Source organism: Sporosarcina sp. Y352, from assembly GCF_056786535.1.
Genome location: NZ_JBXCJE010000004.1, coordinates 173,014 through 403,699, shown reverse-complemented (window position 1 = coordinate 403,699; position 230,686 = coordinate 173,014). Strand labels below are relative to the sequence as shown.

The window sequence follows — 230,686 nt, the reverse complement described above, 5'->3', positions numbered from 1 at the left end:
AGGTATCGTATCATACGGTTCAGTAGGTGGAGCTCGTGCAACAGAACATTTACGTGGTATTTTAAGTGAATTATCTGTAGCGCATGTTCGTGTTCACCCAGCGTTATCGTTATTTACAGATTTCGAAAATGGTACAGACTTCAAACCAGCTGCTGTACAAGCAGATTCAGTAAACCAAATGCTCGACCAAGTTATCCCTTGGACAACTGCATTAAATACTGTACGTAACTAATTTTAACGCAAGTAAATTTATACAAGTTGCAAAATGTGCATATGCACATTTTGTGATTTTAATAAATAAATTCTTAGCAAAACGATTTCAAGCGGATTGAAGGTTTTGCTTAGAATTTATACCGGAAAGGAAGGTACTAAGATGAACAAGATAGCGGGTCATCACCATATTTCCATGATTACAAAAAAGGGACAACAAAACAATCAATTTTATGTAAAGGTGCTCGGACTGCGTAGAGTGAAAAAAACAGTCAATCAAGATGATCCAAGCATGTATCATTTGTTCTATGGAGATTTAACGGGTAGCGCCGGAACAGAGTTGTCCTTCTTTGAAATCCCGATGGCTGGAAGCACAAGGAGAGGAACGAATGCCATTACGCGGATTGGGTTACTCGTTCCGTCTTATGATAGTTTACTGTATTGGAAAGATAGATTTGAATTACTTGATGTAAAACATGGGGAGTTAACCAAGTACGCAGGGCGTGACGCACTCCATTTTGAAGATGCTGAGGGTTTACGTCTAGTCCTATTAAATAATAACGATGACGAGGTTCCGACGCTGTGGCGGACATGGGACGATTCAATTGTTGTAGAAAAACATCGTATTCTTGGAATGGGCGCAGTGGAAATAACCGTGCAATCTTTAGATAGCCTAGCGAATACATTAGAAAACTTGTTTGGGTATGAACTAGCCTCACGTAAAGCAAAAGAAGCTATCTATCAGTCAGTAAAAGGACAGTCTTTTGGTGAAATTGTCATTGTGGAGAAGGGCGGTCCACAAGAGAAACCAGGAAAAGGCAGTGTGCATCACGTAGCTATCCGAGTAAAAGATGGCGATGAGTTACGTGAGTGGAGCCAACGTATTCAAGATTTTGGTTTTGCAGTGAATAAAATAACAGATCGTTACTATTTTGAGAGTTTATATTTTAGAGAAGAAAATGGTATTTTATTTGAATTAGCGACAGACGGACCAGGTTTTACAGTGGATTCGACCATTGAATCCTTGGGGGAAAAGTTAGACTTACCGCCATTTTTGGAGAGTAAGCGAGTTGAAATTGAGGCGAAATTAGAACCCATTGAGTAAAGGCAAGGAGAACTAGTACAAGTAGTTACGATAGGAAAAGGAAAGAACAATAGAGGAGGAAATAATTGTGAAAAAACAAACAGCAGGTATTCACCATATTACAGCAATTGTTGGTCATCCACAGGAAAACATTGATTTTTATGCAGGGGTATTAGGTTTACGTTTAGTTAAACAAACAGTGAATTTCGACGATCCGGGCACATATCATTTGTATTTTGGAGATGGTGGTGGAAAACCAGGTACTATTATTACCTTTTTCCCATGGGCAGGCGCTGCTCAAGGTCAAATTGGAGATGGGCAAGTTGGTATTACGTCGTATGTTGTACCAGTAGGATCTTTGGGTTTTTGGGAAAAGCGTTTGGTGAAATTTAAAATTGAATATAAACAAGTAGAGCGTTTTGGTGAGACATATTTACAATTTGATGATCCACACGGCTTACATCTTGAAATTGTTGAACGTGAAGCGGGAGCGCTAAACGATTGGACATTTGGAGAAGTAACCAAAGAAGTAGCTATAAAAGGATTTGGTGGGGCAACTCTATACTCAAGCAGACCAGAAGAAACTGCTAAAACAGTAACGGATGTAATGGGACTTGAATTGGTTGGAACTGAAGGTGACTATACTCGCTATAAAGCTTCTGCTGATTTAGGTAATATCATAGATTTAAAAATGGTCGCTGGTGTTCGTGGCAAGATGGGTGTTGGGACGGTTCACCATATTGCATGGCGGGCTCAGGATGATGCAGATCATCTTGAATGGCAACAACATGCGAGGAATCTTGGTCAACATGTAACAGAATTGAAGGACCGCAACTACTTCAACGCACTGTACTTCCGTGAATCAGGTGAAATATTATTTGAAATTGCAACAGATCCACCAGGATTTGCACATGATGAGACACCTGAAACAATGGGCACTCAGTTGATGTTACCTGTACAATATGAACAACGTCGTGAGCAATTAGTTAATGCACTTATTCCAATTCAAGTGCGTTCAATCGACTAAATAAGGGGGCTAAATAAATTGATTTCGATTGATCCAAAACAAAATAGTGAGCGGGATAATTATAAACTTCTCATTGGTACTATAATTCCTAGACCTATTGCTTTTGTTACTACTGTGTCTGAGGATGGTATCGTTAATGGTGCTCCATTTAGCTATTTCAATATCGTTTCATCCAACCCGCCGATGGTTTCACTTGCTATTTCGAGACCTAATAATTTGAAAGATACTGCAAGAAATATTTATAGCAGTCGTGAATTTGTCGTGCATATTGTAGATGATGAAAATGTGGCAAAAATCAATGAAACCGCAGCTTCATTACCTGCAACTGAAAGTGAAATTGAATTGGCGAATCTAACGCTTGTACAAAGTGAAATTGTCTCTGTACCGGGAGTGAAGGAATCTAAAGTTCGAATGGAATGCAGACTTGTACAAGCCATTTCTTTAGGTGAAGAAGGACCTGGTAGTGATTTGTTTATTGGAGAGATTGTACGCTTTCACATTGACAAAGAGATTTATGAAGATGGTCGAATTGACCCGAGGGGCTTAAACGCTGTCAGCCGCTTAGCTGGTACCAATTACGCAAAAATTGGCGACATTTTTTCTATTGAAAGACCGAAGTAGTATTGAAAAATTCACTTAGATTACCCTCTTTTGAAAGGAGAGAATAAATATTATGCAGCATATTTTTAAACAAGGAACAAATAATGAAAAACCAGTTCTATTACTATTACACGGTACTGGTGGCAATGAAAATGATTTATTGTCTTTAGCGGATATCGTAGATCCTGATGCTTCTGTACTCAGTGTACGTGGGAATGTATTGGAAAACGGAATGCCTCGTTTCTTTAAACGCTTAGCTGAAGGTATATTTGATGAGGAGGATTTAATTTTCCGAACAAATGAGCTCAATGCATTTTTAGATGAAGCTGCGGAAGAATATAAATTTAACCGTCAAAATATCGTGGCTATTGGGTATTCAAACGGTGCCAATATTGCGGCCAGTCTGTTATTCCACTTTAATGATTCACTAAAAGGTGCAATTTTACATCATCCTATGGTGCCAAGACGTGGCATAGCACTTCCAGATTTAACAGGTATCCAAGTATTCATTGCAGCAGGAACAAATGATCCAATTTGTCCGCAACAAGAATCCGTTGACCTGAAAAAACTATTAGAAGACGCAAGTGCGTCGGTTGGTGTTATATGGGTAAACACTGGACATCAGCTCACAATGACAGAAGTGGAAGCTGCTAAACAGTGGTATGAACAGATTTACTCTTAAACAGGTAAACTATTTTAAGTAGGTGATTAAGTGAATGAAAAGTGTGAAAACCAGCCATATTTGTTGTTAATGAAAACAACGAAAGCAATTCAGGAACGAATTAGGCGGGTAATGATTACTAATAAGCTTAACATTACGGAGTTTTCTGTTTTAGAGGTACTATTTCTACAGGGGAAACAAACCATTCAGCAGATTGGTAATAGCATACTCATTGCTAGTGGTTCTATGACTTATGTTATAGATAAATTAGAAGATAAGGGCTTATTAAATAGAAATGCATGTCCTGATGACCGACGAGTAATCCATGTGGTACTAACGGAAGATGGAAACCGCTTAATGCAGAAAATCATGCCAAACCATCAAGATATGGTTAATTACATGTTTGGATCTTTAACTGAAGATGAGTCCAAAACAATGGTGAATCTTTTAAATAAGGTAAGTAAAAGAGTAGAGACATAATTTATATGTTTATAAACGTCTCTAACAAGTATAACCCCGTTCTAGATTTAGAACGGGGTTTAAATATTGCTATTTAATTAGGTAGGATCGTCAAACTAGAGAATAGTAATTCAATCTATTTCTCTTGCTTTATGTGTATCCCTAACATTTTTTTGAACTGTTATCGCTGCAAATATACTAAGAACAAAAGCCATGCCATAAAATCCTTTTTCACTTAAAACAATACTTCCTGCATTGTATAATCCGATGGCCATTAATAAAATAGATACAATTAGCGCAAACCAGCTAATTCCATAATAGATACTCGTAACTGGTATTCCTTCATCTTTATCTCTAACTGCTTTTTGTAAAGATATAGATGAATACAGTCCGAATAGTAAAACTGCAAAGTAATATCCTTTTTCATTCAGTTCCATGACTGCGTTATACAAACCTAAGAGATAAGCCGATACGCCTATTAGAAGCGCTGCTAAGGAAGCACCTTTGAAGGCTGAAGTGGGTTCTCCTAGTTTTCTTTCTACTTTCATTTTTGAATCACTTTGTGTTTCTTTGTCAAAGAACCCTTCATTATCGTTAGACATTGAATATTCCCCTCCCTTCAGATAATCATATCCAAACACATGTAAACTAGCAACAATCTTTGAAATAGTCAGACACCAAAAACTTGTTCGATTCCATAAAATGTTGAGCTTAATATAATAAAATCTAGCTGCACTACGGCTTTTAAAAACGTAGATTATGGGCTTACTTCAAATATGTTTCAAATAATGAAACAAAGTGCTGAGTTGTTGAATCAAATTAAAAGGTGACCTAAGATGATTTTAGAGACGGGGTGAATTGGATGAGTAAATATGAAGTTGCGACGTTAAAAAAAGGGCTTCAAATCTTAGATTTACTACAACAGGAAAAATATCTAACTTTGACAGAAGTCACAAGGGCACTGGATTTAAATAAGACTACTGTTTTTCGGTTGCTGAGCACTCTGGAAAATATGAACTATATTTCAAAAAAAGGCAAGTATTATACATGGAATAATGAAAAGTTCCAAATGGATGGAAGTGAAAGATCCATTGACTGGACCACGTTACAAACACCTTACCAATTGGGAGTAAGTGCGGCAGAAGGTGTGTATATTGGGGTGCTAGAAGGAACTGAAGTAGTTATGAAACAAATGATTAAACCTCCTTTTATAGAACCGTACCAGCCCGAGATAGGGGATCGTTCCCCATCCCACATTAGTGCTCTTGGTAAAGTCATATTGGCAAATTTAATACCAACTGACCAACAAGAAGTATTCTCTCTCCTTCCATTTAATCAAGCCACCGATAATACATTTGTAGATCAGGAAATTTTCTCTCAACACTTGGAAGTTATAAAAAACCAAGGATTTTCCATCGATGACGAAGAAAGATTTGTTGGCGTTCGTTGCATTGCTGCCCCGGTATTCCATGAGAATCAAGTAATTGCAGCAGTCGCAATCGCTGGGCCAATTGACAAAATGAAAAAAACTATCCTAAGAGGATTGACGAATAAAGTGATAGCTGTAAGTGAAGAAATAACCAAGGAACTCAACATTCGGTATTAAGAATTGAATCTCCTACATAGGAAATCATAGTAGTGATAATCATAAATGCAATTAAAATGCGAAATGAGGAAACCATAATGACGAAACAAACACAACTTGGAAAATCAGGAATATATATAAATCCGGTTGGACTTGGAACCAATGCGGTTGGAGGACATAATCTATATCCTAACTTAGACGAAGAAGCGGGAAAAGAGCTCGTTCGGGTTGCGATTGAAAATGGTGTGAATTTTATCGACACAGCCTATCTATATGGACCGGGAAGATCAGAAGAATTAGTTGGAGAGGTAATTAAAGAAACAGGAAAAAGGGATGATATTATACTTGCAACGAAAGGGTCAATGAAATTCGTTGGCCAGGAAATGCAAAATGACAATACGCCATCCTTTTTGAAACAAGCAGTAGAAGATAGTTTGAAACGTATGCAAACCGACTATATCGACTTGTTCTATATTCATTATCCAGATGGCGTTACACCGGGATATGAAGCTGTGGGAGCATTAAAAGAATTAAAAGATCAAGGGAAAATTAGAGCAATCGGCTTATCAAATTTTTCACTGGATCAGTTAAAAGAGGCAAACAGAGACGGTTATGTTGATGTATATCAGGGAGAATATAATTTAATCCAGCGTTCAGCTGAAAAAGAATTACTTCCCTATACTGCCGAGCAAAACATTTCCTTTATTCCATTTTTCCCGCTTGCATCAGGATTGTTAGCAGGAAAATACAATAAAGACATGAAATTTAATGATTTACGTGCCAACATGCCACATCTACAGGGCGAAGAATTTGAAATGAACCTGGGGAAAGTGGAACAACTTCGTGAAATTGCGAATGCAAAACAGGCTGAAGTGGCACATATTGTTCTAGCTTGGTATTTAACACGTGATTCAATCGATGCGGTCATTCCTGGTGCTAAACGGGCAGATCAAGTGCTTAACAATTTAAAATCACTAGATGTTCAATTAACAGAGAACGAGATCGCAAAGATTGACAGAATTTTTAGGTAAATATTCATATGGCATTTTTTATAGGTATATCAAAGGAGAGAGATCCAACAATGAAAGAGAAATACCAACCAATATTAGAACCTTTTACACTAAATAATGGCGTTCAGTTAAAAAACCGAATTGTCATGCCGCCTATGACCACTTTTTCGGCGAATTCGGATGATACTGCTTCAGACGCGGAGCTAGCTTACTATGCGGCTCGTTCGGGTGGACCAGGTATGGTGATTACGGCGTGTACGTATGTGCAAGCAAGCGGAAAAGGTTTTGAGGGGCAATTTGCAGCGGATCGGGATACGATGATTCCTAGTTTGAGAAGTGTTGCTTCTTCGATAAAAGATAAAGGGGCGAAGGCTGTATTGCAGCTTTATCATGGCGGGAGATTGGCCGTGCCACATCTGATTCCAGAAGGAGAAACTGTAAGTGCAAGCAGTGTTGCTCCCCTTCTTGACCGTGGTTTCTATAGTATCGAGAAAACACCTCGAAGCTTGACGGATGAGGAAGTCCTTCAATTAGTTATAGCATTTGGCGAGGCGACGAGGCGGGCTATAGAAGCTGGTTTTGATGGAGTGGAATTGCATGGTGCGAGTGGGTACATTATTCAACAATTCTTCTCCCCTCATTCGAATACACGAACAGACCGCTGGGGCGGATCCATTGAGAACCGATTGGCCTTTCCACTTGCCGTCATTGAGGAAGTGAAACGCGTAATTGCTGAGTATGCCAGAGAACCGTTTATTATTGGCTATCGTCTGTCTCCAGAGGAACCGGAAACACCAGGAATTACGATGGCTGAGACGTTCGTGCTTCTCGACTCACTAATGGATGAGGAAATAGACTATATTCATTTGGCGTTAAACGACTTATGGTCGAAACCTCGACGCGGTGTGGAAAGTGATCGCTCACGGGTCGAACTCATCCAGGAATATGTCGGAAACCGTGTTCCTATTATAGGGGTAGGCTCCATCCACACACCAGATCAAGCAGTACAAGCACTCGAGCAAACGGGCATTCCACTTATTGCTTTAGGAAGAGAACTTATTATGGAGCCGGAATGGGTAGAAAAAGTGCAACATGGAAAAGAAAACGAAATCAATACGACGATCACTCAAAATGATCAGGCCCGTCTCCAAGTACCAGATCCACTTTGGGAACTCATGATGTCCGTAGAGGGTTGGTTCCCTGTTAAAAGTTTGTGAAAGCTAAAAAATTGTCCTCAGACATTTAAACTGGGGACAATTTTTTCTTGATGTAAAATGAGTATAATCTCACCTAACAACCTCGTTTTCCAAATCCTTTATCCTCTCTAATAGGACTCTGCTACTCACACCGATTCAAGAATGCAAAAGGTCTGTGGACCAGGTATTAACTTTATATCATTAACCCCATCCCCCTATGACCTTACAAACCTAGGGCAAGTCGACTTCTTCCATCAAATCAACTGTTGCAAATTAGTCACTTGACTAGTGCTTATTTTAATTATATACTTACTTACATAAAGTAACTAACTAACTAGTATGTTGTGTTTAAAAATGAGGAGGTAACAGCAATGAATTTTCATCATGAGCCTATAACATTCGTAGGTCAAGTTAACTTAAAGGTACAAAATTTAGAACGGTCGTTAGCATTTTATCAAGAAGTAATCGGATTTAAGGTAGTAGAGCAAACTGAAAAAACTGCAAACCTGACAGCTGATGGAAAGACAATATTATTATCAATTCAACAGTCGGATCATATAGTTCCTAAACAAGGGAAAACTACGGGATTATATCACTATGCACTTCTTCTACCTAAACGCTCTGATTTAGCTGGAATCGTGAAACATTTTAGGGAAATTGGTTTACGGTTTGGTTCTTCTGACCATCTTGTGAGTGAAGCCCTTTACTTATCTGACCCGGATGGAAATGGGATTGAAATCTATATAGACCGTGACCCTTCCGAATGGGATTGGGATAATGGAGAAGTGGCTATGGCAGTTGACCCATTGAATTTTACAGACCTTTTAGCTGGAGATGAACAGCAATCATGGGGAGGTTTACCTGCCGGCACTGTTATGGGACATATCCATTTGCATGTATCCGAGTTAGAAAAGACTGAAGAATTTTATATCGAAGGACTCGGATTTGAAGTAGTAAATCGATTTGGAGCTCAGGCACTATTCATTTCGGATGGTCACTACCATCACCATATTGGTTTAAATACTTGGAATGGATTAGGAGCACCTGCGCCATCACCTAATAGCGTCGGACTTGAATCATTTACCTTAATGCTTCCAAATGAGGAAAAGAAAAATAAAATAATCGCTCAATTAAAGAATATTGGTGCTTCCGTCACTGAAGACAATGGCTCTACCGTTGCTACAGATCCTTCTGGAAATCGTATTCATTTAACGGTCTGAAGAATAGATGGAGGATTACAACAACTATGCGTGAAATAGAAGGATTTAAAAACTCAGGAATTGAAATTGGCCTATATACACTTGGAGATATAGTGGCGGACCCGTTAACTGGCGAAACAATCAGTGCAGGGCAAAGGGTTAAAGAAATAATGGAAGCGGCAAAACTTGCAGATGAGGCTGGACTTGATATTTTTGGTGTAGGAGAACATCATCGATTAGACTATGCCATATCCTCACCTTCAGTCGTCTTAGCAGCTATAGCCCAACGAACGAAACGAATCAAATTGACAAGTGCGACCACAGTTTTAAGTACAATTGACCCTGTTCGTTTGTTTGAGGACTTTGCTACATTGGATTTGCTATCAGATGGACGTGCAGAAATAATTGCAGGTCGTGGTGCGTTCCTGGAATCATTCCCTCTTTTCGGTTATGACCCAAATGACTATGATGCCTTGTTCGAGGAAAATATCGACTTGTTTTTAAAGCTAAACAAAAACGAGAGAATTACATGGGATGGTCACTTCCGCCCGTCATTGGAGAATGCTGAAATTGCACCCCGCCCCAAACAGAAAGAATTGCCAATGTGGGTTGGTGTTGGAGGTACTCCAAGTAGTGCAGCCCGTGCTGGCAGGTTGGGTGTTGGGATGGCACTAGCAATCCTAGGCGGTGATCCTGTGCGGTTTAAACCGTTGGTGGATTTATACCGTAAAGCTGGAATTGAGGCTGGGCATGACCTAGATAACCTCAAAATCGGTGTAACTGGCCATGGATATTTGTCAAAGACAACCCAGCAAGCTAAAGATGAATTCTATCCTTATTATTCAAATTATCGGTCATACGTAGACCGTCAGTTAGGAATAGGAGAAGGGAAGATGTCACGGACAGATTTTGAGCAAATCACAGCTCCGGACTCTGCTTTGTTCGTAGGAAGTCCCCAAGAAATAGCCGAAAAAATTCTCCGTCAACACGAACACTTTGGACACCAACGATTCATGGCGCAGTTAGACATAGGTGGTTTACCGTTTGAAAAAGTAGCCGAGAGTATTGAGCTATTAGCTACAGAAGTGGCTCCAATCGTTAGGAGAGCCACGAGTAAGTAAAGCTGGAATTTTATTTCCGTAATTATAAAAGCCGTATTTCTCGCTTATAGCAGCGAGAAATACGGCTTTTTTCTTGGAGCGATTTAGCTTTTGTTCTTAGTATTGGATTATTATATAGAGTCAGGAAGTTTTCGAATTCGTAGGCATGGCGGTAATGCTGCTGTAGTCGTTCAGTCCAGGGCAATCCGAAAGCGCCCGTACATAAAGTAGTGGGAAAGGCGCTTGATACGTTATTGTCAATTACTCTTTTTGGTCGGTTCATCCATTTCTCTTGGCTCCGCACGATAAACAGTGAACGCCAAGATAACTGCTACGATAGACATGGCAAAAGCGATGAAGTAGACAAGCTCGACACCCGCTACCATTGCTTCACTTATTGTAGACGGATCATTAGGTGTATCTGTTTGTTGTAAAAATTTAAGCTGCCTAGCGTTCATGATACTAATAAACACGGATACGCCGATGGCACCGGCCACAGGTTGTAATGTTGACATAACAGCGGTTCCGTGTGGATATAGTCGTTTAGGTAACTGGTTTAAGCCGTTTGTCTCTGCGGGCATCATGATGGCTGAAACTGTTAACATTAATAAAGTATAACCGACGATTACAACCCATAAAGAAGTTTCAGTCGTCAATCTGCTCATCATAAACATCGTACCGCTTAAAACAATTGTTGCAGGAATCATTAATACTCTAGGACCGAACTTGTCAAAAAGATGCCCCATAAATGGTGACATAATTCCATTCAAAAGACTCCCTGGTAAGAGCACGAGACCTGCTGTAGCCGCACTCAAAGCTAAAGGGCCTTGCATATAAATTGGTAAAATAATCTCTGAAGCGAACATGGCCATGATAATGATTAAAAACATCAAAACTGCATGTGTAAACATTGGGTATTTAAAAACCCTTAAATCCATGATGGGTTCTTCAAGTTTTAATTGCCTAATTACAAATAATACAATTCCGGCGACTCCAGCAATGATTGCGATTAAAACATTTGTACTCAAAAATCCATCCGCGCTTTCTCCCACTGAACTAAAACCATAAACAATTGATCCGAAACCGATTGTAGAAAAAATGATTGATATGACATCAATCTTTGGCTTGGTTATTTCTGAAACATTAATTAAATATTTGTAAGCAAATAAAATAGAAAACAAAGAAAATGGAATGACAATAATAAACAAATAACGCCATCCTAAATATTCAACAATAACTCCAGAAAGCGTAGGTCCAATCGCGGGTGCAAACATAATGACAAGGCCAACTAAGCCCATTATCTTTCCACGCTTATTTGGGGGATAAATGAGTAAAAATACATTAAAGATGATAGGCATTAATAATCCCGTTCCAATTGCCTGGATTAATCGACCGACTAACAATATTGAAAACGTTGGTGCACTCGCACATATAATTGACCCAATGGTGAAAACAATCATTGTACTTAAAAATAGTTGTCGGGTTGTATACCATTGGAGTAACAATGCAGATACAGGGATAACAACTGCCATCACGAGCATGAAACCTGTCGCCATCCACTGTACAGTCGTTAATGAGATTGAAAACTCTTCCATTAATGTGACGAGCGCAATATTTAAAAGTGTTTCGTTTAATATCGCGAAAAAAGCTCCAATAATTAAGGAAAGCATAATAGGGATAACCTTAGCATTCGGATTATCCGCCAAATACTCGTACTTTTTTGGTTCTTGATTATCTTCCATATACAAAATCTCCTTCCGTCTACATTATTTTTTAATCACAACTCCTAGCTTGAGTAAAAAGTAGAAGAAAAGGAGCAAATTTGCATAATTAATCAGGGACAACAACATTTTTCGTCAAATAATAAAAATACAAAGACGGATATGTTTAGAGACAAAAAAGAGGGAGTAGTCCCTCTCCCTCTTTAATCGGTTGAATTTTCTTAAAGGGCAGACCTATTCGAGTACTCCACCCAAGTAGAGCCTTCATAGCTATTCAATTAGCCGAGCAAAGTGAATCGACTTCCAGCTGCCGTTTTACTCCAATATTGCGTTCGAAAAATGTAAGATAATCCTAACATGTCTCATTTATGAATAGCTGTCACTAAACAATTTATCTTGATTGGTTTTCCCTCAGCATTTTTTGCAGGTATTCTTCCGATTTTCCTGTGGGAATACTAAGGCTTTCCCAATTCTCGGCTTTTAATTGTTTCCCAATAAAAACAAGTTGCCCTATATGATAAGCGTAATGGGCTAGTTGTCTTTCAATAGCATCAAGTACCGTATGACTTTCACCACGAATATATACTTTTTTCAACAAGTCTTGTTCATCTAAACCACTTAGCGTTTCAAACAGAATAGTCCAACCTTTCTCCCAAGTAATCGTCAAATCTTGCTTAGATGAAAGTGTATCGTCAAATTCCTGTTCACGATTTCTAGAAGGTTTTTCCCCATCCGAAGTTAAAAAATCAGACCACCTAGATGTCATATTGCCACTTAAATGCTTCACGATAACTACAACGCTATTTGAACCAGCATTTAAAACCCAGTGAATATTCTCTTCGGATAATTGGCTTATCGTTTTATCTCCAAGGTCTTTAACGCTTTTAAATCGTTCTTGGACAATCTTCAAATACTCATTTCCTAAATTCATCAAGTCATCCTCCTCACCTGTTCGTTCAAATTAAATTTCCGCTTGCTTAACAATTAACACTCTCTAACTTCACTTTCGATTTAGAAATGAAGAATTCCTTCTTTTGGCCGATAAGTTCGTGGTGACTGTTTTGATTACTTGCACAGCTAAGAAGTCGACATGCATCAATTGCGGACAAGTTGCAAAACACGCCGTTTGGTTCGCTCGAGCTTATTAACTAAATAACTATAATGAAAAATGCTCTCCGAATAAATCGGCAGGAGCATTTTTTATATAATTAAGTTTATGGCACACATTCGGTTTGCGAATGGACTTTCATTCATACAATTGAATTTACTTATGAGTGGAAGGGGAATATGCTATTCATATAGTGGTTTTTCGGAAAGAAGGATTTGGGATGGAATACATTATGCTTTACTTCATCGGCTTTGTCGCAACAACGCTTGGTACTTTGGCAGGGGGCGGGGGACTAATCAGCTTGCCGGCCATGCTATTGATGGGATTGCCGGTACATTCTGCAATCGGGGCGAATAAAGTATCAAACACAGTAAGCTCATTTTCGAGTTTTCTAGTGATTTATAAAAATAAAGAAGTAACGATAAAAGAAGCACTTAGGGTTGTTCCAATCAGTCTAGCCGGCGGAATTACCGGTGGACTTATCGCGTCCTTCCTAAAAGAAGAATGGATGATTGTTATCGCGATTGTACTATTAACATTCGCGTTCATTACTTCGTTTCTTGGGAAATCGGACTTTAACGGCAGTGAATCATTTCGTGTAACTAAAAAAAGTGCTTCGTCATTATACGGAATTGGTATTTACGATGGGGTGTTTGGTCCAGGCAGCGGAACATTAGCGCTGTATTTATATGCTCGATTAAAGGTTTCTTACTTAAGAGCAGTCGGTCTTTCTCGGATCATGATTTTTTCAAGCTGTTTTGGAGCATCGATTAGTTATATCTCAACAGGGAAAATAATATGGCCGCTCACGATTGCATTAATGCTTGGTTCGATAAGTGGTGCGCAACTCGGCGTACGTCTATCGCGTAAGTTGAAAACTGAGCATGTTAAACCAATACTTCGCATTGTCACCGTGCTCTTAATTATGCAAATTGCAGTGAATTATTTTGGATAAGTATACTGAAATACAAGCTCATAAAGGGTTTATAGTGGAATACAGAATTTGTCGACAGACTCTATGGGATTCCAATCGGAACATTTTTCATAATTAATGCATTTGATAAGTATCATGGAAGAATAGGTAGTTAACGCTACACACTCTAAAGAAGGAGGATTACATATTAAAATACTCGTTGTGGGTGCAAGTGGAACGATTGGGAAAGCGGTTACTGAAGAATTGGAGAAAAACCATGAGGTGATCCGCGCGGGACGAAACGGTGCTGATGTGTCTGTTGATATTACGTCAGTGGAGAGTATTAAGAAGATGTACGAACAAATTGGTAAAGTAGACGCGGTTATTAATGCTGCAGGTCGTGCCCATTTTGACGCAGTAACGGATATGACACCCGAGTTGAATGATGTAGGGATTAACAGCAAATTGAAAGGGCAAGTCAATCTGGTTTTATTGGGATTTGATAATTTGAATGATGGTGGAAGTTTCACGTTAACGACGGGAGTTATGATGGATGATCCAATTGCATTGGGGGCTTCAGCTGCACTGGCAAATGGCGGTGTCAGAGCATTCGTTAAAGCTGCGGCAATTGAAATGCCAAGAGGAATTCGCATTAATAGCGTAAGTCCAAATGTGTTACAAGAGTCGATGCATAGGCTTAGTGGTCTATTCCAGGGGTTCGAAGCGGTTCCTGTAAAGCGTGTGGTTCTTGCTTTTGAAAAAAGCGTCTTTGGCCTGCAAAATGGCCAGAATTACGAAGTGTACTGACATTTGGAATACAAGAAGCCTTCCAGGTAGATTTCTTGGAAGGCTTCTTGTATTTAGTGTGCATCAAACATTGGCTGGAGCTTTTGAGGTTTTACTTAGTCTCTGTGAAAGCAAAAAGGCAATTGTCGATGAAAGGAAAATGATGAATAGAGAATTGGTGGAAGCACTTTCTACTATAACTTCTTGTCCAGATGTGGATGATACGCCAGATAAATCAGGTGTATATAAAAGCGTTAGAATCGCTCCCGATGAAATTTGGAACAAAAGATACAGTATTGCAAAACTACTGATAAAGATTAAATATTTTTTCATTGTTTTCACCTCTACATCTCTTTACGAACCAGATTAACTAAAGTTTCATTTATTTCAGTTAGCAACTGTTCTGCTGATACCAACCGTTCGCCGCCACCTTGGACAAAAGCATCATTTCCGCCGCCTTTGCCATTGATGAGGGGAAGTATAATAGATGGAATTGGCTTCATACTCGTCTTCACAGAAGCTCCACGGGCCGTGAGGAACTGTAGTCTATTATCATTTTCGGCAACAAGAAGTACAATTATTTCATCTGATTCAGCCACAAGGAGTCGGGCAAGTTTCTGTAATTGCTGAACAGTTCTACCTGTAAAGAGTGCTTTCACAACGCCATGTTCCTGTTGACTTAATAACGTTTTCGCTTCAAATGCCAACAGTGCTTCTTGTGCATCCGCCAACGATTTCTCAAGCGAATGATTTGCTTCCAATAACTTCTGCACCGCCTTTGCAACGCCGTTATCGGGTGTACTTAACAATCTTGAAGCTTCCGTCAACTCATTATTTTTACGCTTCAATTGCTGTAAAACACGCCCACCGCAAACAAAATGGACGCGCACTTTGCCGCGATGCTTTTCGGTCGATAAAATTTTCAGCATACTTACTTGTCCAGTTGAATGTGGATGCGTGCCGCCACAGCCATTGTAGTCATAATCGGGAATGATGACGAGCCGGATTTCATCTATCACCGCCAATTGCTTGCGAAGGGGATATCGATGAAGTTCAGTTTCCATCACCCATTTTATTTCAATTTGTAAGTTTTCTAAAATGATGTCATTCGCTAATTCTTCCACTGCATGTAATTGATCCAAAGATACTTCCTCAATATCTAAATCAATCGATACGATCTCTCTTCCTAAATGGAAACTCACTGTCGGAAATCCGAACAGTTCAACAAAAGCAGCTGACAGAATATGCTGTCCTGCATGCTGTTGCATATGGTCAAAGCGTCTTTCCCAGTCAATGACGCCCTCCACTTCGGTCATAGAACCGAGACTTTCAGCTACCGTATGGCGGATTTCATCGCTCACTTCCTCGACGTTGAGTACGGCGATGCCATTCAATGTTCCTATATCATGCGGTTGACCGCCACCTGTCGGATAAAATGCTGTATTGTCCAAAACGACATAGTGATGCCCATCTGAATCTTGTGCTGCCTTCTTTATCTGAGTCGTAAATGATTTACAAAATGGATCTGTATTATACAAACGATCTTTTAGCATGCAATCGACTCCAATAGTTTTTTTCTATTTTATCACGAATAAAGAAAAAGAGTGGCAATCCAATGGGGATTGCCACTCTTTTTTCTGATTAGTCTTATATCTTGCCAGCGGGGGAAAAAACCTTATCCTGCGCTACGTCTGTTTCATCTTTCTCATCAACTATCGGTTTTTTCGACCAGATTGTGGCGAGAATCGGACCTGAAATGTTATGCCAGATGGCGCCCCAAACACTCGGTAGTGCTGCGAGTGGGCTGAAATGCGCAGTCGCAAGTGCCACACCTAATCCAGAGTTTTGCATGCCAACCTCAATAGAGATAGCTCTTCGATCATTTTCGTTTAGGCCGAGCATTACAGCCGTGAGGTAGCCAAGTAGCAGACCGAATCCGTTATGAAGGAAAACAGCAATGAAAACAATAAATCCTGAACTTGCAACATTATCTGCATTCGCAGCAGTGACTGCGGAAACGATGATTAGGATTGCTAGCACTGAAATGAGAGGGACTACCGAAACGCTTTTTTCAACAGCTTTCGGGAAAAGTTTCTGAACAGCAAACCCTAAAATAATCGGAATGATGATCACTTGTACAATCGACATAAACATCGAGACGGGATCAACTGGCAGCCATTGCCCTGCAAGTAAAAGTAGCAAGAGTGGCGTAACGACTGGAGCCAATAAAGTGGATAGGGAAGTCATTGCAACTGATAACGCAAGATTTCCTTTTGCTAGATAGACCATTACGTTGGAAGCTGTACCACCTGGAACACAACCGAGAAGCACTAAGCCCGCCGCCAATTCAGGAGGTAACTTAAGTAAGTGCGCTAATGCGAAAGCGACAAGGGGCATGATGATAAACTGAGCTGCAACGCCGACAATGACAGGTAATGGCTTTGTCAGGACAATTTTGAAATCAACGGGCTTTAACGTCAATCCCATTCCGAACATAACGATTCCTAGTAAAATTGTAATATAGCCGCCTAATCCTAAAAACGGCGTGGGCGCGATGAATGCAATAACAGCAATAATAATAACCCAAAAGGCGAAGTATTTTCCTGCAATTGTACTGAGTGCTTCAAGTGTTTTCATAATAGGTATCCTCTCTAGTCCATCTTCACGATTTTATTTGGATTCAATAAATTATTCGGGTCAAGTGCTTTTTTGATTTTTTCCATGACGAGGAGTGCTGCACCGTGCTCTTGCTCCTGGTATTTCTGTTTGCCACTACCAACGCCGTGCTCTCCAGTACATGTGCCGCCGCGTTCAAGTGCATACATGACGATTCGTTCATTCAATTCGTCAGCTCTTGCAAGTTCTTCAGCGTCGTTCATGTCCATCATCAGTAGTACATGGAAGTTACCATCGCCTACGTGACCGACGATTCCGCCAGTCAAACCTAGTGATTCAACCGTTTCACGCGCGTGTTCAACTGCACTTGCCAACTCTGAAATAGGAAGACAGACATCCGTAACCATCATCTTTTTCCCTGGGTAGCCGTGGATGAAAGCATAGGCTAAATTGTGACGTGCTTCCCACAGCCTGTTACGTCCAGCGTTGTCCGTTTCAAATTCAATGTCTTCACATTGATGGTCTTTAACAATTTCTTTTGTAAAATCGACATCTTGTTTCAATCCCGCTTCATTCCCATGAAACTCCAAGAATAATGTCGGTTTTTCTTTATAGTTGGTTTCACTGTAAAGATTCGCCTGTTTTATAGATGGTTCATCTACTAATTCCACCCGTGCAATCGGAATCCCAGCTTGTAAAATAGAAACGACAGCTTCCACTGCGTCATTGACGGTAGGGAAGGATGCACGCGCGGCCGTAACATGCTCCGGAATTCCGTACACACGAAGTGTCAGTTCTGTAAAGCAACCAAGCGTACCTTCAGACCCTACGAAAAGACCATTTAGATGAAGGCCCGAAGCGGATTTTGCAGCCATATTTCCGGTGTGGATAATTGACCCATCCGCCATTACAACCTCTAAATCACGAACTTGATCACGCATGACACCGTATTTAACGGTCGTTGTACCACTAGCGTTTGTTGCCGCCATTCCGCCAAGTGTTGCATCTGCTCCTGGATCGACCGAGAAGAACAATCCATGCTTTTTCAGTTCTTTATTTAACTGTGTACGTGTCACGCCGGGTTGTACTTTTACCAGAAAATCATTTTCTCGAACTTCCAATACTTTATTCATCAATGAAAAGTCAATCGTGATTCCACCTTTGGTAGGGATAATATGTCCTTCTAGGCTAGAACCAAGACCGAACGGCACAACAGGAATTTGGTATTCATTCGATATTTTCATCACGCTGCTAACGTCTTTGGTGGATTCTGGGAAAACAACAATGTCTGGAAGGCTTGCAGCGTGATAGGATTCATCCTTTCCGTGCAGTTCTCTCACGGTTTCATTGATGGTCACCTGATCGTCTTTAAGTACATTTTTTAGTATGTGGACTATATCGTCTATAGCTGTTGTCATTTCGAATTCTCTCCTTCATTTAAAAAGTGGTCATACCGGGAATTTCGGTGATTTAGAATTATTAGATTTTGGTCCAACCAATGTTTATCATTATAACCAATAATCTGAACAATACAATACTTATTTTTAAGTCATTGATTAATCTAATAATGGTTGGTATCGTTAATAGTACGAATCGGGGTGAAGCGATTGATTACACAGAGAAAAAAGACCTATGAATTAATTGTTGAAAAAATAGAAGAACTCATTTTAAATGGAGGACTGAAATCGGGAGATAAGCTGCCGCCCGAAAGAAAACTGGCGAGTCAGTTTAACTTCAGCAGAACGTCTGTGAGAGAGGCACTACAAGCATTGGAGACTAACGGTACGATTGAGATTAGACAAGGCGGGGGAAGTTTCATCAAAACGTCTGAAGTTCAAATGATAAGTGATGCACTCTCCTCTACGTTTATTCAAGCCGAAAACAACTTGGTCTATGAAATGCTTGAATTGCGTCGTGCTTTGGAAGTCGAATCGGCATCACTTGCCGCACAACGCGCAACTTCCGCAGATTTGGAAAAGATTCGCCAATCACTGGAACTGATGGCCGCATCCCAGGAAGATGCAGAAGCGGGAGTACAGGCAGATTTGCATTTTCATCTGCAAATCGTCCAAGCTTCTCAAAATAAATTACTGATTAATCTGATTCAAACGCTTACAGAACGAATGGAAGACACAATACGAGCGACACGCAAACATCGTTTTTTAAATGACAATCGCTTTGAGGATACATTTGAGGAGCATAAGGAGATTTTCGTGGCAATCGCATCGGGCAATCCCCAGGAGGCAAAGAAACTGATGGAAGAACATATTACGCGTATTCGTAGAGAGCTGAGCATGAATTTTTTGCCGGAGTTAGGATAAACAATATGTTAGATCCAACTATAGTAAACGATATATTTAAAAATGGTTGCATTAAGAGGTAAAATTATGCAAAAAAAGATACGGCTAATGAATAGCCGTATCTAAACATGTAGATCATTTTAGTTTCGCTGCCTGGCTTTCAGAAAGCGTATTTCCTTTAGACGAAAGGAAAGTAACCAGTTTATTAGTTTTTCGTAGTTCTCTTTCCATAATTTTTTCATCAACAATGTCAAGAATAGCAAGGCTAGAAATAGTGAAAAAGAGATTATAGTTGTTAACCGGAAAAATAGTGTTTCTTGAAACCCGCCATAACCGACGCAAACAGCAATACTACTTACAAAAATGATAGCCAGCACAGGTAACAATTGAAAAAATATATCGTATTTTCTATTCTTGATAAACCGCATTATATGTGGGGAAATCATAGCAATAAGTAAGATATACGATATGATGACGAGCGTATCTACTACAACTATGAATATATCCATCTTGCTCATAACCTCCCTTTTAAAATCAACTAAAAGAATGACTCTTTCGGAAGATGCTATATACATAATATATACCCTTCCGATCCTGCATTTATGCCTAGAAAGGCACACATTTTTTACAATAAAAATAAAGAAAGAGGATGGTTTTATCACCCATCCTCTTCCCCGTGGTGTTAATCTATTATTTCGAAACTCTCCAACATATGGTGGAACCTAGCGCCGTGACCCTCCGCCGCTTCAAGGAAATAGTTTTCTGTAATGACGAAGCTTCCTTCTTTTCCGTTGCTTAAGACGTAAGCAGTGACGACTTTACTATCCCACTCACTGCCTGTAATACCATGCAACCAGTATCCTTCGAGCGGTTCTGTTACTGTTTCCACCGCGCGCAATTCAGGGAAATCCTTCTTCAATTCTGCTTCGATTTTGCCAACAAGGTCTTCCGGTTTTTCATTGGCGACTTGTTTAATTTCCATCGTTACTTCAGGGTATTTTTCAGGTAATGGATCAATTGTGGTAATGATATCTACCTCTTTTCCGTTGATCATTTTGTAGCGTGTTTCATCTACATAAATGATGTACTCGGAGTTGGTACCTTCATTCAAGTTAACGTTCGCTGCCTCGTCCTGACCTTCGATACTTTGAATGATTTCTTTTTCAGGGACGAACATATCTTTAATGCCTTTAATGAATGCCAGTCCTGTATCCGTTTGTAAACTGAATGCAATGACAAGGGCGGCGGCAGCTGTAATAATGATGGGAATTACTCGGCTTTTCTTTTTCATTTTTTTTACCTCCCCTTTGTTATCTTGCTCTTCGCTGAACAATTCTTTTTCCAAACTAGCCCATATTTCATCTTTGAGCCCATTCGTATCCTGTTTGGTCCGTGTATGAAGTTCTTCATTTACTCGTTTGTCGAAATTACTCATCGTAACCCATCCTCCTTATCTAACGGATCCAGCTGTTCTTTCAGCTTCTTCCTGCCTTTAAACAACCGTGATTTTACAGTATTCAGATTCAAACCTAGAATGTCTGCAATCTCTTTTTCGGTGAAGCCTTTCACATATTTTAAAATGAGCGGAATCCGGTGCATGTCTTCTAGCGATTGAATCGTATCGTATAAATCAGATAGATGATCGAAAGAATCTTCAGCAAGGGAAGGATCATTTTCTAAATCGGGATGTTCGAACTTTGATAGTGGTGATTCTTTCTTTAGGTAACGAAGGCATTCATTCGTCAAGATTCGATAAAACCATGGATCGAAAGGCAATTCGGGATTGTAGCTGCCGATTTGTCGATACACGCGGATGAATGTCTCTTGAACGGCATCTTTCGCCATTTCACGGTTTCGCGTAATTGCAGAAGCCGTTCGGATTGCATAATCAGCATATGCTTCGTAAAAGATACGGAATGACTCTTTATCTCCAGCCAGTAAATTTCGTATTATTTCTTCTTTTTCCATTTAGGTTCAACTCCTTCGGAACAACGGTATTTTGTTGTTCATACTATACTTACCCTCAGAACTATGAAAAAGTTTTCGTGTCTACAATCTAATTTTTGTAATGCCGAGTCGAATGACATATGCGGATGAAAGCTATCGTGTAAACTAAAAGGTGAAGTATGAGAAGTGTGAAAACAGAGGAGAGAGATTGATGAAAGTCGTTGCGATTGTCGGGAGTTTGAGGAAAGAGTCATTTAACATGCAGTTAGTGAAAACGATTGAAAAGAGGTACAGTCACCTTTTTGAAATAGAAATTGCAGAAATCGGTAATCTTCCGTACTTTAATGAAGATGATGAAAAGACACCTCCGGAAGTGGTACAGAACTTTAAGAAAATGATTATTGAAGCAGATGCTATACTAATTAGTACACCGGAATTCAACTGGTCCATCTCAGGGGTTTTGAAAAATGCGTTGGAATGGCTGTCCAGGGTCGATAAGGTGATAGTGGGGAAGCCAGTCTTACCGATGGGCGTTTCACAAGGAGCACTCGGGACAGTAAGGGCACAGTTGCACTTACGACAAGTATTAGGGAGTATCCAAGCGAATACAATGCCTCCTGCAGGAAATGAAATCTTCATCGGCTCTGCCGGACAAAAGTTCTTAGATGGCGAACTGATAGATGAAATGACACTTAAGTTTTTAGATCAAGTCGTCGATAAGTTTGTTACTTTTGTTAAAGAACCAGAAGTTAAATAATAAAAAAAACCGCCTTTTTGATTTCCATTGGAGAAATCGTAAGGGCGGTTTGTATATTATATAAATTAAAATAAAGAAATCATTGAAATCTGCTTGACGCCTAAGCTGTATTCAATTGTACAGCTGATCTAGTTAAATAACTTTCACCATATGATGAAATGGTTCACCAATAATTGTCCATGGGGAGACAATGTCATAACCAAGCCGTTTGTATAGACGAATAGCTGGTTCTTTTTGTGTTTCTACATTTAAAGAGAGCTTTGCGATGTTTTTTTGCTTGGCAATTTCTTCCGCATACTGAAATAGTTTCGTCCCGATTCCTTTACCGCGAAACAAAGGGTCAATACAAATAGTGTCGATATAAAGTTCGTCAGGTAATGATTCCGCGTCCACTTCAGAATTGGCGGCACCTTTTTTTGCTAGCCATTCACTTAAATTTCGATCGAGAGCGGGGGCATCTGTACCTGCGTATAACACCATAATACCGGCCACTTTATCATCTAGTTCTGCAATATATGTATAGAGATAGGAGTGTCGGTTATCTTCACGCTTGAACAGTATACAGAGTTCCTTTTCCACCTTGTCCCAGTCTGTTTCGCCTGTCATTCTTTTGGCAATATCACCGATTGCGTCAATTATAAGTGGTGCTGCCTGAGTTGCATCAATCGGTTGTGCCTGCCGAATCGTTATGTCCATTTGAAAATCCTCCTTATTTATCCTCTGATTATAGCAAACGTTCTTACCTATTTAAAAAGAACCACCCACTGCAAATGCAGTAGGCGGTTCAACTTATCTACTATATTTCAATCTTCGTTGGGTAATAGTCGGTAAGGTCATACCGATAACGATGATAATAATCCCGATTATTTGGAAAATAGTCAGCGATTCTTTCAATAAAATAACGGAGGCGGTAACGGCAACCGGCAGTTCCGCGGCACTTAATATAGAGGTCATTGCAGTACCGACTTTTGGCACGGCAATCGAAAAGAGATAAATTGGAATGACAATCCCAAATAATCCGAGAATGATGCCATATATCCATAAACCGCCGCTAAACAACGTACCATTCCAGACGATTTCCGGCGTTTGGAAAAAGAAGATGGCAATTGCTGCAAAAAACGATGTGAAAAGCAGACGCGTTTCCGTATCCATACCTTCGACTTGTCTTGAGTTAATCATAACGAATGATGCAAAGCTGACAGCTGAAGCCATTCCCCATGCCCATCCTTGCCATGGAATTCCGCTGAGGTCTGCATCGATAATTCCAGCTGCAAGTATGGTTCCTCCAAAAAGGAAGAGTAGTGAAATAACTTCAATTTGTTTCGGCAGACGTCTCTTCGCAATACAGTCGAACAGCATACCGACCCAAGTGAATTGGAATAGCATGACCACTGCAAGAGAAGCGGGCATATATTCAATAGCTTGTCCATATACTGTGCCTGTTGTAGCTGTAAATAGACCCGCTAAAAGCAGCGTAGTACCACCACCGAATTTGGGGACTCTATGTCGCACGATAACGAAAATGAGTAGTGCTATAAAAAATCCGACGAAATATTGGCTCGTCACTGCTTCAGCAGCAGTGAAACCATCTAGGATCGCCAGTTTAATAATCGTTGAAAGAATTCCATAACAGCTTGCCGCAAAGATAATAAGTAACGGATAAATCCATAGTTTCATAAAATAACCCCCTGTTCCATTTCAACAGTATAGCACTATTAGGGAAAGTCTTACAGGTCTGATGTCAGATGACTACGGAAGTAGTGCGAAGAATTTTTATAGACGCTCACATAAATTGAAATAAGCTCAAGTAGTTCTCAGTTAACTACCTTTATTCTTATACTTCTTGTAGTCCGCACTCCATGATACGATTAGAAAAATAGAATGACAGGGAGAGTTTAGATGGTTAAAACTAAGAATAAACATGTTTTGATATACGGCGATGCATTCGTCGATTATATAGCGGAAGACAAGTCCAATTCGACATTCACTACATTTCTTGGCGGGGCGACGGTCAATGTGGCGGCGGGTATTTCTAGGCTCGGCGCGTCTTCCGCGTTCATCACAGTAACAGGAGATGACGCGACTTCCGAATTCGTTCGAGATGAATTGCGAAAAGAAGGTGTCGACTTATCGTTTGCAAAACTGAAGAATGACAAACGGGTGAGCGGTGTGTATGTACATTTGACGCAAGAGAACGATCGTGTTTTTCATACTTATATCGATGAGACGCCTGATATTCAGGTGGAAACTTCTGATTTGACTACAGAGGCGTTTCAGGATGCGTCCGTATTACATATTTGCTCGGGTACGATGTTTCATTTAACGGCTTTACAAACAACGCGGGAAGCGGTTCGTCTTGCTAAGAAGTTTGGAGTACCTTTGTCATTTGACGCAAATATTCGTCCGCTAAGGTGGGATAGTGAAGCGCTTTGTCGTGAAACAATCCTGTCATTTGTTGAGGGCACCAATCTTCTGAAATTGGCGGAAGAGGAGCTTTTTTTCCTGACTGGGACAGATACACTGGACGACGGAATCAGTAAGTTGATGCCTTATCAGATTCCCGTCATACTCGTCACTGCTGGTGAGCGCGGTACGTCTGCTGTCATTGACGGCGGTGTGACACATGTAGGCGTTGAACCGGTTGTGCCTGTCGATACAACGGGAGCTGGTGATGCGTTCGTCGCAGGGATTCTGCGCCAGATCCATTTAAAAGGGTATCCTGAAACGCGTGATGAATGGATTGACTATGTCTCCTTTGGCAATAAACTCGGTACACTCTGTGCAACCAAACCGGGCGCACTGTCAGCGATGCCTCAGCTTGAAGAAATAGATGAATAATGAAATGCTCCCATTATTAATGGGAGTATTTTTTACTTATTATTCTAAATAACCAATTCCTTCCTCGCGATTGAGGAGGGAGATGAGCTTACTTAAATTACAGAATGGTTGATATTTAGTCATATCGTACACGTTTGTTATATACACTATAGAACAGTATTGTTATAATGGTTTTATCATTAACTAGTAGAAAGGTTGTGAAGTCTTTGTCTCAACTCGCGAATATTCCATGGAGCCTTATTATGCCGATTATTGTGTTGCAGGTGATCCTAATGAGTATTGCCCTCGTTGACGTTATTCGGCATCAGCGGACAAATGGACCGTTCATCATGTGGATCTTTATTATCATCTTTGTAAATCTGATTGGTCCTATCCTGTACTTTATTTTTGGGAGGCGGCAAGTATGAACACTTTGCTTCAAGTAGAAAATTTGTTTAAAAGATATGGGACCAATAAGGTAGTTGAAGAGGTTTCGTTTTCGCTTGATGAAAATACCGCTACGGCTTTGATTGGACCGAACGGGGCTGGAAAGACGACGACACTGTCGATGCTTGCAGGTCTGGTTTCGCCGACTGGCGGCATAATACAGTTTCAAGGTGACCCCAAACCAGATATACGGTCGGTTATCGGATTTCTCCCACAGTATCCAAAATTCTTCCCATGGCTATCTGCACTTGAGTTCACGGAAATGGCTGCTCAATTGAGTGGAGTAGCATCTAGACAAGCGACTATCGAAGCAAGAAAGACATTGGAGTTTGTCGGTCTTGGAGAAGCCCTTAACAAAAAAATAGGTACCTATTCTGGAGGGATGAAACAACGACTTGGGCTTGCGCAAGCAATTGTCCATAAACCGAAGTTGCTGTTGTTGGATGAGCCGGTATCTGCACTGGATCCAGTTGGGCGCCGCCAAGTGATGAATTTGTTGAAAGAATTGCAACGGGAAACAACGATTTTATATTCAACCCACATTTTGAATGATGCGGAAGAAATGACCGATCAGGTGCTTTTTTTGAGACACGGAGAACTTGTTGAACAGGGTTCGCTTAATGAGGTACGTGCACGCCATGCAGAACCGCGTATTATTATTGAATTTGAAGGTATGCAAGAATTGGGACGTTTCAAGGAAATGGTCGAGTGGCAAGTGACGTCAAAAGGATTGGTTACATCTATTGATGTTCAGTCGCAATTGATTGAAATGTCATCTGTTCTATCCGTATTAAGTGCGGGTGCTTTCCTAGTTAGAAAAGTTGAACTTCAAACGGCGACCCTTGAAGAAATCTTCATGAAAGTGGCGGTGATTTGATGAATGGATTGAGCGTGTTATTGCGGAAAGAATGGCGTGAGCATACAAGAAACTTTAAGATACTATGGATCCCTATTGTCTTTATCATTTTCGGGATATTAGAGCCGCTTACGAATCATTTTTTACCTGAAATCATGAAAAGTGTTGGCAATTTGCCAGAAGGAGCCGAATTTACTTGGCCAGAATTCAGAGGGGAAGATATTTTCATATCATTACTTGGGCAATATCAACTCATTGGCATTCTTGTTATTATTTTTGCATTCATGGGTGCGATTTCAGGTGAACGGAAAAATGGGACAGCGACTCTTCTCTACGTCCGCCCGATGTCATTTCGTAATTACTTTTTGAGCAAGTGGATCGTTATTAATGGAATTATACTGGGTAGCGTATGGCTAGGTTTCATTGGAGCATGGTATTACATTGAACTTCTCTACAACCATGTAGATATAATGTCGGTCTTCGCGTTTATTGCGACTTATAGCCTGTGGATTATCTTTGTTGTGACAGTTGTCTTAGCGTTGAGTGCATCACTTCCAACAGGTGGTACTGCGGGGCTTGCAATTCTGATTACACTTATTTATCAGGTTATCGATTCACTTATCGGAACATATTGGACCGTGTCACCCTGGAAATTGTCGATGTATGCTTCTTTTTGGTTTAAGCCGGAATCAGATAAAGCGGATTTATGGATGAGTTCAGGCCTCACATTGGTCGTTATAGTCGCACTTATCGTATTCGGTGTTTACATGGCAAAACGGAACGCAGCAAAAACAACAGTGTGACTGAAAATTCTGTTATTATTATAAGGAAAGCACATAGTCTAGACACTGTTCAAGGTTAAAAAATGATACTTATTTTACGAGATAGGGGGAATTTTATATGACAGTACGCAACTCGGACCGATTTATTTTTGCATATAACCGAATTGAAAAGTCAATGGAGAAAATTAGTGGCTTAAATAGCTATATGCCATTCTCGCGCTTAATTGACAAATCAAAGCATTTGAACGCTATTATCCGCAAGTTTGAGCAGGATTTGCGGGAATATGGTGATTTGCGTAACGCAATCGTTCATCATCGCACAGATAATGAGTATGCAATTGCGGAACCGCATGACGATATAGTCGAGCTGATTGAGTATATCGAACGCGAACTATCAAAACCAGTTACAGTCGGTGATATGTTTACACGAAAAGTCCATACATTACAGGCTTCTGATACATTATCCTCCGGATTAAAGATGATACGTGAAAAAAAGTTCAATCAAATCCCTATCTATCAGAGTAATAAGTTCATTGGACTTGTAACAGCTACGGGAATTACATATTGGCTAGCAGATAATATGACAGATACTATCATTTCCCGGGAAATGCCAACACTCCTCGACATTTATTCTCATGAAAAACAAAAAAACACATACAGATTTGTTAAAAGTAATCTTTCTGTTTATGAAGCTGAAGAATACTTCAAAAAGTTTGTCTCTGAAGGAAAGCGCCTCGAAGCTCTTTTAATAACTGAAAATGGTAAACCCGAAGAGAAATTACTGGGAATAATTACGCCACTGGATCTTATAAAAATAGAGTGAAAAAAAGCTTTGTACCATTCACATGAAGTGAGTGGTACAAAGCTTTTTCAATACTTGGGCAAACCGGATCCTGGTGATTTCTCGGCGCTGGACGAATTGCTTTTAGTATCGTGGTGACGTTTTTCTTCTTCCCATTCCATCCGAGCGTCTTCAAGAGGTACCGCATCAACAGTTTGCATATCCTCATGCATATCATAAATGCTCTCTTTATCTGTTCGGAGGTATTCTGGATTATCCATATATGGCCCATCTGCATCTTTCCGGTCACGTTCAGTGAATACTTTCTTTTTAGTCACTAAAACCAGACTCCTTTCTATTTTAATCTGCCGCGGAATATTCTGTTGTCCTTATGTTATTCACTATTTTATAGAAATTAAACATTAAAGTTTTTTTATGAAATTGACGGGTACATTATGAAAAAGAGACTATTCATCAAGGAGGAGCTATGTAAAATGGAACACAAGAAATTTATCGGTACATTTCATTCTGAAGATACTGTTTTATATAAAATCACGGAAATGAAAGCGCAAGGATATGTTGAAAGTGAGATGTATGTAGTTACGATCGCAGAAGATACTATTTCAATGTTGCGCGGACAGACAGAAGCCGAACTTTTAGGTACAACCAATGGAAACTGGTTAGACCGATTCAAACTATTTTTGAGTGACGAAGAACCGATTCTAGCAGCTTTTAAAAGCATGGGGGTTTCAGAACAGAAATCAAGGGAGTACTATAATGAGGTGAAGAATGGCGGAGTTGCATTGTTCGTAGAGGATAGGGAGAGCCATAATCAGACGACGGAACAGCACCCCGAAGAAATGGATAGCAGGGCTGAACGAAGTTTGAGTGGAGAACAGTTGGCTGGATTAGATAATAACCAACAAGACACCGTTCCACGTATTAATACAAATAAGTTATAGTTGGATAGAAAAAAGCTGATTCCAGTTGGAATCAGCTTTTTTCACCTTCGCTTTTTACCTGCTTTATTTCTCCGACTGCTTTTTGCGCTTCACCTTTTATTTTGTCAAACTTTCCTTCTGCTTGCAGTGAAGCATCATTTGAAGCATTACCAATCTGGTCTTTCGCTTCACCTTTTATTTTATTCACTGTACCTTTTACTTTGTCTGATAAACCATCGTTCGTCATAGTAAAACCTCCAATTTTTTCGTTGTTTACAATATACCCGCCAAGAAAAAACCTAAACTTATGAATAGTGTACGGATTTTGGAATACTTTGTCTAAAGATGAGTCTAGATACCTATAGGTTTCGACTGAAATGTGACAAATAAAGTGTACTACTTGTCGATATATTGCGTATAATGGATACAAATATAAAATAGTGGGGGATGAAATGTTTAGAAAAGGTCGATATGCGTTATGGGGAAATAAGGAGTTTGAACTGATATCATACCTACGGCAATATTATTTGCAATCAGGCAATCCTTTAGATTTAAAAAATGGATTCATCGAAAAGAACGGAAAAAACCCTGTTTTCATTAGACCGGTCTCTGTAAGGGAATTGGAAGATGCATATGAAATCATTCCATATGCGATGATAGAGGGGTATCGCTTTGCTGTGGAAGGTTACAACGAAAAGACAGGTAAATTGGCACTCGTGACAAATAATCCATTTGTCAAAGAGAAGATTGACGTTCGCCCATATGGGAAGTTTGAATACATCATCGAAATTGCTTTGAACGATGTTGGTGTGGAACTAAAGGAAGATCGAATTCCTATACTTGGTTTTAATGGTTTAAACCCATGAAAAGGTAATCATGTATGTCGAAAGTAGACACACAGGATTACCTTTTTCATTGTTTTAGGAGCTGAAGTACGGATTGGGCCTGTTGCATATGCATTGAAAGGACATATTGACCTGCTTGAAGCAGGATATTCGATTTCGTTAGTGCCATCATTTCTTTTGCGAAATCTATATCACGTATGCGAGATTCGGCGGCAGTTAAGCTTTCTTCCATAACTAGTGTATTATTATAAGCGTGTTCAAGTCGGTTGGTATAGGAACCCATTCGAGAACGTTCAGACGAGACGATTTTAATGGCATTATCAAGTGCATCGATGGCATTATTGGATTTCGTGGAGTCTATAATTGACACGTTCTTCAACCCTATTGAAGTAGCACTCATATTATCGATATAAAATTCAATCGACTGCCGGCCATTAGCCCCGGCTTGGATTTTTAATGAAGAACGTGAGCCGTCTAGCAGAGGGAGTGAGTTGAATTTCGTATCATTGGATATGCGGGTGATTTCATTTTTTAGTTCTTCAAATTCAAGAGAAAGGTTATCGCGATCTGAATTAGTCAATGTTCCGTTGGAAGACTGAACACTTAACTCTCGCATTCGCTGGAGAATGGAATGAGTTTCATTTAAAGCCCCTTCGCTTGTCTGGAATAGTGAAATTCCGTCTTCGATATTGCGTCCTGCCATAGACAGTCCACGGATTTGAGCGCGCATTTTCTCAGAAATCGCAGTACCAGCTGAATCATCCGCAGCACGATTTATGCGCATGCCTGAAGACAATCGTTCCATTGACTGTATTACTTGTTTGTTTTGCAAGTTCATATTGCGGATAACGTTCATTCCTGTTGTTTGCCAAATTCCAAGCATCGCAAAAACCTCCTGCCTTTGTGTCATACATCGGCGTTAAATAGAGATTATTAAGAGGAGGATTTATTGGTAATGAAATTAACTGAATTTCGTTTAATAAATTATGAAACAGGGTATTTACATTTGAGGGTATTGTATAGAGGTGTACATAAATCTCTATTGAAAAGTTTAACCAGAGGGGGCGAAGTAAGTGCTGGAATTTAAAAATGTATCGAAAATCTATGCCGGCGGAAAGAAAGCTGTAGATAATTTGAACTTACATATTAATGCGGGTGAATTTATCGTTTTTATTGGGCCTAGTGGATGCGGAAAGACAACAACAATGAAAATGATTAATCGGTTAGTTAAACCGTCAGAGGGCAAAATTTTAATTAACGGAGAAAATATTATGGAAAAGAACATCGTCCAATTACGTCGTTCAATTGGATACGTTATCCAACAGATTGGTCTATTCCCCCATATGACCATTCGAGAAAATATTGCTCTCGTGCCTCGACTTATGAAAAAGTCGATTGAGGAGCGCAATGATAAGGCAGATGAGCTAATTAAGCTTGTGAATATGCCGGCGGAATTCTTAGATCGCTATCCACATGAACTAAGTGGAGGGCAACAGCAGCGTATTGGTGTACTTCGTGCATTAGCCGCTGATCCTCCCCTTATTTTAATGGATGAGCCTTTTGGTGCACTCGATCCAATTACTAGGGATTCGTTGCAAGCAGAATTCAAAAATCTTCAAAAAAGGCTTGGGAAAACAATTATCTTTGTTACGCATGATATGGATGAGGCCATTAAACTAGCAGATCGAATTGTAATTATGAAGGATGGAAAAATCGTTCAGATGGGTACTCCAGACGAAATATTAAGGGAACCCGCCAATGAATTTGTAGAGGACTTCATTGGAAAAGATCGTCTCCTGCAAGCACAGCAACATATCCAGACTGTAGGGCAAATCATGAATTCAAATCCAATATCTATTCAAGCGGGAGGAACCCTATCGCAGGCGGTTCAACTTATGCGTGAACGTCGTGTCGACTCACTACTCGTTGTTGATGAAAATAACGTGCTAAAAGGCCTGCTGAATGTTGAGATGATAGACAGAGGCAGGAACATGGAAACTTCAGTCGGGGACGTCATGTCTACAGAATTGACCGTTGTTCAAAAAGATACACTTCTACGAGAAGCGACACGTAATATTCTTGTACGGGGCTTGAAATATGTAGCTGTTGTCGATGAAAATCGACATCTGGTTGGTCTGATTACAAGAACAAACCTAGTCGATATCGTCTATGATTCCATTTGGGGAGATGGCGAAGGAGAATCTGAAGAACAAACACTAGGTCAAGTGTAAAGGAGGTTATTGAATGAACGGACTTATTGATTTTTTCTCTGAGTATGGAGGCCAGCTTGCAACGAAGACTTGGGAACATCTCTATATTTCATTTATAGCGCTTGCCCTCGGTATTATTGTCGCGGTTCCACTTGGCATAATGCTAAACAGAGTACCTAAAGTAGCTGGTTTTGTGTTAGGGGTCGTTGGCGTCATCCAGACGTTCCCGAGTCTTGCAATTCTAGCCTTCTTCATACCGCTTCTTGGAATTGGAAAAGTACCTGCAATTGTTGCTTTATTCCTTTATTCGATGTTGCCAATTCTTAGAAACACATTCATCGGTGTGAGAGGGGTCAATCAGGATCTCGTGGAAGCCGGTCGTGGTATGGGTATGACAGCTTTCGAGCGAACTTTAAATATTGAACTACCACTGGCGATTCCAGTTATTATGGCGGGAATAAGGCTTTCAGCGGTCTATCTAATCGGTTGGGCAACACTTGCTTCGTTCATCGGTGGAGGAGGACTTGGAGATTTTATCTTTGATGGTTTGAATTTGTTTCGAACAGATTTAATAATTGGTGGTGCGATACCGGTGACATTACTTGCACTTCTAGTAGATTTCCTTCTCGGCCGGTTTGAATTGTTTGCAACGCCAAAAGGACTGAAAGAAAGCAGGAAAGTGGTTTCTTGAGGAGGGAATACAATGTTTAGAAAAAATATAAATAAATTTATAATTCCGCTCTTGGCTACAACCTTGTTGATAGGGGGCTGTTCACTCCCTGGCCTTGGCGGAGGGGAAAACACCATCCGAATTGCAACACTGACAAGTACAGAAACGTCGACTTTAGGTCATGTAATTCGATTAATGATAGAAAAAGAAACTGATTTGAATGTTGAAATGGTGGAAAATCTGGGAACGTCTATTATACAGCACCAGGCATTGACCAGTGGACAAGTAGACATTACGGCGGCACGCTATACGGGTACTGACATGGCAAGTGTTTTAGAGATAGAGCCACTATCCGATCCTGGAGAAGCGATGGCTTTAGTCCAAAAAGAGTTTGATGCGCGTTTCGATCAAGTTTGGTACGATTCTTATGGTTTCCAAAATACGTATGCACTTACAGTGACGGATGCCCTCGCTGAAAAAGAAGGACTTAATACTGTATCGGATATAGAAGAAATCTCTGATGAATTAACGCTCGGCGTAGACAATTCATGGCTGAACAGAGAAGGCGATGGTTACCAGGGATTTGTCGAGACATACGGATTTGAATTTGGTGAAGCATTGCCTATGTCTCTCGGACTTGTTTATCAAGCGGTGAATAGCGGAAAGATGGACGTTGTTCTGGCGTATAGTACGGATGGGCGTCTGAAAGCTTTCGATTTGAAAACGTTAGAAGATGATAAGAAATTTTTCCCGCCGTATGAGTGCTCGCCCGTCACACGAAAAGATGTCATTGAAAAGCATCCAGAAATCGATACTATTCTGAAAAAACTTGCAGGTAAAATTGATGGGGAAACGATGACACGTCTAAACTACGAAGCAGATGTCAACAAAAAAGAACCTGCTATCGTGGCAAAAGAATTCTTGGCTGAAAACAATTACTTCAACTGAGTCACTGGAGGTGAGCTAATGGAAACGTTACAAGAACTGTGGGCCTATTTCACAATAAACGGCACCTACGTATGGGATCAGTTTGTAAGGCATTTCCTTATGTCTGCTTATGGAGTCCTGTTTGCGGCGATTGTAGGAATTCCCGTGGGAATCCTAATTGCCCGTTATGGTAAATTGAGTGGATGGGTATTATCGATAACGAATATAATTCAGACCATCCCGGCCCTCGCAATGCTCGCTGTTTTAATGCTGGCGATGGGACTGGGACCGAACACGGTCGTGATGGGCTTATTCCTATATTCTTTATTGCCAATCATAAAAAACACCTATACAGGAATTAAAAGTGTTGAAAAATCCGTATTGGAAGCAGGTCGTGCAATGGGGATGACACGGACACAAATGCTGTTCATGGTTGAACTACCACTTTCGATGTCGGTAATCATGGCGGGCCTGCGAACTGCACTTGTTGTTGCAATCGGAGTCGCAACAATCGGAGCTTTCATAGGCGGCGGAGGACTCGGCTCTATTATTATCCGAGGCACGAATGTGACGGACGGCGCGGCTATCATTTTGGCAGGAGCGATTCCAACTGCCTTAATGGCGGTAATTGCAGACTTATTAATGGGCTGGTTGGAACGTGTTCTATCCCCTGCAAACCGGAAGGCAGTGACTAAAAAAGTTTCACCTGTAAATAATATAGTATAGCAACGGATTGGAGGAGACTCAATGATAGAAAATTTTAATATACGTAAGGAAATGTTTGAAGATACACCAAATGAAACATTGCATTTCGAGTTGACCTTGGACGGGAATGAATACCAAGGACATTACAAGGACAATGATGTGAACTGGTTTCAAATGAAGCCTGACCAGGAGAACCACGAAATGCAGATTGCAGACTTGGAAGCCGAAGTGAAAAAGAGAATTAAAGAATGGGAATTACATTGAATGGAAAGTAGTTCGAAAACCACCGATAACTTGGTGGTTTTTTTATTTACGGGACCTCTTATTGTTAGAACGAAAAATTGGCACTTGTCCGAAATTAGCGAATGTCTACTAAAAAAAGAGAGAAGAAAATTGTCTGGATTCACCAATTCTAGCTACTTGTTAAGCGATATAAAACATCATCATCGTCTGAAGGATTTCCACGTCCATCGGTATTATTTGTAATGAAATAAAGCGATTTTCCGTCTGAAAACACATCTCGGATACGGCCAAAACCCTCAATTTTGTCAACTACTTCACCGCTCTGCGGATCTATGACTAGAATTGCTTCTCCACGAAGGGTTGCAATATACAGCAATCCCTTATGAAATACCATACCGGATGGTGCCCAAGTCTCACTTGAACCGGAAGTAAGCAATGGCGTTTCCAAACCTTCTTCTGATTCTGTCCCCTCAATGATCGGCCATCCATAGTTTTTGCCTTCTTCAATGATATTTACTTCGTCATTTGCGGATTGACCATGTTCCGAGGCGTACAAATTTCCGTTTTTATCCCACGCGAGCCCTTGAGGATTTCTATGCCCAGAGCTAACAATTTCAAAGGCGTTCTCTCCAGTGAGGCGAATGATTTTCCCGTTGAATGATTTTGGGTTTTGAGCTGAATCAGGATTCGCGCCATCCCCTATCGTTGCGTACAAAACATTGTCAGGTGAGAATGCGAGACGGCCACCATGATGGACTGGTCCGGATTCTATACCGTCCAATAAGATTTCGTTTTCGTACCAAGAACTCCCATCATACTCTAGCGTCACAATTCGATTGACAGGTGCTCCTTCAAAATCATATGTGTAGTAAGCATAGGCTTTGTGGGAGTCCTGAAAACCTTTATCCAAAACAAAGCCTAGTAAACCTGATTCAGCTGCATTCGATAAAAGTGCTGAAAGATGGACATCCTCCCGTATCAATTTTCCGTCCTTCCCGACCTTAACAATCGTTCCCGCTTTCTCGGAAATGAAAAAGTACTCGCCGTCATAGTCAATGGACCACGGTGAAAGCAGTTGAGTTACAATTTTTTCAGTTGGATCATGATTTAGAGTTGGATTTAATTCCTGATTGCAACCTGCCGGAATGATTAGAAAGAACAATAGAAGAAGGTGTTTCAAAGCGGATACCTCCATTCATACATCATTTTCACTAGTATATAACGGTGTGCGGAAGAAAAGGAAATGAAACCCATCAAATATAGCATCTTGTATTGTATAAAAATGGGTTAGGACTGGCATGCTTATTTGTAGATATCATAATAGATTTGGAAAGCGGTTCGAAGGAGGATATAGAATGGCAGAAGATAAAAAAGGGCTATCAAGAAGGGATTTTCTGAAGACGACCGGAATAGCGACCGGGGCACTCGTAGGAGGGGGTCTCATTGGAGGTCTTGTCGGTTACAACGTCAACAAGGAAGGTCAAGTTGCAGGAAAGGCTGGACATAAAGGGGCAGGCGATGAACAAGTCGCCGTAAGCAATCGAGGTCTGATGTTCTTTACGAACATGGCAGAGTTCAGTTTGTTGTCTCAGGCAGTTGAGCGGATTTTCCCAGAAGACGATCTTGGTCCTGGTGCAATTGGACTCGGGGTTCCCTATTTCATCGACAACCAACTAGCGGGCAATTACGGAAGTAACTCGAAGGAATATATGCAAGGACCATTCTTTGCCGGTGAATCGACGCAAGGATATCAAAGTAGGCTAACGCGTGCGGAGATTTTCAGACAAGGAATTGCAAAAATGGAAGCAGAAGCAATGGGACGGTTCGATAAAAAGTTCGCTGATCTAGAGGGTGGTCAGATGGACGAAGTTATCACCGCGTTCCAAAAAAATGAAATTGACATGAAAGGCGTGTCATCGGAATTTTTCTTCAAGCTACTTCGGCAGGCAACAATGGAAGGTGCTTACGCAGATCCAATTTACAACGGTAATACCAATATGGATGCTTGGCGCATGAAGGAATTCCCAGGCAATCAAATGACCTATATCGCAGAAATAGAAAATGAAAAGTTTGTGAAATACGAACCACAATCACTAAGTAGTATGGAACATTAAAGGGGGAACAGCGAATGGCAACAACGTTGGAAAAAGTGGATGTCGTTACGGTTGGAGTTGGTTGGACAGGTGGTATTATTGCTGCTGAATGTGCAAAAGCAGGACTGAAGGTTGTCGGATTGGAACGTGGAAAGGAGCGAAGTACAGCAGATTTTTCGAGGGTGCATGATGAGTACCGATATGCAATGCGTTATGAGCTGATGCAAGATTTATCGAAAGAAACAATTACGTTTAGGAATCACCAAAAAATGAGGGCATTACCTATGCGACAAATGGGATCTTTTCTTCTTGGAGAAGGGCTCGGTGGGGCAGGGACGCATTGGAACGGGCAAACGTGGCGTTTTCTACCCTATGATTTTGAAATCAAGTCAATGACAGACAAAAAATATGGAAAAAACAAACTATCAGCGGACTACCTGCTACAAGATTGGGGCATTACCTATGATGAGTTAGAACCTTATTTCGACAAATTTGAAAAGACTGCAGGATTATCTGGTGAAGCCAAAAATCCTTTCGAGGGGAAACGTTCTTCTGATTACCCAACACCCCCAATGATTAAAACCCCACTCCTGAAAAAATTTGAAACGGCAACAAGCAATCTTGGATATACGCCCTTTATGTTACCATCCGCAAACTTGTCAAAGGCTTATACTAACCCAGACGGCGAATCAATAGCAGCCTGCCAATACTGCGGGTTTTGTGAACGATTTGGTTGTGAATACGGAGCAAAGACTTCACCGGAAATTACGGTCATTCCAACCGCAAGGAAAACTGGAAACTTCGATGTACGTTTCCATGCAAATGTTGTAGAAGTGTTAAAGAAAGGTACTAAAGTGACGGGCGTAAGGTATATCGACAATCAAACTGGAGAAGAATATATACAACCGGCAGAAGTTGTTGTGCTTACGAGTTATGTCATGAACAATGCAAAACTATTAATGGTGTCAGGTATCGGAGAGCAGTACAATCCAAAGACGCAAAAAGGTACGCTTGGCAAGAACTATGCCTATCAAATCCTTCCTGGTGCTACAGGGTTTTTCGAAGAACAAATGAATGTTTTTATGGGAGCTGGATCTCTTGGTATATCAATCGATGATCTGAATGGAGACAACTTCGACCACAGTGATCTGGATTTCATTCACGGGGGGAATATCGCCATGACTCAGACGGGCACTCGTCCAATCCAGTCAAATCCTATACCGCCAGATACGCCAACGTGGGGAGCCGATTTTAAGAAGGCTTCTATTCACAACTATACAAGGACACTTAACGTCTCAACAGAAGGCGCGTCGATGCCACACAAGGATAATTTTATGTCGCTCGACCCAGATTACAAAGATGCGTATGGTATTCCATTACTCCAGCTGACGTACAATTTTACTGAACAAGATCGAAATTTACACAAGTATATAGGTGGAAAGACTACTGAGATAATGAAAGAAATGGGTGCAAAGACAGTCATGGCCGGAAATCCAATTACAAACTATGATATTGTTCCGTATCAGACAACTCATAATACAGGCGGAACTATTATGGGGGCAAGTCCAGATAACAGTGTGGTCAACAATTACTTACAACATTGGGACGCTGAAAATCTTTTTGTAGTCGGTGCCGGGAATTTTGCGCATAACAGCGGATACAATCCTACAGGGACAGTTGGTGCACTCGCTTACCGAGCAGCGGAAGGAGTCATTAACTATAGTAAAAACGGCGGATCACTAGTGTGAAAATGAAGGGAGTCCTATGCAATGAGCTTAGCAAGTATTGGCGTACCTGGTTTGATCATCATCCTAGTTATTGTTCTCATCCTATTCGGACCGAAAAAGCTGCCTGAAGTGGGAGCCGCGGTAGGGAAGACGCTTGCTGAATTTAAGAAGTCGGCAAAGGATATTATGGAAGACGAGGAACCGGTGAACCAAAAGGAAACGAAGAAAACGGAACAACTATGAGCAGGTGAGGATATGGATCCATATGGAGATCACAATCGAAAAGTTGTCAGTCCGCTTGATAAGATCCACACTGAAATTGAGGAGGACAAAGTAGAGCGTGAAGTTGAAGAAAGCACCAGTAAGATAGTAAATGAAGTGAAAGAATCCGTACAGGAGGCTGATCCATCCTTAGTCGACCATCTCACGGATTTGAGGAAACAGCTCGTCAAAAGTGCGGCTGTTTTCCTTTTTTTCTTAATCGCGGTGTTCTCCAGTATCAATCTCTGGTTCCCGTATATTACCCGAGGGCATGAGCTGATTATTCTTGGACCATTGGAAGTCGTGAAGTTTTATATGTCGATATCAACAGCGCTTGCATTTGGTTTGTCGATACCTTTTCTTTGCCACTTTCTTTGGCAATTTGTCAAACCGGGACTGAACGAACGGGAAAGTCGTTTCCTTAGTCTGTATTCCCCCGTCATGTTATTGCTTTTCATTATAGGCGTTTCATTCGGTTACTTTATCGTCAATCCACTTAGCTATAAATTCCTTGTTTCGTTAGGGGCCGTAAATTTTAACGTAATGGTTTCAGCGCAGGAGTATATCAGCTTTTTACTCATGACGACCATGCCGATTGGGATAATATTCGAGTTGCCTATAGTGGCACTATTTTTAGCAGCAATCGGATTGCTCACTGCGGAATCCATGAAAAAAGTACGTAAATGGTCGTATCTTGCTATCGCAATCATTTCGGCTTTGATCACGCCACCGGATTTTGTCAGTCAGCTCATTGTACTTATTCCAATGGCACTACTTTATGAAGCGAGTATTTTTATCGTCTTGTATGCGGAACGTAGAAGTGCAGTAGCGAATTAAAGGAGGTGTCCGAGAGAGGATACCTCCTAATGAAGTCAATAAAATGTTCTGGAGAAGACCTTTTTTTAGTCCGGTTGTTCGGGATGAATGGGATTCTGAGAAAGTATCTGTATTTTTTCCGTGCTTTGAAGTTCCGCCAAATTCATCGAATTGCTTGGATATTTTTTCTCTTGAACCTATGTTTCGCATTAAGTAAGCGGCACCCAGACCGAGTGCAGCTAAAGCAGCTTTTTTTCTCATCTGATAAACCCTCCTTGTTTTCAGTTATTTTCCCCATTCAAGTGAGATTAAACAAAGATATACCCGTTTGAAGAGGTATTCCTATGTAAAAAACCGGTACCCCATATTGGGATACCGGTTTTTCAGTCGCTTTAAGAATTCTTCTGCGAACCATTTTTCATGGAGAATGGACCTGTAAACGATTCAACCTGTTTCATCAGTTTGTCCCGAGCACCCTTGTTTCGCATTAAATATGCAGCGCCGAGTCCAAGTGCTGTCATTGCCATTCTGTTCATAGAAAAATCATCCTCCTTGTTTTTGGTGTTCATGATAATATACCCGATTTGCGGGATACTAATCAGGATATCTGCAGGAAGGTCATTTCGGATTGCTTCCCAATTAGCTTTTTGAGGGATGTGTAAAACCTTTAATGACATGAATATGCCCATCATCTTCCGTTGTTCGGACCTCTATATAATGCGTATGGTAACCACCCGGCATCAAAATAGGGAGACTCGTATACGCTTCGTAGCGATGGATATGGTCGTCTTCAAAGGAGGTATTTCCCTTCATATGATGAAAATGGCCTTTATCCGTCTCAATGGGTGTACTGGTTACGCCTGGATGCATATGGATATGTCCATCATTACACGTGGTCGAACCTAGGTAGCTATGAGTGTGTCCATCCTCCCCATTTACGCTTGAAGGGATTTCAGTATTATTCCCTGGGACAGTTTTATCTTCGATTGTTTCGGGAATTTGTACAGGAGGGAAATTCAACCCGTAAAATGGGTCATCCATATAATCGTCTAGCACTCTTTCAACTCCTCTTTTTAGATTCCCTACTAACGTATGTATTTTAAAATATTGTGGTTACAATAGTCAGCTCTATCCTGTCCATATATATAAAGAAGGATTGAAACTATTTCCATGCTTTGGTCGTACATAGAACAGATACAAAGTATTGGAGTAATTTTATATACTCTCAAATTCAAATCGATAGTCTGCAAATGAAATAGATATATATGATTCTAGAATTATGTGGAAGGGAGCGTTCGAATGAATAAAATCATGGTCATCGGGGTGTCATCTGGCGTGGGAAAGTCAACATTTGCGCGTCGACTAGGTGAAATGACTGAAATCGAAGTGACGCATTTAGATCGAATGTATTGGAAACGAGATTGGGTGGAAACTTCGCTTGAAGAGTTTTCTACAGCACAACGACAAGTTGTTCAAAATGATCAATGGATTGTTGATGGTAATTACTCGGGTACATTCAATATTCGAGAGCCATATGCGGATACAATTATTTATTTGGAACTCCCTCTCAGGGTCTGTTTGTATCGTGTGTTGAAGAGGAGGGTGCAATTCCATGGGAAAACTCGGGATGATATGGGTGAAGGGTGTAAGGAAAAGATAGATAAGGCATTTTTGAAATTCATTGTGACAACGTATGGAGCACGGAAAAAGAAAATGATAGAGCGGATGCAGCGTTATGCGGGGGAAGGGAAGACTGTTCATTACTTGAAAACGCCCGAGCAAATTAAGGGGTTTTTAGAGACATATAAGAAGGGTGATTGTCATTAAATGGTTGAAGTTGTTATATCCTTGCTTTTGCATACATCAATATGAAAATGGACTGCAAGACTAATTGTAGAGAAAGGCAGTCTGTTGAAGTGATGATGAGAAAAACATACAAAGAATTCTTCTTAAAATTTGAATACATAAAGCCAGTTTTTGAGTGTGATTGGCTTTATGTATTATTTGAAATGGACTCGGGTGCAACCCATGTTTTGGACCATTTTTCGATTTCTATCATAATGGGTGTAAGTGACATTCCTTTTTCAGTTAACGAATATTCAATTCGTACTGGTGTTTCTGGGTAAACATTTCGGATGACAAAACCTTGCTGATCAAGATCTTTTAACCGTTCGGATAATGTTTTACCACTGACCCCAAGTTTATCGGTCATGGTACAAAAACGCTGCGGTCCTGCCATTAATTGATATAAAATAAGAGTAGTCCAGCGTTGACTCAACACAGAAACAGCTTTTTCAAAACGTGGGCAAAGCTCAAATTCGTTCATAGTTTATCGGTTCCTTTCTACGGAAACTTAATACGTTGATAATAGTTACTATAACATATAAATTTAGTTACATAAAGTAATTAAGTTACTATTTTTTGGAGAGGAAACCAAAGGAAATTTCATAAAACACCAATTACGCATACTGAAGAAGTATATTTTAATGTGTTTAACCAAGATAGATCAATTTATTCTTATGATGGGGTTATCGGGTTTAAATCACTTGAGCAAGTTTCGAAGAAAGCGACATTGACTGCGGACGGAAAAACACCTTAGTTGTGAGCGCGGTACTGGTTTATGGACCAATCAAAAGTGTCGAATGAATTGTTCATATTAAGGGGAGTTGAAACTTTCTTCGACGCCATCCGTAAAACAACGTATACTTAAAATTAATAGTGTATCAAAATGGTGATATGAAAAGGAAGTGGGATATATGACGAAAAAGCTATGGTTTCAAGTGGGTGTTGGAATATTACTTGCAATGCTTATTATTAAATACTTTATGGAGATTCAAGGGATTTTTTCACCGCTGGTTATTATTGCAAAAGCCATCTTCATACCGTTGCTTTTAGGTGGCGTACTTTATTATATTATGGAGCCAGTCCAACGGTTTCTGGAAAAAAGGAAAGTACCAAGGTGGGGAAGCATTCTTTCGATTTTTGCGATACTCTTAGCGGTCGTTTGGATATTTGTAGCGATTATTGGCCCCCCGATAACGAAACAAATTAATAACTTGGTTGATAATGCACCTACAATTACTAATGAAATCAACGTCATGAAAGACTCACTTCTTCAGCAAAAACATAATTTACCAACACAGTTGGAAGAATCTATTGACAGTGCAGCTGACTCGCTTCAATCCATTGCGGTCAATTTTGGGAAATGGGTTGTTCAGTTTTTACAGTCTTTCCTACAGGCAATGTTCTTGCTAGTACTTGTTCCATTTTTCTTTATTTTCATGCTGAAAGATCATGAAAAGTTAGCACCGTTCATTTATAATTTCTTTTCCGGGAAAAGACGAGAATGGATTAAAAAAACCTTACACGATATCGATACGGTACTTCGTTCATATATACAGGGACAGTTGCTAATCAGTTTTATTTTAGCAATTTTCTTATACATTGGTTATCTGGTTATTGGCTTGGAATATGCTTTACTGTTAGCTGTTTTCGGCTTGTTCATGAATTTAATTCCATTCATTGGTCCGTGGATTTCTGCTGTACCAGCAATTATTATCGGCTTCCTAGAGGATCCGAAGACTGGTATTTTAGCTGCAATCGTTATGCTTGTTGCCCAGCAAATCGAAAGCAATCTCATTACGCCGAATGTGATGGGGAAATCGCTGGATCTCCATCCGCTTACGGTTATTACTGTAATACTAGCTGCAGGTAATATCGGAGGTTTTCTCGGTATCATTGTTGCCGTTCCGACATATGCAGTTGGTAAAGCGATTGTCAAAAATATTTACGCTAGACGCAAGGAAATTAAAGAGGCGGCGACATCTACAGTATAGAGAAATGTAAACTTTTCAGGAGTTGAGGTGTCCCGTGCTTGGATGTATCCGTATGTTTCATAAATATAACGTAGTTTAATCGCTCAAAAAGCCGGCATCAGATACGATTATAAATCGTATTTGATGCCGGCTTTTGAGTTATCTATTAAATTTTCTTTTTCTCTGCTGCTTCTTTATCATCTGATTTGAATTCATCTGTTACATCATCCATGATGTCTTTTGTTGAACTCTTGAACTCCTTTAGAGTTTGTCCTACAGCTCTTCCTAATTGAGGCAATTTGGATGGTCCAAAGATGATTAAAGCAATTACTAGAATAATAATTAAACCGGGTACACCGATGTTTGGCATGGTTTTCTCCTCCTTTATTCAAATACACGCTTAAGGTAACAAAAATCAATATAATATTACTGCCAATAGAGATACATTAATCTTCTTCCTTCAACATCTTCTCACGCTTCAATTCATTTGCCCGCTTTCTTTTTAGTGACCAGCTAGACACAAGGATGCTGATCTCGAATAGCAGTAATAAAGGAATAATAATAAGAATATCGGAAATGAAGTCAGGTGGTGAAATAGAAACACCGACTATTACAAGTAGGAAATAAGCAACCTTTCTCATTTTCCTCAAATTTTCCGGTGTTACAATACCTAACTTTGTCAGAAATAGTACGACCACAGGTAATTCAAATACAATACCCACTGGAATGATCAAGTTAAACATGAATGTAAAGTATTGTTTCATCCCGTAGGTTTCTATTGCACCAATCGATTCGTTGATGTTTGACATAAAGTTCAACATTAAAGGGAATAGGAGAAAATAACTGAAACTGACGCCCGCCAAAAACAAGAAAAAAGAGGCCGGAATAAACATGACTGCTCCTTTTGATTCTTCCCCGGACATTCCTGGCTTCACGAATAACCAGGTCTGGTATAACGCAATTGGCAATGTAATCAGAATGGCCAACAGTAAAGCGCATTTTAAATAAATCATTAGCCCATCCGTATAACCGAAAACATTCCATTCCACGTGGAGGGCTGTAGGCTGCATCTTGATGAAAGTTAATATTCTTGGTGCGATACCGAAGCCTATTATAATTGAAATTATAAAAGTCGCAACTACAATAATGAGTCGTTTTCTTAGCTCCGTTAAATGTTCGACAAGAGTGAATTCTTGATCTGTTTTCATGTTTCTTACCACCCACTATTTTATAATGCTAGAAAGTAAATTCGGAAAGTATAAACTTTCTTTTTTACCGAAAAGAATAGCTCTAATTTATACTATAATGAAAAAATACAGTGAAATTATAAAAGTAATCTGACCACCTTACATTATACACCTCAAAAATGATTTGTAAATAAGAGGACGCTCAATAATGGAGAAGAGCAAACTTGGGATAGAATAACTATCTAAGATGAGGGGATAGTAATTCTAATCCGTATTAAGGAACAAAAGCAGTAGAATTAGAACGCTTTGTTTTTATCGTCAGAATATTTGGGGAATAAAACAGCCTTAAATCACATGTGATTTAAGGCTGTTTTCATCCAATTTGATTGAAGCGCTTTGATTTGTCTTACAATTGATCAATTTACATTAAATTCTACTGTTTTAATTAACAGGATGCCCATAATCTGTTTTCCGGACTTTCTGTTTGGAGACGTCTTGTTTGGCTGAACTAGATGATTTTGGGATTAAGAATATAATCGCAATCAGTGCCAATACAGCGAATATGACGTTGGTGATGATTCCGATAGAAGCCGCCTTTTCAATATTGCCTGTAAGTGTTATCGCGCTATATACTGAGGCAGAAATGGCAACACCGAAAGAACTACCAAGTGAGCTCGACATTTTGTAAATACCTGATGATGAACCGATCTTATCTTCCGGTACACTAGAGACTGCCGTATCTGTGGATGGCGTAGCATACAATCCAAGTCCGATACCGAACAGGATGAATCCAACAAAGACGACGATGATATAGGCTGTATCTGGTAAAAACGTCAATGCCATTAATCCGATACCGATTGCAGCCAAGATAGAACCTACCACCATTGGCAATTTCGCTCCGGTTTTCTGCAATAGTTTTTCACCGACACGAATCATAACGAGGACGGATACTAAATAACCGATGGATAAAATCCCCGATTGAAACGCCGAAAATCCTCTTCCGACTTGCACATATGTATTCGCTACAACGAGCGTTCCCGCTACTGCATTCAATAAGAAGTTGGAGATGGTAGCGCCTGTATACGGTTTGTTTTTGAATAAATTAAAATCAATCAATGCATTCAATTTACCAATTTCTATTTTAATAAAGAACAACATGCCAATCAGCGTAGCGGCGATTAAACCTAATATGAGTGGACTTGTCCATCCAAAATCAGCACCCCGTGTGATAACAACGTTTAACGCAACCATCATCAATACGAATACTACTAATCCAGTATAGTCAAAACGGGAAGGAACTTGCTGTTTCACTTTACTTTCGGGTGTGTCTTTAATCAAAATCATTGCGAGGATAGCGATGACGATTGAAAAGATAAAAATCCATCTCCAACCCATAGAAGTCGCAATAGCTCCCCCGGCAAATGAACAAATACCGGAGCCGCCCCAAGACCCGATGGACCAATAACTAAGCGCGCGTTGTCTATCTGCCCCATCATAATAGGTTCTTACCAAAGCTATCGTGGCGGGCATAATACAAGCAGCAGACAGACCCTGGATAATCCGTCCGATAATCAACAATGTAGCCCCATTCGTTATGACAAGAAGAAGCGATCCTATAACGCTTAATATAAGTCCGATATAGGTTAATTTTTTTCGGCCGAATTTATCGGCCAGTCCACCCGCTGCAACAACGAAAATACCTGAAAACAATGCGGTCAAACTGATTGCGATATTCAGTACGCCCAGTGAAATCCCTAAATCTTTTTGCATTACCGGGACAATATTGACTAAAGATTGTGCGAAAAGCCAAAAAGTAATAACACCGAAAACAATTCCTGTCAGCATCTTATTCGTGCCCTGATAGCCTGTAGCCATGATTTTCCCCCTCAAAATTAGAAAGAAACTATAGTGGAAATATCGTTCATTTTTTATGTATTCCATCATATTATCACAATAAAATAGTGAGGAGGAGGTTTAAATCATTATTGTTTAAATTCGATTTAGTATGAATAATATGAATCTATGGATAGGGTGGTTTGTTCTATTATACGTTTTCTTCCACTTGAGCAACCCATGTTTTTGACCATAATTCGATTTCTTTCATAATTGGTGTAAGAGACATTCCTTTTTCGGTCAATGAATATTCGATTCGTACAGGTGTTTCAGGGTATACAGTACGAACAACAAAGTTTTGCTGTTCCAGGTCTTTTAATCGCTGAGATAATGTTTTTCCGCTGACGTTGAGTTTGTCAGTCATTGTACAGAAACGCTGTGGACCTGCTGTTAATTGATACAATATAAGGGCAGTCCAGCGTTGGCTTAATATAGATACGGCTTTTTCGAAACGCGGACAAAGTTCAAATTCGTTCATAAAATACCAGCTCCTTTATTGACAATTCTCATTCTAACATATAAAGTTAGTTACATAAAGTAAGTAACTGATAAAAAGAATTCGGGAGGAATATAAATGAATTTTCATAAAGCACCGCTTACGTATACAGGAGAAGTGTATCTCAACGTCATGGACTTGGACAGATCAGTCCGTTTTTACAAAGAAGTGATTGGCTTTAAATTGCTTGAACAAGAATCCAACAAGGTAGTATTGACAGCGGACGGGAAGACGCCCCTACTAATTATCGAACAACCGGAGAATGTGACTCCGAAAGAACCACATCGCTCTGGACTGTATCATTTTGCGCTGCTATTGCCAGAGAGAGCCGATCTAGGAGCCATTATTAAACATTTCGTGCAAAATAGTACACGGATTGGGGCTGCCGATCATCTAGTGAGTGAAGCGCTCTATTTGTCAGATCCGGATGGCAATGGAATTGAAATTTACACGGATCGTGACCCTGCTGTTTGGACTTGGGAAAATGGAAAGGTCGACATGAGTACGGACCCGCTCGATGGGGAAAGTATTATTGCAGAAAGTGCAGGAAAGACATGGGAGGGGCTCCCTACCGGTACGGTGATGGGGCATGTCCATTTGCATGTGGCAAATCTGCCTGAAACGGAAATTTTCTACAATGCCCTTGGCTTCGAAGTCGTGACCACCTATCCGCAGGCTTTATTTATGTCGAATGGGAAATACCATCACCATCTCGGCTTGAATACATGGAATGGCGAAGGCGTAACACGCCCTAAGGCCGGAAGTGTTGGACTTCAATCGTATACGCTTGTTTATCCGGATGAAACAGTTTTGAAAGAAGCCATTACGAAGGTGGAAGCGTTAGGTATGAAAGTGGGAATGAACGGTAGTGGATTTATGACGGAAGATCCGTCCGGAATCCAAATTAATCTTCGAGTCAGGTGATTTATTTCATCAACAGAGTATAAGGTGGATTGTCAATAATCGTTACCTGAATCTAAACTGATATAATTGACTAAAAAAACGCTAGGTGAGATCTAGCGTTTTTTTATATTCATGGATTGAGACGTCTCGTTGGTTAATTAGACTTGTTAAGTTTGAAAGTAGAGGTTTCTGTGCAAACTACATTTCGGATTAAACGAAGCTGAACAACTAGTGCATTCCGAACCGCTCTCCAAATACTCCGTAATTGTCAGTTCATGACCACAAGCCCCGCACAGAACTGCTTTTTCAATAAATTTATCATCGGGCCAGACGGCGGGATTGCCACACCCGTCTTCTTTGTGGCATTCAAAGCATGGAAAATAGGTGTCGCAGCAATAAAACTTGATAGCAATTCGATCGACTTCAGTATGGTAGTGGGAGCAGCGAGTTTCGTTATCAAGTACTTTACCTTGAATAGTATGACCTTTAATTTCCATATAGGTTCTCTTCCTTTCGTCTTAAAATTTGTACTGAAACAGTTATATGATGGGAAAGCTAATGTGAAAAAGGATTGGTGTCATATTGAAAGAGTTTCCGATAATTCATACGAATATTTGGGATGCTTTTTGGGCAATTCCAGTAATTTTGCTAGTTGTGATCTTAATGAAGATCCTTTTCAAAATACCTGAGACCTGGTTTTCAACAGTTACAACTATCACTGGACTTGTTTTGTCGATTTTTATTAGTCATCCAGGCAGCTTGCCTGCCGGGATTTTCATGGGCTTTTTTTATGGTGGCGCAGCCAGTGGGACAATTTATTCGCTGAAAGTCTGGTTTGCGAATTACTCAGGTAAATCTGGTTAATGAATTACTTTAACGGGCAAAAACCACATTTCATAAGTCCTGGAACATCTTTGGAGAAGCAGCATGTCTTGCGGACTTCAGTGTTTAAAAGGGCAGAAGGTTCGCATCCACCTAGGTAATCCGCGAATAATGAACGTGGAGCGATATCTTCCCAAACTGCATCAACTTTCAATAGATTGAGGTCAGCACGCGCTTCTAAGGATGTAGCTGGATTTTCGAGCAGTACGTGATATTGCCATAGGAGAAAACCGAAAATGTTTTCCCATAACGTTAGCGGTGAAACAGATGAGATGGTTCGGATTTGCCTGATGACAGCGTCACACTGATCTTTTAGAATTCGTTTAATAACAACGCGACGTTCACCATCGTCCACGTACTGCCAGTCTTCCGCATTCGCAAACATACTAACAGACAGTTTCCCGTATTCTACTTTTGCTCCGAAATGAAGATGTTTTTTATCTCCATTCCATACCTCATCGTACGCCGCCAAGTTATAAAATTGCATCGCGGTGAACATTCCGAAACGACGCATGAAGTACGACGCTGCTACAGTTCGGTTAGGGCTTCCGCTCACTGCTTGGACTACATTTAATACGTCCTCCATTTTTTTTTCATCGAGCAGCGTTTCCAATGTGAATAAGTTTTGTTCCGGTTTTTCTACGTAAATGCTATACATATTCAGTTGTCTAATTTGATCCGAAGTTAAGTTTGTCATACATCCATTATATCCATCAAAGTGATAGGTCATCAAGTTGAGTGAGCGTTCAGTCTGTTGTATACTAATTGCTAGTTGAAAACTTACAGAGGTGGAAATCAAATTGGAAAAACGATTGAATGCAGATGAGTTTATAGGGTTGATTGGGAAAAAGGCGGATATCATCGTTCCGATTGCAAATGGGGAACCTCACCGTCTGCTGGATATAATGGAAGCGAATCATACAAAGTTACATGACGTTAAAATTCATCAAATGCTGACTCTTCGAGAGCGGGATTATATAAACGGTAAAATGAAAGGCCATTTATCACATGTTTCATACTTCTTAAGCGGTGCGACACGAAAAGCTTACCAAGAAGGCAAAATAGAATTAGTACCGAACATTTTCCATGAAGTTCCGCGCATGTTGAAGAAAATCACAAATATGTCGATGGTCTTGACTGTTGCGTCGCCCATGGATGAACATGGTTATTTCTCTTTAGGAACGCAGGCGGACTATATTTCGGAATTCATCGGACATGTCCCGTTTGTCTTAGAAGTGAATAAGTATATGCCGCGGACATACGGTGAAAATCAGATTCATATAAGCCAGGTTGCGGGATATATCGAAAATGATCAGCCATTATCCGAAGAGAAGTCACCTTTGGTCGGGGAGAAAGATCTAAAAATCGCTGAGTTTGTAACAAACATCATAGAAAATGGGGATTCACTTCAAATAGGAATCGGCGCAATTCCAAATGCGGTTATGGGTATGTTGAAAAACCACCGTCATCTTGGTATCCACACTGAAATGCTGACAGATGGTATCGTCGACCTAGTAAAAGCAGGGGCGGTCGATGGTACACAGAAGTTTACACATAAAGGGAAAATCGTAGCGACATTTGCTTTCGGATCACAACGTTTGTACGATTTCCTCCATGAAAATCCTGCTGTTGAATTTTTACCGGTCAGCAGGGTGAACGATCCACGTGAAATTGCGAAAGAAGAGAGAATCGTTTCCATTAATGCGACGACGGAAGTGGACTTTTATGGACAATGTGCATCTGAAACAATTGGCGGCCGTTATTATTCATCGACTGGAGGACAAGCTGATTTTGCTCGTGGCGCGCGTTTTGCAAAGCATGGTAAAGGGTTTATCTGCATGTATTCGACAGTGAAAAATGACACTATTTCGCGCATTAAACCGCAATTGACGCCGGGTTCTGTCGTTACAACGTCGAAAAACGACGTTGACAACATCGTTACAGAATACGGAATCGCCAGTCTGTATGGAAAATCGTTATCTGCACGTGCAAAAGCACTCATCGATATCGCCCATCCGGCATTTCGGGAGGAGCTACTGTTTGACGCAAAGAAGACCGGGATTATTATTTGAATAAGTTGAAGTGACCAAAACCATGGAGAATCCTACTCCATGGTTTTTTATGTTGTCTCGAATTCAACCGCTCGTAACCCGCGGCTGACTGCCCACAACTTGTGTCCGATCGACTAGATAGTGTATCAGTCAGATGACTGTCATGAATTTCTTGTTGAAATATCACTGAATAGACCCATTTTTTCGCATGCGCCTAACACACTTTTTTAGGCTGATACATACTATTTGAATGAAGAGGTGGTGACGTTGAAGAGAGATAATAAAGCTGTCCGATACGATCCGTTTGAAATCGAGCAGCGTGAATGGAGACAAAGGCAAACGAAAGAACGGTTGAAACAGATGTTGACGATTGCATCTCCATTGTTCCTGCTACTCATGTGGGAATTTTTGTCGAGGACTGGAATGATTGATATCCGTTTCTTCCCCCCTCCATCCGCAATTGTAAGTACCTTTTTAGGGATGATTTCCAGTGGTGAAATGTTAGGTCATATCGGCGTTTCATTATATAGGATTTTCGCGGGATTTTTAATGGGCGTCATACCAGGTGTCATCATCGGATTACTAATGGGGCTCTATTCGCCAATCAGGCATTTTGTCTCGCCGATTGTGATGGCCCTGATGCCGATTCCTACACTTGCCTTGCTTCCAATAATTATTATTCTTTTCGGAATTGGTGATTTATCAAAAGTAATAACAATAGCGGGCAGTGTTTTTTTTCCTGTTGTCATCAATACAGCTGCAGGTGTTATTAATATCGACTCTATTTATTTAGATGTAGCAAAAAATTACGGGGCAGGAAAATTGAACTTTTTTACGAAAATTGCTTTACCGGGCGCGATGCCCGTCATGTTGGAAGGAATTCAGATGGGGCAGGCGATAGCGCTACTAACGATTGTGGCAGCTGAAATGATGGGGGCAACATCCGGAATAGGATATCTAATTTGGGTATCGTACAAAGCATTTTTACTACAAGAAATGTATGTAGGGCTCATTCTCATTTCCTTTTTTGGTTATCTGTTCTCTCTATTGCTCCGAGGAATTCAAAAAAAGATGTTACCGTGGAGGTGAGCAGGTGAGCAGAAGAGCAAAAATCGTGATTCAGAATCTGACGAAAGCATTTTACAAAAAACAAGGCAGCGTAACAGCACTGGATGACATTAATCTTACAATCAAAGATGGGGAATTTGTCTGCCTCGTTGGACCGAGTGGATGCGGAAAGTCAACGTTACTGCGCATATTGGCAGGGCTCGAGAAACCGAGTATCGGTGAATTTACAATTGCTACAGATGGAGAAGGCCGTCCGCTACAGTCGATGGTGTTCCAGGAAAAGGGTATTATTCCGTGGCTTACTGTCGAAAAGAATGTGGCATTCGGTCTAGAAATGCGTCATTTACCGAAAAAACTCATAAAAGAACGCACCGCTTATTATTTGAAAAAAACTGGTCTGGAAAAGTTTTCATCCCTATATCCAAAAGAATTGTCAGGTGGAATGAAACAACGAGTAAGTATTGCGCGTGCATTTGCTAACGATCCAGAAATATTGTTGATGGATGAACCATTTGCTGCACTGGATGAACAAAACAAGTTTATCTTACAAGAAGAGTTGCTGTCCATTTGGTCAGAAACAGGAAAAACAATTTTATTCATTACCCATAGTATTGACGAAGCGTTGTTATTAAGCGATCGCATCTTATTAATGAGTTCGCAGCCGGGTAAAATTATTCAAGAAATCAGTGTCGATATGCCACGTCCTCGAAAAATAGAAGACATACGAGAAAACCCTGTAATGGCCGGACAATTCGTAGAAATATGGAAACACCTGCAAGAAGAAGTGCAAAGGTCAAGACGGGACGTTGAATAGAGAGGGAGAGATTCGATGGCAAAGTGGATGAAAAGCGGATGGTTGCTATCGTTATTAGCGTTAGCGCTCCTCGTTGGTGCTTGTTCTCCGAAAGAGACAGAAAAACCGGTAGTAGATGAACAAAAGCCTGAAGATACAGTTGATGTTAATCCTTCCGGTGATTTAGCACCACTCGAAAAAAGAGCAAAAGTTATTATTGCGGAAGACGGGGCAGCCTCGGGGGCAGGTTTCTACATTGCGAAAGAGCGAGGGTATTTTGAAGACTATAATATCGAAGTGGAGTTTGCACAGTTTGCAAACAGCGATGACATGCTACCAGCACTAGCGGCGGGAGAAGTGGATATTGCGGGCGGTGTATCAACCGCATCATTCTTTAATGCGATTGCGCAAGGCATTGACGTAAAGATTATTGCAGATAAAGGGCATAACGTACCGGGGAAGTCGTATTTCACGCTCGTTATTGGTAATCATATGGTTGACGTAATCAAAGAGTATAAAGACTTAAAAGGAAAAAAAGTAGGGGTATCTTCTCGCAACTCGATTGATGGATACATTTACGAGGAAATGGTTAAGCACGCAGGTTTGACTCAAGATGATGTTGAGTTCGTACTCATGGCCGATTTCGGAACGATGCTCGGTGCGATTGACAGCGGAACCATCGATGCCGCTATTAATATAGAACCGCTTATCGCACAAGGTGTAGATAAAGGGTTCCACGTTCGGTTCGGAGATGCGACCGATTATGCACCTGAATCCCAAATTGCGATGGTGTTAGGTTCTCCTCAGTTCATGGCCGAGGAGGAAGATATTTCTTTGCGATTCATGTCGGCCTATTTGAAAGGGGTGCGCGATTATAACGATGCATTTATCAAAGGGGAAGGCAAAGAAGAGATAGTAGATATTATGACGAAGCATACAGCGTTAAAAGATGCCGCTTTATGGGATAAAGTAAATGTAACTGGTCTCGATCCTGACGGTAAGATGTTCATAGACGATATAAAAAAACAATATGACGCATACAAAGCAAACGGTGCCATTCGTGGTGAAATTGATTTTGATAAAGCGATTGATACTTCAATAACAGAAAAAGCGGTAGAAACAATTGGAGTATATGAGCGCTAATCGGCTGTATCAAAGGCATGACAGAGTTTTTGGTAATAAAATATGCACCTCAAAGAAATTGCCCACACCTTAATTGGTGATGGGCAATTTCTTTTTTGCTAATGCTGTTTGGAAACTATGTAATGCCATTCCTACAATAATAACAGCGATTCCAATGAGAGAAAGTGTGCCGGGGAGTGCGATACCGAGTATCAGCATTTCACCAAGCATGACAAAAATGAGTTGGGTGGACTGTGTTGCTTCCACGGCAGCGAGTTTACCCTGATCACCTCGTACACGGTCGGTAGCCATGAAAAATAACGTAGTAGCGATAACGCCCGAGCTGACACCGACTATAAAAGACTGACCAAGTTGGCTCAAGGAAGGGGGCCCAACAGTCCATAATGCATAGATGGAAAAAATAATCCAAACGGGAATCGTCATAAGTGTCATACCGAGCACGCGCTGAAAAGTGTCAAGCCTGCCTCCTAAAAGCGCCATCATTTTCCGGTTGCCAAGTGGGTAAGCAAATGCTGCAATGATGACGGGAATGATACCAAGCAAAAGCGTACGTAACTCGACATTCTGCGCATGCGGTATTTGAATCAGTACGACTCCTGCAAAAATGACAAGTGTAATTCCTAGTGATAGTAGCGGGATTCTTTGTCTGATTTTCATTTCGCCGTCTTTCGTTTTCACGATCAATGTGAACAACGGGGCTAACAAGACGCCAGCCACAATTGTCAATTGCCATGTGCCAGCAAGAAGCCATCCTGGACTGTAAGCAGCCGCGTAGGTAAGGGGGGCGTAGAACAGAACAAAAGCCGTTACACTCCAGATGAAGAATGGGGCAGGTTTTCGGATAAATTCCTTCTTCACATCTCCAAGCCCTTTTCGGTAAGCGACAATAGCTATTAAAAACGGCACCATAAAGAAATACCGCAGGGAAGCACTCCAAAGCCAACTTCCGCCCTCTAATTCCATCGATCTGTTCAAAATGAAAGTCACTGCGAAAAAAACAGAAGAGAGGACACCAATCCATATTTCTTTCAAAGGTCATCCCCCTCTAATCATGCACGTTCTTCAAATAGTTTTACGGCTTCTATAATAACTTGTGTTGCTTTTTCCATGTTGTCGACTGAAACAAATTCGTATTTGCCGTGATAGTTTTCTCCGCCGGTGAAAATATTAGGTGTCGGCATACCCATATAGGACAATTGAGAACCGTCTGTCCCGCCGCGTACGGGTACGATATTCGGAGTTATCCTGAGATTCTTGAATGCATCAGACATAATATCGACAATCTCCATGACGGGTTCAATTTTTTCGCCCATATTGAAGTATTGATCTTCAATTTCGAGTGAAATTACATCTTCTCCATATTCTTTCTTTAGCTTGTCAGCTGTTTCGATCATTAACCCTTTTCTCGCTTCGAATGTATCACGGTCGAAATAGCGAACAATATACGAAAGCGTTGTTTCTTCCGTAGATCCGTTGAATTGCATTAGGTGGATAAATCCTTTGTAACCATCCGTCTTTTCTGGGATTTCATCTACAGGCATTGCTGCTTGGAATTGATTGGCCAGTAAAATGGAATTGACCATTTTATCTTTCGCAGAACCTGGATGAACACTAACTCCGCGGAAAGTAACTCTAGCACTTGCTGCATTAAAGCTTTCGTATTGTAGCTCCCCAAGCGGTCCACCATCCATTGTATATGCATACTTCGCACCAAACTTGTTGACATCGAATTTATGCGGACCGCGTCCGATTTCTTCGTCGGGCGTGAAGGCGATACGCAATTTCCCATGCTTTAAGTCAGGGTTTTCCTTGAAATACTCCATCGCAGTAACAATTTCGGCAATACCAGCTTTATTGTCCGCGCCGAGAAGTGTTGTTCCGTCTGTAGTAATAAGTGTGTGGCCAACATAGTTTTTTAGTTCAGGGAAATTGTCTACGGCCATTATGGTACTGTCATTCAGTTGTATATCGTCGCCGTCGTAGTTATCTATACGTTTTGGGTTAACATTCTTCCCTGTATAATCGGTTGCAGTATCAACATGCGCAAGGAAACCAATAACTGGTACATCACGATTCGTATTGGCAGGTAGTGTTGCAAATAAATAACCGTGATCGTCAAGCGTAATGTCTTCTAGCCCGATTTCTGCAAGTTCTTTTTGCAATTCATGCAGAAGGTCCCATTGGCCAGGTGTTGAAGGTGTGGAAGTACTGGCTGCATCAGATTGTGTATCAATTTTTGCATAGCGTACAAGACGTTCAAATAATTTTTCTTTCATATTAAAATAACCCTCCTAATAAAGTTCTGATTCATCTATCCTAACAGATTGCTACGGTTTACAGAATACTTTACAATCCGACTACCGATACTGGCGGCTATAAGGGTTTGTGCCGCGTAATACGTCATCATAACGAATGCATCTCGATAAGGGATTTCAAAAACAAACCGATCAATTGCAAGAACTGAATCTGAGAACATGAATAGCAAAGCACCAATAATCGCAAGTTTTAATCTTGTGCGGATGGCCATCCATCCCATCGTTATAATAATACCAATATAAGCAATAATAGCGATACCAAGAACTGTCTGTCCGTTAGAAAACTGTGAACCAGCTATCCATACGGCCATGCAGCTACCATATAGAAGGAGCGGAACTGCTGCCCAGAATGGCATTGACTTGTATGCAACGTGACGGAATGCAAAAATATAAAAAATATGTCCTATGAAAAATGTGATAAGGCCGGGTAAAAACCAATAGATGACACCATCGGCAATCATACAGACGATTAGCCCAGCGATAATGATCTGTTTATATTTACGGGAAAATAGTGGTCTTGCCGTTACTGCAAACAGAATAATGAGTACCATTGGAATGAGTTTCATGAGAATCTTTAGACTGATAGGGTTAGTGGGGATAAAGAAAATATAAATGATTCCCATTACAACAATTGCAGTAAGTAAAAGAATTCGAAACATCAGGATAACCCCCTTTTCTATTACTTTTCGGGAGGTGACCAGTAAAATCCTTCTTTAATTGTCTAGTTGAAGTGGGCAAATAATCATGTGCTTAATACACGGAACAGATTTATTGGAATTGTAATTTATAGAGAGAGTTGCTCTTCCAAGTTTGCATAAAAAAAAGGCATCATTGTTCAAGCAGATGCCTTTTTAGTCTTTATAGAAATAAAACAATCAATGGGAGATTAGGTAAATCCCCATTGATTGTTAGGTATGCTTTATTAAACGATTGAGTAATTCTTATGTGAAACAACAGTTAAGTTTGAAGCGGCACCAATAAGTTCGGCGTCCTTCGATGTAATTTCAACGATAACGGAGTTCTCAAGTATTTTAAAAATAGTACCATTCACTTCGTGTTCATTACGGACAAACGAAATTTCTTCATCGATTCTGCGCGCTGCGACAAAATCCGATACTTCTTTTTCCCTACGTGGAAAAGCCATTCGAATTCCCCCTATTATCCATTCTCATCTTGCCATCTATTTAATGAGTGCTTTTGGGAAACCCAAAGCAAAAAGTAAAAGTAGATGAAGATGGAAAACAACTAACCGTAAACTATATTTCATGTGTTGTCTACTAATAGTATACCATATTTTAACGAAATTTGCATTAAAGTAGATTTGATGGTCAAAAAGAGGAGTATATTTGAGCAATTTCAACGTTTTTCTTAATGAAATATTGTTTAGATACCTTCTTATATAAAAGCATGTCCAATAGTGCTGTAGTTTATGATTACCAAGTAACGAACTTTCATACATTTTAGGGATAGAATACATTTCGTTATCTATCTTTGCGAAGGTGATTAATAAAAGTCCCGGCAGATAGAATCAGAAATCCCTCTAATACCGCTTCGCCGCTTTGTGGATGCCTCCCGCGATAAGCTGAAAAGAAGAGCAGGGAGGGATTGAACTGTATCCCTCCATCAGTCTTATCGCTCCGGCTACCACGAAGTCGCACCTGCGCCGGATGGTCTGTGCAAGAAAGCTCATTTTATTATAGAAAAATTAGACATGCAGCCTATAGTGCGTCTTTCTTCAATGAAGATAGTATCAAATAGCAATCACATTATAATCTGATTCCATACATCTCAAAAATACAACTCCAGCGCAAGTGCGACAAGGGGTAGCAGAAGCCCTGAGACTAGATGCGAAGCCCGCCAATCCAGGATCATGGAGTAAGGCATCTCCATAGCGCCAGGCGGTCTACAATCCAGACACCGAATTACAACCCTCTTAATAATGAACACCCTCGGCGTAGGTGTGGCAAAGGCTCAGGGATTTTAGAAAAAGACAAAAAACATCCAGTATTGCTTTTATTAAAAGCGATACTGGATGTTTTTTTGTTAGGGAAGCGTTCTTGAAGAGGCTTGTACAATACCTTTCTTCAATTCTCCTATACCATTTTTCTTTCTGACAAAAATGAAGTAAGAAGCAACGGTCAAACCAGCTATGAGTAACGTAAGTACAGCTTGTACTCGCAATGATTCAATGATAAGCATTGCGATAAATATTCCCGCGATGACGACGATGGTTGCGTACGTTAAGTAAGGGAACAGCCACATTCTAATTTGAAGTGCCTCTGGGTCTTCCTTTTCCAGTCGTCTTCGCATCTGTAAATGTGAGAATGCGATGACCAGGTAGACCAGAAGTGCCACAGCCCCGGACGAGTTTATAAGAAATAAAAATAACTTGTCGGGCGAGATATAGCTAAAGATGACCGCGATATATGAAAAGATTGTACTGAATAAGATGGCCCGGATAGGGACGCCACTTTTACTTAATTTTAAAAAGGCTTTTGGTGCATCGCCTTTCTGTGCCATCCCGAACAACATCCGGGAATTCGCATATAGCGCTGAATTTAAGCAAGATAGAACGGCGGTTAAGACAACAAAGTTCATAATCTGTGCCGCGGCAGGAATACCTACATAATCGAGAACAGCGACAAACGGACTGACAAGTAAGTTTGCGGAATTCCAAGGCAGTAATGTGACTACAATCGCTATAGAACCGATGTAGAAGACGAGAATCCTCCAAATAACGCTATTTGTCGCAATCCGAACTGCTTTTGCAGGGTGGTCAGACTCGCCGGCTGCAATCGTAACAATTTCGGTACCCATGAATGAAAAGATGACTACTGTAATTCCTATTAAGACAGAACCAAATCCGGTTGGCATGAATCCGCCTGCACCTAAAAGATTCATTGTACCGGGAGCCTCAACGCCGGGATACCATCCGAAAATAACACAAAGACCGAGGACGAGGAACAAGCCGATACTTACGACTTTAATAAGGGAAAACCAATATTCAAATTCTCCAAAGGATTTTACTGAAAATAAATTTGTCAGTGTTAGCAAGATAGTTAAAATTAATGCCATTAACCAAAGTGGAAAATCAGGAATCCAGTATTGCATTATAGCAGCACCGGCAATTGCTTCAATTGCTATAACGACTACCCAGAAAAACCAATATAACCAACCAATTGTAAAGCCTGCCCACGGCCCGATTGATTCGGACGCGTAGGTGGAAAAGGATCCGCTTGTGGGATGGGCGGCTGCCATCTCACCGAGCATTCGCATGACTAAGACGACAATTGTTCCTGCAAATGCGTAGGATAGAATCGCGCCCGGTCCTGAAGCGTTAATAACCGCACCACTTCCGATAAACAGTCCAGCTCCGATGACACCTGCAATTGAAATCATACTGATGTGCCGGATTTTTAAATCTGGATTTAACTTACCTTGTTGATGAGACATCTACATTCCCCCTTGTAAAATTGATTATTTTCTCGTTTAAATTACCGTAATCTGTCTTGAATGATTTTGTCAATCATGTTCATCTGGAATGAGTGGTAGGCCTCCTTTGGTGTGTAAGCGGTTTCAAATACCTATGACTGAATATTTGTGCAGTTTAATATACCAATCATACAGCAAAATCTCTGAATTATAGTAGACGACTTGTAAACCAATAGGGAAAATATTCATACAATGTGTTAAAAAAAACACTGCCATTTTCCAGTTGGGCAATCTGTCCAAACTTTACCAAGAAGTGCTCACACTCTGTCTAGTTAAATGAAAGCGGCTACTATTTAGAATTGATATAGAATATTCAAAAGAGTTAATTTAAAGAGTGGAGTAATATTGGTAAAATCTCATTTAAAGAAAAAATGCTAGGTTGGAAAGGGAGATTAGATGAAGATAAAGGCTGAAAATAAGACTTATATTCGAGATCGGGAGGCTGTAATTAATTTAACTTCGGATCTAGTACGCATTCCAAGCGTTTATAGGGAAAATACTCCGGATGGAAATGAAACAAGAGTAGCGATGCACGTTGCCGCGTATTTAAGGGAACTTGGGATTGAAACACATGTGGAAGAGGTTGTGCCAGGAAGACCGAACGTCATCGGTATTGTCGACTCAGGAAAACCTGGTAAGACTCTTCTATTTGAAGGTCACACTGATGTCGTGACTGAGGGAGATAGGGATGCTTGGACTTATGATCCTTTTAGTGCACATATCGAGGGTGGACGGATGTACGGTCGCGGTACAAATGATACTAAGGGGAATTTGGCGTGCATGATTACTGCTGTCCATTCACTCCTTCAGGATAAAGAGGAGTTCAAAGGGAAAATAATTTTATGTATTCCTGTGGATGAGGAAGGCATGATGAGCGGCATAAAGCACTTCATTAAACAAGGCTGGGCAGATGGTGTAGATGGAGCAATCATTTGCGAACCGGAAGAGAATAACGTTTGTATTGCACAACGTGGAGCTATGCGGATAAGGGTAGACATTTTTGGGAAGATGGCGCACGGTGCAATTTCTTGGAGTGGTATTAACCCGAATTGGCGCATGGCAAGACTCATAGTAGAACTGGAGAAATTGGAGAAAGAAGAGCAAGCAAGATTGGGTGAGGATCCCTATTTAAAATGGCCTTCAATTACTCCGACGATTTTACAAGCTCCCGTGAAAGGAGATGCACAGATTAACGTCATTCCGGACCACTGCATGATGACGCTTGATATTCGAACAGTTCCAGCTCAAGACCACGATGAATTATTAGGAAGAATTAGTGCGATTATTGACAAACTAAAAGAGTCTGATCCAGATTTTAAATCGGAATTAACGATTCTCGATAACCGACCTTCTACAATAACCGCTGCTGATGACCCTGTTGTACAGGCAATATACGATGCGGTTGAATCGGTGACAGGGGAGAAGCCGATTTATAACGGAGTTCCTGGAGCAACGGACGGGACATTTCTTCATATACACGGCATACCTATAGTAACAATTGGTGCAGGGGACCGAGATATCCCACACCAAATCAACGAATATATCGACATCGAAGAACTAGCTGTGACAACTGCAATATTTAGAGATGCGGCTCTCCGATTTTTAAATGCAAAGGAGTGATAGAATATGACGGAATTTAAGATCGCAGTTATACCGGGGGACGGAATCGGCATTGAGGTAATGGGAGAAGCAGTAAAAGTATTGAGGGTGTTGGAAGAATATGAAACGAATTTTGTGTTGAATATTGAGGAATTTCCATGGAATTCGGATTATTATGTAGCGAATGGACGAATGATGCCTGAAGACGGACTGGAAACGCTAAAGAACTTCGATGCTATTTTGTTTGGAGCTATTGGTGATTCACGTGTTCCGGATGACGTTACGGTCTGGGAATTAATTATGCCAATTCGAAAGAAATTCCAACAATATGTAAATTTCAGGCCGGTTAAATCGTTGCCTGGAGTTAAATCACCTCTATTGAACGGCGAGGATATCGATTTTGTCATCTTCCGCGAAAATGCTGAAGGAGAATACTCGGATAGTGGCGGTCGCATGTTTGATTCGCAGGATTCCGAACTGGCCATTCAGAATACAATTATGACCCGCGGTGGAATTGAAAGAATAACAAAAGCAGCTAGTGAATATGCGGTAAAGAACGGCAAAAGGAAGTTAACGAGTGCAACAAAATCGAATGCTGTTACCCATGCAATGAAGCTGTGGGATGAGCATGTAAAGCGAGTTGTGGAAGAAGAGTATCCTGAGTTGGAACTAGAATCTTACTACATTGATGCGCTCGTTGCATATTTTGTCCAAAGGCCACAATCCTTTGAAGTTGTTGTTGCATCCAACCTGTTTGGAGATATTCTATCGGATCTTGGTTCTGGAATTGTAGGGGGTCTAGGACTTTCACCTTCAGCTAATATTAACCCCGAAAAGGAATACCCTTCAATGTTTGAAGCAGTTCACGGGTCTGCACCTGATATTGCTGGAAAAGGAATCGCAAATCCAATTGCTCAAATATGGTCTGCAGCTTTAATGCTAGATCACTTGGGCAAAGCAGACCTATCTAAAATAATCATCAATGCAATCGAAGATGTACTTTTGGAAGGGAAAATAAAGACAGCCGACATTGGTGGAAATGCAACGACTGAACAAATGGGTAAAGCTATTGTTGAGAAAATACAAGAACGGTATGTCATTGAGAAAATGGGGAGTTTAAATCATGAAATTAACAGATAAAGTCGTTGTAGTAACTGGTGCAGGCGGAGGAATGGGAAAAGCAATCGTTTCACAATTGCTGGAACGAGGCGCTTTCGTTATTGGAATTGATTTGTCAGTAGATTCATTAAAAGATATTCAGCAACCAAACTTTGTAGCCAAAGAGGCTGATGTTTTAGATGAACAAAAAGTCTCGGAAATCTTTGAGGAGATTAATAAAGAACAAGGTAAAATAGATGGTCTAGTCAATGCATTGGGTATTGCGCAATCTCAAACTCCTATCGAGGAAGTATCGTTAGAGCAATGGCATCGGCTTATGGATATTAACGCAACCAGTTTGTTTATCACCTGTAAGCAAGCCGTTAAATATATGAAGCCGAAAAACAGGGGCTCAATTGTTACCATTGCATCGATTTCAGCCGTTAGACCACGGCCAGGTCTCCAATCGTACATTGCTTCAAAGGGAGCGGCGGAGAGTTTTTCCAGGGCAATGGCGATCGAATTGGCCCCTCATTCAATCAGGGTTAATACAATTCATCCGGGTCCTGCGGATACAAACATGCTAGGGCAATTTGCTGGGGAAAACGCGGATGTATCTGCCGTGAAAAATGATCTATTTAAGCAAAGCGTTCCTTTAGGTGAATTAATTCAACCAGAAGATATAGCGAATGCTGTCATCTATCTATTATCAGATAATGCGAAAATGGTAACTGGCGCTACATTAAACGTTGATGGCGGAAGAGGTTTGTAATAACGAGAGGCAGTGAATAGCTAATGAAACGAATTCAAATGTTAATAGATGGAGAATGGATTGGTGACGATAGCCATGAGTGGTTACCGGTTTTCAATCCATCAAACGGAAAGAAAATAGCGGAAATCGTAAAAGGTAGTAAAATTCACGTAAATCAAGCTGTTGTTGCAGCACAAATAGCGTTTGAAAGTGACGAGTGGAGAAGGGTAAAGGCTTATGAACGTGGACAACTTCTTGTGAGCTTTGCAAATTATATTAGAGAAAATGCAGAACAATGGAGCGAGTGGGAATGTGAAGATGTTGGTAAACCAATGTCACAAGCGCGTTCAGATGTTGAAGCTGCCGCTAGGTATTTTGAGTTTTATGGCGGTGCAGCAGACAAAGTGATGGGGGAAACAATCCCTATTGAAGAAGGGATTTTAAATGCAACAGTTCTTGAACCTCTTGGTGTAACCGCTCACATAATCCCTTGGAATTATCCGCTTCAAATTATTTCTAGAAGTGTAGCGGCTGCTATTGCAACTGGAAATGCAGTAATCGTTAAAAGTGCAGAAGATACTCCAATGACAGCCCATGCGATTGCAGAGTGGTTTTCTGCAAGTGAATTACCAAAAGGGATTTTCCAACATATAACAGGCTTAGGTGTAGATGTCGGAGGACCATTATCTGCGCATCCTGACATTGCTCATGTGACATTTACTGGATCTGTGAATACAGGAGTTGCAGTTATGAAAGCGGCAGCAAATAATGTTGTATCCGTGACTCTTGAACTTGGCGGTAAGTCACCTAATATTGTATTTGCTGATGCATCTGAAGAGAAAGCATTGGAGGGGGTCGTTAAAGCGATTATCCAAAATGCGGGTCAAACATGTTCGGCAGGTTCGAGGCTCTTGATAGAAGAATCATACAAAGAAGAGTTTTTGAACAAGTTAATAACTAAGTTTAATACATTAACAGTTGGTCCTGGGAGTGAAGATAAAGATATTGGGCCGATTCTAAACAAAAAGCAATATGACCAAATCATGAGTCGAATTGAAGAGGCTAAGAATTTAGGCAGCATTATTGCTGGAGGAAAAGCGGTGTCAGTTGAAGGTTCAGAGAGTGGTTATTACATTGAGCCTACAATTATAGATGGGCTATCCCACTCCAGTTCATTAGCTCAAGAAGAAATATTTGGACCAATATTAAGTGTGTTTACTTTTAAAGATGCGGAGGATGCTATCCAATTGGCTAATGGGACTGACTATGGTCTCGTTACGGGGATTTGGACACAAAATATCGACGTTGCTCACTATGTAGCTTCAAGGGTGAAGTCGGGTCAAGTATTCATTAACAACTATGGAGCAGCTGGTGGAATCCAAATGCCTTTCGGTGGCTATAAAAAAAGCGGAATTGGAAGAGAAAAAGGTTTCGTGGCATTAAGAAATTATACACAAATCAAGAATATAGCCATTAAATTTGGTATTTAATAGTGAGAAGAGGTGAATTTATGCAAAGCCTACAAATTAACAGTGAACCTTCTCCGCTAGATGTTAACGACTGTCTTTTAGAGGTTAAAGGATTGAAAACTTATTTTCATATGGGGAAAGGGAAAATTGCTAAAGCAGTTGATGATGTCAGTTTTTCGATTAATAAAGGTGAAACAGTTGCATTAGTAGGTGAGTCTGGCAGTGGAAAGAGCATAACCTCATTATCAATTATGAGACTAATCCCAAGTCCTCCAGGTGAAATTGTAGAGGGTTCGATTAAACTTGAAGGAAAAGAATTGTTAACCTTATCAGAAGGAGAAATGTGCAACGTCCGTGGGAAAGACATTGGAATGATTTTTCAAGAACCGATGACATCTTTGGACCCAGTGTTTACGATAGGAAGTCAGATTGTAGAATCGATGATGGAGCATCAAAAACTAAAGAAAAAAGATGCTTATAAAAAGGCAGTAGATTTATTGAAAATTGTTGGTTTTTCTAGGGCTGAAAAAATTATTAAAGAATATCCACACCAATTATCTGGTGGGATGCGACAAAGGGTAATGATTGCTATCGCGATGTCTTGCAATCCTAAGCTATTAATCGCCGATGAACCGACTACAGCACTAGATGTAACGGTTCAGGCTCAAATTCTAAATTTGATGGTGGATATGAAGGAAAAGTTCGACTCCTCTATTTTGCTAATCACACATGATTTAGGCGTTGTCGCCGAAGTGGCAGATCGTGTACTTGTTATGTATGGGGGTCAAATTGTTGAAGAAGCCTCTGCCAAGGATCTCTTCTTGAGAACGAAGCATCCATATACGACTGCATTATTAAAAACCATTCCGAATGTAGAAGTAGAGTTGGAGCGATTGGATTCGATACCTGGTTCTGTACCCCCAGCCCATCTATTTCCGAAAGGTTGCAGATTTGCATCGCGATGTGAACATGCAATGGATATATGTCTTGAAAAGAATCCTAATCTTATAGAGGTTAATCCTCAGCATAAAGTAAGATGTCATCTTTTTGGGGATTAAGGAGGAAATTAGTGTGGATGAAAGAGAAAAGATACTTGAAATAAAAAACCTAAAAAAATATTTCACGATCAAAGGTGCTGCATTTAAAGGCAAAAGCAGTCAAGTCAAAGCTGTGGATGATATAAGTTTTGATTTGTATAGGGGAGAAACGCTTGGAATTGTAGGAGAGTCGGGCTCTGGTAAATCTACATTAGGGAGAACAATTCTGCGCTTACTAGAACCTACTGAAGGGGAAATTATTTTTGAAGGAACGAATCTTGAGAAATTAGGCCTTCGAAAATTAGACGATTATAGAAAGAATATGCAAATGATTTTCCAAGATCCATATTCTTCATTGAACCCAAGAATGCGCGTGGGGAAACTTATAAGTGAGCCTTTAGCTGTACGGAAAATACTAAATAAATCAGACCAATCCAAAAAAGTACTTGATTTGATTGGGAAAGTTGGTTTACCAAAAGAGTCTCTAACAAAATTCCCGCATGAATTTTCAGGTGGACAAAGACAGCGTATAGGAATTGCGAGAGCGCTTTCATTGAATCCGCAACTTATAATTGCAGACGAACCTGTTTCAGCCCTTGATGTTTCGGTTCAATCACAGGTTTTGAACTTAATGATGGATTTACAAGATGAATTTAAGTTGACCTATTTATTTATTTCCCATGATTTAAGTGTTGTGAAACATATAAGTGATCGTGTAGGTGTGATGTATTTAGGGAAATTGGTTGAAATTGGCCCCAAAAAAGACATTTATAATAATCCATTACACCCTTACACGCAGGCTTTATTATCTGCAATTCCTGTTGCTGACTTTGGTAGTAAACGAGAAATCATTCAATTGAAGGGTGAGCCACCAAGTCCTTCAGATCCACCGCCGGGATGTGCATTTCATACACGATGTTCCCATGCTTTTGATCGATGTAAAATTGAACGCCCTGAACTAATCCGGCAAAAAGATGGGCAATCCGTGGCTTGCCATCTTTATTCGGAACAGCCAATATCTATTTGAAAAACTAATGAATGAGGATTGGTGTATATGACTTTTGGCAATATTACCGACGTGCCGGGTATAAAGGTTGGGAATGTTGAAAATCTAGAAGCGCTAACAGGTTGTACGATTATCCTTACAGAAGAAGGGGCGGTTTGTGGTGTAGATGTTCGCGGATCTGCTCCTGGCACACGTGAAACAGAATTACTGGATCCTATTAATTCAGTAACTGAAGTTCATGCAATCAGTTTGGCTGGGGGAAGTGCATTTGGTTTGGACTCGGCTTCGGGAGTCATGCAATATCTCGAAGAAAAAGGGATAGGGCTTGACGTTGGGGTAGCTAGAGTTCCAATTGTGCCAGGTGTAGTTCTGTTTGATCTTCCGGTTGGAGATCCCAAAATTCGTCCTGATAAAAAAATGGGGTATGAGGCGGCTAAGAAAGCAGCAAAAGGGTCATTTCCATTCGGGAATATAGGTGCAGGATGTGGGGCAACAGTTGGAAAGATAACTGGATTTGAAAATTGTATGAAAGGGGGCTTGGGTAGCGCTTCTCTTACATTGGACAATGGTCTTGTGATCGGTGCGATTGTTGCGGTAAATGCTGTTGGAGATATAAGGGAACCGTCAAATAGAGAAATCATCGCCGGTCCAATTGACCCGGCAACAGGTGAACTTATTGATAGTCTCCTATATTTACAGGAAAACATAAAAAGCACAATACTTCCTGGTACAAATACAACAATCGGGGTTGTAGCAGTAAATGCTAAGATGACAAAAGCTGAAGCGAAAAAAGTAGCGCAAATTGCACAAAATGGTTTGGCAAGAACTATATATCCAGTCCATACGATGTTAGACGGGGATACAGTTTTTGCCCTTGCAACTGGTGGTGGATCGTATCCAGTGGATTTAATCGGGAGCTTAGCGGCACAAGTCATGGAAGAAGCGATTATAGTAGCCATAAAATCTGCGGACGCAGTTTCTGGAATACCGAGTTTTAGAAGCATCCAAAGAGAAGGTTAAACGAGAATGACGACATGAATAGTTAGCGTAAACCATTATAAGGGGGATTTTTGCAATGAAAAAAAGAAAATATTGGTCATCACTTGTCTCGATGCTACTAGTCTCCATTCTGTTGCTAAGTGCTTGCACTAGTGAAAATGGAGAGAAGGATAAAGAGACGGATAAAGAAGAGACTAAAGAAATAAGAGTAAGAATTAATGATGATCCTGACTTTTTGGATCCACATTCAGCCACAGCATCTATTTCGTTTCAAATGATTTTAAATATGTTTGAAGGATTATTTTCTCCAGAAACAGACGGCACACTTAAGCCAGCGATAGCTGAAGACTATAAACTCTCAGATGACGGTTTAACTTATACGTTTAATATAAAAGACAATGTGAAGTTTCATAATGGTGATCCGGTCACAGTTAAGGATATAAAGTATACATTTGATCGTTTAATGGGCACTAACAATAACGAACCACTATCTTCTAATTTTGTGAAAGTTGAATCTATCGAAACACCGGATGAAAGGACTGTGGTAATGAAACTCACAGAGCCTAATTCGAATTTTTTATACTCTCTGACAGCATTGCAATCTGCAATTATCCCCGAAGCGAACGACGGAAAACATAATGATCATCCAATCGGAACTGGCCCATTTAAATATGTTAGCTATAGTCCAGGTACTGATCTTGTTTTAGAGAAAAATACTGAATACTGGAAAGAAGGTATCCCTTATTTAGATAAAGTTACATTCGTATTCCAATCGGATGATCAAGGGGCATTTATGGCCTTGCAGGGGAATGAACTCGATTTAACAAGCATTCCTGCACATCGTATATCTGAAGTAGAAAACGATTTTAATTTAAATCACCAAGATAATAACTCATCATTGGTAATTGCCTTTAACAATGAAAGGGAGCCATTTAACGATACAAAAGTTCGTCAAGCGATTAATTATGCAATAAATAAACAAGATATTATTGATTCGGTGTATTCAGGTTTCGCCACTCCATTGGGTTCAAATATGAGTCCTGCAATGGGGGATTACTATTTGGATGGATTACAGGATGTATATGATAGAGACATTGAAAAAGCGAAGGAGTTATTAACAGAAGCAGGTTATCCAGATGGTTTTAAAACAAAGATGTCTGTCTCATCCCATAACACAATGTACTCCGATATTGCTCAAGTTACTGTTGAGAATTTAAAGGAAATTGGCATAGATGTTGAAATAGAAGTGATTGAATGGGGAATTTGGTTGGACCGCATATATCGTGGAAGGGATTATGAGATGACAGCAATCGATTTAACGGGTAGACCGTCGGCTTATGAGGTACTCAACGATTATGTGTCTACTAACGATAGTGAGAACTTCTTTAAATTTAAAAATGCTGAATTTGATAAAGTAATGACGGATGTATTAAACGAGCCTGAACTGGACGGTCAAATTAAACTTTATCATCGTGCTCAGGAGATATTAACTGAAGAGGCCGCAGCTGTTTATATTGCTGATTACCAGATAATATGGGCATTAAATAAAGACTTAGAGGGTCAAAAGGCGTATCCTTTCTGGTTCCATGACATGTCGGAAGTGAGATCTGCAAAATAGAAAGGAACAGAAAATATGGCTTATATCATACGTAGAGTTATATTATTCATTGTTACTGTGGCACTAGTATCCGTTATTACCTTCGCCGTTTTTCAAGTCATGCCAGGAGACCCTATCCGTATTATGTTAGGCCCAGACGCTGACGAGGCGCAAATAGCGACTTTAAAAGCGCAACTTGGTTTAGATCAACCACTTCACACCCAATATTTTGAGTGGATTAAAGGGCTAATGACAGGAGATTTAGGGCAATCAATCCGTTTTTCAAAACCAGTCTCAGAATTGATTCTGGATCGATTACCAGTTACCATCTCCTTGGCTATTATGACGCTAACTATCGTAGTGGTTGTTGCTATCCCTCTGGGTATTTTTGTAGCGAAAAGACAAAACAAATTAAGTGATGTTGTTTTCTCTACAGTTACCCAATTAGGGATGGCAATCCCTTCCTTTTGGTTAGGGATGTTATTGATTTTATATCTTGGAATGAATTTTAAGTTTTTTTCTGTTAGTGGATATGTGCCTTGGACACAAAGTGTAACAGGTGCATTAGGAGCATTATTGTTACCAGCACTGACAATTGCGATTCCTCAAATAGCAGTTAAATTTCGCTATGTAAGGAATGCTATTTTGGAACAATTACGATTAGATTACGTGCGTACGCTTCGGAGTAAAGGAATCAAAGAAAAGAAGGTTCTTTACAAGCATGTGTTAAGAAATTCGATGATCCCGATACTGACAATATTTGGCCTAATAACTGCAGAAGTTATCGCGGGAACAATTATTGTTGAACAAGTTTTTGGTTTGCCTGGCATAGGTAAATTATTAATAACATCTATTAGTTATCGTGATTTTCCACTAGTACAAGGCATAGTCATGTACATCACACTTGCAGTTGTTTTTATCAACTTCTTGGTGGATATATTATATTCGATTCTTGATCCACGAATACGATTGACATAAGGAGGTCAACATGAAGTCACTAATGGGTCACGGGAAAAATATAAATTTAATCATGGGCCTCCTCATATTATTAACTTTTTTACTGTTAATGCTTCTAAGTTTTATATATACACCGCATGATGTGAATGAGATGAGTGTCGCGAACAAACTGCAAAGTCCAAACGGTGTGCATTGGTTTGGGACAGATGAATTTGGAAGAGATATCTTTAGCAGAATTATGAAGGGGACCCAAACAGCTTTCTTTGTAGGTACAGTAACTGTGTGCATAGGGATGATTTTTGGCACTCTAATTGGTGGAATTGCGGGTTATGTAGGCGGATGGGTTGATGAGGTTTTTATGAGAATTATGGATGCATTAATGGCTTTTCCAGGGATTATATTAGCCTTGATGCTAGTAGCTGTTTTTGGTCCGGGAATGCTAAATACCTCGATTGCTCTAGGTATAATAGCGATCCCCACTATAGCAAGAATCGCCCGAAGTGGATTTATTCAACATAAGGAGTTTGAGTACGTTCTATCGGCAAAATTGGTAGGTGTGAAGCCGTTTAACATTATGTTTAAGCATATACTTCCGAACGTTTCGTCTCCTCTTATTGTTGCGGCATCCATAAGTTTTGCAATTGCAATGTTGGCAGAAGCAAGCTTAAGTTATTTAGGGCTGGGTGTTCAGCCGCCAGATCCTAGTTGGGGACGTATGTTAAGGGATTCTCAATCGTATTTAGCAAGCGCACCGTGGTATACCTATGCGCCGGGTGTTGCAATCACGTTAATGGTTTTAGGGTTTTATATGTTAAGTAATGCAATTAGAGATATTATGGATCCACGTTCAAATTGACTCAATCAGGCACACGCAATGTGCGAAATATTTAAACGAGCTTGTGGTTATATACTTTGTGAATCGTGTTGCGAATGCTACATTGAATACCCCCATCTAGCTGCATAAATTGTTATGCCAGTTATTGATGGGGGAATTATTTATGAAAGAAGCGCTATTAGACCATCTCGCTTAGTATTGTTAAAATATGTCTGAATATTTACAAGTAATTATTATCGTCATGTAATAATTGTGACAACATCATTTTTGTGTGTAGTCCCTATTACCAATTCATAAGCCTTAACGGCGGTTTCGATAGCGAGGCGATTCGCTGGTTCCATAAAATCTTTTCCAAGAAGTGTTTCCAATCGATCAAGTCGGTGGTACAGAGTTTGTCTGACGATGAACAGTCGATCTGAAGTTTCTTTTTTTGATCCACTACATTCAAGATAGACGCGGAGTGTCTCGAAGAGATTGCTATTCAACTTCTGATCGAATTCGAGCACAGCCCCCAAGTATTCATTAATGTATGTTTCAAGATGGCCGCTCTTTTTTAATAAAAGCAGTAGTCTGTAAATCCCTAAGCTTTCATAGAAATTACTTGTAGTTATTTCAGATTCATGTAGCTTCAGCACCTTATGAGCTTCTTTGAAACCTTTCTTTATATCTGAAATAGCGGTGTAGACTGTGCTTACGCCGAAAGTACATTTTTCCCCATCTATAAAGTTGTTTTCTTTCATTTTGAGGATGTCGTGTGTGATTTGTGAGAATCTATCTGTTTCCTTTTTTAAATGATCGGCTGCGATGAATGAAGCAATGACTGTAATCTCATTTCTTCTAACTGAAACTGCAGGGAAAAAACCATGTCTTTTGAAAAGGGAACGAATCACTATAGATCTTTGAAGTTTTATTTCATCCAAGTCCTCTTCGCTGAGGTTAATTACTGGCGAGTCTATTTGAATAATAAAAACTCTGAAATGCATATTGCGGCTAGGGGGAGGAAAATAAGCTTGAAGATCGTCTTGTTCATACTCCCGGCCGTTTATTAGGTTTTGAACGAGTTTATCTTCTGAGTTTTGTTTACGTTCTTCGATTGTCCTAGTCCGCAATAATATTTGTGCTATAGCAAGGCTAGCGCGGTCTAAAATAAGATAGAAAAATTCCTCTGATAGTGGAGGGTGTTTTATTTGTATGTACAAATTCCCCCAAACTTGGCCAAGGACTCGAACGGGCATTAGTGCGAATGTATCATCACCGAGCGTAAAGGTTCTTTGTTCCGTGTTATCCATTGAGGAACTTTTAACATATGAACGGAGTGATTTATCTAAGCTTTTAATTTCTGATGGATAATAATATGGTTTCGCATCATCGTTAATAAAAAATACGTTCTCTTGAAAATGTTCATGTAGTTCACGAAGGATTTTTAGAATACCGTTGTGTGTAAGTGATAATGAAATGAATTTTCTCGACAGATGATCGAGTTGGGAAAGCATCTCGTGATGTTGATTAATGATGAAAGTATGAAGGTCTTGGGTAATGTCGACAAACTTTACAATTTCCTTGAATAATATGATTGGGAAATTATTTTCATTGGCTAACATGACTAATTCAGGAGGAATCTCTTGTAAATGAGGTCCGATTTCTATACAGATCCCTGCGACATCTTTTTCTATTAGTTTTTTCACATATTTTAGTTGGGAAGGGAGATCAAGTTGTAAACCTACACCTGTTGTAAGAATAAGTTCGCCTCCATTTATTAGCGAATCAAATTCTCCTGTTTCTAAAATATGCGACCACTTCACCCGTCTATCTAGTCCTTCAATACCAGCGATTAGTTTCGCGGACTTGAAAGAATTACGAGCAAGGACGTCTTTCACTGTAAAGATTAAATCACTCATATTTATAAATCCCTCCCAAATGTTAAAATACTAAACTAACGATTTTACATTATGTAAAGTGTTAAGTATCTAAATAGTCTGTAAAGTATAGTATGAAGCCTAAATAAATCAGAGTCAACTAGCAAGACCAATAGAATAGGAGGAATAAAAATGACAATCACAGCAGTAGAGAAGAAAACGCTTACAAATTTCATCAATGGACAATGGGTAAAATCAACGACAGATAAATATGAAGAGGTACCGAATCCGGCGACGGGAGAAATCCTTGCGGAAGTTCCCATATCTACGCTTGAAGATTTAAACCTAGCAGTAGAGGCAGCGAAAACAGCATTTGCAAAATGGAAGAAGGTTGCTGTGCCACAACGTTCAAGAATCTTATTTAAATATCAGCAATTGCTAATAGAGAACTGGGACGCACTTGCAAGAATTATTACGATTGAAAACGGAAAAAACTATGCTGAAGCTTATGGTGAAGTGCTGCGCGGTATTGAGTGTGTCGAGTTTGCGGCAGGTGCGCCTACATTAATGATGGGTTATCAGCTTCCTGATATTGCAACGAACGTTGAATCGGGCATGTACCGCTATCCGATTGGGGTCATTGGAGGGATTACACCATTCAACTTTCCGATGATGGTGCCGTGCTGGATGTTCCCGTTAGCCATTGCGAGCGGGAATACGTTTATCCTTAAGCCATCTGAGCGGACTCCACTCCTGGCAAACCGTCTTGGGGAATTGCTGCATGAAGCAGGTCTGCCGGATGGTGTATTCAATATCGTACACGGCGCACATGACGTCGTGAACGGTATTCTAAATCACCCAGATATTCCGGCAGTATCGTTTGTAGGTTCACAGCCAGTTGCTGAATACGTCTACAAAACGGGAACGTCGAATGGCAAACGTGTTCAAGCATTAGCGGGCGCGAAAAACCATACAATCGTCATGCCGGATGCGGATATGGATGCGACGGTAACCAATATTATTAATGCCGCGTTTGGATCCGCAGGGGAGAGATGCATGGCTTGTGCTGTGGTTGTTGCAGTCGGCGATGTTGCGGATGAATTAGTCGGAAGATTAGTAGATGAATCTAATAAAATGACAATTGGTAATGGCTTGGAAGAAGGGATATTCCTTGGGCCGGTCATTAGGGATTCACATAAAAACAAGACACTTGATTACATCGAGTCAGGCGTTGAAGAGGGCGCGAAACTGTTACGTGATGGCCGCGATGATAAGTCCACTTCTGAAGGCGGTTACTTCGTCGGACCGACGATTTTCGACAATGTGACAACAGAAATGAAAATTTGGAAAGAAGAGATTTTTGCTCCTGTATTGTCAGTTGTTCGAGTGGATACATTAGAGGAAGCGATCGAGCTTGCAAATAAGTCGGATTTTGCAAACGGAGCTTGTTTGTTCACAGACAGCGCGAAAGCGATTCGCCAGTTCAGAGAAGAAATCGATGCGGGGATGCTTGGCATTAACCTTGGCGTTCCAGCTCCAATGGCATTCTTCCCGTTCTCTGGTTACAAGAAGTCGTTTTACGGTGATCTTCACGCGAATGGCCGTGATGGAATCGAATTTTACACACGGAAGAAAATGTTGACAGCACGCCACTAATCGTAACGGGGTCGTTCAAAATAGGGGATAAATGCTGAGGTTCTGCTGATGTAGGCTTCAGCTATAAAAAGGGAGTGGGGCAATTGACAACAGCTAAAGAAACGACAAAGTCATTAGTTCAAAAAGACCGTGAAAATGTGTGGCATCACATTTCCGCTTATAATGAAAAAAATCCGCCGATGATCGTAGAAAGTGGAGAAGGAGCATGGATCACAGATCATAACGGTGATCGTTATCTAGATGGAATGTCCGGGCTTTGGGCCGTGAATGTTGGGTATGGGCGTGAGGAACTTGCACAAGCCGCATATGAACAGCTGAAAAAACTGGCGTATGTACCGATGACGCAAAGTCACGAACCGGCAATTTTGCTTGCTGAAAAGTTAAGTGAAATGCTTGGCGGCGATTATAAGATTTTTTATTCCAATAGTGGTTCTGATGCGAACGAAGTAGCTTTTAAACTTGCGCGTCAATATCACCAACAGAATGGAGAACCGTCCCGTTTCAAATTCATCTCCCGTTACCGGGCCTACCATGGAAGTTCGATGGGCGCAATGGCAGCAACAGGGCAGGCATTACGGAAATACAAGTATGAACCGCTTGCGCCAGGATTCTTACATGTAGCGCCGCCAGATAATTATCGCAGACCAGCGGGGCAATCAATCGAAGAATATAATATTCAACGTGCCCAGGAGTTTGAAGAGAAAATTATTTGGGAGCAGAAAGAGACGATTGCCGGGATTATTATGGAGCCACTTATTACGGGCGGCGGCATCTTAATTCCACACCCAATCTATCTTGAAAAAGTTCAAGAAATCTGTAACCGTCACGGAGTCTTGCTAATTGTTGATGAAGTGATTTGCGGATTCGGTCGGACTGGGAAAGCGTTTGGCCATCAGCACTTTAATTTGAAGCCAGATATTATTACGATGGCGAAAGGACTAACGAGTGCTTACCTGCCACTATCTGTAACTGCAATCAGAAAAGATATCTACGAAAAGTTTGATACAGGCGAAGAAAACAGTCATTTCCGTCATGTGAATACATTTGGTGGAAATCCTGCTGCTTGTGCAGTCGCATTAAAGAACCTAGAAATCATGGAAAGAGAAAATCTTTTTGATCGATCCGCTGAACTTGGTGAGCGACTGCTAAAAGAGCTAGCTAGCTTGAAAGACCATCCATTCGTTGGCGATATTCGTGGCCTCGGCTTCCTTCTTGGAATTGAGCTTGTTGAAGACAAAGAAACGAAAGAGCCTGCATCCAATGCCCGTGTCGCGAAAATTATCGGGGATTGCAAGGCAAATGGGCTTATCATTGGTAGAAATGGCGATACCGTCGCAGGCTTTAATAATATCCTGGCGCTGAGCCCGCCGTTGTCTTGTACCGATGAAGATTTTGATTTCATTGTTGCAGTTATGAAGAAAGTATTTAAGGAAAACGAAGCTTGATATAGGTATATAAGTAGGACATATGAATATAGCGTAGGCGAGCTTTACTCCGATATTACTGGAGTTAAGGCTCGCTATTTTTTTGATGTTGATTATGCGAACCCTAGACTGTGTACTGATTAATCTAGAAAAGGAGTCTTAAATGGGGAGGTTTCCTCTAGTGCAGTAGTCAAATATGTTGATTGGAGTAGGTGTTGTAAGGGAACTACATTCAATTTTGGACAAAATGTATAGTCAATGTGGCTTTGATTTTACAAAACGTAAAGCAGAAGTCGAAATTTCTATTAATATACTGATAAGGAAAAGCGGAATTCAGTTTAGCAATTTTAAATGCTCGAAAGGAATCGTGTTATCAATTTTTAAAAACGAAAACAGGGGGTTAATTAAATTATGAACAAGCTAGATCGTGTTGTAGGCGAAAATAAATCGGTGGACAAGCTATATCATTTTATTGGCGGGGTGAAATCGGAAGGGGCATCTGAACGTTATGGACCTATTTATAACCCGTCCACAGGAGAAAAAACTGCTGACTGCCCTTACGCAACAGCTAAAGATGTGAACCAAGCCGTAGAGGCCGCAGATAATGCTTTTAACACATGGAGGAAAACCCCCGTTGCAAAAAGGGTAGAAGTACTGTTCAACTTCCGGACGTTACTAATAGATGCAACTGATGAACTTGCTAGAACGATTGGGCGGGAAAACGGTAAAACAATTTCGGATGCAAAAGGAGAAATTAGCCGTGCAATTGAAGCGGTCGATTTTGCAATTAATGCACCGCATCTATTAAAAGGCGAGCATTCAACTGATGTAGGCGGAAACATTAACTCCTTCTCCATTAAACAGCCGCTTGGCGTTGTCACATGTATTTCACCCTTCAATTTCCCGGTAATGGTACCGGTTGCGATGACAACAATGGCACTTGTATGCGGAAACTCTGTTGTATTAAAACCATCTGAGCGCGTACCAAATTCTGCACTGTTCATATCGGAGCTTTGGGAAAAGGCTGGGCTTCCTGCTGGGGTATGGAGTGTGGTGAATGGTGATAAGGAAGCGGTGGATGCGTTAATCACACATCCAAAAGTGATGGCAGTCAGTTTCGTCGGTTCCACAAAAGTGGCGGAATATATTTATGAGGAAGCCAGTCGACATCATAAACGGGTAGCCGCATTCGGTGGTGGGAAAAACCATATGATCATCATGCCTGATGCTGATATCGATTTTGCAGTTGACTCATTCCTTGGGGCTGCGTATGGAGCGGCTTCTCAGCGTTGTATGGCCCTGTCTGTCGCGATGCCTGTTGGTAAAAAGACGGCCGACATATTTGTTGAGAAGTTAATAAAGAAAGTAGAAGAGTTGAGAGTGGGTTCGTATGACGATGAACAAGCCGACTTTGGGCCGGTCATCACACAACAATCCAAAGAAGCAGTACTCAAATCGATTGAAGACAGCTTACTAGAAGGAGCAAAACTCTGTGTAGATGGCCGTAATCCCGACACAGGCAAAAATAGCAATGGGTACTATTTAGGAGCAACTTTACTGGACAACGTTACACCGGATATGGAGGTTTATCGGCAAGAAGTGTTTGGACCGGCAAGGATAGTAGTTCGTGTAAACAATCTGGGTGAAGCGATTGATTTGGTAAATGGCCATGAATTTGGAAATGGGGTCACGATCTTTACGCAGAATGGTCCTGCAGCCCGCGAATTCACGGAGAAGGTTGAAGTCGGTATGGTAGGTGTCAATGTACCCATTCCGATACCGGTAGGCTATCACAACTTTGGAGGCTGGAAGCGTTCAAAATTTGGTGAAAGTCATATGTTCGGACCGGATACTGTTCGATTCTTCACGAAAATTAAAACGGTGTCAGAAAGATGGCCAGAAACTACAGATATCAAAAAAGGTGTTGCATTCGACTTTCCAAGTAATCGGAATTGATTTGTTACTACTATTGATGGAGAAAGAGGGATAAGAAAATGACAAAAGTGATAAAGGATACATCGTCATTAGTTGAAAAGGATCGTCAAAATATATGGCATCACATATCCGCCAACAATGAAAAGAATCCCCCGATGATCGTCGAAAGCGGAAAAGGGGCTTGGATCACCGATCATAAAGGTAATCGTTACTTGGATGGAATGTCTGGACTCTGGTGTGTGAACGTCGGATACGGGCGTGAGGAACTCGCGAAAGCTGCGTATGAACAGATGAAAAAACTGGCCTATGCACCTATGACCCAAAGCCATGAACCTGCCATTGAGCTTGCTGAAAAGTTGAATGAAATGCTAGGCGGAGATTATGTATTTTTTTATTCGAATAGCGGATCTGATGCCAACGAAGTGGCATTCAAGCTTGCACGCCAATACCATCAACAAAATGGGGAACCGTCACGCTACAAATTCATCTCACGTTACCGGGCTTACCATGGTAGTTCTATGGGTGCGCTCTCAGCCACTGGTCAAGCTCTACGGAAATATAAATATGAACAGCTCGTTCCAGGGTTTCTGCATATTGCACCACCTGATAATTACCGCAGGCCGGCAAATCAATCAGTTGAAGAATATAACATACAACGTGCGCTAGAGTTTGAAGAAAAAGTTATTTGGGAGCAGAAAGAAACAATTGCCGGGATTATTATGGAGCCTCTTATTACTGGTGGCGGAGTCTTGATCCCACATCCGATTTACTTGGAAAAAGTTCAAGAAATCTGTAATCGCCACGGCGTCCTTCTAATCATTGATGAGGTTATCTGTGGATTCGGACGAACTGGAAAAGCATTTGGCCATCAGCACTTTAACGTAAAGCCGGACATCATTACGATGGCGAAAGGGCTGACAAGCGCCTACTTACCGTTATCAGTTACAGCTGTGCGAAAAGATATTTACGAAAAGTTTGACACAGGTGAAGAAAATAGCCACTTCCGTCATATCAATACTTTTGGCGGGAATCCTGCAGCTTGTGCCGTGGCATTGAAGAACCTCGAAATTATTGAGAACGAAAGCCTTATTGAACGGTCTGCCGAGCTTGGTGAGCGTCTTCAAAAAGAGTTGGCAAGCCTAAAGCAGCACCCGTTTGTTGGTGATATCCGCGGTCTCGGTTTCCTCTTAGGAATTGAACTAGTTGAAGACAAGAAAACGAAAGAACCTGCTTCCAATGCGCGTGTCGCCAAAATTATCGGGGAATGCAAGGCAAATGGACTTATTATCGGAAGAAATGGCGATACGGTAGCTGGTTATAATAATATTTTAGCACTCAGTCCGCCATTGTCCTGTACTGACGAAGATGTAGATTTCATTATTGCTGTTGTAAAGAAAGTGTTTAAAGAAAACGAATGATACAAATGGGTAGAGGTGTGTATTCACCTCTGTTTCCTAATTGTTGGAAAACCCTTAGTTTTTAGATGTTTTCTTTTTAAAAACTGTAGAAACCTGTTTCTCGCTACGGTTTTTCATCCGACGGAAGTTCTCGATATGTTTCCAAATTGCGATGCCGAATAATAATACTGCCGCTATAATGGGCCCGTATCCTTCTGCCCAAACTGCCATCGCGATGAGCGTCACGTACAGCATCAGCACGCCAAACACGAGAAAGTCTGTTACTAGCGCCACGATGACAAATAATGCAAAACCAACGAGTCCAACCTTCCAGTCGATGGCGAGCAGCACGCCAATAATCGTGGCGGTTCCTTTGCCGCCGTTGAACTTCATATAAAACGGGAAGTTGTGCCCAATCACGGTTGCAGTACCCGCGAGGAATAATAGTAAAGCTACAATTTCTCCTGGAAGTCCTGCATTCTCTGCAAAATATCTCACAAATAGGACAGCTACTGCACCTTTACCGATATCGATTGCAGCAACCAGTGCGCCGAATTTTTTCCCGAGAACGATTGTGGCATTCGAAGCACCGGCATTTTTCACCCCGGTTTCTTTTAGGTTAACGCCCGAAATTATCTGTGCGACAACCGATCCATGTAAGCAACCGATGGCATATCCCGAAACTAGTACACTTGTAATCCATAACCACATAACCATTCCTCCAAAACATTGGTAAATTAATTGTAACATTAGAGGTAAACGCAAGGTTCAGAAAAATTATTTAATAATCTCTTGACTTTGTCTCGCGCTATCTACTATACTATGTCACAAGATGGAAAACTGAATGATACAAACTCTTATCAAGAGCGGCGGAGGGAATAGGCCCTGCGATGCCCGGCAACCGACAAGCGACCAGCTTGTAAAGGTGCTACTTCCTACAGATCGGTTCGATGGATCTGAAAGATAAGGGGAGGAAAAAGCGAAAGCGTAACCCTCTTCTTAAGCGAAGGGGGTTATTTTTTATTTCCAAAATACCCCCAGCGCCTCCGCGGATCACAATCAATTCCATCTAAAAAACTTTGGAGGTAATGACTTTGACAAAACTTAAACCCGAAACACTTCTTCTACATGGTGGACAAAAACCCGATCCTGTAACAGGTTCTCGTGCAGTTCCAATTCATAGAACTTCATCATTCGTATTTCGTGATACAGAACATGCTCAAAAATTGTTTGGACTGCAAGAAGCAGGCAACATCTATACGCGTATTACAAATCCAACCGTTGCTGTTTTTGAAGAACGTATTGCACTTCTTGAAGGAGGAACGGCGGCAGTTGCGTTATCTTCAGGAATGGCGGCTATTGCATTTTCAATCTTAAATGTCGCAGGCGCAGGTGATGAAATTGTCGCGGCAAGCAATTTATATGGTGGTACGTATAATCTATTTGCTAATACGCTTCCGCGTTACGGCATCAATGTAAAATTTGTCGATGTAACGGATCCTGAAAACTTCCGCGCAGCGATTACAGATAAAACAAAAGCTTTATTTGCAGAAACAATTGGTAATCCAAGTTTACATGTGCTTGATATTGAAGCGGTTGCGGACATTGCACATGAAAACGGTCTACCACTTCTTATAGACAGTACGTTTGCATCTCCATACGGTTCAAATCCAATCGAATTTGGTGCAGATGTCGTGATCCACTCTGCAACGAAATGGATTGGCGGACATGGTACAACAATCGGTGGAGTTGCTGTTGATGCGGGTACGTTTGATTGGACACAAGGACGGTTCCCAGGCTTTACTGAGCCGGATGAATCTTACCATGGCCTTCGTTATGGAATTGACACTGCAGGCGCGGCGTTTGCCACTAAGCTACGTGTTCAATTGTTGCGAGACTTTGGGCCTTGCTTGGATCCGGATAGTGCCTTTAACTTCTTACAAGGACTTGAAACACTGCATCTGCGTGTGACAAGACATAATGAGAATGCTATCAAAGTGGCAGAATTCTTGAAACAGCATCCATCTGTTGAATGGGTAACGTATACTGGGAACGAAGATCACCCATCATATGACCTTGCGAAAAAGTATTTGAAAAACGGCTTCGGCTCCATTATCGTTTTCGGCATCAAAGGCGGGCGTGAGGCTGGTCGAAACGTAATTGACAACGTTAAAATCTGGTCGCACGTAGCTAACGTTGGCGATGCAAAATCCTTGATCATCCATCCTGCATCAACGACGCACCAGCAGCTTGGCCCTGAAGATTTGAAAAAATCAGGCGTTACCGAGGAACTAATTAGACTATCGGTCGGTCTTGAATCAGCAGAAGACATTATTGCAGATTTAGCGCAGGCTATTGAAGCAGCAGTAGCTGTAACAGTATAATTTTTGGAAGAAAGATGGCTATGACAATCCTCTTAGTTTGTTACGCCCTATAGCCATTTAAGAGAATCTGAAAAATGGGGACTTGTTATTAAGCAGTCCATGGAGGTGGCGAAATGCCGTCAATCAAGGTTGCTCTACTCGGCTTCGGCACTGTAGGTGAAGGGATTTACAGAATTTTGAATGAAAGAAAGAATGAGATTAAGCAACAAACAGGCTGTGAAATCGATATAGTTGCCATCCTTGTTCGCGATATAGCGAAAGTACGTCTAGCAACACCAGGGGTAAAAGTGACGGGAGACATCCAGGACATACTGATGAACCCGGACATTGATTTCATCTTTGAGGCAATTGTTGGTGAGGAACCTGCTTATACGTATCTTTCAGATGCAATCGAAAAGGGCAAAAACATTATAACGGCAAATAAGAAAATGTTCGCGACACATGGCCCGGCATTATTGAAACACGCGGAATTCCGAGGCGTTCAGGTCGGTTATGAAGCAACTACAGCGGGTGGAGTACCAATTATCCGTACAGTAAAAAACTTGTTACCTGCAGATCGAGTACGACGAGTCAGAGGGATTTTAAATGGAACCTCAAATTTCATCCTGACAAAGATGCGGGAAGAGAAAGTTTCTTTTAAGGCTGCACTTATTGAAGCACAAGAGCTTGGTTATGCGGAAGCAGATCCGACTGACGATGTTAGTGGTAAAGATGCTTTTCGAAAACTGATGATTTTAAGTGCACTATCATTTGGTGCCCAGCCTGATTGGAGAGACATCCCGACTGTGGGAATCGATGGAGTTAAAGCTGAAGATGTTGCAGAAGCATTAAAGGGGAAACTTCGTTATCGGCATATCGCGGAGATTTCAATCGATGAAAAGGGTGTCTTGCGAGGAAGTGTGGGTCCGGTACTAATTGGTCCTGACAATCCGTTATATGGAGTCGACGGTGTTGATAATGCAATTATTGTTGAAACTGATTATCTAGGGTCCCTTACTCTTGTAGGCCCGGGAGCAGGCATGTATCCGACAGCGAGCGCATTGATCGGAGACTTCTTATATATGGTTGGACAACGTGAAAAGGTTCTTATCAAAAGTTAAGAAAAAGGCGATTCCATCTCAGGAATCGCCTTTCTTAACATTATTTCAAATTCATCAACTTTAATTCAGCTTTTAACGCTTTGAGCAACGCGACAACCATTAGCAGCATGACGAAAGAAAATGGCAGCGCAGCAATGATAATCGTATTTTGCAGTGCGGTGAGGCCGTTGACAGAAAGCAAAATCAGCGCAATTGTCGACTGGATAACACCCCAAATGAGCTTCACATTATTCGGCGGAGTCAACGAACCATTCGTTGATTGCATGCCAAGGACAAATGTCGCTGAATCCGCTGAGGTAACGAAGAAAGATACAATCAACAAAATTGCGAAGACTGATATGATGAACGACATAGGCATAACATTGAACATTTCAAAGATAGTTAGTTCTGTACTAGAAGCCGTCAAGTCGACAAGTCCTTTTTTCTGGATATCAATCGCTGTCGTACCAAATGCTGAGAACCAGAATGTAACCAGTAATGTAGGTGCAGCAAGCACGCCAATCATGAACTCCCTAATTGTTCGGCCTTTTGAAACGCGGGCGATGAACATACTGACAAACGGTGCCCAAGAAATCCACCATGCCCAGTAGAATATTGTCCAATCATCAAGCCATTTCCGGTCGGTAGAGTCCAATGGAGCTGTACCGAAACTCATTTGGATAAGGTTTGCAAAGTAACCGCCAAACGAATCAGTGAACATATTAAAAATGAGTAATGTTGGTCCGAGAACGACGATAAATCCAAGCAGTGCAAGGGTAAGAACAAGGTTTGTATTCGACAAGTATTTGATGCCCTTGCTTAATCCAGACCATGCGGACGCAACGAACAGAACCGTTATGAATGCGATGATGACAAACTGTGAAAAGATATTAATTTCAATATCAAATAAATAGTTTAGGCCTGCATTAATTTGAACAGCGCCGAAGCCGAGTGATGTAGCGACACCGAATGCTGTTGCGAAAACGGCGAGTACATCGACGAGAGTACCCCATGGTCCAACCATTTTTTTACCGAATATCGGCTTCAATGTTGCTGAAATTAATCCCGGCTCCCCTTTACGGAACTGGAAGAAGGCTAACGATAGCGCAATGATCCCGTACATGGCCCATATATGAATCCCCCAGTGGAAGAAAGACTGACGTAAGGATTCTTTGAAAGCTTCATCCGTATTTGGATCTTCCGAGGCTGGACTGATAGCAAAGTGTGATAATGGTTCAGCGGCACCGTAAAAGACAAGGCCGATTCCCATTCCGGCGGAAAACAGCATGGCAATCCAAGTGACTGTAGAGAACTGCGGGCGATCCGTGTCTTTTCCAAGCCGTATTTTACCGAATGGACTAACGATGAAAAAGAAACTGAGCGCTAACATGAATGACATGAGCAGCATATAGTACCAACCGAATGACGACGCAACAAAGTTTCTGGCATTCGTTGTGACGGCTTCAAAACTTTCGGGTGCGAATGCACCATATCCAACGGTCAATATGATAAGACCAATTGTGATATAAAAAACGTTTGATATTTTCTTCATACTTCCCCCTCGTGTTACTGGTAATGTAGAAACAGTTTTTAACTATACTAGCAAAATGTAATGAAAGCAACTGTGCGGTTAAATAAGTATTCCCGTTAATAAGCCTTTCCATTCGTGTTCAGGGACAATGCGGAGTACTCTATTTAAATGAAAATAGCTGAAAATCCATAGATTTTCAGCCGGTTTCTCAATCTTCATCTTTAATGTCGCGATCGGGTGGAATGGGTTCGTTACGCCATTCGTCAATTTGGTGTTTTAATGTTTCAAGCTGTTCTAAATAAAGACCAAACTGATCTTTGTTCACTAGAAATTGTTCGCCGTCATGGACAGAACGAATCCGTCCTTCTCTTACATACTTCTGAATTTGTTCGACGGGCATGCTAAGATATTCTGCAACTTCTTGAATGGAGATATACATCTAAGCCCTCCTTGGAAAATTCAGTTGAAGACAAAGTGGCGAGTGCTGTTTCGGTTAAATCAATTTCTTGAAGTTTAGACGTTTATTCAAAGCCAGCATAATCGGAATTCCAATTGCCATGACAACAAATTCACCGATTGCAACTGTTAACCATGTAAGTAGGAAAGGGAGCTCTAATGCTAGGTTTAACTCGAAAGCAATGATGAACATGGTAAAGGTGAAAACTAGTGTGTTGAAGACCATTCGCTTGAAAACTCCAGATATAAATTTAGCGGAAAATATCGTGATTGAAAGAGCTATAATTGATTGACTCACGCCGAAAAATAGATCATACATGCCAAGTGGAGAAAACAAGTTTGTGACGAATACTCCGAGCACAATACCAAAGAAGAACTTCTTATTAAACACTATAAGGTGGTTGAACAGCTCAGAGATACGAAATTGGATTGCTGAATAAGCCAGTGGTGCTATTAATAGAGATACGGCTACATATAAAGCGGCAATGATCCCGCTTATGGCCATTGTTTTTATTTTCATTACTTATTTCCTCCTAGTTTTTTAGCGTGGGATGGTTACGAACCACGTGTGAACAATTAGTGATTATAGTACATAGTTACTAGTCGTGTCAAGTGAACTTGAAATGTTGGAACTCTCGAATTAAATGGTATCTTCTATATATATAGGGAAAAGGAGCAGTTGAATCATGTCGCAGCGAATTGCCTACACAGTCGTGTTGTTAGGTGCAATCCTATGGGGAACAACGGGCACTGCACAAACGTTCCTCCCGCAAACCATCCATCCATTGACAGTTGGTGCATCACGGCTTGCGGTGGGTGGTTTTTCATTGCTGATTCTATTACTAATCATGCGTAAAATTGATTTCCGGAATTGGCCGTGGAAAGCTACGATTTACGCGGCTATTTCAATGGCCATTTTCCAGTATCTATTCTTTTCTTCTGTCAGATTAACCGGTGTCGCGATAGGGACGGTCGTTACCATCGGCAGTTCGCCTGTTTTTTCTGGAATCATCGAATGGTTCTTGTTAAAGCGCCGTCCGACATTTATTTGGCTTACAGCTACCGCTCTTGCGATTGCGGGGTGTGCACTACTATTTTTAAATAAAGACGGTATCGTTGTTAATCCAGTAGGTGTTTCGATGTCGCTTGGGGCAGGGCTATTGTTTGCCTTTTACGCACTTGTAAACAAAGAAGTACTTGAAAAAACGGATGCTGTACCTGCTGTTGCAGTCATCTTTTCTATTAGTGCGTTGTTGCTGATGCCATTTGTGTTTTTATTCGAAACGGATGGTCTGATTTCTACTCGGGGAATATCTGTGGTCCTGTATCTTGGAATAATTACGACAAGTGTAGCGTACATCCTGTTTTCAACCGGATTAAAAAGAATTCCATCGTCCTCTGCCGTTACCCTATCACTTGCTGAACCGCTTACTGCAGCTGTTTTGAGTGTTATTGTGGTTGGCGAGCATCTCGACGGAACGTCCTGGACGGGCATTGCTATGTTGCTAGGCGGAATCCTCGTATTGACGCTCAGTGGTAAAAAAGTGAAGAAGTCTAGCTTGTTAAATGAATAAACCCCTGGTATCCCTATCGGTATTTGGGAGGCCAGGGGTTTTTTGCCGATATATATGTTGAACAAATGAATACGGGAGGCCATTGAAAAAGTCACGAGACATGTGAATGAATTAGAAACTCTGCTAATACCGCTTGCCGCTTCGTGGTAGCTGGATAGACCTTGTAAGAAAGCGTATTTCTTTATCTATAATTGCGGAGGTGATTATTAAAAGTACCAACATTATAGTTAGATTCAGAAATCCCGCTAATACCGCTTTGCGCTTTGTGGATGCCTCCCGCGATAAGCCAGAAAGAAGACCGCTTTCAGTCTTATCGCTTCGGCTACCACGAAGTCGCGCCTTCGCTGGATGGTCTATGTAAGAAAGCGCATTTCTTTATCGGAGATTAGTGCAATCTGCAGTGCGTCTTTCTTCAATGAAATTAGTATCAAATAGTAATCACATTATAATCTCAGCATCTACATCTCAAAATCACACTTCTCTCGATTATGAACACATCAGCGCAGGCGCGGCAAAGGGGTAGCCGAAGCTCTGAGACTGGATGCGAAGCGCTAATCCAGGCTCATGGCGAGAGGCATCCCCAAAGCGCCAAGCGATCTACAAACCACACTCCAAACCGCACTCTCTCGATAATGGACACCCCAGCTTAGGCGCAGCAAAGGGGTAGCCGAAGCCCTGAGACTGGATGCGAAGCGTTAATCCAGGCTCATGGCGAGAGGCATCCCCAAAGCGCCAAGCGGTCTATAATCCACACCCCGAATCACAACTCTCTCATTAAATAGATTCAACGGGATTCTTTAATTGAACATATATAATCTGTTCTTAAGACTTTCTTCATAATTACAGTTGGTGAATGTTAAGATTTGGCGGGTACAATTGGTATCATAGAGAAAAGCGAGGTGCGGAAGATGGCGAAATTCACAGTGCTTGTAGCGGATGACGATCAGGACATCCGTAACGGGATTGAAATATATTTGAAAAATGAAGGTTATGAGGTACTGAAGGCGGCGGACGGTGTAGAGGCGCTTGAGCTACTGGAGTCGAATGATGTCCATCTTCTAATTCTCGATATAATGATGCCAAATATGGATGGTATTACAGCGACGTTCAAAATTCGGGAAGCGCGCAATATCCCGATTATCATGCTGAGTGCGAAGGTGGAAGACTCCGATAAAATTCATGGACTATCCGTTGGTGCAGATGATTATGTGACGAAACCGTTCCATCCAATGGAGTTGATGGCTCGTGTGAAGTCACAATTGCGTCGCTATATCCAATTTGGGACGTACGATGGCCAGAAAAAAGTAGAAATCGACGGGCTAGTTCTGGATGAAGAAGCAAAGGAAATCACTATTGACGGTGGCGTGGTAAAACTGACACCAATTGAATACAAAATTACAGAGTTGCTGATGAAGAATGCGGGGCGTGTATTTTCTATCAACGAAATCTACGAACGCGTTTGGAATGAAGCAGCGTACAATGCTGAAAATATCGTTGCGGTACATATACGTAAAATACGCGAAAAAATCGAAGCAGATCCGAAAAATCCGAGATATGTAAAGGTGGTGTGGGGCATTGGTTACAAAATCGAAAAATGACTGGGCTGTAGTTTGGTCAATCATCGCGATTGTCATTGCCGCTTTGAGTATCGGTTACTGTTTCTCCCACATCATTGACCTGGTCGGAAATGGAATGGAACGTTCCAGTAGGGCGATTGCTTACTTCACCCGGATAGTGAAAGGAAATGTGTGAATATGAAAAATAAACGAATGCCTCTTATTGTCTGGTCGATTCTTATCGCCTTGTTTTTAACTGCGCTTGTCTCTTTTATAAATACGGGTCCAAAGTTTATCGGGAATAGCTTTGTTGATACAGAGGATTTTAAATCTGAAATGGAGTATTTATACGATAAAATTAGTACAACCGTTTTGAATCCGATTGATGTGGAAAAGGAGAAAAAACAAATCAAAGTATCAAAGGAGGAAATCGACGAACATCGTGAGCGTTACGGCACATTGGCTGAACAAATTTCCAATATTACAGCCCAATATCAAGACCGAATTGAAGAAGCGAAAGCGGCTGGCAATGAAGTGTTAAAAACAGAACTGATTAAAGAGCAAGAGGTGAAAATAGATGATATTCGAAAAAACTTCCAAGATGATAAACATGTAGAGGCAAAAGTCCGTGAAGAAAAAGGAGAAGCGCTTGAACAATATGTAAGTGAAAGATTCAATGGTGTGGACGATTATAACTTCCGGTGGGTTGCCTATGAGTTGAAAGATGTGGAAACGGGTGAAACGTTTGCGTCCGGTGATGTCAAAACGCCCGCCGCCTACAAGAGAATGTACAATTCCAAGGAAGGGTACTTCAAGGCTAAGTCACTTCGAATAAAAAATGCTGATTTATACCAGTACACAGGAAACCATACTGGGGAATACATCGACAGTAACCGCTCAATAATCGGAAACCCAGATCGGACTTTCGAGGGTATTGTCGTCATTTCAAAAGGGATATCACAGGAAGGGTCTCATGGTCAACTTGCAGCCTGGTTTAACAAATCAAAATATATTGCCTATAGCACTTGGATTGTCGGGCTAATTGCATTAATCCTCCTGTTGACAAAGTTTCGTTTCAATAAGAACTGGGTGAAGGATAGAAGAGGGGCAGACTGGTATAGTCATTTAAAAATCGATGTAAAAGGAGCTCTGCTGGTTACAACATTGCTGATGCTCTATATTAATTTATTGTTTGTTGCAGACTATGCTTATTTTTATAGCCTCGAAAATTTGGTTATATATGTAATTTCTTTTGTTTTCCTTACACTCCTCGTATTTCTAACAGTGTTACAGCTGGTTAATTTCATGGAGCGAATAAAAGATGAAGTGGTGTTGAAACAAGAAATTAAGGATAGTTATAGTATGAGATTTATACTTGCATGGCAAGGGATGTTTTTGAATCGTTCAATTGGTGTTCAATCGTTCCTTCTATTAATTGGCTTTTTCCTAGCGGGCATCGGGTTTGCCGTCGTTCTTATGCAACCCATATTAATTATGATTTACATTCCACTTGTATTGTTTGCTGGGCTGCCATTCCTCTATATTTTCGTGAGAAGAACGGCGTATTTGAATCGTATTATTGTGGCTACTGAAGCGATGGCGAATGGACGCCTTCATGAGGAAATTAAAATCGAAGGAAAATCACCGCTTGCAGACCATGCGCGGAATCTCAATAACCTACGCGAAGGTGTCCGCAGTTCCATGACCGAACAAGCGAAGAGTGAACGCCTAAAAACGGAACTTATTACGAACGTTAGTCATGATCTTAGGACACCATTAACGTCCATTATTACGTACACGGATCTATTGAAAAAGGCAGATATCACAGCTGAAGATAGAACAAAGTATATAGATATTTTAGATAGGAAATCACAGCGTTTAAAGACATTGATTGAGGATTTATTTGAAGTTTCGAAAATGGCAAGCGGTAACTTGGAGCTTCACAAACAACGTGTCGATTTGACACAATTGCTTCAACAAGCACTTGCAGAACACGAAGAAGAAATTTCGAAATCGGGCCTTGATTTTAGGGTGAACTTACCAGAGTCTACGCTTGTTGCCTATGTCGACGGGAAAAGATGGTGGCGCGTACTGGATAATTTGATTGTCAACGCCATTAAATACACATTGCCGGGTACCCGTATCTATATTACACTTCGAAAAGTGGGAGATAACGCGGAATTCGTCGTGAAAAATGTGACGAAGTATGAGCTTGGTGAAAACACCGACGAATTGTTTGAACGATTCAAAAGGGCTGATGCATCACGCCAAACGGACGGTTCTGGACTTGGTCTTGCGATAGCACAATCCATCGTCGATTTGCATAATGGGAATATGAAAATTGAAGTAGATGGAGATTTATTCAAAGTAACGGTCGTCGTGGCGGCGGTTTAATAAATGGACAATGATGTGAGCTGTACGCAATGCCTTTACCCAAGGGTATTGCGTACGGCTTCTTTCTATTTGCGGATTCATTACGATTGAAATGGGTTTACGGCTTTCCTTTGGCGGGAATGATTAGGTAAAGTTCGCAAATTGATCATTCTTTCAATAGAAGTAAATAATATACACTCCAACAAGTAAAACACCGATATCTGCAAACATATGAACTGTCCAAGAGGGCAAAATGGTTCCGCTTTTTTCATTGGCCAACTGAAAGATCACTCCTCCCAACCAGAGTCCTGCAACGGCAACTACGAGAAGTGCTGGACTGAACCAAGGTAGAAAAATTGCGATATGGTAAATTGCGAACAGGAAGGATGGAACAAGAAGCCGGACTTTTGAATTGCTTATAATATTAGGCAACAGGCCGCGGAAGTAAAACTCCTCCAGTATCGAATTACCGAACAAGATATAGAATGCGATGAAAGTGAACACTGTAGCTGTTACACCAGCATCTTCTAAATCGCCAATAAGTTCATTGAGATTAATGAATGGCTTTAATAGGAGAAATGACATGATGATAACGGCCATTATTAAGATTCCCGAAGCGATTGCGATACCCATACTTTTAGAATCTGTACCGCGTAAGCGTAAGAATGGAAATCCAAACTTCCTATATAAAATGAGTGGAATCAGTAGAAATAGAACAACCTTCGCCATCGTTTTCCATATGTATTCAACCTCAAGACTTTGTTCAATCCAGATAAGAATAGCGATGTTGATTAATGGCATAGCAAAAAAAAGCGATTTCTCCAAAAAATCCCCACTGTTTATTGTAAATAAGACGAAATAGTGGGATAATGGTTTCACAGGATTCTGAAAATAGATTTGCGTCTCTTCAAGGTTATTTAGTGAATGAAGGGCATCATACGTTCAGAAATCCGTAATATATTAATCTTTTCAATGGGTTACTAGAATTACTACTAGCAATACTTGTGTTAACGATTGGCTATTTTTGATAGCGAAAGTTAAAGCAACAAGACTCAAAATAAAAAAACGAGAACCGTGCGAGGGGACGGAAAGCATATCCCGGTTCCCCGTACGAAGAGGGAGGATTTAAAGTAGATATGACAAAATCAGATGGCAATTATCCAAACAAAGACGATCTAGAACCAAATGTTAAAGGGATGTCTAAATCCGATGAGCTACCGCTTGCGGATCCTTCCGATTCAAATACATCGGAAGTTTTCAGAGAAAATGAACAGGAAGAGACGGGTGAGAACAAACCGTCTGCTTTCGCCGAAAATAAGATAAATAATACGAATACGGGTAATAATAAACCGGTATCGGGCGTAGGTTCTCCTAATAGCGAGGTAGATAAAGAAAAGAGCAATTTTGACCAGCATACACACGACAAATGGAACAAAGAGAAACCGAATGAAGATCCATTTAAACCATAATTAAGCAGCGGTCGCCCCTATATGGAGTGACCGCTTTGATTTCCCCCGAGGGTGCGATAGAGTAGAGGGGGAGAATTAAGAAAGGGATGATTATAATCGAAACATTGAATCAATTGAGATTCAGTCGTATATACACACTTGGCCGTGTAGCCAAAATAAGTGAAAAGGCATGGGACACACAACCTGCAGGATTCAGCAACACGATTCGCTGGAACGCGGGTCATATTTTTGTCTCTATGGAAACACTTATTCAAAAAGCAGTGGAGGGCTATGAGCTTGTTAATCCGGAATGGATTTCATTTTTTGTATCGGGCTCGACTCCAGAGAGCTGGGAGGGGAACATCCCTTCTATTGAAGAACTTCTCGTGGCGTTAGAGGAACAACCGGAGCGTATTATGAAAGCACTTGATGGGAAACTGAGCGATTCGTTACAAGAACCGATGTCAATTGGTCCTTTGCATACGATGGTAACAGTAGATGCGGTCGCTCAATTTGTAATTTGGCATGAAGGCGTTCACGCAGGCACTATTAACGCGTTGAGCCGCTTGGTGGGGGAATAATTATATAAGTAAGGTAGCCACTTAGGGACGGAGACTATCCGAATCTACGTGGCTGCCTTTTTTTATATGCCTGTCGCCTCTGAACAGGCGCTCTGCGCTTTTGATACGTCTAGCTCCGTGCGCCAGAGGCTCGGGTCATTAGTCGGTTTGGCTGTGCAGCAAAGGACGCTGCTTCGCCAACCCGTCTTATGCCTGTCGCCTCTGAACGGCGCCCTACGCTTTTGATATGTCAATTGACTAGTTCGTGTGTAAATGCATATATGACCGCTTGCGTCCGGTCTTGGACTTCTAGTTTAGATAGCAGGTTGCTGACGTGCGTCTTCACTGTTTTTAGTGCAATAAATAAATCATCTGCGATTTCCTGATTCGTTTTTCCTTTCGCAAGATGCATTAAAATTTCAAGTTCACGTTCCGTTAAGTCTTCATGCGGCTGCCGGTCCTTACCAGCTCGCATTTTTTGCATCATCTTTGTAGTTACTTCAGGCTCCAACACCGTCTGTCCTTTCAAAGTTTCACGAATTGCTCCCGCGATTCGCTTGGCATTTGAGGTTTTTAATATATAACTGAGGGCTCCGGCTTCTAGTGCGGGATACACTTTATCATCGTCTAAAAAACTTGTAACAATGACAATCTTCGCTTCAGGCCACTCTTTAATAATCTCCGCAGTTGCTTCTGCACCATTCATTTCAGGCATAACCATATCCATTAAAATAATATCGGGGCGTAGTGAGAGTGCTTTTTCTACTGCATCTCTCCCGTTTTCTGCTTCACCGATAACTTCCATATCCGGTTGAATCTGCAAATAAGCTGACACACCAATCCGGACCATTTCATGATCATCCACTAATAAGATCTTGATCATTCGATTCATCTCCTCTTCGCGCAGGCAATTTCACTTCAACAATTGTACCTTGGGATGGTACAGAAACAATTTTGCATGATCCCCCGATTTCAATTGCCCGTTCTTTGACATTTTGGAGTCCATAGGATCCGCCTTTTCCATCACTATCCTTGAATCCAATCCCGTTATCTTGCACGCGGAAAATGGCAAGGCCATCCCGTTCTACAAATAGTACATCGACTTCTGTTGCTTGTGCGTGGCGAAGCGTATTGGATAACGTTTCCTGTGCAATTCGGAACAAATGATCTTCCGCCCCTTTTGAGAGATTTACTTCTTCTAAACGAAAACGGATATCGAATAGTACTTTCTCTCTTAGTTCAACGAGTAGCTCTTCAAGTCCTTCTGTAAGTGATTTATTATTCAAAGCTGCTGGTCGCAGATGAAGAAGTAAAGCCCGCATTTCTAGTTGCGCCTGCTGTACAACGCGTTCGATTTGGAGCAAAGGTTTTTGTGCTGATAAGTCGTCGTTGTTTTCCGTGATAGCAGATATTAGCATCGATGCAGCAAATAGTTGTTGGGAGACGGAATCATGCAGTTCGCGTGCAAGCCGCTGTCTTTCTTGAATGATGCGCTCTTGGATAATTTTGTCTTGTGCTTCTGCTCGTTCATCAATAATCCGCTGCAAACTTTTTCGTTGCGTTTGAATGACAGTTGACACCGAACCAATTGCCCGGTCCATGCGTGGAGAAAGTTTCTCTTTTAAACTGACATCTTTTTCAGTGTCAATTAATCCAGTTAATCTCTGCTCGATAGCCTTCTCTTTTGAACTTCCTAAAGTACCACTCCATAGGGCTATTCCCCAAGCAAGCACAAAAATCGTATTTAAAACCCACCAACCAAGCGGAACCTCCGCAAATTGCAACTCGAAAAAGGCGAACCAACTTTCCTCCAATGGTAGGCCAAGGAGGAAGTAGACATACACCGCTGTAATGGCCAGAAGTAGAAGTGATAGCATAATACCGCGTCCGATGACTGCTTTCATTTTCTCGTCACCTCAACATCCCCGGCCCAAGTGGAAAGTGTAATGATGAGTTCAGGAGAATCAGGCATTTTGCCTTCATAACTGTCTTTCATATGAAGCGTTTCATTGATAAGTCGTTTTCGATGAATGCCAAAAATTCTGGCGTCACCAATTAATGTTGTGTAATGAATACGAACGGGAATTTCATAAGGTACCTCAATTTTAATTTTCCCAAATCCCTGTCTCACTGAAATTAAAGAGGTTCCTTTTGGTAGCACTGTATCTGTCACATCGATGTGAATATTGCTAAAGAACCCCTGAATGTGAATATCTTCCCACTCATAAGACGAAAACGGGGAGGATTGGACAGAAAATAATTTGTTTTTCCAAATGCCGTTCGGAGTTTCCTGTTGGATTTCTTTTAGCGGACGCATGATTTCTTCAGACGGTACGCCTTTCCATAACTTTACAAGGATATAGACAAGACTACCAAAAATGAGCAATCGTAAGCTCCACAATGTAAAAAGTGCGACCGCGATGAAGAAAAGTCCGATGAAAAAGAAAGGTTTTGAGCGCTTCTTCGATCCGTAATAAATAAATCCGGCACCAAGAAGGGCGAACACGATATTCCCGTTATGAAAGAATGCTGATTCGACAAATATGAGCAGCAGAAAGGTAAATCCCCAAAATGTAATTTTGCTCGTATTAGCTCGATCCATTTATTGCTCCTCCTTCTTGAGGTCAGATTTTTTGAAAAAAGGAAAAGGAAGGCGGGCAACTATTGCCATTTCCTGAAGACACCCTCCTCCTATAGTCTAGTTTACACAACTTCCGTCTCTTTTGCGGAACTTTTCTCTAATGATTGAAGTCGGCGGTCCATTGAAGACGTTTCGAATTCACGTTCAATCTTCCCACCAAGGTTTTCAATATACTTTTTCATCTCACCGATTGTGCCCATGTTACTGTCTGCATTTTTCGGTGAAATAACTTCGTCCATACGGTGATGGGCGCGCGTTACGTTTTCTTTGCCCATCAATTGTAGCTGACGCACTTTCATATCTTTTACTTTATGTTTCATCTCTTCGAATTTACGCTCTAAAGAGATTAATTCGTAAGCTGTCTCCATAACACTTTCAGATAGTTCTGCAGCACGTGTATCGTACGCGGAAATTTCTTCTTCAGCGAATGCGATTAGGTCTTGTTCACCAGCAACTATTGCAAGTTCAAGCTGACTCCGACGTTTGTCCGCCATTTTTTCTGCTTCTGACAATTCTTTTTGTAATTCAGTTTGCAGTGTGCTTTGTCGTTCAAGTAATTTCCCGATTGAATCAGTCTGTTTTTCAGCCTCACGAATATATTGGTTCAACATTGCGATTGGGTTCTTCGTTTCCTTTTTGTCGAATAGAGTATGGAGATCTGCTTGTACCGAGTATTTAAATCTATTCCAAAGTGAGTTCATTAATAGTTCCTCCTCTTATTTTGTGATGTCATTCCATTGGCGTTCAAAGTTTACAAAGGGATCGTTTGAAACATTACTGATGACATTGTTGTTTTCTGAGCCTTTCCATTTACGCCAAGCATACCAAACACCGAGAATTGCGAGGATCCCAATGAACGCTGGTACATTCGCTATAGCGCTTAACAAGGCGAGAATGAGTACGCCGCCCCAGAAAATTTTCGAGATTGTAGAATTACTTTTTCTGAAATAATGGAACCCTGCATATGCAATCAATGCAGAAAAGGCAAGTGCAAGAAGTGATCCAAGATTCACAAGGACGATAATTGCTGCCGTAATACCAAGTACTGCAAAACCAAGTTTCTTCATGTGTTGTTCCTCCTTTCGTTTGTAGCTTAATCTTATAACGATTTTACACTTGTCCAAACAGGCGCTGTACGGATTTGCAACTCGGTCTTAAGGCTGAGTTGATTTACTATAGCTATGGAAAATAGTAGGGATTTCATGTAAACTATCATTATGAGAATAATCTATGAATTTGGTAAGTTTTCGAAATAACAGTTGCGTGTAGAAACTAAAAATGGAGTGTCATTGTAAAGTCGCTTATCTGAGAGGGGTGATTAGGGAATGAGAGAAGTTGTTATTATTGAAGGGGTACGGACCGCGATTGGTAGAAGAAAGGGAAGTTTTGGAAATTATAGACCGGATGACCTCGCAGCGGTAGTGCTTGAGGAGCTTGTCATGCGTGCCGGAGTTGATAAAAGCGCTATTGATGACGTTATTTTAGGATGTGTGACGCAGGCAGGAGAGCAGGGCGGTAACATTGCTAGAACCGCAGCACTAATCGCTGGATTTCCTGTTCATGTACCTGGAGTAACAATCGATCGACAATGCGGTTCAAGTCAGCAAGCTGTGCATTTTGCGTCACAAGCCATTCTTTCGGGAGATATGGATATTGTCATTGCAGGCGGCGTGGAAAGTATGACGCGCGCTCCCATGAAGTCTAACATGGGAGAATCAAAACCAAGTCCAAAACTCATAGAAAAACATGAAATTATTAATCAAGGACTATCGGCGGAACGAATCGCTAAAAAATGGAATTTATCACGCGAGGAACTTGACCGCTTTTCATTCGAAAGCCACCAAAGAGCAATTCGGGCAATCGATGGAGGGAAGTTTGAAGAAGAAATCGTCTCTGTCGAAATCACGAGAGATGATGGTACAACTGAAATGTTTTCTAAAGATGAAGGGCCTCGTCCCGAATCGACAACGAAAGTGCTGGCTGGGTTACGAACAGTCTTTGATGAAAATGGCGTAATCACTGCGGGTAATGCTAGTCAAATGAGTGACGGTGCATCGGCGGTACTTCTAATGTCACAGGAGAAAGCGAATGAGCTTGGACTCAAACCGATTGCCCGCATTGTTGCGCGTTCTGTTGTAGGGTCTGATCCCACGTTAATGCTGACAGGGCCTATAGAAGCGACCCGGATAGTATTAGAAAAAGCGGGTCTTTCAATAGAAGATATGGATACGTATGAAGTGAACGAAGCATTTGCACCAGTTCCACTAGCTTGGCTGAAAGAAACCGGGGGAAATCCTAAGAAATTGAATCCGAACGGCGGTGCCATTGCACTTGGCCATCCGCTTGGCGCGACTGGAACGAAATTGCTCGTATCAATGATCCATGAACTAAAACGGACAGAAGGCCGATACGGATTGCTCGCGGTTTGCGAAGGAATGGGTATGGCTAACGCTACAATTATCGAACGGATTTAACAGGGAGGAATGAAGTTCAATCCTTCCACCCTGTAGGCCTCAAGCTCAATTCAAAATCTTGACGTAATCACACCGAGGCGTGATTGAAAAGGGGGATTCAGGGATGGAAATGAATCAGGTTATAGCAATCGTAACAGGTGGAGCATCAGGTCTTGGGGAGGCCACTGTAAGAAGAATAATCGATGCCGGCGGAAAAGCAGCTATTTTCGATATGAATGAAGAGCGTGGATTGGCACTTGCAAATGAGTTTGGGGAAAAAAATGTTGTATTCTTGAAAACGGATGTGGCAAGTGCGGAAGAAGTGGAGGCGAATGTAGCCTCCGTCAAAGAGACTTTCGGGAAGTTAACTGCCGTAGTCAATTGCGCAGGGATTGCGACACCAGGTAAAGTCGTATCGCGAGGTACTCCGATGGGGCTTGAACAATTTGAACAAGTGATACGGGTTAACTTGATAGGGACATTTAACGTGATTCGTGTGGCAGCGGCTGCTATGCAAGAGAACGAACCAAACAAAGAAGGCGAGCGCGGAGTTATTGTAAATACAGCCTCTGTTGCTGCATTCGAAGGGCAAATTGGACAGAGTGCATACAGTGCATCAAAAGGCGGTGTCGTTGGGATGACATTACCGATTGCACGTGAATTTGCGGCATTCGGGATTCGTGTGATGACAATTGCGCCGGGTCTTGTAGAAACACCGCTGTTTGACGGATTACCTGAAGCTGCGCGTTTATCACTTGCTTCAATGGTGCCGTTTCCGAAACGACTTGGCCGGCCGAACGAATATGCAATGCTTGTTGAAAGTATTTTCACGAATACGATGCTAAACGGTGAAGTCATCCGGTTAGACGGTGCGATCCGGATGCAACCGAAGTGATTTGGAAGTCGAGAGTTAAAGATATATCATCGACGAGCGCTGATAGATAACATATATCTTTTTGAAGCACATGGAAAAAAAGGGGGGGTTAACCAGTGGGGAAATACAGATTTGAAACAGATGAGCATGACATGTTTCGGGATTCGCTTCGAAAGTTTCTTCAGAAAGAAGCAGTTCCAAATTATGACTTATGGGAAAAAGAGAGGCTTATTCCGATTGCGTTTTGGAAAAAACTTGGACAAATGGGCTTTCTTTGTCCGCAAGTTGAAGAACAGTACGGCGGGCTCGGACTTGATTTTAGCTACGGTGTCATCATCGGAGAAGAACTCGAACGCGTAGGAGGGGGTCTTACCGGAGTGGGTTTACACAATGATATCGTCGTTCCTTATATCGAATCGTTTGGTACGCCAGAGCAAAAAGCACGCTGGCTGCCGGGTTGTATAAGCGCTGACATTATTACGGCGATTGCCATGACTGAGCCAGGAACAGGCTCGGACTTAGCCAATATTCAGACGACGGCAATAAAAGACGGTGATCACTATGTCGTCAACGGTCAAAAAACATTCATCACGAACGGTATTAATGGGAACCTCATACTTGTCGCTGTGAAAACTGACTTGAAAGCCGAGCCGAAACACCGGGGAGTTAGTTTACTTGTCATTGAAGAGGGAACACCTGGATTCACGAGAGGACGTAAGCTTGATAAAGTCGGTTTGCATTCCCAAGATACAGCGGAGTTATTTTTTGAAGATTGCCGTGTACCTGTATCGAATTTAGTTGGTGAGGAAGGAAAAGGGTTCAGTTACATGATGGAAAAACTTCAGCAAGAGCGGCTTGTTGTCGCGATTGCTGCGCAAATCGCATCAGAAGACATGTTGGAAATGACATTAGACTATGTAAAGTCACGGAAAGCATTTGGCAAACCAATTGGATCATTTCAAAATACACAGTTTAAACTAGCAGAAATCGCAACGAAAGTGGAAATTGGCAAGTCTTTTGTCGAATCCCTAATCGAGGATCATCTTGCCGGTAAAGATGTCGTCACAAAAGTATCGATGGCCAAATATTGGCTTACCGATACAGCGCGTGAAATTTCGGCGGAATGCATGCAGCTGCACGGCGGATATGGCTATATGGAGGAATATAAAATTGCGAGGCGGTACAGGGACATCCCCGTCGCATCGATTTACGCAGGGACGAATGAAATCATGAAGGTCATCATCGCAAAAAATATGGGATTGTAGGAAATGAGTATGTTAAAAGGTATAAATGTGCTGGATGTCACATATTATCTTCCGGGGCCGTATGCTGCGATGCGTCTTGCACATATGGGAGCCCATGTCATTAAAGTAGAACCTCCGGGCGGCGATCCAGCGAAAAACATGAGTGGCGGAATCGTTCATCAAGCAAACAATATAGGGAAAGAATTCGTCACCCTTGATTTGAAAACCGTAGAAGGTAAAGCATCGTTGATAGAACTTATCAAAAAATCGGACGTGCTTTTGGAATCGTTCAGACCAGGTGTGATGAAACGTCTTGGATTTGATTATGACACTGTAAAAGCATTGAAACCGGATATTATTTATTGTTCGATGACAGGGTATGGTCAATCAGGGCTTCTAACTGAAGTAGGGAGTCATGATATTAATTATTTGGCGATGTCGGGAATTCTTTCCCAACTTACTAATCAGGAAGGAAATCCAATTCATCCTCAAAATACACTTGCAGATTATTGCGGTGCAGTTGCAGTTTCAGAAGGTATTCTCGCGGCACTTGTACAGAAGTTTCGTACAGGAGAAGGTGCATTCGTCGACATTGCAATTACTGAGGTATTGGCTGATTTTCAAGGGACGCATCTGGCATACAATGAAAAAGGTATTTCAGATAGAGGTATTCCAGAAATTGATGGTACTACCATTTGTTACGGATTGTATCAGACAAAAGATGGTCGCCACGTTGCGCTTGGGGCTCTTGAGCCAAAGTTTTGGGACAACTTCTGTGAATTTGCAAAACATCCTGAGTGGAAACACTATGCTTTCTATGCCACAGGCACTCTCGAACATTCAGAAGTAAGCGCTTACATCGCAACGATGACATGGAGTGAATGGCTCGCTATTTCATTGGGAACTGATTTTTGTTTGACACCTGTAATGCGGGTCTCCGATTTATCCGAACACCCCTATTGGCAGGCAAAAGGGATAAGGCAAAAAAGTGAAAATCATTAATTCCAACTGAAAAGGAGATGGATGATTTATGATGCAAACACCACTTTTATTATCGTCATTTGTTAAACGGGCTGAACAGTATTTCCCAGACAAATTAATCATTTCGAGGACAGCAGAAAATACAATTCATCGGATACCATACAGAGATTTCGCAAAACGGTCACGGAAACTTGCGGATGCGCTTACGAAACTTGGGATGAAACATGGAACAAAAGTAGGTTCGTTCGGCTGGAACCATCATCGCCACCTAGAAGCTTACTTCGGGGTACCGTGTACAGGTGCGATTCTTCATATGATTAATATCCGTTTGTCTCCTGAACATATTGCGTATGTGATTAACCATGCGGAAGATGAAATATTGCTTGTCGATGATAATTTATTTCCGCACCTATCGCAACTTGCACCAATGTTAAAGACCGTGAAACATTACGTCATTATGGGGGATAGTAAAGAAACTCCAGAAACATCGCTTAAAAATGTGCATTCATACGAAGCTTTGCTTGAAGCTGCGTCAGATGACTACGTATTCCCAGAGGATCTTGATGAAAATACGCCGGCGGGCATGTGTTACACATCCGCAACAACTGGAAATCCAAAAGGAGTCGTTTATACACACCGTGGGCTTGTGCTGCACAGTTATGCACTGGGGCTGGCTGATTCGATGGGTATAGGGGAACGGGATGTTGCTATGCCAATCGTTCCGATGTTCCACGCGAATGCTTGGGGAATGCCTTTTGCAGCCGTCTTCTTTGGCACTACACAAGTTTTAACCGGTCCTGGCTTCAATCCAGCGCTCATCCTTGATTTAATAGAGCAGGAAAAAATAACGCTTACTGCAGGTGTGCCAACAATTTGGCTGGCAGTATTGAAAGAACTTGAGCAAAATCCACGGGATATCTCGTCATTGCGTGCTATTGTCAGCGGCGGATCGGCTTCACCAAAAGGTTTGATTCGTGCATTCGAAGAGAAACACGGTGTTCCATTTATTGTTGGCTATGGTTTAACAGAAACGACGCCGCTTGTTAGTTTGTCAGTTTTTACATCGAAAATGGATAATTTAACAATGGATGAGAGAATTGAAATGCGGGTACTCCAAGGGTTAACAATGCCGGGACTCGAGGTTCGGATTGTTAAAGAGGGTAAAGAAGTGGCTTGGGATGGCAAAACAATGGGCGAATTAACGATCAAAGGTCCTTGGGTTGCGAGTGAGTACTATAAAGATGGTGGAACTGCTATAGCCTTTCAAGACGGATGGTTCCATACTGGAGATATCGCAGTAATCACAGAAGACGGTTACCTCAAGTTGGTGGATCGCACGGCTGACTTGATTAAAAGTGGCGGTGAATGGATTTCATCCGTTGATCTTGAAAACGCGCTGATGACCCATGAAGCTGTATTCGAGGCGGCGGTGATTGCGGTGCCACACGAAAACTGGTTGGAGCGTCCGCTTGCTTGTGTTGTTTTACAAGAGGGACAAAAAGCAGACGAAGAAATGAAGAAGCGATTACTAAGCTATCTTGAAAATCAATTTGCAAAATGGTGGGTTCCGGACGACGTTATTTTCATGAATGAGATACCGAAAACATCTGTAGGTAAGTTCTTGAAAAGAGCTTTGCGTGATCAATTGACTGTGAATCTCGAAGAAGAATGAATGTGGGCCATCCGGTAAATATCGGATGGCTATATTTTTGTTGACATGGTCAGTGTGGATAACTTTTTCCGAAAGTAAAGATTTAATCAAATAGTTCTGTGGATAAGAAGTAATTTTCTGAAATTATCAACAATTTCATTAAGTTATCCACTTCAAATGAGGATAACTTAATAAAAAACAAAGATATCCACATTTTAAAAGTATGTTTTTAAAATCAAGGCATAAAATAGGAGATATTCGAATTAGGGAGCAGTGACGTGTTTAAATCAGGAACTTTGGGCATTAGATGAAGAATTTCTGAAATTGAACAGCGAAATTATTTCAATCAAACTATCTATCAATGGTAAAAGAAAGTCCATAAAATAATTCGTTGATACCGTTAAAATCGAATGCAGAAAAAATGAACTCATAATTGTACCTCTTCTTGCGTAAAATACATTACAGAAAACGAAACTTCTAGTCGTGCTGAATCGTCCTTTCTGCTGTCGAACTCTATTTGCATAGAGGGCCCATATTTAGTAAAGTAATAGATGGCGGTGGAGCAGCATGGAAAATTGGATTACTGAATTTATGAGCCAGTTTGGTTATTTTGGCGTGTTTTTATTAATTATGATTGAGAATATCTTCCCACCTATACCATCTGAAGTTATTTTAACGTTTGGTGGTTTCATGACGACGTATTCAGATATGACGCAGTTGGGTGTCATCATTACTGCGACAGCTGGATCGGTTGTCGGCGCGATGATTTTGTATAGTATCGGGTCATTTCTCGATGTGCCACGTCTTGAGAAGATTGTCGATCGATGGGGATCTATTTTGCGTCTTACTCGAAAAGACATTCACAGGGCGGACGCATGGTTCGACAAATACGGTCCTTGGACAGTACTGCTTTGTCGTCTTGTCCCACTGATTCGGAGCCTTATTTCGATTCCGGCAGGTATGTCGGGTATGAATTTCCCACTATTCATTCTGCTAACAACAATCGGCAGCTTGATTTGGAATGCAACACTCGTTTCCATCGGCGCGGCAGTCGGTGATAATTGGGAGTCAATCGTCCACTACATGGATATTTATTCGAACGTGGCGTATGTATTAATAGGAATTGGCGGTATAGCGGTATGTATTTGGTACATTCGCTACCGTAGAAAGAGAGTGTAACTAACCTATGGAATTATTTGATTTGATCAAAGCGTTAATACTTGGATTCGTTGAAGGGATGACGGAGTTTGCACCGGTGTCATCGACAGGTCACTTGATTATTGTCGATGATATGTGGCTGAAAACAACTGAGTTTTTGGGTGATCGTTCGGCATTCACATTTAAGATAGTTATTCAATTGGGTTCAATCTTAGCCGTTGTTATCGTTTTCTGGAAGCGCCTATTCAGCTTGGTGGGTCTCTATAAAATTGAAGGTCAAAAAATGAATTCTAGCTTCAACTTAGCACACGTCATTGTTGGCATGTTGCCAGCAGTTATTGTTGGATTTGCACTCAAAGATTATATAGATTTAAAGCTATCGGGTGTTGAAACGGTTATTTTTGCGCTAGTTGCCGGTTCAATTCTTATGATTGTCGCGGATAAGTTCGGACCGAAAAAACCGTGGGTGAACACATTGGATCAGATAACATACAAGCAGGCATTCACGGTTGGTCTTGTTCAGTGTCTTTCCCTATGGCCAGGATTTTCGCGCTCGGGCGCAACGATTTCGGGTGGCGTGTTGTTCGGCATGAACCATAAGACAGCAGCTGATTTTACGTTCATCATGGCGGTTCCTATCATGATGGGCGCGAGTCTGGTGTCCATATTGAAAAACTGGGAGCATTTATCAGTTGATGATTTGTCGTTTTACATCGTTGGTTTCATCAGTGCATTTGTTTTCGCACTAATCTCGATTCGCTTCTTCTTGAAGCTTATCTCACGCGTTAAGCTAGTACCTTTCGCTATCTACCGGCTTGTATTGGCGGCAGTGTTAGCATTTATTGTGTTTTTATAAGAAATTGAAACGACTCCTGCACATTATTGCGCAGGAGTCGTTTTGCGTTTTTGTTAACACTGTCTGCCTTAATCAGTTAAAATGGGATTAGATGTTATTAAGCAAATAGACTCCTTTACAATTCCGAAAAGACTAATCGAAAACGGTAGTGTTGCTGCTGTTCCTGGAAGAACCTCATCGAATATGGAGAAGGATATATTCGAATTACTTATACCTACGTACTGCTTTTCCTTGAAACGAAACTGAATCTTTCAGAGAGACTTTTATCATAACCGTACTATATTTCACTTATGGGAGGTTTTAGAATGGAACACCGTCTTTGGGATACACCTTCTACTCTTCGTGAGTTGTTGTGTGAACTCGTTAGCTGGGATAGCCGCACGTTAACAGAGGGAGAGACTACATTTGCTCCGAAGTTAGTGTCGAAATTAAATGAATTGGAGTACTTTCAAGATAATCCAGACAAGATAGCCCTTCACGATGCGGGCCTTGGTCGTCAAAATGTCACTGCTTTGTACAAACATCCTAAGGCGACTGAAACAATAGTTCTTCTAAGTCACTTCGATACCGTCTGGACGGAAGAATATGGTGTGTTAGAACCTTTTGCGATTTATCCCGAGATGCTGACAAAAATGCTATCAGAACCTAAGCATAATGCGGATCTACCGGAAGTTGCCCGCGATGATCTGAAGACGGGGAAATATCTATTCGGTCGCGGTACGATGGATATGAAAATGGGACTAGCGCTTCACATGCAGCTTATCGAAAAAGCGAGTGTAGAACAATGGCCGATTAATCTGTTGGTGGCGACTGTTGCTGATGAAGAAGTGAACTCAGCGGGCATGCGTTCCGCTGTCAAAGAACTTGTCCGCATTCGTGAGGAACAAGGCTTAACCTATAAACTGTTTTTAAACAGTGAACCATCATTTTCACAGAGTCCGACGGATATCGAAGAATACATTTACTCAGGAACAATCGGTAAAATTATGCCAGCTGCCTTATTTTATGGAAAAGAAACACATGTCGGAGAGCCACTAAAAGGGATAACCGCGAACTATATTGCATCATTTCTTACACAGCGCATGGAGTGGAACGAATTGTTCCGTGAAACGGATCTTGGAGAAACTACGCCGCTACCGGTTTCATTGCAACAAAAGGATTTGAAATTGCAATATTCAACGCAAACGCCTTATCGTGCAGTTGCGCTTTACAATGTCTTTTTGTTTAAGCGCACGGCCACTGAAGTAATGGAGTTGTTTGAGCAAGTGGCATCTGAAGCGATGGATGCTTGCAATGACGGATATAAGCTCATTTGTAATCGTGAACAAGTGACGGGTGTCGGGGAAGTGAAAGTGTTGCGCTACGAGCAGCTGCTGGAATACGCGGTTCAAAAGTTAGGGTTTGAAGAAATTGAACGCTTGAAGCAAGAGTCGCTCGATAACGCCGATTGGGATGATCGTGAAAAGTCACTGCGCATCGTCGATAATCTGATGATCCAATGTCAAGAACTTGCACCAGCTACTGTGCTTCTTTACGCACCGCCTTATTATCCGGCTGTAAACTCGTCGAATGATCCGCTTGTAAAACATTCAATTGAATTAATGAAAGAGACTGCTGGGAAATTAGGTAATAAAATTGGTCAAATGCATTACTTCAATGGTATCTGTGACTTGAGCTATGTCAACTACGATGACATAGAAAACGGCTGGAGTGCATTTGAAAGCAACACACCAGTATGGGGTGATACGTACAGCATTCCCTTTACTGAGATGGCTCAATTGAAAGCACCCGTGCTCAACGTAGGGCCATTCGGGAAAGATGCTCACCAACGTACTGAACGATTACACATAGACAGTGCTTTTGTCGAAATGCCTGTTATGTTAGAAACCCTTGTAAAGAGTATGTGTATCGTCGAAGGCGAATTGGACGCTGTCTAATGATTATGGAAAACGGAGACACTCGGAATTGGCGAGAGTCTCCGCTTTTTGCGTAAGTCTGTTAAAATGAAAGGAAAACGGTAGGTGGGCTAAATGACTGAGCAGATTTTGATTATCGAGGACGAAGAAAACATCGCACGCGTCCTGCAGCTAGAACTCGAGTTCGAAGGGTATGGGACGGGTATTGCGCATACAGGACCAGACGGGCTTATTAAGTACCGCGAACAACAGTGGGATCTTGTTCTACTAGACCTCATGTTACCTGGATTGAATGGACTTGACGTGTTACGGAGGATCCGCGCAACGGAAACAGACACGCCTGTCATATTGCTGACAGCGAAAAACGACGTTAAGGATAAGGTAGCGGGTCTTGACCTTGGCGCAAATGACTATGTGACGAAACCTTTCGAAATCGATGAATTGCTCGCAAGGATTCGGTCGGCGCTCAGATTCTCGAAACCTGCAGAACTCTTAGTGAAGGAAGACGAATACCTTCTAGAGTTCTCTGGTTTGTCACTTCACGAACAAACACGTGAAGTGAAACGAAACGGTCGTTCCATCGAATTGACACCACGGGAGTACGATCTTCTACTTCATCTCCTAAAGCACCCAAACCAAGTGCTGTCACGCGAACAGTTGCTGGATGCTGTTTGGGGATACGATTATTACGGTGAAACAAATGTCGTTGATGTCTATATCCGATATGTCCGAAAGAAAATTGAAATAGGAGAAAAAAGCACACTTATCCAAACGGTACGGGGTGTTGGTTATGTTTTAAAGGAGCAGGTCAATGAAGCTTAAAACGAAAATCCACCTTTTATCCACATTGCTAATGCTCGTCATCTTAACGTTGACAAACATAGGTGTTTATTTTGTGTATGAAAAAATGGCGTTTGACACGGAATATAGTCAGCTGAAGGCCCAATCTGTAGATCTTATTGGTTCTCTCAGCCTGATGACCGGACAAAACGATCCGGCTACGGTGCTCCATACCTACAGGCCGCCGAATGGTGCGGTCCGTATTTTGGATCCAGCGGGTAAGGTGAAAGTGGAGTCCTCATCGGCGGAAGGGATTAAGAGTTACCAACCTGAAATAAAGCCCGGCGAACGCTACTCAATCGGTGAATTTGATAATACACCGATACTTACAATGCGTGAGCCAGTCATTTGGACAGACGGAAAAGTGGTTGAACTGCAAATGATTCAACTGCTTAGCGATGTAAAATATAATTTAAGTCTGCTCAAGTTGATTCTCCTCGGAGTAACCTTTATCGCAATGATTCCGATTACGCTTTCGAGCGCTGCGCTTGGGCGTATTGTGATACAACCCATTGATAACCTTATTAAAACAATGTCGCAAAGCCGGCAAACAGGGACATATGAAAAAATTGAGGTATCGGCTGAAGGAAAAGACGAAATGGCACAGATGGGTCGCGAGTTTAATGACATGATGGAGCAGCTTGAGGGCAACTACAAAAAGCAGGAGCAATTCGTTTCCAACGCTTCGCATGAATTAAAAACGCCACTCACCGTTATAGAAAGCTATGCACGACTCCTATCACGCCGCGGGTTTGAAAACCGTTCGGTAGCAGAAGAGGCAGTTGGGGCAATCCTCAGCGAATCTATTCGGATGAAGGACATGATTGAGCAGATGCTTCAACTGGCAAGAAGCCATGAACAATCCGAATTTAACTTTGCGGAAACTGATATTCATGCGTTAGTCAACAAGACCTTGCAGCCAATGCGCCAAGCATATGCGAGGGATTTTATCATGGAAGGGAACGGTTCTTCGGTTGCAGTGACAGATGATGAAAAGCTCAGGCAGCTCTTATTCATTCTTCTGGATAACGCACGGAAATACAGTGAACGAGAAATCAAAATAACGATTACTGAAACTGAAACAGCTATTTCCATTACTGTCATTGATTATGGAAATGGCATTTCTGAGGAAGCTCTCCCGCATCTTTTCGATCGTTTCTATCGGGTTCATGAAGACCGAAACCGAAAAACTGGTGGAACCGGACTCGGACTGGCAATCGCCAAAGAACTTGCAGATGGTCTTGGTGCAGAACTGAAAGTCGAGAGCATAGTTGGTATGGGAACGACCTTTCGAATCATCATTCCCAAAAAACGGATTCTCACCGATTTTTAATGTTCTCGTCGTATGATAAACGAGAGGAGGCAACTAGTATGCACTTTTTGAAAAAGCCTTGGTTCATTCCCATCTTGTTAACCTTAGTCATTCTAATGGCGGGCGGATTATATATAGGAAGTTTAATTACCAAGAAAGAACCGATAGCGTCTGATGATATCCGAATTCATCTTGAGAGCATGTATGGTGGAACTGTCGAACAGATTGCCATTGACGGCGGTGTATATAAAGCGGAAATGAACCGAAGCGGAGCGTCTTATACAGCTGAAATCGACGCAACGACGGGAAGTGTTATTTCACTCCTTCAGAATTCTGAAATGAAGGAAGAGATTCCGCAAGTAATTTCTGAGACTGAGGTGGAGGAAATTATTGCAGGGGATTATGACGGGGAAGTTGAACGGATTTCATTGAATACAAGCTCTGAAGCTCCGGTTTACGACGTGAAGCTGTCGAAGGACCCGAAGTTTACAAAAGTGACAATCGACGCAATCACTGGTAAAACAATCTCAGAAGTTGTAAAGAAAACGACAGGAGAAAATGCACTTATTACAAATGAGCAGGCGATTGCAATTGTGCGTGAACAACTTAAAGGTGAAATAGATGATGTATCGTATGAAAAGTCGGACGAAGGTGGCTTTTATCTAATCGAAATCGAAGCAACTGACGGTCGGGATGGCACTTTCCAAGTTCATGCCATTTCCGGAAAAATAATGTCCGTCACATGGGATGATTGACTCTCATCATATTCTAATAATCCTCACAATGTCTTCTCATCTTCGTCGAGTAATATGAAGGTAATAACAAAAGGAGGAGATACAAGATGAAGAAATGGTTAGCTATTCCGGCTTTGGCCGGTGCATTAGTATTAGTCGTAGGTGGAGTTGCAATGGCTGGAAACACGGGAGAAAGTTTGAAGGTCGTGCCGAAAGATTTATTGTCGGTTGAGGAAGCTGAAACGATTGCGGTGAAATCAGTTGGCGGTAAAGTGACGGAAGTTGAATTGGATCGTGAAAAGTCAAGGGCTATCTACGAAGTCGAGGTAAGATCGAACGGTATTGAATATGATCTTGATATCGATGCAAAAACAGGTAAAGTTTTGCGTACAGAAAAAGATGATTATGATAATGACGACTTTGATGACGATGATTATGACAATAATGTCAGCGGTTCTGATAGTAAATTCATAACAGAAAAAGCTGCTATCGAAATTGCGATGAAACAAGCAAAAGGGACAGTAACAGAAATTGATATGGATGAAGATGATGATCGTGTCATCTATGAAATCGAAATTAGAGATGGTAAATATGACTATGATTTCGACATCGATGCAATTTCAGGTGAAGTGCTGGAGTTTGAAAAAGACCGCGATGACGATTGAAGTAAAAAGGGGCTGTTATTGAACAGCCCTTTTCCTATGGAGAAAAACGAATCTCCCTTGTTTACAATTTGTACACCTTGTAAACAATATGTACACTTTGTTTACATTTCGTACACTTGGCCAACTTCAGCGAGTTCAGTAGACCCATCATATACAGCAACAGCCGCTTCAAGGATCTCATTGATATTCCCGTGTAATGGCAAGTGGGTCAGCACGAGTTGCTTTGCTTCCGCCAGTTTCGCGAGCCTTCCTGCTTCACTGCCTGTCATATGTCCTGGCGCCTTACCAAGGTGTTCTTCATATAAATTGGCCTCGCTAATTAACAAATCCGTCCCGCGTGAGAATTCAATAAGTTCATCGCGCCATTCTGTATCTGCGGTGAGTACGATGGAACAATCGCCCACACTGAATTTCATCGCCAGGCAATGGACGGGGTGTATGGTACGACAAAAAGACACTTCAAATGGACCGATTTGAACAATATCATCTTCCGAAATACCAATGCCTACTGTCTGACCTTTGTATGAAAGTTTCTCGAAATTCTCTTGATCCAATATGTGTCCGTAAATCGGTAATGGGGACGCTTGATGGCCAAGATAGAAATTAATGATTCTGCTGAATTGCAGGCTTCCGACATCGGCAATATGATCCGCATGATAATGGCTGATGACAACTGCATCTAGTTTTTCCAAAGGTAAATAATTTTGCAATGAGGAAAGTACGCCGCTACCACAATCAATGAGGCAATGAAAACCATCATGTTCTATTAAAAAAGAAGATGTTGCGCTATTTGCTTTTGGATATCCGCCCCAGATGCCGATTGGTGTAATCTTCATTTAAAGTGTCCTCTTAATTACTTTGGCTAAGAAAACAAATTCAATATTTTCACGAATCGTTTCTAGTTTATATTGTTCATAGCCTAGTGATTTATACAGATGAATATTGCTTAAACTCTGTGATCCGGTATATAAATCAAAACGTTCACAAGTAGGAAAATAGTCTTCAAGCCCAAGCATTAACTTTTTGGCGATACCCTTGTTTTGATAATCAGGGTGAACCATCAATCTTTGTACATAAACAGTACCTTCTTTTTCGTCTCCCCTAACAGAACCAACTATTTCACCGTCTACGACAGCTTTTAATATGGTTTTTTTCTTGAAATCTTCCCTTGTTTCATCAATTTTTTCTATGAGCGGAGCGATTTGATAGTTATTATACATTTCGGCTTCTCTCAAATAAGCTACTTTTTGAATGTCTAAAATCGTTTGTGCATCGTCTGTTGTTGCTTTTACAATATTCATAAACGTTAATTCCCCTCTTAGTGGATTTTTTGAGTATAAAATAGAGTGTGATTGCAATTCAATTATGGCGGTTGCTGCTGATTTCATCATAGCAGAAGTTGACAGAGCGGTAGGATTTGGAGAGCCGTTATGAGAAGAAATTATTACGAATTGCCATGATATCTTACTGAGTGTCGACCAATCATATATGTTGGAATACGCGGTTTGTGCCTGTTATAACTATAAAAAACGCACCCCTTATCTAGTATAAGAGGTGCGTTCCTAGTTTATTTCTTTTCAATTAAACCTGCTTCAATAAGGAATTCTTCTGCGACTTTTTCAACCATCATGCCGTCATTATCGACTTTTCCATTCATCTTCTGCATCGTCTCTTCGTTGATCGTGCCTTCAAGCGATTTGAGTATTTCTTCAATTTCAGGATACTCTTTAAGTGCTTCTTTCCTTACAAGCGGGAGCGCATGGTACGGTGGGAAGAAAGATTGGTCATCTTCCAGTACACGCAGGTCGTACATTTGTAACTGTCCGTCGGTTGTATACGAGTTAATAACGTCTACTTCACCGGCGTTAATGGAACGGTACATAATACCATGGTCCATCCCTTTAACTTCTTTAAAGTCAAGATCATATGCTTTTTGGAATCCAGGCAGTCCATCCGGTCGGTCGATAAATTCGAATACCGCGCCTAATGTGAAGTCCTTCGAAACTTTAGCAAAGTCACTGAATGTCACTAGGTCGAGTTCTTCTGCTACTGGCTCGTCCACTGCGAGTGTATACGTATTGTTGAAGCCGAATGTGTTGAAAGCAATCATGCCATCCTTATCAACGAGCCGTTTCGTGGCAGCTAACGTTTCATCCGCTGTCCCGGGTTCTTCATGATAATAGGTAAGGACGATTGTCCCTGTATAGTCGGGTATAACGTCAATAAGACCGTCCAACATGGCTTTCCACACGACGCTGGACCCGCCAAGGTTTTCTTTATAAAGGACGTCAATATCTGTTTTGTTTTCTATCAATTGCCCCATCACATGTGACAATATGATACTTTCCGTATTGTTACGAGAACCAAGTGTCAGGGAATCTTTTTCGATGAAAATACATCCTGACAGCAGGCTTGCAACAAGTATTGAGGATATTATTAATTTGAATTTATTTTTCATTCTTACTTCAATCCTTTCGGCGTAGTCCAACGTTCAATTCCACCGAAGAGCGTTTCCAGGATAATCGCTAAGATTGCCGCAGGGATTGCCCCAAGTAAGATCAGACCGTCAATTCCACGTGTGATACCGAGGAAGATGAAATCACCGAGTCCGCCTGCTCCAATGAAGGCTGCAAGTGTTGCTGTACCGACATTAATAACGGCAGCTGTACGTATACCGGCCATAATGACAGGAATCGCAAGAGGCAGTTCCACTTTAAACAGGATTTGCATGCTAGTCATACCCATCCCTTTTGCTGCTTCAGTGGTAGCTTTATCGACGTCTTTAATACCTGTGTAGGTATTGCGAATGATCGGTAGTAATGAATATAGGAATAACGCAGCAATAGCCGTTTTCACACCGATTCCGAAAATTGGGATCATGAAACCAAGCAAAGCAAGACTTGGAATTGTCTGCATGACGCCTGCACCGCCAAGTACAACTGTCGTGAGCTTCGGAACGCGTGTAATCAAAATACCTAGAAAAACACCGAGTACGATGGCAATAAGCATCGAGAAGAAGACGAGTTGAATATGGACGGATGTCGCTTCAAGTACTTCTTTCCACCGCATCTGTGTTTGTTCAGCGAGTTGTTGCCAAATATTTAAGTCATTCATTCGATATCCCCCATTTCTGTCCACTGACTGGACATGGCGGATAACAGCGAACCGCGTGTAACGACGCCTACTAATTTTTGTGATTTATCGATAATCGGGATTATGCCGTAAGGTGCTTCATCCATCATGACAATGGCATCTTTAGCCGTTGCGGTATCATAAAGGAATGGTTCTCGAGTCACCATGATTTCTTCGATTTTTTTAATATCATCTAATTTTCTTATAACGTCATAAGCCGACACGATTCCAATTAATTTCTTGTCATCATCGACCACAATAAGGTTCGTAATTTTACGCTTGCGGATAAACGAAAGTGCCTTCTCTGGAGACCATTGAGGAAGGGCAGTGAAAACCGATTCTGACATGATGTCAGTAACTGGCATGAGTCCGGGATTTTGGATAATCCGATGTTTTCCTATGAACTCTTCTACAAAGCCGTGGGCTGGATCATGAAGTAATTTCTCTGGGGTGTCCAACTGCAGTAGTTTTCCGTCTTTCATGATGGCAATGCGATCGCCCATTTTCAGCGCTTCATCCATATCATGTGTTACGAAGACAATCGTCTTTTTAAGTTTTTTGTGTAATGAAAGTAATTCGTTTTGAAGCTGTTCGCGTGTAAGTGGATCTAGTGCGCTGAACGGTTCATCCATTAAGATTACATCTGGATCTGCTGCTAACGCTCTTGCAATACCAATACGCTGCTGCTGGCCGCCTGATAGTTCTTTTGGATAACGACCCGCAAAAACCTCAGGATTTAGACCGACCAATTCAAGAAGTTCATTGACACGGGCTTTAATTTCTTTGTCATTCCAACCTTTTAGCTGTGGTACAATTGCGATATTTTTTTCAATTGTATAGTGGGGGAAAAGTCCGATTTGCTGAATGACATACCCGATATTTCGGCGTAATTCAGAGGCATTGTAGGAGTTTGTATCCTTGCCATTAATAGTGATTTTGCCACTTGTGTGGGGCTCCATCCGGTTAATCATTTTCATAGTTGTCGATTTCCCTGAACCACTTGGTCCGATGAGGACGAGTAATTCGCCTGCTGGAATATCGAAATTGACAGATTTTACTGCTTGAAATCCGCCGTCATACACTTTGCTTACATTTTCAAATTTGAGCATGTTTACCTCCTGTGGTTTTTTACAACAAAAATATTTCCGAATTATAGATGAAAAAATCAAACGGAGTTAAAAAAAAGCAGACAATTTGCACTCCCGATAACGTTCGGGGCGATGTCTCTTTCAATCAGCATAACATATTCTGGTCGGTTTTTCAGAATTATTTTGCTTATTGCCCCGAAAATGTCCAAATTGCCTGTTTGTTATGCGGTCCTTCACAATGGAATAAATAGAAGGGAAGTGCATTAGAAATGGATATGACAATCTACGTTGTTGAGTACGATCTAGCAATTTTTAATTCATGAACAGAACGACTGAGTCAGTGGTCTTTTAGTGTAAAGGGTCCGGCAGATTTTCATAATGTAATCCGATGGACGTGGTTATGGCCATGAATATAGGTGCGGATGATTACATTCAGAAACCATTTCATTCAGATGTTTTGCTGGCAAAAATTCAGGCACTCCTCAGACGGATATATGCGTACGGAGAATTAGCGCCGGATGTGCTTGAATGGAACGGAGCGATGATTGATATGAAACGTAGTATCAGAAAGAGTTGCTTAGGTTAAAAAACGCCAGGAATCCAAATTGATTCCTGGCGTTTTTAATTTTGATAGGCAGAGCTTTTATAATCGGGGTACTGTCATTCGGGAATTGGCAAGTACATTGTCGCGATTTCAGAAATTGCTTCTGCAGTCGCCGGCATTAGTGGGTAGTAACCATTTTTAACCATGTACTGCCAAATATCATAAGCATGACGATTACTATTCATGAAAGCATTCTCTAAAAAATGTCTTAAATCAGGATTCGCGCACTCGAGGGTCGCCGCGCCGTAATTTTTGGCTGAGCTTTTTTGATTGAGTAAATAGGCAGCGGCGATTTCCCGGTCGTTGTGGGTTTGAATGGATGTTCTCGGTTGTTCCGGTTGAAGCGGGACGGGTGCTTTTGTGAAATCCTGGAGTGTCGGATTTAAATCATCGGGCCTGAACTTACTGATATCTGGCGTTGTCTCGCTTTGCACAAACTCCACTTTCAAATTATAGTCTTTTACATGTTGCGGAAAGTGACGAGTCAATAGTTCTTTTAGTTCTGGATCTTGGGCCTGGTTAATAAATCCGCTCATACATGTAACAGTGTTGAAGCATCCTAAAATCAATTCACTTAACTCGAATAACTCATGTGATGCCAATTTCATTCTTTTTCCTCCTCGAATCTCATTCTCCGCACGACATTATCCTTTGCAATAAGGGCAAGTATATACGGTTTTTAAAAAAGGGTAATACTAGAAATTGCTTTTATATTAGTAATCCAGAAAATTTACTTTTACTGGTATAAAAAGTGCGGATTGCACCACAATAGGGACGATTCAGAGTAATTAGGAGGCGAAGTTGTGGACAATAATCTATCTTATGGGGCCGATTACAAACTAATCCCAGTAACATCGGTAGAAAGTGGAACTGGAAAAGAGGTCCTTCCGGATTTGTACAGTCATACTGTTCAAATCGTAAATATTAGTTTGGTTGGGCTTCCTGACGCGAATGATTTCGTGTTAGTTGATGCAGGCATGCCCCACTCCGCGAATGAAATCTTCTCTGTTATTGAAGAACGTTTTGGTAAAGATAGTCGACCCAAGGCAATTATTTTAACCCATGGTCATTTTGATCACGTCGGTGCGATTATAGAATTAGTCCAACGCTGGGGTGTGACCGTTTACGCCCATGAATTGGAAATTCCTTTCCTGACGGGTAAAACGAGTTATCCCAAGCCGGATCCGACCGTAGAAGGCGGTATGGTTGCTAAAATGTCGCCCACGTTCCCAGTTGAGCCAATTAACTTAGGGAATCATGTATTGCCATTACCTGAAGACGGTAGTGTTCCTTACATGCCAGGCTTTCGTTGGATTCATACGCCAGGACACTCATTGGGGCATGTGTCACTGTTTAGAGAAGAGGATAGAGCTTTAATTGTAGGTGATGCCTTTGTTACGGTTAAACAGGAATATCTTTATAAAGTGTTAACGCAAGAGCAGGAAATTAGCGGTCCTCCCAGGTATCTGACGACAGATTGGAAAGCCGCCAGGGAATCAGTGGAAAAACTGGAAGGCTTAAAACCTGCTGTTGCAGTAACGGGACACGGGTTACCGATGGCTGGCGACTTGTTGGCGGAAAATTTACGGAAGCTTGTAGAAGAGTTTGACCGTATCGCGATACCTGACTATGGAAAATATGTTGATAAAAATCTTTAGTGACTCAACCTGGCTTACCTTAGAAATAGCCTATAAGTATTGGAATAATTCAATTCAGATTGGAGGTACGTAACTGGTGAAAACGATTACAGCACTGATAATTAAATTTATAATGATTACAGTTGTGTTATGGATTGTTTTGGGGCTTTATGGTGTTTCATTTGGAGATATTATGCTCACAAGTGTTTTAGTGACAGGTGTTTCATTTCTCGGAGACATGTTTATATTGCCCCGTATTAAAAATATAGGTGCCACAATAGCCGATTTTATTTTGGCGCTCGTTATGATCTGGTTGGTGGGTATCTATTTTTACGAACAGCCCATCCAATTAGGCATGGCGGCTTTACTATCCGCGATTATTATTGCTGCGGGGGAATTTGTATTTCATAAATATTTACTAAATCAGGTTCTCATTGATGACAAAGTGGCTCCTGAAAACAATGATATTTCTTACCAAAAAGGTAATATGCAGACTGAATTTGGATCGGAAGTTGATATCAAGAAGCCGGAAGAGGATAAGCCGACAGACAAGAATCATAAGCAAAGACCGAAAAAACGGAGAAAGAAAAATCCTTATTAAAGTGGCTCCTCATGATGAAAACACCAGATTTCCAAAAGGGTCTGGTGTTTTTTTGATTTTATCGAATTGCCTTTGGTGATCTCATCTCACAAAACCATCCCCGTCCACTTCCAAAAAGTAAAGTAGAATACAACGATTGCCACTATATAAAGAGGCATAAGGACGGCACTAATTTTAATCAACTGTTTGGCATCAAGGGAGACATCCCCTTCCTCAAAGAAAAGAAGGAGTGCCTTCGAACTGACGGGAAATGTGACACAGTAATTCATGCCAATCAAACTTAGGAAAACGACTGTAACCGGATTGACTCCGATTGTTTCACTGAATAGTAACAAACCTGGGATAAATACGACTGCGCGTGTCGTGTGAGAAGTGATGTATAAATGGCTCGTAGTCGTTACGATGGCGATAATCAAGACAATAATCCATTCATTCGCATGCCCTACTTGCCCAAGAACACCAATCAATTCATTTTCAATCCAGGCGACCGCGCCTGTATCAACAAGCACTTTGCCAAGCGCAGTTGCTGCAGCAACGAATATAACCAAATTCCAAGAAACGGATTTCATCCCGTTCTTCCAACTGATGACGCCAAATGTCGGAAGCATTATTAAAACAGCACCGATCATCGTGACAAACGCAATATCATAGCCGTGGATGCTTTCAGTCAACCAACCGGAAATGAGAAGCGTAATAAGAATGACAGTTTTTTTCTCTTTTGCATTCAACGGTTTTTTTGCAATGGTTGTTTCTTCTGTAAATGTATTTTCCATATGCCCCGGAACATTTTTCGGCCACATCATCCATTTAATAATGACTGCCGTGAAAAAAGTGACTATAACTGCAAACGGCACTCCCCATATGAACCATTGGATGTAGGAAATGGATTGGCTCGACGTGCTTTCAAGCAAGCCGATACCGATCAGATGCGATCCAGCGCCAATTAAAGTGGCGGATGTGCTCATCAATATAATGACAGGCGCAAGCACCGCCAACATACTCTGTTCCTTACTGGAAAACTTTTGACCCAGTTGCTTTATGATTGGCATGGATAAGGCTGCTCGACCTGATGTCGACGGTATGAAAAACGCGGATGCAAATAAAACAGAAGTCACCCCTAAAAGAACAGAGTTTTTATTGTTCGATTTTCTTAGGATTGACCGGGTTAATCTGTCCGCCAATCCCGATTGTTTAACTGCTTCTCCAATGATGAACGAGCCAACCATCAGCCATACGACTTCCTCTGCGAGTGAATGATACAGTAATTCCTGGCTTCCAGCCTTCATCAACACAATGAAAACAAGCAGGGAGATGGCAACAAAACCCGCGGGGATTTTAGTGCAGATCCATAAAATCATCGCTGAAAAAAAGGCGAATAAGGAGATCTTTGCATCATAATTCAAATCCTTAATTAAGACGATTGTCAGTAAGAAGAGAACTTGGACACAAATAATAGTTCGTGTTTTCTTGGAGAATCGGTTGATTAGCCAAGCGAACTGATGTTGTTTATGTGCATGTTTTTCCGCTCTCGTAATCATCTATATAAAACTCCTTTTAGGGAATTCCTTTTTTTGGCGATTGCGAGACCAATGGCAACTTGCCTCAAGGCAGCCTCCGTACTGTATTCAATCCATTTTGGTGCTTTGAGAATGGCGTTCTCCAATGATGTCGGCTTTGGAATGATGCTTGAATATGCATCGATACCTGCATCGTAATTCAGTTCAGCCCCTTTTCCAATCGTACCGGTGATTGCAATGACTGGGATATTATTCATTTTCGCAATCCGTGCAACTTCGGATGGAATTTTTCCGTTTGGTGTCTGAAAATCCAGGCTACCTTCAGCCGTAAAGACAATATCCGCGTGTGCAATTTTTTCCTCGATGTTTATATAATCCTTGATGATGTCAAACCTCGGATGTAGGGTGGCGCCGGCAAAAGCGACGAGACCCGCTCCTAACCCACCTGATGCACCACCGCCAGGTAAAGACCTGACATCCAACATCATCGTTTTTTTGATTAAAGAAGCATAATGGTCCAGCGCAACGGATAATTGTTCAACCTGTTCCGGAGATGCACCTTTTTGGGGGCCGAATACACGAGCGACCCCTTGATCTCCACACAAAAGATTCTGCCAGTTACATGCCACATCTATAGTAATACCGGACAGTCGTTTATCAAGGTGGGTCGTATCGATATACTCAGCTTTTACTAAATCAACTGCGCCGCAAATTTTCACCGGATTATCATTTTCATCTAAAAATTGCACGCCAAGAGCTTGGGCCAATCCGGCACCGCCATCGGAAGTACCCGAATCACCACATCCAATTAGGATTTGGTCAACCCCAAAGTCTAGCGCAGAAAGAATCAGCTCCCCAACACCATATGTAGTTGTTTGTAACGGATCCCTTCGATCACGTGGTACTAACTTCAATCCGGCAACCGCTGCCATTTCAATTACAGCTGTCCTCTTACCGTTCTCAACAAAAATTCCGAAATGGCTTACGATTTTTTCACCAATTGGACCGGTCACTTCACGATATATGATTTCTCCATCTTTCAAGCGTACAATGGTTTTTGCAAAACCTTCTCCGCCATCAATCATCGGCACAACCTCGACATCAACGTCCCGATTAAAACGCTTTGCACCCCGCTCCATCGCGGAAGCAACTTCTTCTGCATCCAAACATTCTTTAAATCCCGACGGTACCATAACAATCTTCATTTCATATTCCTCCTCGAAAGTCTTTGTTAATTAGTAATCTACCAACATAGAACGAGAATGCTCTGTGAGGATAGTTAGAAAACGATGAGAGAATCTGAGATTGATTTTTCAATTATTAAAAAGTCCTAATCAGTTCCATTACCAAAAAACGTTACACATTATAAAACTGAACAAACGAAGTAACGACCGGGAAATCATCAAACTGTTCTTTGCCTATTGAATTTTAAAACACAACATGTTAGGGTGTAATAAGAGTTCGAGACACTACATATAGTATTTAACGATGGAATGGTACCGATATCGGTTTAAAAGGGAATCCGGAAAATCCGGAGCTGTCCCCGCAACTGTAAGCGCAGACGACCGCCGAAAGAGCCACTGTGGAGAAATTACATGGGAAGGCTGGGCAGGGAGAGTGAAGCGTGAGCCAGGAGACCTGCCTTCCATCGTCAAGCGACACTTTCTTCGGGGGTTGAGAGGTGGAAGCGAACGGGATACCGTCCGTCTACCTTCTATACTCGGAGATTAGTAGCGTGTGGTCCCATTCTGTTTCCTATAAAAAACCCATGAGCGATGGCTCTACCGAAAAGGTGGAGCTATCGTTTTTTTGTGTCTATACAATCATGAAAGGAGACAATAATGATGACAACTAAAGTGATGAGAACCGATATGGACAGGCTACTTGATGAGTTACAAAATGAGTTTGGAAGAGAGGAATTATGGCCATTGCTTATCGCAAGTGAGCGATGGTACCTGAAATACCCTGAGGGGGCTGCATCAGAATGGGCCAAGGCAATGACGTTAGAATCACTGAGCAATATGGACGAGGCATCGTCGTATTGGACGTTCGTAGCTGCACGAATTCATCTGCGTGATGTCTACAACCGTCAGGAACTGCGACGGGGGGCAAAGGTCTACACAGACTTCGCAGGACATGTTGCCCGGCTTGTCGATAAAGGGTTATATACTTCTACGTTAACGCAGAAATATTCAAAAGAAGATCTCATCATTCTGGGTAATCTCATTGAACCGGAACGGGATAAATTATTTACATATATCGGATTAAAAACGCTTATGGACCGATATGCGGCTGTTGATTTTAATAAACAATCAGTTGAACTTCCCCAGGAGCGTTGGCTTATTATTGCGATGACACTGATGCAGGATGAGATGGAGAACCGGCTCGAAAAAGTTGCTGAATCGTATTGGGCTATGAGCAATTTGTATATGACAGTTGCCACACCGACATTGTCGAATGCCGGTAAACCACATGGTCAATTATCGAGTTGTTTCATCGATTCAGTCGATGATTCTTTGCAAGGTATCTACGACAGTAATACGGACATTGCTAACTTGTCTAAATATGGCGGTGGCATCGGTGTATATATGGGGAAGGTTCGGAGTCGCGGTTCTTCTATCCGCGGATTTAAAGGTGCTTCGAGCGGTGTACTTCCATGGATTAAACAGTTGAACAACACAGCCGTTAGCGTAGATCAATTGGGTCAACGGCAAGGTGCTATCGCTGTCTATCTCGATGTTTGGCACAAAGACATCTTCACGTTCCTAGATCTTAAACTAAATAATGGGGATGAACGGTTGCGTGCGCATGATATTTTCACGGGTGTCTGTCTCCCTGATATCTATATGGAACAAGTCGATGCGCGGGGAGAGTGGCATCTGTTCGATCCGCATGAAGTTCGAACAATCATGGGGTATTCCCTTGAGGACTTCTACGACGAAAAAAGAGGTACAGGCTCATTCCGTGAGAAATACGAAGAGTGCGTCAATCATCCTGAACTGAGCCGAGAAATCGTACCGGCCATCGATCTTATGAAACGAATTATGCGCAGTCAATTGGAAACAGGAACGCCGTACATGTTTTACCGTGATGAAGTAAACCGCGCGAATGCGAACAAGCATGAAGGCATGATTTATTCGTCGAATCTATGCACAGAGATTACTCAAAATATGAGCCCAACTCAATTTGAGTCTGTCACGCTCGAAGAAGATATCGTTGTTACACGTTCCAAACCGGGCGATTTCGTCGTATGTAACTTATCGTCCATCAACCTTGGACGAGCGGTTCCGGCGAGCGTTTTGGAAAGACTCATTACAATCCAAGTACGCATGCTTGATAACGTCATCGATCTTAACAAAATACCAGTCGTCCAAGCACAGCGAACGAACGCGCGTTACCGTGGAATCGGTCTCGGTACATTTGGCTGGCATCATTTACTTGCCCTGCAAAACATTCAATGGGAATCAAACGAAGCTGTGGATTACGCAGATAAACTATATGAGAAAATCGCCTTTTTGACGATAAAAGCTTCGATGGAACTGGCTACAGAAAAGGGATCCTACCCGTTATATGAGGGGTCGGACTGGCAGTCAGGAGGCTATTTCGAAAATAAGAAATACGATACGAAGGAATGGCGCGAACTCCGCATTGATGTTGCAACAAATGGTATGCGAAATGGTTACTTGATGGCAATTGCGCCAAATAGCTCGACGTCCATCATTGCCGGATCAACTGCTTCAATCGATCCCGTATTCAAACCGTTTTATCATGAGGAAAAGAAAGATTATAAGCTGCCAGTTGTAGCACCTGACCTTAACCACAATACGTACGATGTGTACCGCCGCTCCGCGTATATCGTTGATCAGCGCTGGTCAATCAAACAAAACGCCGCAAGACAGCGCCATATTGACCAAGCAATTTCTTTCAACATTTATGTTCCAAATACAATCCGTGCGTCTGTTCTTCTCGAACTTCATTTACAGGCTTGGAAGTCTGGCATGAAAACAACGTATTATACGCGTTCAACAGCGACGGATATCGAAGAGTGTGAATGGTGTCATTCTTAATCGTTTACGCTACGTGGAGCGGGAATACACAGGAAGTCGCCGAATTAATCCAGGAAACGCTGGCCACTGAAAATCTCGAAGTGACAATGCATCGAATCGGTGGGGGAGTCATTCCGAACCCCAGTGATTTTGATGCGATGCTCCTCGGATCATTCACGTGGGAACAGGGCGCAACGCCTAACGAAGTAAAAGACTTTGTAGCTGACGTGGGTTATAAACCCGATAATGTCTATGTCTTTGGAACGGGTGATACCCAATTCGGCGGCGATGCACTATTTTGCCATGCGGCAGTAAAGTTGGCACGATTTTATGGATCTACATTTAACCCCCTCAAAATCGAGCAAAGTCCGCGCGGTGTACAAGAGGAAAAAGTAATTGAATGGTCGAAGGGAGTCCTGGAACATTGGAAAAACTTAAACGGGTAAAGGTATTGGAACCAATGCATCCCAATAAATCAACAGCTATTTTCGGTGGAAAAGCAAGCGGTATCCTCAACTGGAATGACCTTGCACATCCCCATTTCTATACATTAAGGCAACAAATTCGTTCGCTATTCTGGACGGCGAATGAAGTCGATTTGACGCAAGACGTAAAGCAGTTTTCGACACTGACAAAGCCGGAACAAGATGCATTTCTCAAAATCATTGGCTTACTTGCGACACTTGACGGTCCGCAGACGACAATCGCTTTGAAAATGGCGGATTTCACAACCGATCCTTCTGTCAAATCAATCATGGCGACAATTGCCGATCAGGAAAGTGAACACAATCATTCGTACGCTTACGTATTGTCCTCAGTGACTACGTTAAATAAACAGATGGCTTCATTTGAAATGGGCCGCTCAGACGAAGTATTATTGAAGCGCAATGAGCGCATCGTCGAAGTATACAACGATTTCGCAGAGCATCCGACGATTGAATCGGCATTGAAAGCAATGGTCTATACGACATTACTTGAAGGGTTGTTTTTTTACAGTGGATTCGCATTCTTCTACAATCTCGCGCGCAATCAAAAAATGGTTGGCACATCGACAATGATTTCATACATCAATCGTGATGAACTGCAGCATGGTAAAGCCATCAGCGACATATTTCGTGCGGCACTTGCGGAGAACCCAGTACAAAATACAGATGAATTCACGGCGTGGATTTACGACCAGTTCAAGCACTCAGTCGAGCAGGAAGTTATTTGGAGTCGTTACGTTTTAGTAGACATCGAAGGGATTGACCTTGTAGAAATGGAAGGGTATGTGAAATACCGGGCAAACAAAATGCTACGTATGCTTGGTCTCAGTGAAATCTATCCTGACTTCACCGATAATCCGATGAAGTGGATTCGGGCATATGTCGATAGTTTTGACGACACCAAAACAGACTTCTTTGAACAAACTTCACGACAATACGTTAAAACCAGTGATTTGAATGGGTTTGATGATTTGTAATTAAACAAGGTAGGTGTCTATTGATTAACCATTAACTAGCTTAAAACACCGGCGAGTAGGGCTTGAAAACCGCCATTTTCAGTGGATTATTTCCGGCCCGCTTTCGGCGAATTAATCACACCATTTTTACCGGGGGACAAGTGTGGCTAGAATTGACTCCGTCACTTCTAGCCACACTTTTTTCGGTTATCCTGTTGTGATTAATCGCCTGTCGCGCACCTACAATATTCAAGTGAAAAATGCAGTTGCTTTGGAAGAAAAAAATAGACAACTATCTATAAAAAGTGTAAGTGCCCGAAGATGAAATTTCGGGCACTCTAGCACGTTACACATTGTATTCTCTGCTTTGCATAATAAGATAGTGGCACTTTCTTAAAATACAAATAGGGATACGATAATAGAAGGCTCAAGCGGTCAAAATTGTATCTTTGACCGCTACTCTCCAGGTAAGAAGCGAGCTATTCTTTCGTCCCAAAAAGCTTCAGCACTGTCTTGTACTGTGTCTTTGGAGAGCGACGGATGAACAAATACCATAAGATTACCGAAAAAATAAGTAGGGATGCGACGAAGTCGCATCCCTACTTACTTAAGACATTTCGATAATGGTATAGAAGTTGTTTAATTCAAAGCAAACCAAAAACAACTATACACGTAGTGCCCAGTATGTGATCAAGTAACTTATTTCTCCGTTTTTTTATTAAATACAGCTTCATCCACTGACCAAAGCTTGCTTCCGTTTACAGCTAAAAATATCGCAATTACTAAAAATGCAAGGTCGAGTTCGTAGCCAGCCATTTCCGGAGTACCTAAGAATCCAATGGCGAGTTTAGATTTCAGTATTGCTCCAACCATGATTAAAGCGAGCAGTGCAGAAACAATTCTTGTTCCAAGTCCTAAAATGAGTGCAGCACCACCTACCAATTCAACCGAAGCAACAACATACGCTAAAAATCCTGGAATGCCGATACTATCAAACCAACCAACAGTATTTTCGATTCCACCTTGGAATTTAACAAATCCGTGTACAAAGAAGCTTATTCCCAAAACAATTCTTAGCAAAAATGTAGTTAAACTTAATTTATTCATCTTTATTTCCCCCTAATTTTTCTTTTCTTTTCTTTATTTATTGGATATATTATTGAACCATGCCGTGAAATCATTGAAGTTTTCGTTGGAAACTGTATGACCTTCTGAATATTTGCTGAATGTTGAAGTGGCTCCATTTTGACTGTAAAATGCTTCGGCATCAACGCCCCATTCAAACGGTAGAACTTGATCATGCTCGCCGTGAGAGATGAATGCTGAGACTCCATCAAGTGATTGAATGTCATACTCTTCTTTTACGAAAGCAGGAATATAACCGCTAAGCGCAATAATTCCTTTTATACGGTTTCCAAGCTTCAATCCAAGAGTCATGGACAAGATTGCACCTTGACTGAAGCCCATGAAAAAGACCTCACGTGCATCGATTGGGTAGTTTTCTACCGCGTATTCGATGAAGTTTTCAAGTTTATTTACAGCACCGTCAAATGCGTCTCTATGTGGATTCCCGAATCCTTGAATAGTGAAAAATGCATTACCTGGCGGCTGTTGGAGAGGACCCCTTATACTAAAAACAAACAGGTCATTTTCTATCCCGGAAACGAGAGGCATCATATTTTTTTCATTACTTCCCATACCGTGCAATAAGAAAATGACTGGATATTTCTTTCCATGTTCAATATTCTCAGGGGTACGAAGCTGATAAATTAGCTGATTTTCCATATTATCAAACCCTCCATTTTATATTCTCTTGAAAATAATATATTCATATAAGTGAACATAGAATTTAAAAAAATAGTTAACTTCGCTTTTCAATTGACTTCCGACGGTAAAACGATTTATTGCTATTTGTTTTGTACCGGAATATCTATTGACTATTTAACCGTGCGAGCAACATCACGCATACATCGTTCAATCGTTTCATCGTCTTTTACCACTACCAAAGTTAAGCGTGTTGCCAGAACCTATTTCTCCCTTCACCAACAAAAGTATTCTTGTATGGATATTTGTATTTTATAACATAACACCGTTTCACGGAAAACGTCAACAAATTTGTGTTACTATTAGAAATATAAATCAATAATTTTGGAGGGATGGACGTGGAAATTGGCTCGAAAATACGAGATATACGTAAGCGGAAGAAAATAACAATCGCGCAAATGAGCGAACAAATTGACCTGTCAAAAGGGTTTATCAGTAATATTGAAAACGATAATACCTCGCCCTCCCTTAACACTTTGCAAGCAATTGCGAACTACTTAGAAGTACCGCTGCCCTATTTACTACTTGAAAAAAAGCAACATATGAAAGTGGTAAGAAAAACAGATCGAGTGTATACAACTTTTAACGACATAAAGATAGAACATCTTACTTCCCAAAGCGGTTTGCGGATGATGCACGTTGAACTACCGCCAGGTGCATCGACCGGTGAAGCGATTGCCCACGAAGGTGAAGAGAGTCATGTCGTCCTCAAGGGCACTGTACTGGCTGAACAAGGCGAAGACTCGGTTATTGCAAAAGAGGGTGACTCATTCAGCTGGAATGCTAGTGTGCCCCATTTTGTTAAAAATATAGGTAAAAAAGAGGCCGTCCTGCTGATTGCTGTTTATTCCGAGGATAATAATTTATAAGATAAAATGAGGGCTGTCCTAGGTTTGTACTATGGAAAGCTCTTTTCGCATTGATGTAAAAAGTGACATATGAATATGTCCATCTCGATAGCAACAATTCATTCGGTCGTGTCCGAGCTACACTGTAATTTAACATCATAGAAGCGTGATTGATTAAAGTAATGAACCTCCCACGACTGAAGTCACGGGTGTTCTTGGCTTAATCATAAAAATAGATATGAAAGGATCTGGGACAGTATGAAACGTCTTACATTCCTAATTACAATGCTACTAACACTCATCCTTGGTTCGTGCTCCAACTCAGATGCCAGTACGAAAACGGAAATACTTGTGGCTGCCGCTTCAAGCATGACACCTGCGTTAACGGATATTGCCTCCAAATTCGAAGAGACCAATAAAGATATTAAAGTTACGTTTACTTTTGGATCTTCGGGAAAACTTGCCCAGCAGATAAAAGGCGGTGCGCCTGTCGACGTTTACATTTCTGCGAACAGTACAGACATGGATATGCTTGAGAAAGCAGATAAAATTGAACCAAACACGCGTGCAACAATCACAAAAAATACGTTGGTTGTCATTCAGCAAAAAGGTGGTGTGCATTCACTGTTGAATGCGGGGAATCCGTTAATGACTGAAGAGACCCACTTTGCTATAGGTAACCCGGATACAGTCCCAGCTGGAATCTATGCAAAGGAAGCGCTTGTGGAAATGGGAGAATGGGAAGGACTTGAACCAACTTTAGTCTTTGGCAAAGACGTACGCCAAGTACTAACGTTTGTCGAAACAGGAAACGCCGAGAGGGGCATTGTCTTTACAAGTGACGCCAAGTCGTCTGATAGAGTAGAAGTTATCTTGGAAATTAATCCGGAATTGCATTCTTCTGCTGATTACCCGGGCGCAATTGTGGCGTCTACAGAACAGCCGGAAGCTGCACATGCCTTTCTCGACTACATGAAGACACAGAAGGTCCAAGAGGTCCTGACTGACTACGGATTTACAAACTAAAAGGGGGACAATGCCAATGGAAGACATCAGTTACGGGCCACTCATACTCTCTATCAAAGTCGCGGCCATCGCAACAATCATCGTCTTTCTCGTGGGTACGTTCCTCGCACACACATTTGCCAAGAAAAACTTCTTTGGAAAGACCATCATTGAAGCATTCTTCCTATTGCCACTTGTATTACCGCCGACTGTCGTTGGATTCGGACTTCTAATCCTTTTCGGTAAAGAGCAGCTTCTAGGGAAATGGTTGTATGAATACGCAAATATACAAATTGTTTTCTCGTGGATAGGGGCCGTTATTGCTTCAACTATTGTCGCATTTCCACTCATGTATCAAAGTGCATCGGCCGCATTTAAACAAGTCGATGGGAAACTAGAAGCCGCAGCTCATACACTAGGTGCTTCGAAATGGCGCGTTTTTCGAACGATTACGTTTCCACTAGCATGGCCAGGTTTGCTAGCGGGGGTCGTTTTAACGTTTGCCCGAGCGCTTGGTGAGTTTGGGGCAACACTTATGATAGCGGGTTATATTCCAGGACTGACAGACACCATCCCAATGGCAATCTACTTTGCGGTTGAAGCTGGGGACATGAATACGGCGACATTTTGGGTAATTATCATCATCACACTAGGGTTTAGCGCAATACTTTGGCTAAGCTGGTGGTCGAACCGCAATTTACGCCGCTTCACTTTGAAAAGGAAAGGGAGGACTTCTCGAAATGCTTGACGCACATCTCGTCAAAAAACTGCCCGATTTTACAATTAATGTAGAACTTAAAACCGCTAAAGGCGAAGTGGGTGTTTTATTTGGACCATCGGGTTCTGGAAAAACGACTTGTCTCGATATGATTGCAGGTCTCGTTCATCCCGATTCGGGTTATATTCGTATGAGGGATATCACTTATTTTTCAGCAGCTGAAAAGTCTCGCCGAACTGAAAAACGCAACGTCGGATATGTCATGCAGGACTATGCTTTATTCCCTCATATGACGACAGAGAAGAATGTTCAATACGGCATGAAGTCTACGGGGAAAACCGAAAAAGCAATACTGCTTCTTGAACGATTCGGAATCCATCATCTACGTAACGCGTACCCTCATGAAATGTCTGGCGGCGAGAAACAACGAACCGCAATCGCCCGGGCACTTGCGACGGAACCTGATATCCTTCTTCTGGATGAACCACTGTCTGCCCTTGACGATAAGGCGCGTCATGACGCACTTAAAGTCATTACAGATATACAAGGTGATTTGAATATCCCAATTATTATGGTGACGCATAATTTGATGGAGGCAGAGAAAGTCGCAACGCATATATATCGATTCGAAAAAGGTCGCTTAATCTAGTCCGCTATGGACAGAGTAAGCGGCTTTTATTTGAAGATAGAAACAAAAGCTAGCTCCAGGCGCTTTAACCTTTTCTTTTATGAGGGTATTCCCCACATGGCGCTACTCGCCAATCACGACGAATATCGAACGGCGGGTTCCGTTCAGAACATTAACGGAAAGGCAGCATTTCTATATTGACCATGAGTTATTCCTGAATTACGGGAAAGGTCTGCCTGTTTTCAAACCGGCACTGCCGCCCACGTACGCAGGGTAAGAAGAGTCAAATGGCTCTTCCAAGACCGACGGGTGAAAATTTGTACCGTTGAATTATGTAGGAAGAAGCTATATCCTGTATAGAAGGAACCATGAAAACTAATGAACGAAAAAAGGCAGTTTTGCCTTTTTTCTATATAGGGAGAAATAGGAATGGATGAACCATTAAGATTTAATTACCAGCAAGAAATAGAGCGGTTACAATCATTTTTCGGTTTCGACTTTGTCGCTCTTGCACTAGTTGAGACAGCGGAAATGCGTTTCGCCCATAAATGGAAATACGTAACAGGCAATCACAGCAGCCGCTATAGACGTATCACTTTGCAAACAGGAAAAGGTGTTGCTGGGCATGTTTTTAAATCAGGAAAACCACTTTTTGTTCACGATGTAGACGTGGAACTTGATTCAATGGATCTGTTTAACTATCCGCTTATTGTTTCAGAAGACATAAAAAGTTTCGGAGCAATACCTCTTTATAAATACAATCGCGTCAATGGTGTGTTACTTGTAGCTTATCGAGAGAAAAAAAAGATGACTGCGGAAGAATTTTTAGAATTTATAAATCATGTCGGTCTGAGATTCGGTCCGTACTATAATGAGGAGATGGTAAAACAGTGATGCGTTTCGGGAGTTTTCAGTTGACAGACTTGTTAATGAAAATGTACGACAATTCAGCTGAGGCCATCTTCTTTTTTGACTCGGCTGGAAAAATAATTGACATGAATAATGCAGCCGAACTTATTATAGGTGCGGAAGTACTGGATGAAATGATTGCGGGAGATGTAAAAGCAATCTGTATGTCTTGTAAAGGGTATACGAGTGAATCGGAACTTCAGACATGCCTATCTTGCTATTTGGTAAGTCCACAAAATGATTTCAGCTCATTTCAAGTTTACCTGGATACACAAGGCAAAGGGATAATTCCGTACACGGCTAGTTACCAGACCATTGATGAAGAAAATGGGATCCGTGTCTTTATGTTGAGAAATCTGACGAAGCAGTACAAGACGCAAGAAACACTTAACCAGAAAACCATGACGAAAAATATAATTAAAGCACAAGAAGATGAGCGCAAGAGGTTGTCGAGAGAATTACATGATAGTGTAGCTCAGGAAATGTTAAGTTCCCTTGTTGATTTGCGTGTATTGAAGTACATGAATGTCGATACCGAGGTACTCAAAAAGATTCAACAAACGGAAGGTTCATTGATGCGTTTACTGGATGAAATTCGCCACTTGTCCGTTGAGTTACGACCAGCTACTTTAGATGACCTTGGCCTTGAAGCTGCTTTTAGGACACATTTTAAATGGGTTGAGAAAAATTATGGTCTAATCGTACATTTTACTGCTGAACTTGAGGCAAAAAGATATAATGGCGAAATCGAGACAGTTGTCTATCGGATTTGTCAGGAGTCTGTTCTTAATGCGCTTAAGTATGCAGAAACAGACGAAGTTTTCGTTAGGTTGTTTGAATCTTCAGGACATCTCGAATTGAATGTGTATGATAAAGGAGCAGGGTTTGACAGAAATAAAGTCAACCCAATTGGTACGGGTCTTGGCCTTTATGGAATGAAAGAACGCGCAGAACTAGTGAATGGCCAATTCGTTATTCAATCGAATATTGGCAAAGGTACTTCAGTTCGTTTGGAAATCCCACTTATCGCAACTGAGGAAGAGGTGGAAAGCAAATGAAAATAATTATTGCAGATGACCACGCCGTCGTTCGTAGTGGATTTATGCATATCCTGAATTATCAAAGTGATATGGAAGTCGTTGCCACTGCCGCAGACGGTCTAGAAGCGTATGCATTAGTCGCAAAGCACCGACCAGATGTATTGTTGCTGGATTTAAGCATGCCTCCTGGAGAGAGCGGACTAATTGCCACCGGTAAAATTAACGAAGATTTTCCAGAAACAAAAATTCTGATTTTGACAATGCATGATGATGAAGAGTATTTATTTCATGTGTTGAAAAATGGGGCATCGGGCTTTGTTCTAAAAAATGCGCCCGATGGTGAGTTGCTTGCCGCGATACGTACAGTTTACGCGGGGGATACGTTTATTCATCCTGCTATGGCCACTTCACTTGTCCGTGAGTTTGTTAAACATGGCACGGAAGTGGTAGAAGATGATCCCTTTAAGATTTTAACAAAACGTGAAATTGAGGTTCTCCCGCTTGCAGCGAAAGGTTTTGGAAATAAAGAAATTGCGGAGAAACTATATATTTCTGTTAAGACTGTTGAAGCACATAAAGCTAGAATAATGGAAAAACTTCAGTTGAAAAGCAGACCTGAGCTCGTTGAATATGCGCTACGTAAAAAACTATTAAATTTTTAGTAGAAAGGCGTGTTTCAAATTGCTGAGGCTCAAAAGTTTAAATTCGACTTATCGGCTCTACGCGTGTTAGAAAATGAACATCACTATCTAGCGTATTTAATGAGCGGCTTGCATACAATTGTTCTGGCTTTTGACTCGCTTCAATTTATCGATTTTCCGAAAGAAGACTCCACCTTCACGCGTATGAAGGGCGTAGCCTCCCTTAGAAGCTTGGACGACTCGTTTAAGCGGTGGACGGTTATGTCGGTGGTCGTAGGAATCTCCCACTTCTAAATGAAGTGAATGTGAGGGTGGTTCAAAGGAGGAGTAGACATTGGAAAACCGCTATTCAAGACAAACGTTGTTCAAGCCAATTGGGAGACCTGGGCAGGACAAGTTAAGTTCTTCCCACGTTATTGTTATTGGGTGCGGAGCTTTAGGTTCAGCTATTTCAGAGACTCTTGTCCGAGGTGGTGTGCGAAAACTAACGATTGCAGATCGGGATTATGTAGAACCTTCAAACTTGCAAAGACAACAGCTGTTTACTGAGCAAGATGCGCGGGACGGTATACCGAAAGTGGTTGCTGCTGAAATTCGGTTGAAAATGATTCGGGAAGACATTGACATCGTAACTGTGCTTGATCATGTAGATGGACCTATTATGGAACAAATTATCGCTGACGCTGACTTAATCATGGATGCGACGGATAACTTTGAAACACGTCTGCTAATAAATGATATCGCATGGAAAAATAATATTCCTTGGATTTATGGGGCTTGTGTTGGTAGTTCAGGTACGGTATTCCCATTTGTACCCGGTCAATCGGCATGTTTCCGCTGCTTATTGCCAGTCTTGCCGTCAGTTAACGAAACCTGCGACACGTCGGGAATTATTGCACCTGCAGTGCAAATTACAGCTGCACATCAAAGTGCAGAGGCACTGAAATGGTTAACAGGGAATATAGATGCAATGCGCAAGAAGCTATTCCATTTCGATGTGTGGAACAATACTCATGTAGAAGCAGGGATTTCCCGTATGCGAAACGAAGTATGTGAGACATGCGGAAATACGCCGACGTATCCAGCGCTACATCGTGCAGGAGGAACCGGATACGCGGTATTATGCGGTCGTGATACGGTCCAGATTATACCTGAAACAGGTCGTTCATTGACGTTAGTAGATGGAGAAATAGTTGCTAAGCGCCTGGGGAAACCCTATAAAATGACTCCTTTTTTTGTGGAATTTAACGCAGAGGGCTATCGTTGTATATTGTTCAAGAATGGGCGCTTGTTAATTCACGGATTGAAGGACATGAAGATAGGTCGTAAATTATACCATCAACTTTTTGGGTAAATCGGAGGAATGGGCTTGTCGCACTTAAGTGAAACTGAAAAAGAGAAAAAACTAGTTTTTTGTGTCTTGACGACGAGTGATACACGTAATGTGTCGAATGATCGAAGTGGTTGGACAATTCGTCAAAAGCTTGAATCCGCAGGACATCATGTATTTGAATCATGGCTTTGTCAAGACGATGCAATGGAAATTGAATCTATTGTCGAAGAATGGTTGAGGAATCCTAACGTAAATGCGATTATTTCAACAGGCGGCACGGGCATTGGTTTCCGTGATGTCACAATCGAAACTATATCTCCCTATTTTACCAAGAAAATAGATGGATTCGGCGAGTTGTTCCGTTATTTGAGCTATACGGAGGATGTCGGATCGAAGGCGCTGTTAAGCAGGGCGGCAGCAGGTGTAGTGAAAGAAAAGGCGTTTTTCGCACTACCCGGATCCGTGAAAGCAGTGGAACTTGCAATGGACAAGCTAATTTTGCCTGAGATTCACCATATAGTGCATGAACTTACAAAACACTTAAATGACTGAGTCAATTTCAAAATAGGAGATTTAGTATAAAATCCGAACAAGGTTGATTTACACTCCAGGCGGACGCTTTCCGCGGGCACGGCTTCAATCTCCTCGTCACTGCGTTCCTGCGGGGCTTTCAGCTATGGAAGAGTGAACTTCTTTCTCTTCCTAGCTTTTCCCGCTGGAGTCGCCGCCTTCCGTTACAATCAACGGAAATCCACGTAAAAGAATAATCGATTACGAGATTTCATTAATATTAGAGTCTTCAATCAAAATGAACAATTATGAAATTAGTTCGACTGACAATAAAAAAGCTCACCTGAAGTGAGCCTTAGAGCTAATTACAATTGTCTTTCATAATCTCCATTTTTACCGCCAGTTTTACGCAAAAGCATTGTCGGGCCGATGACCATTTCTTTGCCGGCCGCTTTGCACATGTCGTAAATAGTGAGTGCAGCAGCGGAGGCAGCAGTCAGTGCTTCCATTTCAACACCGGTTACGCCTTTTGTCTTTACTTCAGCTTCGATGAGTACTTCATAATGAGCGGCTACTTCATCGATGTTCCACTCAAACTGGATATTAACACCGGTCAAAGGGATTGGGTGACACATAGGAATGATGGAAGAAGTACTTTTTGCTGCCATGATTGCTGCGACTTGAGCGACTGCGAAAACATCGCCTTTCTTGTTTGTGCCTTCTGTGATTTGTGAATGAATTGTTTCATTAACGATGATGGATGATTTGGCGATAGCTGTCCGTGTCGTTTCTACTTTGTCGGAAACATCGACCATTTTTGCACGGCCTTGTTCGTTGAAATGTGTGAGCTCTGACAAGGGAGTCATTCCTTTCGAGAATACATAATAAAATTAGTATAGCAGAAGGGGAGGGAAATATATGGTGGAAATGAGAAAGCCGATTCAAGTATCGGAAGCTATCGCACTTATCGTGGAGAACAAATACGTAACAAAAACAGAGATGATTCCGCTTGAGCATACATATGGAAGAATACTAGCCGAACCGGTTATTGCAAAACACGATGTACCCTCATTCAATAGATCACCGTATGATGGATTTGCGGTCCGTGCTTCGGATACGGCGGGTGCATCGGGAGAGAATCGCATCAAGTTCACAGTGATTGGTGAAATAGGCGCAGGGCATGTAGCGGATCGGGGAATCGGTCGCGGAGAAGCGTACAGAATCATGACAGGTGCTCCGATTCCGGATAACGCAGATGCTGTTATTATGTTGGAACAAACGATTGAAGGACAGGATAGTTTCACAATACGAAAACCATTCAGCCGAGACGAAAATGTTTCCTTTAAAGGCGAGGACTCCAAGAAAGGTGAGCGTCTTGTGGAAGCGGGAGCGTTCATCCATCCGGGTACGATAGCACTTCTGGCAACGTTCGGTTATGCAGAAGTCAAAGTCGCGAAACGTCCCAACGTGGGCATACTGTCGACAGGCACGGAGCTGCTGGAAGTTTCCGATGAACTTGTACCGGGGAAAATTCGTAACTCGAACGGACCGATGATTGCAGCACAACTTACACGTATGGGAATTAGCTACAAATCATATGGCATGCAAGAAGATGATCTAGATGCGTGCACTGAAATCGTTGAAAAAGCGCTCATTGAAACTGATTTATTAATTACGACAGGTGGTGTTTCTGTTGGTGATTATGATTATTTACCCGCAATCTATGAACGATTGGGAGCGAGGGTTTTATTTAACAAAGTTGCGATGCGTCCGGGAAGTGTAACGACGGTCGCCGTTCTTGGTGAAAAGCTATTATTCGGTCTATCGGGAAATCCGTCCGCTTGTTTCACAGGATTTGAATTGTTCGCTAGACCCGCCATTCTTGGTATGCAAGGTGCCAACACGCCTTATATGCCGCGCATGCAAGCGAAATTAGGAGAAGATTTCGCAAAGCCAAACCCTTTTACCCGCTTCATTCGTGCATTCTGGGAAATGACGACGGAAGGTTTAGTTGCAGTACCCGCAGGTTTTAATAAATCCAATGCGGTATCATCGATTGCCCGGGGGAATTGCTTAATCGTACTTTCAAGCGGGACGCGCGGTTACACAGCGGGAACTCAAGTTGATATTTTGTTGCTAGGATCTGAACAAGGCGTTGGTGAGTGGGAATTATGAAGACGCTCCAAGTTGTCGGTTATAAAAATAGCGGAAAAACGACACTTACATCGAGATGGATTTGTTTGTTGAAAAACAAAGACTTTTCAGTCGCTGTATTAAAGCATCATGGCCACGGTGGACAGCCTGCTATGCCAAATCCATCGACAGATACGATGCAGTTTTTTGGTAGTGGGGCAGATGTTTCAGTAGTTGCAGGTGGTGGCGCGGTTCAAATCCTGTTGAATGAAGAGCCTGAATTCGCCGAACTTAAGATGCTGGCCGCAATCAACAAACCGGATATTTTACTCATCGAAGGGTATAAGAAAGAACAAGGAGAGAAAGTAGTCCTTCTTAGAGATGCTTTGGATTGGGCGTCGTTAAGCGAATTGGATGGTATTCAGCTTGTTATCGGGTGTCCAGAAATTACGGTAGATAGTTCGCATATTGAATCCGCGCTGGATGTTGAACAGCTCGATTCGTGGTTACTTAACTGGATTGAAAAGGAGGATTGTGATGAAACCGTTTGAAATTGTTGAAACACCGATTGAACCGCAAAAGTACTCCGATTACGTTCTCCATGCCGGTGCTGGTGCTGTCACTGTGTTCACAGGGCATGTGCGGGAATGGACGCACGGAGTCCGTACATTATATTTGTCATACGAGGCGTACGTTCCGATGGCGGAAAAAAAACTGGCGGAAATCGGGGCGGAAATGGAAGCGAAATGGCCTGGCGTGAAAGCGGCAATCGCCCATAGGATTGGGGAGATGCATATTTCGGATATTGCTGTCGTCATTGCGGTGTCTTCACCGCATCGTAAAGCGGCCTATGAAGCGAATGAATATGCGATTGAACGCATCAAGGAAGTCGTACCCATCTGGAAAAAGGAAATCTGGGAAGACGGCGAAGAATGGATTGGTGGTCAGAAGAAATATCCGGAAAAGGGGATTGAGTAGATATGATCAAAGTGAGTTATTTTGCGAGGTTGCGTGAACTTACTGGCAAGCCTGAAGAAACAATCAATCGTGAATCAATGACTGTCCGCGAGCTGCTGGACTGGGCGGAAACGGCGTATCCAGGTTTTGGAAAAAGTACCGTACATGTTGCAGTGAATGAGGAGTATGCCTTAAAAGAAGATGTTATCCAATCGGGCGATATATGTGCATTCATTCCACCGGTGAGCGGGGGATGACGAAGACGGTTGGTATCGTCCTTGCAGGTGGACAATCAAGGCGCTTCGGTTCTCCGAAAGCGTTCGCCAAACTGGGAGAGCAGTATTTTTATGAAAGAGCAAAGGATGCTCTGGAGACAATCTGTGACGAGGTCATTGTCGTGACGCAACAGAATCTGTTGGAGCGTTTTCCGGCAGACGTTGAAGTTATTATCGATAAACCTGAGTATGCAGGACTCGGTCCGCTTGCAGGGATCCTGTCCGTGATGGAATCCGTGGAAGCGGACCGCTATGCGGTGTTGCCGTGCGATATGCCGTGTATAGATAGTCAGGTCATGTTAAAGTTGGTAGAACACCACGACAAAGGCGTTACTGGGGTTGTTTCGGATGGACGGTATCATCCGCTCGTATCCATTTGGGATAAGCAATTAAAACGGGCGGTGAAGAAGTCTTTGGAAAACGGTCAACTGAGTGTTATGAAGTTACTGACTCATAGCGATGTTATGTGGATAAATGGAAGTGTATTGACCGACGATGAAAAGCGAATGTTTACAAATGTGAATACACCGGAAGCCCTGGAAAGGGGATGAAGTTTTGGAAGCGATTCTAGATAAACTCGGACGACCGATTCGGGATCTTCGGATATCCGTGACGGATCGATGTAATTTCAGATGTGCCTACTGTATGCCGAAAGAAGTTTTTGGTGATGATTATGTGTTTCTTCCGAAAAACGAACTTCTTTCCTTTGAAGAAATCGAGCGGTTAGCCAAATTGTTTGCTTCACTTGGCGTGAAGAAGCTTCGCTTGACCGGTGGTGAACCGCTTATGCGACGTGATCTGCCGAAATTAGTTGAAAAGCTGATGAAGATTGAAGGGATTGAAGATATCGGTTTGACGACGAACGGTGTGTTGCTCAAACAATACGCCCAGCCCCTTTATGAAGCAGGTCTTCGTAGGTTGAACATGAGCCTCGACGCACTTAACTCGGATATTTTTGGGAAACTGAATGGGCGTGGGATTAAACCGGAACTAATCCTTGCAAATATTGATTATGCTCAAAAGGTCGGCTTTGAAATCAAAGTCAATATGGTTGTTCAAAAAGGCGTCAATGAAGGTGAAATTCTACCGATGGCTGCTTATTTTAAAGAGCGGGGTATCACGCTGCGATTCATCGAATTCATGGACGTCGGCAATGATAATGGATGGAGCTTCGAAAAGGTCGTCACGAAAAAAGAGATTTATGACATGATTTCCGCAGTCCACGGGATTGAACCTGCAGAAGAAGATTATTATGGTGAAGTTGCAAAAAGGTATAGATACTTGGATAACCGGGCACAAGTGGGTTTCATAACATCTGTTTCGGAGTCGTTTTGTTCGACGTGTACACGTTCCAGGCTGTCATCGGACGGTAAATTGTATACGTGTTTGTTTGCTTCGGAGGGATTCGATGTAAGGGAATTGATTCGCAGTGGAATGACGGATGCAGAATTACTCGATGCCATCACAAGAGTGTGGGAACGTCGCGGCGATCGTTATTCGGATGAGCGCACTGAACAAACGGTGAAAAACCGGAAGAAAATCGGTATGAGTTATATAGGTGGGTGAGAAGGTAATGACGGGTGGCGTGCGTTGTTTAGTTCATCTGAAACGTTGCTTACTCCATTAAAGAATAAAAGCGGATTACCTTTTCTCCAAGGCAATCCGCTTTTGAAATTTACGTTATTTATTATCCTTCATCTTCCACAACAACTGACCGTCCTTTGAGTTTCAATAACATTGGAATGACAAGCCATAATACAGCTACAATGATGAAAATAAGTGAAAGCGGCTTTGTAAAGAAGATGCTGAATTCACCGTTTGAAATGGTGAGTGCCCGCCGCATATTATTTTCAATCATCGGTCCCAGAACAAGCGCTAAAACTAGTGGAGCTACCGGATAATCATTTTTCGATAGTAAATAACCAGCTATACCACAACCAAGCAACAAGTATAAATCGAATGTCGTATACTGTACGGCGTATACCCCGAAAAATGAGATTGCAATGATGATTGGTAATAAATATTTCTTAGGTGTTTGAATGACTTTTGCAAACACACGAACGAGTGGCATATTCAGTACTAACAGCATCAAGTTGCCGATAAACATACTTGCAATGAGTCCCCATGCGATATCCGGGTGCTCGTCAAAGAGAAGAGGACCTGGCTGAATATTATACATAATAAGTGCACCCATTAGTATAGCTGTAGTGCCGGAACCCGGGATTCCTAATGTTAGTAAAGGAATCATTGCACCGCCGGAAGCTGCATTATTTGCCGATTCTGGACCCGCTACTCCAGCAATGTTACCTTTTCCGAAACTCTCGGGATTTTTACTGAACTTCTTCTCCGTTATATAGGAGAAGAAAGATGCGAGTGTTGCACCGGCACCTGGAAGTACTCCAATGAAAAAACCGAGTAGAGAACCGCGTACAATAGGAACAGCGCTGTCTTTCATATCTTGTTTGGTCGGAAGGATGCGGTTAATTTTTGCAATCGCTCCGTCTTCTTCATCACGCTCCAATACCGTCTTGAATACTTCACCGAGCGCAAACAATCCGACAGCAATTGTTAAGAATTCCAATCCTGAAAAGAGAATCGGTTGATTGTATGTAAAGCGGGCAATTCCTGAAACTGCGTCAATGCCGATTGTTCCGAGCATAAGACCAAAAACGGTCATCATTAATGCTTTCGTCATCGACTTTCCGGCGAGTCCGCTTACCGCAGCCAAACCCAATAACATTAAGGAAAAGTATTCTGCAGGGCCGAACTTGATTGCGACATTGGAAAGCGGTTGCGCAAGTAGTACAAGGCCGATCAGCGAAATGATTCCGGCGCAAAATGAGCCGATTGCTGAGATTGCCAGAGCTGCACCGGCACGTCCTTGCCTAGCCATTTGATAACCGTCGAGCGTCGTGACGACAGACGAAGATTCACCGGGGGTGTTCAATAAAATTGAGGTCGTGGAACCCCCATACATTGCTCCGTAATAGACACCGGCCAGTAAAATAATTGAACTGGCAGCCGCGGCCTCAGTCGGCATTCCTGAAGTAATCGTTGCTGTAACAGGGATGAGGAGGGCGACTCCGCTCATCGGACCGATGCCGGGTAACACGCCGACTGCCGTACCGATGATGACCCCGACGAATGCGAATAATAGATTATGCCATTGAAAAGCTACACTGAACCCATCGGCTAAAAACTGTAAGGTGCTCATAGTTTAACTCCTTTCACGCTAAAATACAGGAAATCCTGGCAATGACCCGCCAAGAAGTTTCGCGAACAAATAATAAATTCCAAATGAAAATGCCGCTGCAATGATGAAGGAGGGTAGTAATCGGCCACGTTCCATTGTTTGGAAAGAAATAAGTAAAAACAAGAACGTTGAGACGACGTATCCGACCTTTTCCAATAGAAATGCATACAAAACCGCGCTTACAATGATAATAAGGAATTTCTTGTATTGAAGCTTCATTTCAGCTGTCTTTTCGGTTTTGTGTTTAAATGTTTCGTATAGCAATCGGAGACTTAAAAGAATTAGAATAACGCCAAGCCACATTGGAAAAATTTTAGGTCCAACTGATGAACCATACGCACTGTCCGAAATTCTCTGGCTTTCGATTACAAATAAAAGGCCAATCAGTAAAAAAGCGATGCTGCTGTATCGATCGAATGTTTTACTCATAGTCTTTGACACCTCCTTAAAAGAAAAGGCGGCTACTGAAGCCGCCCGAATAATGTTATTTTTGCATTCCGAGTGCTGTTAACAATTCCACTATAACTTTGTCCTGTTCTTCCAAATAAGTCGTGAAGTCGTCCGCATTTCGGTATTCACTTTCCCAACCATTCTTCTCGAGTTCCGCTTTCCATTCATCTGTTTCCACCATCTCAGCTAGTTTTTTAGACCAATAATCAGTAGCTGTTGCAGACATTTCTTTTGGACCGAAAATGCCGCGCCAAATTGTGAATTCGGCGTCAATCCCTTCTTCTTTAAAAGTAGGAACTTCTGTTAATTCACCGCTAAGACGTTCTGAGGAACTGACAGCAAGGACACGGACATCACCGGATTTCATATACGCGCCAATCGTTGAGGCATCAGTAGCGATAACGTCTGCATTTCCGCCTAGTAACGCTGCGACAGCCTCTCCGCCGCCATCGTATGATACATATTTCACTGTTTTTGGATTAAGTCCATATTCAAATGCTGGTAAAACACCGACAAGATGATCCATCGATCCAGGAGCGGATCCGCCGGCAAGTGTAACCGATTTCGGATCTTTTTTGATAGCTTCCAACACATCTTTCAACGTTTTAAACTCTGAGTCTGCCTTGACGACGATTGCTCCATAGTCACGTGTCAGCTGTGCCAAAGGCGTTGTATCTTTATAGCCGTAAGGACTGTTACCTTCAGCTTTATTGTTATTGATCAAAATTGGTGGAGATTTTACAAGAAGAACGTGATCATTTTTCGCTTCTTTTGTTGCGAATTCCGCCATATAAACAACACCACCGCCGCCTGGTTTGTTTTCAACTACTATGGACTTATCGATTAGCTTGGTTTCGCTCATCGTTTTTGAAATTGCTCTGGCAGTTAAGTCCCATCCACCGCCTGCACCGGATGGAGCGACAATTGTTATATTACTTTCCGGATACTTAGATGTAGCGCTTTCAACTTTCCCTTCAGATTCTCCCAAAGAACATGCAGCTAGGCTGAGTGCCAATATACTTGCCAAGGCAACTGTTATTAATTTTTTTCCCATCTTCTAAAAATCCCCCTTTAAATTAAAATTGGTGATAGCGCTTTCATTCGCTATCACCAATCTATCAGAATATTTATATAACTAAAAGTTAACGTTTATAAGTTCGATAATGAAGTTAAACGTCATACTGTTCATTCTGTTCATGGTTTTTTGATAAAGTATCTTCTTTCCGGGCGCCCGACAGAACCGTATATAAGTTCTGTATATGCCCTTTTTTCCGTAACGAGGTATTCCAAATAACGTCTAGCGGTCGAACGGCTCACGCCGATTTCCAAGCCAAGTGTTTCTGCAGTAATACCGCCTTCCATACTTTTAATATGATTCACTACTTTTTCTTTCGTTATGGGATCGATTCCTTTTGGCGGAATGATTTCTGTATTCGATGCAACGGATGTTGTTTTATTCCAAAGGGATTTGATGGAGTCCTCTCGCATAAGCCCTTCACCTGCAAGTGTTTTCCTCTTTTCTTTGTAAGAAAGCAGGCTCTCTTTAAAACGATCGAATGTGAGAGGTTTTAAAATGTAGTCTATCACTCCATGGCGGAATGCCTTTTTCACAATTTCGATTTCTGCCGATGCGGTTATAAAAATGATATCCGTTTCGGGGCTATTTTCATGGATGAATCCCATTAGCTCTGTTCCAAGAGTGTCGGGCAAATAGACGTCCAGTAATACTAAATCTGGCAATAGTGCTGTAATCCAATCTTTCGCTTCGTCGCCGGTATGCGCGGAACCTACGATTGTGAAGCCTTCTATTTTCTCAATGAACCGTTTGTGGATGTCTGCAATTCGTATATCGTCTTCAATAATTAAGACTTCAATCAGTTTCGACATACGGAAATCCTCCTTTCGGGATAGAAATGATGAACAATGCACCGCCTAAATCACCTTTTTCAAGCGTAACGGAACCACCGAGATTCTTCACATTTTCTTCTACTTTCACCAATCCGTATCCGCGGTCTTCCCGATCTTTTGTAGATACCTTTTCCTGAAAAAGTACATCCAACACTTCATCGGCTATCCCAAGTCCTGAATCTTCCACTTCAATTAAGATTTCTTCCCCGTTATCCAAGATGAAGATGCGGACCATCCGCTTCTCTTCAGGACAAGATTCCGTTGCTTCGAAGGCGTTTGTAACCAAGTTTCCAATGATCGAAACGAAATGATTTTTTTCCAAGTGTTTTGGGAGACTTTTTAAGAAACTGTCTTCGTCAAGAAGGAAGCGAACTTTCAATTCTTTTGCCCGATTGAAGAAACCGATGACGATTCCACCGAGGAATGGGTCTTGTAAACGTTTTGTTACGAACTGGATAAGTGATTGGTGTTCGGCTGTCTCATCGTGAATCAGGCTTAGCGCCTCGTCATATGAATTGAGTTGAATAAGTCCTGAAATGGTATACAGGAAATTTGTGTATTCATGCGTTTGTGCCCGAAGTGCTTCTGTATAGCGTTTCACTTGTGATAATTCCATTGTAAGTTGGTCGATGTCCGATTGTAATCGGAAAGTTGAGACAGCACCGACGATTTGTTTACCGATGAGAATCGGGTTGCGGTTTACAATCACCTTTTTTCCGTGGATTTCCATCGGTTGATCGAGATGCCTTTCTCCTGTTTCAAGAACCTTTGGAAGGAGAGTGTTTGGAAGAACATCCTGAATTGTTCGACCGATAAGTTCAGCCTGATTGTGCAGGGAAAGCGTATCATAAGCGGCCATATTCACCGTTGTGATGATACCTTTGGCGTCTACCATTATAATTCCTTCGCGCACGGACTCGATAAGTGCATTCCGTTCAGTGAACAAATTTGCTATTTCCGCGGGTTCTAAATTGAAGAGTTCTTTTTTTATATTGCGGGCCAGAACGCTTGAACCAAGGATACCAAGGATAATTGCGATTAGTACGATGTAGAATATGTTATCTACATACTGAAAAAAGATCGAAGAAATATCCTCTCTTAAGAAACCGACGGAGACAATCCCAGTGATCACACCATCCTCGTTAAATACTGGGCTTTTCCCGCGCAGAGCATCCCCAAGAGTTCCGGTCGCCTCAGAAATATAGGATTCACCTAAAAGGAGTGCGCGTTCATTATCATCACCGACCATTTTTTGTCCAATTCTTTCAGCAACAGGATGAGCGTACCGGATGCCTTCGCTGTTTCCAATTACGACATATTCAGCTTCCGTTTTGAGTCGCACCGCTTCTGCAATGGGTTGCAATGCGTCCGTTGGATTAGCCTGTTCAAATGCCGCTCGAACATCGGGTCGATCCGCTGTTGTCCTGGCTATACTCAAGGCCCGGTCTCCAATCTGTTGCTCAATACCTTGCGACATCGTGAAGAAGAAGGAAACGCCGATAATAATTGCAATTACGGAAACAAACAATGCGCCATATGAAAAAATACGTGACTGTAAGGAAGTAGGTAACATGATATTCAACTCCGAATCTTGAAGTAATACATTTCTAAGTGCAGCTAGCAATCTGTTTGAAGCTAGTTGCTAATCAAATGCCACTCTTTATATGCTACACTATTGTCAATTATGGGAATAGGGGGATCCGAATGAAACCAAGAATCTTTATTACAAGAAAGCTGGATGACCGAGTGGTGGCACCGCTCCAGGAGAATTTCGATGTGCGAATGTGGGAATCGGAAAGTGAGAAGGTTCCGCGTGAAATTTTATTGAAAGAAGTGGCAGAAGCCGTTGCACTTTGGAGTGTTACAGCGGATTCCATCAATCAGGAGGTATTTGCAGCAGCGCCGAAGTTGAAAATTGTTTCAAATATGGCGGTCGGTTACAACAATATTGATATTGAGGCAGCGAAAGAAAAAGGTATTATCGTAACGAATACGCCAGGAGTGTTAACGGAAACGACGGCGGATCTTACATTCGGACTCCTTCTTGCGACAGCGAGGCGTATGATGGAAGCGGAAAATGCTGTTCGTAAAGGCAATTGGACGTCTTGGTCTCCGATGGGCTATACAGGCATGGATGTCGGTGGTGCGACACTTGGCATTATTGGCATGGGACGGATCGGTGAAGCTGTTGCACGACGGGCGAAGGGGTTCGATATGCGCGTCCTTTACAATAATCGCAACCGAAAACTTGAAGCGGAAGCGGAGCACGGTTTTGAATTCATGGAGCTGGATGAACTGTTGGCAGAAGCGGACTTTGTTGTCATCCTTACGCCTCTAACGCCTGAAACGGTGGGGCTAATCAGCGCGAGAGAGCTAAAGCTTATGAAAAGTACAGCAGTTCTCATAAATGTCTCACGCGGCGGAATCGTTGATGAGGTAGCTTTATTCGATGCGCTGAAAGAGGGCACAATTTGGGCGGCAGGACTCGACGTGTTCGAAACAGAACCCGTTCCGCACGATAATCCGCTTCTGACACTACCGAATGTAACGGTCCTTCCGCATATCGGCAGCGCCAGCATTAAGACACGCCTTGCAATGATGAACTTGAACGCCCAGGCGATTACTGCTGTACTTGAAGGGCGAGATCCGGAAAATCGAATTGTTTGATGAAGGATTCGAATACAACCGTGTCGAATTGATTAAAAGTATATTTCTACTAAAGGAGGAAAAACAATATGAAAGGTGCAGTCATTCCTTATTTAACTTTCTACGGAGAAGGAAAAGAAGCGGCTGAATTATATACAAACGTATTGGGGCTTGAGCAAGTCAAAATACAGAAATACTCGGACGCTAATTTCCCACACCCACCAGAAGCGGCGGATTATCTCCTTCATTGCCATTTGAAAAAAGGTGATTTTCAAATCATGCTTGCCGATTCTGCGGACAAGCCGGTTGAACGCAGTAAACATGGGCTAACACTGCTCATCGACTGTGAAAGCGAGGATGAGGCGAATCGTATATACAACGGACTAATTGAAGAAGGAAAAGTGCTAATGGAACTGCAAGATATGTTCTGGGGATCGAAGTACGGAAAAGTGAAGGATAAGTTTGGTTTTACGTGGGATTTGAACTTTGAGAAAGACAGCTGACTGTTAAAATAGTCAAACGGAAGGCATCTGAAATCAGCCCCTTCCGTTTTTTTATTGTCAGAATGGCTTCATAATCGACTGGGTAACTGTGAGTGGAAATTGGAAGGAGTGGAATAGGATTTGAAGGATGAAAGTGCATTGGAAGTGAAGGCCAGGGAGAAGTTAAGGAATGTGGCTTTCGACTATATTGCTAGAGGCGCAGGGGAAGAAGCGACAATGAAGGCAAATAGAGAAGCCTTTAATAAGTGGCAAATCCGTCCCCGTGTGTTGCGTGATGTATCGGAACGCGATTTTTCAATTTCACTATTTGGGCAGAAAATACAATCCCCTTTACTGCTTGCGCCAATCGGTGTGCAGAAAATTGCCCATCCAGAAGGTGAACTTGCTTCAGCAAGGGCGGCCGCTGGCATGGGCATACCTTATATTGTGAGCAGTGCGTCTTCATATTCGATGGAAGAAATTGCGAAGGAAATGGGAGATGGCCCACGCTGGTTTCAGCTCTATTGTTCGCTTGAAGAAAGCGTGACGGAAAGTCTTGTCAAACGTGCAGAAGCATATGGTTACTCGGCAATTGTCATAACTGTGGACACCCCGATGCTTGGCGTCCGAGAGGCAGATCATATAAATGACTACTCCCCGCTCAGTGAAGGGAATGGAAGTGGAAATTACATAACGGACCCGGCGTTTTGCAAACTGCTGGACAAGTCCCCGGATGAAGACAAGGAAGCGGCATATGTAAAACAAATTGAAATTATCGACCGCCCGAGTTTGAACTGGGAAGACTTACGAAAAATCCGGAGTTTTACTACGCTGCCTATTTTGCTGAAAGGTATTTTACATCCCGCGGATGCGCAGCTTGCAATGGATTATGGGGTTGACGGGATTATCGTATCCAACCATGGAGGTCGCCAGCTAGATCATTGCATCGCCTCATTGGACGCCCTCAAAGATATCAGTGACGTGGTAAAAGGGCGTATTCCTATATTGTTGGACAGTGGAGTCCGGCGCGGGACGGATGTATTGATAGCCTTGGCACTTGGTGCGGATGCTGTCTTGCTTGGCCGACCGTATATTTATGGATTGGCAGATGAGGGGGAAGTAGGGGTTGAGCGTGTAGTCGCCCAACTTCTACATGAACTTGATGTGTCGCTTGCACTTACAGGTGCGAAATCCATTCTTGAATTGGATGATTCAATTCTAGTTAGAAGATGAAATGTAAAAAAATGGAAGGTCCTTGGTTGGGGACCTTCCGTTTTTGATTTATCGGCTTCTAGTTGAGTTCGTCACCCAACAAATAACTCTTACTAGTTTGCAAACAATTTAAAGACACCTAGCGCATCTAGGAAAACAATAATGATTGCGACAGGAGTAAGATATTTTAAAAGGTAGAACCAAATGTTGAAAAAGATCTTCCCAACTTTCGAACCTTGCTTCATTTCGTCAAATAATTCCGTTTTAGATATCTTTAATGGAATGAAGATAGAAATCAGTAATGCACCAAGGGGCATCAATATGTTGCTCGCTGTAAAGTCAACTAAGTCAAATACCGTTTTATCGAAAAATTTCACATCGCTCATTACTCCGTACGATAAAGAAGATGGAATACCAACGATGAAAATAGCCATCCCAATAATCCAAGTGAATTTCTTACGTTTAGAAGGATTGTTTTTTGTTAACGTCGCAACGATAATTTCTATCATTGAAAAAGCTGAAGTTAAAGCTGCGAATAGGAACAAAATCAAGAACGCAATGAAAAATAACATACCAAAGGGCATTTGATTGAACACTGCTGGTAAGACTGAAAAGATCAATGTCGGTCCAGCATCTGGTTGCATTCCAAATGAAAATACGCCCGGAAAAATAGCAAGGCCTGCTAACAGAACAACGGCGATATTCATTGAAATGATGGAAATCGCAGAGCTCGGCAGATTTTGTGTTTTAGGAAGGTAAGAAGCATATGTAACCATGACCGATACACCTAAAGAGAGCGTGAAGAAGGCCTGTCCCAAAGCGAATAAAATCGATTCTGAGGTCAGTTTTGAGAAATCGGGAACAAGAAGGAACCTAACACCTTCCATAGCACCGTCTAAGCTGAGAGATCGGATAACGATGATGACAAATAAAATAAGAAGTGTGGGCATCATGAATTTACTTGTCTTCTCTATGCCTTTTTGAACACCTTTGGCTACGACAACAATTGTCAACACTATGAATATCAGTTGACCTGTCAATGTAGAGATAGGCTCCGAAATAATATCGTCGAACAATGGTCCAAATTGATCTGGCGAAAGTCCTGCAAGTTCACCGGTTAGCGCTTTAAATAAGTAGAGGATAATCCATCCACCAATAACGCTGTAAAATGACAAAACTAAAAAACAGGTAACAACACCTATGATTCCAGTTATATGCCAACCTGATTGGGGTGCAAACTTTTTATAGGTCGTAATGGCATCGCTTTGGCTTTTACGTCCGAGAATAAATTCCCCGACTAAAAGAGGGAAGCCTAATAATAGTATGAATAACAAAAAGACTAGGAGAAATGCACCGCCTCCGCCTGTTCCGGCTACATAAGGGAATTTCCAAATGGCACCTAAGCCGATAGCGGAACCGGCAGCTGCTAATATAAATCCTATTTTTGATTTCCAATGTTCTTGTTGAGGCATATGGTCAATCCTTTCAATTCTTTACTTTATCATGAAGGTCTTACATTATCATGTTTCGATTAAAGTTGCATAAGATTATTCAAGAAATGCTTATAAAGGCTGAAATCACTTCATTTTAAAAGCATCGCCCTTTCCTCCTTTTTGAAAACTACTTGCCTTCATTATATCTGTCAGACGCTACAAATTCGACTAAACAGTTAGGTTGAAATAAATTCCATCTTTAATCATATCAGTCCGACAAACAGACATCTGTCTAATATGATTAAAGAAAGAAATAGTCAGAATGCATCTACTAGGGGGAGAATTAAATGATCGGACGAAACGACCTATGTTCTTGTGGTAGCGGCAAGGAATAAAAGAAGTGTTGTGGATCGAAAGGGACAGATCTTGTTGTTATGATTGTCAACGAAGAGCTTGACCGCGTGCTCGTCGGTTATTTTAATCAACACCCGAAAGATGCTGATCGCTTAGAAATGATGAAAATGATGCGAGAGTGGGCGAACCGCCTTTCCGGTGAACCAGGAAGCGAAGAAGAAGCAAGATATAAATATGGCTGTTATTGAATGGCGTTAAGTAAACTTATTTGTGTGATTGATTACAAAAAAGGGTTGCCTCATCAGTCGGAAATAGACTTTTGAGACAACCCTTTTTCAATGTCGGCTTATTACTATGGAGACTAAATGACTAAGTATTATTGGTTGAAAACTAAACTATTTTTTTCCGCCGAGCAAATCGAACAAGCCGCCGGTTATACTGCCTTCACCGACCGATTTTCCACCAGGTACTTGCGGTGCAGCTGCAAAAACACGACTTGCAAGTCTTGAGAATGGTAGCGATTGAACCCAAACCGTCCCCGGACCACGCAGAGTTGCGAAAAAGAGACCTTCGCCGCCGAAAAGCGCCGTTTTTACACCTTTCACCATTTCGATGTTATACCCAACGTCATGTGTCATTGCCACAAGACACCCTGTATCCACACGTAATACTTCACCTGGGGTAAGTCTTTTCTCGATAATCGTCCCTCCAGCGTGAATGAATGTCATGCCATCTCCTTCAAGTTTTTGCATAATAAACCCTTCGCCACCGAAGAAACCAGTACCAAGTTTACGCTGGAATTCAATGCCAACAGATACCCCTTTTGCAGCAGCAAGAAACGCATCTTTTTGACAGATGATTTTGCCGTTATGCTGACTTAGATCCATCGGAATGATTTTTCCGGGGTAGGGGGAGGCGAAGGAAACATGCTTCTTTCCTGAACCGTTATTCGTAAACGTCGTCATAAAAAGACTCTCGCCAGTCAACATCCGTTTTCCGGCACCCATCAGTTTCCCCATAATCCCTCCGCCTGAAGAACCCGAACCGTCACCGAAAATGGTCTCCATATCGATACCGTCTTCCATCATCATAAGAGCGCCAGCTTCTGCGACAACCGTTTCCTTGGGGTCAAGCTCAACCTCTACAAATTGCATATCGTCGCCATGTATTTTGTAATCGATTTCGTGGTTGTTCATCGTTTCTAATTCCTCCCTCAAATGAAGTCCTTTTCTACTTAGCTATACGAGAGTAGCGAGGAAAAAGTTTCAAAAAGGTAATGGGCCAGTATTCTAATTATCTAATGGTATCTGTATATTTCCAAACTCTGTGAGCGAGCTCTCGAGCTTCTGATTCATGGTCAGTCCCTGAATAAGCTTCCCGAAAAGAGTGAATAATAGATTCAAGGACGAATAAGCGGGGGTTTTCTGAACTTAGTTCATCAACTAGAAATTGAACATATTGTTTACCTGCAGGGCATGTATCGTCACCAGCAAGTAAATCCAAAAACCCTCTTAGTCGTTCAAGTAATTGCTGTTTATCTTCAATTGGACTAATTTCATCACTTCTCATTATTGAAAATATATCTTCCTCAAAAAATGTATCTTTTGTACTGATTATAGCCGGAAACATTGAATCGGTTCTCCGCAATAAGTAATTTATTAGCTTTGTTGCATCAATTTCTTCCGTTGAAATAGTGGACCATGCGTTTGACATCAGGTGCATCATTCCAAACAGCATCACCGCAAAGTCGGTTGCGTAAGGAGTAGATTCCTTGCCATACACATCCACCAGACGTTTTTTTAACCAAGAAAGCTCGTCGAGGAGCATGTCCCTAAGGAATCTTTTTAATTCCTGATCACCTGAATGAAAAACTGCCTCAAAAATCGGCAACACGTTTTTTTCGCGATTGACATGCATACGTATTATAATCTGTTCAACCAATATGTTTTTATTTGACAGGTCCTGATCGATTAGCAATTCATGTCTTCTGACAGACGCTTCATCGCGCGCATTCTCAAGTATCGCCATAAGGCATTCGTTCTTGGACGAAAAGTAATTGTAGAAAGTCCCTTTTGAAATGCCGGCTTCATCTAAAATATCTTGAACAGACGAAGTGGAAAATCCTTTATTTATAAAAATTCGCTGTGCTGTCAATAAAACCTGACGTTTACGCTTATTCATATAATCACCTATATTCTATAGTTGTTGGATCTAATGATTTTGGTCGATATATAGTGAGTTCTTCATTAAGGTGAGAGTGATTTTATACTACCAGTATATTTATATGATAACTCCAAAAGGTTATAACATCAATGAAATAAAGTTTTTTTCTATGAAAGCGTTTTCGTTAGTTGCTCTTTTTGGACTATCAGTATAAAATGATGAGTATGCTGTACTATGGGTGCAAATTAGATGATTTATATATTGGTAGGGGGAAGTAAAATAGATATTGAAAAAATGCACGAAAAACCGCCTTATGGTATGATAGCGATTTTGTTTATTGGTACATTCGTAGCGTTTCTGAATAATACACTGTTAAATGTTGCTTTGCCAACGATAATGACAGAGTTTAGTGTTAGTCCATCTGAAGTGCAATGGCTAACTACCGGTTATATGCTTGTGAACGGTATCATGATTCCGGCTAGTGCTTACTTTGTACAAAAATTTACGAATAGGAAATTATTTTTATCAGCAATGACTCTATTTACAATAGGTACATTGATAGCGGCTATTACGCCGACATTTGGTTTGTTGATAGTTGCCCGCATGATTCAGGCATCTGGATCGGCAATGATGGTGCCTTTACTGATGAATATCATGCTGACGGCATTCCCGGTTGAACGCCGTGGAGCTGCAATGGGTATGTTTGGGCTAGTCATGTTTACAGCGCCTGCAATCGGGCCAACCTTATCGGGATGGGTTGTTGAACATTACACATGGCGTACGCTTTTCTTAATCGTATTGCCTTTTGCGATTGGTACGCTTGTTTATGCGATCTTCAAGTTACGTAATATTACACCAAACCGCGATGTTAAGTTGGATGTATTCTCCCTTGTTTTGTCGAGTATCGGTTTTGGAGGCCTGCTTTATGGATTTAGTTCGGCAGGGGATAAAGGATGGTCATCACCAATTGTTTACGGAACGATTACAATTGGGGCATTGTCACTTATTGCATTCGTCGTACGTCAACTCCGTATGGATGAACCGATGTTAGACTTCAAGATTTATAAGTATCCGATGTTCGCACTCTCTTCGGCTATTTCGATAGTCGTGTCAGTAGCCATGTTTTCGGCAATGATTCTTACACCGCTTTACGTACAGAACGTCCGCGGTATCGGTCCTTTTGAAGCGGGCATACTGATGCTCCCAGGTGCAGTTCTAATGGGAATCATGTCCCCGATTACGGGTAGGTTATTTGATAAATACGGTGCGCGTGCTATGGCTATCATCGGCCTCACGATTACGATTGTTACGACATTCTTATTAAGTAAACTCGGTTTAGAGTCTGGTTATTATTACATTATGGTAGTCTATACGATTCGCATGCTAGGCATGTCTTTAGTGATGATGCCGGTCATGACGAACGGATTGAATCAGTTGCCGATGATTTCGAATCCGCACGGTACAGCTATGAATAATACGTTACAACAAGTTTCAGGTGCAATTGGTACGGCAATCCTTATGACCATCATGACGAAAAGGATGGAAAGTACGGGTGCAGATTTGGCTGCAGAAGCTGCGACTTCCGGAAATGCTCCGGCGACTGCAGAAGGGCTTGCATTGTTGCAACAACAACTTGAATCGAAAGCAATGCTTGAGGGAATCAATTACGCCTTCTTGGTGTCAACTGTCGTTGCCTTTGTTGCATTGCTGCTAACGTTCTTCATAAAAAGGGTTACACCGCCGAAGAACGATACGTCCTATAAAGAAGCATTGAAAGACCAAAAATAAGCTGTAGATTAATATGTGCTCCGCATGGGTATTCCTATACCTAAGCGGAGTTTATGTGTTTCTGGTACAATTAAGAGATAAGCGGGATTTTCTTGAAAGGGATAGTAACCTAAAATGCCTACTGGGCTGGTTAATTGTGGTCCTATAGATTTAGAAAAAGGTGTGAGACGAATGATTGGAAGAAATGATCCGTGTCCATGTGGCAGCGGAAGAAAACATAAAAAGTGTTGTTCGGGGAAAAATGATGTTTCTCTAGAGGTGCTTATTGATGAGGAACTTGAGCGCATTGTCTTTGGTGCATATGAACAGGCAACAAGTCCGGCAGATATGGCAGAGTTTGAAAACCACAAAAGACTGTGGAATAGTAAACTCGGTAAGCTGATGGCAACGGATGACATTGAAGAGACGGTTAGTGAATACTTCCTATTTATTGCACGTCGTGATCTCTGGAAGCGTCATCTCCTTAAAGTGATGAATAGTCCGGTGCGAGAGTCGGTTCGATCCGTTTTGGAATTATGGAAAGATCCTTTTGTCCTGTTTGGTAAAGTGAAAGAGGACCGGGAAGGATATATTGTTGTCGAAGAAGTACTAGGTAACAGGACATTCAAACTGGAAAAGAATCAAGGCATGCAAGTGGAAGACCATTCATTCATTTTTGGCGTCGTATTGCCTGACAATCGCGATCTGGAAAATGATATTTATGTGATTTCATCTTTAATGTTCATTAAGGATCTGAATGGTTCAATTGAAAAACAGCTAGTTGAACTCGCGGAGTCTAGCGGATTTGAAAAGAGTCTTGAGTTCTATAAAGAGCATATGACGGATATCTATGAAATTCTATTGACTAGAGATTCCCGTACGATTAACGAACTGATAGAACATGACTTTACCCCAGTTCAGCAAGAGGTCATTGAGATTCTGGATACTGTACTTGAACAAAGAAGTAGTTCTCAAGATGCACGTGACCTACTGAAGAATATTGCAGTTACATACTTCTTGAAGGAAAAGCCTAATTTCAGAAAAGCAGGAGTAATCGCTGCTGCAGTATACTTCGTTACGGTCGATTTAGGAATTATGGATGAGGTAGCTTTAACGAATGCAGAAATTGCTAAGCTGTTTGGTGTGTCGACTAGTTCTATGACTAAACATGCAGATAACATTCGTGAATTTGTTCTTGATATGTACGAGAGAAGCCAGGAAAAGGCTGTGGAATAATTTGGTTTTTAGCATGAAAAGCATTTAAGATGAATAGGATAGAAGTGGATTAACCCTGGACGGGAAAACATGTCCGGGGTTTTAATTTTCGTGAAAATAAAAGGGATATGATGGTAAACGTCGAATTATATATAATGAAAGCGGTTTCATTAACTGCGTGTAACGGAAAGGGGAATGTTGCAATGCAACTGAACAATTACATCGGGGGTTCTTGGCAGGAAGCTGGGGGGGCGGCTTATACCGCAGTCAAAAATCCGGCAAATGGTACAGAACTGGCGCAAGTAAGGTTATCGACTAAGGAAGATGTGAGTCTTGCGGTAAAGTCGGCGAAAGAGGCTCAGAAAAAATGGGCACTCGTTCCCGCACCTAAACGTGCAGACTTTTTATATGAAATTGGACGAATTATGAAAGAGAAGAAAGAGCACTTGTCACAAGTGTTGACGAAAGAAATGGGGAAAGTAATCGAAGAGGCACGCGGAGAAGTTCAAGAAGGTATTGACATGGCGTTTTACATGGCAGGTGAAGGTCGCCGCATGTTTGGAGAAACGGTGCCTTCTGAGCTTCAGGATAAGTTCGCGATGAGTGTCCGTGCACCAATTGGAGTTGTTGGACTTATTACACCTTGGAACTTCCCTGTTGCAATTGCGACATGGAAATCGTTCCCCGCAATTGTTGCGGGTAATACATTCGTTTGGAAGCCAGCTACGGAAACACCGATGATGGCTTACGAAATGGCGCTTATTTTTGAAGAAGCAGGACTTCCTGCAGGCGTTGCAAATATTGTTTTTGGATCAGGTTCAGAAGTTGGAACAGCGATGATTGAACATCCCGATGTCCGTGTAATTTCATTCACTGGTTCAACGGAAACAGGTCGTCATGTTGCAGAAATGGGCGGTCGTCATCTGAAAAAAGTATCCCTTGAAATGGGCGGAAAAAATGCAGTCATTGTAATGGATGATGCTGATATTGACCTTGCAGTTGAGGGGATTCTTTGGAGTGCTTTCGGTACGGCGGGTCAGCGTTGTACAGCATGCAGCCGCGTCATCGTGCATAAAGATGTGAAGAAGGAACTCGAGCAGAAATTGGTGGAAGCGATGAAGGTGTTAACCATTGGTGATGGATTGGATGAATCTGTGAAAATTGGACCGGTCATCAATGCAAAAGCACTTGATAAGATTCATGGTTATGTAGGTATTGGCCAGGAGGAAGGCGCGAAACTTCTTGTAGGTGGAAATGTATTGACTGAAGGGGCACTTGCAGAAGGCCATTATTACGAACCGACGCTATTTACAGACGTGAAGTGGGACAGTCGAATTGCGCAAGAAGAGATTTTTGGTCCTGTCGTGTCACTGATTGAAGTTTCAAGTCTCGATGAAGCCATTGAAGTAAATAACAGCGTGAAGTTTGGTCTTTCCAGTTCGATTTTCTCGCGTGATGTCAATAAAGTATTCCGTGCACAGCGTGATTTGGACACGGGAATCGTCTATGTGAACGCTGGGACATCAGGCGCTGAAATCCATCTGCCGTTCGGTGGGACAAAAGGGACGGGTAACGGTCACCGCGATTCCGGTGTTGCGGCACTGGATGTCTTTACGGAATGGAAAAGTATTTATATAGATTTCAGCGGGAAATTACAGCGCGCTCAAATTGACACGGAATAATTCTTAGCGTAAGGGGATGGGGAAATGAAGGTTGTTATACTCGGTGCAGGTTTAATGGGGAAAGAAGCAGCACGCGATCTCGTAAAAAGTGACGACGTCGAAAGAGTATATTTAGCTGACTTGAACGTTAGACAGGCAGAGGGTTTTGCGGAAGAATTGATGTCCGACAAGCTTGATATCCTATTACTTGATGCAAAAAACGATGAGCAATTAAGTGATGTGATGGCCCTAGGAGATGTCGTCATCAACGCGCTTTTCTATACGTTCAATGAGAAGGTGGCACGCATTGCTGTCGACATCGGCGTCCATTCCATCGATCTTGGCGGGCACATCGGGGGCGCAACAGATGCAGTGCTCGACCTCGCTGATAAGGCGGTTGCAAAGGGTGTGACGATCATTCCGGATTTAGGGGTAGCACCTGGAATGATTAATATTCTTACCGGCTACGGGGCAAGTAAACTGGATAAAGTCAATTCCATCAAATTATATGTCGGAGGAATTCCAGTAAAACCGGAACCGCCGCTTAATTATAATGTCGTATTTTCATTGGAAGGCGTGTTTGATCACTATACGGATCCTTCCCATGTTATTCGGAATGGCCAACTGTTGGAAGTCCCATCATTATCCGAAATCGAAACCATCATTTTTGATAAATACGGCGAACTCGAAGCATTCCATACGTCAGGTGGTACGTCGACATTGACGGAGTCGTTCCCGAACGTCGATACGCTAGAATACAAGACAATTCGCTACAAAGGGCATGCTGAGAAGGTCCAGCTGCTTGTCGACCTAGGATTACTATCTAGGGACAATGAAGTGACTGTAGGTGGCAATAAAGTAAAGGTGCGAGACGTTATGCGAGAGCATTTGTCACCGCGGCTTCTCCTGGGGAAGAAATCCGATGCAGTGTTGCTACGTGTTATCGTCAGTGGTGAAAAAAGCGGCATGCCGGTGACCTACGAATACGATCTTATAACTGAAAAAGATATGGCAGTGAACGAGACTGCAATGGCACGGGCGACGGCGAATACGGTTTCCATCGTTGCGCAAATGATAGGAAATGGCACGATTACTAAACGAGGTGTCCATCCTCCAGAAAACATCATACCTGGTGAATTATATATTAAAGAGATGAAAAAGCGCGGCGTCGTTATTGAAGAAAGTATCGAATCGAACCAAGCGCACATTTGATTAGAAACTGCGTGATTTGGAAAGGGGGATGGGGAAGTGGACTTCGGATTTACGGTTGAACAGAAAATGTTGAGAAAAACTGCGCGCCAATTCGTGGATGCAGAGATTATGCCGTATATCCAAAATTGGGATGCGGATGGCGGATTCGACCCGGCAATTTGGAAGAAGCTAGCAAATCTTGGTTTCATGGGGGTTTGTATTCCTGAACAATATGGCGGCAGTGGGATGGATTACAATTCACTTGCTATCTTGTGTGAAGAATTGGAGCGAGGCGATACGGCTTTTCGGACCGCGGTATCAGTCCATATCGGTCTAAACTCGATGAGTCTAATGCAATGGGGAAATGAAGAGCAAAAGCAGAAGTATCTTGTGCCGCAAGCAAAGGGTGAGAAAATCGGTGCATTCGGATTGACGGAGCCTAGTGCGGGATCTGACGTCGCGGCGATGGCGACAACTGCCGTTCGTGACGGGGGCGATTATGTATTGAATGGTCAAAAAACGTGGATTTCCCTTTGTGATGTAGCGGATCATTTCCTCGTTTTCGCCTACACGGATAAAACGAAAGAGCACCATGGCATCAGCGCATTCATCGTTGAACGAACGACGCCAGGTTTTTCATCGAAAGCCATCAAAGGGAAGTACGGTATCCGTGCAGGCAATACGGGCGAATTGTTTTTTGAGGATATGCGTATCCCGGCAGCGAACTTGTTAGGGGGAGAAGGTGACGGATTCAAGATTGCCATGGCTTCCCTTGATAATGGGCGCTTCACAGTCGCTGCGGGAGCAGTCGGTTTAATCATGGGCTGTCTCGAGGAAAGCGTGAAGTATTGCCATGCCAGGGAGACATTTGGTAAGGAAATCGGCAGACACCAGCTCGTCCAACAAATGATCGCCAATATGGAAGCGGGCTATCAGATGAGCCGTCTTCTCGTCTACCGGGCCGGAGAAATGAAAAACAAAGGCTTACGCAATACACGCGAGACGTCGCTAGCGAAATGGCAGTCATGCGATTTTGCCAATAAAGCGGCGGACGACGCAGTACAAATCCACGGCGCTTATGGCTATTCGGATGACTATCCAGTCGCTAGGTTCCTGCGCAACTCAAAAGCGCCGGTTATCTACGAAGGGACACGTGAAATTCATACAATTATGCAGGCGGAATATGTACTTGGATACAGGGAAGACAAGAAATTGAGCAAAATGCTACCGGAATGGCCGTTTGAGTGAATAGGGAAATCCTGATGTGCTAAATGCATCAGGGTTTTTTCTTGGGAAATTGTTAATCTAATTACCTTATAATGAAAGGCTACGAAAGATGAGGTATAATCATCTTTTCTAGCCTTATTTACAATAGTGCCAAAGTTTATGATAAACTAACTCTTGAAATAACTAACTCACAAATAAGGAGAAATGTCATATGAAAGTCGAGTCTTCATTTAAAGTAGAGCCTGCCTTAAAAATGTCTATCTTTTCGCCGGCAATTTTCGGTGATTTAAGAGCGGCTGCTAATGCGAAAAAAGCTACCGGTACCGAAGTTTTTGATTTGAGTTTGGGTAGCCCTGATCTCCCGCCTGATGAAAAGGTCAGAAAAGTCTTATCGGAACAAAGTGCGTTGGCAAGTACATATGGTTACACTTTAGGCGGTACAAAACGCTTTAATGAGGCGGTCGCTAATTATTACCAACGACGTTCGGGCGTTACATTAAACCCGGAAACGGAAATCATCCAAACGATGGGATCTCAGGAAGGACTTGTCCATCTGCCTTTTGCTTTCTGTAATGAAGGAGATTTTGTGCTAACAACGAATCCGGCTTATGTAGCGTATGAAGCGGGCATTAAGCTTGCGGGTGCAGTTCCATATGAGATGCCATTGTTAGCGGAAAATGGTTTTTTGCCTGACTTGGACGCCATTCCAGAAGAAATTGCACAAAATGCTAAATTGCTCATTTTGAATTTACCGGGAAATCCTGTTCCGGCGATGCCGAGCCTGGCGTATTTTGAGAAAGTGGTAGCTTTCGCAAATAAATATAATGTCATCGTGCTTCATGATGCAGCCTATTCCGAATACTATTTCTCGGGTGATTCTCCGATCAGCTTTTTATCGACACCTGGTGCAATGGAGGTCGGAATGGAAATTAATTCATTATCTAAAAGCTTCAGCCTAGCGGGTGCCCGTATTGCTTATATCGCCGGCAACGCAGAGATGGTGGGTATTATGAAACAGCTTAAATCGAATCTGGATTACGGTACGTTCGGTCCGATTCAGGAAGCTGCAATCGTTGCTCTCGATAATGCCGAAGAAATTACGGATCGTTTGCGGGAAGAGTTTTCAGCGCGTCATAAGGTTTTAATGAAAGGTATGGAGGAAATTGGATGGTCAGCCACTCCGTCAAGCGGCGGCATGTTCGTCTGGGCAAAGTATCCGTATGAGATGGATGACAAGGCCTTTGTTTTTCATGTGATTGAACAATGTGGCGTCGTCATGGTTCCTGGTAGTATCTTCGGCACAGAAGGCGCCGGTTTCGTCCGGTTGGCTCTTGTTCAGAAGGTGGACGTGATAGAGAAAGCGATTGATCGGTTACGGAGTTTAAGTATGTAAGTAGAAGAAGGTTAGCGAGGGGCGGAGATAACCGTCCTTGCTAACCTTTTTATATGGATTTTATTTAGATGGAATGAATTAGATTTCCTGCTAATACCGCTTCTGCGCTGAATAGTCCATGTTAGAAAGCGTATTTCGATATCTATCATTGCGAAGGAGATTAATAAAAGTCCCGATACAATGGCTAGAATTAGAAATTCTACTAATACCGCTTCGCCGCTTTGTGGATGCCTCCCGCGATAAGCCGGAAAGAAGAGCACTTTCAGTCTTATCGCTCCGGCTACCACGTAGACGCGCCTGCGCTGGATGGTCTATGTAAGAAAGCACATTTCGTTATCGGGTATTAGACCTGCAGCCTATTGTATGACTTTCTTCAATGAAATTAGTTTCAAATAGTAATCACATTATAATCTCAGTCCATACAACTCAAAATCAAAATTCTCCCGATAATGTACACCCCAGTGCAGGAGAGACATCCCCAGAGAGCCAAGCGGTCTACAATCCACACTTCGAACTCCGAACCACAGCTCTCTAAATAATGAACACCCCAGTGAAAGCGTACCAATCGGTTTCATTTAAAGGTGCCCTCCAGTTGGAAAATATTGTAGAAAAAGCTTAAACTAATATGACGGGTTAACCAATGCTATACTAGGGTGTTGGGTGTAGGATTGCGCTTTAATTAGCCAAATCCAAGCACCGTATCGTATGCAATGGAATTCTTTATTTTATGGCTATCCTAATTTATCGATAATAGATTCAACGGAATGGAGTTAAAAACTATGGACAAGAAAAAAGGCGGCTTGAAGCCGTTTTACTCTTTAATTGTATCAACAGGGATCCCGAAGCTAGCTTTAACTATCGGCTTGACGGCAGGCGTGTTGACAACGCTTGCAGGATTGGTCGTCCCTTTGCTAACGAAAAACTTAGTGGATGGCTTTTCAGTTGCCTCGCTAAGTATTCCGATAATGATTGCTATCGGAGTTGCATTCATTGTTCAAGCGGTAATTGATGGGGTATCCATTTATTCACTTAGTTATGTAGGACAAAAAGTAGTTGCCAAATTGCGTGAACGAATGTGGACAAAGCTGATCCGTTTGCCTGTCAGTCACTTTGACAAGGAATCGAGCGGCGAAACGGTGAGCCGTGTCATCAATGATACGGGAATCGTGAAAGAATTGATTACGCAGCATTTCCCACAATTCATTACGGGTGTCATTTCGATTATAGGCGCGGTGACAATTCTACTCATTATGGATTGGAAAATGACGCTTATTATGTTGATTTCTGTTCCTATTACAGTAGTAATTATGATTCCGCTTGGTAGCAAAATGGCTAAAATTTCACGTGGACTACAAGATGAAACAGCTTTATTTACGGGTCAAATTCAGCAGACGCTCGGTGAAATCCGCTTGATGAAAGCTTCCAATGCCGAAAAGAATGAAGAGGCAAGTGGAAAAGTTGGAATCGGAAAATTACTCGGATTTGGCTTGAAAGAAGCTCGTATTTTTGCTCTGATTGCTCCCTTTATGTATCTAGTTGTCATGGTCGTCATCGTCATGATCATCGGATATGGTGGCATGCGTGTTGCGAGCGGTACAATGTCGACGGGTACACTTATTGCATTCCTACTGTATCTGTTCCAAATTATTTTTCCAATTACATCATTTGCGATGTTCTTCACGCAATTGCAGAAAGCGAAAGGTGCAACGGAGCGGATTATCGACATTTTAGAATTGCCATTAGAAGAAGGTCAGGATGGCTTAGTGATGGATATTACCGATAAAGTAATTCAAGTTGTGGATGTATCCTTTGCCTATGAAGCAGATGAGCCTGTAATTGGGAACGTGTCCTTTGAGGCGCGACCTGGTGAAATGATTGCATTCGCAGGGCCGAGTGGTGGAGGGAAAACGACGATGTTCGGATTGCTTGAACGTTTTTACGAACCGACAGCAGGTGAAATTCGAATAGGCGACACGCCCATAAATGAGTTATCGATGGCATCGTGGCGCAGTCAGATTGGCTACGTTTCACAAGAAAGTGCCATGATGGCTGGAACAATTCGTGAAAACTTATGCTACGGTTTAGAAGCTGGCGAAAATATTCCGGATGAAAGGCTTTGGGAAGTTGCCGAAATGGCGTATGCTGACGAATTCGTCAAAACATTTCCGAAAGGATTGGACACTGAAGTTGGTGAACGAGGTGTGAAACTTTCGGGAGGACAAAGACAGCGGATTGCCATCGCACGAGCATTTCTACGTGATCCGAAGATATTGATGATGGACGAGGCGACAGCAAGCTTGGACAGTCAATCGGAAAGTGTTGTTCAAGATGCACTGTCGCGATTAATGGAAGGGCGCACAACATTCGTTATCGCCCACAGATTATCCACAATTGTCGATGCAGATAAAATTATTTTCATCGAGAATGGGCAAGTAACGGGCAGTGGGACTCATAAAGAATTGATAGAAACACATGCGTTGTATCGTGAATTTGCGGAACAGCAACTGGCTTAACGCTTTAGCCCATACTAAGAGCTCGCAGAAGGTGTCTTTTTACCAGAATGCGGGCTCTTTTTATTCTTTAAATATATTCATTAAACCCATTAAGTCGATCACTAGTAGAGAAGTTCCTTTTAGGTTGGACGGTAGGATAGATGACTATGAAGCGATACTGTGTTAAACTATTCTTACTATTAGTGAGCGGAGGTGAGGAATGATGTTAGATACTGTGTATGCACGTGAATGTTTACTGGAATATTTAGCCACTTCATGTGCGATTACTCATGAAATTACAGTCAACGGGACAAGTCTGTCCTTTTTTAGACAATTTCAGTAATCACACAGCTGTTTGGCATTTCATTCCTTACGATTATTTTTTAAGGGGGAGATCGCTTACACGCGGTCTTTTTTTGATGTCTAGATTTCGGGTGTCTATAGGGCGCTCCGTGCTTTTCTAGAGATGCTTCCAGTTGTGAACATAAAACGGAAGGAAGCGAATAACGATGATATGTACAATTCAACAAGTAAGCAAAATGCTCGGTGGGAATACAATTTTTGAAAATCTTTCTTTGGAGATAAAAACAGGGGATAAATTAGGTATCGTTGGTAGAAATGGGAGCGGAAAAACGACGTTATTTAAGCTGGTATCGGAAATGGAACAACCAGATAGTGGGGCAATTCTTTTTAGAAAGGGTACGAAAATAGGCTATTTAGCGCAAATTCCTATATTTGAAAAAGAAACGACCGGCTTTGATGTGCTCAATAGTGCATTTAAAGAGCTGAAGGAAATGCAGGCGAAAATGTCGGAGTTAGAGACAAAGCTAGCCAATGTCGGAAACGAAGACATGGATAAGTTGCTTCGGGTATATGGGGATTTACAGGAGGAATTCGCGCGTCGTGATGGTTATGCGGTGGACTCGGAAATTGACAAAGTCATCAATGGATTACAATTGAAATCTTTTGTCGGACGGTCTTTCGGACAATTAAGCGGCGGTGAACAGACGAAGATTATGCTAGGCAAGCTCTTGTTGACGAAGCCGGATTTGCTGCTATTGGATGAACCGACGAATCATTTGGATTTATTTGCCGTCGAGTGGCTAGAAGAATATCTGAAAGATTATACGGGAACAGTCGTCATCATTTCGCATGATCGTTACTTTTTGGATAGTGTCGTGATGAAGATTGCAGATCTTGAAGAAGGAGAGCTCAGTCTATATTTCGGGAATTATTCCGCCTTCATCCACGAAAAAGAAGAGCGTCTTATGAGGGAATTCCAGGATTACGAAGAGCAACAAAAGAAAATTAGGAAAATGAAAGAATCCATTAAACGGCTCCGACAATGGGCAAATGAGGCCAATCCTCCGAATCCTGGATTGCACCGGCAAGCGCGCAATATGGAACGAGCGCTAGAACGGATGGAAAAGGTAAGGAAGCCGCTCATCGATCCGAAGAAAATGACCTTGTCTTTTGAAGCCGCGCCAAGAAGCGGTAAGGAAGTCGTTGTAATGGAAGGAGTCATGAAGTCATTTGGTCAACAGGAGCTTTTGATGGGTGCCGATTTCCATGTATATTGGAAAGATCGAACAGCGATTGTCGGCCGGAATGGATGCGGGAAATCAACCGTACTAAAAATTCTTTTGGGAGAACTTCCAATTGACGCTGGGTTGAGTAAAGTAGGGAATAGCGTGAAAATCGGATTCTTGTCACAACACTTTGAAATCAAAGACCCGAAGGCGCGTCTTATTGATGTCTTTCGGGGGGAAGTGAACGTAGCTGAAGGGGAAGCTCGACATATATTAGCGAAATTCATGTTTTACGGTCCAGATGTATTCATGCGAATTGGAGACTTAAGCGGTGGAGAACGGATGCGGCTCCGTTTGGCGCAACTGATGTATCAGGATGTTAATTTCCTTATGCTTGACGAGCCGACCAATCATTTGGATATTGAGTCACGTGAGGTATTAGAAGAAGCACTTGAAGATTTTGCCGGTACAATTGTTGCGGTTTCGCATGACCGTTATTTCCTAAATAAATTATTCTCCCGCACGGCATGGTTGGAAGAAGGTCTTATTACAACATTTGAAGGGCCATACAATTGGGCTCGCCAGAAGTGGCAGGAGTTTCAAAGTAATAAGGTAGAAGAAGTGATTAAACCTGCTGTAGTCGAAAAACTAAAATTAGTAAAAGTGAAAGAAGAAGATCTTGAAAACGTCGAAGAATCCATTATAAGAATTGAACTTGCAATTGGAACACTGGAAAAAGAAGCGGCAGACGAAACAGATTGGGTGAACTATGAATTAAGCTTAACGAAGATTGCAATACTGCAAAAAGAGCTAGAGTCTTGTTATGAGAGATGGACGAGTGAAGTGGACTCGTAAAATCAAAACAATCAAAGGAGGCAAAAACAATATGAAAATCATTGTTACTAGTATATTCGTACAAGATCAAGACAAGGCACTAAAGTTTTATACAGAAACGCTAGGCTTTGTAAAAAAGCACGATGTTCCCAGCGGGGAATTTAGGTGGATTACGCTTGTTTCTCCAGGAGAGCAAGATGGTACTGAGCTTTTGCTCGAACCAGATAATCATCCAGCAGCCAAAGCGTATCAAAAGAAGCTATTTGAAGAAGGCATACCTGTTACGATGTTTGGTGTCGAAGATGTTCACAAAGAGTACGATAGGTTATTGAAACGCGGCGTGAAGTTTACTATGGAGCCGACAAAAGCGGGCGAAGTCACAATTGCGGTCTTCGACGATACATGCGGAAACCTTATTCAGATAATACAGCAGTAGCTTTATGCGGCAGGCAATTATTCATAACAGGATAACCTGCCCCTCGCCAGTAACTTATGTAAAATAGTAAGAAACCCAGCTAAACTTCTCGTGTGAAGATTAGCTGGGTTTTTAAAGTTGGATGTGCAAAAAAATGCGAATTATCGCTTACAGTAACAGCTAGTCATGACAATCTTCAAAACACTCACTTGTTCACGATCCTACAAAACCGCCTCCGTCTACATGAAGCGTTTGACCTGTCATATAACTGGAATCCGTAGATGCCAGAAATACATAAGCAGGTGCGTTTTCTGCGGGTTGGCCGCGGCGTTTCACTGGTGTATCCGCTCCATGTTGTTGTACTTTTTTTGCATCGAACGTTGCTGGGATGAGTGGCGTCCAAATTGGACCGGGTGCTACGGCGTTAACGCGAATCCCTTTTTCTGCTAAATTCAACGCTAGCGAGCGGGTAAATGAAGTAATTGCTCCTTTCGTCGCGGAATAATCTATCAAGCCGGGGGAACCGTTATACGCCGTTACAGAAGACGTGTTAATGATGGAATCGCCATTCGTCATATGGTTTAAAGCAGCTTTCGTCAAATAAAATAATCCGAAGAAGTTCGTATCAAATGTTTCCCGGAGTTGATCTGCTGAAATAGAAAAAATATCGTCCTGCGGAAACTGTTTTCCAGCATTGTTTACAAGGATATTCAAACTGCCGAATTCATTAACTACTTTATCGATTAATTGCTCACAATGTTCCTCTTCACTGATGTCGATTCGGATTTTTAGTGCTTTCCCGCCATATTCTTCAATCAATTTAACAGTCATGTTCGCATCGATATCTTCCTGCTCACTTAAATAAGCGATAGCGACATTTGCACCTTCCTTAGCATATGCGACGGCAACTGCGCGTCCGATACCGCTGTCTCCACCTGTTATTAATGCGGTTTTTCCTTTTAATTTCCCTGAGCCTTTATAATTCTTATCGTCATAAATCGGGGCTGGATTCATTTCTGCTTCCACGCCCGGTTGCTCGTTTTGTGTCTGTCCCGGAATCTTATTATCAATTTTCTCATACTTATCTTCTGTCAAAGTATTTCCTCCTCACGAATGGTCTTCTTAAGAATTCATTCCCTGTCAATTAATGAACTAAACGAAAAACGCCCAAATTGCCGTAAATGGGGCAATTTGGGCGTTTCGTTCAACAGAGAGGAAGGAAGTTCAATTCCTTCCTGTTGAAGCCTCCGGCGGATGTCGCAGATTTTGAAAGGAGTTAAAAGGCAACCCAAGTTCGCCGCTTCCTGCGGCAATAAGGAAGGATGCAGTTCAATCCTTCCCTGTTGCATACCTGCGTCCTGCAGGCACAAATTCAATTCAAAATCTTCACACAATAACTCCGAGGCGTGATTGATTCTTATAGAAGTCCGACCCATTTCCAATACGTTGCACTGAATAGCAGGATAAGTAAGTAGCCGACAACGGTAAGGACAATACCGGATTTCAAAAAATCCTTTACTGTAAATGAGCCGGTACCATAAGCGAGCATGTTTTGCGGTGCGCTGACTGGAAGAAGGAAACCAAAGCTAATAACGAATTGTTGGATCAAAACAAATCCGACACTGTTCGCATCCAAGGAAATTGTCGTTGTAAGCGCGATGAAAATCGGGATAAGTGCCGATGACAAGCTCGTCGCGCTGGCGAAGCCCAAGTGAATGAGTATGTTGAACAGTGATAGTAAGGCAATCGTCGCAAGAATTGGCATATTTTCAAGGCCCATTGCTCCGAATACTCGATTGGATAGCCATTGAGCGCCTCCGGTATCCAAGAGGACGGTACCAAGTGCGATTCCTACAGCAAATACGATGATTGTTCCCCACGGAATAAGCTTTTCAACCGTTTTCCAGTCAAAGACGCCAATTTTTGGGGAGAGCAAAATCGCAATCGCCACAAGCGTCACGGTCGTCGTGTCAAATGGGTGAAGTACTTCTTCCGTTGACCAGAAGAACAGAAGGGCGAGAGCGACGACAATCAACCGTTTCTCTGAAGATTTCATCGGGCCAAGTTCTTTCAGCTGACCCTGAATCAGTTCCGCTCCACCTTCAACAACTTGCGTTTCAGGCTTAATTAGTTTAATCATAACGAAATACAGGACGACGGACATGATAATTGACCATGGAGCAGCATACATGAACCAAGCTCCCCAGGAGATAGACACGCCCATTTCACTTTCGATGAAACCGAGCGCCACCATATTTTGTGCAGCACCTGTCTTGATGCCGATATTCCAGATTGAGACTGATTGGACAGCAGTGATGACAAGAAGTGCACCAAGGCGGCTATTATGTGGTAAACCGAACGCCGCAACCATCCCGAGAAGAATTGGAACAACCGCGCCCGCACGTGCAGTGGCACTTGGCACGAAGAACGCCAGAACAATCGATACAATGATGGCACCAAAGACGATAGCGCCCGTTTTTACGCCTACTTTTGAAAGGATATACAGGGCAAGTCGTTTGTGAAGATTTGTGGCCTGCATCGCCGCTGCTAAAAATAGGGCAGCGGCAACAAGCGCAACCGCGGAGTTTGAAAATCCGCCTAGCGCAAATGTAAGAGCAGCTTTCGTACCAAGCAAGACATCGGGATTCGCCATATCGGGTGCAAGACCGAGTGACACGGCAAGAAGTCCGATAATCATTGCTGAACTCACTGGATAAGCTACCGCTTCCGTCATCCAAAGGATGACCGCAAACGCCAAAATAGCGAGTGCACGCTGCCCCATAACAGGCAAGTCCTCGCCCGAATTAGGCAGAAGCATGATGACAATCATGACGATGAACGCCAGGGCAATCCAATAGGGTTTCAGATTACGTTTGGGCTTTTTAATCGTTTCAGCGGTTTCCAACGGTTATCAAACCTTTCTGCTCTATACGTACTTATACTAATTGTACCCATACTATATAGGTGATGAAACACGCAAAAACTACAAAAATCGTCGAATAAAGAAAATTCCAAAATTATCTCGAATACGTCATTATTCGAATCGTAAAATGAGGAATCACCACTTGTACCTGTATTATTAATTGGAAACTATAACGTTTAAGAGATTTCTTAATAGAATATTCGTTTGCCTGGATGAGTACCGTTGATTGTAGTGGAAGCGCTCGACTCCTGCGAGAATAGCATGAGCCTTGAGACCCCGCAGGGAGCGAAGCGGACGAGGATGCTCAAGCCATGCCCGCGGAAAGCGAGCGCTGGAACGAAAAGCAACTGCTTTAGGATATTCCTTATTACCCTCTACCAACTTTAAAAAATCTATTTGACTAGAGACGAGTAAGCGTTCGCCTAGAGTGTAAATTAACCTTGAATTTACTACTATTTCATTAATAAATAATCTGGATTTAATTGAAGAAAATGATAGATGGTAAAATTTTCAGTTTAGTGTAACGAAATCAAATTATTGTAGTCTAATTATGTAATAGAACAAAGAAAGGGTTGGTCAAATTGAAGAAGAAGATTATTTGGCTTTTTATAACGGCATTCGTTACTGTAGCTGCAATTTCTCTAGCTTTATTAATGGATAAAGTGACCGTCACTGCGTCAGGTATTGCGCTATCTGAAAGAGGATGGAGCGCAACCTTCTCCACGGCTTTGAAGAAAGATGCGCTAGGAACAGATGATTTATACATTACTGATCAAAATGGAAAGCGAATAGACACGGGTATCGCGCTTACCAATGCAGACAAGACGCTCCACGTACAAGGCCTTACGCCAGGCTCGTATGCCCTCCATGTCAATAAAAATGCAGTAAACGGGAAATACCTTACATCACTTCCAATCGATGAAATTAAGTTCACAGTGCATGAAACAATCGAGTCCGTCGCCTCTGAAAAAGAGCTGATAGCGTATTTCGAACGAGCGAAATCTATGCAGTCGACAGATGTAATGGCTACGGAAGAGTCAACAAATTCTAAGGCTGATACAGCTGAATCTAGTGCTGGAGGGGGAGGAGAAGACCATTCAACAACGAACAACCAAGTTGAAGGGGTCGATGAAGCCGACTCCGTGAAGACGGATGGCAACTATATCTACACCGTAGGAATTGGCAATAATAAAGTTGCAATTACCGATATTCGCAACCCGAAGAAAGTTAAAAAAGTAGCAGAAATTAAAATGGAAGACGAGTATTACCCTTACCAATTGTTTCTACATGACGACACACTAATCGTTTTAGGTGATAAATATGTACCGCATCATTATGAGGAAGGCGATGCGAAGTCTGAAATGAGTAGACCCGTGAACGGAATGACAACCGTGCGAATGTATAGCATTTCCAATCCAGAGAATCCCAAACTAATCCGAGAAATTGGCACAGAAGGTCATCTAAATGGTGCGCGGAAGACAGGTAATATGCTGTACTTCGTGACAAATGTTTGGCCGAATTTTTGGGGTGTGAAAAATGTCGAAGGAGACTTACTCCGTCCGCAATTATACGACTCGACGGAAGACAAAGAGACAACACATCTAAACTATACGGACATCGCAATTCTTCCTGGAGCGATGGAACCATCCTACTCCGTCATTACGGCTATCGATCTATCATCACCTGCAGAAAGCAAGGTTACGACAAAAGGTTATCTCGGCGGTAGCGAGCAGCTTTATATGTCCAAAGATAACTTATACCTTACAGCGACAATTTACGAAACGAACGCCTCTACTTCCAATAAAATGATTTGGAATCCAGGCAGTGCAAACAGTGAACTATTCAAATTTAATTTGAATAAAACAGATGTTGCGTTCCACAGCTCCGCCACGTTGAAAGGTCATTTATTAAACCAGTTTTCAATGGATGAGCATAATGGTTATTTCCGTGTTGTCACAACAGAAGGAAATATGTGGGATGAAAAGAAGCCGTCTCAAAATCATTTATTCATTTTAGATGAAAACCTAAAACAAACGGGATCGGTCGAAGGCCTTGCGAAAGGGGAAAGAATCTACTCTGCGCGCTTCATGGGGGATAAGGCTTATATGGTTACCTTCCGCGAAACGGATCCGTTATTCGTTATCGATGTGGCCGATCCAGCTGCTCCGAAAGTGCTCGGAGAATTGAAAATACCGGGATTCAGCAATTACCTGCATCCACTTGACGATAACCATCTAATCGGTTTTGGCTATGAAACGGTTGCTGAAAAGAATCCGCAAGGCGGAGAACCCTTCATTATGACGATGGGTATGAAAATTTCTTTATTTGACGTATCCGATTTCAATAATCCAATTGAAAAGGACACTGAAATCATCGGTGGTCGAGGGACCCATTCACAACTCCAATATAATCACAAAGCGCTGTTTCAACATAAAGAACGAAAATTATATGGCTTTCCCATCTCAATTTATGATGAAAAGGGGAAAGACAGCATTGAGTTCCAAAGTTCAGGCGCACTTGTTTATGAAATTACACCGGAAAACGGTATCGTCTTAAAAGGAGATTTGCTGAAAAAGAGTACCCCTGGAGAACAATATGAGGAATGGGAATACGAAGTCCAGCGTATGCTCTACAATAAGGATGTTCTGTATACGATTTCAATGAAAGAAATTAACAATTATTCACTTGATACGTACGCGCCAATCAGCAATATACAAATTAACTAAATGCAAATCGAGTCAGAAAGATCCGGTTATGTGCCGGGTCTTTTCTCATGGACAAATTTAGCTGAGAGGCTGATAACCTAATTGTTCATTGTTATTTTCCGCCAGCAACGATAAGATTATTTAAATAGATTGGAATTGAACGATTGTCTACAAGTACAGAGGGGGTGTGGATTATGCCGATAGTGGATAAAGAGATGGCAATTGATTGTTGTTTGCTCGCGGGACGTTTAATGATGGAAGCTGGAGCCGAGACCTATCGGGTGGAAGATACGATGGCACGTATGGCTGAAACACAGCAATTATCAGCTACTCATAGTTTTGTGATTCCAACAGGTATTATCTTTTCGCCGGGTAGCCCACACCATACGAGACTGGTTCGGATAAAGGACCGCACGACTGATCTTGAAAAGGTAGCGCTCGTTAATGATGTTTCGCGCAAACTATCAACTGATCACTACACACTAGAGGAAGCATACACGAAACTTCAAGAAATCGACAAAGCGAATGTTATGTTCCCATTATGGCTACAAATCATCGCAGCTGCCATTGCAAGCGGCTCCTTCCTAATTATGTATGAAGGTCTTTGGAAGGACATACCTATCGCTATCTTCGCGGGGGGTGTTGGCTACGCCATTGTGACTAAAATTCACGAGCTGACTAGAGTAAAGTTTTTCGCTGAATTTGTTGCATCACTCTTCATAGGGCTAACCGGCTTTGTTGCAGTGCAGATTGGATTAGGAACCGAGCTCGATAAGATAATTATTGGATCCGTCATGCCGCTCGTTCCAGGACTATTAATTACGAACGCTGTGCGCGACATGATGGCGGGGCATTTCATGTCCGGATTATCAAAAGGGGCAGAAGCCTTTCTGACTGCGTTTGCAATCGGTGCTGGTGTAGCACTCGTCTTATCTTTTTGAATGAAAAAGGAGTGAGGTCTTGACGTGGATTATTCAAGCGGTTCTTAGTTTTCTCGCCGCGACAGGATTTGGAATTATTTTCAATGCCCCTCGTAGAATGCTATTTTATTGTGGTTTTGTAGGGATGACGGGCTGGCTGGTTTATAGCGTATTTAATGGGCTATCGGGTGATCCAATGCTGGCTTCCTTCCTAGGCGCATTCATGGTTGCGTTAGTAGCGACGATTTTTGCCAAACGTTTTCGAACGCCGATGATCATATTCAGTGTCGCGGGAATCATTCCGCTCGTACCGGGTGGGATGGCCTATAATGCGATGCGTCATATTGTTGAAAAGGATTACCTAACTGCAATTTCTTATGCTTCAGGGGCTTTCATGGTGTCCGGTGCAATCGCAATGGGGCTCGTTTTTGCAGAGGTAATTATACAGCTCATTTTCCGGTCAGGTATTGGTAGGAAAAGAAGCAAGGTAGCATAAAAATGGAGTGCTCTTTTGCTAAGAGACACTCCGTTTCATTATTATTATTATTATTATTATTATTATTCCCCGAAAGTGATGTTGTCAGATGTAACGGGTATACCAATATAGTAGCCTTGAACAGCATCTACACCCATTTTTTTAAGAAGATCGAATTGTTCTTTCGTTTCAACACCTTCCGCAACAACATAGAGGCCCATTGATTTGCTGAATCGGATCATTCCTTCAACGAGTTGCTGCGTTTTCGGCTGTCGTGTTAAAGAGTGGATAAAGAGCTTATCGATTTTTACCTTTGTAATCGGTAAATGTTGCATATAGCGGAATGATGCGTAGCCTGTACCAAAGTCGTCGAGTGCGAATTCGATTCCCGCGTCTTGTAGCGCTTTCATTTGAAGGTTGATGGAATTTTCCTCTTCTGCCTGAAAAGCAAATTTCTCTGTAATCTCAAGTTCGATGTAGTTGGCGGGACATTGAGTTGTCTCAAGGATATTAATTATTTTGTCCTTCATATTAGCATTGCTAAACTCCCTCACAGAAGAGTTCACTGAAATACCAACGCTATATCTCTGCCTATACCAAGATGCTGCAAGCTTTGCGGCTTCTTCGAGAACGAAAGCTCCGATGTCATGGATGAGACCGTTTTCTTCGGCGATTGGAATAAGTTCATCAGGCATGATTGTACCTAATTCGTCATCTTCCCATCGGACAAGAGCTTCGTATAGCGTTACTTTACCTGAAGCGATATCCAACTGCGGTTGATAGGCGACTTGTAAATTATTGTGGTTAAGCGCAGTGAGCATTTTTCTATCGATGGTTGCCCTTCTATTTAATACTTTGTGCGATGCTGCAGATAAGGAAGATATTTTTCCTCCACCGTTTCCAACAACATCTTTAGTGGCAGCGAGTGCAGCTTTCATCAAATGATTATACGTTTGTTGGTCTTCAGGATAACGAACGATGCCTCCGCTAATAGGTAGTGGCAAGGCGAAGTTGTCGATGTAAATTGGATTCTTTTCAAGGAATATTAGGAATCCCTGTACATACCAATCACCGAAAGAAGTCAGAATGATAAATTCATTGACACCGACCCTGGCAATCAGATTATCCTGGAAGTAACGCTTGAGTCGGTTTGAAAATGATTTGACTAGTTCCGCCTTGGATTCCGATGATTGCAAATCCTTCAATGTATAATAGTGATCGATGCTTATGAAGACTAAGGAGAAGTGTTTTTTCTCTTCAATATGATTATTTACAACCGTCTCAAGCTTGTAACGGCTCATCAGTCCTGTTTCGTAGTCGATAAAAGCAATTTGTTGAAGCTGATCACGTAATTCTATGTCGGCAGTAATGTCCAATTCAAGAAAAGTGAAAGAGCTATTTTTATCGTCACTGTCTGACTTAATCGGAATTGCAATCAGATTGACAAAGTAAGGTTCGCCGAAGCGTGTAACCTTTTCCACCGTGCCAAACCATGTGTTTCCACTTTTTACGCTATCCCAAATGACATAAGCTTGTTCTTGTCCACGATCTGTTTCGGGGAACATTTGCCACAGGGATCTGCCAATTACCCGTTTTGGTGTCCATTTGCTTATTTCTAAAAAGTTTTTGTTAGTATATATAATTGAACCTTCGGCGTTTGTCCGGGTTACCATGTAAAATTGTTCAAGACTTTTCATTATGTCCGGTAGTTCCGGCACGAATAGTCCATAATCTGGTTTCATATAAATGCCTCCTTCCGGGTATGGGATACTACCATTATAATGAAGATATGGCGTCTGTACATCATGAAAATGCTAAATTCACAGTGAATATCGATAATGGTAGATAAATAGTCAGATTGGAGGAGGGGCAAGATGGGGAGATTGAAAGGCATCACTATGATTGTCTTCGGAGCGATGCTTTGGGGAGCGACAGGACCTATGATGGAATGGATTCTAGCAAACAGTCAGTTATCAATTCCATTCATGCTTATAACACGTCTTCTTGTCGCAGGGGTATTTATACTTGTGCCTCTGAAGTTAAAAGGTATAAAAATAATGCTTCCGCTGCAGCAAAAAGTATGGTTGCGTCAAATAATTATTTTCGGGATATTTGGGATGATGGCGGTTCAATATGCTTTTTTGGCTTCCATTAGTACAAGTAATGCGGTAATTGCTACGTTATTTCAATTCTTAGCCCCAATTTACATCATCGCCTTCGTATCTTGGAAGCAGAAAGCCAGTCCACCAGGAGCCCAGGTACTTGGCATGTCTGTCACCATTGTAGGGTTGTTTTTACTTCTTACAAATGGCTCTTTAACAGGTTTTTCTTTGAGTAAGGAAGCGATTATTTGGGGTATATTAGTAGGTTTTACATTTGCTTTTTATACACTTTATCCTGCACGGCTAATGGCTGAATGGGGCGTGTTGTTGGTAGTTGGTTGGGGTATGCTCATCGGCGGTAGTATCCTGCTTATTATGAATCCAGTGACGTACATAACAGAATTACATTATCTATTGGATTGGAAATTATCAATGATGCTTTTCCTAGTGATCATTGTCGGAACAGTAGCGTTCGTCTTGTTCTTAGGTAGCATGAAATATATAACAGCTGTGGAAACGAGCGTATTATCGAGCTTCGAACCACTTACGGCAATGATTATTTCCGTTCTATGGTTCGGCCAAATGCTTGGTAATTGGCAACTCACAGGAGCAATCATCATGCTGGTAGGCGTTGCGTGGCTATCAATAGCGGGAAGTAGAGCAAGAATATGAAAGCAAAAGAACCGGTCCCGCTTTAAAGTGTACCCTTTGTAAAGGACATTTTTAAAAAACCTTATATAAGTTGAACCGAAGAATTTAACTAACCGCTGATTTCCGTTCCGAGCGGACGCTTTCCGCGGGCACGGCCTCAGCCAATCGAACAGCGAAGGGTTCGATTTGCCGTATTTCTGCGTTCTTTGCAGAAATTAAGGCATCCTTCCCTCGTGCTCCCAACGCTAGCGCTGGAGTCGCCGCTCTCCGCTTCAATCAGCTGAAGTGAGTAAGAATTATAAATTCAACATATTTAGGAAACTTGAAGAAATGACCTAAACCCATTTTCTTCACAAGCTTTTGAAATTGGGGACTGGTATAGTGAACCCCTTGATCCGAGTGGATGAAAGCACCTTCCGTGAACTTTTTCCTTCTTCATTTTCCTAGCTATTGCCTTAAATTCATCTGTATATGTAATTCCCTTTTCACTAACAGCTTTTACATAAGGATGTTTCTTCAGTAATCTTTGTTCTTGATCATTAAATAATATCTTTGACATAAGTTCTGCTGTTGGACTTATGTTCTCCTTGTAATCTCCAGCGAAGACGCCTAACAGGGGTAGCCGAAGCAATAAGACTGACAGTGGTCTTCTGTCTGGCTTATTGCGGGAGGCATCCCCAAGCGCCAAGCGTTGTTGGTAGGGTTCTTTATGTCAACATATAATCGTTGTTATTTCCACTATAAATAAAAGTACCCCATAAGAGAGACTTTTTTAAAGTGTCTATCTTATAAGGTACATTTTACTTTGGGTCCGGTTCTTGTTTTAGTTATCGACAAAGTTAATATAAAGATCTTCGTCAGCTGTAATGATTAAGTCTTTTGGAACGAGTAGATGAATAGCAAGCGGGCGCTCCACTGAATTATGGGAATTACTTCTATGCCGCGGTACCTTTGTGAACTGATTTAGTAAATAGGCTTCCTGATAAGTGGTATAGCTAATTTCCGTCACAAGGGGTCGCGGAAAGTTGACGGAATCAGCTGTCCATTCGGGTACTTTATAGTTCAGTTTATCTGAAAAGTCAAAGTCACCTATTAAGAGTAGTGGTTTAATGAGTGTCTCTTCAATAAGCCCATCGTTTACACTTTTGCGTTCAACAATTATCATGGAATCCATATTGGAGCTTGCAGTTATTGCAAGCGTATCTGCTATATTATGCGATCTTTTTTCGAGAATCGCAGCAGGATCGATAGAACTGATATCCCCCTCGTAGATAGCAACCCCTTCATGATCGAATTGTTCCTCTGATCCCACTCTAGGTTGAGTGGTAAAAGAATCTGTGTCAATTAGTTCTACAGCGATTGTCGCAATAAGCAAAATTGCGGCGTATGTTGTCAAAAATACATACGTCCATTTTTTATTGATTTGACGTTTTGGTTTGTTCTTCGCCCGCAAAAAGAACCAGACAATTAAACCTATGACTATCAAAGGCAAGAGTGACAACATTATTTCCTCACCTCCGTATTATTCGTAAGTGCGATGGAAATAGCAAAGAGCACACTAATCGTCACAACTATTTTTATAAGAAAAATAAGCAATGACGTTTCAGTACCATAGAAAAAGACGACTTTTTCCATTAAATTTATGCCCCCCACATCTAATCGGAGCATGGGAACTATGAAAAATGCAACGAGTAATAGTGGAATGACAAGCTTGCTACGCTGGATGAACGAACCCGTCACATAACCTAGGCTTGCAAACAGCAAGGTATAAAGAATGGAAGTCGCAATCCTAATGAAAAAGTCGACTGGAGAACTGAGTAGCCCTGAAGCTTCATTAATCAAGAGATCACTTTGGAATAATGCGAATAACTTAATAACGGAACCCGCTAGGACTGCTGTAATACCGGCAATGGCGGATGCGAGCATTAAAAAGAGAATGCTGGATAAGTTGTGGCTAATCCGGTTTGATACGAACGAAAAAGCATCGTTGCGATAGGCTAGTGTTGTGACAAGGATACCCGTTAAAAGAGCCCAAAATAGTGTGAAGAGTACAGGTACATCACCGGTTGAAAAGGTATATTCAGTTATTACTGTACCTCCACTGGATCCGCCTCCACCCCCGTTTTCAAAGCCTATAAAGAGTCCAATCAGTTGTATAATGAGTAGTGAGCTGAAGACGCTAGTGTAGGCATTCAATTTATGAAGAAATTGTTTTTTGACAATGTCATTTAGGCTTGGTTCCGTTAAATACATCATCAATCCCTCCTTTTGTACCGGTAGTCAATGCAACGTATGCATCATTTGCTGAGACGGGCACTATTTTAATGTCTTGTTGAGAGAGGTGCATCAATTCATCAGAAGTGAAGGTGTTTTTAAAAAGGAATTCACTATATGAACCATTCATCTGGCTACCAAACGTTTCTTTTATCGAAACGTACTCAAGCAATTTCTCGCTTTTACCAATCAGACGGACAAACATTTCTTGTAACTCTGTGATGGAATTGTGAAAGAGAACTGTTTTGTTATGAACTAAAAGGATATCTTCAAGCAAGTCTTCAATTTCTTCAAGGTGATGACTAGATACTAGAATGGTTCTGGGATGCGCGATATAATCTTTTAGGAGCGCACGGTAAAAGTCTTTCCGAGCAATCGTATCCATTCCGGTAGTGGGTTCGTCGAAAATCGTCAGCGGGCAATGTGAAGCCAGGCCGATAATGGCATTGAAGGTACTCTTCTTTCCTTTTGAAAGGTCAATATGACGAGCTTCTGAATGGAAACTGAAATAATCGAACAACCCTTGCGCAAGTGGCGCATCCCAGTTTGGGTAGAAACGATTAGATTCTATTAAAATATCTTGAAGTGTCAGTTTGTCAGAAAAGCTCATTGTATCGTCAATCAGAATAGAGTTTGCAGACACTTTCAAACTGTTGAAAGGATTGTCTGAAAACACTTGGACATCTCCTGATGTAGCTTGGATATGTCCGGCGGCTATTTTCATCAACGTAGATTTGCCAACGCCATTGCGTCCGATGATTCCTGTCAGAACGTTTTCCCGAATACTGAAATTCATCTGGTTCAGGACAGTGCGCCTACCAAACTTCTTTGTGACATCAGTGAAATCAATTACATTCATGATTTTTCCTCCTTTTTCCGCGAACGTTCCTCTTCGATCAGCGACAGCAAATGTGAATCGTCGACTTGGAGAAGCGTGGCTTCGTTGAGTAAGTCTATGATGAGTTGCCGTAGTTTCTCTTCTTTGCGTTTTTTTAACAGTTTGTCGCGTGCATCTGGTGCAACAAACATGCCGAGACCACGGCGCTTGTAAACGACTTCGGCTTCAAGCAATAATGTCAGTCCTTTACCAGCTGTAGCTGGATTTATCGTAAATAGTTCTGCCAATTGGTACTGGGAGTAGACTTTTACATCGGGCGGAAGGGTTCCATCGATTATTTCCGTCTCAAGCCATTCCGCGATTTGTAAGTAAATCGGTTTTGATCCGCCCATATCGAGCATTCACGTGACCTCCTTTTCAATAGTGCATTACTGTTGTAATGTACTATACGTTAATTTGAAATGAAATGCAATTCGATTATTTAAACATTTTAATTCAAAGTACTTTAGATGCAATATTCCCTAGGTTAAGATGTCTCACAATTCAGTCGTATTGGCTATACACAGCCTAGTACCTGTGGCATAATTAGCTTATCAAGAAGTAATTCGTGAAACGAAAGAGTTTTTGGAGGTCAGTGAGATGAAAACTGTTTTTTCTTATGCATTGCCATACAAATGGCCAATTGTAATTGCACTATTTCTTATGCTTCTGGAGTTGTCGGTAGAACTGATACAGCCGCTTCTCATTGCTAAAATTATCGACGATGGCATCTTGGCGGGAAATGAGACTGTTATTTGGACGTGGGGAAGCGTCATGATGGGGCTGGCTTTTGTGGCATTCTTTTCGGGGGTTATCAATTCGTTTTTCGCTGCACATGCTGCACAAAGTTTTGGATTTGATTTGCGTCAGGCACTTTTCCGCCAAGTCCAGACGTTTACCATGGCTACATTTCTCAGGTTCCCAACATCGGGACTGATCACACGTCTGACGAGTGATGTAACGATGGCACAAAACGTCCTGTTTATGGGGCTGCGAATCATGTTGCGTGCGCCGTTGCTTGTTATAGGTAGTTTAATCATGGCTTTTTTCGTTAATGTAAAACTCGCTTTGTTCCTTGTGGTAGGGGCACCATTTTTGCTGGTCTTCCTATATATCATGGCGAAGAAAGGAGTTCGTTACTTTTCTCACGTCCAAAAAAGGCTAGATCGGGTAAATCGTGTAATTCAAGAAAACTTACAAGCGGTTCGGCTCATAAAAGCTTTTTTACGCGGGGCTTATGAAGCGAGCCGCTTCTCCAAAGTATCCGATCTGTTAAGAAAAGATACTGTAAAAGCGATGCGGATGATGGAACTTATCTTGCCAATTCTACTGTTCGTTATGAACGCCAGTTTAATGGCTGTGCTATGGTTTGGTGCAATTGAAGTTCGTGACGGGGGAGCGCAAGTGGGGGAGCTGGTCGCGATCGTCAACTATGCGATGCGTATGACTGGTGCATTTTCCATGTTCTCTTTCATCATCATTGCATTCTCACGTGCGAAAGCCTCTTCCGAAAGGATGGAAGAAGTATTACTTGCAAATGAAGACCTAGAAATCCATCGTTCAGAAAGTACAGGACTGCTGCGCAATGAAGGCGATTTACGATTCGAAAACGTGTCGTTCATGTACCCGGGTAAAATGGAACCAATTTTGGATAATGTGTCATTCCATGTATCCTCCGGTGAAAAGCTAGCAATCATGGGGGCAACCGGCTCTGGGAAATCCACTTTACTAAACCTCATTCCTCGGATTTTCGAAAAGAGTTCTGGTGAAATATATGTGTCTGGGACAGAAGTGGATGAATGGCCGTTGAAAGACTTGCGGGATACAATCGGACTCGTTCCACAGCAATCGATTTTATTTACAGGGTCCATTTTGGAAAACTTATCGTGGGGAGATACCGAAGCGCATGTCGATGAGTTGGAAGAGGCGGCGGAGAAAGCGCAAATCCATGAATCAATTGATTTGTTCCCGCTAAAATATGGGACACGGGTCGGACAGAAAGGCGTCAACTTATCAGGCGGTCAAAAGCAGCGATTGTCCATCGCACGTGCGCTTGTGCGAAAACCATCTATCCTGATTCTTGACGACAGCACAAGTGCACTTGACGTGAAAACGGAAACTGCGTTATGGGATGCGCTTGAAGGGGAAGAGGCAACAATGCTCGTTGTAACACAAAAAATCCGGACTGCACAAGGCGCAGACAAAATTCTTCTTCTGGATGAAGGGAAAGTTGTCGGCTACGGAACACATGACGACTTGATTCTGCAATCTGCATTGTACCGAAAAATAGCAGAATCTCAATCCGATGAGGAGGTGGCTGCCGATGTTACGCGCAATTCGTAAACCGTTCGGCTACGAGCCGATCCTATCCAAAGAAGATATTCAAGGTAAAGGAAAAAAGAAGAAAGAGCGTGCAGGTAATTGGAAGTCAGTCCTATACCGGATTTGGACACTTGTAGATGAACAGCGAGGTCTGCTAATTGCAGTGCTCTCACTTGTTTTTGTCAGTTCGATTTTGGCGTTGCTCGGACCGTTGATGATTGGAAAAATTATTGATAACTACATTATTCCGATGAATTTTGCAGGTCTAGGCGGCAATATAGGATTGCTAATCGCAATTTATATTGGTATATCGTTTGCCATGTACTTTCAGAACTATTGGATGGTAGGTATTGCTCAGCAGACGGTTTTTCGTTTGCGAACAAGCCTGTTTGCCCATCTGCAAAAATTACCGGTCACATTTTTCGATAAACGGCAACACGGCGAACTGATGAGCCGGATTACAAACGATATTGAGAACGTCAGCCAAACGCTGAATTCCTCTTTCATCCAAGTGTTTTCAAGTATTTTGACACTGACGGGGACATTTGCTGTCATGCTTTACTTAAGTCCACTTCTGACACTACTGACAATGATTATTGTGCCTATCATGTTCATAGCGATACGATGGATTACCCGTCGTACTGGGTTGTTGTTTAAAGAACAACAACGGGCGGTCGGTGAATTGAATGGAATGATTGAAGAGACCATTTCCGGTCAGCGTATAGTCAAAGCGTTCTCGCAGGAAGACCGTGTGATGGAGGAATTTGCACAGAAGAGTGACAGGCTTCGTCGTACCGGATTCTGGGCGTTGACCTATTCCGGATTTATCCCCAAAGTGATGAACATGCTGAACAATGCCAGTTTTGCGGTCGTTGCAGGAGTTGGTGGATTACTTGCTTTAAGAGGGGATGGGGTTGTTACAGTTGGAACAATCGTTATCTTCTCGGAATTTGCACGTCAGTTTACACGTCCACTCAACGATCTTGCTAACCAGTTCAACACTGTTCTTTCAGCAATTGCGGGGGCTGAGAGGGTATTCAAGATAATGGATGAGCCTGTTGAGAAAGACGAAGCAACAGAATTTGGAAATACAACACTGCGAGGGGATATCGAATTCCGCAATGTGTCATTCGGTTACGCAGTTGAAACGGACGGCTATACGATTGACGATGTATCTTTCCATGTGAAATCAGGTGAAACGGCGGCGTTTGTCGGCGCAACAGGGGCAGGAAAGACAACAATTATGCAATTGCTAGCTAGGTTTTACGAAGTCGATAAAGGAGAGATTTATATCGACGGCATTCCGATTAGCAAGTTGCCGCGAAGAACGCTGCGCAGTCAGACTGCATTCGTCTTACAAGATCCATTTCTTTTTGAAGCGACAGTATTTGAAAATATCCGCTACGGAAAACTGGACGCTACTGACGAAGAGGTAATCATCGCTGCGAAACAGGCCAATGCACATAGCTTCATTAGTCGGCTTGAAGATGGGTACGAGACTATGCTTACATCGGATGGTAGCGAAATTTCGCAAGGGCAGAAGCAATTGCTGTCAATTGCCAGGGCACTCGTTGCAGATCCAGTACTCTTACTTCTTGATGAAGCGACGAGCAGTATCGATACCGTCACAGAACTGGAAATCCAGGAAGCGCTCGATTGTCTAATGGTAGGTAGAACCAGTTTCGTTATTGCACATAGACTTAACACAGTTCGAAAAGCCGATACCGTCTATGTTATGGAACAGGGAAAACTCATTGAATCAGGAAATCAAGAAGAGTTAATTGAGCGACAAGGTGTTTATTACAATATGCTTTTGGAGTCAAAAGTATAGCGATTAAAAATTTAAAAGGCTGCAAGGACATATTAAAATGTCTCTGCAGCCTTTTAAATAAATTACTTCTTTTCCTCTATATCGAGAAGCGTACCATCGTCAAAATCGACTTCAAGATCGAATTTTGAGTATGTGTCCAGTTGATACCACTTAAGGATATTGTCGATTACTTCTTGTTTAGGCGTATCCTTCATAATACGGATATCTAAAAAGAATAAATGGAGCTCATCCATAGCTGCGCTGTCTTTTAACTTGATGTTTTCCAATTTGTTTTCATACTCTGCTTCTGCACTTTTTTGGACATTATAGTCTGCCTCGATTGCATCTTTTCCACCTACGTCAATGTCAAGATCAAATGAAGAGAAGCCATAACCATTACCTGTATTGATGGTTCCGCCTTCTTTCTCACGTTCAAGAATAATATCCGCGTCTTCGCGGTTAGGTTCATCGGCATTTTTCCCGAGGTTACCACATGCACCCAACACCAATGCACCGATTAAAAGAAATGTACCTATTCTATATTGTTTTTTCAATATACACACAACCTTTCATATAGTTAGCCTTCTTATGTATTTTGCCTATAATGTTGATTTCTAAACAAAATACGTATATCAATTGAAAAAACCGACATGAATGCCGGCGTGTAAAATGAGATATTATGTGCGAGATCAGATTATTCATTTACCATTTTGCGTTGTGTTCTTCGGATGAACCAAGCATCTTACGTATTTGTAGAATGGAACCGTCATGTAAGCGTATCTTTCCGTCGAAATAACCGATGACTTGATGGACTTCGGTACGGACCAACCGGACATTCGTCGTAGAGACTCTTTCGAAAAAGGGTGTAAATGTGATGTTTACACTGTCGGAAAACTTGGTCTGGATCTTCCAGGGTACCATGTAATTTTTGGAGTCATATGTAAACACAACATCTTCATGGATTTTTGTCATTAAGCCATTAACAAATACAGCATTTTCAGTCATTCCTGTTCCGTCCGTCCATTTTCCACCAAAGTTAAGCCCAATGCGGCGGCCACCAAGACGCTGAGATGCCATTGCCCAGTTCCACTCTGATTTACGGGGCCATATGCCTCTGCCGTAATCGAGAACCGCGAAACTGTAATCAGGATTGAAGTCATACCGTCTTTCACCAATCTTAACAAAGCCGGAGGTCGGCAATGAATGGTGCTTAGCTGTGAATTGGAAAATTTCCCTGTTTCTTGGGATTACAACATTCAACGATTCATCGTCAACTGGATGGACGATGTGGAAATCCGCATGAAGCACTTCATTATCGAAGTCAGGAATCGTTACGGAGAGATGTGTTTCACCTTGGATATGTAAAATCTGAACGGTTAGGTTATCATTCACAAATTTAACACTGTCTAGCACATTTTCAGGCATCTTGACAGCGCGTCCAATTGGAATTGTAATTTGTTTCTCATAGAATCGTTGCGTTTCGTAATTTAAGATATAGACAAAGCAGACAGCGGCATAATCGAGATGGCTAATTGTCACAGAAAACAGCAAATCTTCCCCGTATACGCACCAATAATTCCACTTTTTCTTCCGCATGAAATGATTTTTTAAATTGCTTTGGATGTACGGGTGACGCGCGAAGCCGATTGCTTCTGGATTCAATAACCCTTTATCGTCACACAACGCAACAGGTCCTGTGATTTCTCTTTCTGCATGCTGCATGTAGATGTGCCCCCTGCCTATTGTCTTTTTCGAATATTATTGCTATAATCCTTATTGTACCAAAGATTCGGGGCATTAGCTCAGCTGGGAGAGTGTCACGCTGGCAGTGTGAAGGTCAGGGGTTCGAGCCCCCTATGCTCCATATAGTAGTTAAGAGTGTTTCGGTTTATCCGAGCACTCTTTTTTTGTGCAATATTAATATTAGTGGGTTGATTACCAATCACGTTTATTGTGATACGGAAGAATATGTAGAAGGTGTCTGGAACATACTGTGCATCTTGAAGTCATTAGATGGTTTAAACGGAACTCTCCATTATTATCTTGAAAAATGATCTAGACCTATTCCTATGGTTTTATTATTAATTCAGAAAAATAAGTTTTCGGAATAGGGAAATCGCATAACTAAGATAAATGCTTATTTTTTGTTATACTCAATTAGAAATTTAGTATATCTGATTTTTTCAGTCTGTTTAATAATAAGGAGTGGATGTAATGGAACGTGAATTAGCATTAGAAGTAGTACGTGTAACTGAAGGGGCTGCTTTAGCAGCAGCAAGTTGGATGGGTAGAGGAAATAAAATAGCTGCTGACGATGCAGCGACTACCGCCATGAGAGCGATATTTGATTCTATTAATATGCGTGGAACTGTGGTAATTGGTGAAGGGGAAATGGACGAAGCCCCTATGTTATATATCGGTGAAGAGCTAGGAACAGGTCAAGGCCCGGAAGTTGATATTGCAGTTGACCCTTTGGAAGGGACAAATATAGTAGCAAAGGGATATTCCAATGCGATTACAGTTTTAGCAATTGCGGATAAGGGTAATTTACTTCACGCACCCGATATGTATATGGAAAAAATAGCCGTAGGACCATTAGCTGCAGGGAAGATAAATTTAGCTGATCCTATTGAAAAAACCATTGATATTGTAGCAGAGGCAACGAACAAACGGGTTAAAGATGTAACTGTTATGATACTTGAAAGAGAACGTCATCAGGATTTAATTGATCGTGTACGTGCAAAAGGAGCTAGGGTTAAACTCTTCTCGGATAATGACGTTAGTGCAGCGATTGCTACAGGTCTTCCAAATACAGGTGTGGATTTATTTGTAGGAACTGGTGGAGCACCTGAAGGGGTCATTGCAGCTGCTGGATTAAAATGTCTAGGTGGGGAAATGCAAGGGAGACTTCTACCAGAAAACGAGGAAGAATATAAACGTTGTCAACAAATGGGAATAGAAGAACCGACACGTATATTAAAATTAGAAGATCTTGTAGCTGGTGATGATGCTATTTTCGCTGCTACAGGTGTTTCTTCCGGTGATATTCTGCAAGAAGTTCGTTTTCTCGGAGGCGATTTAGTAGAAACGGATTCTATCGTAATGCGAGCGAAAACAAAGACTGTTCGATATATAAAAACCCACCATCACCTTGAACATAAACCATATGTATTGGGAGAGTAAGGATGTCTTTATTGTTGAACATCTGGACCAGTACACAGCATTTATATTGAAAGTCTAGATAAGAACGCTGGCAATGTGAAGGTCGGGAGTTTGGGTCCCCTAAGCTCCATATAGTTTTCAAAAGGTGTCCGGAATAATCGGGCACTTTTTTTGTTGAGGAATATATAATACTGCTTGAACTCGGAATGCCATCTAAGATAGCGTTTTTACGTCTCTTCCGGTTCATCGAATGACACTCCAAGCGCATTCCAAACGCTTTGTATTCATAGGATGGCGTAGGGAGGGATTTGAAGATGTATAACAGGGAAGCAGCCGTCCGCTATGCCGATACGTGGTGGGATAGTCGTAATCCAGCATATCCAACATTCGATGTAGATTGTACCAATTACATTTCGCAATGCTTGCGGGCGGGCGGAGCGCCAATGCATGGATCTCCGAATCGGGAGCGGGGTTGGTGGATCGGTGGCGGCACATGGAGTTTTAGCTGGTCTGTAGCGCATTCATTGCGATGGTATTTGGCGGGTTCGAAAAAAGGGTTGACGGCCACACAAGTTTCATCTGCCGAGCAGTTAGGGTTAGGGGATGTCATTGCCTATGACTTTCAAGGCGATGGAAGATTTGATCATACAACGATTATTACGGCGAAAGATGGTGCGGTTCCGCTCGTCAATGCACATACTTATAACGCAAGGCACCGGCACTGGGCATACAAAGATTCGTATGCCAGCACACCCAATGCGCGCTACATCTTTTTTAAAATCAATGACCAATTTTCATAAGGAGAACGAGTGTCAGATACCTAGGGCAAGACATAAAAAAGCAGTCCGTCGATTAATAACGGACTGCTTTATTAAATTCAGTCAAACCATAAAACGGCAAGCGTTCCTTCTCCCGCATGAACCGCGAGGACGGAACTAATATCTCCGATTTTCACTTCAAGGCCGGGTACTTGCTCCGTAAGAAGGTTTTTCAAATGGATTGCCTGATTCATGACATTGCCGTGCATTAAGTGAACTGTCTTTCTGCCGGGATGATGCTCTGCAGCTACTTTATCGACCAGGTATTGAAGTGCTTTTTTCTCGGACCGAACTTTTTCGACCGGTTCCAATTCGCCATTTGCCGTAATAGTAACGATTGGTTTCACTTTCAACAAACTGCCGAGGAAGAACTGCGCACCGTTCATTCGGCCGCCTTTGTAAAGTTGTTCCAGTTGCCCCATCAATATGTAGATGTGCAGGGTTCCGGTCATTTTGTTCAGTTGTTTTTCGATTTCGGAGACAGTTGCACCTTTATCGTACATTTCCATGCCTCGTTCAATTAACCCGGTAATTCCGTAGGATAGTGAAAGGGAGTCGATGAATGTTACAGGAAATCCTGCGATTTCAGCGCCAGCAGTCGAAGAAGCAAGTGTCCCGCTCATTTTACTCGACACGTGAACAGCGATTGCCTGTTCATAATGTTCCGCGATTTCCTTGAATTTTTCGGAAAACTCACCTGCTGATGGTTGAGAAGTTTTCGGAAACTCTTTTGCATCTTTAATTTTACCGTAAAGTTGTTCAGGTGTTAGATCGACACCGTCGACAAACTGTTTTTCACCGAAATGTATATTTAAAGGAACGGAAAAGAAGTCCGGGTGTTGTTTGAGTTCCTCGGAAACGAAGGCAGTACTGTCCACAATCCATGCAAGCGGTTTCTTAGTCATGATTAAAACCATCCTTTTTTATTAGAATATATGCTTTTATTACTATACCATGAAAAGTATTTAATTGTATTCAGAAAACAATAATGACGTTACTGTTCAGCCATTTTCGCAAAAGAGGAACGGGTAAGGTATAATAGTCGGAGTATAAGTAAAGGGGACATGATTTATGAATGAGCAAGCCTTATCAGTTAGAGACGCGATTATTACGCGTCGTTCAATAAAGAACTTTAATGGTCAACCGGTTGATCCGGAAAACATTGCAGAAATGTTGGAAGATGCGGCGTGGGCGCCAAATCATGGCAATCGCAATCCATGGCGCTTTGTTGTAGCTGCAGATAAGGAATATGTGAAATTCCTTGATGTGTTGAAAGAATATGGCGTACCTAAATGGAAAGAGCTTTCGGAAGAATCACTAGCGCAGCAAATGAAGAAATTTACGGGTCCAGGTGCTGTTGCATTCGTTGTCGTTCCTGAAGATGCGCGCCAGAAAGAACGCCTGGAAGATTACGCAGCAGCAAGCATGTTCATAATGAACACACACCTACTTGCGTGGGATAAAGGGATTGGAACTTGTTGGAAAACTCCCGGATTCCTCGATAATCCGAAATTCAGAGCAGAACTCGGTGTTAAACAAGGAGAACGTATTATTAGCATGCTCCAATTCGGTTATTTTGATGAAATACCAAAGGCCGCTCCCCGTAAACCACTAGTAGAATTAGTTACCTATTACGGCCGAGATAGTGAAGAAGCGAAAGAAGTATAAATTAGAAATGATTAGCGTCCGCATTGCATTTAATCATGTAATACGGACGCTTTTTTCGTGTTTAACGCTGGTTTTTATGAAAATGGTCCTGTCGTGAAAGCAAAAACCGAATCCCCATAATGGGAATCCGGGATAGGACTACTTCTTAAGTTCATCTTTGTTAAAACTGGCAATTTCATAGTAATAATCGCTGATGACGCGCAAACCTTGGTCGAAGTTCTCCAAGTGGAAATGTTCGTTTGGCGCGTGGAAGTTTTCTGATGAAAGACCGAAGCCCATTAAGACCACTGGCAACTCGAGAATTTCATCGAATGCCGCCACAATTGGAATCGATCCACCACCACGCGTATAAGCAGTCGGTACATTGTATACTTTTTCGTATGAACGACCGGCCGCCTGGATAGCGGGGTGGTCAAACGGAGTGATAAATGGTTTTCCTTTATCGAATTCAGTCACTGTCACGGTTGCGCCCACCGGTTTGTGTTTCTCGATATGCGCTTTCAACTTCTCGACGATTTCATCGGGATCCTGGTCAGGTACTAAGCGGCACGTGATTTTTGCGCCTGCTTCTGAAGGCAATACTGTTTTAATGCCTTCTCCTGAAAATCCGCCAAATACGCCGTTAATTTCAAGTGTCGGACGTGTCCACGTACGCTCAAGGTACGAATACCCTTTTTCTCCGAACAGTTCTGTCACACCGATTTCTTCTTTCAATTCGTCTTCGTCAAAGCCAAGCGCTTGGTAAGCTTCGCGTTCCTCGTCTAATAGAGGGCGTACATTGTCGTAAAATCCTTCTATAGCAATGGTTCCTTCTTTATCGCGGAATGACGCAAGAACTTCTGCAAGTACATGAATTGGATTTTGGACGCCACCGCCATACAAGCCGGAATGAAGATCGCTTTTCGCGCCCTGTATATCGATCTGAACGCCGCTCAGGCCGCGAAGTCCATAACAAACTGCGGGTTGTCCGGGCCCTTGCATGCCTGTATCGGAAATAACAATAACATCGGCTGCAAGTTTGTCCTGGTTAGCCTTAATATACTTCTCGAGACTCGGACTGCCAATTTCTTCTTCACCTTCAATGATGAATTTCACATTGACAGGCAATCCGCCCGTTTTCTGAATAAGCGCTTCAACAGCCAAAACATGCATGAATACTTGTCCTTTGTCATCGCTGGCACCACGTGCATATAATTTGTTATCACGTACTTCAGGTTCGAATGGCCCGCTTGTCCACAAATTCAATGGATCGACCGGTTGCACGTCGTAATGTCCGTACACGAGGATGGTTGGTTTTCCTTCTGCGTGGAGCCAATCGCCGTACACAACGGGATGTCCATCTGTTTCATCAATTGAAAGATTTTCAAGACCTGCTTTTTTGAAAGAAGCGCGCAACCATTCTGCAGCTTGTTGCATATCATCCTTATGGTCGGATAAAGCGCTGATACTTGGAATACGTAGAAAGTCTTTTAATAGGCCTAAATGTACATCCCGTTTTTCTTTGAAATACCCGTCAATCATCTCTAAATGATTCAATATAATTCCTCATTTCAAGTAATTTTGATTAGGAATAGTATAGCAGATAAATGAGGATTTTGAGCTTGAAAGACGAACGATAACCTGAAGGGTATGGTATACTGTTTGAAAGTTATTAATTGGACGAATATACAAATATGATATTATTTCCGGGAGGAATTGCTTTTGTTTATTGCACTTGGCTTCTTTTTATTCATGTCGTTTTACCTCTCAGGTAGTGAAACGGCTCTTACGGCAGTAAATAGGAGAAAGGTCCAGTTTCGTGCAAATCAGGGAGACAAGCAGGCTATCAGGCTGCAGAAACTGATTTCGAAACCGGACCGTATGATTACAGGGATTCTGATCGGAAATAATATCGCGAATATTATGATGCCGACCCTCGTTACGACTATAGCAATCAACAAAGGTCTAAGTGTCGGTATTTGGACAGGGATACTGACGGTTATTATTATTGTCTTCGGTGAAGTGTTGCCGAAAACGATTGCTGCAACGTTCAGTGAGCGTGTCGCTTATATGGTTTCACCTACAATTTCACTTCTTATTACAATATTGACTCCGCTGACATCACTACTGGGCATGTTCACAAATATTTTCATCCGCATTATTTCAAAAGGTGCGGTGACGAAAGCTACACTTACCAAGGATGATCTACGATCGATGGTTGACATTGCATCTATAGAAGGAACATTCAAGATGGAAGAATCAAATCGATTGAAAGAAGTACTCGATTTTGCAGAAAAGGATGTATCTGACGTCCTTGAAACACACCGGATGGATATCATCGGGCTGCCGATTGAAGCAACCTACGAAGAAGTACGTGATATCATTCTCGAGCATTCCTATACACGTTATCCCGTCTATGAAGAAAGCATGGATACGATTTTAGGCGTTTTTTATTCGAAAATGCTAATCGGGTGGTCGATGAATCCTAAACAGACACTTAGTGAGTTGATTGACCGCAATACATTTTACGTAGTGCAGTCCGCCAGCGTTGAAAAAGTGTTCAAGATGATGCTTGCGAAGAAGAAGCATATGGCTATTGTTCTGGATGAATACGGAGGAACACTTGGCGTTATTACACATGAAGATATTATCGAAGAAATGATTGGCCAGGATATTGAAGATGAGACGGACGATGATGAAGAAGTACTTGTCTATGAAAAAACGGAACACATGTTAACTTGTCACGGAAGGCTCGAAATCGTTGATGCGATGGATTTGTTAGGCGTTGAATTACCGACCGATCATGAAACACTTGGCGGATTTGTTCTGCAAGAGCTTGGTCATGTTCCTGAAGAAGGTGAACGATTTACATACGATGATATGCGTTTTGAAATTGAGGAAATGGAACGCAACCGTATTATACGAATGACGATTGCGATTCGGTCTGAAGAAAATGAATGAAACACGAAAATCCTTGTAACCAGGCGATGGTTATGGGGATTTTCTTTTTTCAGATTGTCTTATGCCCGTCGTATCTATTCGGCCGCTTTCGCTTTTCTTGTCTAGCTTCAGCGGCCAGATGCTAGAGGCTCACAGGATGTGAGTTACGCAGTCGTTGCCGCAGGACGCGGCGATCTTAGACTGTGAACCTTGAAAGTCGTTCTGGCTGTGCGGCAAAGTGCGCCACTTCGCCAGACCGTCTTATGCCTGTCGCATCTATTCAGCCGCTTCCGCTTTTCAAGCTTACATCTTTGTAAGTGTACTGAAAGAGAATACGATGGTTTGAAAGGTCTCAATTGTTGATAATGAGAACAACAGATAGAAGACGGGAGCGTTATATTATGAACTTAAATCTTAATGGGGTGCATGAAGAATACGGACGTTACATATATCATCTATGCCTTAAGTTGACGCGTAACAAAGAAGAGGCAGAAGACCTCATGCAGGACGTATGGGTGAAGGTCGTACGGTACAGCAATCGCATGGACGACGTTGAACATATGAAAGCATGGTTAACAACCATTTGCATGAATACATTCCGAGATCGGTACCGGAAAGACGTTAGAAGAAGTAAACATGTGATGAACCAACCGGAAACGTTGGATGTGCCTATTTTAGATTTGGTTCCAAGTGACAGTCTGACTCCAGCGGAATTACTTGAGCGGAATGACATTCAATCCATCGTTCAACAAAAAATAGGTGAACTTGATGCCATTTACAGAACAACCATCGAGTATTTCTATGTCTATCAATATTCATTGATTGAAATTGCAGATGTGATGAAGGTCTCAATCGGTACAGTGAAATCCAGACTGTTCCGTGCTAAAAAGTATTTGAAAGAATTAATGATTGCAGATACAGCGGTGCAAGACTACGTCACTGCCTAAGAGCGCAGCCGAATGGGCTGTGCTTTTTGTTTGTCGAAAAGCAAAAAGGGGAATCTAGTTGTAAGTGATAGATTAAGCTGAAAAGAGGAAATGCCCATGGAAAAGAAAGAAAAGAAAAAGGGATGGAGCAGGCGGAAGCGGGTTGTCCTAATTGTGCTGTTACTGTTTGTCCTAATTTACATAGGTGTAATCTTATGGAATACATATAAACCGCTTCCCGAAGGTATTTCTTTCGAGGGAGATATCCACTGGACGGACGATGTTGAAATGTTTACTGATTTGACATATGCACAAAATAAAGACAGGGATGGTATGGTGCATGAGCTTGCAATTTTCGATGAAGTTTACCAAATGATTGACCGGGCTGAGCAATTTATCGTACTCGATTATTTCTTATTTGATCATTATGTTGATGAAGACGTAGAGTTTCCTAAAATCGCACAGACAATGACTGAGAAACTGGTGGCAAAAAAGGAGAAAAATCCAGATATGCCGATTATTTTTATCACGGATCCTTTGAACACGGGATACGGTTCTTACGAAATGGAATGGTTCGCAATGATGGAAGACGTTGGGATTGAAGTCGTCTACACAGATTTGGACCCGCTTCGCGATTCAACGCCAATCTATTCAGGGCTTTACAGGATGCTATTTCGTTGGATGGATTTTGAGAAAACAGGATGGATTGCAAATGCCATGTCTAGTAAGGCTCCGAAAATGACACTGGCTTCCTATATAACATTACTAAACGTTAAAGCGAATCACCGGAAGACTGTCGTAACGGATAAGGAAGCACTTGTTTCATCGGGGAATCCGCATAACGCCAGTGGGTTTCATGGGAATATCGCATTGAAGGTAAAGGGGGCTATCATGAACGATATTTTAGAAGCGGAAGAAGCAATCCTTCACTATACGAATGGAGGGACATTGCCGCGCGTCGAAGAGCCTGAGCCAGATGGTGGAGAATATGCCGTCCAGTATTTGACTGAGAAAAAAATACTAGATGCACTTCTTGCTGATATTGCGAAATCACAAAAAGGAGACAAAATTCGTCTCGGTATGTTTTTCATCTCAAAAAGGGACCTAGTAAATGCCCTCGTCGATGCGGCGAATCGTGGGGTGGATGTGAAAATGATTTTGGATCCGAATGAAAACTCCTTTGGCAATGAAAAATCCGGGTTGCCGAACAGGCCTGTTGTGCAGGAAATGGTGGAGGATTCGGATGGGAAGATCGATGTCCGTTGGTACAATACGGTAATTGGGCAGTATCATACGAAACTGGTTGTCGTCCAAACGAAAGATGAAACGTATATTTCGAACGGATCTGCCAATCTAACGGAACGCACGCTTGATGATTATAACTTGGAAGCAAATCTACGGGTTATTGCAAGGAATGACAGTGAGTTAACTGGTGAGATAGACACTTATTTCGATAGACTATGGAACAATGAAGATGCGTTGTACACGCTTGACGTGGAAGAGTACCAAGATGGATTCACATTCTTCCAACGCGGTATTTATAGTCTACAGAAGCTGTTTAAACTGACGAGTTATTGAGTTTTTATATGTATAAATCAAAAAGACTATCCCTTGTTATTCATAGGATAGTCTTCTTTTTGAGCTTTGAAAGTATAAGTTTCTCACCTGGAACAGTGTCTAGACTCCAGCGCTGTGTTATTCAAACTCGTCAAGTTGCTTATTCAGTTCTGCGAGATTATTTTCCATTGTCGCAAGACGAAGTTCGGCTTTTTTGACGTAACTATTATTGCCTGTCGATTCGAGTTTCTCGATATCACCTTGTAGATTAATATAGTCCATTTTGAGTTCAGCAATCGCTGATTCCACTTGACGTTTGTTCATAGAGTAAGGCACCTCGTTTTTACTCAGTGTAGCATATCAAACGTCTTTTTTCCTGCTCCGCCACTAGTATTACGCTTCGGGTATTCAAGATAATAGCGAATTGCTTCACAGACAGCGTCTTTTCCGTCGCCCATTCCGAGTGCAGCTTGGCGTGCAATCGCTTTTTTTCGTAGCGGATCGTGCAGCAATGGTTCCATGATGGCGTTCAACAGGCTGGACTGTTTCACTTTACGGCCGAGGCCAAGATGTATGAACCCGTGTTGGTCTTTTGGAAATGCGAGTCCCAGCTCGAAGTCGTTTTGTGCGAGGACGATGCAAGGGATGCCAAGTACCGCGACTTCATATGGCATGTAGCTAGATGCGCACAAAATAATATCTGCGGATGCATATATCTCTGCAGTATTGTACGGATGCTCTACAACAGCTGTGTTGCGTCTCCCAAGAGCCATCATCTGTAGTGCACTCGCATCGTGGGAATAGTGTTCACCGATGAGAACCGTCACTTTTAGTGGAATCTGAAGTTGCATAATGTGTCGCAATGCACGGTAAGTCAAGTTTCCCAAGTCCTCATCGCCGAATGTGATGACGAGATGGGGGAGAGGGCCGGACTGGCCTTTGCGAAGACCGATATGTTTATATGAAGCCATTTGTTCGTCGCCAATGAAGCTCTCCCATCCAAGCACATAATGGTCGGGAACACTATCATTTGTTTCGGCATACAGAGTCTGAAAAACCAGGTCCGCACTTTTACCGCCATCACCGAAATCATCGAAATGGATGATGGAGGGAACAAGCTCAGCAATCTTTTCAACTTCTTCTAGTATTGTTGAGCCGCTATCACGTAGGAGTAAGTCTGGTTTAATAGTTGCAAGTGCCTGTAACAAAAGGTTATGCGTTTCGGTAGGCACTGATTTAAATCCCTTAGGTACCGGAGGGGAATCCGCACCACAAAGGAAGATGATATCTGTTTCTTCAGCCAAAGTTTTTGCAATCATGGCTGCTCTGCGTGCGGGGTATGTCCCCTTTCCGTCCGAGCTGGAAATATGGATAGCTACGATTTTCTTTTGTTGTTCGTTTATTGGAATCACCCTTTCATGCAAATTGTTAAATTCATCCCTATTACCATATGTATTGGACGAATGAGTTATGTATATATCTAATAGATTGAAATGAATGATATGGTAAACTACGGTTTTTTTACTATATATGTTGAGATAAAGAATCCAGTTGAATCCGCTGCGGTGCTCAATATTCAGAAGTAGTTGTGATTCGGAGTGTGGATTGTAGACTGCTTGGCGCTTTGGGGATGCCTCTGGCCCTGAGCCTGGATTAGCGCTTCGCATCCAGTCTCACGGCTTCGGCGACCCCTTGTCGCGCCTGCGCTAGGGTGTACATTATTGAGGGTGTGTTGTGGTTCGGAGTGTGGATTGTAGATCGCTTGGCGCTTTGGGGATGCCTCTGGCCCTGAGCCTGGATTAACGCTTCGCATCCAGTCTCACGGCTTCGGCGACCCCTTGTCGCGCTTGCGCTAGGGTGTACATTTTCAGGGGAGTTTTTATTTTGAGATGTATAGACTGAAATTATAATGTTATCGCTATTTGATACTAATTTTATTCAAGAAAGGTGCATTATAGATTGCAAGTCTAATCCTCAACAACGAAATTGACTCTCTAACAAGACCATCCAGCGAAGGCGCGACTTCGTGGTAGCCGGAGCGATAAGACTGAAAGCGGGCTCCTTTCCGGCTTATCGCGGGAGGCATCCACAAAGCGCCGAAGCGGTATTAGAGGGATTTCTAATTCTGTCCATTGTATTGGGGCTGATGTTAAACGCATTCGATTGGTTTATGTACAGTATTCTATATTGCAACCTAAATAGTAGTGAATTAGATAGGTTGTAGGTTTAAACCCCGATAAAGAAATGTGCTTTCTAACATAGACCATCTAGCGAAGGCGCGACTTCGTGGTAGCCGGAGCGATAAGACTGAAAGCGGGCTCCTTTCCGGCTTATCGCGGGAGGCATCCACAAAGCGCTGAAGCGGTATTAGCAGAATTTCTGATTCACTCTTATCTCTTAGGACTTTTCCAGTGATCTCCTGCATTCATTTGTTCAACTTAGACAGATATGGAAAATTACCTACTTGGTTTAGGAGCGATTTTCTCCCTAAAGAATCCGGTTTCATTCGCCCGACATGCATCCCTTCACGTTCTACCGTATAATTGAACTATGAAGAAAGGGGAAATACTTATGTCTAAATCACTTGTACTAGCTGAAAAGCCGTCCGTGGCTCGCGATATTGCACGAGTGCTTGGTTGCAATAAAAAAGGGAACGGATTTCTTGAAGGCACAAATTATATAGTCACATGGGCACTTGGCCATCTTGTGACACATGCAGATCCAGAAGGCTATGGCAATGAATTCAAAGAGTGGAAGCTCGAGCACTTACCGATTATTCCTCAGCCATTCAAACTGGTACCGATTCGCCAAACGATGAAACAATTCAATGCGGTTAAAGCACAGCTGAATCGCAACGATGTGAAGGGTATCATTATCGCGACAGATGCGGGACGTGAAGGGGAGCTTGTGGCACGCTGGATTTTGGAACAAGCGAAAGTCCGCAAGCCTGTCAAACGGTTATGGATTTCATCTGTCACCGATAAAGCCATCAAGGACGGTTTCAATAACCTGAAAGACGGTCGTGCCTATGAAAATCTATATCAGGCGGCAGTAGCTCGTGCAGAAGCGGATTGGGTTGTCGGTATTAACGCGACGCGTGCGCTGACGGTGAAATACAATGCTCAATTGTCGACGGGACGCGTTCAAACCCCGACACTTGCCATGATTGCAGAACGGGAAAATCAGATTCGAGACTTCAAGCCGAAATCCTACTATGGCATGCAGGCATTGACGGAAACCTCGAAATTTACTTGGAGCGATTCAACAGGTCAAACACAGTCGTTTGATAAAGAAACAGTCGAAAGGTTGCTTGGTAAAATCGATGGAGTGAATGTAGGAAAAGTAACGGACGTGAAAACGACACCGAAGTCACAGCCGGCACCGCATCTTTTCGATTTGACAGAGTTGCAAAAAGAAGCGCACCGCCGTTGGTCATGGTCTGCGAAAGAGACACTATCAACGCTGCAGAATTTATATGAGCGTCACAAAGCGGTAACATACCCGCGTACCGATTCGAAGCATCTAACATCGGATATGGAAAGCACGTTGAAAGAGCGCATTAAAGCTGTGGATATCGGACCATACCGTAAGGCGACTAACACATTGCTGCGTGCAGGAACTGTAAAACCGCAGAAGGGTGTCATTGATGACAAACGGGTTTCAGATCATCATGCTATTATTCCGACAGAGGAAACTCCGATTCTTCAAAACTTGTCTGATAAAGAGCAGCGTTTATATGACTTAATCGTCAAGCGTTTTCTGGCTGTTTTCTTCGGTCCGTTTCGTTATAACCAAGTGACGGCGGAACTCGCAGTAGGTGGAGAAATGTTTAAAGCAAAAGGCCGTACAGTTACGGATGAAGGATGGAAAAAAGTTTATTCGACAGAGGAAGAAGAGGCAGATACAGATACACTTCCTCCGTTTTCAAAAGGCGAGGAAGTGAAAATCCAGGCAATCGTTATGACGAATGGTCAAACGAAACCGCCTGCGAGGTTCAATGAAGGGACTTTGCTCGCAGCAATGGAGAATCCTTCACAGTTCATGCAAGGTGAATCGAAAGAGCTCATTAAAACAATCGGTGAAACAGGCGGACTCGGAACGGTTGCAACACGGGCTGATGTCATCGAACGGCTTTTCAACTCATTCGTGATGGAGAAAAAGGGCAATGATATTTATACGACGTCCAAAGGGCGCCAACTACTTGAACTCGTTCCGGAAGATTTAAAGTCACCCGCATTGACGGCGGAATGGGAACAGGGACTGACGAAAATCGCCAATGGTCAGATGAAAAAAGAAGAGTTCATGAAAGATATGATTGGTTTTTCAAAACAGACCGTCACTGAAATTAAAACAGATGATAAAAAATACAAGCATGACAATGTTACAGGCAAAGCTTGTCCTGAATGTGGAAAGCTATTGTTAGAAGTTAACGGTAAGCGCGGTAAGATGCTTGTCTGTCAAGACCGTGAGTGCGGACACAGGAAGAACGTCTCCATGCTGACGAATGCCAGATGTCCAGTTTGTAAAAAGAAATTGGAGATGCGCGGAGAGGGAGATGGACGGATTTTTGTCTGTAAATGTGGGCACCGTGAGAAGTTATCGGCATTTGAAAAACGCAGGGCAAGTTCGGGCGGCAAAAAAGCGGACAAACGTGATGTCCAGAAATACATGAAGAAACAGGGCGCGCCAGAAGAGTTGGAGAATACTGCAATGGCGGATGCGCTAAAGAAACTATTCGATAAGTAATACTAGCTTAGCGCTTTGGTTGGGTTTATCAATCTGTAATAGTCGGGTATAATATTGTTACTAGAATTTTGAGAATAACACTGAATTGGAGGTGAAGTTATATGAATGCCGTTATGACTCAAGTGACAGCGAGTGATCCTATCCAGCGATATGATACATTGAGGCGCAGAAATGCAGAGAATGCTTACAGTCGCAATGTACAATATAATGGTCAGAACCAGAAGACAGTTGAAAATCTGGAAGTTTTATTGACTGAGAAGAAAGAATCAGGAATCGTTCACACAGAGCGTCAAGAATTTCAACGACTTAACGGAGGGCAAATGAAGCAAATCACATTGCCGATTGGAAAAACCCTTGAAGAAACGATTGACGTTTGGAGAAGTGTGCGGGCTGAAGCGATTTCAGAACCTGAACCGACGACGGCCGATTACCAGCTAGCAGCAACAGCATCGGCAAAAATCATGCGGACAGAAGCTCAAATAATGCTACACAATCGAGCACAATCTGAAATTGAGTCTGCAACTGTACGTGAAGAAGCTGAGTCAGTAAAAATGGCATCCATGGAACTTCCCTCTGCTCTCGATCGTGAAGTACTTATCATGCAGAAACGTTATGAACAGGCGATTTCATCTTACTCTTTCCAAGTTCAAATGAAACTGAAAGGATTCGAAAATGATCAACCTAGTTTCTATAAAATTGCATGATGAATACGTAAGGTCGCCCTTCAAATGGCGGCCTTTTCATTTTAGAAAGGACAGATGAGCGGATGGCTAAACAGAATAAAAAAGTGAAAACGAATGCAGTACGCATTTTGGATGGGGAAAATGTATCCTACGAATTGATGGAGTATGAAGTGAACGATGGATTGGTGGACGGTATTTCCGTTGCGGAAAAAACGAAGCAATCCGTCGAGACAGTTTATAAAACGCTGGTTACAATTGTAGGACCTCGGGAACTATTGGTCTTTTTGGTGCCCGTAGCTGCAGAATTGGATTTGAAAAAAGCTGCAAGGGCGTCAGGTGTGAAAAAGCTCGAGATGCTTCCTTTGAAAGACTTGACGAAGGAAACGGGCTATGTACGTGGAGGTTGTTCGGCAGTTGGGATGAAGAAAAAGTACCCGACGTTCATCGATAAGTCGGCAGAAAGTCTAGAATGGATGATTGTCAGTGCAGGCAAACCCGGCTTGCAGGTGAAGCTGATTCCGGAAGAGCTGTCTCGTGTGACAGATGCATCTTTTCACGACATTGTGAAGGATTAATAATTTCAAGGACATGAGGCGTGCTATAATGAATAGACAAAGAGGACGGCATTCACGCAAGGTGTGAATGTCTTTTAGTATGGAAAGAAGGACTTATATGAGAAAGATATTAATATGGAGATGGGCATTCTTTTTTATAGGAATGATGATCATGTCACTGGGTATTTCAATGACGATTAAAGGTCAAAAACTTGGAATTGCTCCGTGGGATGTATTGCATGTTGGATTGTACAAAAACTTCGGTTTGACGATTGGCACATGGGGAATTATTACGGGATTCATTATTATCATTGCAACTGCCGCTGTTTTGAAAGAATGGCCGAAGATTGGCACATGGTTGAATATGATTTCAATTGGTCTATTTATCGATTTATTCAATTGGCTGCTGCCGGATATCACATCGTTGGGTGCGCAAATACTTATGTTCTCAGCGGGTGTAATTGTTATGGGATATGGCATTGGGATTTATATTTCACCAAATATCGGCGCGGGCCCACGGGATAGTCTTATGCTCGTCTTTGTTCAGAAAACAGGGGCAAGCGTGAAGAAAATCCGGACGACACTCGAAGTCGTTGTAGCAATCGTCGGATGGCTATTTGGTGGTCCGGTTGGAATCGGGACGGTACTAATCGCGCTATTTTTAGGACAGGTCGCCCATTATACTATGCCGCAAAGCCGGAAGTTTTTGATGAGAATTATAGGTAAGAGTGAAGAGGAAATAACATTCTGAAAAAACATTTAAGCATGTGCTGCCAAGCCGTGCTTTTTTTTATTGTCTGTGCATAGGTTAATCGTATGTACAGAAAGGATGATACGCATGAATGGAACGATAACCCAATATATGGGGACAGCCTATACAGGTGCGGGAATCACTCACAAATACGACAATCTGATTACAGCTGCCTCACAAACGTTATTTCTAAAATGTCCTCCGACAAACGCAATTTCAACTGTGTTGAATGAAGTGGCGGCATATTACGTTAAACAAGGCTATAATGTAGAACGGTTCATGGATCCTGTACAACCTGACAAAACAGATGCAATCTATATAAAAGGACCGGATGTGCTGATTCTTCAAGCTTCTCATCCGGTTGCACTCGAGCCGACGGATATTGGCGGTAAACACAAAGTGATCAGTTTTTACGATGTGTATGATGAAGTGAAATTACGCGAACAGAATGGTTCGATTGTGAAATTATTGAAAGAATCGGGTATTGCTCTAAAAAAAGCGTTGCAGTCACTTGAGGATGCAAAAGGAATTCATGACGATTGGGAAGCAGTGAATATCAAACGAATGATGTGGGATGTCCATGTGCATCAAATAGAAGCGCTGAAAGAAGAACTGTTTGGGAAGATAAAGCTAAATAAGGAAACCGCTATTTCCCACAGACTAATCGGATCGCTGACATCTGGAGGGGCAAAGGATTTCATTACCTCCATTACGAAACGAATAGAAAGACGTATTCTTATAAAAGGACTGCCGGGAACAGGAAAATCGACGCTTATGAAAAGTTTAGGAGCTGAAGCGGAAAAACGCGGATTTGACGTCCAATATGGCTGGTGTGGACTAGATCCATCAGGAGTTGATCTCGTATTATTTCCTGAGCTATCGGTTTGTCTGATTGATGCAACCATGCCGCATGTTTACGACTTGGAGCGCCCGGGGGACGAAATACTTGACCTTGTGCGTATGTGTGAAGAAGATGCAGGGGCAGAAGAGGAGATTGGTATAATTCGTGAAGTCTACGCAGAAAAAATGCTTGATGCGACTGGCTATATGCAGTCCTATGCACAAGCTGAGAACAGCATGAAAGTCATAATGGATTCCGCGATTATCACCCCTGTATTCGAGAAAAAAACAAATACACTTCTGGATTTGATTTAATTTCATTCAGAAAATCATTTTTTACTGAAAGTGAAGTTTCAGCTATAGAAGTCTCTCACTTAAGTTATGCCTTCAGGGAGTGGAAAGGCGACGCCAACCCAAGTGCATCCTAGATCAATCACAGCGAGGCGTGATTGATCTAGGATGCACTTCATTCTGCGACAGGGCCAGTCGTATGGTAAAATGAAGGTATCATTTGTTTGAAAGGAAGATTACTTTGTCAAAAGTACTCCATGCATTTTTAGAGGAAAATTTAAAAGAGCTTCGTGATCAAGGACTTTACAATGAAATTGATCCTATTGAAGGACCAAACGGCCCCATTATTAAGATTAAAGGTAAAGACCTTATTAACTTATCCTCTAATAACTATTTAGGACTTGCAACAGACGAAGATTTGAAAAAGCTAGCAATTGCCGCGACTGAAAAATACGGTGTAGGAGCAGGAGCGGTCCGTACCATTAATGGGACGCTTGATATTCACGTTGAGTTAGAAAAAAAGCTTGCTGAATTCAAAGGAACGGAAGCTGCGATTTCTTACCAATCAGGCTTCAACTGTAATATGGCGGCAATTTCCGCTGTTATGACAAAAAAAGATGCGATTCTTTCGGATGAATTAAATCATGCTTCGATCATTGATGGCTGCCGCCTTTCCGGTGCGAAAGTCATCCGAGTCAAACACCAAGACATGGACGACCTCCGTGCCAAAGCGAAAGAAGCGACGGAGTCCGGTCTATATGAAAAAGTAATGTATATTACAGATGGCGTATTCTCAATGGACGGCAATATTGCCAACCTTCCTGGAGCCGTCGAAGTCGCGAAGGAATTCGATTTGATCACGTATGTCGACGATGCGCACGGTTCAGGCGTTACCGGTAAAGGGAAAGGAACCGTCAAACATTTCGGTCTTGAAAAAGAGATCGACCTTCAAATGGGTACTCTGTCAAAAGCAATCGGCGTCGTTGGCGGCTACGTTGCAGGTACGCAGGAATTAATTGATTGGTTGAAAGTCCGTTCACGTCCATTCCTATTCTCCACGTCACTGCCTGCAGGAGATATCGCAGCAATCATGGGCGCGTTGGACAAGATATCAGAATCGACAGAGCTACATGATAAACTTTGGGAAAATGGAAACTATTTAAAAGCAGGGCTTAAGAAATTAGGTTTCAATATTGGTGTATCCGAAACACCCATCACACCATGTATCATCGGTGAAGAAAAGCTGACACAGCAATTTTCAAAACGCCTAGCTGAAGAAGGCGTCTACGCCAAGTCGATCGTCTTCCCGACGGTCGCTAAAGGAAAAGGCCGCGTCCGCAACATGCCGACCGCTGCACATACAAAAGAAATGCTCGACGAAGCACTTGCGATTTATGAAAAAGTCGGTAAAGAACTCAATGTAATTTCATAATAAAGATTGAATCCCAGGTGGCGCACATGAGCTGTCTGGGGTTCTTTGGTAAGAGGTTTGATGGGCAGATAACTATGGAAATGATCTAGGTAAAGGAGCGAAGCGCATGATATTCGAAGAAGTGATGCAGCAACTAAAAGAATTCGGCAACGAACAGACGAAGAATACGTTCTTAAATCACGGTGCAACTGAACCATTGTTTGGGGTGCGTGTGGGGGATTTGAAAAAGGTTTTGAAGCATATTAAAAAAGATCATGAACTGGCACTTCGTCTTTACGACACAGGTAATTCCGATGCAATGTACCTTGCAGCGCTTGCGGTGGATCCGAAATTGATGACTGAAGATGATCTCAGGCGGTGGAGTGCTGCGGCAACTTGGTATCTAATCGCAGAAAGTGCAGTCGGTTGGGTAACAGCGGAAAGTCCAAATGCGTTAAAACTTGCACGTGAATGGATGAAATCTGACCGTGAAATGACAGCGGTCGCGGGTTGGAGCACGTATTCAAATTACGTTACGTATGCAGGGGCGGAAGAACTGGACCTGGATGAAATAAATTCACTCTTGCTGGAAATCCGTAATTCGATACACGTTGCACCAAATCGAGTACGCTACAATATGAACCAATTTATCATCTGCGTTGGGGCGTATATACCCGAACTTCGTGATGCAGCAAGCAATGTTGCAGAAATTGTTGGGAAGGTACATGTCGACGTTGGAAATACGGCGTGTAAGGTTCCGCTTGCAACAGAATATATTAACAAAATACTTGAGCGCGGTGAACCGAAGAAAAAGAAAACGGTGCGCTGTTAATAAAAGAGTAACCTTGCTCATTCAAGCGCATACTTATACAAACGAAAAGCCCTCCTAAAAATGAGGGCTTTTTTGATTCAATCAATCACGCCTCGGTGTGATTGCGTCCAGATTTTGAATTGAGCTTGAGGCCTACAGGGGGGAAGGATTGAACTGCATCCTTCCTTGTAGGTCATGCAACCTTTGCCGCAGGACGCGGCGATCTTAGGTTGCCTTCATTAACTCCCTTCAAAATCTGTGACATCCGCCGGAGGCTTAAACAGGGAGGAATTGAACTTCATTCCTACTAATTCAGCAGGGGTTTGCCCCCCCGCTGAATGAAGTTAAACTTTGAAATCACCGTTAACGAAGCGTTTCTTTGTATGATGCAATACAAAACGCTGCATTCCGGTAGCGCTATCAATGGAGCGATCCATTTCAGTCCCGTATTCATCACGGTCTCCGCGTTTCAAGGCCGCATAGGCTTTTAAAGAGTGGATCATCCAAGGCGTTTGCAATTCAGAAGCAAAGTTGGAAGCTTTGTCGAAGTTCCCATTCATGACATAGGCATGTCCTAAATAATACTCTTTATATTCTTGTCCGCTGAGTTTTTCAGCGTGCCCCATCACAGCTTTGGAGTTGTTTTGGAAAATTGCTAGGTTTGCGCCATAAATATCGGACATATCCTGTTGCGTATAGGTATTTATAATTCTTTTCAATGATTTCTCAATATCTTGCTTATTTCCATTTGCCAGTGCATAGGAATAACCGAAAATAGGTTTCTTATAATTAGCAGAAACATATCGGCCAATCGCTCGAAGAGATTTGGATTTATAGATGATATACATTGGCCGAAAAATGGACACGGAAATATACAAAACCAAGACCGCGGAGACAACAATCCACTTTGGCGCATCAAATGATACTAGAACAAATATGAGCATAATCCCTGTAGCCAATAGGAGTATTAATCTATAGAATTTTGAAAAGACAGACGGCTTATTATTTGGTAACATGATTCACCTCAAGTTTTCCTCTAATTATAACAGATAAGCTGATAGCAAATAGACTTCTATGGAAAACAACGTTGTCTTTTCCAGGAGAACGTTTTATAATAGACAAAGGCTTTGAAATCAACAATAAAATTAAAGTTAAATAGTTGTGTACTCCCCATAAATACAATCGTTCGAAAGTGAGGGACAGTTTATCATGAAGAAAATTTTGGTGACAGGTGCTTCAGGTCAAATTGGTTCAGAGTTAATTGCAAAGTTGCGTAAAGAATACGGTACCGAAAACGTCTTGGCAACAGATATTCGTTGCACGGATTCGACAATAGAGGGTCCTTTTGAAGTGCTCGACGTGACAGATGCTAAAAAAATGCACACACTTGCGACAGATTTCGGTGCGGATACAATGATGCATATGGCTGCATTGTTGTCAGCGAAAGCTGAAAATGAGCCATTGTTTGCATGGAATCTTAATATGGGCGGCTTGATGAATGCACTAGAAGTATCGCGCGAACTGGGTATGCAATTTTTCACACCGAGTTCGATTGGTGCATTCGGACCGTCAACTCCGAAAACAGACACACCTCAAGACACATTACAGCGACCAACAACCATGTATGGGGTCAACAAAGTCGCAGGTGAGTTGCTATGCGATTACTACTTCCATAAATTCGGACTTGATACGCGGGGAGTTCGATTCCCTGGGTTAATCTCGAATGTAGCACAACCGGGTGGCGGCACAACGGATTATGCGGTGGATATTTATTACAAAGCGCTTGAAGAAGGGAAGTACACTTCTTATATTGCAGAAGGCACGTATATGGATATGATGTATATGCCCGATGCATTGCAGGCGATTGTCGACTTGATGGAAGCCGATCCAGCGAAATTGATCCATCGCAACGCGTTCAATGTAACCGCGATGAGTTTCGAACCTTCTCAACTCGCTGCGTCCATAAAAAAATACATACCCAACTTCGAAATGAGCTATGACGTAGACCCGGTACGTCAAGCGATTGCCGATAGCTGGCCCGATTCCATTGATGCAACAGCGGCCGTGAACGAATGGGGCTTCAAAACGAACTATGATTTGGATAAAATGACGGTTGATATGCTAGACAAATTGAAAATTAAATTAAATAAATGAGTATCCGGTAATGGAATTTATTCCTTATCAAATCAAAAAGACCTCGCAAATTCCTGCGAGGTCTTTCGTTTGTTCATTAAAATAAAAGATGTGCGACTCCTGCAATAATTGGCAATGAAATCACCGTACGCAGAAGGAAGATAACGACGAGTTCCCAAAAGTTGATGGGGATTTTTGACCCTAGAAGAAGTCCGCCAACTTCTGCCATGAAAATGAGTTGTGTCACTGAAACAGTGGCAACAACGAATAAAGTTAACTCAGATGTAATCATGCCATTCGCAAGAATTACAGGTAGGAACATGTCCGTGAATCCGACAACCATAAGTTGCGCCGCTTCAGCCGCTTCAGGTATACCCAGGATGGACAGAATCGGTACGAATGGTATACCTAGAATTTTGAAGACACTTGTATACTCCGCAAGAATTAATGCGATTGTCCCGAAAGCCATAACGACTGGAATGACACCAACCCACATATCCAGGACGTTTTTTATGCCTTCGGACAACATTTTAATGAAAGAACGATTTGAATTCGCTTTTGTTAATGCGTTTTCAAGTCCATGAGTCAATGAGTTGTATCCTTCTGGCAATTTTTCTTCATCACCCGTAAACGGTCTTCCGTCTATATATTCATCTTTCTTTTTGGAAAGAGGATAAATCCGCGGCATGATAAATGCAAGGACAAGGCCAGCTAGAACGACTGTCCCATAAAATGGTAAGAAGTATGAACCGAGGCCAACTTCTTCGATGATGACGATAGAAAAAGTAATCGATACAACAGAGAAAGTTGTTCCAATAATGGCCGCTTCTTTCTTTGTATAAAAACCTTCTTCATATTGTTTGCTTGTTAGCAGCACACCAATTGTTCCATCTCCAATCCATGATGTAAGTGCATCGATTGAAGAACGACCCGGTATTTTAAATACAGGACGCATTACTTTCACCATCATCGTTCCAAAAAATTCGAGTAAACCGAAATTTAGAAGAAGTGGCAAGAGCATTCCTGCGAAAAGGAAAATGGTAAATAGGAATGTGACAAGACCGGTTTCACTAAGTAGCAGTCCACCTGTATTTTCATTCCAAATGGCTTCCGGTCCAATTTGAAATAAAGTGACGATTGCTAAAATTGCTCCGACAATCCGAACGAATGTCCAAAAAAGCGATACTTTGAATAAGTTCGTCATAAAGGACGGTTTGACAGAACTTTTTGGAATAAACATATAAGCGATTGAACCGAGTGCAGCGATAATAAGTGTAATCGTAGCAACCCATGGCATAATGGATGAAATTCTATTTGATAATAGATCCGCGAGTATGGCAACAGGGATTTTCCAGTCTTCACCATATTTTACCGGAATCATAAATAAAAGGATACCGAGAATAGATGGAACGAGGAATAAGAACCAAGTGGATAAATTAAACTTTTTCATAATATCTCCTTTTTGCATAACGTTTGTATAAGATGAATATTTATACATATTACCTCGAAATTCTCTTTATGTAAATATCATATACATATGTTCCATTTTTCAATCTATTGGCAATGAAAAAAACTGCAGCCTTTGTATAGACTGCAGTTGTAGTATTGGGGATATTATACTAAATCCCTGTCCCAGCGGTACGTATAAAAACGCTCATAATTCAACCATTTAAGCGCGTCTGGATCTAGCGCTTCTAATTTCTCTTCCATCTCTTTCATCATCCAGACTGTCTGGGATGCATGTGCTTTTAATGTTGCAATTTTTTTGTCAGCATTTGCTGTGATATCGTGGGTAACATCAGGTTCGCCAAGCACTTCAACTGAATTATTTGAAAAAGCAAGTGCATAAATTGTAGGGCGTTCCGTTTCCGGCATTCTTCGGACGGCGCGGACAACTGCGCGACCCGTTGCATCATGGTCGGGATGAACTGCGAAGCCAGGATAGAAAGTAATGACAAGTGAAGGGTTCAGTTCTTCGATTAAATCTGTAACGAGCTTCACCATCTTTTCATCATCTTCAAATTCAACGGTTTTATCGCGGAATCCCATCATTCTTAAATCGTCGAGTCCCATCGCTTCACACGCTAATTTAAGTTCTTCTTTGCGGATCTGAGGCAACGTTTCACGGTTTGCGAACGGCGGATTTCCTAAGTTACGACCCATTTCACCAAGTGTCAAGCACGCGTACGTAACGGGTACGCCCATATCCCGATAGGAAGAAATGGTGCCTGATACGCCGAATGCCTCGTCGTCTGGGTGTGGGAATATGACAAGTACGTGGCGTTCTTTTTTTATCAAAATCGTATCCTCCTCAGTATGTGAATGGTGTCTCGCTAATTTCAAGCGCAACTGCAAGTTTTCCTTCTGCATCTAGTCCTGCCATGAGCAGGCGTCCATGTTCATCGAGCTTATAATGTGTGATGCCTTGTGCGTAAATCCAGCCGGATGGCAGTTTCAAACCGATGCGATGAGGCGAATCGCCAGCCACTTTACCAAGTTCGAATTTGACAATAATATTACGAATAAATGCGCCCGCATTGAAAAATGCCTCATTGGTATGGGCAGCGTATGAGCCGTTCGTCGTTTCAAGATGAATGTACACATCTTTATTTGCAAATGAAGTTATGAGTTCCTGTAAATGGTCCGCTTTCACTTTCTCCATGCATATGCCTCCTTAAATCTATAACAATGCTTCTCTTCAGTATATAGAAAATGGGGCGTGAATGCGATAGTTGGGCTTAGACCTGGAAAATGGAAGGGGGAGTGTCCAATTAAATTGTGGAAGTGTCCAATCAACAACGTGAAGCGTCCAACAACCCGCAGAGCGCCCAACCAACAACATAAAGTCTCCAACAAATTCGGGAAAGCCTACAACCAACTTCAGAAAGCCTCCAACAACCAAAAAAACGCCAAGAGACGTTTCACATGTCTCCTGGCGTTTAAAACATATTAAATTTCAACTGTCGTAATTTCAGTTGCGCCGAAACGGTTTTTCGCTCCGTGCATGACAGGTCCAACGTACTCGTTCAGTTTCCAGCCGTTAGCGATTGCCGCTGTGACGAACTTTTTCGCTTCGAATACAGATTCTTTTACATCTAGGCCATTTGCAAGGTTAGCTGTGATTGCAGCTGCAAACGTGCAACCGGCGCCGTGATTATAAGATGTCTCTGTTTTCTCTGCTTTAAGAAGTGTGAACGTTTTGCCGTCATAGAATAAATCGACCGCTTTATCGTGTTCAAGCTGTTTGCCGCCTTTGATGACAACATTGCGAGCGCCCAGTGCATGGATTTTTACAGCTACCACTTTCATATCTTCAATGGTTTTCGGCGTTTTTGTACCTGCAAGCTGTCCAGCTTCAAACAAGTTCGGTGTGACAATTTCCGCTTTTGGAAGAAGGAATTCAACCATGGCGTCAACTGTCCCAGGATTCAATACCTCATCTTCGCCTTTACAAACCATAACTGGATCGATGACTACATGTGAGAGACCTGATTCTGAAATCGCATTACCCGCAATTTTGATGATTTCTTCTGTGCTGAGCATGCCAGTCTTAATGGCATCGATTCCTGTCGAAAGCGCAGTTTTTATTTGCGTTTTTAAGACGTCGATTGGCAATGAGTAAACACCGTGTGACCAATTATTATCCGGATCCATCGTCACGATGACTGTAATTGCTGTCATGCCGTAAGTGCCGTGTTCTTGAAATGTTTTCAAGTCCGCCGCAATACCTGCACCGCCGGAAGTATCAGAACCTGCAATTGTTAACGTCTTTTTCAAAGTCATATTGGGTCTATCTCCTTTTTAAATAAATTCTAAGTTAATCTTATCGAATTAAAATTGAAATTACAATTGTCCGATATTATCGGCTTTTATCATTTTATAGATGGAATAAGCGAGAAAGGCTGCAATGCTTGAAATCACGGCAGCCGAGACGACATGTTTGTTTAAAATGAGGCTTATGGCAAGAGCTAGCATGACGATAATTCCAAAACTTACTAAAATGATGAAAACAATGATTCCCGCCTTTTTAGAGCGCTCAGGAACCAAATCACTATTCTTTGCAGCTTCAGAAACATTTTTCATCTTCTCACGTAAGTGCATATCAGCCATGTCGCACCTCCTTCGGTCAATCGTACCACCTTTTTAGTTTGTTTGGAGAATTAAGAATTTTTGTAGAATGGAAAACTTCTAAAATATTGACATCGCAATACAGTCGGTCCGCCAGGCGACCTGGGCTATAGTTCTTGTTTGAAATGCAACTTTCCTATAATCTAAACGTATAAGAATAGTATCGAAAAAAGAGGAAAAGAGGGATGACGTGGCGGATGAAAAGAAAATCGGTGAAATTGAGCGCCTACTGAAAGAATTGAAAGCTTCAGAGGAAGAAACTGCAGTGACAGTGGAAGAAGTGGAAGGACGCTCGTCGGGATTCTGGCGTGTTGGGAAAGTCCTCTTTTCATTATGGAAAAAGCCTTTTTTAGCAATTGCAATTCTCCTTTTACTACTCATGGTTGCTTTGCCATTTGCGACATACTTCATTCTGAAAACAGGGAGCACATTTACGGAGCAAAAAGGTGCTTTCCTTGAACAAATCCAGGACTTGAACGAACTTGCAACGGCAGAAGCATTCACAAAAGTCATTATAGAGCGGCAAGATAATACGTTGTTCGGGCAAAGCATCGGTCTAAACGTGCCGGGCACAAAACGACAGTTGTTGGTCGTCGTTCCGGGATCAGTGAAAGCGGGCGTTGACATGTCCGGAGTAACGAAAAAAGATGTGGTAATCGATGAAAAGAATAAAACTGCTAAACTTACTATACCGCCTGCCACTTTCCTTGGGGGAGCAGAAATCTTTTTCGATAAAGTCGAAGTGTACTCCTACGAAGGCGTATTCCGGGAAAAGGCGAATATCGAAGAAGCGTACGAACTTGCCGATGAAGCAAAAAAACTAATCATGAAAGAAACGACAGCACAGGGTGTTTTAGCCACGGCGCAGCAAAATGCCGAGAAGACACTAACAGAAATGTTTTCATTCGCAGGTTATCACGTAACGATTGATTTCAAGGAGTGAGTAACTGTGAAAAATCAGCATATAGGTAACGAATGGGATGAAGTCTTAAAAGAGGAATTTGAAAAACCTTACTACAGTACGCTACGTGAATTTCTGAAAAAGGAATATGCTGAAGCGACAGTATTTCCACAGATGGATGATTTATGGACTGCATTCAAAAGGACGCCATACAATGAAGTGAAGGTCGTGATTTTAGGACAGGACCCCTATCATGGACCTGGACAAGCACATGGTCTAAGCTTTTCTGTGAAACCGGGTGTCAAGATACCGCCAAGTCTGCGCAATATGTTCAAGGAACTGGCGACTGACATGGGTTGTTCAATTCCGGAAAACGGCACATTGACAGGATGGGCAGACCAAGGCGTACTGTTGCTAAATACGGTGCTGACTGTGCGCCAAGGCCAGGCTCATTCACATCAAAAGCAAGGGTGGGAGACGTTTACGAATGAAGTGATTCGGTATTTGTCTGAACGGGAAAAGTCGGTCGTCTTTCTATTATGGGGACGAGCTGCCCAAGGGAAAAAGAAACTCATCGATGCAACGCGACATGCGATTATTGAATCGGTTCACCCCAGTCCACTGAGTGCGAGCCGTGGATTTCTAGGTAGCCGTCCATATTCACAAGCAAATGAGGCTTTAATGGCGTGGGATGAAACCCCGATTGATTGGTGCCGAACAGGCGGAGTGCTTTAAATTGCACAGTTTGCATGATAAAGTTGGAGATGAAAAGAGGTGGACCGTTGTGGCAGTAAATTGTTTTCAATGCCAACATTTCTTCATAACATGGGATCAGCGGAGCCCACGTGGCTGCAAAGCATATGGATTTAAAACGCGGGAAATGCCATCGGTCGTCGTCAGGAGGTCTTCGGGCATGGAATGTTTGCAATTTGAACAGAAGAAAGGGGATGCCAAACCATGATTTCTTACGATCGAATCATATCGGAAATGGAGCGACAACTCAGTGCGGCAAGGCAAGCAAATGATGAAAACACAATGCGGGAAGCGTTTTCTGCTATCAGATCGCTTTGCGAAGTTGCGCTTGGCGGAGAGAGTAACCGGGAAAGTAAAGTTTTCCCAAAAATGCTTTCGACCGGCAACACTGTCCCATCGATAAATTCGTTGGAGGGCAAACCCCTTGAAGAAGAGGATGCTAACGGCGGCTCGCTATTTGATTTTTGATTGGCGAAAGAAATGAAGTACTGAATTCATAACAAGAGAGTAGGGAACGATTTGCCATTTTTCATTATTGCAGGGGCTGTCAACGCAGCAATTGCCGTGGCCTTTGGAGCCTTTGGAGCACATGCTTTAAAAGAAAAATTAACTGAACACTATTTGGCTATCTGGAATACAGCAGTGCAGTATCAAATGTTCCACGCACTTGCACTCATTGCTGTTGGTATCCTTATGAGCTCATCGCTTTTTGGATCGTCTACGCAGTTAAGTTGGGCCGGGTATTTAATTCTTGCGGGAATCATTATCTTTTCCGGCAGCTTGTACGTGCTGAGTTTGACTGGGATTGGCATACTTGGTGCCATCACACCAATCGGTGGCGTTGCATTCATCGTAGGATGGGTCATGCTGATTATAGCGGCCATTAAATTCTCAAACTAAAAAAAACTTCTGAAAGCCCAAGTAATGGGATTCAGAAGTTTTTTGAATTTAGGGTTGCTGTGGGAAGTACCTGACTTCATTATCAAATTCGGCATAATCGAAATAAATCATCGGAAATAGAAAACGATGTCCTGTTGTCGAATCGCTTAAGATGACATGATCTCGGCCGGCTGCCTCTACAGTCCCACGTACTGCTTTCGTATTTGTACCCTCTCCAGTTGCACGTTCGAATGAAAAGTGGAAAGTTCCAGGTTCACCTCTATTCAATCGTAAAATGTTTTCAATGTATGACTGCTCACGTTGAGGTGGTCCTGCTGGCGGACTCATTGGCCTAGCTGGAACTGTTCCTTGTGGAGGTGCGACATGCTGATTCTGATAAGCGGGGTTCCAATAATATTGGACCATTATTTCATCCTTTCTCCATTAGAGATTATAAATTCGGGCAGTCTTCTACAGTCGGGCTAAAGAAATAATGCGACTTGAATCTGCCGGTGTTCCACTGGTTATACCATTGCGCAGGGAAATCACCTGCCGGCATGAAAAACCATAATGACCGTTCGCTAGGAGTGAAACGTTCACCGTTGATGGTGCGTCTTGCTAGTTTTCGATCTGACTCACAGGCACGCTGATAGAAATAACTTTTTGTTGTCGCTTCGAAGCCGCCGGGACTCTGGAAAACTATGTCCTGCAAACTCCGAATATCATTGAAGTCTAGACATCCCAGCGCGTACGCGATTGACCCCAACATTGCCGACTAAAAGCACCCCTAATTGACCGTCTCCTTCCGCTTCAGAGCGGATCAAACGTGTGAGCAAATCTAATTCAGCGTCCGTGTATTTTATTACAGCCACGGCACAACCTCCTTGATGAATCATATGCGCTATGGGCATCACTTATAACTCCGAAAAAAAATACCGTCTACCTGTAAAAACAGGTAGACAGTATTTATAGAATTGCTTAGATATTGAAAAACGCTTCTCTTTTGTCGCCTTCCAAAATGGTTCCAACAAAGAATGAACCGAAATCAGCATAGCGTGCGCTTACTTCATCAAAACGCATTTCATAAATAAGTTTTTTAAATTGGAGAACGTCCTCTGCGAACAATGTAACGCCCCATTCGTAGTCGTCAAAACCGACAGAACCCGAAATGATTTGTTTCACTTTACCAGCGTAGCTTCGGCCAATTAAACCGTGTGCGCGCATTAGTTCTTTGCGTTTATCCATATCTAGCATATACCAGTTAACGTCGCCGTCGCGCTTCTTGTCCATTGGGTAGAAGCAAATGTATTGGCTGCGTTGAAGTTCGGGATATAAACGCCCACGTACATGTGGGTTTTGATAAGGATCTTCCGTAGATTCGCCTGCAAGGTAGTTCGACAGTTCAACAACTGACAGGTACGAGTAAGCTGGAATCGTGAAATCCGCGATTGCGAGTTTATCGAATTCCGTTTCAAGCTCTTGCAGTTCAACCATTGTTGGACGCAATGTAATTAGCATGAAATCCGCTTTTTGACCGATTACTGTATAGAAAGCGTGTGCGCCGGTTTTATCGTCATCCGCTTTTTGAAGCTTCTCAAGGTAGACAAGAAGTTCTTCGACTGCTGCTTGGCGTTCGTCTTGTGGAACCAATTTCCATGACGCCCAGTCCATTGAACGTAAATTGTGCAATACGTACCAGCCATCGAGTGTTTGTGCTGCTTCGATCATATCAAATCAGACTCCCTCATTATGAATTAACTTCTTATATGAGTGTAGCATAAACCGACGTGTTAGGCCTCTTGACTTGCGCCAGTGTCACGAATTTGACATGAAGTAAAACGCTTTTACAGCCTGTCCCATTGGTGTATGCTTGAAGCATTAGATTGTGTGAAAGGTGGATATCCATTGGCTGATTTATTTGGCGGTATTAAAGAGAGTTTAAGTGGTAAACGAAAGACGATAATCCTGCCTGAAGGAACGGATATCCGCGTTTTGGAAGCTGCATCGCGCCTTCAAGGGGAGGGTCTTGTGAAACCCGTCCTACTTGGTAATGAAGCTGAGGTGAAAGAAGCCGCAACTGAAGAGGGAATTGATATTTCGGAAATAGACATTATTGATCCCGCGAGTGCTGCTTATTTTGAAGAACTCGCTGGAAAATTCGTAGAGCGTCGTAAAGGTAAAGCTACTTTAGAACAAGCGCGTGAACAACTGAAAGACGTCAATTATTTCGGAACAATGCTTGTTTACACAGGGCGTGCAGACGGATTAGTAAGCGGGGCTGCACATTCAACTGCAGATACAGTAAGACCAGCACTGCAAATCATTAAGACAAAACCGGGAATTTCAAGAACAAGCGGGGCTTTCATCATGATGAAAGGCGACGAACGTCTCGTTTTTGCAGATTGTGCAATTACAGTTGCACCGACAGCGCAGGAACTGGCTGAAATCGCAGTCGAAAGTGCAAAAACAGCGCGATCATTTGGTGTGGATCCACGGGTTGCAATGCTCTCGTTTTCCACTAAAGGGTCCGCGGTCACTGAAGAAACGGAGAAGGTTGCGAACGCGGTGAAAATTGCTCAATCGCTTGCGCCGGATTTACCACTAGACGGTGAATTCCAATTCGACGCGGCCTATGTACCGGAAATTGCTGCGAAAAAAGCACCTGGATCCATCATTCAAGGCAATGCAAACGTTTTTGTATTCCCATCGCTTGAAGCGGGTAATATCGGTTATAAACTAACGGAGCGTCTGGGCGGTTACGAAGCAATTGGACCCATTCTTCAAGGATTGAATGCACCCGTAAACGACTTGTCGCGCGGTTGTTCCGCAGATGATGTGTACAAGCTTGCTTTGTTGACAGCGGCACAAAGTCTATGAACAGGAGAATCTGAAATGACATATGACTCTTTTTTATACATTCCCGAATGGCGTTTCGTGGATGAATCAATGACATCCCGCAATCGCTCCGCACTGGAATCCTTCGCTGCGGACGATACGCTTTGTCACCTTGTTGGCCAGCAAATGAGTAAACCGACAGTTCGTACATGGGTTCACGACAACACCGTCGTGCTCGGAATTCAAGATCATCGGCTTCCGCATGTTGCAGAAGCCATATCGATACTTGAAACTGCGGGATATAATGCAATCGTCCGCAATTCAGGCGGTCTTGCAGTGTGCCTTGACGAAGGTGTGTTAAACATATCAATCGTACTGTCAGAGCTGGATTCTTCAATCGATATTCCGGCGGGTTATGAAGTGATGCTCGCATTCGTGCGCATGCTTTTCCCTGAAGCAGGCAACCGGATTGAAGCTTATGAAATCGTTGGCTCGTACTGTCCAGGATCGTTTGATTTAAGCATTGGGGGCCGTAAGTTTGCGGGGATCTCGCAGCGCAGATTGCGTCAAGGCATCGCGGTTCAGGTCTATCTTTGTATCGAAGGAAGCGGAGCGGAACGTGCCGAGTTAATTCGTTCTTTTTACGAGGTCGGTTTGCAAGGGAAGGCCACAAAGTTCGATTACCCATCCATCAAACCGGAAGTGATGGCATCGCTATCAGAACTGTTGGAAATGCCACTGACTGTCAGTGAAGTAGTCATCCGTACACAGCTTGTGCTGCGTAAACTTGCGGACTACGTTGACATGGGCGGCTTAAAACCGGAAGAAATGGAACTGTATACCTATTATTTGAACCGTGTCTTTGAACGAAATAAAAAAATGCTAGAGCACGAATAACAAAACACCATACAAGGTAAAACCGCCTATCAATGATTGATAGGCGGTTCTTTAGATACAAGGTTACCATTTTGTTCCATCTTAAAGACGGGTGCCGTGCGATCGGTTTCGTCATCTAGTGTAACGAGACGACGTGCACGATTCATAATTTGAACAAATTGCTCATAATCAGCGCGCAGTGTTTTATTTTCCTGTTGAAGGTTTTCGATTTCTCTTTGGAGCTGCTCGACCTTTTCATTCGCGATTTTAGCAGTTTGCCTCCATCGAAATGACTCATTATCACCCGCGCCCGTATGATGCATGCGTACGAGAAAAGCGATAACCGTATCTAGGGATAAGTCCGATAATGGAACAGATACCTTTCTTTCTTCTGCTGCACCTTGTGAAGGGCTATATAATTGTTGTCCCCGGCGTTTAAAGTCTTTGCCCAGGACACGTATGGCTTGCTTACGTTCTTTTTTCGCGTCTGCTAGTTCTTTTTCATAGTCGCGCCTTACAACAGCATTCCATCTGAACCCACAAGCCGCTGCTGTTCTGTTGAGCGCATCCCCAACTTCTTCGAAAGCGCTGAGTTGTGTACTACCTTCGCGGACATGCCGCAATACTGTGTCGGCTAATAAAGTATCATTTTCTTCAATCCAAGCATCCTGCCTAACTTTCACCATTTCCGTGCCTCCTGTCATATGTTCATAGTTTCTAACTACGGTTAGTGTGTACAGGAATGTGTTACTTTATTCATAATGAAAAAAGCATTCTATCTCTTTTTCACTTAAATGAACCTTTTTCCATCTTCCAGAGAAGCAATTTTATGATTATACTAAGAGGAATGAGTTATCGGAGGTGCACGATGGAATACAAAAATGAAAAACTGAAAGAAGAAAAGGTATTCAAGGATCCTGTGCATCGCTATATACACGTGCGCGACAAGGTGATTTGGGACGTGATCGGTACAAGTGAATTTCAGCGCCTTCGCCGTATTAAACAACTAGGGACAACCTATCTCGTATTTCACGGGGCGGAGCATAGCCGGTTCCACCATTCGCTGGGCGTCTATGAAATCATCAGGCGCATCATTGACGATGTTTTTAGTGGTCGTCCTGAATGGAACAGCGATGAAAGACTAGTGACGATGTGTGCGGCGCTGCTGCACGATCTCGGGCACGGTCCATTTTCACATGCCTTTGAAAAAGTGTTCAATCTTGACCATGAACAATTTACGCAAGCAATTTTGCTAGGGGATACGGAAGTGAATGCAGTACTTCGCCGGGTAGCACCTGATTTCCCGCAAAAAGTGGCTGACGTTATCGGTAAAACCTATCCTGATAAGCTTGTGGTGAGTTTGATTTCAAGCCAGATTGATGCGGACCGAATGGATTATTTACAGCGTGACGCCTATTTTACAGGGGTGTCCTACGGGCATTTTGATATGGAACGGATTTTACGCGTCATGAGGCCAACTGAAGAACAGGCCGTCATTAAATATAGCGGCATGCATGCCGTGGAAGATTATATAATGAGCCGCTATCAGATGTATTGGCAGGTTTATTTCCACCCGGTATCGCGCAGCGCTGAAGTCATTTTAACGAAAATCTTACATCGGGCAAAACATTTGCATGAATTGGGATATGTCTTTAAACAAGAGCCTACCCATTTTCGTTCATTTTTCGATAAAGTTATTGTTCTGGAAGACTATATAGCACTTGATGAAAGTATATTATTGACCTATTTCCAGATTTGGATGAAGGAAGACGACTCTATTTTAGCGGATCTTTGCTATCGTTTCATCAACCGCAAACTCTTTCAGTATGCAGAATTTGATCCGGCAACAGAATACCGCAAAATCAGTGTACTCGAACAATTATTCAAAGACGCGGGAATTGACCCCGCGTATTATCTCGTGACAGATTCGTCGTCTGACTTGCCCTATGACTTTTACGGCCCGGGCGAAGAAAATGAACGTTTGCCGATCTTTTTACAAATGCCAAATGGCGAGTTGAGCGAGTTGTCACGTTCATCAGATGTGGTGGATGCGATTTCAGGTAAAAGACGGACAGACCATAAAATCTATTTCCCCGAAGATGTGCTGGAGGCAGGAAAAGAACAAAATCCACTGTATGGACAGATTTTACATATGTTGAAAGGTTAGGAGAGGTTAAGTTGTTACAGGAACACGCAAAAATTGTGCAGTTCATTTCAATCGCGAATGAAGTGACTGGCAGAAAAAAATTACAAAAAATGATTTATATCGCAAAAAAAATGAATTTCCCGTTTGCGGAAAAATACGAGCTCCACATGTATGGACCTTATTCAGAGGAATTAACGTTGCGCGTAGAGGAACTGCGTGAGATGGGCTTTCTAGCGGAACAATGCATAGATAAGGGATCTTACGTCCAATACAGCTACCAGGTAACAGAGGAAGGGCAGCATTTTCTTGAGACAGCGGACAACGCTCATGAAAATCTTGGAACTTGTATCGATAGCATGAATGTAAAAAGTTCACGTTTTTTAGAGTTAGTTTCAACACTGCTCTACTTCGATCATCTCGCAAAAGATGAGCAAATTGCCAAAGTCCATATCGTGAAAAATAAACTGAACTTCTCCGACATGGAGATGGCTGCTGCATTCGATTTCATCGGTGAAATGCAGAAGTGTGCGATCTGAAAATAAAAAAGGCTATGCCCTCACGGAGAAATTCCGCAAGGGGCATAGCCTTTTTTCTGCTAATTATTGATCGCTTAAACGTTTACCAGCAACAGCGTAATGGTTTTTTACCATCTCTTCGATGATAACTGTGACGCTTTGAGCAGGTGCACCTGTTGTTTCAGTGACTGCTTGTGTTACTTTATCGCAAAGCGCACGTTTTTGTTCATCCGTGCGACCTTCCAACATTTTTACAGTGACGATTGGCATTTCATTTCCCCCTCCCTGTAGTTATTGGGTATAGTATATATAGTATCAGATTTGGAGGGGACGAAGAAATGCCAAATGAAAAAAAACCGAAGCAGAAATTGGGTTTTACAATCATAAAGGATGATCCTACTGACGGCCATGGTGGATATGGAATCGGATCGTTGTCTCTTGAAAACGTGTCGCCAGTCATTATCGACGTCGAAGAAGGGGTCGCACAGATCGAAATCGGCGCGATGCACGCAAGGAGCGACACGGAGCGGGGTATTAAGTTTACGCTGAACCGGGAAGATTCAGAAGGCGGGAAACCCTACTGGCTTGTCTGGGTGACAATCGATTTCAGAGAAGAAGGACCTTACTACGCCGGCATCACAGCTTGTGAAATGGTCATCAACCGTGAAAAACGTCGGGGCTATAAAGTACTTGCTGATCACGTCAATCGGATGGACAAATCGATGAAACGCAATATCATTGTCGACCATATGGATGATAAATCAAAGCAAATCCTTGCAGACTTCCTTGCAAATCATAATAAGGAAATGTGGGATCGAAGCGAACCAAAATTGCATATCGGTCTAAGTGTAGACTCACCTGGATTGTGAACAAAAAACGACAAATTTTGTAGACTTTGACTTCCAAGGTTGAATGTCAGCTTGAATAGAAGTAAACTAACATCATAGCTTGCTGTTGTAAGCTAGGACAACCGGAATCGTGCAATACCTGATGAATACCGTATCAAACAAACCCAAGCGTGATACACCTTTTAACAGGAGGCCTTGACTGGTAAAAAAGCTATCCAACCCCGAATTGATTTGGGATTGGATAGCTTTTTTGATTTTGATGACAATGTCGACCGCTCGAAGTAGAGAGCGAACCGCCCAATCCCGCGCCCCGACCGCTCAATCCCTACTCAAAAAACGAAAACGGGAACAGTTCAAATTTCTTGTCGTCCGCTTTACCTGAAGAGCGCTGTTCTCTTAGAGTTTTATCTGTACATAACTTTTGTGGCATATCCTTCTCTTTCACATAGACCAGCCTTTGCTTGTCACAACCGTTAACTGCAATTCCGCCCGTGTCAACGTCAACGATGACGCCATTTACACCTTCTGGTGGGATGAACGGTTCTGCCGTTTTTCCGCGATGGACTGTCTCCATAAAGTCAATCCATATTTTCTTCGATGCCGCTTTATCTGACGCATCGGTCAGTTGCTTTCCGACGTCGAATCCCGTCCAGATGCCTGCTGTCAGCGAAGGCGTATAACCAATCAGGTATTGATCGGAAATCGTTGTTCCGGATTTGGCAGCATAAGGACGTGTTTGTTTTTGCCGCATTGATAATCCTGTGGATGTAGAATAATCGTTGAACACGGGATCGAACATGCCGGTCATCAAGTGAGAAAGAACGAATGCATCCTGTTCACTCATGATGTGTTTTGTACTCTTTTTGGGACGCTCATATACCGTTTTTCCATCTGCATCTGTTATGGATAGAATCGTTGTTGGTACAGTTTCAACGCCGCCCGATGCAATCCGATTATAGGCATTCGTCATATCGGAAAGAGTGACGAGGGAAGTGCCGAGTGCCGTTGCAGGTGATTCTGGAAAATCGCCATTGACACCAAGACGTTCTGCCATTTTGCTGAATTTCTTATAGCCAATATCTTCAAGTGTCTTTACGGCGTAGATGTTGTCAGAAATAGCGAGTGCCTGCGCTAGTGATAAGGGATGTCCGGCAAATTTACCGTTTACGTTGTTTGGCTCATATGTCGAGCGGCCGTTATCATACGTGAAAATAGTCTTTTCAGTCGATAAAAACGTCAGTGGACTAAATCCATCTTCCAGTGCAGCCGCATACAAAATAGGTTTCATCACAGAGCCGGGTTGGCGTTTTGCTTGTGTCGCCCGATTGAACGGACTTTCAGTGTAATCTATTCCACCTACAAGAGACGTGATGGCTCCCGTTCCAGCCTCGATTGACATGAAACCGACCTGTAATCCGCTGTCGGGCATCCATTTTTCAATCATTTCCTCTGCGGTTTGCTGATGAAGGGGATCCAACGTTGTGCGTATTGTCCAGCCGCCTTCAGCGGGATAGCGTCCTTTCGCGGTAAGCACTTTTTCCGCTTCTCGCCATACTTCATCCAAAAAGTAAGGTGCAATGCGCTTCGAATCAGCCCATTCACGATTTTTTAACGTGATGGCTTCGTTTGTTGCCCGTTCTTCCTGCCGCGCCGTAATATATCCTTGTGCCTCCATCAATGAAAGAACAAGCAATTGCCGTTTCCTCGAATTTTCAGGACTATCAACGGGCGAATAGATCGATGGCCCTTTCGCTATTGCCGTAATGACAGCAGACTCCTCAAGCGTCAAGTCTTTTGCGGATTTTCCAAAATAAAAATTACTTGCTGCTTCAACTCCGTACATCCCATGGCCGAAGTAAACAGTATTCATATATCCTTCCAAAATGACATCTTTATCATAAAATACTTCCATTCGGTATGCATACAGCGCTTCATGAATCTTTCGTTTCCATGTCTTTTCAAACGTTAGGTATAAGTTGCGTGCATACTGCTGGGTAATCGTACTGGCACCTTCAACTTTTTTTCCTGCTTTCACATCTTTTAATAGAGCCCCTGCAATCCGTTTATAATCAAAGCCGTCGTGGTTATAAAAGTTTTTGTCTTCCGTTGCAATGACTGCGTCAATCAGAAAAGGGGACATTTCGTCAAGATCGACCCAGTACCTCCGCTCCGCGGAAAAACGATCGCCGATTTGCCTACCGTTTTTATCGAGAAAGACAGAAGCTTTAGGCACGCTCAAAGAAGGGGCACCTGTAATCTGTGCATACAGTCTGAGCGATATGAAGACGGTTAGCGCTGCCATCAGCATCGTAACGGATAATAGCAACAGCCGTCGTATCGTCGTGCGTTTTTTTTTCTCTTTTACATACACTGTCCGTCGCATACGATCCCGTCCCGTCCATGTCATTCCATCTAGTATGCGACGCATGCAAACAGATTAAACGGTACACACGTAAAAACTTGCTTTACTCGGATAGATTGAAATGTAGACTGGTAAAAGGATATAATGAGAAGATGTTTTATGACTAGGACGGTGAGCGTATGAAATCGCGGAAAAAAGACCGAAACGTGTTGATCCGGCTCTATTCGTCAATCCGGCATCCGGACCAAGACGAAGAGAAACATGAATTGACCGCAACAGGTTTACTGATTGAAAAAGCAGGAAAAACCTATTTGAAATATGTAGAAACACAAAGTGACCAACAAATTCAGACAATTGTTAAACTCGATTCTGAAGATGCACTTATAATGCGTCGGGGTGCAGTCAATATGAGGCTTCCGTTCATGGCAACAGGTGAACGTGTAGGTTCATATGAAAGTGGTCCAGCGACTTTCAATTTGGTTGTCAAAACGGAAGAGCTTTCATTTACGGAAGAAGAGGACAATTCGGGAGGTCGCTTCAACGTCAACTATGAGTTGCATGCAGAAGGATCACTTCTCGGAACGTACAAACTTACTATTACATACACGGAGGGAACACTATGAATGCAGTAGAACAAATTCAACAAGAAGTGAAAAATGCATTGCGTCAAGCAGTAATTGACGCAGGTCTGGCGGAAGAAACAGCGATACCGGACATTATGCTTGAAACACCGAATAACAAAGACAATGGCGATTACGCAACCAACATTGCGATGCAACTGACAAAATTGGCGAAAAAGCCACCACGTGTAATTGCAGAAGCGATTCTTGAAAAGTTAAATACAGAAGACACTGCCATCAAATCGATTGAAATTGCAGGACCCGGCTTTATTAATATCAAATTAAAAACGGATTACTTAGGCGGCATCGTCAAGACCGTTCTTGAACAAGGCGAAAACTATGGTCGTTCAAATTTCGGCAATAAACAAAAAGTCCAAGTCGAATTCGTTTCTGCCAATCCAACAGGTGACCTTCACCTTGGTCATGCACGCGGAGCTTCCCTTGGCGATTCTCTATCCAACGTTCTCGATTTTGCTGGCTACGATGTAGCGCGTGAATACTACATTAACGACGCGGGTAATCAAGTGCACAACTTGGCGAAATCTGTAGAAGCACGTTATTTCCAAGCGCTTGGTTTGGATAAAGAAATGCCGGAAGACGGCTACCAAGGTCCGGATATTATTAATATCGGGAAAATGCTAGCAACTGAATTTGGCGATAAATACGTCAACACGCCAGATGAAGAACGTTATGCATTCTTCCGCCAATACGGCCTTGCTCATGAATTAGAGAAGCTAAAGACGGACCTTGCCAACTTCCGTGTGTCGTTTGATGTGTGGTTCTCAGAAACGTCATTATATGAAAATGGCAAAATCGACGTTGCTCTCGATAAATTACGTGCCAATGGCCATGTCTTCGAAGAAGATGGCGCAACATGGTTCCGTTCAACAACTTTCGGTGATGACAAAGACCGTGTACTCATTAAAAACGATGGTACTTACACATATTTGACACCGGATATCGCGTACCATGAAGACAAATTGTTCCGTGGATTTGATAAACTTATCAATATTTGGGGCGCAGATCACCACGGTTATATTCCGCGGATGAAAGCGGCAATCGAAGCACTTGGCTACGGTGACGACACACTCGAAGTCGGCGTCGTACAAATGGTTCAATTGTATAAAGATGGCGAAAAATTCAAAATGAGCAAGCGTACAGGGAAAGCAGTGACGTTGCGTGAACTGGTTGAAGAAGTTGGCTTGGATGCGGTCCGGTACTTCTTTGCAATGCGTTCGGGCGACTCACAGATGGATTTCGACCTCGACCTTGCCATCTCCCAGTCCAATGAAAACCCTGTGTACTACGCACAATATGCGCATGCACGGATATCATCGATTTTACGTCAGGCTGAAGAAAATGGAATGTCTGCTTCTGTTGAGCATGTATCTTTATTGCAAGCTGAAAAAGAATTGGAATTGCTGAAGAAAATTGGGGACTTCCCACAAGTTATCAGTGACGCGGCAAGAATCCGTTCACCACACCGTGTTGCTACGTTCATCCAGGAACTAGCCGCGACTTTCCATAGTTTCTACAATGCAGAAAAAGTGTTGGATCCGGATAATCGTGAATTATCGGAAGCCCGACTAGCGCTAATCACAGTCACACGCACAACGATTGCTAACGCATTGAAACTGATTGGTGTTTCTGCACCGGAGAAAATGTAATACACAAAAGCGCAGGGCGCCGTCCAGACGTTCCTTAACTTTCAATATGACCGCCACACCAAAGAAGTTATTGCCTCTTTGGTGTGGCGGTTTTTGTAATGGACAAAAACCCCCTGAGTTGCCCGAATATCGACAAGTTATGCTACCGACAGGCAAAAAAATGTAGTATACTGAATTTTGAACAAAAAATACATACCAAACATAAAGGTGCCCCGTTTAAAAGATGGGGTTAAAAGGGAAGCCGGTTCAATGCCGGCGCGGTCCCGCCACTGTAAGTGTGAGCAAGTCGCAATGAGTCACTGGAAAAATCCGGGAAGACGCGACAAGCCTTGAACACGAGCCAGGAGACCTGCCTTTATGGATCACACGTACCCTACGAGGATAGGATTGGTGAAAATCGGCGTCTTTGTGCGTCCAGATTTTTACTCAGCTTATTCCTCCGTAGCAATTGCGGGGGATTTTTATTTGGCAAAAAACAGGAGGAAAACAACATGAAGAAGATTTGGCAATTGGGATTGACGGCTGTCTTTGCAGTATTCCTGCTAGCAGCATGCGGAGAGACTGCGACAGAAGATAAGCCGAAAGTGGACGAAACACCGAATGCGGAAGAGGTTAAAGCTGATTTTCCAATGACACTAACGGACGCGGTTGGCAATGAAATCACACTTGAAAAAGCACCGGCAACAATCGTTTCGATGATGCCAAGCAATACAGAAATATTATTTGGACTTGGTCTTGCTGATGAAATCGTCGGCGTCAACGACTACGATGATTATCCCGAAGAAGTACTTGAAAAAGAGAAAATCGGCGGCCAGGAATTCAACGTCGAAAAAATCGTTTCGATGAAACCTGAAATCGTTTTTGCACATGAATCAGGACTTGGAATGGGCGAGGAAGGACTGCAACAAATCCGTGATGCAGGAATCACTGTTTTTGTTGTGAAAAATGCATTAAACTTTGATGAAACTTATACGACGATTGAAACAATTGGTAAAGCGACTGGAAAAACAGTGGAAGCAGAAAAAATCGTTAAGGACATGAAAGCGAAAGTCGAAGAAGTGATAGCGAAGACAGCAAACGTCGAAAATAGAAAGACAGTTTTCGTTGAAACATCACCAGCTCCGGAAATTTACACACCAGGTAAAAATACATTCATGGATCAAATGCTTGAAATGATTGGCGCGGAAAATATCGCGGCCGATCAAGAAGGTTGGTTCATGATAGATTCGGAAGAAATCGTCAACCGCAATCCAGATGTGATTATTGTGTTATATGACTACATCGAAACGGCCGTCGCAGATGTTTATGCACGTCCAGGTTTTGATTCTATTACGGCTATTCAGGAAGAAGCTGTTATTCAAGTTAAAGAGAATATCACTAGCCGCACAGGCCCGCGTCTAGCTGACGGACTTGAAGATTTAGCGAAAGCCATTTACCCTGAGGCATTTGGTGAGTAAATCCAGCGTTGCCTACATCGTTTCTGCTGCCGCACTTATTGTGGCGGCATGGCTCGGTGTGTCAATCGGGTCTGTGAAAATACCGATTAGTACGTTATGGAATGCTGGGGCGGATGCAACAGCTTCAAACATATTGTGGGAGATTCGCATGCCGCGTGTGGTACTGTCTGGGCTTGTAGGCGCATCGCTCGCGATATCTGGAGCGGCTTTCCAGGGGTTGTTGAAAAACCCGCTTGCTGACCCCTATACCCTCGGAGTGTCATCCGGCGCCTCGGTCGGTGCTGTGATGACGCTCTTTTTTGGTATTTCCATTCCGTTTTTAGGCACTTATACGCTTCCTGTATTCAGTATGGTCGGTGCTGCACTGACAATGTTCCTTGTGCTCGGATTCGCACGTCTCGTGGACCGTGCAATGAGGATGGAAACAATTATTTTAACTGGAATTATTTTTGGTTCATTCCTCGGTTCTGTCTTGTCATTGATGATTGCGCTTACTGGAGAAGAGTTGCGGCAAATTATTGGTTGGCTTCTCGGCAGTGTATCGATGCGGGGCTGGAATTACATAACGATGATATTGCCGTTTGTTGTCATCGGGTCCTTCATGTTGTGGCTGAACCGCCGCGAATTAAATGCGATGCTATTCGGGGAAGAACGGGCGCATTACTTAGGCGTCAATGTGAAACGACGCAAATTCAGTATTTTAATCGGAGGATCCATCCTTACCGGTTCTGCAGTCGCAGTGTCAGGTACGATTGGGTTTGTTGGGCTCGTAGTTCCGCATATGACAAGATTATTATGGGGTTCGGATCACCGCCACCTACTGCCGTTATCATTCATGAATGGTGCGACATTGCTTATCATTTGTGATCTGATTGCACGGACAATTATTGCGCCGACGGAACTTCCGGTTGGTGTAATTACTGCCTTTATCGGTGCGCCGGTTTTCGCATTCATCTTTTATAAACAACGAAGGGCAGGAGGAATGTGACATGTTAAACGTCGAAAATCTTTCCGGCGGTTACGGCAAAGAACCTATTGTGCAATCGGTGACGTTCCATGTCCGTAAAGGGGAGGTACTTGGAATACTCGGTCCAAACGGTAGCGGAAAATCAACGCTATTAAAAATGATTTCTGGCATTCTCCCGAAGGAAACGGGTTCTGTCCAAATTGAAGGACAAGATGCATCGAGTTACTCACAAAAAGAATTCGCCAGAAAAGTGGCAGTTCTGCCACAACTGAATGCCCATACATTTTCCCACACTGTGCGTGAAACGGTAGAACTGGGGCGTTATCCACATCAGTCAGGGTTATTTTCTTCGTGGTCGGATGAAGACGAGCGTGCTGTTACGGAAGCGTTAAGCAGTATGGAAATCACGCGTTACGCCGGGAGCGCAATTGAATTGCTATCGGGCGGTGAACAACAGCGCGTTTTCGTCGCGCAAGCGCTAGCTCAGGAAGCACCGATTCTATTGCTCGATGAACCGACAAATCACTTGGATATCGCGCATCAGCAACAACTTCTGGACACGATTCGTAAACAGGCCATCGATAAAGGCCTGACAGTCATTTCTGTATTCCATGACATCAACTTGGCGTCGTTATACTGCGATCGACTGCTGTTGATGAATAAAGGGGAAATCGTTAAAATCGGTGCACCGCAGGATGTCGTGAAAGAAGGAGAAATCGAGTCTGTTTATGGCGCGCGTGTCAAATCACAGCCTCATCCTGAACTACCGAAGCCTCAAATTACATTGTTGCCAGACACGAATGAAGAAATGAAACCTTTTACCATCGTAAGAGAAGACTTTTCGATATCATCAAACTATGTTGCGCTCAGAACACACCATCCGTTGAAAACAATCTCTTCTGCAGTCCACAATGCTGGAATGGGTTGGTATCGATCGTTTGTTAATCGGCATGTTGACGCTGATTACAATGTAGATGATGTCAAAGCTGAAAATGCATCTTATCTCGAGAGTCAAGGTTTTCATCTGGCGGAAACGGTCGGTATGATGACTGCTGTCACAACGGAGCATGCAGAAGTCAAGGAATACAAAGGCGATTTCGGCACGATCCTAATTGCGGTTACAGCCGGAGTCGGGAATGCTGTAGACGTTTCGCAAGCACTTACGCGTGACGAAAAACCCCGCGTTGGTACGATTAATACTTGGGTGATCATCAATGGTCAATTGCCAGACGAAGCATTTATCCAAGCGATGATTACTGCAACGGAAGCGAAAGTGAAAGCACTTCAAACGGAATCGATTCTGGATCCACTCACAGGCACAACTGCGACGGGAACTTCAACAGATAGCCTGCTTGTTGCGTCGACTCAGCAAGGCGAATTTCTTCCGTATGCAGGTCCAATCACGGAACTAGGGAAACTGATTGGCCATGGTGTCTATGACTGCACAGTGACGGCAATCCGTGCATACAAAAAGGCGAAAGGGTGGACGACGTGATTCCTGCACACTTTATGGCCATCGCTATTGGTTTTCTGCTAGACAGGGTAATTGGGGATCCCCCGAAATGGCCGCATCCCGTCCGCTGGATTGGGACGTTCATTTCCAAAATGGCAGCAGTTTTGAATAAAGGACGATTCCGTACATTGAAAGGGGCATTTACACTTTTCCTCACCGTCGGAATTGTTTTGTCCATTGTATTTTTTTTGGTTGGAATGGCTTATCAATTCAACCTCTACATAGGGATTCTTGTAGAATCAGTACTCATCGCCATCGGGCTTGCACAGAAGAGTTTACGGGAAGCAGCGCTAGACGTTTATCTCCCGCTTAATGAGAATGACTTACCAGCGGCACGAACGAAATTGTCTTGGATAGTTGGTCGTGACACCGATAAATTGAAAGAAAGCGGTATCGTACGCGGTGCTGTGGAAACGGTGTCCGAAAACATTGCGGATGGTGTCACATCCCCTTTATTCTGGGCTTTTTTACTTGGAGCACCCGGACTCTGGATGTACAAAGCGGTGAACACACTCGATTCGATGATTGGTTACAAAGACGAGCGTTTCGAGAAATTCGGGAAGTTTTCCGCCCGCGCAGACGATCTATTGAATTTCATCCCGGCACGCATAACGGGTTTATTAATCATTTTATATGCGCCGAATAAAGGCAAGATACCTTTCGGGAAACGGTTTTCCGGATGGAGTAAGGATGCAAGAAAACATCCAAGCCCGAACAGCGGATTTTTAGAAGCGGCAACAGCATGGCAACTTGGCGTTACACTTGGCGGAGCGAGTACCTATCAGAAAGTCCTATCAAAGCGTCCAGAACTCGGCCCAGGAAACAGTACACTGACGGCAATACATATCAAACAAACCATTACACAGATGCATGTCGTGTCTTTCATTTTTTGGATGGTACTAACAATGATTGGAGTGGTATTCTATGCAGTTGCCTGAACACGGTGCAAATCCGCACAGCGTATACGTAAAACTAGGCATACAACCGCCTGCACAGTTACTCGATTTCAGTGAAAATGTTAATCCAGCAGGACCTCCTGAATCCATTACACAGATGTGGCCGGATTTACTCGGAAGTCTGACGGCTTATCCGAATCCGGAAGGGGAGCCGTTCCTATCCGCGGCAGCAGATTATCACGGCGTTTCGACGGATTATGTATTTGCAGGAAACGGGGCAGCCGAACTGCTAGCTCTTCTGGCAAATCGATATCAAGGGAAGAAGGCAATCGTCGTACACCCCACATTTTCGGAATACGAGGCGACACTCACAGCAAAAAAAGTGGAGATTATTCGGGTTCACGCTTCGGAAGAGAACGAATTTAACTTACCGTTGAATGAGATTCTCCTTGCCATGAAATCAGCGTCTGTCTTATACCTTTGCACACCGAACAACCCGACCGGAATGATGCCGACGCGTGCGGAGTTAAAGGAGATTATTGACCACGGGGCTGAACTAGAATGTGACGTCGTATTAGACGAGGCCTTTATCGATTTCGTCGATGAATCCCTTTCCTCCATTCAAGCAATCAAGCACTATCCACATGTTTTAGTCGTGCGCTCAATGACGAAAATGTATGCGATTCCGGGAATTCGACTCGGCTATGTAGTGGCGAGTCCGAAAGTTATTCAGGAAATTAAAGCGCTGGCTCCGCATTGGAACGTTAATGGGTTAGCGGCTCAAATTGGAGCGGTTTGTTTACGAGAAGCATCATTCCGAGAGCATGCGATTAGGCATAGTAATTACGAGCGGGAGAAGATGACCTTATTTTTAATGGATAAGGGGTGCGCCGTTACAGATTCCACCACGAATTTTATTTCATTCAGACCTGGGGTAGGGCAGGATGCAAGGAAACTTTACAAAGACATGCTGTTACGGGGAATTGTTCTCCGTCATTCCGAAAACTTTCGAGGAATGGACGGAAGCTGGTTGCGCATTGGCATGAAAAACGAAGCTTCCATGAATCGCTTAAAGGAGGAGTTGTCGCAATGGTTCGCGGAAAACTGACGTTTGTAAGCGGCGGTGTGCGAAGTGGGAAGAGTGCTTACGCGGAGAAATCACTTGTAGATGAGGTGCGCAAAAGCGGAGGACGCCTTGTCTATATTGCATCCGGTACCGCAACCGACTTGGAAATGCAGGCGCGAATCGAGCGGCACATAGTCGATCGTATTGCTCATAATTGGAAGACGTTTGAACAGCCCACTAAGTTGGAAGACGTATTGCCATCTATCCATTCAGGGGATTGTATTCTTTGGGACTGCGCGACGACGTGGCTTGCAAACGAGTTATATGTTGGCTGGGATTTAGGACAACCTTGTATCGAACAAAAAGGGTGTATGGAACAGAAGGAAGAGCAACTGTACATAACAATCGACGCACTCTTGTCGAAAGTTGCTCATCTGATAATCGTTTCGAATGAAGTCTTTGATGAACTTCCGACAGAATACACTGAAACAGAAATCTATCGAAAATGGCTGGGATCTATCCACCAAAAGTTTGTCGCAAAAGCGGATAGAGCGATAGAAATGGACTATGGTATTCCGGTCGTATGGAAAAATGAACGGCGGGAGTTGACGGGATGAGAGGACTAATTGTTCTGGGGACAGCATCAGATTCCGGAAAAACAATGATTTGTACAGCGCTTTGCCGTATTTTATCCGACGAAGGTGTTCAAGTGACACCATTCAAATCTCAAAACATGTCCGGTTTTTCTGCAATAACGGAAAATGGACAAGAGATGAGTCGTGCGCAATATTTACAAGCAACGGCCGCCCGAACGATACCGTCCATTTACATGAACCCGATTTTACTAAAACCGGTAGCGGACATGAAATTAGAAGTCCTCTTTTTTGGGAAGAAATTTGGTCCTGTAGCTGGAATGGCATATCGAGAACAATTTTTCACCCGTGGAATCGAAGCAATTCAAACGTCACTGGCCAAACTTTCGGAAATGTATGAAACAGTTATCATCGAAGGCGCGGGAAGTCCTGCTGAAGTGAATCTCAATGACAGAGAAATTGTCAATATGCGTGTAGCGGAAATCGCGGATGTGCCGGCTGTTTTGGTGGCAGATATCGATCGAGGTGGTGCCATTGCTTCGATTGTGGGTACGTTACAACTCTTGCAACCCGAACACCGTGCGCGCGTCAAAGCAATTATTATCAACAAATTCCATGGCGATGTCTCGTTGTTCCAAGATGGAATTGAATTCATCGAAACCTACACGGGCATTCCGGTGGCGGGCGTTATTCCTTTTAAAGTCGATCATGGCATCGAAGAGGAAGATATGGACCGACCAGTTATGGAAGCGCCCGCGGGAGTCGACGTCTACGATGCGTGGGCAAGTCATGTCAAATCACATCTCAACTGGCCGCTGATGAAAAAAGTGATTTCACAATCCGGTGGGACACAATGAACGGATTATTGCTTGCCGTACAGTTTTTCACCGCAATTCCCATACGAAAAGAATTGCCACTTGGCCGGAAAGAAGTGACGGCAATGTATGTCGCGCTTCCGTTTGTCGGAGCGGTAATTGGACTTGCGATGTACGGCGTGTCAGAACTCCTATTGAATGATTTGCAAATAGGCACATTTCTGGCGGCTGTGTTGGTTGTTTTGACGGGTATCCTATTGACGGGCGGTTTACATTTGGATGGCTGGGCGGATGCGGGCGATGCATTCTTTTCATACAAAGACCGTGAAAAACGGTTGGAAATTCTAGATGACCCACGCCTTGGTGCATTTGGAACGATGGCGCTCGTTTTACTAATCATTCTAAAAATCGCTTTGTTCAATGAAATCTTAATGCGTGAAATAGGAAATGGTGCATTATTTATAGCCATCCCTTTTCTAGCGAGAGCTGCTATGAATCTGTATTTCACGACTGTACGACCCGCGAAAGATACAGGGATCGCGCACTTCTTTAAAGGGAATATGTCATCAAAATCGGTCATTGGATGGACGTTACTCGGCAGTATTGTGATTTTAGTAGGAATCGGATTTTTGATGAACATGGTAATTCCCGCTACCCTCGCGGTTGTG

At 42.3% G+C, this 230,686-nt stretch carries 233 protein-coding genes, 1 tRNA gene, 2 pseudogenes and 4 riboswitches (2 of these 240 running past the window's edge); of the genes and pseudogenes, 152 read left to right on the top strand and 84 right to left on the bottom strand.

From position 1 onward, the window contains the following. From AC1TO6_RS09570 to AC1TO6_RS09545, 6 genes are all read left to right on the top strand, one after another. A protein-coding gene (locus AC1TO6_RS09570; RefSeq protein WP_482101374.1) for an NADPH-dependent FMN reductase crosses the window boundary here: on the top strand, nucleotides 1–232 show its final stretch. It extends 377 nt beyond the left edge of the window; the window shows 232 of its 609 coding nt (coding positions 378–609); its start codon lies off the left edge, out of view; it ends in the stop codon at nucleotides 230–232. Nucleotides 233–373: 141 nt separating this feature from the next. Continuing rightward, the gene (locus AC1TO6_RS09565; protein ID WP_482101373.1) at nucleotides 374–1,315 is read left to right on the top strand and encodes a ring-cleaving dioxygenase; all 942 of its coding nucleotides are present in this window, start codon (nucleotides 374–376) and stop codon (nucleotides 1,313–1,315) included. A 67-nt stretch (nucleotides 1,316–1,382) separates the two neighbouring features. Then, nucleotides 1,383–2,321: a ring-cleaving dioxygenase gene (locus AC1TO6_RS09560; protein WP_482101372.1), complete on the top strand. Its 939-nt coding sequence runs from the start codon at nucleotides 1,383–1,385 to the stop codon at nucleotides 2,319–2,321. A gap of 18 nt (nucleotides 2,322–2,339) precedes the next feature. After that, complete coding sequence (locus tag AC1TO6_RS09555; protein WP_482101371.1) at nucleotides 2,340–2,942, top strand: flavin reductase family protein; 603 nt, start codon at nucleotides 2,340–2,342, stop codon at nucleotides 2,940–2,942. A 49-nt stretch (nucleotides 2,943–2,991) separates the two neighbouring features. After that, nucleotides 2,992–3,603, top strand: coding sequence for an alpha/beta hydrolase (locus AC1TO6_RS09550; protein ID WP_482101413.1), 612 nt, complete (start codon nucleotides 2,992–2,994; stop codon nucleotides 3,601–3,603). A gap of 30 nt (nucleotides 3,604–3,633) precedes the next feature. Next, a complete protein-coding gene (locus tag AC1TO6_RS09545; protein WP_482101370.1) occupies nucleotides 3,634–4,062 on the top strand; it encodes a MarR family winged helix-turn-helix transcriptional regulator in 429 nt (142 codons plus the stop codon). Between the two features lie 110 nt (nucleotides 4,063–4,172). Here the strand turns inward: AC1TO6_RS09545 and yiaA are convergent, their stop codons facing one another. Then, the gene (gene yiaA / locus AC1TO6_RS09540; RefSeq protein WP_482101369.1) at nucleotides 4,173–4,643 is read right to left on the bottom strand and encodes an inner membrane protein YiaA; all 471 of its coding nucleotides are present in this window, start codon (nucleotides 4,641–4,643) and stop codon (nucleotides 4,173–4,175) included. A 260-nt stretch (nucleotides 4,644–4,903) separates the two neighbouring features. Between yiaA and AC1TO6_RS09535 the strand changes: the two genes are divergently transcribed. The 5 genes from AC1TO6_RS09535 (at nucleotide 4,904) to AC1TO6_RS09515 (ending at nucleotide 10,152) form a co-directional block, all read left to right on the top strand. Further along, on the top strand, nucleotides 4,904–5,647 hold the full coding sequence (locus AC1TO6_RS09535; protein ID WP_482101368.1) for an IclR family transcriptional regulator: 744 nt from the start codon (nucleotides 4,904–4,906) through the stop codon (nucleotides 5,645–5,647). Nucleotides 5,648–5,724: 77 nt separating this feature from the next. Then, nucleotides 5,725–6,657: an aldo/keto reductase gene (locus AC1TO6_RS09530; protein WP_482101367.1), complete on the top strand. Its 933-nt coding sequence runs from the start codon at nucleotides 5,725–5,727 to the stop codon at nucleotides 6,655–6,657. Nucleotides 6,658–6,707: 50 nt separating this feature from the next. After that, nucleotides 6,708–7,853 carry an NADH-dependent flavin oxidoreductase gene (locus AC1TO6_RS09525; RefSeq protein WP_482101366.1) on the top strand — a complete coding sequence of 382 codons (1,146 nt, stop codon included), beginning with the start codon at nucleotides 6,708–6,710 and terminating at the stop codon, nucleotides 7,851–7,853. 350 nt (nucleotides 7,854–8,203) lie between these two features. Next, the gene (locus AC1TO6_RS09520; protein ID WP_482101365.1) at nucleotides 8,204–9,052 is read left to right on the top strand and encodes a VOC family protein; all 849 of its coding nucleotides are present in this window, start codon (nucleotides 8,204–8,206) and stop codon (nucleotides 9,050–9,052) included. Nucleotides 9,053–9,078: 26 nt separating this feature from the next. Then, nucleotides 9,079–10,152, top strand: a complete 1,074-nt coding sequence (locus AC1TO6_RS09515; RefSeq protein WP_482101364.1) for an LLM class flavin-dependent oxidoreductase — start codon at nucleotides 9,079–9,081, stop codon at nucleotides 10,150–10,152. Nucleotides 10,153–10,388: 236 nt separating this feature from the next. On the opposite strand, the gene AC1TO6_RS09510 is transcribed toward AC1TO6_RS09515, so the two are convergent. Beyond that, nucleotides 10,389–11,873, bottom strand: a complete 1,485-nt coding sequence (locus AC1TO6_RS09510) for an MDR family MFS transporter (protein ID WP_482101363.1) — start codon at nucleotides 11,871–11,873, stop codon at nucleotides 10,389–10,391. Nucleotides 11,874–12,243: 370 nt separating this feature from the next. Beyond that, nucleotides 12,244–12,783, bottom strand: a complete 540-nt coding sequence (locus AC1TO6_RS09505) for a DUF1572 family protein (RefSeq protein ID WP_482101362.1) — start codon at nucleotides 12,781–12,783, stop codon at nucleotides 12,244–12,246. A gap of 397 nt (nucleotides 12,784–13,180) precedes the next feature. Here AC1TO6_RS09505 and AC1TO6_RS09500 point away from each other — a divergent pair, with 397 nt between their 5' ends. The 3 genes from AC1TO6_RS09500 to AC1TO6_RS09490 all read left to right on the top strand — a co-directional run bounded on the left by AC1TO6_RS09500 (nucleotide 13,181) and on the right by AC1TO6_RS09490 (nucleotide 15,029). Next, a complete protein-coding gene (locus AC1TO6_RS09500) occupies nucleotides 13,181–13,915 on the top strand; it encodes a sulfite exporter TauE/SafE family protein (protein WP_482101361.1) in 735 nt (244 codons plus the stop codon). Between the two features lie 165 nt (nucleotides 13,916–14,080). Beyond that, nucleotides 14,081–14,680, top strand: coding sequence for a short chain dehydrogenase (locus AC1TO6_RS09495; protein WP_482101412.1), 600 nt, complete (start codon nucleotides 14,081–14,083; stop codon nucleotides 14,678–14,680). A 70-nt stretch (nucleotides 14,681–14,750) separates the two neighbouring features. Further along, nucleotides 14,751–15,029 carry a hypothetical protein gene (locus tag AC1TO6_RS09490; RefSeq protein WP_482101360.1) on the top strand — a complete coding sequence of 93 codons (279 nt, stop codon included), beginning with the start codon at nucleotides 14,751–14,753 and terminating at the stop codon, nucleotides 15,027–15,029. On the opposite strand, the gene AC1TO6_RS09485 is transcribed toward AC1TO6_RS09490, so the two are convergent. The 3 genes from AC1TO6_RS09485 to AC1TO6_RS09475 all read right to left on the bottom strand — a co-directional run bounded on the left by AC1TO6_RS09485 (nucleotide 15,004) and on the right by AC1TO6_RS09475 (nucleotide 18,693). Then, nucleotides 15,004–16,212 (bottom strand): alanyl-tRNA editing protein, encoded by a 1,209-nt coding sequence (locus AC1TO6_RS09485; RefSeq protein ID WP_482101359.1) that lies wholly within the window; start codon nucleotides 16,210–16,212, stop codon nucleotides 15,004–15,006. The genes AC1TO6_RS09490 and AC1TO6_RS09485 overlap by 26 nt on opposite strands. A gap of 94 nt (nucleotides 16,213–16,306) precedes the next feature. After that, nucleotides 16,307–17,296: a bile acid:sodium symporter family protein gene (locus AC1TO6_RS09480; RefSeq protein ID WP_482101358.1), complete on the bottom strand. Its 990-nt coding sequence runs from the start codon at nucleotides 17,294–17,296 to the stop codon at nucleotides 16,307–16,309. Between the two features lie 14 nt (nucleotides 17,297–17,310). Beyond that, on the bottom strand, nucleotides 17,311–18,693 hold the full coding sequence (locus tag AC1TO6_RS09475; protein ID WP_482101357.1) for an FAD-binding oxidoreductase: 1,383 nt from the start codon (nucleotides 18,691–18,693) through the stop codon (nucleotides 17,311–17,313). Nucleotides 18,694–18,882: 189 nt separating this feature from the next. Between AC1TO6_RS09475 and AC1TO6_RS09470 the strand changes: the two genes are divergently transcribed. After that, complete coding sequence (locus AC1TO6_RS09470) at nucleotides 18,883–19,596, top strand: FadR/GntR family transcriptional regulator (protein ID WP_482101356.1); 714 nt, start codon at nucleotides 18,883–18,885, stop codon at nucleotides 19,594–19,596. Nucleotides 19,597–20,257: 661 nt separating this feature from the next. Here AC1TO6_RS09470 and AC1TO6_RS09465 read toward each other — a convergent pair. Next, complete coding sequence (locus AC1TO6_RS09465; protein WP_482101355.1) at nucleotides 20,258–21,010, bottom strand: hypothetical protein; 753 nt, start codon at nucleotides 21,008–21,010, stop codon at nucleotides 20,258–20,260. Next, the gene (locus tag AC1TO6_RS09460) at nucleotides 21,007–21,543 is read right to left on the bottom strand and encodes an RNA polymerase sigma factor (RefSeq protein ID WP_482101354.1); all 537 of its coding nucleotides are present in this window, start codon (nucleotides 21,541–21,543) and stop codon (nucleotides 21,007–21,009) included. Before AC1TO6_RS09460 ends, AC1TO6_RS09465 begins: the two co-directional genes overlap by 4 nt. A gap of 190 nt (nucleotides 21,544–21,733) precedes the next feature. Here AC1TO6_RS09460 and AC1TO6_RS09455 point away from each other — a divergent pair, with 190 nt between their 5' ends. After that, nucleotides 21,734–22,279, top strand: a complete 546-nt coding sequence (locus AC1TO6_RS09455; protein ID WP_482101353.1) for an NADPH-dependent FMN reductase — start codon at nucleotides 21,734–21,736, stop codon at nucleotides 22,277–22,279. 132 nt (nucleotides 22,280–22,411) lie between these two features. Here the strand turns inward: AC1TO6_RS09455 and AC1TO6_RS09450 are convergent, their stop codons facing one another. After that, the gene (locus AC1TO6_RS09450; protein WP_482101352.1) at nucleotides 22,412–22,975 is read right to left on the bottom strand and encodes a GNAT family N-acetyltransferase; all 564 of its coding nucleotides are present in this window, start codon (nucleotides 22,973–22,975) and stop codon (nucleotides 22,412–22,414) included. Between the two features lie 93 nt (nucleotides 22,976–23,068). Then, nucleotides 23,069–23,956 carry an EamA family transporter gene (locus tag AC1TO6_RS09445; protein ID WP_482101351.1) on the bottom strand — a complete coding sequence of 296 codons (888 nt, stop codon included), beginning with the start codon at nucleotides 23,954–23,956 and terminating at the stop codon, nucleotides 23,069–23,071. 222 nt (nucleotides 23,957–24,178) lie between these two features. Here AC1TO6_RS09445 and AC1TO6_RS09440 point away from each other — a divergent pair, with 222 nt between their 5' ends. From AC1TO6_RS09440 to AC1TO6_RS09420, 5 genes are all read left to right on the top strand, one after another. After that, entirely contained in the window at nucleotides 24,179–25,117 is a 939-nt protein-coding gene (locus tag AC1TO6_RS09440) for a carbohydrate kinase family protein (RefSeq protein WP_482101350.1), read from the top strand. Between the two features lie 242 nt (nucleotides 25,118–25,359). Then, nucleotides 25,360–25,524, top strand: a complete 165-nt coding sequence (locus AC1TO6_RS09435; RefSeq protein WP_482101349.1) for a PLDc N-terminal domain-containing protein — start codon at nucleotides 25,360–25,362, stop codon at nucleotides 25,522–25,524. Next, on the top strand, nucleotides 25,521–26,420 hold the full coding sequence (locus AC1TO6_RS09430) for an ABC transporter ATP-binding protein (protein WP_482101348.1): 900 nt from the start codon (nucleotides 25,521–25,523) through the stop codon (nucleotides 26,418–26,420). Before AC1TO6_RS09435 ends, AC1TO6_RS09430 begins: the two co-directional genes overlap by 4 nt. Beyond that, nucleotides 26,420–27,202 (top strand): ABC transporter permease, encoded by a 783-nt coding sequence (locus AC1TO6_RS09425; RefSeq protein WP_482101347.1) that lies wholly within the window; start codon nucleotides 26,420–26,422, stop codon nucleotides 27,200–27,202. Before AC1TO6_RS09430 ends, AC1TO6_RS09425 begins: the two co-directional genes overlap by 1 nt. Nucleotides 27,203–27,299: 97 nt before the next feature. Continuing rightward, nucleotides 27,300–28,004, top strand: coding sequence for a CBS domain-containing protein (locus tag AC1TO6_RS09420; protein ID WP_482101346.1), 705 nt, complete (start codon nucleotides 27,300–27,302; stop codon nucleotides 28,002–28,004). A 47-nt stretch (nucleotides 28,005–28,051) separates the two neighbouring features. Here the strand turns inward: AC1TO6_RS09420 and AC1TO6_RS09415 are convergent, their stop codons facing one another. Beyond that, a complete protein-coding gene (locus AC1TO6_RS09415) occupies nucleotides 28,052–28,300 on the bottom strand; it encodes a hypothetical protein (protein WP_482101345.1) in 249 nt (82 codons plus the stop codon). A gap of 156 nt (nucleotides 28,301–28,456) precedes the next feature. Between AC1TO6_RS09415 and AC1TO6_RS09410 the strand changes: the two genes are divergently transcribed. Continuing rightward, nucleotides 28,457–28,924, top strand: a complete 468-nt coding sequence (locus tag AC1TO6_RS09410) for a YflT domain-containing protein (RefSeq protein ID WP_482101344.1) — start codon at nucleotides 28,457–28,459, stop codon at nucleotides 28,922–28,924. Nucleotides 28,925–28,955: 31 nt separating this feature from the next. On the opposite strand, the gene AC1TO6_RS09405 is transcribed toward AC1TO6_RS09410, so the two are convergent. Continuing rightward, nucleotides 28,956–29,150: a CsbD family protein gene (locus AC1TO6_RS09405; protein WP_482101343.1), complete on the bottom strand. Its 195-nt coding sequence runs from the start codon at nucleotides 29,148–29,150 to the stop codon at nucleotides 28,956–28,958. A gap of 205 nt (nucleotides 29,151–29,355) precedes the next feature. Between AC1TO6_RS09405 and AC1TO6_RS09400 the strand changes: the two genes are divergently transcribed. After that, nucleotides 29,356–29,769: a hypothetical protein gene (locus AC1TO6_RS09400; protein WP_482101342.1), complete on the top strand. Its 414-nt coding sequence runs from the start codon at nucleotides 29,356–29,358 to the stop codon at nucleotides 29,767–29,769. A 46-nt stretch (nucleotides 29,770–29,815) separates the two neighbouring features. On the opposite strand, the gene AC1TO6_RS09395 is transcribed toward AC1TO6_RS09400, so the two are convergent. After that, on the bottom strand, nucleotides 29,816–30,631 hold the full coding sequence (locus AC1TO6_RS09395; protein ID WP_482101341.1) for a flagellin N-terminal helical domain-containing protein: 816 nt from the start codon (nucleotides 30,629–30,631) through the stop codon (nucleotides 29,816–29,818). A gap of 190 nt (nucleotides 30,632–30,821) precedes the next feature. Between AC1TO6_RS09395 and AC1TO6_RS09390 the strand changes: the two genes are divergently transcribed. The 5 genes from AC1TO6_RS09390 to AC1TO6_RS09370 are packed head-to-tail and all read left to right on the top strand — an operon-like array spanning nucleotide 30,822 to nucleotide 34,524. Continuing rightward, on the top strand, nucleotides 30,822–31,979 hold the full coding sequence (locus tag AC1TO6_RS09390; protein ID WP_482101340.1) for a betaine/proline/choline family ABC transporter ATP-binding protein: 1,158 nt from the start codon (nucleotides 30,822–30,824) through the stop codon (nucleotides 31,977–31,979). Between the two features lie 13 nt (nucleotides 31,980–31,992). Further along, nucleotides 31,993–32,649, top strand: coding sequence for an ABC transporter permease (locus AC1TO6_RS09385; RefSeq protein WP_482101339.1), 657 nt, complete (start codon nucleotides 31,993–31,995; stop codon nucleotides 32,647–32,649). A gap of 12 nt (nucleotides 32,650–32,661) precedes the next feature. Then, the gene (locus AC1TO6_RS09380; protein WP_482101338.1) at nucleotides 32,662–33,576 is read left to right on the top strand and encodes an osmoprotectant ABC transporter substrate-binding protein; all 915 of its coding nucleotides are present in this window, start codon (nucleotides 32,662–32,664) and stop codon (nucleotides 33,574–33,576) included. 18 nt (nucleotides 33,577–33,594) lie between these two features. Beyond that, complete coding sequence (locus tag AC1TO6_RS09375) at nucleotides 33,595–34,281, top strand: ABC transporter permease (RefSeq protein WP_482101337.1); 687 nt, start codon at nucleotides 33,595–33,597, stop codon at nucleotides 34,279–34,281. A gap of 21 nt (nucleotides 34,282–34,302) precedes the next feature. Next, nucleotides 34,303–34,524, top strand: coding sequence for a hypothetical protein (locus tag AC1TO6_RS09370; protein ID WP_482101336.1), 222 nt, complete (start codon nucleotides 34,303–34,305; stop codon nucleotides 34,522–34,524). 148 nt (nucleotides 34,525–34,672) lie between these two features. Here AC1TO6_RS09370 and AC1TO6_RS09365 read toward each other — a convergent pair whose 3' ends face one another. Further along, entirely contained in the window at nucleotides 34,673–35,683 is a 1,011-nt protein-coding gene (locus AC1TO6_RS09365) for a PQQ-dependent sugar dehydrogenase (RefSeq protein ID WP_482101335.1), read from the bottom strand. A gap of 175 nt (nucleotides 35,684–35,858) precedes the next feature. Between AC1TO6_RS09365 and AC1TO6_RS09360 the strand changes: the two genes are divergently transcribed. From AC1TO6_RS09360 to tatC (AC1TO6_RS09345), 4 genes are read left to right on the top strand one after another with little or no spacing between them, the layout of a single operon-like run. After that, the gene (locus AC1TO6_RS09360) at nucleotides 35,859–36,617 is read left to right on the top strand and encodes a gluconate 2-dehydrogenase subunit 3 family protein (RefSeq protein ID WP_482101334.1); all 759 of its coding nucleotides are present in this window, start codon (nucleotides 35,859–35,861) and stop codon (nucleotides 36,615–36,617) included. A 14-nt stretch (nucleotides 36,618–36,631) separates the two neighbouring features. After that, nucleotides 36,632–38,344, top strand: a complete 1,713-nt coding sequence (locus tag AC1TO6_RS09355) for a GMC family oxidoreductase (RefSeq protein ID WP_482101333.1) — start codon at nucleotides 36,632–36,634, stop codon at nucleotides 38,342–38,344. Between the two features lie 21 nt (nucleotides 38,345–38,365). Beyond that, nucleotides 38,366–38,566, top strand: a complete 201-nt coding sequence (tatA, locus tag AC1TO6_RS09350; protein WP_482101332.1) for a twin-arginine translocase TatA/TatE family subunit — start codon at nucleotides 38,366–38,368, stop codon at nucleotides 38,564–38,566. Nucleotides 38,567–38,578: 12 nt separating this feature from the next. After that, nucleotides 38,579–39,421 (top strand): twin-arginine translocase subunit TatC, encoded by an 843-nt coding sequence (gene tatC / locus AC1TO6_RS09345; RefSeq protein ID WP_482101331.1) that lies wholly within the window; start codon nucleotides 38,579–38,581, stop codon nucleotides 39,419–39,421. A gap of 371 nt (nucleotides 39,422–39,792) precedes the next feature. Here the strand turns inward: tatC (AC1TO6_RS09345) and AC1TO6_RS09340 are convergent, their stop codons facing one another. Both AC1TO6_RS09340 and AC1TO6_RS09335 read right to left on the bottom strand, forming a co-directional pair. After that, complete coding sequence (locus AC1TO6_RS09340; RefSeq protein ID WP_482101330.1) at nucleotides 39,793–39,936, bottom strand: hypothetical protein; 144 nt, start codon at nucleotides 39,934–39,936, stop codon at nucleotides 39,793–39,795. Nucleotides 39,937–40,039: 103 nt separating this feature from the next. Further along, nucleotides 40,040–40,456: a YmaF family protein gene (locus AC1TO6_RS09335; protein WP_482101329.1), complete on the bottom strand. Its 417-nt coding sequence runs from the start codon at nucleotides 40,454–40,456 to the stop codon at nucleotides 40,040–40,042. Between the two features lie 243 nt (nucleotides 40,457–40,699). On the opposite strand from AC1TO6_RS09335, the gene AC1TO6_RS09330 reads away from it, so the two are divergent. Beyond that, nucleotides 40,700–41,227: a P-loop NTPase family protein gene (locus tag AC1TO6_RS09330; RefSeq protein ID WP_482101328.1), complete on the top strand. Its 528-nt coding sequence runs from the start codon at nucleotides 40,700–40,702 to the stop codon at nucleotides 41,225–41,227. A gap of 166 nt (nucleotides 41,228–41,393) precedes the next feature. On the opposite strand, the gene AC1TO6_RS09325 is transcribed toward AC1TO6_RS09330, so the two are convergent. After that, on the bottom strand, nucleotides 41,394–41,726 hold the full coding sequence (locus AC1TO6_RS09325) for a winged helix-turn-helix transcriptional regulator (RefSeq protein WP_482101327.1): 333 nt from the start codon (nucleotides 41,724–41,726) through the stop codon (nucleotides 41,394–41,396). Between the two features lie 430 nt (nucleotides 41,727–42,156). Here AC1TO6_RS09325 and AC1TO6_RS09320 point away from each other — a divergent pair, with 430 nt between their 5' ends. Then, entirely contained in the window at nucleotides 42,157–43,236 is a 1,080-nt protein-coding gene (locus AC1TO6_RS09320) for an AI-2E family transporter (protein WP_482101326.1), read from the top strand. Nucleotides 43,237–43,381: 145 nt separating this feature from the next. Here the strand turns inward: AC1TO6_RS09320 and tatA (AC1TO6_RS09315) are convergent, their stop codons facing one another. From tatA (AC1TO6_RS09315) to AC1TO6_RS09300, 4 genes are all read right to left on the bottom strand, one after another. Continuing rightward, on the bottom strand, nucleotides 43,382–43,585 hold the full coding sequence (gene tatA, locus AC1TO6_RS09315; protein ID WP_482101325.1) for a twin-arginine translocase TatA/TatE family subunit: 204 nt from the start codon (nucleotides 43,583–43,585) through the stop codon (nucleotides 43,382–43,384). 76 nt (nucleotides 43,586–43,661) lie between these two features. Further along, nucleotides 43,662–44,423, bottom strand: a complete 762-nt coding sequence (gene tatC / locus AC1TO6_RS09310) for a twin-arginine translocase subunit TatC (RefSeq protein WP_482101324.1) — start codon at nucleotides 44,421–44,423, stop codon at nucleotides 43,662–43,664. 420 nt (nucleotides 44,424–44,843) lie between these two features. Next, entirely contained in the window at nucleotides 44,844–46,277 is a 1,434-nt protein-coding gene (locus tag AC1TO6_RS09305; RefSeq protein WP_482101323.1) for an MFS transporter, read from the bottom strand. Nucleotides 46,278–46,446: 169 nt separating this feature from the next. Beyond that, the gene (locus tag AC1TO6_RS09300; RefSeq protein WP_482101322.1) at nucleotides 46,447–46,773 is read right to left on the bottom strand and encodes a winged helix-turn-helix transcriptional regulator; all 327 of its coding nucleotides are present in this window, start codon (nucleotides 46,771–46,773) and stop codon (nucleotides 46,447–46,449) included. A 96-nt stretch (nucleotides 46,774–46,869) separates the two neighbouring features. Between AC1TO6_RS09300 and AC1TO6_RS09295 the strand changes: the two genes are divergently transcribed. Then, entirely contained in the window at nucleotides 46,870–47,715 is an 846-nt protein-coding gene (locus AC1TO6_RS09295) for a VOC family protein (protein WP_482101321.1), read from the top strand. Between the two features lie 146 nt (nucleotides 47,716–47,861). Here the strand turns inward: AC1TO6_RS09295 and AC1TO6_RS09290 are convergent, their stop codons facing one another. Further along, nucleotides 47,862–48,191, bottom strand: a complete 330-nt coding sequence (locus AC1TO6_RS09290) for a CHY zinc finger protein (protein ID WP_482101320.1) — start codon at nucleotides 48,189–48,191, stop codon at nucleotides 47,862–47,864. Nucleotides 48,192–48,276: 85 nt separating this feature from the next. Between AC1TO6_RS09290 and AC1TO6_RS09285 the strand changes: the two genes are divergently transcribed. Next, nucleotides 48,277–48,558: a hypothetical protein gene (locus tag AC1TO6_RS09285; protein WP_482101319.1), complete on the top strand. Its 282-nt coding sequence runs from the start codon at nucleotides 48,277–48,279 to the stop codon at nucleotides 48,556–48,558. Between the two features lie 4 nt (nucleotides 48,559–48,562). Here the strand turns inward: AC1TO6_RS09285 and AC1TO6_RS09280 are convergent, their stop codons facing one another. Then, a complete protein-coding gene (locus AC1TO6_RS09280; RefSeq protein WP_482101318.1) occupies nucleotides 48,563–49,273 on the bottom strand; it encodes a hypothetical protein in 711 nt (236 codons plus the stop codon). A gap of 103 nt (nucleotides 49,274–49,376) precedes the next feature. Between AC1TO6_RS09280 and AC1TO6_RS09275 the strand changes: the two genes are divergently transcribed. The 4 genes from AC1TO6_RS09275 to AC1TO6_RS09260 all read left to right on the top strand — a co-directional run bounded on the left by AC1TO6_RS09275 (nucleotide 49,377) and on the right by AC1TO6_RS09260 (nucleotide 53,631). Then, on the top strand, nucleotides 49,377–50,648 hold the full coding sequence (locus tag AC1TO6_RS09275; protein ID WP_482101317.1) for an acetyl-CoA hydrolase/transferase family protein: 1,272 nt from the start codon (nucleotides 49,377–49,379) through the stop codon (nucleotides 50,646–50,648). Nucleotides 50,649–50,987: 339 nt separating this feature from the next. Further along, nucleotides 50,988–51,716, top strand: coding sequence for an ABC transporter permease (locus AC1TO6_RS09270; RefSeq protein WP_482101411.1), 729 nt, complete (start codon nucleotides 50,988–50,990; stop codon nucleotides 51,714–51,716). A 4-nt stretch (nucleotides 51,717–51,720) separates the two neighbouring features. Beyond that, a complete protein-coding gene (locus AC1TO6_RS09265; RefSeq protein ID WP_482101316.1) occupies nucleotides 51,721–52,509 on the top strand; it encodes an ABC transporter ATP-binding protein in 789 nt (262 codons plus the stop codon). A 15-nt stretch (nucleotides 52,510–52,524) separates the two neighbouring features. Next, nucleotides 52,525–53,631 carry an ABC transporter substrate-binding protein gene (locus AC1TO6_RS09260; protein ID WP_482101315.1) on the top strand — a complete coding sequence of 369 codons (1,107 nt, stop codon included), beginning with the start codon at nucleotides 52,525–52,527 and terminating at the stop codon, nucleotides 53,629–53,631. A 69-nt stretch (nucleotides 53,632–53,700) separates the two neighbouring features. Here AC1TO6_RS09260 and AC1TO6_RS09255 read toward each other — a convergent pair whose 3' ends face one another. From AC1TO6_RS09255 to AC1TO6_RS09235, 5 genes are all read right to left on the bottom strand, one after another. Beyond that, on the bottom strand, nucleotides 53,701–54,663 hold the full coding sequence (locus AC1TO6_RS09255) for a DMT family transporter (RefSeq protein ID WP_482101314.1): 963 nt from the start codon (nucleotides 54,661–54,663) through the stop codon (nucleotides 53,701–53,703). A gap of 17 nt (nucleotides 54,664–54,680) precedes the next feature. Next, nucleotides 54,681–55,907, bottom strand: a complete 1,227-nt coding sequence (gene pepT / locus AC1TO6_RS09250) for a peptidase T (RefSeq protein ID WP_482101313.1) — start codon at nucleotides 55,905–55,907, stop codon at nucleotides 54,681–54,683. Nucleotides 55,908–55,942: 35 nt separating this feature from the next. After that, nucleotides 55,943–56,605 (bottom strand): lysoplasmalogenase, encoded by a 663-nt coding sequence (locus tag AC1TO6_RS09245; protein WP_482101312.1) that lies wholly within the window; start codon nucleotides 56,603–56,605, stop codon nucleotides 55,943–55,945. Between the two features lie 263 nt (nucleotides 56,606–56,868). Then, the gene (locus AC1TO6_RS09240; RefSeq protein ID WP_482101311.1) at nucleotides 56,869–57,090 is read right to left on the bottom strand and encodes a DUF2187 family protein; all 222 of its coding nucleotides are present in this window, start codon (nucleotides 57,088–57,090) and stop codon (nucleotides 56,869–56,871) included. Nucleotides 57,091–57,989: 899 nt separating this feature from the next. Further along, nucleotides 57,990–59,399, bottom strand: a complete 1,410-nt coding sequence (locus AC1TO6_RS09235; protein ID WP_482101310.1) for an amino acid permease — start codon at nucleotides 59,397–59,399, stop codon at nucleotides 57,990–57,992. Nucleotides 59,400–59,834: 435 nt separating this feature from the next. Here AC1TO6_RS09235 and AC1TO6_RS09230 point away from each other — a divergent pair, with 435 nt between their 5' ends. The 10 genes from AC1TO6_RS09230 to AC1TO6_RS09185 are packed head-to-tail and all read left to right on the top strand — an operon-like array spanning nucleotide 59,835 to nucleotide 70,807. Continuing rightward, a complete protein-coding gene (locus tag AC1TO6_RS09230; protein ID WP_482101309.1) occupies nucleotides 59,835–61,058 on the top strand; it encodes a M20 family metallopeptidase in 1,224 nt (407 codons plus the stop codon). Nucleotides 61,059–61,064: 6 nt separating this feature from the next. Next, on the top strand, nucleotides 61,065–62,177 hold the full coding sequence (locus AC1TO6_RS09225; protein WP_482101308.1) for a tartrate dehydrogenase: 1,113 nt from the start codon (nucleotides 61,065–61,067) through the stop codon (nucleotides 62,175–62,177). After that, nucleotides 62,161–62,907, top strand: a complete 747-nt coding sequence (locus AC1TO6_RS09220) for an SDR family NAD(P)-dependent oxidoreductase (protein ID WP_482101307.1) — start codon at nucleotides 62,161–62,163, stop codon at nucleotides 62,905–62,907. The genes AC1TO6_RS09225 and AC1TO6_RS09220 overlap by 17 nt, the downstream gene beginning before the upstream one ends. A 23-nt stretch (nucleotides 62,908–62,930) precedes the next feature. Next, complete coding sequence (locus AC1TO6_RS09215) at nucleotides 62,931–64,376, top strand: aldehyde dehydrogenase family protein (RefSeq protein ID WP_482101306.1); 1,446 nt, start codon at nucleotides 62,931–62,933, stop codon at nucleotides 64,374–64,376. Between the two features lie 20 nt (nucleotides 64,377–64,396). Continuing rightward, entirely contained in the window at nucleotides 64,397–65,413 is a 1,017-nt protein-coding gene (locus tag AC1TO6_RS09210; protein ID WP_482101305.1) for an ABC transporter ATP-binding protein, read from the top strand. Nucleotides 65,414–65,426: 13 nt separating this feature from the next. Beyond that, the gene (locus tag AC1TO6_RS09205) at nucleotides 65,427–66,419 is read left to right on the top strand and encodes an ABC transporter ATP-binding protein (protein ID WP_482101304.1); all 993 of its coding nucleotides are present in this window, start codon (nucleotides 65,427–65,429) and stop codon (nucleotides 66,417–66,419) included. Nucleotides 66,420–66,446: 27 nt separating this feature from the next. Continuing rightward, on the top strand, nucleotides 66,447–67,418 hold the full coding sequence (locus AC1TO6_RS09200; protein WP_482101303.1) for a P1 family peptidase: 972 nt from the start codon (nucleotides 66,447–66,449) through the stop codon (nucleotides 67,416–67,418). 55 nt (nucleotides 67,419–67,473) lie between these two features. Then, a complete protein-coding gene (locus AC1TO6_RS09195) occupies nucleotides 67,474–69,015 on the top strand; it encodes an ABC transporter substrate-binding protein (protein ID WP_482101302.1) in 1,542 nt (513 codons plus the stop codon). A 15-nt stretch (nucleotides 69,016–69,030) separates the two neighbouring features. Further along, complete coding sequence (locus AC1TO6_RS09190) at nucleotides 69,031–69,972, top strand: ABC transporter permease (RefSeq protein ID WP_482101301.1); 942 nt, start codon at nucleotides 69,031–69,033, stop codon at nucleotides 69,970–69,972. 10 nt (nucleotides 69,973–69,982) lie between these two features. Then, nucleotides 69,983–70,807: an ABC transporter permease gene (locus tag AC1TO6_RS09185; protein WP_482101300.1), complete on the top strand. Its 825-nt coding sequence runs from the start codon at nucleotides 69,983–69,985 to the stop codon at nucleotides 70,805–70,807. Nucleotides 70,808–71,025: 218 nt separating this feature from the next. Here AC1TO6_RS09185 and AC1TO6_RS09180 read toward each other — a convergent pair whose 3' ends face one another. After that, on the bottom strand, nucleotides 71,026–72,684 hold the full coding sequence (locus AC1TO6_RS09180; protein ID WP_482101299.1) for a PucR family transcriptional regulator: 1,659 nt from the start codon (nucleotides 72,682–72,684) through the stop codon (nucleotides 71,026–71,028). A 150-nt stretch (nucleotides 72,685–72,834) separates the two neighbouring features. Here AC1TO6_RS09180 and AC1TO6_RS09175 point away from each other — a divergent pair, with 150 nt between their 5' ends. From AC1TO6_RS09175 to AC1TO6_RS09160, 4 genes are all read left to right on the top strand, one after another. Beyond that, the gene (locus tag AC1TO6_RS09175; RefSeq protein ID WP_482101298.1) at nucleotides 72,835–74,298 is read left to right on the top strand and encodes a CoA-acylating methylmalonate-semialdehyde dehydrogenase; all 1,464 of its coding nucleotides are present in this window, start codon (nucleotides 72,835–72,837) and stop codon (nucleotides 74,296–74,298) included. Nucleotides 74,299–74,381: 83 nt separating this feature from the next. Then, a complete protein-coding gene (locus AC1TO6_RS09170) occupies nucleotides 74,382–75,743 on the top strand; it encodes an aminotransferase (RefSeq protein ID WP_482101297.1) in 1,362 nt (453 codons plus the stop codon). 390 nt (nucleotides 75,744–76,133) lie between these two features. Continuing rightward, nucleotides 76,134–77,678: a CoA-acylating methylmalonate-semialdehyde dehydrogenase gene (locus AC1TO6_RS09165; protein ID WP_482101296.1), complete on the top strand. Its 1,545-nt coding sequence runs from the start codon at nucleotides 76,134–76,136 to the stop codon at nucleotides 77,676–77,678. A 38-nt stretch (nucleotides 77,679–77,716) separates the two neighbouring features. After that, nucleotides 77,717–79,075, top strand: coding sequence for an aminotransferase (locus tag AC1TO6_RS09160; RefSeq protein ID WP_482101295.1), 1,359 nt, complete (start codon nucleotides 77,717–77,719; stop codon nucleotides 79,073–79,075). Nucleotides 79,076–79,129: 54 nt separating this feature from the next. Here the strand turns inward: AC1TO6_RS09160 and AC1TO6_RS09155 are convergent, their stop codons facing one another. Further along, complete coding sequence (locus AC1TO6_RS09155; protein ID WP_482101294.1) at nucleotides 79,130–79,765, bottom strand: glycerol-3-phosphate acyltransferase; 636 nt, start codon at nucleotides 79,763–79,765, stop codon at nucleotides 79,130–79,132. Between the two features lie 143 nt (nucleotides 79,766–79,908). Further along, nucleotides 79,909–80,024, top strand: a riboswitch (SAM riboswitch). Between the two features lie 124 nt (nucleotides 80,025–80,148). Between AC1TO6_RS09155 and AC1TO6_RS09150 the strand changes: the two genes are divergently transcribed. Next, nucleotides 80,149–81,438, top strand: a complete 1,290-nt coding sequence (locus AC1TO6_RS09150; RefSeq protein ID WP_482101293.1) for an O-acetylhomoserine aminocarboxypropyltransferase/cysteine synthase family protein — start codon at nucleotides 80,149–80,151, stop codon at nucleotides 81,436–81,438. Nucleotides 81,439–81,551: 113 nt separating this feature from the next. Next, nucleotides 81,552–82,538 carry a homoserine dehydrogenase gene (locus AC1TO6_RS09145; protein ID WP_482101292.1) on the top strand — a complete coding sequence of 329 codons (987 nt, stop codon included), beginning with the start codon at nucleotides 81,552–81,554 and terminating at the stop codon, nucleotides 82,536–82,538. Nucleotides 82,539–82,578: 40 nt separating this feature from the next. Here the strand turns inward: AC1TO6_RS09145 and AC1TO6_RS09140 are convergent, their stop codons facing one another. From AC1TO6_RS09140 to AC1TO6_RS09130, 3 genes are all read right to left on the bottom strand, one after another. Continuing rightward, a complete protein-coding gene (locus AC1TO6_RS09140; RefSeq protein ID WP_482101291.1) occupies nucleotides 82,579–84,069 on the bottom strand; it encodes a BCCT family transporter in 1,491 nt (496 codons plus the stop codon). 187 nt (nucleotides 84,070–84,256) lie between these two features. Further along, nucleotides 84,257–84,487, bottom strand: coding sequence for an excisionase family DNA-binding protein (locus tag AC1TO6_RS09135; RefSeq protein WP_482101290.1), 231 nt, complete (start codon nucleotides 84,485–84,487; stop codon nucleotides 84,257–84,259). Between the two features lie 54 nt (nucleotides 84,488–84,541). Further along, on the bottom strand, nucleotides 84,542–85,024 hold the full coding sequence (locus tag AC1TO6_RS09130; protein WP_482101289.1) for a QueT transporter family protein: 483 nt from the start codon (nucleotides 85,022–85,024) through the stop codon (nucleotides 84,542–84,544). Nucleotides 85,025–85,031: 7 nt separating this feature from the next. Further along, a riboswitch (PreQ1 riboswitch) is annotated at nucleotides 85,032–85,076 on the bottom strand. Nucleotides 85,077–85,190: 114 nt separating this feature from the next. Between AC1TO6_RS09130 and AC1TO6_RS09125 the strand changes: the two genes are divergently transcribed. The 4 genes from AC1TO6_RS09125 (at nucleotide 85,191) to AC1TO6_RS09110 (ending at nucleotide 90,028) form a co-directional block, all read left to right on the top strand. Then, complete coding sequence (locus AC1TO6_RS09125; RefSeq protein ID WP_482101288.1) at nucleotides 85,191–86,078, top strand: DMT family transporter; 888 nt, start codon at nucleotides 85,191–85,193, stop codon at nucleotides 86,076–86,078. Between the two features lie 908 nt (nucleotides 86,079–86,986). Then, nucleotides 86,987–87,676 (top strand): response regulator transcription factor, encoded by a 690-nt coding sequence (locus AC1TO6_RS09120; protein WP_482101287.1) that lies wholly within the window; start codon nucleotides 86,987–86,989, stop codon nucleotides 87,674–87,676. Then, complete coding sequence (locus tag AC1TO6_RS09115) at nucleotides 87,654–87,830, top strand: hypothetical protein (protein ID WP_482101286.1); 177 nt, start codon at nucleotides 87,654–87,656, stop codon at nucleotides 87,828–87,830. Before AC1TO6_RS09120 ends, AC1TO6_RS09115 begins: the two co-directional genes overlap by 23 nt. 2 nt (nucleotides 87,831–87,832) lie before the next feature. Then, entirely contained in the window at nucleotides 87,833–90,028 is a 2,196-nt protein-coding gene (locus AC1TO6_RS09110) for a sensor histidine kinase (RefSeq protein WP_482101285.1), read from the top strand. Between the two features lie 153 nt (nucleotides 90,029–90,181). On the opposite strand, the gene AC1TO6_RS09105 is transcribed toward AC1TO6_RS09110, so the two are convergent. After that, nucleotides 90,182–90,832, bottom strand: coding sequence for a CPBP family intramembrane glutamic endopeptidase (locus AC1TO6_RS09105; RefSeq protein WP_482101284.1), 651 nt, complete (start codon nucleotides 90,830–90,832; stop codon nucleotides 90,182–90,184). A 311-nt stretch (nucleotides 90,833–91,143) separates the two neighbouring features. Here AC1TO6_RS09105 and AC1TO6_RS09100 point away from each other — a divergent pair, with 311 nt between their 5' ends. Both AC1TO6_RS09100 and AC1TO6_RS09095 read left to right on the top strand, forming a co-directional pair. After that, a complete protein-coding gene (locus AC1TO6_RS09100) occupies nucleotides 91,144–91,476 on the top strand; it encodes a hypothetical protein (RefSeq protein ID WP_482101283.1) in 333 nt (110 codons plus the stop codon). 86 nt (nucleotides 91,477–91,562) lie between these two features. After that, nucleotides 91,563–92,036: a DinB family protein gene (locus AC1TO6_RS09095; RefSeq protein ID WP_482101282.1), complete on the top strand. Its 474-nt coding sequence runs from the start codon at nucleotides 91,563–91,565 to the stop codon at nucleotides 92,034–92,036. Nucleotides 92,037–92,265: 229 nt separating this feature from the next. Here AC1TO6_RS09095 and AC1TO6_RS09090 read toward each other — a convergent pair whose 3' ends face one another. From AC1TO6_RS09090 to AC1TO6_RS09070, 5 genes are all read right to left on the bottom strand, one after another. Next, nucleotides 92,266–92,898, bottom strand: a complete 633-nt coding sequence (locus AC1TO6_RS09090) for a response regulator (RefSeq protein WP_482101281.1) — start codon at nucleotides 92,896–92,898, stop codon at nucleotides 92,266–92,268. After that, complete coding sequence (locus AC1TO6_RS09085; protein WP_482101280.1) at nucleotides 92,873–93,919, bottom strand: sensor histidine kinase; 1,047 nt, start codon at nucleotides 93,917–93,919, stop codon at nucleotides 92,873–92,875. The genes AC1TO6_RS09090 and AC1TO6_RS09085 overlap by 26 nt, the downstream gene beginning before the upstream one ends. Further along, entirely contained in the window at nucleotides 93,916–94,617 is a 702-nt protein-coding gene (liaF, locus tag AC1TO6_RS09080; RefSeq protein WP_482101279.1) for a cell wall-active antibiotics response protein LiaF, read from the bottom strand. The genes AC1TO6_RS09085 and liaF overlap by 4 nt, the downstream gene beginning before the upstream one ends. Before the next feature lie 101 nt (nucleotides 94,618–94,718). Next, nucleotides 94,719–95,357, bottom strand: a complete 639-nt coding sequence (locus AC1TO6_RS09075; protein WP_482101278.1) for a PspA/IM30 family protein — start codon at nucleotides 95,355–95,357, stop codon at nucleotides 94,719–94,721. Between the two features lie 15 nt (nucleotides 95,358–95,372). After that, entirely contained in the window at nucleotides 95,373–95,723 is a 351-nt protein-coding gene (locus tag AC1TO6_RS09070) for a lmo0954 family membrane protein (protein ID WP_482101277.1), read from the bottom strand. 258 nt (nucleotides 95,724–95,981) lie between these two features. Between AC1TO6_RS09070 and AC1TO6_RS09065 the strand changes: the two genes are divergently transcribed. The 12 genes from AC1TO6_RS09065 to AC1TO6_RS09010 all read left to right on the top strand — a co-directional run bounded on the left by AC1TO6_RS09065 (nucleotide 95,982) and on the right by AC1TO6_RS09010 (nucleotide 109,340). Beyond that, entirely contained in the window at nucleotides 95,982–97,130 is a 1,149-nt protein-coding gene (locus AC1TO6_RS09065; RefSeq protein WP_482101276.1) for a thiolase family protein, read from the top strand. A 103-nt stretch (nucleotides 97,131–97,233) separates the two neighbouring features. Next, entirely contained in the window at nucleotides 97,234–98,004 is a 771-nt protein-coding gene (locus AC1TO6_RS09060) for a 3-hydroxyacyl-CoA dehydrogenase (protein ID WP_482101275.1), read from the top strand. A gap of 95 nt (nucleotides 98,005–98,099) precedes the next feature. Continuing rightward, nucleotides 98,100–99,248, top strand: coding sequence for an acyl-CoA dehydrogenase family protein (locus AC1TO6_RS09055; RefSeq protein ID WP_482101274.1), 1,149 nt, complete (start codon nucleotides 98,100–98,102; stop codon nucleotides 99,246–99,248). A 3-nt stretch (nucleotides 99,249–99,251) separates the two neighbouring features. Further along, a complete protein-coding gene (locus AC1TO6_RS09050) occupies nucleotides 99,252–100,229 on the top strand; it encodes a CaiB/BaiF CoA transferase family protein (protein ID WP_482101273.1) in 978 nt (325 codons plus the stop codon). Nucleotides 100,230–100,257: 28 nt separating this feature from the next. Then, the gene (locus tag AC1TO6_RS09045) at nucleotides 100,258–101,880 is read left to right on the top strand and encodes a long-chain fatty acid--CoA ligase (protein ID WP_482101272.1); all 1,623 of its coding nucleotides are present in this window, start codon (nucleotides 100,258–100,260) and stop codon (nucleotides 101,878–101,880) included. 546 nt (nucleotides 101,881–102,426) lie between these two features. Next, nucleotides 102,427–103,038 (top strand): DedA family protein, encoded by a 612-nt coding sequence (locus AC1TO6_RS09040; protein WP_482101271.1) that lies wholly within the window; start codon nucleotides 102,427–102,429, stop codon nucleotides 103,036–103,038. Between the two features lie 7 nt (nucleotides 103,039–103,045). Next, a complete protein-coding gene (locus AC1TO6_RS09035; RefSeq protein ID WP_482101270.1) occupies nucleotides 103,046–103,873 on the top strand; it encodes an undecaprenyl-diphosphate phosphatase in 828 nt (275 codons plus the stop codon). Nucleotides 103,874–104,178: 305 nt separating this feature from the next. Next, complete coding sequence (locus AC1TO6_RS09030) at nucleotides 104,179–105,810, top strand: M20/M25/M40 family metallo-hydrolase (RefSeq protein ID WP_482101269.1); 1,632 nt, start codon at nucleotides 104,179–104,181, stop codon at nucleotides 105,808–105,810. A 93-nt stretch (nucleotides 105,811–105,903) separates the two neighbouring features. After that, nucleotides 105,904–106,611, top strand: a complete 708-nt coding sequence (locus AC1TO6_RS09025) for a response regulator transcription factor (protein ID WP_482101268.1) — start codon at nucleotides 105,904–105,906, stop codon at nucleotides 106,609–106,611. Continuing rightward, a complete protein-coding gene (locus AC1TO6_RS09020) occupies nucleotides 106,601–107,962 on the top strand; it encodes a sensor histidine kinase (RefSeq protein ID WP_482101267.1) in 1,362 nt (453 codons plus the stop codon). Before AC1TO6_RS09025 ends, AC1TO6_RS09020 begins: the two co-directional genes overlap by 11 nt. A gap of 38 nt (nucleotides 107,963–108,000) precedes the next feature. Next, on the top strand, nucleotides 108,001–108,696 hold the full coding sequence (locus AC1TO6_RS09015; RefSeq protein ID WP_482101266.1) for a PepSY domain-containing protein: 696 nt from the start codon (nucleotides 108,001–108,003) through the stop codon (nucleotides 108,694–108,696). An 86-nt stretch (nucleotides 108,697–108,782) separates the two neighbouring features. Then, nucleotides 108,783–109,340, top strand: coding sequence for a PepSY domain-containing protein (locus AC1TO6_RS09010; RefSeq protein ID WP_482101265.1), 558 nt, complete (start codon nucleotides 108,783–108,785; stop codon nucleotides 109,338–109,340). Nucleotides 109,341–109,441: 101 nt separating this feature from the next. Here AC1TO6_RS09010 and AC1TO6_RS09005 read toward each other — a convergent pair whose 3' ends face one another. The 5 genes from AC1TO6_RS09005 to AC1TO6_RS08985 form a co-directional block, all read right to left on the bottom strand. After that, entirely contained in the window at nucleotides 109,442–110,176 is a 735-nt protein-coding gene (locus tag AC1TO6_RS09005; protein ID WP_482101264.1) for an MBL fold metallo-hydrolase, read from the bottom strand. After that, entirely contained in the window at nucleotides 110,177–110,641 is a 465-nt protein-coding gene (locus AC1TO6_RS09000; RefSeq protein WP_482101263.1) for a GNAT family N-acetyltransferase, read from the bottom strand. 266 nt (nucleotides 110,642–110,907) lie between these two features. Further along, nucleotides 110,908–111,798, bottom strand: coding sequence for a glycine betaine ABC transporter substrate-binding protein (locus AC1TO6_RS08995; RefSeq protein ID WP_482101262.1), 891 nt, complete (start codon nucleotides 111,796–111,798; stop codon nucleotides 110,908–110,910). A gap of 2 nt (nucleotides 111,799–111,800) precedes the next feature. Then, nucleotides 111,801–112,454: an ABC transporter permease gene (locus AC1TO6_RS08990; RefSeq protein ID WP_482101261.1), complete on the bottom strand. Its 654-nt coding sequence runs from the start codon at nucleotides 112,452–112,454 to the stop codon at nucleotides 111,801–111,803. Continuing rightward, the gene (locus AC1TO6_RS08985) at nucleotides 112,451–113,581 is read right to left on the bottom strand and encodes a betaine/proline/choline family ABC transporter ATP-binding protein (RefSeq protein ID WP_482101260.1); all 1,131 of its coding nucleotides are present in this window, start codon (nucleotides 113,579–113,581) and stop codon (nucleotides 112,451–112,453) included. Before AC1TO6_RS08985 ends, AC1TO6_RS08990 begins: the two co-directional genes overlap by 4 nt. A 311-nt stretch (nucleotides 113,582–113,892) precedes the next feature. On the opposite strand from AC1TO6_RS08985, the pseudogene AC1TO6_RS08980 reads away from it, so the two are divergent. Continuing rightward, nucleotides 113,893–114,119, top strand: a pseudogene (locus tag AC1TO6_RS08980) (hypothetical protein); the annotation flags it as partial. 101 nt (nucleotides 114,120–114,220) lie between these two features. Here the strand turns inward: AC1TO6_RS08980 and AC1TO6_RS08975 are convergent. After that, on the bottom strand, nucleotides 114,221–114,772 hold the full coding sequence (locus tag AC1TO6_RS08975) for a spore coat protein (protein WP_482101259.1): 552 nt from the start codon (nucleotides 114,770–114,772) through the stop codon (nucleotides 114,221–114,223). Nucleotides 114,773–114,967: 195 nt separating this feature from the next. Between AC1TO6_RS08975 and AC1TO6_RS08970 the strand changes: the two genes are divergently transcribed. Both AC1TO6_RS08970 and AC1TO6_RS08965 read left to right on the top strand, forming a co-directional pair. Beyond that, entirely contained in the window at nucleotides 114,968–115,822 is an 855-nt protein-coding gene (locus AC1TO6_RS08970; protein WP_482101258.1) for an MBL fold metallo-hydrolase, read from the top strand. Between the two features lie 76 nt (nucleotides 115,823–115,898). Further along, nucleotides 115,899–116,402 carry a YndM family protein gene (locus tag AC1TO6_RS08965; RefSeq protein ID WP_482101257.1) on the top strand — a complete coding sequence of 168 codons (504 nt, stop codon included), beginning with the start codon at nucleotides 115,899–115,901 and terminating at the stop codon, nucleotides 116,400–116,402. Between the two features lie 86 nt (nucleotides 116,403–116,488). Here the strand turns inward: AC1TO6_RS08965 and AC1TO6_RS08960 are convergent, their stop codons facing one another. Both AC1TO6_RS08960 and AC1TO6_RS08955 read right to left on the bottom strand, forming a co-directional pair. Further along, nucleotides 116,489–117,940: an SLC13 family permease gene (locus tag AC1TO6_RS08960; RefSeq protein ID WP_482101256.1), complete on the bottom strand. Its 1,452-nt coding sequence runs from the start codon at nucleotides 117,938–117,940 to the stop codon at nucleotides 116,489–116,491. Then, nucleotides 117,937–119,124 carry a glycerate kinase family protein gene (locus AC1TO6_RS08955; protein WP_482101255.1) on the bottom strand — a complete coding sequence of 396 codons (1,188 nt, stop codon included), beginning with the start codon at nucleotides 119,122–119,124 and terminating at the stop codon, nucleotides 117,937–117,939. Before AC1TO6_RS08955 ends, AC1TO6_RS08960 begins: the two co-directional genes overlap by 4 nt. A gap of 271 nt (nucleotides 119,125–119,395) precedes the next feature. Then, nucleotides 119,396–119,579, top strand: a riboswitch (cobalamin riboswitch). A gap of 184 nt (nucleotides 119,580–119,763) precedes the next feature. On the opposite strand from AC1TO6_RS08955, the gene AC1TO6_RS08950 reads away from it, so the two are divergent. From AC1TO6_RS08950 to AC1TO6_RS08935, 4 genes are all read left to right on the top strand, one after another. Further along, on the top strand, nucleotides 119,764–121,986 hold the full coding sequence (locus AC1TO6_RS08950) for a ribonucleoside-diphosphate reductase subunit alpha (protein ID WP_482101254.1): 2,223 nt from the start codon (nucleotides 119,764–119,766) through the stop codon (nucleotides 121,984–121,986). Beyond that, nucleotides 121,971–122,411 (top strand): flavodoxin, encoded by a 441-nt coding sequence (locus AC1TO6_RS08945; protein WP_482101253.1) that lies wholly within the window; start codon nucleotides 121,971–121,973, stop codon nucleotides 122,409–122,411. The genes AC1TO6_RS08950 and AC1TO6_RS08945 overlap by 16 nt, the downstream gene beginning before the upstream one ends. Further along, nucleotides 122,366–123,427, top strand: a complete 1,062-nt coding sequence (locus AC1TO6_RS08940) for a ribonucleotide-diphosphate reductase subunit beta (protein WP_482101252.1) — start codon at nucleotides 122,366–122,368, stop codon at nucleotides 123,425–123,427. The genes AC1TO6_RS08945 and AC1TO6_RS08940 overlap by 46 nt, the downstream gene beginning before the upstream one ends. A 142-nt stretch (nucleotides 123,428–123,569) precedes the next feature. After that, on the top strand, nucleotides 123,570–123,731 hold the full coding sequence (locus AC1TO6_RS08935) for a hypothetical protein (protein ID WP_482101251.1): 162 nt from the start codon (nucleotides 123,570–123,572) through the stop codon (nucleotides 123,729–123,731). Between the two features lie 374 nt (nucleotides 123,732–124,105). Here the strand turns inward: AC1TO6_RS08935 and AC1TO6_RS08930 are convergent, their stop codons facing one another. Then, a complete protein-coding gene (locus AC1TO6_RS08930) occupies nucleotides 124,106–124,513 on the bottom strand; it encodes a DoxX family protein (protein WP_482101250.1) in 408 nt (135 codons plus the stop codon). A 33-nt stretch (nucleotides 124,514–124,546) separates the two neighbouring features. After that, on the bottom strand, nucleotides 124,547–125,191 hold the full coding sequence (locus AC1TO6_RS08925; protein ID WP_482101249.1) for an alpha/beta hydrolase: 645 nt from the start codon (nucleotides 125,189–125,191) through the stop codon (nucleotides 124,547–124,549). A gap of 377 nt (nucleotides 125,192–125,568) precedes the next feature. On the opposite strand from AC1TO6_RS08925, the gene AC1TO6_RS08920 reads away from it, so the two are divergent. The 9 genes from AC1TO6_RS08920 (at nucleotide 125,569) to AC1TO6_RS08880 (ending at nucleotide 132,904) form a co-directional block, all read left to right on the top strand. After that, on the top strand, nucleotides 125,569–126,099 hold the full coding sequence (locus AC1TO6_RS08920; protein ID WP_482101248.1) for a helix-turn-helix domain-containing protein: 531 nt from the start codon (nucleotides 125,569–125,571) through the stop codon (nucleotides 126,097–126,099). Between the two features lie 237 nt (nucleotides 126,100–126,336). Then, nucleotides 126,337–127,104 carry a molybdate ABC transporter substrate-binding protein gene (gene modA / locus AC1TO6_RS08915; protein ID WP_482101247.1) on the top strand — a complete coding sequence of 256 codons (768 nt, stop codon included), beginning with the start codon at nucleotides 126,337–126,339 and terminating at the stop codon, nucleotides 127,102–127,104. A gap of 16 nt (nucleotides 127,105–127,120) precedes the next feature. Beyond that, a complete protein-coding gene (gene modB, locus AC1TO6_RS08910; protein WP_482101246.1) occupies nucleotides 127,121–127,831 on the top strand; it encodes a molybdate ABC transporter permease subunit in 711 nt (236 codons plus the stop codon). Further along, nucleotides 127,824–128,450, top strand: coding sequence for an ATP-binding cassette domain-containing protein (locus tag AC1TO6_RS08905; RefSeq protein ID WP_482101245.1), 627 nt, complete (start codon nucleotides 127,824–127,826; stop codon nucleotides 128,448–128,450). Before modB ends, AC1TO6_RS08905 begins: the two co-directional genes overlap by 8 nt. Nucleotides 128,451–128,858: 408 nt before the next feature. Next, on the top strand, nucleotides 128,859–129,323 hold the full coding sequence (locus AC1TO6_RS08900; RefSeq protein ID WP_482101244.1) for a GAF domain-containing protein: 465 nt from the start codon (nucleotides 128,859–128,861) through the stop codon (nucleotides 129,321–129,323). Continuing rightward, nucleotides 129,323–130,396: a sensor histidine kinase gene (locus AC1TO6_RS08895; RefSeq protein ID WP_482101410.1), complete on the top strand. Its 1,074-nt coding sequence runs from the start codon at nucleotides 129,323–129,325 to the stop codon at nucleotides 130,394–130,396. Before AC1TO6_RS08900 ends, AC1TO6_RS08895 begins: the two co-directional genes overlap by 1 nt. Further along, entirely contained in the window at nucleotides 130,393–131,040 is a 648-nt protein-coding gene (locus AC1TO6_RS08890) for a response regulator (RefSeq protein ID WP_482101243.1), read from the top strand. The genes AC1TO6_RS08895 and AC1TO6_RS08890 overlap by 4 nt, the downstream gene beginning before the upstream one ends. Nucleotides 131,041–131,353: 313 nt before the next feature. Beyond that, nucleotides 131,354–132,373: a ThiF family adenylyltransferase gene (locus AC1TO6_RS08885; protein ID WP_482101242.1), complete on the top strand. Its 1,020-nt coding sequence runs from the start codon at nucleotides 131,354–131,356 to the stop codon at nucleotides 132,371–132,373. Between the two features lie 9 nt (nucleotides 132,374–132,382). Further along, the gene (locus tag AC1TO6_RS08880) at nucleotides 132,383–132,904 is read left to right on the top strand and encodes a MogA/MoaB family molybdenum cofactor biosynthesis protein (protein WP_482101241.1); all 522 of its coding nucleotides are present in this window, start codon (nucleotides 132,383–132,385) and stop codon (nucleotides 132,902–132,904) included. A 323-nt stretch (nucleotides 132,905–133,227) separates the two neighbouring features. On the opposite strand, the gene moaC is transcribed toward AC1TO6_RS08880, so the two are convergent. Then, nucleotides 133,228–133,719, bottom strand: coding sequence for a cyclic pyranopterin monophosphate synthase MoaC (moaC, locus tag AC1TO6_RS08875; protein WP_482101240.1), 492 nt, complete (start codon nucleotides 133,717–133,719; stop codon nucleotides 133,228–133,230). Between the two features lie 61 nt (nucleotides 133,720–133,780). On the opposite strand from moaC, the gene AC1TO6_RS08870 reads away from it, so the two are divergent. Genes AC1TO6_RS08870 through moaA form a run of 6 tightly spaced genes read left to right on the top strand, consistent with a single transcriptional unit; the run spans nucleotide 133,781 to nucleotide 137,793 of the window. Beyond that, nucleotides 133,781–135,037 (top strand): molybdopterin molybdotransferase MoeA, encoded by a 1,257-nt coding sequence (locus AC1TO6_RS08870; RefSeq protein WP_482101239.1) that lies wholly within the window; start codon nucleotides 133,781–133,783, stop codon nucleotides 135,035–135,037. Next, a complete protein-coding gene (mobB, locus tag AC1TO6_RS08865) occupies nucleotides 135,034–135,546 on the top strand; it encodes a molybdopterin-guanine dinucleotide biosynthesis protein B (protein WP_482101238.1) in 513 nt (170 codons plus the stop codon). Before AC1TO6_RS08870 ends, mobB begins: the two co-directional genes overlap by 4 nt. Further along, a complete protein-coding gene (locus AC1TO6_RS08860) occupies nucleotides 135,533–135,973 on the top strand; it encodes a molybdenum cofactor biosynthesis protein MoaE (RefSeq protein ID WP_482101237.1) in 441 nt (146 codons plus the stop codon). The genes mobB and AC1TO6_RS08860 overlap by 14 nt, the downstream gene beginning before the upstream one ends. A gap of 2 nt (nucleotides 135,974–135,975) precedes the next feature. Next, nucleotides 135,976–136,209 (top strand): molybdopterin converting factor subunit 1, encoded by a 234-nt coding sequence (gene moaD / locus AC1TO6_RS08855; protein WP_482101236.1) that lies wholly within the window; start codon nucleotides 135,976–135,978, stop codon nucleotides 136,207–136,209. After that, nucleotides 136,206–136,778: a molybdenum cofactor guanylyltransferase gene (gene mobA, locus AC1TO6_RS08850; RefSeq protein WP_482101235.1), complete on the top strand. Its 573-nt coding sequence runs from the start codon at nucleotides 136,206–136,208 to the stop codon at nucleotides 136,776–136,778. The genes moaD and mobA overlap by 4 nt, the downstream gene beginning before the upstream one ends. Nucleotides 136,779–136,782: 4 nt before the next feature. Next, a complete protein-coding gene (gene moaA, locus AC1TO6_RS08845; protein WP_482101234.1) occupies nucleotides 136,783–137,793 on the top strand; it encodes a GTP 3',8-cyclase MoaA in 1,011 nt (336 codons plus the stop codon). A 121-nt stretch (nucleotides 137,794–137,914) separates the two neighbouring features. Here moaA and AC1TO6_RS08840 read toward each other — a convergent pair whose 3' ends face one another. From AC1TO6_RS08840 to AC1TO6_RS08820, 5 genes are all read right to left on the bottom strand, one after another. Then, the gene (locus tag AC1TO6_RS08840) at nucleotides 137,915–139,441 is read right to left on the bottom strand and encodes a tripartite tricarboxylate transporter permease (RefSeq protein WP_482101233.1); all 1,527 of its coding nucleotides are present in this window, start codon (nucleotides 139,439–139,441) and stop codon (nucleotides 137,915–137,917) included. 18 nt (nucleotides 139,442–139,459) lie between these two features. Further along, nucleotides 139,460–139,909 (bottom strand): tripartite tricarboxylate transporter TctB family protein, encoded by a 450-nt coding sequence (locus AC1TO6_RS08835; protein WP_482101232.1) that lies wholly within the window; start codon nucleotides 139,907–139,909, stop codon nucleotides 139,460–139,462. Between the two features lie 55 nt (nucleotides 139,910–139,964). Next, nucleotides 139,965–140,984 (bottom strand): Bug family tripartite tricarboxylate transporter substrate binding protein, encoded by a 1,020-nt coding sequence (locus AC1TO6_RS08830; RefSeq protein ID WP_482101231.1) that lies wholly within the window; start codon nucleotides 140,982–140,984, stop codon nucleotides 139,965–139,967. A 140-nt stretch (nucleotides 140,985–141,124) separates the two neighbouring features. Continuing rightward, the gene (locus AC1TO6_RS08825; protein ID WP_482101230.1) at nucleotides 141,125–141,817 is read right to left on the bottom strand and encodes a response regulator; all 693 of its coding nucleotides are present in this window, start codon (nucleotides 141,815–141,817) and stop codon (nucleotides 141,125–141,127) included. Next, on the bottom strand, nucleotides 141,801–143,411 hold the full coding sequence (locus AC1TO6_RS08820) for an ATP-binding protein (protein WP_482101229.1): 1,611 nt from the start codon (nucleotides 143,409–143,411) through the stop codon (nucleotides 141,801–141,803). Before AC1TO6_RS08820 ends, AC1TO6_RS08825 begins: the two co-directional genes overlap by 17 nt. A gap of 131 nt (nucleotides 143,412–143,542) precedes the next feature. Between AC1TO6_RS08820 and AC1TO6_RS08815 the strand changes: the two genes are divergently transcribed. The 3 genes from AC1TO6_RS08815 to AC1TO6_RS08805 all read left to right on the top strand — a co-directional run bounded on the left by AC1TO6_RS08815 (nucleotide 143,543) and on the right by AC1TO6_RS08805 (nucleotide 146,199). Then, nucleotides 143,543–144,505 carry a 2-hydroxyacid dehydrogenase gene (locus AC1TO6_RS08815; protein WP_482101228.1) on the top strand — a complete coding sequence of 321 codons (963 nt, stop codon included), beginning with the start codon at nucleotides 143,543–143,545 and terminating at the stop codon, nucleotides 144,503–144,505. A 68-nt stretch (nucleotides 144,506–144,573) separates the two neighbouring features. Beyond that, nucleotides 144,574–144,987, top strand: a complete 414-nt coding sequence (locus AC1TO6_RS08810; RefSeq protein ID WP_482101227.1) for a VOC family protein — start codon at nucleotides 144,574–144,576, stop codon at nucleotides 144,985–144,987. A gap of 120 nt (nucleotides 144,988–145,107) precedes the next feature. Beyond that, nucleotides 145,108–146,199, top strand: coding sequence for an alpha-hydroxy-acid oxidizing protein (locus AC1TO6_RS08805; RefSeq protein ID WP_482101226.1), 1,092 nt, complete (start codon nucleotides 145,108–145,110; stop codon nucleotides 146,197–146,199). Nucleotides 146,200–146,291: 92 nt separating this feature from the next. On the opposite strand, the gene AC1TO6_RS08800 is transcribed toward AC1TO6_RS08805, so the two are convergent. Next, entirely contained in the window at nucleotides 146,292–147,650 is a 1,359-nt protein-coding gene (locus AC1TO6_RS08800) for a sodium-dependent transporter (protein ID WP_482101225.1), read from the bottom strand. A gap of 308 nt (nucleotides 147,651–147,958) precedes the next feature. On the opposite strand from AC1TO6_RS08800, the gene AC1TO6_RS08795 reads away from it, so the two are divergent. Then, nucleotides 147,959–148,006 (top strand): SEC-C metal-binding domain-containing protein, encoded by a 48-nt coding sequence (locus tag AC1TO6_RS08795; RefSeq protein ID WP_482101409.1) that lies wholly within the window; start codon nucleotides 147,959–147,961, stop codon nucleotides 148,004–148,006. A gap of 39 nt (nucleotides 148,007–148,045) precedes the next feature. Continuing rightward, a complete protein-coding gene (locus AC1TO6_RS08790) occupies nucleotides 148,046–148,213 on the top strand; it encodes a hypothetical protein (protein WP_482101224.1) in 168 nt (55 codons plus the stop codon). Nucleotides 148,214–148,360: 147 nt separating this feature from the next. On the opposite strand, the gene AC1TO6_RS08785 is transcribed toward AC1TO6_RS08790, so the two are convergent. Both AC1TO6_RS08785 and AC1TO6_RS08780 read right to left on the bottom strand, forming a co-directional pair. Continuing rightward, on the bottom strand, nucleotides 148,361–149,161 hold the full coding sequence (locus tag AC1TO6_RS08785; RefSeq protein ID WP_482101223.1) for a TIGR00266 family protein: 801 nt from the start codon (nucleotides 149,159–149,161) through the stop codon (nucleotides 148,361–148,363). A gap of 97 nt (nucleotides 149,162–149,258) precedes the next feature. Beyond that, nucleotides 149,259–150,146: a TetR/AcrR family transcriptional regulator gene (locus AC1TO6_RS08780; RefSeq protein WP_482101222.1), complete on the bottom strand. Its 888-nt coding sequence runs from the start codon at nucleotides 150,144–150,146 to the stop codon at nucleotides 149,259–149,261. A gap of 231 nt (nucleotides 150,147–150,377) precedes the next feature. On the opposite strand from AC1TO6_RS08780, the gene AC1TO6_RS08775 reads away from it, so the two are divergent. From AC1TO6_RS08775 to AC1TO6_RS08730, 10 genes are all read left to right on the top strand, one after another. Then, nucleotides 150,378–151,916, top strand: coding sequence for a DHA2 family efflux MFS transporter permease subunit (locus AC1TO6_RS08775; RefSeq protein WP_482101221.1), 1,539 nt, complete (start codon nucleotides 150,378–150,380; stop codon nucleotides 151,914–151,916). Between the two features lie 171 nt (nucleotides 151,917–152,087). Next, complete coding sequence (locus tag AC1TO6_RS08770) at nucleotides 152,088–153,131, top strand: YecA family protein (protein ID WP_482101220.1); 1,044 nt, start codon at nucleotides 152,088–152,090, stop codon at nucleotides 153,129–153,131. 182 nt (nucleotides 153,132–153,313) lie between these two features. Then, the gene (locus tag AC1TO6_RS08765; RefSeq protein ID WP_482101219.1) at nucleotides 153,314–154,792 is read left to right on the top strand and encodes an aldehyde dehydrogenase family protein; all 1,479 of its coding nucleotides are present in this window, start codon (nucleotides 153,314–153,316) and stop codon (nucleotides 154,790–154,792) included. A gap of 24 nt (nucleotides 154,793–154,816) precedes the next feature. Further along, on the top strand, nucleotides 154,817–155,983 hold the full coding sequence (locus AC1TO6_RS08760; RefSeq protein ID WP_482101218.1) for a saccharopine dehydrogenase family protein: 1,167 nt from the start codon (nucleotides 154,817–154,819) through the stop codon (nucleotides 155,981–155,983). A 36-nt stretch (nucleotides 155,984–156,019) separates the two neighbouring features. Next, nucleotides 156,020–157,210, top strand: coding sequence for an acyl-CoA dehydrogenase family protein (locus AC1TO6_RS08755; RefSeq protein ID WP_482101217.1), 1,191 nt, complete (start codon nucleotides 156,020–156,022; stop codon nucleotides 157,208–157,210). Nucleotides 157,211–157,400: 190 nt separating this feature from the next. Then, nucleotides 157,401–158,582, top strand: coding sequence for an aminotransferase class I/II-fold pyridoxal phosphate-dependent enzyme (locus AC1TO6_RS08750; protein WP_482101216.1), 1,182 nt, complete (start codon nucleotides 157,401–157,403; stop codon nucleotides 158,580–158,582). A 779-nt stretch (nucleotides 158,583–159,361) separates the two neighbouring features. After that, the gene (locus AC1TO6_RS08745; RefSeq protein ID WP_482101215.1) at nucleotides 159,362–161,095 is read left to right on the top strand and encodes an ABC transporter ATP-binding protein; all 1,734 of its coding nucleotides are present in this window, start codon (nucleotides 159,362–159,364) and stop codon (nucleotides 161,093–161,095) included. Nucleotides 161,096–161,294: 199 nt separating this feature from the next. Beyond that, nucleotides 161,295–161,417 (top strand): RAxF-45 family protein, encoded by a 123-nt coding sequence (locus tag AC1TO6_RS08740; protein ID WP_482101214.1) that lies wholly within the window; start codon nucleotides 161,295–161,297, stop codon nucleotides 161,415–161,417. A gap of 166 nt (nucleotides 161,418–161,583) precedes the next feature. Then, nucleotides 161,584–163,458: a ribosomal protection-like ABC-F family protein gene (gene abc-f / locus AC1TO6_RS08735; protein WP_482101213.1), complete on the top strand. Its 1,875-nt coding sequence runs from the start codon at nucleotides 161,584–161,586 to the stop codon at nucleotides 163,456–163,458. A 31-nt stretch (nucleotides 163,459–163,489) separates the two neighbouring features. After that, nucleotides 163,490–163,873 carry a VOC family protein gene (locus AC1TO6_RS08730; RefSeq protein WP_482101212.1) on the top strand — a complete coding sequence of 128 codons (384 nt, stop codon included), beginning with the start codon at nucleotides 163,490–163,492 and terminating at the stop codon, nucleotides 163,871–163,873. A gap of 192 nt (nucleotides 163,874–164,065) precedes the next feature. On the opposite strand, the gene AC1TO6_RS08725 is transcribed toward AC1TO6_RS08730, so the two are convergent. Then, nucleotides 164,066–164,947, bottom strand: coding sequence for an SDR family oxidoreductase (locus tag AC1TO6_RS08725; protein ID WP_482101211.1), 882 nt, complete (start codon nucleotides 164,945–164,947; stop codon nucleotides 164,066–164,068). A 322-nt stretch (nucleotides 164,948–165,269) separates the two neighbouring features. Continuing rightward, nucleotides 165,270–166,757, bottom strand: coding sequence for a DASS family sodium-coupled anion symporter (locus AC1TO6_RS08720; protein ID WP_482101210.1), 1,488 nt, complete (start codon nucleotides 166,755–166,757; stop codon nucleotides 165,270–165,272). Between the two features lie 599 nt (nucleotides 166,758–167,356). Between AC1TO6_RS08720 and AC1TO6_RS08715 the strand changes: the two genes are divergently transcribed. The 3 genes from AC1TO6_RS08715 to AC1TO6_RS08705 all read left to right on the top strand — a co-directional run bounded on the left by AC1TO6_RS08715 (nucleotide 167,357) and on the right by AC1TO6_RS08705 (nucleotide 170,896). Continuing rightward, the gene (locus tag AC1TO6_RS08715) at nucleotides 167,357–169,501 is read left to right on the top strand and encodes a beta-propeller domain-containing protein (protein ID WP_482101209.1); all 2,145 of its coding nucleotides are present in this window, start codon (nucleotides 167,357–167,359) and stop codon (nucleotides 169,499–169,501) included. A gap of 173 nt (nucleotides 169,502–169,674) precedes the next feature. Beyond that, on the top strand, nucleotides 169,675–170,421 hold the full coding sequence (locus AC1TO6_RS08710; protein ID WP_482101208.1) for a threonine/serine exporter family protein: 747 nt from the start codon (nucleotides 169,675–169,677) through the stop codon (nucleotides 170,419–170,421). Nucleotides 170,422–170,440: 19 nt separating this feature from the next. Continuing rightward, nucleotides 170,441–170,896: a threonine/serine exporter family protein gene (locus AC1TO6_RS08705; protein ID WP_482101207.1), complete on the top strand. Its 456-nt coding sequence runs from the start codon at nucleotides 170,441–170,443 to the stop codon at nucleotides 170,894–170,896. Nucleotides 170,897–170,958: 62 nt separating this feature from the next. Here AC1TO6_RS08705 and AC1TO6_RS08700 read toward each other — a convergent pair whose 3' ends face one another. Then, nucleotides 170,959–172,617 carry a sensor domain-containing protein gene (locus tag AC1TO6_RS08700; RefSeq protein WP_482101206.1) on the bottom strand — a complete coding sequence of 553 codons (1,659 nt, stop codon included), beginning with the start codon at nucleotides 172,615–172,617 and terminating at the stop codon, nucleotides 170,959–170,961. Nucleotides 172,618–172,749: 132 nt separating this feature from the next. Here AC1TO6_RS08700 and AC1TO6_RS08695 point away from each other — a divergent pair, with 132 nt between their 5' ends. After that, complete coding sequence (locus AC1TO6_RS08695) at nucleotides 172,750–173,649, top strand: DMT family transporter (RefSeq protein ID WP_482101205.1); 900 nt, start codon at nucleotides 172,750–172,752, stop codon at nucleotides 173,647–173,649. A 292-nt stretch (nucleotides 173,650–173,941) separates the two neighbouring features. On the opposite strand, the gene AC1TO6_RS08690 is transcribed toward AC1TO6_RS08695, so the two are convergent. The 5 genes from AC1TO6_RS08690 to AC1TO6_RS08670 all read right to left on the bottom strand — a co-directional run bounded on the left by AC1TO6_RS08690 (nucleotide 173,942) and on the right by AC1TO6_RS08670 (nucleotide 177,141). Further along, complete coding sequence (locus tag AC1TO6_RS08690; RefSeq protein WP_482101204.1) at nucleotides 173,942–174,187, bottom strand: hypothetical protein; 246 nt, start codon at nucleotides 174,185–174,187, stop codon at nucleotides 173,942–173,944. Nucleotides 174,188–174,451: 264 nt separating this feature from the next. Beyond that, the gene (locus tag AC1TO6_RS08685; protein WP_482101203.1) at nucleotides 174,452–175,132 is read right to left on the bottom strand and encodes a hypothetical protein; all 681 of its coding nucleotides are present in this window, start codon (nucleotides 175,130–175,132) and stop codon (nucleotides 174,452–174,454) included. Then, entirely contained in the window at nucleotides 175,132–175,881 is a 750-nt protein-coding gene (locus AC1TO6_RS08680) for a hypothetical protein (RefSeq protein ID WP_482101202.1), read from the bottom strand. Before AC1TO6_RS08680 ends, AC1TO6_RS08685 begins: the two co-directional genes overlap by 1 nt. Then, complete coding sequence (locus AC1TO6_RS08675; protein ID WP_482101201.1) at nucleotides 175,853–176,761, bottom strand: ATP-binding cassette domain-containing protein; 909 nt, start codon at nucleotides 176,759–176,761, stop codon at nucleotides 175,853–175,855. The genes AC1TO6_RS08680 and AC1TO6_RS08675 overlap by 29 nt, the downstream gene beginning before the upstream one ends. Then, nucleotides 176,758–177,141 carry a GntR family transcriptional regulator gene (locus AC1TO6_RS08670; RefSeq protein WP_482101200.1) on the bottom strand — a complete coding sequence of 128 codons (384 nt, stop codon included), beginning with the start codon at nucleotides 177,139–177,141 and terminating at the stop codon, nucleotides 176,758–176,760. The genes AC1TO6_RS08675 and AC1TO6_RS08670 overlap by 4 nt, the downstream gene beginning before the upstream one ends. Before the next feature lie 238 nt (nucleotides 177,142–177,379). On the opposite strand from AC1TO6_RS08670, the gene AC1TO6_RS08665 reads away from it, so the two are divergent. After that, nucleotides 177,380–179,122, top strand: coding sequence for an ABC transporter ATP-binding protein (locus AC1TO6_RS08665; protein WP_482101199.1), 1,743 nt, complete (start codon nucleotides 177,380–177,382; stop codon nucleotides 179,120–179,122). Continuing rightward, a complete protein-coding gene (locus tag AC1TO6_RS08660) occupies nucleotides 179,103–180,932 on the top strand; it encodes an ABC transporter ATP-binding protein (protein ID WP_482101198.1) in 1,830 nt (609 codons plus the stop codon). Before AC1TO6_RS08665 ends, AC1TO6_RS08660 begins: the two co-directional genes overlap by 20 nt. 62 nt (nucleotides 180,933–180,994) lie before the next feature. Here the strand turns inward: AC1TO6_RS08660 and AC1TO6_RS08655 are convergent, their stop codons facing one another. Together AC1TO6_RS08655 and AC1TO6_RS08650 are read right to left on the bottom strand one after the other, a co-directional pair. Beyond that, entirely contained in the window at nucleotides 180,995–181,465 is a 471-nt protein-coding gene (locus AC1TO6_RS08655) for a YusW family protein (protein ID WP_482101197.1), read from the bottom strand. Between the two features lie 148 nt (nucleotides 181,466–181,613). Beyond that, the gene (locus AC1TO6_RS08650) at nucleotides 181,614–182,633 is read right to left on the bottom strand and encodes a DUF2804 domain-containing protein (protein ID WP_482101196.1); all 1,020 of its coding nucleotides are present in this window, start codon (nucleotides 182,631–182,633) and stop codon (nucleotides 181,614–181,616) included. Between the two features lie 69 nt (nucleotides 182,634–182,702). Between AC1TO6_RS08650 and AC1TO6_RS08645 the strand changes: the two genes are divergently transcribed. The 3 genes from AC1TO6_RS08645 to AC1TO6_RS08635 all read left to right on the top strand — a co-directional run bounded on the left by AC1TO6_RS08645 (nucleotide 182,703) and on the right by AC1TO6_RS08635 (nucleotide 184,873). Beyond that, a tRNA-Ala gene (locus AC1TO6_RS08645) sits at nucleotides 182,703–182,775 on the top strand. 350 nt (nucleotides 182,776–183,125) lie between these two features. Continuing rightward, nucleotides 183,126–184,094 (top strand): class II fructose-bisphosphatase, encoded by a 969-nt coding sequence (glpX, locus tag AC1TO6_RS08640; RefSeq protein ID WP_482101195.1) that lies wholly within the window; start codon nucleotides 183,126–183,128, stop codon nucleotides 184,092–184,094. A 293-nt stretch (nucleotides 184,095–184,387) separates the two neighbouring features. Continuing rightward, nucleotides 184,388–184,873 (top strand): amidase domain-containing protein, encoded by a 486-nt coding sequence (locus AC1TO6_RS08635; RefSeq protein ID WP_482101194.1) that lies wholly within the window; start codon nucleotides 184,388–184,390, stop codon nucleotides 184,871–184,873. A gap of 77 nt (nucleotides 184,874–184,950) precedes the next feature. Here AC1TO6_RS08635 and AC1TO6_RS08630 read toward each other — a convergent pair whose 3' ends face one another. Beyond that, nucleotides 184,951–185,796, bottom strand: a complete 846-nt coding sequence (locus AC1TO6_RS08630; protein ID WP_482101193.1) for a DegV family protein — start codon at nucleotides 185,794–185,796, stop codon at nucleotides 184,951–184,953. A gap of 166 nt (nucleotides 185,797–185,962) precedes the next feature. Here AC1TO6_RS08630 and AC1TO6_RS08625 point away from each other — a divergent pair, with 166 nt between their 5' ends. Beyond that, nucleotides 185,963–186,559, top strand: coding sequence for a nitroreductase family protein (locus AC1TO6_RS08625; RefSeq protein ID WP_482101192.1), 597 nt, complete (start codon nucleotides 185,963–185,965; stop codon nucleotides 186,557–186,559). 138 nt (nucleotides 186,560–186,697) lie between these two features. On the opposite strand, the gene AC1TO6_RS08620 is transcribed toward AC1TO6_RS08625, so the two are convergent. Beyond that, nucleotides 186,698–188,080 (bottom strand): dipeptidase, encoded by a 1,383-nt coding sequence (locus AC1TO6_RS08620; RefSeq protein ID WP_482101408.1) that lies wholly within the window; start codon nucleotides 188,078–188,080, stop codon nucleotides 186,698–186,700. Nucleotides 188,081–188,260: 180 nt separating this feature from the next. Here AC1TO6_RS08620 and AC1TO6_RS08615 point away from each other — a divergent pair, with 180 nt between their 5' ends. From AC1TO6_RS08615 to AC1TO6_RS08605, 3 genes are all read left to right on the top strand, one after another. Further along, nucleotides 188,261–189,499, top strand: coding sequence for a hemolysin family protein (locus AC1TO6_RS08615; protein WP_482101191.1), 1,239 nt, complete (start codon nucleotides 188,261–188,263; stop codon nucleotides 189,497–189,499). Between the two features lie 380 nt (nucleotides 189,500–189,879). Then, entirely contained in the window at nucleotides 189,880–190,425 is a 546-nt protein-coding gene (locus tag AC1TO6_RS08610) for an RNA polymerase sigma factor (protein WP_482101190.1), read from the top strand. A gap of 96 nt (nucleotides 190,426–190,521) precedes the next feature. Continuing rightward, the gene (locus AC1TO6_RS08605; RefSeq protein WP_482101189.1) at nucleotides 190,522–191,982 is read left to right on the top strand and encodes a phospholipase D family protein; all 1,461 of its coding nucleotides are present in this window, start codon (nucleotides 190,522–190,524) and stop codon (nucleotides 191,980–191,982) included. A 117-nt stretch (nucleotides 191,983–192,099) separates the two neighbouring features. On the opposite strand, the gene AC1TO6_RS08600 is transcribed toward AC1TO6_RS08605, so the two are convergent. Beyond that, complete coding sequence (locus AC1TO6_RS08600; RefSeq protein ID WP_482101188.1) at nucleotides 192,100–192,285, bottom strand: SE1832 family protein; 186 nt, start codon at nucleotides 192,283–192,285, stop codon at nucleotides 192,100–192,102. A gap of 23 nt (nucleotides 192,286–192,308) precedes the next feature. Continuing rightward, a complete protein-coding gene (locus tag AC1TO6_RS08595) occupies nucleotides 192,309–193,385 on the bottom strand; it encodes a PseG/SpsG family protein (protein WP_482101187.1) in 1,077 nt (358 codons plus the stop codon). Between the two features lie 1,147 nt (nucleotides 193,386–194,532). On the opposite strand from AC1TO6_RS08595, the gene AC1TO6_RS08590 reads away from it, so the two are divergent. From AC1TO6_RS08590 to AC1TO6_RS08560, 7 genes are all read left to right on the top strand, one after another. Then, the gene (locus AC1TO6_RS08590) at nucleotides 194,533–196,707 is read left to right on the top strand and encodes a DNA topoisomerase III (RefSeq protein ID WP_482101186.1); all 2,175 of its coding nucleotides are present in this window, start codon (nucleotides 194,533–194,535) and stop codon (nucleotides 196,705–196,707) included. A gap of 101 nt (nucleotides 196,708–196,808) precedes the next feature. Continuing rightward, a complete protein-coding gene (locus AC1TO6_RS08585; RefSeq protein ID WP_482101185.1) occupies nucleotides 196,809–197,411 on the top strand; it encodes a hypothetical protein in 603 nt (200 codons plus the stop codon). A gap of 62 nt (nucleotides 197,412–197,473) precedes the next feature. Beyond that, the gene (ybaK, locus tag AC1TO6_RS08580) at nucleotides 197,474–197,965 is read left to right on the top strand and encodes a Cys-tRNA(Pro) deacylase (protein WP_482101184.1); all 492 of its coding nucleotides are present in this window, start codon (nucleotides 197,474–197,476) and stop codon (nucleotides 197,963–197,965) included. A 97-nt stretch (nucleotides 197,966–198,062) separates the two neighbouring features. Then, on the top strand, nucleotides 198,063–198,695 hold the full coding sequence (locus AC1TO6_RS08575) for a YczE/YyaS/YitT family protein (RefSeq protein WP_482101183.1): 633 nt from the start codon (nucleotides 198,063–198,065) through the stop codon (nucleotides 198,693–198,695). An 87-nt stretch (nucleotides 198,696–198,782) separates the two neighbouring features. Further along, nucleotides 198,783–199,850 carry a hypothetical protein gene (locus AC1TO6_RS08570; RefSeq protein ID WP_482101182.1) on the top strand — a complete coding sequence of 356 codons (1,068 nt, stop codon included), beginning with the start codon at nucleotides 198,783–198,785 and terminating at the stop codon, nucleotides 199,848–199,850. Nucleotides 199,851–200,067: 217 nt separating this feature from the next. Next, nucleotides 200,068–201,258, top strand: coding sequence for a glycine C-acetyltransferase (locus AC1TO6_RS08565; RefSeq protein ID WP_482101181.1), 1,191 nt, complete (start codon nucleotides 200,068–200,070; stop codon nucleotides 201,256–201,258). 106 nt (nucleotides 201,259–201,364) lie between these two features. After that, entirely contained in the window at nucleotides 201,365–202,069 is a 705-nt protein-coding gene (locus AC1TO6_RS08560; RefSeq protein WP_482101180.1) for a DNA alkylation repair protein, read from the top strand. Nucleotides 202,070–202,392: 323 nt separating this feature from the next. On the opposite strand, the gene AC1TO6_RS08555 is transcribed toward AC1TO6_RS08560, so the two are convergent. Next, nucleotides 202,393–203,064: a hypothetical protein gene (locus AC1TO6_RS08555; RefSeq protein WP_482101179.1), complete on the bottom strand. Its 672-nt coding sequence runs from the start codon at nucleotides 203,062–203,064 to the stop codon at nucleotides 202,393–202,395. A gap of 193 nt (nucleotides 203,065–203,257) precedes the next feature. On the opposite strand from AC1TO6_RS08555, the gene AC1TO6_RS08550 reads away from it, so the two are divergent. After that, nucleotides 203,258–204,202: an L-threonine 3-dehydrogenase gene (locus tag AC1TO6_RS08550; protein ID WP_482101178.1), complete on the top strand. Its 945-nt coding sequence runs from the start codon at nucleotides 203,258–203,260 to the stop codon at nucleotides 204,200–204,202. Between the two features lie 76 nt (nucleotides 204,203–204,278). Here AC1TO6_RS08550 and AC1TO6_RS08545 read toward each other — a convergent pair whose 3' ends face one another. From AC1TO6_RS08545 to AC1TO6_RS08525, 5 genes are all read right to left on the bottom strand, one after another. Beyond that, the gene (locus tag AC1TO6_RS08545) at nucleotides 204,279–205,631 is read right to left on the bottom strand and encodes a YjiH family protein (protein ID WP_482101177.1); all 1,353 of its coding nucleotides are present in this window, start codon (nucleotides 205,629–205,631) and stop codon (nucleotides 204,279–204,281) included. Nucleotides 205,632–205,795: 164 nt separating this feature from the next. Beyond that, nucleotides 205,796–206,476: a bacillithiol biosynthesis deacetylase BshB2 gene (bshB2, locus tag AC1TO6_RS08540; protein WP_482101407.1), complete on the bottom strand. Its 681-nt coding sequence runs from the start codon at nucleotides 206,474–206,476 to the stop codon at nucleotides 205,796–205,798. 16 nt (nucleotides 206,477–206,492) lie between these two features. Further along, nucleotides 206,493–206,843, bottom strand: a complete 351-nt coding sequence (locus AC1TO6_RS08535; protein ID WP_482101176.1) for a YojF family protein — start codon at nucleotides 206,841–206,843, stop codon at nucleotides 206,493–206,495. A 287-nt stretch (nucleotides 206,844–207,130) separates the two neighbouring features. Next, nucleotides 207,131–207,964 carry a bifunctional hydroxymethylpyrimidine kinase/phosphomethylpyrimidine kinase gene (gene thiD / locus AC1TO6_RS08530; protein ID WP_482101175.1) on the bottom strand — a complete coding sequence of 278 codons (834 nt, stop codon included), beginning with the start codon at nucleotides 207,962–207,964 and terminating at the stop codon, nucleotides 207,131–207,133. A gap of 60 nt (nucleotides 207,965–208,024) precedes the next feature. Beyond that, nucleotides 208,025–208,291, bottom strand: coding sequence for a hypothetical protein (locus tag AC1TO6_RS08525; protein WP_482101174.1), 267 nt, complete (start codon nucleotides 208,289–208,291; stop codon nucleotides 208,025–208,027). A gap of 208 nt (nucleotides 208,292–208,499) precedes the next feature. Between AC1TO6_RS08525 and AC1TO6_RS08520 the strand changes: the two genes are divergently transcribed. From AC1TO6_RS08520 to AC1TO6_RS08500, 5 genes are read left to right on the top strand one after another with little or no spacing between them, the layout of a single operon-like run. Beyond that, entirely contained in the window at nucleotides 208,500–209,252 is a 753-nt protein-coding gene (locus AC1TO6_RS08520) for a DUF4230 domain-containing protein (protein WP_482101173.1), read from the top strand. Nucleotides 209,253–209,258: 6 nt separating this feature from the next. After that, on the top strand, nucleotides 209,259–209,945 hold the full coding sequence (locus AC1TO6_RS08515) for a uracil-DNA glycosylase (protein ID WP_482101172.1): 687 nt from the start codon (nucleotides 209,259–209,261) through the stop codon (nucleotides 209,943–209,945). Between the two features lie 49 nt (nucleotides 209,946–209,994). Then, nucleotides 209,995–210,171, top strand: coding sequence for a uracil-DNA glycosylase (locus tag AC1TO6_RS08510; protein ID WP_482101406.1), 177 nt, complete (start codon nucleotides 209,995–209,997; stop codon nucleotides 210,169–210,171). Next, nucleotides 210,168–210,431, top strand: coding sequence for a YwdI family protein (locus tag AC1TO6_RS08505; protein ID WP_482101171.1), 264 nt, complete (start codon nucleotides 210,168–210,170; stop codon nucleotides 210,429–210,431). Before AC1TO6_RS08510 ends, AC1TO6_RS08505 begins: the two co-directional genes overlap by 4 nt. A gap of 51 nt (nucleotides 210,432–210,482) precedes the next feature. After that, a complete protein-coding gene (locus AC1TO6_RS08500) occupies nucleotides 210,483–210,863 on the top strand; it encodes a DUF423 domain-containing protein (RefSeq protein WP_482101170.1) in 381 nt (126 codons plus the stop codon). Between the two features lie 48 nt (nucleotides 210,864–210,911). On the opposite strand, the gene gerQ is transcribed toward AC1TO6_RS08500, so the two are convergent. The 3 genes and pseudogenes from gerQ to hemQ all read right to left on the bottom strand — a co-directional run bounded on the left by gerQ (nucleotide 210,912) and on the right by hemQ (nucleotide 212,570). Continuing rightward, on the bottom strand, nucleotides 210,912–211,268 hold the full coding sequence (gerQ, locus tag AC1TO6_RS08495) for a spore coat protein GerQ (RefSeq protein WP_482101169.1): 357 nt from the start codon (nucleotides 211,266–211,268) through the stop codon (nucleotides 210,912–210,914). A gap of 25 nt (nucleotides 211,269–211,293) precedes the next feature. Continuing rightward, nucleotides 211,294–211,714 (bottom strand): annotated as a pseudogene (locus AC1TO6_RS08490) (cell wall hydrolase). Nucleotides 211,715–211,820: 106 nt separating this feature from the next. Next, the gene (gene hemQ / locus AC1TO6_RS08485) at nucleotides 211,821–212,570 is read right to left on the bottom strand and encodes a hydrogen peroxide-dependent heme synthase (RefSeq protein ID WP_482101168.1); all 750 of its coding nucleotides are present in this window, start codon (nucleotides 212,568–212,570) and stop codon (nucleotides 211,821–211,823) included. 177 nt (nucleotides 212,571–212,747) lie between these two features. Between hemQ and pta the strand changes: the two genes are divergently transcribed. Together pta and lipL are read left to right on the top strand one after the other, a co-directional pair. After that, nucleotides 212,748–213,719, top strand: a complete 972-nt coding sequence (pta, locus tag AC1TO6_RS08480) for a phosphate acetyltransferase (RefSeq protein WP_482101167.1) — start codon at nucleotides 212,748–212,750, stop codon at nucleotides 213,717–213,719. 15 nt (nucleotides 213,720–213,734) lie between these two features. Continuing rightward, on the top strand, nucleotides 213,735–214,574 hold the full coding sequence (gene lipL / locus AC1TO6_RS08475) for an octanoyl-[GcvH]:protein N-octanoyltransferase (RefSeq protein ID WP_482101166.1): 840 nt from the start codon (nucleotides 213,735–213,737) through the stop codon (nucleotides 214,572–214,574). A 29-nt stretch (nucleotides 214,575–214,603) separates the two neighbouring features. On the opposite strand, the gene AC1TO6_RS08470 is transcribed toward lipL, so the two are convergent. After that, nucleotides 214,604–215,239, bottom strand: coding sequence for an RsfA family transcriptional regulator (locus AC1TO6_RS08470; RefSeq protein WP_482101165.1), 636 nt, complete (start codon nucleotides 215,237–215,239; stop codon nucleotides 214,604–214,606). Between the two features lie 182 nt (nucleotides 215,240–215,421). Here AC1TO6_RS08470 and AC1TO6_RS08465 point away from each other — a divergent pair, with 182 nt between their 5' ends. Continuing rightward, the gene (locus AC1TO6_RS08465) at nucleotides 215,422–216,720 is read left to right on the top strand and encodes an HD domain-containing protein (RefSeq protein WP_482101405.1); all 1,299 of its coding nucleotides are present in this window, start codon (nucleotides 215,422–215,424) and stop codon (nucleotides 216,718–216,720) included. 11 nt (nucleotides 216,721–216,731) lie between these two features. Then, nucleotides 216,732–217,235: a YwgA family protein gene (locus AC1TO6_RS08460; protein WP_482101164.1), complete on the top strand. Its 504-nt coding sequence runs from the start codon at nucleotides 216,732–216,734 to the stop codon at nucleotides 217,233–217,235. A 63-nt stretch (nucleotides 217,236–217,298) separates the two neighbouring features. Here the strand turns inward: AC1TO6_RS08460 and AC1TO6_RS08455 are convergent, their stop codons facing one another. Next, complete coding sequence (locus AC1TO6_RS08455) at nucleotides 217,299–217,484, bottom strand: 2-hydroxymuconate tautomerase (protein ID WP_482101163.1); 186 nt, start codon at nucleotides 217,482–217,484, stop codon at nucleotides 217,299–217,301. 68 nt (nucleotides 217,485–217,552) lie between these two features. On the opposite strand from AC1TO6_RS08455, the gene AC1TO6_RS08450 reads away from it, so the two are divergent. Continuing rightward, nucleotides 217,553–218,083, top strand: a complete 531-nt coding sequence (locus tag AC1TO6_RS08450) for a YwhD family protein (protein ID WP_482101162.1) — start codon at nucleotides 217,553–217,555, stop codon at nucleotides 218,081–218,083. A 304-nt stretch (nucleotides 218,084–218,387) separates the two neighbouring features. Here AC1TO6_RS08450 and AC1TO6_RS08445 read toward each other — a convergent pair whose 3' ends face one another. Next, on the bottom strand, nucleotides 218,388–220,445 hold the full coding sequence (locus tag AC1TO6_RS08445; RefSeq protein ID WP_482101161.1) for a transglycosylase domain-containing protein: 2,058 nt from the start codon (nucleotides 220,443–220,445) through the stop codon (nucleotides 218,388–218,390). Nucleotides 220,446–220,603: 158 nt separating this feature from the next. Here AC1TO6_RS08445 and AC1TO6_RS08440 point away from each other — a divergent pair, with 158 nt between their 5' ends. The 10 genes from AC1TO6_RS08440 to cobS form a co-directional block, all read left to right on the top strand. Continuing rightward, nucleotides 220,604–221,047 (top strand): YwiB family protein, encoded by a 444-nt coding sequence (locus AC1TO6_RS08440; RefSeq protein WP_482101160.1) that lies wholly within the window; start codon nucleotides 220,604–220,606, stop codon nucleotides 221,045–221,047. Next, nucleotides 221,044–222,711, top strand: coding sequence for an arginine--tRNA ligase (gene argS / locus AC1TO6_RS08435; RefSeq protein ID WP_482101159.1), 1,668 nt, complete (start codon nucleotides 221,044–221,046; stop codon nucleotides 222,709–222,711). The genes AC1TO6_RS08440 and argS overlap by 4 nt, the downstream gene beginning before the upstream one ends. 188 nt (nucleotides 222,712–222,899) lie before the next feature. Next, a riboswitch (cobalamin riboswitch) is annotated at nucleotides 222,900–223,082 on the top strand. Between the two features lie 120 nt (nucleotides 223,083–223,202). After that, on the top strand, nucleotides 223,203–224,168 hold the full coding sequence (locus tag AC1TO6_RS08430) for an ABC transporter substrate-binding protein (protein ID WP_482101158.1): 966 nt from the start codon (nucleotides 223,203–223,205) through the stop codon (nucleotides 224,166–224,168). Beyond that, nucleotides 224,161–225,156 (top strand): FecCD family ABC transporter permease, encoded by a 996-nt coding sequence (locus AC1TO6_RS08425; protein WP_482101157.1) that lies wholly within the window; start codon nucleotides 224,161–224,163, stop codon nucleotides 225,154–225,156. Before AC1TO6_RS08430 ends, AC1TO6_RS08425 begins: the two co-directional genes overlap by 8 nt. Nucleotide 225,157: 1 nt before the next feature. Next, the gene (locus AC1TO6_RS08420; protein ID WP_482101156.1) at nucleotides 225,158–226,630 is read left to right on the top strand and encodes an adenosylcobinamide amidohydrolase; all 1,473 of its coding nucleotides are present in this window, start codon (nucleotides 225,158–225,160) and stop codon (nucleotides 226,628–226,630) included. Further along, the gene (cbiB, locus tag AC1TO6_RS08415; protein ID WP_482101404.1) at nucleotides 226,630–227,586 is read left to right on the top strand and encodes an adenosylcobinamide-phosphate synthase CbiB; all 957 of its coding nucleotides are present in this window, start codon (nucleotides 226,630–226,632) and stop codon (nucleotides 227,584–227,586) included. Before AC1TO6_RS08420 ends, cbiB begins: the two co-directional genes overlap by 1 nt. Then, nucleotides 227,573–228,652: a pyridoxal phosphate-dependent aminotransferase gene (locus AC1TO6_RS08410; RefSeq protein WP_482101155.1), complete on the top strand. Its 1,080-nt coding sequence runs from the start codon at nucleotides 227,573–227,575 to the stop codon at nucleotides 228,650–228,652. Before cbiB ends, AC1TO6_RS08410 begins: the two co-directional genes overlap by 14 nt. Beyond that, entirely contained in the window at nucleotides 228,634–229,227 is a 594-nt protein-coding gene (locus AC1TO6_RS08405; protein WP_482101154.1) for a bifunctional adenosylcobinamide kinase/adenosylcobinamide-phosphate guanylyltransferase, read from the top strand. Before AC1TO6_RS08410 ends, AC1TO6_RS08405 begins: the two co-directional genes overlap by 19 nt. Beyond that, the gene (locus AC1TO6_RS08400; RefSeq protein ID WP_482101153.1) at nucleotides 229,224–230,060 is read left to right on the top strand and encodes a cobyric acid synthase; all 837 of its coding nucleotides are present in this window, start codon (nucleotides 229,224–229,226) and stop codon (nucleotides 230,058–230,060) included. Before AC1TO6_RS08405 ends, AC1TO6_RS08400 begins: the two co-directional genes overlap by 4 nt. Then, nucleotides 230,057–230,686 carry the 5' portion of an adenosylcobinamide-GDP ribazoletransferase gene (gene cobS / locus AC1TO6_RS08395; protein ID WP_482101152.1) on the top strand. It continues 132 nt past the right edge of the window, so only the first 630 of its 762 coding nucleotides appear in the window; the start codon lies at nucleotides 230,057–230,059; the stop codon falls past the right edge of the window. Before AC1TO6_RS08400 ends, cobS begins: the two co-directional genes overlap by 4 nt.

Excerpts from the sequence above, each read along its gene's own strand:
- AC1TO6_RS09565 (WP_482101373.1), top strand. The coding sequence starts at position 374 with ATGAACAAGATAGCGGGTCATCACCATATTTCCATGATTACAAAAAAG.
- yiaA (WP_482101369.1), bottom strand. The coding sequence starts at position 4,643 with ATGTCTAACGATAATGAAGGGTTCTTTGACAAAGAAACACAAAGTGAT.
- AC1TO6_RS09535 (WP_482101368.1), top strand. The coding sequence starts at position 4,904 with ATGAGTAAATATGAAGTTGCGACGTTAAAAAAAGGGCTTCAAATCTTA.
- AC1TO6_RS09530 (WP_482101367.1), top strand. The coding sequence starts at position 5,725 with ATGACGAAACAAACACAACTTGGAAAATCAGGAATATATATAAATCCG.
- AC1TO6_RS09525 (WP_482101366.1), top strand. The coding sequence starts at position 6,708 with ATGAAAGAGAAATACCAACCAATATTAGAACCTTTTACACTAAATAAT.
- AC1TO6_RS09520 (WP_482101365.1), top strand. The coding sequence starts at position 8,204 with ATGAATTTTCATCATGAGCCTATAACATTCGTAGGTCAAGTTAACTTA.
- AC1TO6_RS09515 (WP_482101364.1), top strand. The coding sequence starts at position 9,079 with ATGCGTGAAATAGAAGGATTTAAAAACTCAGGAATTGAAATTGGCCTA.
- AC1TO6_RS09510 (WP_482101363.1), bottom strand. The coding sequence starts at position 11,873 with ATGGAAGATAATCAAGAACCAAAAAAGTACGAGTATTTGGCGGATAAT.
- AC1TO6_RS09505 (WP_482101362.1), bottom strand. The coding sequence starts at position 12,783 with ATGAATTTAGGAAATGAGTATTTGAAGATTGTCCAAGAACGATTTAAA.
- AC1TO6_RS09500 (WP_482101361.1), top strand. The coding sequence starts at position 13,181 with ATGGAATACATTATGCTTTACTTCATCGGCTTTGTCGCAACAACGCTT.
- AC1TO6_RS09485 (WP_482101359.1), bottom strand. The coding sequence starts at position 16,212 with ATGCTAAAAGATCGTTTGTATAATACAGATCCATTTTGTAAATCATTT.
- AC1TO6_RS09480 (WP_482101358.1), bottom strand. The coding sequence starts at position 17,296 with ATGAAAACACTTGAAGCACTCAGTACAATTGCAGGAAAATACTTCGCC.
- AC1TO6_RS09475 (WP_482101357.1), bottom strand. The coding sequence starts at position 18,693 with ATGACAACAGCTATAGACGATATAGTCCACATACTAAAAAATGTACTT.
- AC1TO6_RS09465 (WP_482101355.1), bottom strand. The coding sequence starts at position 21,010 with ATGAGTAATTTCGACAAACGAGTAAATGAAGAACTTCATACACGGACC.
- AC1TO6_RS09460 (WP_482101354.1), bottom strand. The coding sequence starts at position 21,543 with ATGGAAAAAGAAGAAATAATACGAAATTTACTGGCTGGAGATAAAGAG.
- AC1TO6_RS09455 (WP_482101353.1), top strand. The coding sequence starts at position 21,734 with ATGAAAGTCGTTGCGATTGTCGGGAGTTTGAGGAAAGAGTCATTTAAC.
- AC1TO6_RS09450 (WP_482101352.1), bottom strand. The coding sequence starts at position 22,975 with ATGGACATAACGATTCGGCAGGCACAACCGATTGATGCAACTCAGGCA.
- AC1TO6_RS09445 (WP_482101351.1), bottom strand. The coding sequence starts at position 23,956 with ATGAAACTATGGATTTATCCGTTACTTATTATCTTTGCGGCAAGCTGT.
- AC1TO6_RS09440 (WP_482101350.1), top strand. The coding sequence starts at position 24,179 with ATGGTTAAAACTAAGAATAAACATGTTTTGATATACGGCGATGCATTC.
- AC1TO6_RS09435 (WP_482101349.1), top strand. The coding sequence starts at position 25,360 with ATGCCGATTATTGTGTTGCAGGTGATCCTAATGAGTATTGCCCTCGTT.
- AC1TO6_RS09430 (WP_482101348.1), top strand. The coding sequence starts at position 25,521 with ATGAACACTTTGCTTCAAGTAGAAAATTTGTTTAAAAGATATGGGACC.
- AC1TO6_RS09425 (WP_482101347.1), top strand. The coding sequence starts at position 26,420 with ATGAATGGATTGAGCGTGTTATTGCGGAAAGAATGGCGTGAGCATACA.
- AC1TO6_RS09420 (WP_482101346.1), top strand. The coding sequence starts at position 27,300 with ATGACAGTACGCAACTCGGACCGATTTATTTTTGCATATAACCGAATT.
- AC1TO6_RS09410 (WP_482101344.1), top strand. The coding sequence starts at position 28,457 with ATGGAACACAAGAAATTTATCGGTACATTTCATTCTGAAGATACTGTT.
- AC1TO6_RS09405 (WP_482101343.1), bottom strand. The coding sequence starts at position 29,150 with ATGACGAACGATGGTTTATCAGACAAAGTAAAAGGTACAGTGAATAAA.
- AC1TO6_RS09400 (WP_482101342.1), top strand. The coding sequence starts at position 29,356 with ATGTTTAGAAAAGGTCGATATGCGTTATGGGGAAATAAGGAGTTTGAA.
- AC1TO6_RS09395 (WP_482101341.1), bottom strand. The coding sequence starts at position 30,631 with ATGCTTGGAATTTGGCAAACAACAGGAATGAACGTTATCCGCAATATG.
- AC1TO6_RS09385 (WP_482101339.1), top strand. The coding sequence starts at position 31,993 with ATGAACGGACTTATTGATTTTTTCTCTGAGTATGGAGGCCAGCTTGCA.
- AC1TO6_RS09380 (WP_482101338.1), top strand. The coding sequence starts at position 32,662 with ATGTTTAGAAAAAATATAAATAAATTTATAATTCCGCTCTTGGCTACA.
- AC1TO6_RS09375 (WP_482101337.1), top strand. The coding sequence starts at position 33,595 with ATGGAAACGTTACAAGAACTGTGGGCCTATTTCACAATAAACGGCACC.
- AC1TO6_RS09370 (WP_482101336.1), top strand. The coding sequence starts at position 34,303 with ATGATAGAAAATTTTAATATACGTAAGGAAATGTTTGAAGATACACCA.
- AC1TO6_RS09360 (WP_482101334.1), top strand. The coding sequence starts at position 35,859 with ATGGCAGAAGATAAAAAAGGGCTATCAAGAAGGGATTTTCTGAAGACG.
- AC1TO6_RS09355 (WP_482101333.1), top strand. The coding sequence starts at position 36,632 with ATGGCAACAACGTTGGAAAAAGTGGATGTCGTTACGGTTGGAGTTGGT.
- tatA (WP_482101332.1), top strand. The coding sequence starts at position 38,366 with ATGAGCTTAGCAAGTATTGGCGTACCTGGTTTGATCATCATCCTAGTT.
- tatC (WP_482101331.1), top strand. The coding sequence starts at position 38,579 with ATGGATCCATATGGAGATCACAATCGAAAAGTTGTCAGTCCGCTTGAT.
- AC1TO6_RS09340 (WP_482101330.1), bottom strand. The coding sequence starts at position 39,936 with ATGAACAGAATGGCAATGACAGCACTTGGACTCGGCGCTGCATATTTA.
- AC1TO6_RS09330 (WP_482101328.1), top strand. The coding sequence starts at position 40,700 with ATGAATAAAATCATGGTCATCGGGGTGTCATCTGGCGTGGGAAAGTCA.
- AC1TO6_RS09325 (WP_482101327.1), bottom strand. The coding sequence starts at position 41,726 with ATGAACGAATTTGAGCTTTGCCCACGTTTTGAAAAAGCTGTTTCTGTG.
- AC1TO6_RS09320 (WP_482101326.1), top strand. The coding sequence starts at position 42,157 with ATGACGAAAAAGCTATGGTTTCAAGTGGGTGTTGGAATATTACTTGCA.
- tatA (WP_482101325.1), bottom strand. The coding sequence starts at position 43,585 with ATGCCAAACATCGGTGTACCCGGTTTAATTATTATTCTAGTAATTGCT.
- tatC (WP_482101324.1), bottom strand. The coding sequence starts at position 44,423 with ATGAAAACAGATCAAGAATTCACTCTTGTCGAACATTTAACGGAGCTA.
- AC1TO6_RS09305 (WP_482101323.1), bottom strand. The coding sequence starts at position 46,277 with ATGGCTACAGGCTATCAGGGCACGAATAAGATGCTGACAGGAATTGTT.
- AC1TO6_RS09300 (WP_482101322.1), bottom strand. The coding sequence starts at position 46,773 with ATGAACGAATTTGAACTTTGTCCGCGTTTCGAAAAAGCCGTATCTATA.
- AC1TO6_RS09295 (WP_482101321.1), top strand. The coding sequence starts at position 46,870 with ATGAATTTTCATAAAGCACCGCTTACGTATACAGGAGAAGTGTATCTC.
- AC1TO6_RS09290 (WP_482101320.1), bottom strand. The coding sequence starts at position 48,191 with ATGGAAATTAAAGGTCATACTATTCAAGGTAAAGTACTTGATAACGAA.
- AC1TO6_RS09280 (WP_482101318.1), bottom strand. The coding sequence starts at position 49,273 with ATGACAAACTTAACTTCGGATCAAATTAGACAACTGAATATGTATAGC.
- AC1TO6_RS09270 (WP_482101411.1), top strand. The coding sequence starts at position 50,988 with ATGTTGACGATTGCATCTCCATTGTTCCTGCTACTCATGTGGGAATTT.
- AC1TO6_RS09260 (WP_482101315.1), top strand. The coding sequence starts at position 52,525 with ATGGCAAAGTGGATGAAAAGCGGATGGTTGCTATCGTTATTAGCGTTA.
- pepT (WP_482101313.1), bottom strand. The coding sequence starts at position 55,907 with ATGAAAGAAAAATTATTTGAACGTCTTGTACGCTATGCAAAAATTGAT.
- AC1TO6_RS09245 (WP_482101312.1), bottom strand. The coding sequence starts at position 56,605 with ATGTTTCGAATTCTTTTACTTACTGCAATTGTTGTAATGGGAATCATT.
- AC1TO6_RS09240 (WP_482101311.1), bottom strand. The coding sequence starts at position 57,090 with ATGGCTTTTCCACGTAGGGAAAAAGAAGTATCGGATTTTGTCGCAGCG.
- AC1TO6_RS09235 (WP_482101310.1), bottom strand. The coding sequence starts at position 59,399 with ATGTCTCATCAACAAGGTAAGTTAAATCCAGATTTAAAAATCCGGCAC.
- AC1TO6_RS09230 (WP_482101309.1), top strand. The coding sequence starts at position 59,835 with ATGAAGATAAAGGCTGAAAATAAGACTTATATTCGAGATCGGGAGGCT.
- AC1TO6_RS09225 (WP_482101308.1), top strand. The coding sequence starts at position 61,065 with ATGACGGAATTTAAGATCGCAGTTATACCGGGGGACGGAATCGGCATT.
- AC1TO6_RS09220 (WP_482101307.1), top strand. The coding sequence starts at position 62,161 with ATGAAATTAACAGATAAAGTCGTTGTAGTAACTGGTGCAGGCGGAGGA.
- AC1TO6_RS09215 (WP_482101306.1), top strand. The coding sequence starts at position 62,931 with ATGAAACGAATTCAAATGTTAATAGATGGAGAATGGATTGGTGACGAT.
- AC1TO6_RS09210 (WP_482101305.1), top strand. The coding sequence starts at position 64,397 with ATGCAAAGCCTACAAATTAACAGTGAACCTTCTCCGCTAGATGTTAAC.
- AC1TO6_RS09200 (WP_482101303.1), top strand. The coding sequence starts at position 66,447 with ATGACTTTTGGCAATATTACCGACGTGCCGGGTATAAAGGTTGGGAAT.
- AC1TO6_RS09195 (WP_482101302.1), top strand. The coding sequence starts at position 67,474 with ATGAAAAAAAGAAAATATTGGTCATCACTTGTCTCGATGCTACTAGTC.
- AC1TO6_RS09190 (WP_482101301.1), top strand. The coding sequence starts at position 69,031 with ATGGCTTATATCATACGTAGAGTTATATTATTCATTGTTACTGTGGCA.
- AC1TO6_RS09185 (WP_482101300.1), top strand. The coding sequence starts at position 69,983 with ATGAAGTCACTAATGGGTCACGGGAAAAATATAAATTTAATCATGGGC.
- AC1TO6_RS09180 (WP_482101299.1), bottom strand. The coding sequence starts at position 72,684 with ATGAGTGATTTAATCTTTACAGTGAAAGACGTCCTTGCTCGTAATTCT.
- AC1TO6_RS09175 (WP_482101298.1), top strand. The coding sequence starts at position 72,835 with ATGACAATCACAGCAGTAGAGAAGAAAACGCTTACAAATTTCATCAAT.
- AC1TO6_RS09165 (WP_482101296.1), top strand. The coding sequence starts at position 76,134 with ATGAACAAGCTAGATCGTGTTGTAGGCGAAAATAAATCGGTGGACAAG.
- AC1TO6_RS09160 (WP_482101295.1), top strand. The coding sequence starts at position 77,717 with ATGACAAAAGTGATAAAGGATACATCGTCATTAGTTGAAAAGGATCGT.
- AC1TO6_RS09155 (WP_482101294.1), bottom strand. The coding sequence starts at position 79,765 with ATGTGGTTATGGATTACAAGTGTACTAGTTTCGGGATATGCCATCGGT.
- AC1TO6_RS09145 (WP_482101292.1), top strand. The coding sequence starts at position 81,552 with ATGCCGTCAATCAAGGTTGCTCTACTCGGCTTCGGCACTGTAGGTGAA.
- AC1TO6_RS09140 (WP_482101291.1), bottom strand. The coding sequence starts at position 84,069 with ATGAAGAAAATATCAAACGTTTTTTATATCACAATTGGTCTTATCATA.
- AC1TO6_RS09135 (WP_482101290.1), bottom strand. The coding sequence starts at position 84,487 with ATGTATATCTCCATTCAAGAAGTTGCAGAATATCTTAGCATGCCCGTC.
- AC1TO6_RS09130 (WP_482101289.1), bottom strand. The coding sequence starts at position 85,024 with ATGAAAATAAAAACAATGGCCATAAGCGGGATCATTGCCGCTTTATAT.
- AC1TO6_RS09125 (WP_482101288.1), top strand. The coding sequence starts at position 85,191 with ATGTCGCAGCGAATTGCCTACACAGTCGTGTTGTTAGGTGCAATCCTA.
- AC1TO6_RS09120 (WP_482101287.1), top strand. The coding sequence starts at position 86,987 with ATGGCGAAATTCACAGTGCTTGTAGCGGATGACGATCAGGACATCCGT.
- AC1TO6_RS09110 (WP_482101285.1), top strand. The coding sequence starts at position 87,833 with ATGAAAAATAAACGAATGCCTCTTATTGTCTGGTCGATTCTTATCGCC.
- AC1TO6_RS09100 (WP_482101283.1), top strand. The coding sequence starts at position 91,144 with ATGACAAAATCAGATGGCAATTATCCAAACAAAGACGATCTAGAACCA.
- AC1TO6_RS09095 (WP_482101282.1), top strand. The coding sequence starts at position 91,563 with ATGATTATAATCGAAACATTGAATCAATTGAGATTCAGTCGTATATAC.
- AC1TO6_RS09090 (WP_482101281.1), bottom strand. The coding sequence starts at position 92,898 with ATGATCAAGATCTTATTAGTGGATGATCATGAAATGGTCCGGATTGGT.
- AC1TO6_RS09085 (WP_482101280.1), bottom strand. The coding sequence starts at position 93,919 with ATGAAAGCAGTCATCGGACGCGGTATTATGCTATCACTTCTACTTCTG.
- liaF (WP_482101279.1), bottom strand. The coding sequence starts at position 94,617 with ATGGATCGAGCTAATACGAGCAAAATTACATTTTGGGGATTTACCTTT.
- AC1TO6_RS09075 (WP_482101278.1), bottom strand. The coding sequence starts at position 95,357 with ATGAACTCACTTTGGAATAGATTTAAATACTCGGTACAAGCAGATCTC.
- AC1TO6_RS09070 (WP_482101277.1), bottom strand. The coding sequence starts at position 95,723 with ATGAAGAAACTTGGTTTTGCAGTACTTGGTATTACGGCAGCAATTATC.
- AC1TO6_RS09065 (WP_482101276.1), top strand. The coding sequence starts at position 95,982 with ATGAGAGAAGTTGTTATTATTGAAGGGGTACGGACCGCGATTGGTAGA.
- AC1TO6_RS09060 (WP_482101275.1), top strand. The coding sequence starts at position 97,234 with ATGGAAATGAATCAGGTTATAGCAATCGTAACAGGTGGAGCATCAGGT.
- AC1TO6_RS09050 (WP_482101273.1), top strand. The coding sequence starts at position 99,252 with ATGAGTATGTTAAAAGGTATAAATGTGCTGGATGTCACATATTATCTT.
- AC1TO6_RS09045 (WP_482101272.1), top strand. The coding sequence starts at position 100,258 with ATGATGCAAACACCACTTTTATTATCGTCATTTGTTAAACGGGCTGAA.
- AC1TO6_RS09040 (WP_482101271.1), top strand. The coding sequence starts at position 102,427 with ATGGAAAATTGGATTACTGAATTTATGAGCCAGTTTGGTTATTTTGGC.
- AC1TO6_RS09035 (WP_482101270.1), top strand. The coding sequence starts at position 103,046 with ATGGAATTATTTGATTTGATCAAAGCGTTAATACTTGGATTCGTTGAA.
- AC1TO6_RS09030 (WP_482101269.1), top strand. The coding sequence starts at position 104,179 with ATGGAACACCGTCTTTGGGATACACCTTCTACTCTTCGTGAGTTGTTG.
- AC1TO6_RS09025 (WP_482101268.1), top strand. The coding sequence starts at position 105,904 with ATGACTGAGCAGATTTTGATTATCGAGGACGAAGAAAACATCGCACGC.
- AC1TO6_RS09020 (WP_482101267.1), top strand. The coding sequence starts at position 106,601 with ATGAAGCTTAAAACGAAAATCCACCTTTTATCCACATTGCTAATGCTC.
- AC1TO6_RS09015 (WP_482101266.1), top strand. The coding sequence starts at position 108,001 with ATGCACTTTTTGAAAAAGCCTTGGTTCATTCCCATCTTGTTAACCTTA.
- AC1TO6_RS09010 (WP_482101265.1), top strand. The coding sequence starts at position 108,783 with ATGAAGAAATGGTTAGCTATTCCGGCTTTGGCCGGTGCATTAGTATTA.
- AC1TO6_RS09005 (WP_482101264.1), bottom strand. The coding sequence starts at position 110,176 with ATGAAGATTACACCAATCGGCATCTGGGGCGGATATCCAAAAGCAAAT.
- AC1TO6_RS09000 (WP_482101263.1), bottom strand. The coding sequence starts at position 110,641 with ATGAATATTGTAAAAGCAACAACAGACGATGCACAAACGATTTTAGAC.
- AC1TO6_RS08995 (WP_482101262.1), bottom strand. The coding sequence starts at position 111,798 with ATGAAAAATAAATTCAAATTAATAATATCCTCAATACTTGTTGCAAGC.
- AC1TO6_RS08990 (WP_482101261.1), bottom strand. The coding sequence starts at position 112,454 with ATGAATGACTTAAATATTTGGCAACAACTCGCTGAACAAACACAGATG.
- AC1TO6_RS08985 (WP_482101260.1), bottom strand. The coding sequence starts at position 113,581 with ATGCTCAAATTTGAAAATGTAAGCAAAGTGTATGACGGCGGATTTCAA.
- AC1TO6_RS08975 (WP_482101259.1), bottom strand. The coding sequence starts at position 114,772 with ATGAAATTGGCATCACATGAGTTATTCGAGTTAAGTGAATTGATTTTA.
- AC1TO6_RS08960 (WP_482101256.1), bottom strand. The coding sequence starts at position 117,940 with ATGATTACGAGAGCGGAAAAACATGCACATAAACAACATCAGTTCGCT.
- AC1TO6_RS08955 (WP_482101255.1), bottom strand. The coding sequence starts at position 119,124 with ATGAAGATTGTTATGGTACCGTCGGGATTTAAAGAATGTTTGGATGCA.
- AC1TO6_RS08950 (WP_482101254.1), top strand. The coding sequence starts at position 119,764 with ATGACAACTAAAGTGATGAGAACCGATATGGACAGGCTACTTGATGAG.
- AC1TO6_RS08945 (WP_482101253.1), top strand. The coding sequence starts at position 121,971 with ATGGTGTCATTCTTAATCGTTTACGCTACGTGGAGCGGGAATACACAG.
- AC1TO6_RS08940 (WP_482101252.1), top strand. The coding sequence starts at position 122,366 with ATGGTCGAAGGGAGTCCTGGAACATTGGAAAAACTTAAACGGGTAAAG.
- AC1TO6_RS08930 (WP_482101250.1), bottom strand. The coding sequence starts at position 124,513 with ATGAATAAATTAAGTTTAACTACATTTTTGCTAAGAATTGTTTTGGGA.
- AC1TO6_RS08925 (WP_482101249.1), bottom strand. The coding sequence starts at position 125,191 with ATGGAAAATCAGCTAATTTATCAGCTTCGTACCCCTGAGAATATTGAA.
- modA (WP_482101247.1), top strand. The coding sequence starts at position 126,337 with ATGAAACGTCTTACATTCCTAATTACAATGCTACTAACACTCATCCTT.
- modB (WP_482101246.1), top strand. The coding sequence starts at position 127,121 with ATGGAAGACATCAGTTACGGGCCACTCATACTCTCTATCAAAGTCGCG.
- AC1TO6_RS08905 (WP_482101245.1), top strand. The coding sequence starts at position 127,824 with ATGCTTGACGCACATCTCGTCAAAAAACTGCCCGATTTTACAATTAAT.
- AC1TO6_RS08900 (WP_482101244.1), top strand. The coding sequence starts at position 128,859 with ATGGATGAACCATTAAGATTTAATTACCAGCAAGAAATAGAGCGGTTA.
- AC1TO6_RS08895 (WP_482101410.1), top strand. The coding sequence starts at position 129,323 with ATGCGTTTCGGGAGTTTTCAGTTGACAGACTTGTTAATGAAAATGTAC.
- AC1TO6_RS08890 (WP_482101243.1), top strand. The coding sequence starts at position 130,393 with ATGAAAATAATTATTGCAGATGACCACGCCGTCGTTCGTAGTGGATTT.
- AC1TO6_RS08880 (WP_482101241.1), top strand. The coding sequence starts at position 132,383 with ATGGGCTTGTCGCACTTAAGTGAAACTGAAAAAGAGAAAAAACTAGTT.
- AC1TO6_RS08870 (WP_482101239.1), top strand. The coding sequence starts at position 133,781 with ATGGTGGAAATGAGAAAGCCGATTCAAGTATCGGAAGCTATCGCACTT.
- mobB (WP_482101238.1), top strand. The coding sequence starts at position 135,034 with ATGAAGACGCTCCAAGTTGTCGGTTATAAAAATAGCGGAAAAACGACA.
- AC1TO6_RS08860 (WP_482101237.1), top strand. The coding sequence starts at position 135,533 with ATGAAACCGTTTGAAATTGTTGAAACACCGATTGAACCGCAAAAGTAC.
- moaD (WP_482101236.1), top strand. The coding sequence starts at position 135,976 with ATGATCAAAGTGAGTTATTTTGCGAGGTTGCGTGAACTTACTGGCAAG.
- mobA (WP_482101235.1), top strand. The coding sequence starts at position 136,206 with ATGACGAAGACGGTTGGTATCGTCCTTGCAGGTGGACAATCAAGGCGC.
- AC1TO6_RS08840 (WP_482101233.1), bottom strand. The coding sequence starts at position 139,441 with ATGAGCACCTTACAGTTTTTAGCCGATGGGTTCAGTGTAGCTTTTCAA.
- AC1TO6_RS08835 (WP_482101232.1), bottom strand. The coding sequence starts at position 139,909 with ATGAGTAAAACATTCGATCGATACAGCAGCATCGCTTTTTTACTGATT.
- AC1TO6_RS08830 (WP_482101231.1), bottom strand. The coding sequence starts at position 140,984 with ATGGGAAAAAAATTAATAACAGTTGCCTTGGCAAGTATATTGGCACTC.
- AC1TO6_RS08825 (WP_482101230.1), bottom strand. The coding sequence starts at position 141,817 with ATGTCGAAACTGATTGAAGTCTTAATTATTGAAGACGATATACGAATT.
- AC1TO6_RS08820 (WP_482101229.1), bottom strand. The coding sequence starts at position 143,411 with ATGTTACCTACTTCCTTACAGTCACGTATTTTTTCATATGGCGCATTG.
- AC1TO6_RS08815 (WP_482101228.1), top strand. The coding sequence starts at position 143,543 with ATGAAACCAAGAATCTTTATTACAAGAAAGCTGGATGACCGAGTGGTG.
- AC1TO6_RS08810 (WP_482101227.1), top strand. The coding sequence starts at position 144,574 with ATGAAAGGTGCAGTCATTCCTTATTTAACTTTCTACGGAGAAGGAAAA.
- AC1TO6_RS08800 (WP_482101225.1), bottom strand. The coding sequence starts at position 147,650 with ATGCCTCAACAAGAACATTGGAAATCAAAAATAGGATTTATATTAGCA.
- AC1TO6_RS08790 (WP_482101224.1), top strand. The coding sequence starts at position 148,046 with ATGATTGTCAACGAAGAGCTTGACCGCGTGCTCGTCGGTTATTTTAAT.
- AC1TO6_RS08785 (WP_482101223.1), bottom strand. The coding sequence starts at position 149,161 with ATGAACAACCACGAAATCGATTACAAAATACATGGCGACGATATGCAA.
- AC1TO6_RS08780 (WP_482101222.1), bottom strand. The coding sequence starts at position 150,146 with ATGAATAAGCGTAAACGTCAGGTTTTATTGACAGCACAGCGAATTTTT.
- AC1TO6_RS08775 (WP_482101221.1), top strand. The coding sequence starts at position 150,378 with ATGATTTATATATTGGTAGGGGGAAGTAAAATAGATATTGAAAAAATG.
- AC1TO6_RS08770 (WP_482101220.1), top strand. The coding sequence starts at position 152,088 with ATGATTGGAAGAAATGATCCGTGTCCATGTGGCAGCGGAAGAAAACAT.
- AC1TO6_RS08765 (WP_482101219.1), top strand. The coding sequence starts at position 153,314 with ATGCAACTGAACAATTACATCGGGGGTTCTTGGCAGGAAGCTGGGGGG.
- AC1TO6_RS08760 (WP_482101218.1), top strand. The coding sequence starts at position 154,817 with ATGAAGGTTGTTATACTCGGTGCAGGTTTAATGGGGAAAGAAGCAGCA.
- AC1TO6_RS08750 (WP_482101216.1), top strand. The coding sequence starts at position 157,401 with ATGAAAGTCGAGTCTTCATTTAAAGTAGAGCCTGCCTTAAAAATGTCT.
- AC1TO6_RS08745 (WP_482101215.1), top strand. The coding sequence starts at position 159,362 with ATGGACAAGAAAAAAGGCGGCTTGAAGCCGTTTTACTCTTTAATTGTA.
- AC1TO6_RS08740 (WP_482101214.1), top strand. The coding sequence starts at position 161,295 with ATGATGTTAGATACTGTGTATGCACGTGAATGTTTACTGGAATATTTA.
- abc-f (WP_482101213.1), top strand. The coding sequence starts at position 161,584 with ATGATATGTACAATTCAACAAGTAAGCAAAATGCTCGGTGGGAATACA.
- AC1TO6_RS08730 (WP_482101212.1), top strand. The coding sequence starts at position 163,490 with ATGAAAATCATTGTTACTAGTATATTCGTACAAGATCAAGACAAGGCA.
- AC1TO6_RS08710 (WP_482101208.1), top strand. The coding sequence starts at position 169,675 with ATGCCGATAGTGGATAAAGAGATGGCAATTGATTGTTGTTTGCTCGCG.
- AC1TO6_RS08700 (WP_482101206.1), bottom strand. The coding sequence starts at position 172,617 with ATGAAACCAGATTATGGACTATTCGTGCCGGAACTACCGGACATAATG.
- AC1TO6_RS08695 (WP_482101205.1), top strand. The coding sequence starts at position 172,750 with ATGGGGAGATTGAAAGGCATCACTATGATTGTCTTCGGAGCGATGCTT.
- AC1TO6_RS08690 (WP_482101204.1), bottom strand. The coding sequence starts at position 174,187 with ATGTCAAAGATATTATTTAATGATCAAGAACAAAGATTACTGAAGAAA.
- AC1TO6_RS08685 (WP_482101203.1), bottom strand. The coding sequence starts at position 175,132 with ATGTTGTCACTCTTGCCTTTGATAGTCATAGGTTTAATTGTCTGGTTC.
- AC1TO6_RS08680 (WP_482101202.1), bottom strand. The coding sequence starts at position 175,881 with ATGTATTTAACGGAACCAAGCCTAAATGACATTGTCAAAAAACAATTT.
- AC1TO6_RS08675 (WP_482101201.1), bottom strand. The coding sequence starts at position 176,761 with ATGAATGTAATTGATTTCACTGATGTCACAAAGAAGTTTGGTAGGCGC.
- AC1TO6_RS08670 (WP_482101200.1), bottom strand. The coding sequence starts at position 177,141 with ATGCTCGATATGGGCGGATCAAAACCGATTTACTTACAAATCGCGGAA.
- AC1TO6_RS08665 (WP_482101199.1), top strand. The coding sequence starts at position 177,380 with ATGAAAACTGTTTTTTCTTATGCATTGCCATACAAATGGCCAATTGTA.
- AC1TO6_RS08660 (WP_482101198.1), top strand. The coding sequence starts at position 179,103 with ATGTTACGCGCAATTCGTAAACCGTTCGGCTACGAGCCGATCCTATCC.
- AC1TO6_RS08650 (WP_482101196.1), bottom strand. The coding sequence starts at position 182,633 with ATGCAGCATGCAGAAAGAGAAATCACAGGACCTGTTGCGTTGTGTGAC.
- glpX (WP_482101195.1), top strand. The coding sequence starts at position 183,126 with ATGGAACGTGAATTAGCATTAGAAGTAGTACGTGTAACTGAAGGGGCT.
- AC1TO6_RS08635 (WP_482101194.1), top strand. The coding sequence starts at position 184,388 with ATGTATAACAGGGAAGCAGCCGTCCGCTATGCCGATACGTGGTGGGAT.
- AC1TO6_RS08630 (WP_482101193.1), bottom strand. The coding sequence starts at position 185,796 with ATGACTAAGAAACCGCTTGCATGGATTGTGGACAGTACTGCCTTCGTT.
- AC1TO6_RS08625 (WP_482101192.1), top strand. The coding sequence starts at position 185,963 with ATGAATGAGCAAGCCTTATCAGTTAGAGACGCGATTATTACGCGTCGT.
- AC1TO6_RS08620 (WP_482101408.1), bottom strand. The coding sequence starts at position 188,080 with ATGATTGACGGGTATTTCAAAGAAAAACGGGATGTACATTTAGGCCTA.
- AC1TO6_RS08610 (WP_482101190.1), top strand. The coding sequence starts at position 189,880 with ATGAACTTAAATCTTAATGGGGTGCATGAAGAATACGGACGTTACATA.
- AC1TO6_RS08605 (WP_482101189.1), top strand. The coding sequence starts at position 190,522 with ATGGAAAAGAAAGAAAAGAAAAAGGGATGGAGCAGGCGGAAGCGGGTT.
- AC1TO6_RS08600 (WP_482101188.1), bottom strand. The coding sequence starts at position 192,285 with ATGAACAAACGTCAAGTGGAATCAGCGATTGCTGAACTCAAAATGGAC.
- AC1TO6_RS08590 (WP_482101186.1), top strand. The coding sequence starts at position 194,533 with ATGTCTAAATCACTTGTACTAGCTGAAAAGCCGTCCGTGGCTCGCGAT.
- AC1TO6_RS08585 (WP_482101185.1), top strand. The coding sequence starts at position 196,809 with ATGAATGCCGTTATGACTCAAGTGACAGCGAGTGATCCTATCCAGCGA.
- ybaK (WP_482101184.1), top strand. The coding sequence starts at position 197,474 with ATGGCTAAACAGAATAAAAAAGTGAAAACGAATGCAGTACGCATTTTG.
- AC1TO6_RS08575 (WP_482101183.1), top strand. The coding sequence starts at position 198,063 with ATGAGAAAGATATTAATATGGAGATGGGCATTCTTTTTTATAGGAATG.
- AC1TO6_RS08570 (WP_482101182.1), top strand. The coding sequence starts at position 198,783 with ATGAATGGAACGATAACCCAATATATGGGGACAGCCTATACAGGTGCG.
- AC1TO6_RS08560 (WP_482101180.1), top strand. The coding sequence starts at position 201,365 with ATGATATTCGAAGAAGTGATGCAGCAACTAAAAGAATTCGGCAACGAA.
- AC1TO6_RS08555 (WP_482101179.1), bottom strand. The coding sequence starts at position 203,064 with ATGTTACCAAATAATAAGCCGTCTGTCTTTTCAAAATTCTATAGATTA.
- AC1TO6_RS08550 (WP_482101178.1), top strand. The coding sequence starts at position 203,258 with ATGAAGAAAATTTTGGTGACAGGTGCTTCAGGTCAAATTGGTTCAGAG.
- AC1TO6_RS08545 (WP_482101177.1), bottom strand. The coding sequence starts at position 205,631 with ATGAAAAAGTTTAATTTATCCACTTGGTTCTTATTCCTCGTTCCATCT.
- AC1TO6_RS08535 (WP_482101176.1), bottom strand. The coding sequence starts at position 206,843 with ATGGAGAAAGTGAAAGCGGACCATTTACAGGAACTCATAACTTCATTT.
- thiD (WP_482101175.1), bottom strand. The coding sequence starts at position 207,964 with ATGACTTTGAAAAAGACGTTAACAATTGCAGGTTCTGATACTTCCGGC.
- AC1TO6_RS08525 (WP_482101174.1), bottom strand. The coding sequence starts at position 208,291 with ATGGCTGATATGCACTTACGTGAGAAGATGAAAAATGTTTCTGAAGCT.
- AC1TO6_RS08505 (WP_482101171.1), top strand. The coding sequence starts at position 210,168 with ATGATTTCTTACGATCGAATCATATCGGAAATGGAGCGACAACTCAGT.
- gerQ (WP_482101169.1), bottom strand. The coding sequence starts at position 211,268 with ATGGTCCAATATTATTGGAACCCCGCTTATCAGAATCAGCATGTCGCA.
- hemQ (WP_482101168.1), bottom strand. The coding sequence starts at position 212,570 with ATGATCGAAGCAGCACAAACACTCGATGGCTGGTACGTATTGCACAAT.
- lipL (WP_482101166.1), top strand. The coding sequence starts at position 213,735 with ATGACATATGACTCTTTTTTATACATTCCCGAATGGCGTTTCGTGGAT.
- AC1TO6_RS08470 (WP_482101165.1), bottom strand. The coding sequence starts at position 215,239 with ATGGTGAAAGTTAGGCAGGATGCTTGGATTGAAGAAAATGATACTTTA.
- AC1TO6_RS08465 (WP_482101405.1), top strand. The coding sequence starts at position 215,422 with ATGGAATACAAAAATGAAAAACTGAAAGAAGAAAAGGTATTCAAGGAT.
- AC1TO6_RS08455 (WP_482101163.1), bottom strand. The coding sequence starts at position 217,484 with ATGCCAATCGTCACTGTAAAAATGTTGGAAGGTCGCACGGATGAACAA.
- AC1TO6_RS08450 (WP_482101162.1), top strand. The coding sequence starts at position 217,553 with ATGCCAAATGAAAAAAAACCGAAGCAGAAATTGGGTTTTACAATCATA.
- AC1TO6_RS08445 (WP_482101161.1), bottom strand. The coding sequence starts at position 220,445 with ATGCGACGGACAGTGTATGTAAAAGAGAAAAAAAAACGCACGACGATA.
- AC1TO6_RS08440 (WP_482101160.1), top strand. The coding sequence starts at position 220,604 with ATGAAATCGCGGAAAAAAGACCGAAACGTGTTGATCCGGCTCTATTCG.
- argS (WP_482101159.1), top strand. The coding sequence starts at position 221,044 with ATGAATGCAGTAGAACAAATTCAACAAGAAGTGAAAAATGCATTGCGT.
- AC1TO6_RS08430 (WP_482101158.1), top strand. The coding sequence starts at position 223,203 with ATGAAGAAGATTTGGCAATTGGGATTGACGGCTGTCTTTGCAGTATTC.
- AC1TO6_RS08420 (WP_482101156.1), top strand. The coding sequence starts at position 225,158 with ATGTTAAACGTCGAAAATCTTTCCGGCGGTTACGGCAAAGAACCTATT.
- AC1TO6_RS08410 (WP_482101155.1), top strand. The coding sequence starts at position 227,573 with ATGCAGTTGCCTGAACACGGTGCAAATCCGCACAGCGTATACGTAAAA.
- AC1TO6_RS08405 (WP_482101154.1), top strand. The coding sequence starts at position 228,634 with ATGGTTCGCGGAAAACTGACGTTTGTAAGCGGCGGTGTGCGAAGTGGG.
- AC1TO6_RS08400 (WP_482101153.1), top strand. The coding sequence starts at position 229,224 with ATGAGAGGACTAATTGTTCTGGGGACAGCATCAGATTCCGGAAAAACA.